At 52.3% G+C, this 230,686-nt stretch carries 212 protein-coding genes, 1 tRNA gene, 6 pseudogenes, 2 riboswitches and 1 other annotated feature (1 of these 222 cut by a window edge); of the genes and pseudogenes, 130 read left to right on the forward strand and 89 right to left on the reverse strand.

Annotation, left to right across the window (positions count from 1 at the left end):
* From ACLD3P_RS07350 to ACLD3P_RS07360, 3 genes are all read left to right on the forward strand, one after another.
* The coding region (locus ACLD3P_RS07350; protein WP_108443237.1) for a cytochrome c-type biogenesis CcmF C-terminal domain-containing protein at positions 1-432 on the forward strand (432 nt) is incomplete at its 5' end.
* The gene (gene dsbE / locus ACLD3P_RS07355) at positions 429-986 is read left to right on the forward strand and encodes a thiol:disulfide interchange protein DsbE (protein WP_411006693.1); all 558 of its coding nucleotides are present in this window, start codon (positions 429-431) and stop codon (positions 984-986) included. The genes ACLD3P_RS07350 and dsbE, both read left to right, overlap by 4 nt.
* Complete coding sequence (locus ACLD3P_RS07360; RefSeq protein ID WP_411006483.1) at positions 983-2,026, forward strand: cytochrome c-type biogenesis protein CcmH; 1,044 nt, start codon at positions 983-985, stop codon at positions 2,024-2,026. Before dsbE ends, ACLD3P_RS07360 begins: the two co-directional genes overlap by 4 nt.
* 43 nt (positions 2,027-2,069) lie before the next feature.
* Here ACLD3P_RS07360 and narP read toward each other — a convergent pair whose 3' ends face one another.
* Positions 2,070-2,717 (reverse strand): nitrate/nitrite response regulator protein NarP, encoded by a 648-nt coding sequence (gene narP, locus ACLD3P_RS07365; protein ID WP_001115500.1) that lies wholly within the window; start codon positions 2,715-2,717, stop codon positions 2,070-2,072.
* An 818-nt stretch (positions 2,718-3,535) separates the two neighbouring features.
* Between narP and pagL the strand changes: the two genes are divergently transcribed.
* Positions 3,536-4,099, forward strand: coding sequence for a lipid A 3-O-deacylase PagL (gene pagL, locus ACLD3P_RS07370; RefSeq protein WP_131046454.1), 564 nt, complete (start codon positions 3,536-3,538; stop codon positions 4,097-4,099).
* Between the two features lie 192 nt (positions 4,100-4,291).
* Here pagL and ACLD3P_RS07375 read toward each other — a convergent pair whose 3' ends face one another.
* The 5 genes and pseudogenes from ACLD3P_RS07375 to ACLD3P_RS07395 form a co-directional block, all read right to left on the reverse strand.
* A complete protein-coding gene (locus ACLD3P_RS07375; RefSeq protein ID WP_131046453.1) occupies positions 4,292-4,495 on the reverse strand; it encodes a DinI-like family protein in 204 nt (67 codons plus the stop codon).
* Positions 4,489-4,581 (reverse strand): annotated as a pseudogene (locus ACLD3P_RS07380) (hypothetical protein); the annotation flags it as partial. The gene ACLD3P_RS07375 and the pseudogene ACLD3P_RS07380, both read right to left, overlap by 7 nt.
* A tRNA-Pro gene (locus tag ACLD3P_RS07385) sits at positions 4,537-4,613 on the reverse strand. The gene ACLD3P_RS07385 and the pseudogene ACLD3P_RS07380, both read right to left, overlap by 45 nt.
* A gap of 73 nt (positions 4,614-4,686) precedes the next feature.
* Entirely contained in the window at positions 4,687-6,447 is a 1,761-nt protein-coding gene (gene yejM / locus ACLD3P_RS07390) for an LPS biosynthesis-modulating metalloenzyme YejM (protein ID WP_131046452.1), read from the reverse strand.
* A 32-nt stretch (positions 6,448-6,479) separates the two neighbouring features.
* Positions 6,480-6,707 carry a YejL family protein gene (locus tag ACLD3P_RS07395; RefSeq protein WP_001135904.1) on the reverse strand — a complete coding sequence of 76 codons (228 nt, stop codon included), beginning with the start codon at positions 6,705-6,707 and terminating at the stop codon, positions 6,480-6,482.
* Positions 6,708-6,886: 179 nt separating this feature from the next.
* Here ACLD3P_RS07395 and yejK point away from each other — a divergent pair, with 179 nt between their 5' ends.
* Entirely contained in the window at positions 6,887-7,894 is a 1,008-nt protein-coding gene (gene yejK, locus ACLD3P_RS07400; protein ID WP_000050806.1) for a nucleoid-associated protein YejK, read from the forward strand.
* A gap of 120 nt (positions 7,895-8,014) precedes the next feature.
* On the opposite strand, the gene rplY is transcribed toward yejK, so the two are convergent.
* Together rplY and ACLD3P_RS07410 are read right to left on the reverse strand one after the other, a co-directional pair.
* Positions 8,015-8,299, reverse strand: a complete 285-nt coding sequence (gene rplY, locus ACLD3P_RS07405; RefSeq protein WP_000494192.1) for a 50S ribosomal protein L25 — start codon at positions 8,297-8,299, stop codon at positions 8,015-8,017.
* Positions 8,300-8,423: 124 nt separating this feature from the next.
* On the reverse strand, positions 8,424-10,184 hold the full coding sequence (locus ACLD3P_RS07410) for a DEAD/DEAH box helicase (RefSeq protein WP_023215256.1): 1,761 nt from the start codon (positions 10,182-10,184) through the stop codon (positions 8,424-8,426).
* Between the two features lie 151 nt (positions 10,185-10,335).
* On the opposite strand from ACLD3P_RS07410, the gene rsuA reads away from it, so the two are divergent.
* The 3 genes from rsuA (at position 10,336) to ACLD3P_RS07425 (ending at position 12,984) form a co-directional block, all read left to right on the forward strand.
* Entirely contained in the window at positions 10,336-11,031 is a 696-nt protein-coding gene (gene rsuA, locus ACLD3P_RS07415; protein WP_001234836.1) for a 16S rRNA pseudouridine(516) synthase RsuA, read from the forward strand.
* Between the two features lie 27 nt (positions 11,032-11,058).
* Complete coding sequence (locus tag ACLD3P_RS07420) at positions 11,059-12,249, forward strand: Bcr/CflA family multidrug efflux MFS transporter (RefSeq protein WP_000213349.1); 1,191 nt, start codon at positions 11,059-11,061, stop codon at positions 12,247-12,249.
* A gap of 390 nt (positions 12,250-12,639) precedes the next feature.
* Positions 12,640-12,984 carry a YejG family protein gene (locus ACLD3P_RS07425; RefSeq protein ID WP_001094639.1) on the forward strand — a complete coding sequence of 115 codons (345 nt, stop codon included), beginning with the start codon at positions 12,640-12,642 and terminating at the stop codon, positions 12,982-12,984.
* A gap of 3 nt (positions 12,985-12,987) precedes the next feature.
* Here ACLD3P_RS07425 and yejF read toward each other — a convergent pair whose 3' ends face one another.
* The 9 genes from yejF to yeiP all read right to left on the reverse strand — a co-directional run bounded on the left by yejF (position 12,988) and on the right by yeiP (position 24,007).
* A complete protein-coding gene (yejF, locus tag ACLD3P_RS07430) occupies positions 12,988-14,577 on the reverse strand; it encodes a microcin C ABC transporter ATP-binding protein YejF (protein WP_131046451.1) in 1,590 nt (529 codons plus the stop codon).
* A 1-nt stretch (position 14,578) separates the two neighbouring features.
* Complete coding sequence (locus tag ACLD3P_RS07435; protein WP_001137748.1) at positions 14,579-15,604, reverse strand: ABC transporter permease; 1,026 nt, start codon at positions 15,602-15,604, stop codon at positions 14,579-14,581.
* A complete protein-coding gene (locus ACLD3P_RS07440) occupies positions 15,604-16,698 on the reverse strand; it encodes a microcin C ABC transporter permease YejB (protein ID WP_000501623.1) in 1,095 nt (364 codons plus the stop codon). The genes ACLD3P_RS07435 and ACLD3P_RS07440 overlap by 1 nt, the downstream gene beginning before the upstream one ends.
* A 9-nt stretch (positions 16,699-16,707) precedes the next feature.
* Positions 16,708-18,513, reverse strand: coding sequence for an extracellular solute-binding protein (locus tag ACLD3P_RS07445; RefSeq protein WP_023201575.1), 1,806 nt, complete (start codon positions 18,511-18,513; stop codon positions 16,708-16,710).
* A gap of 106 nt (positions 18,514-18,619) precedes the next feature.
* A complete protein-coding gene (locus ACLD3P_RS07450; protein WP_000957744.1) occupies positions 18,620-20,176 on the reverse strand; it encodes a cyclic di-GMP phosphodiesterase in 1,557 nt (518 codons plus the stop codon).
* Positions 20,177-20,501: 325 nt separating this feature from the next.
* Complete coding sequence (gene mepS, locus ACLD3P_RS07455) at positions 20,502-21,074, reverse strand: bifunctional murein DD-endopeptidase/murein LD-carboxypeptidase (RefSeq protein ID WP_000241015.1); 573 nt, start codon at positions 21,072-21,074, stop codon at positions 20,502-20,504.
* 413 nt (positions 21,075-21,487) lie between these two features.
* Entirely contained in the window at positions 21,488-22,207 is a 720-nt protein-coding gene (locus ACLD3P_RS07460) for a phosphatase PAP2 family protein (protein WP_131046450.1), read from the reverse strand.
* Positions 22,208-22,236: 29 nt separating this feature from the next.
* The gene (locus ACLD3P_RS07465) at positions 22,237-23,223 is read right to left on the reverse strand and encodes a CobW family GTP-binding protein (protein ID WP_000169350.1); all 987 of its coding nucleotides are present in this window, start codon (positions 23,221-23,223) and stop codon (positions 22,237-22,239) included.
* Between the two features lie 211 nt (positions 23,224-23,434).
* Positions 23,435-24,007: an elongation factor P-like protein YeiP gene (gene yeiP / locus ACLD3P_RS07470; RefSeq protein ID WP_001136822.1), complete on the reverse strand. Its 573-nt coding sequence runs from the start codon at positions 24,005-24,007 to the stop codon at positions 23,435-23,437.
* Between the two features lie 323 nt (positions 24,008-24,330).
* On the opposite strand from yeiP, the gene ACLD3P_RS07475 reads away from it, so the two are divergent.
* The 3 genes from ACLD3P_RS07475 to ACLD3P_RS07485 all read left to right on the forward strand — a co-directional run bounded on the left by ACLD3P_RS07475 (position 24,331) and on the right by ACLD3P_RS07485 (position 25,762).
* Complete coding sequence (locus ACLD3P_RS07475) at positions 24,331-24,585, forward strand: YkgJ family cysteine cluster protein (protein ID WP_001523448.1); 255 nt, start codon at positions 24,331-24,333, stop codon at positions 24,583-24,585.
* A 387-nt stretch (positions 24,586-24,972) separates the two neighbouring features.
* Complete coding sequence (locus ACLD3P_RS07480; protein WP_001519564.1) at positions 24,973-25,095, forward strand: membrane protein; 123 nt, start codon at positions 24,973-24,975, stop codon at positions 25,093-25,095.
* Between the two features lies 1 nt (position 25,096).
* Complete coding sequence (locus ACLD3P_RS07485) at positions 25,097-25,762, forward strand: GNVR domain-containing protein (protein WP_411006694.1); 666 nt, start codon at positions 25,097-25,099, stop codon at positions 25,760-25,762.
* Between the two features lie 64 nt (positions 25,763-25,826).
* Here ACLD3P_RS07485 and setB read toward each other — a convergent pair whose 3' ends face one another.
* A complete protein-coding gene (gene setB / locus ACLD3P_RS07490) occupies positions 25,827-27,008 on the reverse strand; it encodes a sugar efflux transporter SetB (RefSeq protein WP_000551934.1) in 1,182 nt (393 codons plus the stop codon).
* Positions 27,009-27,375: 367 nt separating this feature from the next.
* Between setB and fruB the strand changes: the two genes are divergently transcribed.
* Genes fruB through fruA form a run of 3 tightly spaced genes read left to right on the forward strand, consistent with a single transcriptional unit; the run spans position 27,376 to position 31,149 of the window.
* Positions 27,376-28,506, forward strand: coding sequence for a fused PTS fructose transporter subunit IIA/HPr protein (fruB, locus tag ACLD3P_RS07495; RefSeq protein WP_000487287.1), 1,131 nt, complete (start codon positions 27,376-27,378; stop codon positions 28,504-28,506).
* Positions 28,506-29,444: a 1-phosphofructokinase gene (fruK, locus tag ACLD3P_RS07500; RefSeq protein WP_000091249.1), complete on the forward strand. Its 939-nt coding sequence runs from the start codon at positions 28,506-28,508 to the stop codon at positions 29,442-29,444. Before fruB ends, fruK begins: the two co-directional genes overlap by 1 nt.
* Before the next feature lie 16 nt (positions 29,445-29,460).
* Positions 29,461-31,149 carry a PTS fructose transporter subunit IIBC gene (fruA, locus tag ACLD3P_RS07505; RefSeq protein WP_000854417.1) on the forward strand — a complete coding sequence of 563 codons (1,689 nt, stop codon included), beginning with the start codon at positions 29,461-29,463 and terminating at the stop codon, positions 31,147-31,149.
* A 64-nt stretch (positions 31,150-31,213) separates the two neighbouring features.
* On the opposite strand, the gene nfo is transcribed toward fruA, so the two are convergent.
* Positions 31,214-32,071 (reverse strand): deoxyribonuclease IV, encoded by an 858-nt coding sequence (gene nfo / locus ACLD3P_RS07510; RefSeq protein ID WP_000873906.1) that lies wholly within the window; start codon positions 32,069-32,071, stop codon positions 31,214-31,216.
* Between the two features lie 78 nt (positions 32,072-32,149).
* A complete protein-coding gene (locus ACLD3P_RS07515; protein WP_000137966.1) occupies positions 32,150-33,199 on the reverse strand; it encodes a YeiH family protein in 1,050 nt (349 codons plus the stop codon).
* Positions 33,200-33,319: 120 nt separating this feature from the next.
* Between ACLD3P_RS07515 and yieE the strand changes: the two genes are divergently transcribed.
* The 3 genes from yieE (at position 33,320) to cirA (ending at position 38,180) form a co-directional block, all read left to right on the forward strand.
* Entirely contained in the window at positions 33,320-34,183 is an 864-nt protein-coding gene (gene yieE / locus ACLD3P_RS07520) for a DNA-binding transcriptional regulator YeiE (RefSeq protein WP_000548316.1), read from the forward strand.
* A gap of 189 nt (positions 34,184-34,372) precedes the next feature.
* Positions 34,373-35,842, forward strand: a complete 1,470-nt coding sequence (gene lysP, locus ACLD3P_RS07525) for a lysine-specific permease (RefSeq protein WP_000534999.1) — start codon at positions 34,373-34,375, stop codon at positions 35,840-35,842.
* A 346-nt stretch (positions 35,843-36,188) separates the two neighbouring features.
* A complete protein-coding gene (cirA, locus tag ACLD3P_RS07530) occupies positions 36,189-38,180 on the forward strand; it encodes a catecholate siderophore receptor CirA (protein ID WP_000488249.1) in 1,992 nt (663 codons plus the stop codon).
* A 43-nt stretch (positions 38,181-38,223) separates the two neighbouring features.
* On the opposite strand, the gene ACLD3P_RS07535 is transcribed toward cirA, so the two are convergent.
* Positions 38,224-39,546, reverse strand: a complete 1,323-nt coding sequence (locus tag ACLD3P_RS07535; RefSeq protein ID WP_000023807.1) for an MFS transporter — start codon at positions 39,544-39,546, stop codon at positions 38,224-38,226.
* A gap of 32 nt (positions 39,547-39,578) precedes the next feature.
* A complete protein-coding gene (gene serB / locus ACLD3P_RS07540) occupies positions 39,579-40,466 on the reverse strand; it encodes a phosphoserine phosphatase SerB (RefSeq protein WP_023262920.1) in 888 nt (295 codons plus the stop codon).
* Positions 40,467-40,682: 216 nt separating this feature from the next.
* Between serB and ACLD3P_RS07545 the strand changes: the two genes are divergently transcribed.
* Both ACLD3P_RS07545 and ACLD3P_RS07550 read left to right on the forward strand, forming a co-directional pair.
* The gene (locus tag ACLD3P_RS07545) at positions 40,683-42,050 is read left to right on the forward strand and encodes an L-serine ammonia-lyase (protein WP_076726883.1); all 1,368 of its coding nucleotides are present in this window, start codon (positions 40,683-40,685) and stop codon (positions 42,048-42,050) included.
* 4 nt (positions 42,051-42,054) lie between these two features.
* Positions 42,055-42,444 (forward strand): helix-turn-helix domain-containing protein, encoded by a 390-nt coding sequence (locus ACLD3P_RS07550; protein WP_000876817.1) that lies wholly within the window; start codon positions 42,055-42,057, stop codon positions 42,442-42,444.
* Here ACLD3P_RS07550 and fghA read toward each other — a convergent pair.
* A complete protein-coding gene (gene fghA, locus ACLD3P_RS07555; protein WP_131046448.1) occupies positions 42,433-43,290 on the reverse strand; it encodes an S-formylglutathione hydrolase in 858 nt (285 codons plus the stop codon). The genes ACLD3P_RS07550 and fghA overlap by 12 nt on opposite strands.
* Positions 43,291-43,619: 329 nt before the next feature.
* Between fghA and folE the strand changes: the two genes are divergently transcribed.
* The 6 genes from folE to mglC all read left to right on the forward strand — a co-directional run bounded on the left by folE (position 43,620) and on the right by mglC (position 50,794).
* Positions 43,620-44,288, forward strand: a complete 669-nt coding sequence (gene folE / locus ACLD3P_RS07560; protein ID WP_001139611.1) for a GTP cyclohydrolase I FolE — start codon at positions 43,620-43,622, stop codon at positions 44,286-44,288.
* A 14-nt stretch (positions 44,289-44,302) separates the two neighbouring features.
* Positions 44,303-45,445, forward strand: coding sequence for a DUF418 domain-containing protein YeiB (yeiB, locus tag ACLD3P_RS07565; RefSeq protein WP_131046447.1), 1,143 nt, complete (start codon positions 44,303-44,305; stop codon positions 45,443-45,445).
* Positions 45,446-45,594: 149 nt separating this feature from the next.
* Positions 45,595-46,617 carry an HTH-type transcriptional regulator GalS gene (galS, locus tag ACLD3P_RS07570; RefSeq protein ID WP_000628634.1) on the forward strand — a complete coding sequence of 341 codons (1,023 nt, stop codon included), beginning with the start codon at positions 45,595-45,597 and terminating at the stop codon, positions 46,615-46,617.
* A 498-nt stretch (positions 46,618-47,115) separates the two neighbouring features.
* Complete coding sequence (mglB, locus tag ACLD3P_RS07575) at positions 47,116-48,114, forward strand: galactose/glucose ABC transporter substrate-binding protein MglB (protein WP_001036938.1); 999 nt, start codon at positions 47,116-47,118, stop codon at positions 48,112-48,114.
* 133 nt (positions 48,115-48,247) lie between these two features.
* Positions 48,248-49,768: a galactose/methyl galactoside ABC transporter ATP-binding protein MglA gene (gene mglA, locus ACLD3P_RS07580; protein WP_000535913.1), complete on the forward strand. Its 1,521-nt coding sequence runs from the start codon at positions 48,248-48,250 to the stop codon at positions 49,766-49,768.
* Positions 49,769-49,783: 15 nt separating this feature from the next.
* Positions 49,784-50,794 carry a galactose/methyl galactoside ABC transporter permease MglC gene (gene mglC, locus ACLD3P_RS07585; protein ID WP_001275101.1) on the forward strand — a complete coding sequence of 337 codons (1,011 nt, stop codon included), beginning with the start codon at positions 49,784-49,786 and terminating at the stop codon, positions 50,792-50,794.
* 74 nt (positions 50,795-50,868) lie between these two features.
* Here the strand turns inward: mglC and preA are convergent, their stop codons facing one another.
* The 8 genes from preA to ACLD3P_RS07625 form a co-directional block, all read right to left on the reverse strand.
* On the reverse strand, positions 50,869-52,104 hold the full coding sequence (gene preA, locus ACLD3P_RS07590) for an NAD-dependent dihydropyrimidine dehydrogenase subunit PreA (protein WP_000956095.1): 1,236 nt from the start codon (positions 52,102-52,104) through the stop codon (positions 50,869-50,871).
* Positions 52,098-53,339: an NAD(P)-dependent oxidoreductase gene (locus tag ACLD3P_RS07595; RefSeq protein ID WP_131046446.1), complete on the reverse strand. Its 1,242-nt coding sequence runs from the start codon at positions 53,337-53,339 to the stop codon at positions 52,098-52,100. The genes preA and ACLD3P_RS07595 overlap by 7 nt, the downstream gene beginning before the upstream one ends.
* 204 nt (positions 53,340-53,543) lie before the next feature.
* Complete coding sequence (locus ACLD3P_RS07600; protein ID WP_000605187.1) at positions 53,544-53,789, reverse strand: DUF2542 family protein; 246 nt, start codon at positions 53,787-53,789, stop codon at positions 53,544-53,546.
* Complete coding sequence (gene sanA / locus ACLD3P_RS07605; protein ID WP_000920081.1) at positions 53,786-54,505, reverse strand: outer membrane permeability protein SanA; 720 nt, start codon at positions 54,503-54,505, stop codon at positions 53,786-53,788. Before sanA ends, ACLD3P_RS07600 begins: the two co-directional genes overlap by 4 nt.
* Before the next feature lie 176 nt (positions 54,506-54,681).
* Positions 54,682-55,566 (reverse strand): cytidine deaminase, encoded by an 885-nt coding sequence (cdd, locus tag ACLD3P_RS07610; protein ID WP_000553526.1) that lies wholly within the window; start codon positions 55,564-55,566, stop codon positions 54,682-54,684.
* A gap of 153 nt (positions 55,567-55,719) precedes the next feature.
* On the reverse strand, positions 55,720-56,415 hold the full coding sequence (locus tag ACLD3P_RS07615; protein WP_000989296.1) for a CidB/LrgB family autolysis modulator: 696 nt from the start codon (positions 56,413-56,415) through the stop codon (positions 55,720-55,722).
* Positions 56,412-56,810, reverse strand: coding sequence for a CidA/LrgA family protein (locus ACLD3P_RS07620; RefSeq protein WP_000045719.1), 399 nt, complete (start codon positions 56,808-56,810; stop codon positions 56,412-56,414). Before ACLD3P_RS07620 ends, ACLD3P_RS07615 begins: the two co-directional genes overlap by 4 nt.
* A gap of 131 nt (positions 56,811-56,941) precedes the next feature.
* Positions 56,942-57,850 carry a LysR substrate-binding domain-containing protein gene (locus tag ACLD3P_RS07625; protein WP_000024658.1) on the reverse strand — a complete coding sequence of 303 codons (909 nt, stop codon included), beginning with the start codon at positions 57,848-57,850 and terminating at the stop codon, positions 56,942-56,944.
* A gap of 125 nt (positions 57,851-57,975) precedes the next feature.
* Here ACLD3P_RS07625 and ACLD3P_RS07630 point away from each other — a divergent pair, with 125 nt between their 5' ends.
* The 6 genes from ACLD3P_RS07630 to dusC all read left to right on the forward strand — a co-directional run bounded on the left by ACLD3P_RS07630 (position 57,976) and on the right by dusC (position 64,008).
* On the forward strand, positions 57,976-59,334 hold the full coding sequence (locus tag ACLD3P_RS07630) for an MFS transporter (RefSeq protein WP_000194217.1): 1,359 nt from the start codon (positions 57,976-57,978) through the stop codon (positions 59,332-59,334).
* An 11-nt stretch (positions 59,335-59,345) separates the two neighbouring features.
* Positions 59,346-60,383 carry a gentisate 1,2-dioxygenase gene (gene gtdA / locus ACLD3P_RS07635; protein WP_001289857.1) on the forward strand — a complete coding sequence of 346 codons (1,038 nt, stop codon included), beginning with the start codon at positions 59,346-59,348 and terminating at the stop codon, positions 60,381-60,383.
* A 15-nt stretch (positions 60,384-60,398) separates the two neighbouring features.
* Positions 60,399-61,100, forward strand: a complete 702-nt coding sequence (locus tag ACLD3P_RS07640; protein WP_000170621.1) for a fumarylacetoacetate hydrolase family protein — start codon at positions 60,399-60,401, stop codon at positions 61,098-61,100.
* Between the two features lie 8 nt (positions 61,101-61,108).
* Positions 61,109-61,753, forward strand: a complete 645-nt coding sequence (gene maiA / locus ACLD3P_RS07645; RefSeq protein ID WP_000781183.1) for a maleylacetoacetate isomerase — start codon at positions 61,109-61,111, stop codon at positions 61,751-61,753.
* Between the two features lie 14 nt (positions 61,754-61,767).
* The gene (locus ACLD3P_RS07650) at positions 61,768-62,961 is read left to right on the forward strand and encodes a 3-hydroxybenzoate 6-monooxygenase (RefSeq protein ID WP_000150103.1); all 1,194 of its coding nucleotides are present in this window, start codon (positions 61,768-61,770) and stop codon (positions 62,959-62,961) included.
* Between the two features lie 108 nt (positions 62,962-63,069).
* The gene (gene dusC, locus ACLD3P_RS07655) at positions 63,070-64,008 is read left to right on the forward strand and encodes a tRNA dihydrouridine(16) synthase DusC (protein WP_131046445.1); all 939 of its coding nucleotides are present in this window, start codon (positions 63,070-63,072) and stop codon (positions 64,006-64,008) included.
* 57 nt (positions 64,009-64,065) lie between these two features.
* Here dusC and yohP read toward each other — a convergent pair whose 3' ends face one another.
* The gene (yohP, locus tag ACLD3P_RS07660) at positions 64,066-64,149 is read right to left on the reverse strand and encodes a small membrane protein YohP (RefSeq protein WP_000698460.1); all 84 of its coding nucleotides are present in this window, start codon (positions 64,147-64,149) and stop codon (positions 64,066-64,068) included.
* 317 nt (positions 64,150-64,466) lie between these two features.
* On the opposite strand from yohP, the gene mdtQ reads away from it, so the two are divergent.
* A complete protein-coding gene (gene mdtQ / locus ACLD3P_RS07665; RefSeq protein WP_001081457.1) occupies positions 64,467-65,903 on the forward strand; it encodes a multidrug resistance outer membrane protein MdtQ in 1,437 nt (478 codons plus the stop codon).
* A gap of 65 nt (positions 65,904-65,968) precedes the next feature.
* Positions 65,969-66,730, forward strand: a complete 762-nt coding sequence (locus ACLD3P_RS07670) for an SDR family oxidoreductase (protein ID WP_000169608.1) — start codon at positions 65,969-65,971, stop codon at positions 66,728-66,730.
* A gap of 48 nt (positions 66,731-66,778) precedes the next feature.
* Here the strand turns inward: ACLD3P_RS07670 and ACLD3P_RS07675 are convergent, their stop codons facing one another.
* Positions 66,779-67,348 carry a DedA family protein gene (locus ACLD3P_RS07675; protein ID WP_172957606.1) on the reverse strand — a complete coding sequence of 190 codons (570 nt, stop codon included), beginning with the start codon at positions 67,346-67,348 and terminating at the stop codon, positions 66,779-66,781.
* Positions 67,349-67,506: 158 nt separating this feature from the next.
* Between ACLD3P_RS07675 and ACLD3P_RS07680 the strand changes: the two genes are divergently transcribed.
* Together ACLD3P_RS07680 and pbpG are read left to right on the forward strand one after the other, a co-directional pair.
* Positions 67,507-68,094: a Yip1 family protein gene (locus tag ACLD3P_RS07680; RefSeq protein WP_001017057.1), complete on the forward strand. Its 588-nt coding sequence runs from the start codon at positions 67,507-67,509 to the stop codon at positions 68,092-68,094.
* A 165-nt stretch (positions 68,095-68,259) separates the two neighbouring features.
* Complete coding sequence (gene pbpG / locus ACLD3P_RS07685; protein WP_000911555.1) at positions 68,260-69,207, forward strand: D-alanyl-D-alanine endopeptidase; 948 nt, start codon at positions 68,260-68,262, stop codon at positions 69,205-69,207.
* 58 nt (positions 69,208-69,265) lie between these two features.
* Here the strand turns inward: pbpG and dld are convergent, their stop codons facing one another.
* Positions 69,266-70,996 carry a D-lactate dehydrogenase gene (gene dld, locus ACLD3P_RS07690; protein WP_411006695.1) on the reverse strand — a complete coding sequence of 577 codons (1,731 nt, stop codon included), beginning with the start codon at positions 70,994-70,996 and terminating at the stop codon, positions 69,266-69,268.
* 266 nt (positions 70,997-71,262) lie between these two features.
* Between dld and bglX the strand changes: the two genes are divergently transcribed.
* The 5 genes from bglX to ACLD3P_RS07715 all read left to right on the forward strand — a co-directional run bounded on the left by bglX (position 71,263) and on the right by ACLD3P_RS07715 (position 77,486).
* Positions 71,263-73,560: a beta-glucosidase BglX gene (bglX, locus tag ACLD3P_RS07695; RefSeq protein WP_000871543.1), complete on the forward strand. Its 2,298-nt coding sequence runs from the start codon at positions 71,263-71,265 to the stop codon at positions 73,558-73,560.
* 180 nt (positions 73,561-73,740) lie between these two features.
* Positions 73,741-74,658: an ABC transporter substrate-binding protein gene (locus ACLD3P_RS07700; RefSeq protein ID WP_000155876.1), complete on the forward strand. Its 918-nt coding sequence runs from the start codon at positions 73,741-73,743 to the stop codon at positions 74,656-74,658.
* Positions 74,659-74,661: 3 nt separating this feature from the next.
* On the forward strand, positions 74,662-75,831 hold the full coding sequence (locus ACLD3P_RS07705) for an ABC transporter permease (protein WP_131046442.1): 1,170 nt from the start codon (positions 74,662-74,664) through the stop codon (positions 75,829-75,831).
* Positions 75,824-76,771, forward strand: a complete 948-nt coding sequence (locus tag ACLD3P_RS07710; protein ID WP_076933014.1) for an ABC transporter ATP-binding protein — start codon at positions 75,824-75,826, stop codon at positions 76,769-76,771. The genes ACLD3P_RS07705 and ACLD3P_RS07710 overlap by 8 nt, the downstream gene beginning before the upstream one ends.
* Complete coding sequence (locus ACLD3P_RS07715; protein ID WP_079981819.1) at positions 76,755-77,486, forward strand: ABC transporter permease; 732 nt, start codon at positions 76,755-76,757, stop codon at positions 77,484-77,486. The genes ACLD3P_RS07710 and ACLD3P_RS07715 overlap by 17 nt, the downstream gene beginning before the upstream one ends.
* Here the strand turns inward: ACLD3P_RS07715 and ACLD3P_RS07720 are convergent.
* Both ACLD3P_RS07720 and mlrA read right to left on the reverse strand, forming a co-directional pair.
* The gene (locus tag ACLD3P_RS07720) at positions 77,467-77,574 is read right to left on the reverse strand and encodes a protein YohO (protein ID WP_001261696.1); all 108 of its coding nucleotides are present in this window, start codon (positions 77,572-77,574) and stop codon (positions 77,467-77,469) included. The genes ACLD3P_RS07715 and ACLD3P_RS07720 overlap by 20 nt on opposite strands.
* Before the next feature lie 59 nt (positions 77,575-77,633).
* Positions 77,634-78,365, reverse strand: a complete 732-nt coding sequence (gene mlrA / locus ACLD3P_RS07725; RefSeq protein ID WP_001240416.1) for an HTH-type transcriptional regulator MlrA — start codon at positions 78,363-78,365, stop codon at positions 77,634-77,636.
* A gap of 222 nt (positions 78,366-78,587) precedes the next feature.
* Here mlrA and ACLD3P_RS07730 point away from each other — a divergent pair, with 222 nt between their 5' ends.
* Genes ACLD3P_RS07730 through ACLD3P_RS07740 form a run of 3 tightly spaced genes read left to right on the forward strand, consistent with a single transcriptional unit; the run spans position 78,588 to position 81,503 of the window.
* Positions 78,588-80,273 (forward strand): sensor histidine kinase, encoded by a 1,686-nt coding sequence (locus ACLD3P_RS07730; RefSeq protein WP_000272850.1) that lies wholly within the window; start codon positions 78,588-78,590, stop codon positions 80,271-80,273.
* Positions 80,270-80,989 (forward strand): two-component system response regulator BtsR, encoded by a 720-nt coding sequence (gene btsR, locus ACLD3P_RS07735; protein WP_000598637.1) that lies wholly within the window; start codon positions 80,270-80,272, stop codon positions 80,987-80,989. The genes ACLD3P_RS07730 and btsR overlap by 4 nt, the downstream gene beginning before the upstream one ends.
* A gap of 46 nt (positions 80,990-81,035) precedes the next feature.
* Positions 81,036-81,503 carry a DUF1456 family protein gene (locus ACLD3P_RS07740; RefSeq protein WP_000950412.1) on the forward strand — a complete coding sequence of 156 codons (468 nt, stop codon included), beginning with the start codon at positions 81,036-81,038 and terminating at the stop codon, positions 81,501-81,503.
* A gap of 180 nt (positions 81,504-81,683) precedes the next feature.
* Here ACLD3P_RS07740 and ACLD3P_RS07745 read toward each other — a convergent pair whose 3' ends face one another.
* Together ACLD3P_RS07745 and metG are read right to left on the reverse strand one after the other, a co-directional pair.
* A complete protein-coding gene (locus ACLD3P_RS07745) occupies positions 81,684-82,142 on the reverse strand; it encodes a YehR family lipoprotein (RefSeq protein ID WP_000703136.1) in 459 nt (152 codons plus the stop codon).
* Between the two features lie 241 nt (positions 82,143-82,383).
* Complete coding sequence (gene metG / locus ACLD3P_RS07750; protein WP_076935419.1) at positions 82,384-84,417, reverse strand: methionine--tRNA ligase; 2,034 nt, start codon at positions 84,415-84,417, stop codon at positions 82,384-82,386.
* 164 nt (positions 84,418-84,581) lie between these two features.
* Here metG and apbC point away from each other — a divergent pair, with 164 nt between their 5' ends.
* The 6 genes from apbC to ACLD3P_RS07780 all read left to right on the forward strand — a co-directional run bounded on the left by apbC (position 84,582) and on the right by ACLD3P_RS07780 (position 91,304).
* The gene (gene apbC, locus ACLD3P_RS07755; protein WP_001005424.1) at positions 84,582-85,691 is read left to right on the forward strand and encodes an iron-sulfur cluster carrier protein ApbC; all 1,110 of its coding nucleotides are present in this window, start codon (positions 84,582-84,584) and stop codon (positions 85,689-85,691) included.
* Between the two features lie 266 nt (positions 85,692-85,957).
* Entirely contained in the window at positions 85,958-86,239 is a 282-nt protein-coding gene (locus tag ACLD3P_RS07760) for a DUF2574 family protein (protein ID WP_001543027.1), read from the forward strand.
* Between the two features lie 278 nt (positions 86,240-86,517).
* Positions 86,518-87,060 carry a fimbrial protein YehD gene (yehD, locus tag ACLD3P_RS07765; RefSeq protein WP_000830496.1) on the forward strand — a complete coding sequence of 181 codons (543 nt, stop codon included), beginning with the start codon at positions 86,518-86,520 and terminating at the stop codon, positions 87,058-87,060.
* 51 nt (positions 87,061-87,111) lie between these two features.
* Positions 87,112-87,795 (forward strand): fimbria/pilus periplasmic chaperone, encoded by a 684-nt coding sequence (locus ACLD3P_RS07770; protein WP_000675776.1) that lies wholly within the window; start codon positions 87,112-87,114, stop codon positions 87,793-87,795.
* Between the two features lie 12 nt (positions 87,796-87,807).
* Positions 87,808-90,288 carry a fimbrial biogenesis outer membrane usher protein gene (locus ACLD3P_RS07775; protein ID WP_000945356.1) on the forward strand — a complete coding sequence of 827 codons (2,481 nt, stop codon included), beginning with the start codon at positions 87,808-87,810 and terminating at the stop codon, positions 90,286-90,288.
* A gap of 8 nt (positions 90,289-90,296) precedes the next feature.
* A complete protein-coding gene (locus tag ACLD3P_RS07780) occupies positions 90,297-91,304 on the forward strand; it encodes a fimbrial protein (protein ID WP_001269812.1) in 1,008 nt (335 codons plus the stop codon).
* A 41-nt stretch (positions 91,305-91,345) separates the two neighbouring features.
* Here ACLD3P_RS07780 and rcnB read toward each other — a convergent pair whose 3' ends face one another.
* Positions 91,346-91,660: a Ni(II)/Co(II) efflux transporter accessory subunit RcnB gene (rcnB, locus tag ACLD3P_RS07785; RefSeq protein ID WP_000837534.1), complete on the reverse strand. Its 315-nt coding sequence runs from the start codon at positions 91,658-91,660 to the stop codon at positions 91,346-91,348.
* A 282-nt stretch (positions 91,661-91,942) separates the two neighbouring features.
* Positions 91,943-92,039, forward strand: a riboswitch (TPP riboswitch).
* Positions 92,040-92,070: 31 nt separating this feature from the next.
* Here rcnB and thiM point away from each other — a divergent pair.
* Genes thiM through ACLD3P_RS07800 form a run of 3 tightly spaced genes read left to right on the forward strand, consistent with a single transcriptional unit; the run spans position 92,071 to position 94,437 of the window.
* Entirely contained in the window at positions 92,071-92,868 is a 798-nt protein-coding gene (gene thiM, locus ACLD3P_RS07790) for a hydroxyethylthiazole kinase (RefSeq protein ID WP_001182161.1), read from the forward strand.
* A complete protein-coding gene (thiD, locus tag ACLD3P_RS07795) occupies positions 92,855-93,655 on the forward strand; it encodes a bifunctional hydroxymethylpyrimidine kinase/phosphomethylpyrimidine kinase (RefSeq protein ID WP_001528513.1) in 801 nt (266 codons plus the stop codon). The genes thiM and thiD overlap by 14 nt, the downstream gene beginning before the upstream one ends.
* 35 nt (positions 93,656-93,690) lie before the next feature.
* Positions 93,691-94,437 (forward strand): GntR family transcriptional regulator, encoded by a 747-nt coding sequence (locus ACLD3P_RS07800; protein ID WP_000434059.1) that lies wholly within the window; start codon positions 93,691-93,693, stop codon positions 94,435-94,437.
* On the opposite strand, the gene ACLD3P_RS07805 is transcribed toward ACLD3P_RS07800, so the two are convergent.
* Genes ACLD3P_RS07805 through ACLD3P_RS07815 form a run of 3 tightly spaced genes read right to left on the reverse strand, consistent with a single transcriptional unit; the run spans position 94,411 to position 97,645 of the window.
* Entirely contained in the window at positions 94,411-95,376 is a 966-nt protein-coding gene (locus ACLD3P_RS07805; protein ID WP_001012665.1) for a PfkB family carbohydrate kinase, read from the reverse strand. The two genes, ACLD3P_RS07800 and ACLD3P_RS07805, sit on opposite strands and share 27 nt — an antisense overlap.
* On the reverse strand, positions 95,373-96,377 hold the full coding sequence (locus tag ACLD3P_RS07810) for an ADP-ribosylglycohydrolase family protein (protein ID WP_023226716.1): 1,005 nt from the start codon (positions 96,375-96,377) through the stop codon (positions 95,373-95,375). The genes ACLD3P_RS07805 and ACLD3P_RS07810 overlap by 4 nt, the downstream gene beginning before the upstream one ends.
* A complete protein-coding gene (locus ACLD3P_RS07815) occupies positions 96,374-97,645 on the reverse strand; it encodes a nucleoside permease (protein ID WP_000858698.1) in 1,272 nt (423 codons plus the stop codon). The genes ACLD3P_RS07810 and ACLD3P_RS07815 overlap by 4 nt, the downstream gene beginning before the upstream one ends.
* A 253-nt stretch (positions 97,646-97,898) precedes the next feature.
* Between ACLD3P_RS07815 and fbaB the strand changes: the two genes are divergently transcribed.
* On the forward strand, positions 97,899-98,951 hold the full coding sequence (gene fbaB / locus ACLD3P_RS07820; RefSeq protein ID WP_000129590.1) for a class I fructose-bisphosphate aldolase: 1,053 nt from the start codon (positions 97,899-97,901) through the stop codon (positions 98,949-98,951).
* Between the two features lie 52 nt (positions 98,952-99,003).
* On the opposite strand, the gene yegS is transcribed toward fbaB, so the two are convergent.
* Entirely contained in the window at positions 99,004-99,903 is a 900-nt protein-coding gene (gene yegS / locus ACLD3P_RS07825; protein WP_001273393.1) for a lipid kinase YegS, read from the reverse strand.
* Positions 99,904-100,467: 564 nt separating this feature from the next.
* On the opposite strand from yegS, the gene steD reads away from it, so the two are divergent.
* Positions 100,468-100,803, forward strand: a complete 336-nt coding sequence (gene steD, locus ACLD3P_RS07830) for a type III secretion system effector SteD (protein ID WP_131046440.1) — start codon at positions 100,468-100,470, stop codon at positions 100,801-100,803.
* Between the two features lie 121 nt (positions 100,804-100,924).
* Positions 100,925-101,341 carry a CesT family type III secretion system chaperone gene (locus ACLD3P_RS07835; RefSeq protein ID WP_001677052.1) on the forward strand — a complete coding sequence of 139 codons (417 nt, stop codon included), beginning with the start codon at positions 100,925-100,927 and terminating at the stop codon, positions 101,339-101,341.
* 9 nt (positions 101,342-101,350) lie between these two features.
* Here the strand turns inward: ACLD3P_RS07835 and ACLD3P_RS07840 are convergent.
* The 11 genes and pseudogenes from ACLD3P_RS07840 to mdtA all read right to left on the reverse strand — a co-directional run.
* Positions 101,351-101,530, reverse strand: a pseudogene (locus ACLD3P_RS07840) (non-LEE encoded effector protein NleB); the annotation flags it as partial.
* 451 nt (positions 101,531-101,981) lie between these two features.
* Positions 101,982-103,343 (reverse strand): tRNA 5-hydroxyuridine modification protein YegQ, encoded by a 1,362-nt coding sequence (gene yegQ, locus ACLD3P_RS07845; protein ID WP_001517981.1) that lies wholly within the window; start codon positions 103,341-103,343, stop codon positions 101,982-101,984.
* Between the two features lie 115 nt (positions 103,344-103,458).
* On the reverse strand, positions 103,459-105,570 hold the full coding sequence (locus ACLD3P_RS07850) for a DUF4034 domain-containing protein (RefSeq protein WP_131046439.1): 2,112 nt from the start codon (positions 105,568-105,570) through the stop codon (positions 103,459-103,461).
* Positions 105,571-105,580: 10 nt separating this feature from the next.
* Positions 105,581-106,297, reverse strand: a complete 717-nt coding sequence (locus ACLD3P_RS07855; RefSeq protein ID WP_131046438.1) for a DUF1266 domain-containing protein — start codon at positions 106,295-106,297, stop codon at positions 105,581-105,583.
* Complete coding sequence (locus ACLD3P_RS07860) at positions 106,297-107,499, reverse strand: cytoplasmic protein (protein WP_145962633.1); 1,203 nt, start codon at positions 107,497-107,499, stop codon at positions 106,297-106,299. The genes ACLD3P_RS07855 and ACLD3P_RS07860 overlap by 1 nt, the downstream gene beginning before the upstream one ends.
* A 268-nt stretch (positions 107,500-107,767) precedes the next feature.
* Positions 107,768-108,490: a two-component system response regulator BaeR gene (baeR, locus tag ACLD3P_RS07865; protein ID WP_115285856.1), complete on the reverse strand. Its 723-nt coding sequence runs from the start codon at positions 108,488-108,490 to the stop codon at positions 107,768-107,770.
* Complete coding sequence (gene baeS, locus ACLD3P_RS07870; RefSeq protein WP_000870073.1) at positions 108,487-109,890, reverse strand: two-component system sensor histidine kinase BaeS; 1,404 nt, start codon at positions 109,888-109,890, stop codon at positions 108,487-108,489. Before baeS ends, baeR begins: the two co-directional genes overlap by 4 nt.
* Positions 109,890-111,302 carry an MFS transporter gene (locus ACLD3P_RS07875; RefSeq protein WP_000137821.1) on the reverse strand — a complete coding sequence of 471 codons (1,413 nt, stop codon included), beginning with the start codon at positions 111,300-111,302 and terminating at the stop codon, positions 109,890-109,892. Before ACLD3P_RS07875 ends, baeS begins: the two co-directional genes overlap by 1 nt.
* Positions 111,299-114,379, reverse strand: coding sequence for a multidrug efflux RND transporter permease subunit MdtC (gene mdtC / locus ACLD3P_RS07880; RefSeq protein WP_001210075.1), 3,081 nt, complete (start codon positions 114,377-114,379; stop codon positions 111,299-111,301). Before mdtC ends, ACLD3P_RS07875 begins: the two co-directional genes overlap by 4 nt.
* Complete coding sequence (gene mdtB, locus ACLD3P_RS07885) at positions 114,380-117,502, reverse strand: multidrug efflux RND transporter permease subunit MdtB (protein ID WP_115285857.1); 3,123 nt, start codon at positions 117,500-117,502, stop codon at positions 114,380-114,382.
* The gene (gene mdtA / locus ACLD3P_RS07890; RefSeq protein ID WP_000678813.1) at positions 117,502-118,743 is read right to left on the reverse strand and encodes a multidrug efflux RND transporter subunit MdtA; all 1,242 of its coding nucleotides are present in this window, start codon (positions 118,741-118,743) and stop codon (positions 117,502-117,504) included. Before mdtA ends, mdtB begins: the two co-directional genes overlap by 1 nt.
* 282 nt (positions 118,744-119,025) lie before the next feature.
* Between mdtA and ibsA the strand changes: the two genes are divergently transcribed.
* Positions 119,026-119,085, forward strand: coding sequence for a type I toxin-antitoxin system Ibs family toxin (gene ibsA / locus ACLD3P_RS07895; protein ID WP_001805500.1), 60 nt, complete (start codon positions 119,026-119,028; stop codon positions 119,083-119,085).
* 98 nt (positions 119,086-119,183) lie between these two features.
* On the opposite strand, the gene yegD is transcribed toward ibsA, so the two are convergent.
* Complete coding sequence (gene yegD, locus ACLD3P_RS07900; RefSeq protein ID WP_000469623.1) at positions 119,184-120,536, reverse strand: molecular chaperone; 1,353 nt, start codon at positions 120,534-120,536, stop codon at positions 119,184-119,186.
* 133 nt (positions 120,537-120,669) lie between these two features.
* Here yegD and alkA point away from each other — a divergent pair, with 133 nt between their 5' ends.
* Positions 120,670-121,539, forward strand: coding sequence for a DNA-3-methyladenine glycosylase 2 (alkA, locus tag ACLD3P_RS07905; protein WP_115285858.1), 870 nt, complete (start codon positions 120,670-120,672; stop codon positions 121,537-121,539).
* On the opposite strand, the gene ACLD3P_RS07910 is transcribed toward alkA, so the two are convergent.
* Positions 121,507-124,497 (reverse strand): MASE1 domain-containing protein, encoded by a 2,991-nt coding sequence (locus ACLD3P_RS07910; protein WP_131046436.1) that lies wholly within the window; start codon positions 124,495-124,497, stop codon positions 121,507-121,509. The genes alkA and ACLD3P_RS07910 overlap by 33 nt on opposite strands.
* A 330-nt stretch (positions 124,498-124,827) precedes the next feature.
* Here ACLD3P_RS07910 and udk point away from each other — a divergent pair, with 330 nt between their 5' ends.
* From udk to asmA, 3 genes are all read left to right on the forward strand, one after another.
* Entirely contained in the window at positions 124,828-125,469 is a 642-nt protein-coding gene (gene udk, locus ACLD3P_RS07915) for a uridine kinase (protein ID WP_000132082.1), read from the forward strand.
* Positions 125,470-125,559: 90 nt separating this feature from the next.
* A complete protein-coding gene (gene dcd, locus ACLD3P_RS07920) occupies positions 125,560-126,141 on the forward strand; it encodes a dCTP deaminase (protein ID WP_001234783.1) in 582 nt (193 codons plus the stop codon).
* Between the two features lie 38 nt (positions 126,142-126,179).
* Entirely contained in the window at positions 126,180-128,036 is a 1,857-nt protein-coding gene (gene asmA / locus ACLD3P_RS07925) for an outer membrane assembly protein AsmA (RefSeq protein ID WP_131046435.1), read from the forward strand.
* Between the two features lie 85 nt (positions 128,037-128,121).
* On the opposite strand, the gene ACLD3P_RS07930 is transcribed toward asmA, so the two are convergent.
* Positions 128,122-129,702, reverse strand: a complete 1,581-nt coding sequence (locus ACLD3P_RS07930; RefSeq protein WP_000454712.1) for a TerC family protein — start codon at positions 129,700-129,702, stop codon at positions 128,122-128,124.
* 674 nt (positions 129,703-130,376) lie between these two features.
* Here ACLD3P_RS07930 and ACLD3P_RS07935 point away from each other — a divergent pair.
* From ACLD3P_RS07935 to wzzB, 40 genes and pseudogenes are all read left to right on the forward strand, one after another.
* Positions 130,377-131,516 carry a polysaccharide export protein gene (locus ACLD3P_RS07935; protein ID WP_000978077.1) on the forward strand — a complete coding sequence of 380 codons (1,140 nt, stop codon included), beginning with the start codon at positions 130,377-130,379 and terminating at the stop codon, positions 131,514-131,516.
* A 5-nt stretch (positions 131,517-131,521) separates the two neighbouring features.
* Entirely contained in the window at positions 131,522-131,971 is a 450-nt protein-coding gene (gene wzb / locus ACLD3P_RS07940; protein ID WP_000482224.1) for a low molecular weight protein-tyrosine-phosphatase Wzb, read from the forward strand.
* Positions 131,968-134,127 carry a tyrosine-protein kinase Wzc gene (gene wzc, locus ACLD3P_RS07945; RefSeq protein ID WP_115285861.1) on the forward strand — a complete coding sequence of 720 codons (2,160 nt, stop codon included), beginning with the start codon at positions 131,968-131,970 and terminating at the stop codon, positions 134,125-134,127. Before wzb ends, wzc begins: the two co-directional genes overlap by 4 nt.
* An 86-nt stretch (positions 134,128-134,213) precedes the next feature.
* The gene (wcaA, locus tag ACLD3P_RS07950) at positions 134,214-135,056 is read left to right on the forward strand and encodes a colanic acid biosynthesis glycosyltransferase WcaA (RefSeq protein WP_000205695.1); all 843 of its coding nucleotides are present in this window, start codon (positions 134,214-134,216) and stop codon (positions 135,054-135,056) included.
* Positions 135,057-135,058: 2 nt separating this feature from the next.
* Positions 135,059-135,547, forward strand: coding sequence for a colanic acid biosynthesis acetyltransferase WcaB (gene wcaB, locus ACLD3P_RS07955; protein WP_000888724.1), 489 nt, complete (start codon positions 135,059-135,061; stop codon positions 135,545-135,547).
* On the forward strand, positions 135,544-136,761 hold the full coding sequence (gene wcaC / locus ACLD3P_RS07960; protein ID WP_411006696.1) for a colanic acid biosynthesis glycosyltransferase WcaC: 1,218 nt from the start codon (positions 135,544-135,546) through the stop codon (positions 136,759-136,761). The genes wcaB and wcaC overlap by 4 nt, the downstream gene beginning before the upstream one ends.
* Positions 136,736-137,950, forward strand: coding sequence for a colanic acid polymerase WcaD (wcaD, locus tag ACLD3P_RS07965; protein WP_000091392.1), 1,215 nt, complete (start codon positions 136,736-136,738; stop codon positions 137,948-137,950). The genes wcaC and wcaD overlap by 26 nt, the downstream gene beginning before the upstream one ends.
* 12 nt (positions 137,951-137,962) lie before the next feature.
* Complete coding sequence (wcaE, locus tag ACLD3P_RS07970; protein WP_000480132.1) at positions 137,963-138,709, forward strand: colanic acid biosynthesis glycosyltransferase WcaE; 747 nt, start codon at positions 137,963-137,965, stop codon at positions 138,707-138,709.
* A 15-nt stretch (positions 138,710-138,724) separates the two neighbouring features.
* Positions 138,725-139,279: a colanic acid biosynthesis acetyltransferase WcaF gene (gene wcaF / locus ACLD3P_RS07975; RefSeq protein ID WP_411006697.1), complete on the forward strand. Its 555-nt coding sequence runs from the start codon at positions 138,725-138,727 to the stop codon at positions 139,277-139,279.
* A gap of 23 nt (positions 139,280-139,302) precedes the next feature.
* Entirely contained in the window at positions 139,303-140,424 is a 1,122-nt protein-coding gene (gene gmd, locus ACLD3P_RS07980; protein WP_000048160.1) for a GDP-mannose 4,6-dehydratase, read from the forward strand.
* Between the two features lie 2 nt (positions 140,425-140,426).
* Positions 140,427-141,392 carry a GDP-L-fucose synthase family protein gene (locus tag ACLD3P_RS07985; RefSeq protein ID WP_001041701.1) on the forward strand — a complete coding sequence of 322 codons (966 nt, stop codon included), beginning with the start codon at positions 140,427-140,429 and terminating at the stop codon, positions 141,390-141,392.
* A gap of 2 nt (positions 141,393-141,394) precedes the next feature.
* Positions 141,395-141,868: a GDP-mannose mannosyl hydrolase gene (locus ACLD3P_RS07990; protein WP_131046433.1), complete on the forward strand. Its 474-nt coding sequence runs from the start codon at positions 141,395-141,397 to the stop codon at positions 141,866-141,868.
* Positions 141,865-143,088 (forward strand): colanic acid biosynthesis fucosyltransferase WcaI, encoded by a 1,224-nt coding sequence (gene wcaI, locus ACLD3P_RS07995; protein WP_134944692.1) that lies wholly within the window; start codon positions 141,865-141,867, stop codon positions 143,086-143,088. The genes ACLD3P_RS07990 and wcaI overlap by 4 nt, the downstream gene beginning before the upstream one ends.
* On the forward strand, positions 143,085-144,527 hold the full coding sequence (gene cpsB / locus ACLD3P_RS08000) for a mannose-1-phosphate guanyltransferase (protein ID WP_000605946.1): 1,443 nt from the start codon (positions 143,085-143,087) through the stop codon (positions 144,525-144,527). The genes wcaI and cpsB overlap by 4 nt, the downstream gene beginning before the upstream one ends.
* A 110-nt stretch (positions 144,528-144,637) precedes the next feature.
* A complete protein-coding gene (gene cpsG / locus ACLD3P_RS08005; RefSeq protein WP_131046431.1) occupies positions 144,638-146,008 on the forward strand; it encodes a colanic acid biosynthesis phosphomannomutase CpsG in 1,371 nt (456 codons plus the stop codon).
* A 53-nt stretch (positions 146,009-146,061) separates the two neighbouring features.
* Positions 146,062-147,456, forward strand: a complete 1,395-nt coding sequence (wcaJ, locus tag ACLD3P_RS08010) for an undecaprenyl-phosphate glucose phosphotransferase (protein ID WP_000183166.1) — start codon at positions 146,062-146,064, stop codon at positions 147,454-147,456.
* Between the two features lie 101 nt (positions 147,457-147,557).
* Positions 147,558-149,036 carry a colanic acid undecaprenyl disphosphate flippase WzxC gene (gene wzxC / locus ACLD3P_RS08015; RefSeq protein ID WP_131046430.1) on the forward strand — a complete coding sequence of 493 codons (1,479 nt, stop codon included), beginning with the start codon at positions 147,558-147,560 and terminating at the stop codon, positions 149,034-149,036.
* Positions 149,037-149,057: 21 nt separating this feature from the next.
* The gene (wcaK, locus tag ACLD3P_RS08020) at positions 149,058-150,338 is read left to right on the forward strand and encodes a colanic acid biosynthesis pyruvyl transferase WcaK (protein WP_131046429.1); all 1,281 of its coding nucleotides are present in this window, start codon (positions 149,058-149,060) and stop codon (positions 150,336-150,338) included.
* Positions 150,335-151,555 (forward strand): colanic acid biosynthesis glycosyltransferase WcaL, encoded by a 1,221-nt coding sequence (wcaL, locus tag ACLD3P_RS08025; RefSeq protein ID WP_079981905.1) that lies wholly within the window; start codon positions 150,335-150,337, stop codon positions 151,553-151,555. The genes wcaK and wcaL overlap by 4 nt, the downstream gene beginning before the upstream one ends.
* A gap of 10 nt (positions 151,556-151,565) precedes the next feature.
* Positions 151,566-152,969 carry a colanic acid biosynthesis protein WcaM gene (gene wcaM / locus ACLD3P_RS08030; RefSeq protein ID WP_131046428.1) on the forward strand — a complete coding sequence of 468 codons (1,404 nt, stop codon included), beginning with the start codon at positions 151,566-151,568 and terminating at the stop codon, positions 152,967-152,969.
* A gap of 177 nt (positions 152,970-153,146) precedes the next feature.
* Complete coding sequence (gene galF, locus ACLD3P_RS08035) at positions 153,147-154,040, forward strand: GalU regulator GalF (RefSeq protein ID WP_000981469.1); 894 nt, start codon at positions 153,147-153,149, stop codon at positions 154,038-154,040.
* A 376-nt stretch (positions 154,041-154,416) separates the two neighbouring features.
* The gene (rfbB, locus tag ACLD3P_RS08040) at positions 154,417-155,502 is read left to right on the forward strand and encodes a dTDP-glucose 4,6-dehydratase (protein ID WP_000697850.1); all 1,086 of its coding nucleotides are present in this window, start codon (positions 154,417-154,419) and stop codon (positions 155,500-155,502) included.
* Complete coding sequence (gene rfbD, locus ACLD3P_RS08045) at positions 155,502-156,401, forward strand: dTDP-4-dehydrorhamnose reductase (RefSeq protein WP_001023664.1); 900 nt, start codon at positions 155,502-155,504, stop codon at positions 156,399-156,401. Before rfbB ends, rfbD begins: the two co-directional genes overlap by 1 nt.
* Before the next feature lie 47 nt (positions 156,402-156,448).
* A complete protein-coding gene (gene rfbA, locus ACLD3P_RS08050; protein WP_000857531.1) occupies positions 156,449-157,327 on the forward strand; it encodes a glucose-1-phosphate thymidylyltransferase RfbA in 879 nt (292 codons plus the stop codon).
* Positions 157,328-157,879 (forward strand): dTDP-4-dehydrorhamnose 3,5-epimerase, encoded by a 552-nt coding sequence (gene rfbC / locus ACLD3P_RS08055; protein ID WP_000973709.1) that lies wholly within the window; start codon positions 157,328-157,330, stop codon positions 157,877-157,879.
* A 5-nt stretch (positions 157,880-157,884) separates the two neighbouring features.
* Positions 157,885-158,878: pseudogene (locus ACLD3P_RS08060) on the forward strand (CDP-6-deoxy-delta-3,4-glucoseen reductase).
* The gene (rfbF, locus tag ACLD3P_RS08065) at positions 158,875-159,648 is read left to right on the forward strand and encodes a glucose-1-phosphate cytidylyltransferase (RefSeq protein WP_000648783.1); all 774 of its coding nucleotides are present in this window, start codon (positions 158,875-158,877) and stop codon (positions 159,646-159,648) included. Before ACLD3P_RS08060 ends, rfbF begins: the two are co-directional and overlap by 4 nt.
* A gap of 4 nt (positions 159,649-159,652) precedes the next feature.
* Entirely contained in the window at positions 159,653-160,732 is a 1,080-nt protein-coding gene (gene rfbG, locus ACLD3P_RS08070; RefSeq protein ID WP_000565903.1) for a CDP-glucose 4,6-dehydratase, read from the forward strand.
* Between the two features lie 26 nt (positions 160,733-160,758).
* On the forward strand, positions 160,759-162,072 hold the full coding sequence (rfbH, locus tag ACLD3P_RS08075) for a lipopolysaccharide biosynthesis protein RfbH (protein ID WP_000126349.1): 1,314 nt from the start codon (positions 160,759-160,761) through the stop codon (positions 162,070-162,072).
* Between the two features lie 27 nt (positions 162,073-162,099).
* Complete coding sequence (rfbJ, locus tag ACLD3P_RS08080; protein WP_000143399.1) at positions 162,100-162,999, forward strand: CDP-abequose synthase; 900 nt, start codon at positions 162,100-162,102, stop codon at positions 162,997-162,999.
* A gap of 81 nt (positions 163,000-163,080) precedes the next feature.
* The gene (locus tag ACLD3P_RS08085; protein WP_006497737.1) at positions 163,081-164,373 is read left to right on the forward strand and encodes an MATE family efflux transporter; all 1,293 of its coding nucleotides are present in this window, start codon (positions 163,081-163,083) and stop codon (positions 164,371-164,373) included.
* 4 nt (positions 164,374-164,377) lie between these two features.
* A complete protein-coding gene (gene rfbV, locus ACLD3P_RS08090) occupies positions 164,378-165,379 on the forward strand; it encodes an abequosyltransferase RfbV (RefSeq protein WP_023201599.1) in 1,002 nt (333 codons plus the stop codon).
* A 319-nt stretch (positions 165,380-165,698) separates the two neighbouring features.
* A complete protein-coding gene (locus ACLD3P_RS08095; RefSeq protein WP_080217606.1) occupies positions 165,699-166,760 on the forward strand; it encodes a glycosyltransferase family 4 protein in 1,062 nt (353 codons plus the stop codon).
* The gene (rfbN, locus tag ACLD3P_RS08100; RefSeq protein WP_080217605.1) at positions 166,761-167,705 is read left to right on the forward strand and encodes an O antigen biosynthesis rhamnosyltransferase RfbN; all 945 of its coding nucleotides are present in this window, start codon (positions 166,761-166,763) and stop codon (positions 167,703-167,705) included. It begins immediately after the preceding gene.
* Complete coding sequence (locus ACLD3P_RS08105; RefSeq protein WP_131046427.1) at positions 167,706-169,145, forward strand: mannose-1-phosphate guanylyltransferase/mannose-6-phosphate isomerase; 1,440 nt, start codon at positions 167,706-167,708, stop codon at positions 169,143-169,145.
* Entirely contained in the window at positions 169,132-170,565 is a 1,434-nt protein-coding gene (gene rfbK, locus ACLD3P_RS08110) for an O-antigen biosynthesis phosphomannomutase RfbK (RefSeq protein WP_131046426.1), read from the forward strand. The genes ACLD3P_RS08105 and rfbK overlap by 14 nt, the downstream gene beginning before the upstream one ends.
* A 71-nt stretch (positions 170,566-170,636) precedes the next feature.
* Positions 170,637-172,067, forward strand: a complete 1,431-nt coding sequence (locus ACLD3P_RS08115; protein WP_052931851.1) for an undecaprenyl-phosphate galactose phosphotransferase — start codon at positions 170,637-170,639, stop codon at positions 172,065-172,067.
* 163 nt (positions 172,068-172,230) lie between these two features.
* Positions 172,231-173,637 (forward strand): NADP-dependent phosphogluconate dehydrogenase, encoded by a 1,407-nt coding sequence (gene gndA / locus ACLD3P_RS08120; RefSeq protein ID WP_000043532.1) that lies wholly within the window; start codon positions 172,231-172,233, stop codon positions 173,635-173,637.
* A 236-nt stretch (positions 173,638-173,873) separates the two neighbouring features.
* Positions 173,874-175,040, forward strand: a complete 1,167-nt coding sequence (ugd, locus tag ACLD3P_RS08125; protein ID WP_000704820.1) for a UDP-glucose 6-dehydrogenase — start codon at positions 173,874-173,876, stop codon at positions 175,038-175,040.
* Positions 175,041-175,182: 142 nt separating this feature from the next.
* Positions 175,183-176,166, forward strand: coding sequence for an LPS O-antigen chain length determinant protein WzzB (wzzB, locus tag ACLD3P_RS08130; protein ID WP_000215266.1), 984 nt, complete (start codon positions 175,183-175,185; stop codon positions 176,164-176,166).
* An 81-nt stretch (positions 176,167-176,247) separates the two neighbouring features.
* On the opposite strand, the gene hisIE is transcribed toward wzzB, so the two are convergent.
* The 9 genes and pseudogenes from hisIE to hisL all read right to left on the reverse strand — a co-directional run bounded on the left by hisIE (position 176,248) and on the right by hisL (position 183,580).
* On the reverse strand, positions 176,248-176,859 hold the full coding sequence (hisIE, locus tag ACLD3P_RS08135) for a bifunctional phosphoribosyl-AMP cyclohydrolase/phosphoribosyl-ATP diphosphatase HisIE (RefSeq protein ID WP_000954847.1): 612 nt from the start codon (positions 176,857-176,859) through the stop codon (positions 176,248-176,250).
* On the reverse strand, positions 176,853-177,629 hold the full coding sequence (hisF, locus tag ACLD3P_RS08140) for an imidazole glycerol phosphate synthase subunit HisF (RefSeq protein ID WP_000880125.1): 777 nt from the start codon (positions 177,627-177,629) through the stop codon (positions 176,853-176,855). The genes hisIE and hisF overlap by 7 nt, the downstream gene beginning before the upstream one ends.
* Positions 177,611-178,348, reverse strand: coding sequence for a 1-(5-phosphoribosyl)-5-[(5-phosphoribosylamino)methylideneamino]imidazole-4-carboxamide isomerase (gene hisA, locus ACLD3P_RS08145; protein WP_000586406.1), 738 nt, complete (start codon positions 178,346-178,348; stop codon positions 177,611-177,613). Before hisA ends, hisF begins: the two co-directional genes overlap by 19 nt.
* The gene (gene hisH, locus ACLD3P_RS08150; RefSeq protein WP_001103591.1) at positions 178,348-178,938 is read right to left on the reverse strand and encodes an imidazole glycerol phosphate synthase subunit HisH; all 591 of its coding nucleotides are present in this window, start codon (positions 178,936-178,938) and stop codon (positions 178,348-178,350) included. The genes hisA and hisH overlap by 1 nt, the downstream gene beginning before the upstream one ends.
* Positions 178,938-180,005 carry a bifunctional histidinol-phosphatase/imidazoleglycerol-phosphate dehydratase HisB gene (gene hisB / locus ACLD3P_RS08155; protein WP_131046425.1) on the reverse strand — a complete coding sequence of 356 codons (1,068 nt, stop codon included), beginning with the start codon at positions 180,003-180,005 and terminating at the stop codon, positions 178,938-178,940. The genes hisH and hisB overlap by 1 nt, the downstream gene beginning before the upstream one ends.
* Complete coding sequence (gene hisC, locus ACLD3P_RS08160) at positions 180,002-181,081, reverse strand: histidinol-phosphate transaminase (protein WP_000102717.1); 1,080 nt, start codon at positions 181,079-181,081, stop codon at positions 180,002-180,004. The genes hisB and hisC overlap by 4 nt, the downstream gene beginning before the upstream one ends.
* Positions 181,078-182,382 carry a histidinol dehydrogenase gene (gene hisD / locus ACLD3P_RS08165; RefSeq protein WP_411006698.1) on the reverse strand — a complete coding sequence of 435 codons (1,305 nt, stop codon included), beginning with the start codon at positions 182,380-182,382 and terminating at the stop codon, positions 181,078-181,080. The genes hisC and hisD overlap by 4 nt, the downstream gene beginning before the upstream one ends.
* 102 nt (positions 182,383-182,484) lie before the next feature.
* Positions 182,485-183,384, reverse strand: a pseudogene (hisG, locus tag ACLD3P_RS08170) (ATP phosphoribosyltransferase).
* A gap of 46 nt (positions 183,385-183,430) precedes the next feature.
* Positions 183,431-183,554, reverse strand: a sequence feature (His leader region).
* A complete protein-coding gene (hisL, locus tag ACLD3P_RS08175) occupies positions 183,530-183,580 on the reverse strand; it encodes a his operon leader peptide (RefSeq protein ID WP_001364200.1) in 51 nt (16 codons plus the stop codon). It overlaps the preceding feature by 25 nt.
* Before the next feature lie 162 nt (positions 183,581-183,742).
* On the opposite strand from hisL, the gene ACLD3P_RS08180 reads away from it, so the two are divergent.
* The 4 genes from ACLD3P_RS08180 (at position 183,743) to plaP (ending at position 187,171) form a co-directional block, all read left to right on the forward strand.
* Complete coding sequence (locus tag ACLD3P_RS08180) at positions 183,743-184,567, forward strand: SDR family oxidoreductase (protein WP_000754712.1); 825 nt, start codon at positions 183,743-183,745, stop codon at positions 184,565-184,567.
* A 45-nt stretch (positions 184,568-184,612) separates the two neighbouring features.
* The gene (locus ACLD3P_RS08185) at positions 184,613-185,527 is read left to right on the forward strand and encodes a LysR family transcriptional regulator (protein ID WP_000803316.1); all 915 of its coding nucleotides are present in this window, start codon (positions 184,613-184,615) and stop codon (positions 185,525-185,527) included.
* 233 nt (positions 185,528-185,760) lie between these two features.
* Positions 185,761-185,823 carry a membrane protein YoeI gene (yoeI, locus tag ACLD3P_RS08190; RefSeq protein WP_096335044.1) on the forward strand — a complete coding sequence of 21 codons (63 nt, stop codon included), beginning with the start codon at positions 185,761-185,763 and terminating at the stop codon, positions 185,821-185,823.
* Complete coding sequence (plaP, locus tag ACLD3P_RS08195) at positions 185,813-187,171, forward strand: putrescine/proton symporter PlaP (protein ID WP_001519005.1); 1,359 nt, start codon at positions 185,813-185,815, stop codon at positions 187,169-187,171. Before yoeI ends, plaP begins: the two co-directional genes overlap by 11 nt.
* Before the next feature lie 135 nt (positions 187,172-187,306).
* Here plaP and sbcB read toward each other — a convergent pair whose 3' ends face one another.
* The gene (sbcB, locus tag ACLD3P_RS08200; RefSeq protein ID WP_131046423.1) at positions 187,307-188,737 is read right to left on the reverse strand and encodes an exodeoxyribonuclease I; all 1,431 of its coding nucleotides are present in this window, start codon (positions 188,735-188,737) and stop codon (positions 187,307-187,309) included.
* Between the two features lie 159 nt (positions 188,738-188,896).
* On the opposite strand from sbcB, the pseudogene ACLD3P_RS08205 reads away from it, so the two are divergent.
* Positions 188,897-188,974: pseudogene (locus ACLD3P_RS08205) on the forward strand (hypothetical protein); the annotation flags it as partial.
* Between the two features lie 128 nt (positions 188,975-189,102).
* On the opposite strand, the gene sopA reads toward ACLD3P_RS08205, so the two are convergent.
* Positions 189,103-191,451 (reverse strand): SPI-1 type III secretion system effector HECT-type E3 ubiquitin transferase SopA, encoded by a 2,349-nt coding sequence (sopA, locus tag ACLD3P_RS08210; RefSeq protein WP_131046422.1) that lies wholly within the window; start codon positions 191,449-191,451, stop codon positions 189,103-189,105.
* Between the two features lie 266 nt (positions 191,452-191,717).
* Between sopA and ACLD3P_RS08215 the strand changes: the two are divergent.
* The 8 genes and pseudogenes from ACLD3P_RS08215 to ACLD3P_RS08250 form a co-directional block, all read left to right on the forward strand.
* Positions 191,718-191,810: pseudogene (locus ACLD3P_RS08215) on the forward strand (heavy metal-binding domain-containing protein); the annotation flags it as partial.
* 259 nt (positions 191,811-192,069) lie between these two features.
* The gene (gene phsA, locus ACLD3P_RS08220; RefSeq protein ID WP_411006583.1) at positions 192,070-194,346 is read left to right on the forward strand and encodes a thiosulfate reductase PhsA; all 2,277 of its coding nucleotides are present in this window, start codon (positions 192,070-192,072) and stop codon (positions 194,344-194,346) included.
* Between the two features lie 14 nt (positions 194,347-194,360).
* Complete coding sequence (gene phsB / locus ACLD3P_RS08225) at positions 194,361-194,939, forward strand: thiosulfate reductase electron transport protein PhsB (protein WP_052907430.1); 579 nt, start codon at positions 194,361-194,363, stop codon at positions 194,937-194,939.
* Positions 194,936-195,700, forward strand: a complete 765-nt coding sequence (phsC, locus tag ACLD3P_RS08230) for a thiosulfate reductase cytochrome B subunit (RefSeq protein WP_001092553.1) — start codon at positions 194,936-194,938, stop codon at positions 195,698-195,700. Before phsB ends, phsC begins: the two co-directional genes overlap by 4 nt.
* A 123-nt stretch (positions 195,701-195,823) precedes the next feature.
* Positions 195,824-196,996 carry a serine-type D-Ala-D-Ala carboxypeptidase DacD gene (gene dacD / locus ACLD3P_RS08235; protein WP_000925038.1) on the forward strand — a complete coding sequence of 391 codons (1,173 nt, stop codon included), beginning with the start codon at positions 195,824-195,826 and terminating at the stop codon, positions 196,994-196,996.
* Between the two features lie 150 nt (positions 196,997-197,146).
* Positions 197,147-197,614: a DNA gyrase inhibitor SbmC gene (gene sbmC, locus ACLD3P_RS08240; protein ID WP_000384326.1), complete on the forward strand. Its 468-nt coding sequence runs from the start codon at positions 197,147-197,149 to the stop codon at positions 197,612-197,614.
* A gap of 118 nt (positions 197,615-197,732) precedes the next feature.
* Positions 197,733-198,791, forward strand: coding sequence for an FUSC family protein (locus tag ACLD3P_RS08245; RefSeq protein WP_001200858.1), 1,059 nt, complete (start codon positions 197,733-197,735; stop codon positions 198,789-198,791).
* 244 nt (positions 198,792-199,035) lie between these two features.
* Positions 199,036-199,371 carry a DUF496 family protein gene (locus tag ACLD3P_RS08250; RefSeq protein ID WP_000450405.1) on the forward strand — a complete coding sequence of 112 codons (336 nt, stop codon included), beginning with the start codon at positions 199,036-199,038 and terminating at the stop codon, positions 199,369-199,371.
* 33 nt (positions 199,372-199,404) lie between these two features.
* Here ACLD3P_RS08250 and pduX read toward each other — a convergent pair whose 3' ends face one another.
* The 21 genes from pduX to pduA form a co-directional block, all read right to left on the reverse strand.
* Entirely contained in the window at positions 199,405-200,271 is an 867-nt protein-coding gene (pduX, locus tag ACLD3P_RS08255; protein WP_031617815.1) for an L-threonine kinase PduX, read from the reverse strand.
* A gap of 93 nt (positions 200,272-200,364) precedes the next feature.
* Positions 200,365-201,579 carry a propanediol utilization propionate kinase PduW gene (gene pduW, locus ACLD3P_RS08260; protein ID WP_000120647.1) on the reverse strand — a complete coding sequence of 405 codons (1,215 nt, stop codon included), beginning with the start codon at positions 201,577-201,579 and terminating at the stop codon, positions 200,365-200,367.
* On the reverse strand, positions 201,564-202,016 hold the full coding sequence (gene pduV, locus ACLD3P_RS08265; RefSeq protein ID WP_000826277.1) for a propanediol utilization protein PduV: 453 nt from the start codon (positions 202,014-202,016) through the stop codon (positions 201,564-201,566). The genes pduW and pduV overlap by 16 nt, the downstream gene beginning before the upstream one ends.
* A gap of 4 nt (positions 202,017-202,020) precedes the next feature.
* The gene (gene pduU / locus ACLD3P_RS08270; RefSeq protein ID WP_000441100.1) at positions 202,021-202,371 is read right to left on the reverse strand and encodes a propanediol utilization microcompartment protein PduU; all 351 of its coding nucleotides are present in this window, start codon (positions 202,369-202,371) and stop codon (positions 202,021-202,023) included.
* A complete protein-coding gene (gene pduT, locus ACLD3P_RS08275; RefSeq protein ID WP_024797355.1) occupies positions 202,371-202,925 on the reverse strand; it encodes a propanediol utilization microcompartment protein PduT in 555 nt (184 codons plus the stop codon). Before pduT ends, pduU begins: the two co-directional genes overlap by 1 nt.
* 2 nt (positions 202,926-202,927) lie before the next feature.
* Positions 202,928-204,283: a cobalamin reductase PduS gene (pduS, locus tag ACLD3P_RS08280; protein WP_411006585.1), complete on the reverse strand. Its 1,356-nt coding sequence runs from the start codon at positions 204,281-204,283 to the stop codon at positions 202,928-202,930.
* On the reverse strand, positions 204,280-205,392 hold the full coding sequence (pduQ, locus tag ACLD3P_RS08285; protein WP_131046418.1) for a 1-propanol dehydrogenase PduQ: 1,113 nt from the start codon (positions 205,390-205,392) through the stop codon (positions 204,280-204,282). Before pduQ ends, pduS begins: the two co-directional genes overlap by 4 nt.
* 11 nt (positions 205,393-205,403) lie before the next feature.
* A complete protein-coding gene (gene pduP / locus ACLD3P_RS08290) occupies positions 205,404-206,798 on the reverse strand; it encodes a CoA-acylating propionaldehyde dehydrogenase PduP (protein ID WP_303080824.1) in 1,395 nt (464 codons plus the stop codon).
* Positions 206,795-207,805 carry a two-domain cob(I)yrinic acid a,c-diamide adenosyltransferase PduO gene (gene pduO, locus ACLD3P_RS08295; RefSeq protein ID WP_411006586.1) on the reverse strand — a complete coding sequence of 337 codons (1,011 nt, stop codon included), beginning with the start codon at positions 207,803-207,805 and terminating at the stop codon, positions 206,795-206,797. The genes pduP and pduO overlap by 4 nt, the downstream gene beginning before the upstream one ends.
* A gap of 9 nt (positions 207,806-207,814) precedes the next feature.
* A complete protein-coding gene (pduN, locus tag ACLD3P_RS08300; RefSeq protein ID WP_000549825.1) occupies positions 207,815-208,090 on the reverse strand; it encodes a propanediol utilization microcompartment protein PduN in 276 nt (91 codons plus the stop codon).
* Between the two features lie 3 nt (positions 208,091-208,093).
* On the reverse strand, positions 208,094-208,585 hold the full coding sequence (pduM, locus tag ACLD3P_RS08305) for a propanediol utilization microcompartment protein PduM (protein ID WP_001012965.1): 492 nt from the start codon (positions 208,583-208,585) through the stop codon (positions 208,094-208,096).
* Positions 208,582-209,214 (reverse strand): phosphate propanoyltransferase, encoded by a 633-nt coding sequence (locus ACLD3P_RS08310; RefSeq protein WP_000356733.1) that lies wholly within the window; start codon positions 209,212-209,214, stop codon positions 208,582-208,584. Before ACLD3P_RS08310 ends, pduM begins: the two co-directional genes overlap by 4 nt.
* Entirely contained in the window at positions 209,214-209,696 is a 483-nt protein-coding gene (gene pduK, locus ACLD3P_RS08315; RefSeq protein WP_316970749.1) for a propanediol utilization microcompartment protein PduK, read from the reverse strand. Before pduK ends, ACLD3P_RS08310 begins: the two co-directional genes overlap by 1 nt.
* 3 nt (positions 209,697-209,699) lie before the next feature.
* On the reverse strand, positions 209,700-209,975 hold the full coding sequence (gene pduJ, locus ACLD3P_RS08320) for a propanediol utilization microcompartment protein PduJ (protein WP_001057755.1): 276 nt from the start codon (positions 209,973-209,975) through the stop codon (positions 209,700-209,702).
* A gap of 18 nt (positions 209,976-209,993) precedes the next feature.
* Positions 209,994-210,344, reverse strand: coding sequence for a propanediol dehydratase reactivase beta subunit PduH (pduH, locus tag ACLD3P_RS08325; protein ID WP_000377969.1), 351 nt, complete (start codon positions 210,342-210,344; stop codon positions 209,994-209,996).
* Positions 210,334-212,166 carry a propanediol dehydratase reactivase alpha subunit PduG gene (pduG, locus tag ACLD3P_RS08330; RefSeq protein WP_024798498.1) on the reverse strand — a complete coding sequence of 611 codons (1,833 nt, stop codon included), beginning with the start codon at positions 212,164-212,166 and terminating at the stop codon, positions 210,334-210,336. Before pduG ends, pduH begins: the two co-directional genes overlap by 11 nt.
* A gap of 15 nt (positions 212,167-212,181) precedes the next feature.
* Complete coding sequence (gene pduE / locus ACLD3P_RS08335; RefSeq protein ID WP_001090597.1) at positions 212,182-212,703, reverse strand: propanediol dehydratase small subunit PduE; 522 nt, start codon at positions 212,701-212,703, stop codon at positions 212,182-212,184.
* Between the two features lie 14 nt (positions 212,704-212,717).
* Complete coding sequence (gene pduD, locus ACLD3P_RS08340) at positions 212,718-213,392, reverse strand: propanediol dehydratase medium subunit PduD (RefSeq protein WP_000405048.1); 675 nt, start codon at positions 213,390-213,392, stop codon at positions 212,718-212,720.
* Between the two features lie 10 nt (positions 213,393-213,402).
* The gene (gene pduC, locus ACLD3P_RS08345) at positions 213,403-215,067 is read right to left on the reverse strand and encodes a propanediol dehydratase large subunit PduC (protein ID WP_001256896.1); all 1,665 of its coding nucleotides are present in this window, start codon (positions 215,065-215,067) and stop codon (positions 213,403-213,405) included.
* Between the two features lie 18 nt (positions 215,068-215,085).
* Positions 215,086-215,898 carry a propanediol utilization microcompartment protein PduB gene (gene pduB, locus ACLD3P_RS08350; protein ID WP_000097500.1) on the reverse strand — a complete coding sequence of 271 codons (813 nt, stop codon included), beginning with the start codon at positions 215,896-215,898 and terminating at the stop codon, positions 215,086-215,088.
* On the reverse strand, positions 215,895-216,179 hold the full coding sequence (pduA, locus tag ACLD3P_RS08355; protein ID WP_001183618.1) for a propanediol utilization microcompartment protein PduA: 285 nt from the start codon (positions 216,177-216,179) through the stop codon (positions 215,895-215,897). The genes pduB and pduA overlap by 4 nt, the downstream gene beginning before the upstream one ends.
* Positions 216,180-216,703: 524 nt before the next feature.
* Here pduA and pduF point away from each other — a divergent pair.
* The 17 genes from pduF to ACLD3P_RS08440 all read left to right on the forward strand — a co-directional run.
* Entirely contained in the window at positions 216,704-217,498 is a 795-nt protein-coding gene (gene pduF, locus ACLD3P_RS08360) for a propanediol diffusion facilitator PduF (protein WP_001645027.1), read from the forward strand.
* 216 nt (positions 217,499-217,714) lie between these two features.
* Positions 217,715-218,626: a transcriptional regulator PocR gene (gene pocR / locus ACLD3P_RS08365; RefSeq protein ID WP_023262640.1), complete on the forward strand. Its 912-nt coding sequence runs from the start codon at positions 217,715-217,717 to the stop codon at positions 218,624-218,626.
* A 325-nt stretch (positions 218,627-218,951) separates the two neighbouring features.
* Positions 218,952-219,127: riboswitch (cobalamin riboswitch) on the forward strand.
* A 96-nt stretch (positions 219,128-219,223) separates the two neighbouring features.
* Positions 219,224-220,603 (forward strand): hydrogenobyrinic/cobyrinic acid a,c-diamide synthase, encoded by a 1,380-nt coding sequence (locus tag ACLD3P_RS08370; protein WP_411006587.1) that lies wholly within the window; start codon positions 219,224-219,226, stop codon positions 220,601-220,603.
* Positions 220,600-221,559 (forward strand): adenosylcobinamide-phosphate synthase CbiB, encoded by a 960-nt coding sequence (gene cbiB / locus ACLD3P_RS08375; RefSeq protein WP_131046413.1) that lies wholly within the window; start codon positions 220,600-220,602, stop codon positions 221,557-221,559. The genes ACLD3P_RS08370 and cbiB overlap by 4 nt, the downstream gene beginning before the upstream one ends.
* A 10-nt stretch (positions 221,560-221,569) precedes the next feature.
* The gene (locus ACLD3P_RS08380) at positions 221,570-222,202 is read left to right on the forward strand and encodes a cobalt-precorrin-8 methylmutase (RefSeq protein ID WP_000558988.1); all 633 of its coding nucleotides are present in this window, start codon (positions 221,570-221,572) and stop codon (positions 222,200-222,202) included.
* Complete coding sequence (gene cbiD, locus ACLD3P_RS08385; protein ID WP_001292915.1) at positions 222,202-223,341, forward strand: cobalt-precorrin-5B (C(1))-methyltransferase CbiD; 1,140 nt, start codon at positions 222,202-222,204, stop codon at positions 223,339-223,341. The genes ACLD3P_RS08380 and cbiD overlap by 1 nt, the downstream gene beginning before the upstream one ends.
* On the forward strand, positions 223,335-223,940 hold the full coding sequence (locus tag ACLD3P_RS08390; RefSeq protein WP_411006588.1) for a cobalt-precorrin-7 (C(5))-methyltransferase: 606 nt from the start codon (positions 223,335-223,337) through the stop codon (positions 223,938-223,940). The genes cbiD and ACLD3P_RS08390 overlap by 7 nt, the downstream gene beginning before the upstream one ends.
* Positions 223,930-224,508 (forward strand): decarboxylating cobalt-precorrin-6B (C(15))-methyltransferase, encoded by a 579-nt coding sequence (locus ACLD3P_RS08395; protein WP_000650989.1) that lies wholly within the window; start codon positions 223,930-223,932, stop codon positions 224,506-224,508. The genes ACLD3P_RS08390 and ACLD3P_RS08395 overlap by 11 nt, the downstream gene beginning before the upstream one ends.
* The gene (locus tag ACLD3P_RS08400; RefSeq protein WP_411006589.1) at positions 224,492-225,265 is read left to right on the forward strand and encodes a cobalt-precorrin-4/precorrin-4 C(11)-methyltransferase; all 774 of its coding nucleotides are present in this window, start codon (positions 224,492-224,494) and stop codon (positions 225,263-225,265) included. Before ACLD3P_RS08395 ends, ACLD3P_RS08400 begins: the two co-directional genes overlap by 17 nt.
* A complete protein-coding gene (cbiG, locus tag ACLD3P_RS08405) occupies positions 225,246-226,301 on the forward strand; it encodes a cobalt-precorrin 5A hydrolase (RefSeq protein ID WP_262944071.1) in 1,056 nt (351 codons plus the stop codon). The genes ACLD3P_RS08400 and cbiG overlap by 20 nt, the downstream gene beginning before the upstream one ends.
* Positions 226,301-227,026 (forward strand): precorrin-3B C(17)-methyltransferase, encoded by a 726-nt coding sequence (locus ACLD3P_RS08410; protein WP_023224774.1) that lies wholly within the window; start codon positions 226,301-226,303, stop codon positions 227,024-227,026. Before cbiG ends, ACLD3P_RS08410 begins: the two co-directional genes overlap by 1 nt.
* Positions 227,023-227,814 (forward strand): cobalt-precorrin-6A reductase, encoded by a 792-nt coding sequence (locus ACLD3P_RS08415; RefSeq protein WP_001001983.1) that lies wholly within the window; start codon positions 227,023-227,025, stop codon positions 227,812-227,814. The genes ACLD3P_RS08410 and ACLD3P_RS08415 overlap by 4 nt, the downstream gene beginning before the upstream one ends.
* Before the next feature lie 2 nt (positions 227,815-227,816).
* Complete coding sequence (gene cbiK / locus ACLD3P_RS08420; protein ID WP_000709784.1) at positions 227,817-228,611, forward strand: sirohydrochlorin cobaltochelatase; 795 nt, start codon at positions 227,817-227,819, stop codon at positions 228,609-228,611.
* Complete coding sequence (locus ACLD3P_RS08425; protein ID WP_411006590.1) at positions 228,608-229,321, forward strand: cobalt-factor II C(20)-methyltransferase; 714 nt, start codon at positions 228,608-228,610, stop codon at positions 229,319-229,321. Before cbiK ends, ACLD3P_RS08425 begins: the two co-directional genes overlap by 4 nt.
* A complete protein-coding gene (gene cbiM, locus ACLD3P_RS08430; protein ID WP_411006591.1) occupies positions 229,318-230,055 on the forward strand; it encodes an energy-coupling factor ABC transporter permease in 738 nt (245 codons plus the stop codon). Before ACLD3P_RS08425 ends, cbiM begins: the two co-directional genes overlap by 4 nt.
* Before the next feature lies 1 nt (position 230,056).
* Entirely contained in the window at positions 230,057-230,338 is a 282-nt protein-coding gene (locus tag ACLD3P_RS08435) for an energy-coupling factor ABC transporter substrate-binding protein (protein WP_000753212.1), read from the forward strand.
* Positions 230,325-230,686, forward strand: the 5' portion of a protein-coding gene (locus ACLD3P_RS08440; protein ID WP_000147138.1) for an energy-coupling factor ABC transporter transmembrane protein. Its footprint extends 316 nt past the window's final position; 362 of the gene's 678 nt are visible here — the first part of the coding sequence; the start codon lies at positions 230,325-230,327; its stop codon lies off the right edge, out of view. Before ACLD3P_RS08435 ends, ACLD3P_RS08440 begins: the two co-directional genes overlap by 14 nt.

A 230,686-nucleotide genomic window follows, 5' to 3' on the forward strand; every position in this document is an offset into this window, starting at 1 on the left:
ATCGCCTTCAGCCAGAATTACAGCGTGGAGCGTGACGTGCGGATGCGGGCGGGCGACAGCGTGACCATTCACGACTACCGCTTCACCTTCCGGGAGGTGCGGGACATCACCGGCCCCAACTACCGCGGCGGGGTGGCCCTCATCGGGGTGACGCGCCACGGCGAGCCGGAGGCGGTGCTGCACGCGGAGAAACGGCTCTACAACACCAGCCGGATGGTGATGACCGAGGCGGCGATTGACGGCGGGCTGACCCGCGACCTGTACGCCGCGCTCGGGGAGGAGCTGGACAACGGCGCGTGGGCCGTGCGCCTGTACTACAAACCGTTTGTCCGCTGGATATGGGCCGGGGGACTGCTGATGGCGCTGGGCGGGCTGCTGTGCCTGGCGGACCCGCGCTACCGCCGCCGTAAACCATTGCCGGAGGCCGGATGAAACGCAACGTACTGTTATTACCGCTGCTGATTTTTCTGCTGATTGCCGCGGCGCTGCTGTGGCAGCTGGCGCGCAACGCGCAGGGCGATGACCCGACGAATCTCGAATCGGCGCTGACCGGAAAGCCGGTGCCGGCGTTCCGCCTGGAATCGCTGGAGACGTCGGGTCAGTACTATCAGGCGGAGGTGCTGACGCAGGGGAAACCGGTGCTGCTTAACGTCTGGGCCACCTGGTGCCCGACCTGCCGCGCCGAGCATCAGTACCTGAACCAGCTTTCTGCGCAGGGTATCCGGGTGGTGGGGCTGAACTATAAGGACGACCGGGCGAAGGCGGTGGCCTGGTTAAAAGAACTGGGCAACCCGTATGCGCTGAGTTTATCGGACAGCGACGGGATGCTGGGGCTGGACCTGGGCGTGTACGGCGCGCCGGAAACCTTCCTCATCGACGGCAGGGGGATTATCCGCTACCGCCATGCGGGCGATTTGAATGCCCGGGTATGGGAAAGTGAACTGAAACCGCTGTGGGACAGATACAGCCGGGAGGCGGCGCAATGAGACTGTTACCGGGCATGGTGATGCTGATGCTGGCGCTGGTTATCGCCGGGTCAGCGCGGGCGACCACCGACGTGATGCCGTTTAAAGATGAAGCGCAGGAGCAGCAGTTCCGCCAGCTCACGGAGCAGCTGCGCTGCCCGAAATGCCAGAACAACAGCATTGCGGACTCGAACGCGATGATAGCCACCGACATGCGCCGCAGGGTGTATGACCTGATGCAGGAGGGGAAGAGCCGCCAGGAAATCATCGATTACATGGTGGCGCGCTACGGCAACTTTGTCACCTACGACCCGCCGCTGACCCCGCTGACGGTGCTGCTGTGGGTGCTGCCGCTGGCCGCCATCGTGGCGGGCGGGTGGATAATCGTTGCCCGCACGCGCCGGCGGGTGCGTATCAGACAGGACGTCCTGGCTGACGCCATTCCTGCGGCGGGACCACGCGCAGGGGTGGGGGTGTATCTTCCGGGCGTGGTTATGGCGCTGGTCGTGGCCGCCATCAGTTACTCACAGACCGGCAGCTATCAGCAGGTCAGGGTCTGGCAGCAGGCAACGGCGCAGACGCCCGGGCTGCTGGCGCGGGCGCTGGACCCGCAGGCGCAGCCGCTGAATGAAGAGGAGATGGCGCGGCTGGCGCTGGGGCTGCGTACCCGCCTGCAAAATGATGCCGGCAATGTTGATGGCTGGCTCATGCTGGGGCGCATTGGCATGGTACTGGGTAATGCCGGTACCGCCACCGGGGCGTATGCGAACGCCTACCGTCTGGACCCGAAAAACCGCGATGCGGCGCTGGGCTACGCGGAGGCGCTGACGCGCTCGTCCGACCCGGAGGATAACCGCCGCGGCGGGGAGCTGCTGCGCCGGCTGGTGAGCCGTGACCACACGGATATCCGGGTGTTAAGCCTGTATGCGTTCAGCGCCTTTGAGCAGCAGCGCTTTGATGAGGCGGTGGCGGCCTGGGAGATGATGCTGAAGTTACTGCCGGCGGGTGACGCCCGGCGGGCGGTGATAGAGCGCAGTATCCGGCTGGCGCAGGAGAAATAATGCCCTGACGGCCCGGTGGCGTGGCGCCATCGGGCCTGGCTTGTTACTGCATTCCGCGTGTTTGTAAAAATAGAATGGTCGCCGCGACGCGCGAGCGCACGTTTAGCTTGCGAAGTAGATTACGAATGTGCACCTTAACCGTCTGCTCAGAAATATTCAGTACTGACGCAATCTGTTTGTTAGAAAGCCCCTGCGCCAGCTCATGCAAGACATCTAACTCTCGTTCGGTCAGGATACTAAAGGGATCTTCCTGCGCGCCAAACCGTTCGCGCTCACGCAGATATTCATTGACCCGATCGCTAAAGACTTTACCGCCGTTAGCGCCTTTGCGAATGGCCTCCAGCAGCACTTCCGGATCGCTATCTTTGAGCAGATAACCGTCGGCGCCGGCGTCGATCAGCGCGTAGATGTCGCTGGCGGAATCCGAGACGGTAAGAATAATAATTTGCGCCGTCACACCATCCCGGCGTAGCGCGTTCAGGGTATCTAACCCGCTCAGACCTTTCATATTCAGATCCAGCAGGATCAGATCGGGCTCAATGCGATTCGCCAGATCGATCGCACTCGCCCCGTCACCCGCTTCGGCAACGACATAAAAAGCCGGGTCCAGTTCCAGTAATTGACGAATACCTCGCCGCATAAGTGGATGGTCGTCCACAATAAGCACCTGAAAAGGTGTTACTTCAGGCATGCTATATCTCCTGAGTTTTATTAGAATGATTATTGTTTTCAGCGCGGAAATCGTCCAGATTTGCCACATTGTCAAGCGCGTAAATTTTACCCTAATTAGTGCATGGGTAAGTAGTAAAACCTGTGACAGGCTAGTAATTAGCTGAACGATAGAAAGGATAAAACAACCCGTTGTGAGAGAAAACAGAATACTCCCTGAAGTTGAATACTGGTCTGGACGCTTTTTTCGGACAATGTGACATAACAGAAGTGTGGCATATGTAGCTGCGCCCTTGCCCCCGTAAGTCCAGACTATCTTTCCTGGCAGGAAATTCCTTATTAAAAGTCATAGCGTCTAAAGCTTTTCATTATTAACAAATTATTTTAATTGAATTTATTTATGGTTTTATTAATGCCAATGAAATACATCTGAGCAGAACGAATAAACCGCGACATCTGTTAAATTAAATATTAAGTCAATAGCAGAGGTATTTTTATGCGATAAAGAGATTCTGACGATATTCTTATCATAAATGAAAATGTGGTCAGGAATGAGAGTCATTCACTTATAACTTATCCTGGATGTGCCTGAACAACACTCGCGGCGTTTTGAGCACCCGTTGGGGCAACTCAAGGGGAAAGCGTAGTGAGTATGTTTTGATTTCTGCACACAGTCCATGTCCAGCCTGTTTGCATCAAAAATGCTGGTTGGAGTAATTATGACAATAATATTAATACTGGATGCTATATCAGCCGTTTCTGTGAGCGTAAGCGTGGCGTAGAAAATTTTAAATATGTTAGCCGGTTAAAAATAACTATTGACATTGAAATGGTGGTGGAGTGTATATGAAGAGAATATTTATATATATATTATTACCTTGTGCATTCGCATGTTCTGCTAATGATAATGTTTTTTTTGGCAAGGGCAACAAGCATCAGATCTCTTTTGCTGCGGGAGAAAGTATAAGAAGAGGAGGGGTTGAGCACTTATATACGGCATTTCTGACATACAGTGAACCCAGCGATTTTTTCTTTTTACAGGCAAGAAATAATCTGGAGTTAGGAGGATTTAAGGCTAAGGGTAGCGATGATTGCAGTAAACATTCTGGTAGCGTTCCCTGCAATAAATATAACCAGGGCGTATTGGGTATCTCGAAGGATGTGGCGCTGGTTCATTTTGCTGGTATCTATACCGGTATTGGTCTGGGGGCTTATATAAAATCTAAGTCGCGAGATGATATGCGTGTCAATTCTGCATTTACCTTTGGAGAAAAAGCGTTTCTTGGCTGGAACTTTGGCTCTTTTTCTACAGAAGCTTATATCCGGCATTTCTCGAATGGATCACTCACGGATAAAAATTCAGGGCATAATTTTGTAGGTGCTTCAATTAGTTATAATTTCTGAAGTTGAATAACAATTAGCGAGTTGCTGGCTGAAGGAGTAATTAATCACTGTACGTTGTCTACAAAAACGTGTTGTGACTAGCCGATCATTATCGACCCTATGGCGACAGGGAGGCTAATTGTTAGTAACAAAGAAGTGGTAAGCCGTTTACCTTACCAGAACGTTTTATTATTGCTGCGACAGATTGCTTACTCATTTACCTGCCACTGCAAACATTTCTTCCAGCATAGGGTATAGATGCGCTTTTTCTGTTTTAGTACAAAAATGGTTTACGTTATTTGCCCGCATTGACTTTACGTTGACCACTGCACGGGAAAGGTGTCCGATCAGTTTATGCAAAATCAGTTCATGCAAAATAACGTCTCTGGCATCAGCTAACTTTTTAATTGTAGGCATAAAAAAACCAGCCCTGAGAGGCTGGTTTTTAAGGGGAATTTTGGTCGGCACGAGAGGATTTGAACCTCCGACCCCCGACACCCCATGACGGTGCGCTACCAGGCTGCGCTACGTGCCGACTTGTGGGTGCTAATACTACCTCTTTCCAACGCGAATGCAAGGGGAAACGGTGCTAACTGATTTATAATTAATCAGTTAGCGATAAAACGTTTCTCTTCTGTTAGCACTTGCAGCAGCAGACTGAGCTGCGGCTTCTGATCTTTGATCTTCTCGCCGTGTAAGTCATAGGTCTGATAATGACCGTTATTATTGAGCACCAGGGTCATTTGCGGCGTCGTGATTGCCAGCGTACTGCCGTCTGCCGCCGTTACCCAGTTATGGCGACGTGGAACGGTAAAGATGTCCTGGCCCTGTGAATATTCGTTCGCTGGCGTGCTGACATGTAACAGGCGTTGCATCAACGTGGTCATCACATCGGTATGATCGGTAAGCACATTAATACGCTGCGCAGGCGTCCCCGGCCAGTGGATCACCAGCGGTACTTGCAGATGACCTTGCGACCAGTCGAAGCGATTTTCTTCCGGCGTCAACGGTATTCCGCGTCCTGCGGTAATGATCACGACGGTATTGTCGAATTTACCGGCCTCTCGCAGCGCGTTCAGAACCCGATTGATTTGCGCATCCACGTCGCTGGCGGCGCTGGCGTAACGCTTAACAAAATTCTTCTGATTACTGTCATCAATGTTAGTACCGTTAAACGATACCCATGAGAACCAGCGGTTATCTTCCTGTGCGTAGCGTCCAAGCCAGTCTATCCACTGGCTGGCCGTTTGCGCATCAGACTGCGTCTGCGCTGTCGGCATCGAGAAATCGGACAGTAATGCCTGACGGTAAAGCGGGCTGGCGAAGCCATCCGAAGAAAACAGTCCCAGTTGGTAGCCTTGCTGATTCAACGCGGTAATGAGCGCCGCAGGGGTTCTGGTGGATAACACGCCATCCATATAGCCTGGCGATATGCCATAGAACAGGCCGAAAATACCGTTATCAGTGGTATTCCCTGAACTCATATGACGGGTGAAGTCGATGTTTTGTTCGGCAAATTTAGCCAGCTCCGGCATCTGCTTCTCAAAGCGAGAATAGTTCAGGCCGTCTACGGTAATGAGCAGCACATTCTGACCGGTGCCCATATCGCGATAGTGCAAATTGCTGAGCGGGTACTGTACGGAGACCGCTTCCGGATTGCCTTGCTCTACCAGACGGCGCTGATATTCCTGCGCATCCAACAGACCGTGTTTTTCAAGAAAACGTCGCGCCGTCATCGGATAAGAGAGCGGCAGGTTTGCCCGCTGCATGGTAATCGGCCGGTAAAAATTAGCGTCTGCCCAGATGTAGATAAGATGCGATGCGATAAAGGAGACGAAAAAGAATGCCGCAAGCGGCCTTGCGAAATGGCGGCGGCGCGTGAGACTGCGCAGCTTTTGCCAACTCCATGTCGCAAATAGCATCTCAATCAATAAGATAACCGGCACGCTAATAAACATAAGCTGCCAGTCGCGCGCCATTTCGTTCTGGTCAGGGTTGATGACCAGCTCCCAGACAATGGGATTAAGATGCAGGTGAAAACGGGTAAAGACTTCGCTGTCGATAAGCAACAACGTCATACCCGCGGTTGCCAGAATGGCTGATAAAAACCGCATCAGCCGCTGGGACATCACGATAAACGTGAGCGGAAAAAGAATAAGCAAATAGGTGGCGAACACCAGAAAGCTAAAGTGCCCGACAATGCTCAGGTAGGAGTATATGCGACCCGCAAGCGTTGTCGGCCAGTCGGCGACAAACAGGTAACGGCTGCCGAGCAACGTAGCCAACAGTATATTGAACAGAGCGAACCAGTGCCCCCAGCTAACCATCTGGGAGACTTTTTCACGGTAGCGCTGACGATGAGTTACCATACCTGTCGCTTGTTTCTCCGGAGTCGGGCTTTTTAGTGCGCGTTGTCTTCGCTAATCGAAGACTGCAAGGCGCGGGCAAAAGAGTTCGCAATCGCCTGGCGTTGAGCCGGCGCAACGCTGGTGTTGATAAGGTTGGTGACCATATTTCCCAGCACCATCAGGGAAAGATCGGTCGGCGCCTTATGTTTTTCCAGTACACTGAGCAGTTCGCTCAGCAGTTGTTCAACATGTTCATCACTATAGCGGGAGAGTTGTGGCATAAATCAAAATCTGTTTGTTCATGAAAGGGCAACATATTACCGTAGCAACAGTTTTTTTTCTGCATTTTTATCCCCTAAATCATTCGCGTTACGGATAACGCCTGAAATGACAGGGCGATTGCTTGCGTCTTCCGGCAGGCGGTGGTTGAATACCGCCCGGTCTTAAAGGAGAGTTTATCATGAGTCTGGATATCAACCAGATTGCCCTGCACCAGCTTATCAAGCGCGATGAGCAAAATCTTGAGCTGGTCTTGCGCGATTCATTGCTGGAGCCGACAACCACCGTTGTCGAGATGGTGGCTGAACTGCATCGGGTCTATAGCGCCAAGAATAAGGCGTATGGCCTGTTTAATGAAGAGAGTGAACTGGCGCAAGCGCTGCGGTTGCAACGTCAGGGAGAAGAAGATTTTCTTGCCTTTAGCCGGGCGGCGACCGGACGCCTGCGTGACGAACTGGCGAAATATCCCTTTGCGGACGGCGGCATTGTATTGTTCTGCCATTATCGTTACCTGGCGGTGGAGTATCTGCTGGTTACGGTACTGAACAACCTGAGCAGTATGCGGGTCAATGAAAATCTGGACATTAACCCGACGCATTATCTTGATATCAACCATGCGGATATCGTGGCACGTATCGATCTTACCGAGTGGGAAACTAATCCGCAATCGACCCGCTATCTGACGTTCCTGAAAGGTCGGGTAGGGCGCAAGGTCGCTGACTTCTTTATGGATTTCCTCGGCGCCAGCGAAGGGTTGAACGCCAAAGCGCAGAATCGCGGCCTGTTGCAGGCAGTGGATGATTTCACCGCAGAAGCGCAGTTGGATAAAGCAGAACGTCAGAACGTGCGCCAGCAGGTGTACAGCTACTGCAACGAGCAGTTACAAGCCGGGGAAGAGATTGAGCTGGAATCGCTGTCTAAAGAGCTTTCCGGCGTCAGTGAAGTCAGCTTCAGCGAATTTACCGCCGAAAAAGGCTATGAGCTGGAAGAGAGCTTCCCGGCAGATCGCAGTACGCTACGCCAGTTAACCAAATATGCCGGCAGCGGCGGCGGGTTAACGATTAACTTTGATGCGATGCTGCTGGGCGAGCGGATTTTCTGGGACCCGGCGACCGATACCCTGACTATCAAAGGGACGCCGCCGAATTTGCGCGATCAGTTGCAGCGACGCACGTCGGGCGGGAAATAAAGTCGCTTGCCGGATGGGGGAGGAAACGCCTTATCCGGCAAGTGTGATTCATCTTTACCGCGAACTAAATTCCATAAAAAAACCCCGCCGGGGCGGGGTTTTTCTTCAACTTCCAGGCGATTACGCGCGAACGAAGTCGATGTGAGTCAGCTTCGGTTTGTAAGCGTGACGCTGTACAGCCTGAGCTTTAACTTTGACTTCTTTACCGTCAACAACGAGGGTCAGAACTTCGCTGTAGAATTCAGCTTTAGCTTGCATGTTCATCACCTGGTCGTGGTCCAGTTCGATAGCAATCGGGGCTTCAGAACCGCCGTAGATGATTGCCGGGAACTTGTTAGCGGCGCGCAGGCGGCGGCTCGCACCCTTACCCTGCTCTTTACGTACTTCTGCGTTGATAGTAAACATTTAAATCTCTCTTTAATAATTCCTGCTACAGGCGACCCAGCAACAGGTAAGTGATCTGCTTTGCGTATGCAAAGGCGGGCGGGATTCTATACTCAAATCGCCGTTACATCAATGAAAAGTACAATTAACCACGTAATTCGTGCGCCCGGCGGAAGCGGCCTTCATAGTCGAACACTTTTTCACGCACCTGCCAGTACTGGCCTTTCATCCGCGCGACCACAAAGTCGGGATGCCGCAACAGCGCCTGCTGCGCGACAATATCCGCCGCCGTGATCCAGCGTAAAGGAACGCCGGGCGTGCGGGTATGCGGGCGAATAAATAGCTGTTCGAAAGCGGTACGCTGGGCGGGCGTGTGCAAGCGGAAGCGCTCACTGACATCCGCGCCGTCCTCGTCATAGTAAGTGATTTTCAGCCATTCGCCTTTCTCATCCTGCCCATGCTGCATCGTCATTCCGCTACAGCGCAGGACTAACGCATCCTTGAGCCTGAGCGCCGCTTTTAACATATCGTCCGGGTCGACCAGAATGGCGTCACATTCCCGGCAGCGTCGGGCGGCAATATCGTTTTCGGCATTACACTGCGGGCAGTTTTTGAAGCGAAAGCGAAAATCGCACTGCTCGCGATGGCCGTCGTCATCGTCAAACCAGCCCTGGCAGCGACGGCCAAAGTGTTCAATCAGCGTGCCGTCGGCAGTGGTTTTCCCCCAGAAGGTGTTGGCAAAGCCGCAGGCCGGACAAAATACCTGGACAGGGACGTTATCGCTTTTTCCCTTCGGGCTACCGACCTCCGGGGCATACAGGTCGTGCGGGTTGCCAGCGTAATCAAGAATCAGGCAATCGGTCTTTCCCGACGCAAGGCGCAGACCACGCCCGACAATTTGTTGGTAAAGACTAACTGACTCGGTGGGACGTAGAATCGCGATGAGATCAACGTGTGGGGCGTCAAAGCCGGTGGTCAGCACCGAGACGTTAACCAGATAGCGAAAACGCTGCGCCTTGAAATTATCAATCAGCGCATCGCGCTCGGGCCCTGGCGTATCGCCGGTAATCAGCGCCGCGTCGTCCGCCGGAAGCAGACCGACAATCTCTTTCGCATGTTCGACCGTGGCGGCGAAAATCATCACGCCTTTGCGCGTTTGCGCAAATTCCATAATCTGGCTGATGATGTGCGGCGTAATCCGCTGCTGCTTTTTCAGCTCGCGGTTCAGGTCGGCTTCGCTGAACAGCCCATTGCTTTGGGCCTGCAGGCGGCTGAAATCGTATTGGACCACTGGCATATCAAGCCGCTCAGGCGGCGTCAGATAGCCGTGTTTAATCATATAGCGCAGCGGCAGTTCATAAATACAGTCGCGAAACAGAGCGTTGTCGTTGCCGCGCACCATACCGTGATAATGAAATTGATAAATCCAGCCTTTTCCGAGGCGAAAAGGCGTGGCGGTTAGCCCAAGCAGACGTAAGTGAGGATTAACTTTACTCAGGTGAGTGAGGATTTGCTGATACTGACTGTCTTCATCGTCACCGATGCGGTGGCATTCATCGACAATCAACAGCGAAAACTCCTCCTGGAAGGCGTCAAGATTACGCGCCACCGACTGTACGCTGCCGAACACGACTTTGCCCTGACTCTCTTTACGTTTGAGTCCGGCGGCGAAAATATCCGCTTCCAGCCCCAGCGCGCAATATTTGGCGTGGTTCTGCGCGACCAGCTCTTTCACATGCGCCAGCACCAGTACCCGTCCGCGGGCGACGCGCGCCAGTTCGGCGATCACCAGGCTTTTACCTGCGCCGGTCGGCAGAACAATCACGGCGGGCGTACGGTGGCGGCGAAAGTGGTTGAGCGTGGCGTCTACGGCTTCTTGCTGGTAGGGGCGGAGTGTAAAAATCATGGTCTCACTACGTTAAACGGTTCCGGGAATAGTATGCCATGAATCATTTCCCTTGAGGGATATAGTTAGCCCGCTATACTGAGCGGATAGCAATTCCCTTTTTTCGGGTAGAATGCCCGATTTCCGTATTATTACAGGCTAAATCACACACATGCGACTTGATAAATTTATCGCTCAGCAGCTTGGCGTCAGCCGCGCTATTGCCGGGCGTGAAATTCGTGGTAACCGCGTTACCGTCGATGGCGACATCATTAAAAATGCGGCCTTCAAACTGCTCCCGGAACATGCGGTTGCGTATGACGGCAATCCCTTAGCGCAGCAACACGGGCCACGCTATTTTATGCTTAACAAGCCGCAGGGATACGTTTGTTCAACCGATGATCCCGATCATCCAACGGTACTGTATTTCCTGGATGAGCCGGTGGCGTATAAGCTGCATGCCGCAGGACGTCTGGATATCGATACTACCGGTCTGGTGTTAATGACAGATGACGGTCAGTGGTCGCACCGCATTACGTCGCCGCGCCATCACTGTGAAAAAACCTATCTGGTGACCCTGGAGTCGCCGGTGGCCGACGATACGGCAGCGCAATTTGCGAAAGGCGTGCAGTTGCATAATGAAAAAGATCTCACTAAACCCGCTACGCTGGAGGTGATAACGCCTGTGCAGGTCCGTCTGACCATCAGCGAAGGCCGTTATCATCAGGTGAAGCGGATGTTTGCCGCAGTAGGCAATCGCGTTGTGGAACTGCACCGCGAACGGATTGGCGCCATTACGCTGGATGAGAATCTGGCTCCCGGCGAGTACCGCCCGTTGACTGAAGAAGAAATCGCCAGCGTCGGCTAACTATCTCGTTAAATTCAGGAGTTCGATGTGACCACCCGGCAGCACTCTTCCTTTGCCATTGTCTTTATTCTTGGCCTGTTGGCCATGTTAATGCCGCTGTCGATTGATATGTATCTTCCAGCGCTGCCGGTGATTTCTGCGCAATTCGGCGTGCCTGCCGGTAGCGCGCAGATGACACTCAGCACCTATATTCTGGGTTTTGCGCTGGGTCAGCTTATCTATGGACCGATGGCGGATAGCCTCGGGCGTAAGCCGGTCATCCTGGGCGGGACGCTGGTATTTGCCGCTGCGGCGGTCGCCTGTGCGTTGGCGCAGACTATCGATCAACTGATCGTGATGCGTTTTTTCCACGGTTTGGCGGCCGCGGCGGCAAGCGTCGTCATCAATGCGCTGATGCGGGATATTTATCCAAAGGAAGAGTTTTCGCGCATGATGTCATTTGTCATGCTGGTCACTACGATAGCGCCCTTAATGGCGCCCATTGTCGGCGGCTGGGTGTTGGTATGGTTAAGCTGGCACTATATCTTCTGGATACTGGCCATTGCGGCGATTCTGGCGTCAGTCATGATCTTTGCTTTGATTAAAGAGACGCTGCCCGTTGAGCGGCGTCAGCCTTTTCATATTCGTACCACAATAGGTAACTTTGCCGCGTTGTTTCGCCACAAACGCGTACTGAGCTATATGCTGGCGAGCGGGTTTAGTTTTGCCGGTATGTTCTCTTTTTTAAGCGCGGGGCCGTTTGTCTATATCGAAATTAATCATGTTCCGCCGCAGGATTTCGGCTACTACTTCGCGTTGAACATCGTATTTCTGTTTGTGATGACGATTATCAACAGCCGTTTTGTCAGACGGGTAGGGGCGCTAAACATGTTTCGGGCCGGGCTATGGATTCAGTTTGCGATGGCGGTGTGGATGGTTTTCAGCGCGCTGATGGGCATTGGATTCTGGGCGCTGGTGGTCGGCGTTGCGGCGTTTGTCGGCTGTGTGTCGATGGTTTCGTCCAATGCGATGGCGGTCATTTTGGATGAGTTTCCGCATATGGCCGGAACGGCGTCTTCGTTGGCGGGCACTTTCCGCTTTGGTATTGGCGCTATCGTCGGCGCGTTGCTGTCGCTGGCTACCTTTACCAGTGCGTGGCCGATGATCTGGTCGATTGCGCTTTGCGCCGCCTGTTCCATTCTGTTTTATCTCTACGCCAGCCGTCCCAAAAAACGGTGACGGGCGCGCTGTCCCTCAATGGCGCCGAAGAATGCGCAGGCGGCGTTGGGGGACGCTATCCGCTACACGATGGCAAAGCCAAACGACTTTCATAGTTGATGTATATCAATTACCAATTCATCATTTTCCTCCTTTATGTTTATTTTATGTAAAATCCATTTATGTAAAAAGTCACATCATTGTAGTTAAAAAGGTTGAGTTAGATCGCAGAAACGGGTACATATAGCCCGCCGCTATCTCCGCGTCGGTAAAACTATTTTAACTCCCGCTTGCTGTAGAGCCACTGACGGAGAGAAGGGCGTTAGCAATCTGTTTAAGGACGGGTTGTCAATGATGTGTTAATATAAATGTAAGTAAATTGTGAAGTAATTGTGCTTCCGGGGAAAGAAAGTGAATACATTACAGCTCTCAATTGTTCACCGTCTGCCGCAAAACTATCGCTGGTCGGCGGGTTTTGCGGGGTCAAAGGTTGAACCGATTCCGCAAAACGGGCAGAGCACCGAGAATAGTCTGGTGGCGCTTAAACTGTTGAGTCCGGCAGGCGATAGTGCGTGGTCAGTGATGCATAAGCTCAGCCAGGCGCTAAGCGATATTGAAGTTCCTTGCTCCGTGCTGGAGTGCGAAGGGGAACCGTGCCTGTTCGTTAATCGTCAGGATGAGTTTGCCGCCACCTGTCGGCTGAAAAATTTCGGCGTGGCGATAGCGGAACCTTTTTCTAACAATAATCCTTTTTAGGCGTCAGCTTAACGCGAGTAGCTGACGCGTATAGGCCTGTTGCGGTGCGGTAAACACGCGCTCGCATTGCCCCTGTTCAACCACCTCCCCCTGCCGCAGCACGATAACCTGATGGCACAGCGCGCGTACTACATGCAGATCGTGGCTAATGAAGATATAGGCCAGACGGTGCTTTTGCTGGAGCGATTTCAGGAGGGCAAGAATCTGCGCCTGAACGGTTTTATCCAGCGATGAGGTCGGTTCATCCAGAATAATAAGCGACGGTTTTAAAATCAGCGCCCTGGCGACGGCGATACGTTGACGCTGGCCGCCGGAAAACTCAGCGGGGTAACGATGCCGCGTTTCCGGGTCCAGGCCGACTTCCATCATGACCGCTTTCACCCGCTGTTCGCGCTGCGCGCCTGAAAGCATAGGCTGGTGGACGCGCAGGCCTTCTTCGATAATTTGCAACACGTTTAAACGCGGGTTTAGCGATGAGTTCGGGTCCTGGAATACGACCTGGATACGGTGGCGAACAGGTAAAAGCTGGCGGCGGTTTAACGTATCCAGCGATTGACCGTCAAATACGATGCGGCCTTCGGAGCGGATAAGCCGTAACAGCGCCAGACCGGTGGTGCTTTTTCCCGATCCTGACTCGCCGACCAGACCCAGCGTTTCGCCTGGATGCAGGGTGAAACTGATATTGTTAACCACCACATTATGATCCACGACGCGCTTCAGAATGCCTTTGCGGATCGGGAAGGCGACGCGCAGCCTGTCCACTTCCAGCAACGGCGTCTGCCCGGCGGGGAGCGGAACCGGATCGCCAGTGGGTTCGCTGTTGAGTAGTTTTTGCGTGTACGGATGGGTAGGCGCGGAGAGCAGCGTGTCGGCGCGTTGGTTCTCTACGCACTTGCCGTGTTGCATTACCGCCACTGAATCCGCCAGTTTTTTTACAATGCTGAGGTTATGGGTGATAAACAGCAATCCCATATTGAGCTCGCGCTGGAGTTCCCGCAGTAGAGATAAGATCTGCGCCTGTACGGAGACGTCGAGGGCGGTGGTCGGCTCATCGGCGATCAGTAATTCCGGCCGTGTTAACAGCGCCATGGCTATCATGACGCGCTGGCGTTCGCCGCCGGAAAGCTGATGCGGATAATCGCGCAGACGCTGGCTCGCCTGGCGGATACCGACCCGATCCAGACAACCGATCATCTCCGCCCTTGCCGCCTCCCGACGCATTCCCCGATGGAGCGACAGCACTTCATAGAGCTGTTTTTCCAGCGTATGCAGCGGGTTAAGTGAAACCATCGGTTCCTGAAAAATCATGGCGATTTTATTGCCGCGCACGCCGCGTAGCGTCTGCTCGCTGGCATGAAGCAATGATTCGCCGTGAAAGCGAATATCGCCGGAGAGGTAGACGGCGGGAGGGGTAGGCAAAAGATGCAGAATGGAAAGCGCCGTCACGCTTTTTCCTGACCCGGACTCGCCGACCAGCGCCAGCGTTTCCCCGGCGTTCACCTGTAACGAAATGGCGTTAACGACAGGGCGCACGTGCTGTTGCTGACGGAAACCTACCGATAAATTTTCAATCGCAAGCAATGGAGATGTCATCTTATACCGCCTTAGCAGGATCAAAGGCGTCGCGTACCGCTTCGCCGATAAAAATCAGCAGCGATAGCAGAATGGCGACAGACAGAAAGGCGGCGATCCCCAGCCAGGGAGCCTGTAAGTTGTTTTTCCCCTGTAAAAGAAGTTCGCCGAGAGAAGGGGAGCCAAGCGGCAGACCAAATCCCAGAAAATCCAGCGACGTCAGGGTGGTGATGGAGCTACATAAAATGAACGGTAAAAATGTCAGGGTAGCGACCATCGCATTAGGCAACATATGGCGCAGGATAATGTCACGATCGCTGACGCCAAGCGCCTGCGCGGCGCGGATATAGTCAAAATTGCGGGTCCGTAAAAATTCGGCGCGCACCACGCCCACCAGACTCATCCAGCCAAACAGTACGGTTATGGCCAGCAGCCACCAGAAGTTAGGCTGCACTACGCTGGAAAGTAAAATAATCAGAAACAGGGTCGGCATCCCCGACCAGACTTCGATGAGACGTTGTCCCCATAAATCGACTTTGCCGCCATAATAGCCCTGTAGCGCGCCCGCCAGTACACCCATGACGCTGGAGCAAATCGTTAACATCAGGCCGAATAAAATAGAAATGCGGGTGCCGTACAGGATGCGGGCGAAAACGTCGCCGCCATTCGCATCGGTGCCCAGCCAGTTTTTCGCCGAAGGCGGGGAGGGGAAAGGCTGCGTGGTGGCAAAATTAATGGTATTGGCGCCAAAGCGTACGGGAGCCCACAACACCCAGCCCCGATTCTCAAGCTGCCGTTGTAGCCAGGGGTCCTGATAATCTGCCGTTGTCGCCAGCGGGCCGCCGAAATCGCGCTCGCTGTAATTTTTTACCAGCGGAAAATACCACTGGCCTTCATAGCGCACCAGCAATGGCTTATCGTTAGCAATCAGTTCCGCGCATAAGCTCAGGCTGAACACGATCAGGAAAATCCATAGTGACCAGTAGCCCCGGCGATTATGGCGGAAACGCGCCCAGCGGGCCTGATTGACCGGGCTTAATCGCGGCATTATCGTCCCTCAAAATCAATGCGTGGATCGACCAGCGTATAGCTGATATCGCTCAGGATATTCAGTAATAAGCCAATCAGGGTAAAGATATAAAGCGTGCCGAACATCACCGGATAGTCGCGCGAAACGGTTGCTTCATAACCCAGCAGCCCCAGGCCGTTGAGTGAAAACATGACTTCAATTAGCAGCGAGCCGGTGAAAAACATACTGATAAAAGTGGCGGGAAACCCGGCGATCACCAGCAGCATGGCGTTACGAAAAACATGTTTCCAGAGAATGTTTTTTTCACTCACACCTTTAGCGCGAGCGGTAACGACATACTGTTTACGCACCTCGTCGAGAAACGAATTTTTCGTCAGCATCGTCAGGGCGGCAAAACCGCCGATGACGGTCGCCAACACCGGCAGCGTAATATGCCACAAATAATCGGTGATTTTCTGGTACCACGGTAACGTGTCAAAGTTGGCGGAGACCAGGCCACGTAGCGGAAAGATATCGTAGTAGCTGCCGCCGGCAAAAAAGACGATTAATAAAATAGCGAACAGAAAGGCGGGGATCGCATAACCAATAATGATAAACGCGCTGCTCCACACATCAAAGCGACTGCCGTTATGGACGGCTTTGCGAATCCCCAGCGGGATAGACACCAGATAAATAATCAGCGTGCTCCATAATCCCAGGGTAATGGAGACGGGAAGACTATCTTTGATCAGCGTCAGTACGGATGCGCTGCGAAACAGACTGTCACCGAAGTCAAAAGAGAGATAGTCCCGTAGCATCTTGAAATAACGCTCATGCAGCGGTTTGTCGAAGCCATAGCGATGGGTGATCTCCGCGATCACCTCCGGATCGAGTCCGCGGCCGCCGCGATAATGGCTGTCGCTGATATTGCCGACGCCGGTTTGCGCATGACTGGCGCGAACGCCTTCGCCGCTGGCACCGGGCAACGCGCCGCCCTGACCAAATTCAATCGCGGCAATCGCTTGATCGACAGGGCCGCCGGGAGCGATCTGCACGATAAAAAAGTTAATGGTAATAATGGCCCATAGCGTGGGGATCACCAGTAACAGACGGCGGATAAGATAGGCGCCCATTGATTCTTACTACCTCCTGGCTGCCGGTAGTTTGGCGGCTTTGTTGACATCATACCACCAGGTATCTAACCCGATGGTATATACCGGGCGAATCGCCGGATGGGAGAATTTATCCCACCAGGCGAGCCTGTCTTGCGCCATATACCACATCGGCAGCATGTAATAGTTCCAGGTCAGCACGCGATCCAGCGCCCGTCCCAGCGGCACCAGTTTCGCTTTATCACCCTGCGCTGCGATAATTTGCGCGATCAGTTTATCCACCACCGGGCTTTGTACGCCGGGAGCGTTATAACTGGAGTTAATGTATTCCGACGCCCATGAGATTTGTAGATCGGAGCTGGGCCAGGGCATCGCCCGCCATAGCCTCGGCATCATGTCATAGTCGCGGCTGCGCATCCGGTTGGTGAGCTGAGAATTATCAACCTGACGGATAGTCATCGTAATGCCCAGACGCTGAAGATTATGCTGGAAGGGTAGAACCCACTGGCTATTACTGCTGGCAGGAAGGAGAAGTTCAAACGTCAGAGGCTTACCGGTGACGCTATTGACCCGTTGCTGTCCGTTGATCACCCATCCGGCCTGCGTCAACAAGGCGTCAGCTTTAAGAAGATTTTCGCGATCGTAGCCGTCGCCGTTAGAGACCGGCGGCTGATAGATCTGAGTGAAGACTTCAGGAGGAAGATCTTTTTTCATCGGCGCGAGTAATACCAGCTCATCGGCGTCAGGGTAATTTCTGGCGGCGTACTCGGTATTCTGGAAGTAACTGTTGGTTCGGCTCCAGGCATTATAGAACAGCGCTTTATTCATCCACTCAAAATCGAAGGCCAGGGTGACAGCTTCACGTACCCGCCGGTCTTTAAATACCGGGCGCTGAATATTAAAGGCCAGCCAGCGTGTGTCCTGCGCCGACTCGTTTTTCTGCTCTTCTTTAATGATGTAATGATTATCGAAATTTTTACCGATATAGCGCGTTGCCCAGTTTTTAGCGTCGTTTTCCAGCCGTAGATCAAATGCGCCCGCTTTAAACGCCTCGAAAGCGACATTGTCATCAAGGTAGTAATCGTAGCGGATAGTGTCGAGGTTAAAACGTCCACGATTGACCGGCAGATTAGCCGCCCAGTAGTTTTTGACGCGTGAATAGACAATGTACTGGCCCATTTTCCACTGAGTAATCCGGTATGGCCCGCTGGCTAAGGGCGGCGTTGAAAGCGGATCGCTGAGTTTGTGATTTTTCCAGAATTTTTCGGGCATGATCGGTAGTGAAAACAGACTAAGCATGTCTTCTTTACCAGGCTTCGCCAGCTCAATTCGCACGGTTAAAGGCGCAATCGCCTTCACGGTAGTACCTTTATAGACCAAACGGAACTGCGGTACGCCTTCGGTCATAAACTTATGAAAGGTAAAGGCCACATCGCGGGCGGTAATGGGCGTGCCATCGTGAAAACGAGCGCGGGGATTAATCGAGATTTCCACCCAGGAATAGTCGGCGGCATAGCGGGCATGGTCGGCAATCAGCGGATAATAGCTTCCGGGCTCATCATCCGAGGTGGTAAAAAGCGTATCGTAAAGGGCTTCGGTACGTACGCCGGGATTGCCGCGCAGCGAATAGCGATTGAAATTATCGAACGTACCAATGGCGGAAAGCGTCATCTGACCGCCTTTCGGCGCAGCAGGATTCACATAATCAAAGTGATCAAAGTTAAAAGCATACTTAGGTTCGCCGAGTACGGCGAAAGCGTAGCTTTCTTTGATTTCCTGGGCCTGGGCGCCAGCGCTAACCAGTGCGACAAGCAGAAGCATTACGCGCGCAATCATCTGAAGGCGGTTTCCTTATCGTATTGCCCGCTGCAAACCGGCAGGCGTTTCGCTGAATAATAAGTGACGTTGCGTCTGATGTGAATCCGTTAAAACCGTAAGGGGACTACCATTCAGGCACGGAAGGCGCCGACATCCACAGCACGAAATCTTTTAGGGGTAAAGGACGGCTAATCCAGTACCCCTGCAAGTAATTAACACCGTGATCGCGTAGCCAACGGGCCTGCTCCGGCGTTTCAACGCCCTCGGCCACCGTCAGCATATTCAGGCGTCTGGAGAGCGTCAGCACGGTATCCAGAACCGGAGACGTGACAGTTTCCGTACCGATCGCCTGGATAAAGCCGCGATCGATTTTCAGATAATCTAAAGTAAATCGCTCCAGATAAATCAGGGCGCTATGGCCTGTACCGAAATCATCTATAGCGATTTCAAACCCGGCGGAATGCAGCCATTCGAACAGTTTGGCCGCTTCATACTGCTGGAGCATATCGCGTTCAGTGATTTCCAGCACGATATGAAAATGGTGCGCGGGCAGGGCGTCCCTGAGCCGGTGCATATCCTCTTTAAAACTGTCGCTGTGCAGATGTTCCGGCGCGATGTTAATGCCAAATTTGGCACCGACGGGCATCACCTTCTGTAGCGTGGGTGCGTCGCGGGCGATCAGCTCGAACAGATGCTGCGTTAACGGTACGATAAGTTGCTGCGCTTCGGCATAGTGGATAAAGGCATCCGGCGGAATCTCGCCTGCCGTAGGGTGACGCCAGCGCAGTAAGACTTCAAGCCCGGTGACGCTTAGCGTACGAGTATCGACGACGGGCTGATAAACCACATAAAACTGCTCGTGTTTGATCGCCGTTAAAATCTCTTTGCCCGGTCGAGTCCGGAGGGCATAGATAAAGTAACAGATAAACCCCGCTACGATGCCGCTAATGCAGCCCAGCATCAACGCATACCACAAGTCATTGTAGGTCCAGCTATCGGCATAAAGCTGTATTTTAAGCGGCAGGCCGTTGATAGTTGCCTGTCGTGATGGCGCGCCCGGCAGCTCCGCGACGGTCAGCAGACGCGAAGAAAAAGTCGACAGCGCGGTATTGCCGACAATCAGCGCGATGCCGTTAAAATCGTCCTGGCGCGTGGTATAGAGTAAGTAGGGCGTCAGGTTAATATTCAGCGATGTGAATACGCCGCTGTCATTTAATAATGGGTTCCGATACCAAATCACCATTGTCGGTTTGTTGGGCATCATTGGCGTGCCGGGCAGAATCGCCATAGCAACGTCTTTGCGGATATCTATATCCGGTACCAGTTGCTGAAGCGGCATATTCATGGCGCCAGTGGCGGAAGAGCAGAACACTTTTTTATCTTTAATCAATAAGAAGGCGCGGACATTAAGGCTAAAAGCGGCTCTTGAGGTGAGTTCTGCGCCAACCTGCTGACAGGTGTTGATCGTCAACGGCTGAAGAATATCGGTGGTGGCTTTCAGGTCGGCGAAATAGCTGGCCAGGTAATGTTGTACATCAGAAAGGAGCGTATTGTATTTAACATCCCGTTTATGCCACGACAGGAAAAATTGCAGGCTACCAATAAGTAATGCTGCCGCTATCCCCGTAATGATACAGGTAAGCAGGATTTTCCGACCGGAAGAGGAGTCGCGTGTTAGCATAATTCCTGGTGTGACCTGAAAAGGCGGATGCCGGTTAAACTGGTTGATTTATAAGACTATAGCCTGGATTACCCCGGATAGTCATGCTTTTCTGTGATGCGCAGGAAAGCGTATTGTCGCAGTAGTCGTTGGCGGAAACGACCTGAATGTCTGATGGCGCTATGTTTATCAGGCCTACGTTCGTGTGTTGTAGGCTGGATAAGAGGCCACACGTCGCTATTCGATAAAACGGGTTCAGAAGGGATAATAAGCAAAAGCACTGCCGAAGCAGTGCTTTTTATGTCGTCTCATCAGGTAAGTCAAGGGAGGTGCTGCCTGATGAAGATTAACTGCGGCTCAGAACTCGACGCGCTTCATTGTAGCGTTTTTTCCAGTACGGTTCGTTCATACTGGAGATAATTACGCCGCTACTGGTAGACGCATGGACAAACTGGTTATTGCCGATATAAATACCGACATGGCGACCAGTGGAACCGGCGCGGAACAGAACCAGATCGCCCGTACGCAGGTTATTGCGTGAAACTGCTTTGCCCATTTCCTGCTGTTCATAGGTTGAACGCGGAAGCTCTAAACCAAACTGTTCACGGAAGGTGCGCTGTACAAAGCTGGAACAGTCGACGCCTTTCTTAGTGCTGCCGCCCAGGCGGTAACGCACGCCTTTCCAGTCAGCATACTGATCCATAATCCGCGACTTAACGTCGAGGTTACGCACCATATTTTCAAATTCATCCTGAGAGGCTTGCAGTGAAGAGCTATCGCTATTGCCCACAGCATGCGTCTCAGAATGCATATTCTTTGCGGTATTGGTGGTTGTGCTACAAGCAGAAAGCAGAACCGCAACTGCAATCGCAGGAATCCCGCGCAAAATATATCTCAAAATCGGTTGAGATTTGACCATGTTGTTTGTTTTCCCTTGAAGTCCTTAACGATAAATATCGTTATAAAAATGCCAAACGTGATGAGACTAATTACCTGCACAGCTTGAGACAATTCTTTGTGCACAAATCTGTGGCGGAACGCACAAATTTATTCGCAATGAGAATAATTATCTGGCGAGGCAAAACGAGTTTGAGATTACCCGATTGTTGCTGTCATTGCGAGCGATTTCGCGTGATTTTTTATAAGAATTTATGATACGAAAAGTGAACTATCAGCACGGGTCAAATTAAGCGCAAATCGTTTAAAAATCATGCAACCTGTTCATTTTGCAGAGGAATAATATGACCGAAAAATGATGGGCTGGGGGAATATCATCATAAATTACCTTCAACGATGTAAAACTATCGCTGAAGGTAATGTTAATTGTATGGGTTATTTGTTTGAAATTTGTTTATTTCCGCCCGGGAGATAATTCTCAAAAAGCGCTATCGCCCGGTCGCTGAGCGGGGTCATCAGCCACCAGGGAAGGCCAATCAAAATAACCGTGAGCGAACCGACCACAATATCGGTGAACCAGTGAGCGCCAATCATAACGCGCGGAAACGCGAAAACCACAAATATAATAAGGGCGATAATCCCCGCCGTTTTGCCGAAATAACGCAGCATAAAGGCGGAAAATATCAGCAGCATCATACCGTGATCGCCTGGGAAACTGTCTTTTGACGCGTCTTTTGTCGGGATGTGCAGCAACTCGCTGACGCGATAAATATGCTCAAAAGAGAGCGTTGGGCTGGCGCGCTTGACGGGGATCAGCGCCTGACCGAGTTGGTTAAGCACCACCGCTGTTAGCAGCATGACCAATCCGATTATCACAATGCGCCGCCGGCCCGATGCGTTTTCTTTTAGCCAGAAACTGAGCATCAGTCCGCCCATCGCCAGCAGCGAACAGCCGTCAAACGCCCGATTATTGGTAATAGCGACCCACCAGAGGAACGCGTGGCTTTCCACCAGTTTCTGGTTAAAGAAGTGGAATATGCCGGAATCAATGGTGAACCAGAAGCCGTGATTGACGGGAAGATACCATGACAAAAACAGCGCCAGACCGGCGGCATTAAGCAGAATTATCAAGGAATAGCGGGTTTTCATCGTCATTTCGCCATAGTTTTTAAACGGTGGCAACCTTACGCGTGCGTCGCTAAACGAAGCTTCAACAAGGCCGTCTGTAACGTATTCCAGTCGGTTTCTGTGTTTGAGATAAGTTCAACCCGGCTGTCCGGCGGCGCGACACTCTGTGTTTCGATGTGCAGGTCATCGCCCTGGCGATTGATGCGTACCAGCCCCTCTTGTATGCGCATAACGCCTTTCACCCGGCCCACCGGCGCCAGACGCGCCCATTCAAGGAGGCCAATGGTGTCAAACACGGTATCGGCATCGAAAATCCAGCCGCAGGCCTGATGACCTTGTCCGCTATTGAGGCTGCGTCGCCAGCGCTGCTGGGCGGGCAGATTTAGCGCGGCGAGTCCTTTTTTACTGGCATGAGTGTGAGAATGCGCGGCGCTGGCCGGCAGTTCCGCCAGATTTTGTCGTGGTAAATCAAGAAGCTTACCGTCTATCTGTCCATGTTCGGCATGAATCAGTTGGCGATCGCCGCCGTACTGTCGCCACCACTGTTGCAGGGCGGCATCGCTCTGCGCCGTGGCGCGATCGGTCTTATTGGCGATGATAATATCGGCTGAGGCGAGCTGATCGCGGAAATTTTCATTGGCGACGCTCTGTTGATCCAGTAGCAGGCGAGGGTCAAGGATGCAGAGCGTAGCGCGTAAATCAATCCACGGCTCATAAACCGGCGCAGTTAATAAATCCAGAATCTGTTTTGGGTGCCCCAGTCCGGTTGGTTCAATCAGCAACCGATCAGGTTTGCCCTGGCGTAGCAGCGTGTTGAGCCCTACCTGCATAGGCAATCCGTTGACGCAGCACATGCAGCCGCCGGGGATCTCTTTTAGCAGTGCGCCGCTGTCGGCAAGCAGTGCGCCGTCAATACCCACTTCGCCAAATTCATTGACCAGGACGGCCCACTTTTCAGCCGGATCTTTATGAGCTAATAAATGAAGGATAGAGGTGGTTTTTCCGCTACCGAGAAATCCAGTAATAAGATTGGTTTTGGTCACGTCAGCTCCAGAATATTGATACAACATAACAACTTTAATAATCCTGGCGAATAAACGTGAAAAAGAGAAGCTCTGAGTTGACGAAGTCGTGCTTCTGCCATCTTAAGAGCAGAAAATGTTAAATTTTTAACGTTTCTCTTTCCGGGCGCAGAACAGTCAATAAAGAAAAGGGTCAGACTGCGCCCTGGGGCGCAGCCGAAAAATGCGAAACTTAATCCGCGCGCCCCATATAACGGCGCTCTTCGATATGAATGCGGATTTTCTCACCTGCGCTCAGGTATTCGGGAACCTGAATCACCAGACCGGTGCTTAATGTCGCGGGTTTGTTACGTGCGCTGGCGGACGCCCCTTTAATACCCGGCGCGGTTTCGACGATTTCCAGATCCACGGTCTGCGGAAGCTCTAGCGCCAGCAGTTGGCCATCCCAGGTCAGAACCTGCATATCCGGCATTCCGCCTTCAGGCATAAACAGCAACTCTTCTTCAATCTGATCTTTGGTGAAGGTATACGGCGTATAGTCTTCTTTATCCATGAACACATATTCGTTGCCATCGACATAAGAAAAGTCAACGCCGCGACGGCTCAGGGTGACGGTATCAACGATATCGTCGCCTTTGAAACGTTCTTCCACTTTCAGACCGGTGCGGACATCAGAAAAACGCATTTTATACAGTGTGGCGGCGCCACGGGCGGTAGGCGACTGAATGTCGATATCTTTCACAATCAGCAATTTGCCGTTGTAGTTCAGTACCATACCTTTTTTGATTTCGTTCGCTCTTGGCATCGAGGAGATCCTGTTGTAGAGATTATCTAAAATATCGCGTAAAACTACTCGCGCCGGGCCGTCCAGGCAAGTGGAATTGTCACTTTTGCTGGTGCAAAAAAGGTGATACTGTTCGCCCGCTTTCCGCCCCGCATTCAACGAGAATACGCGATGGCATGTCGCCCGGAGGGGGAAGTGTGCTGTGTTGTCCCTTCTGTTTCCAGCCTTGTCTTCGGAATGTCTGAGGGCAGGCCTGATCATGATGACGTCCACATTTTAAATCTGGATTTTTCTTTGGACAAATTCTGTTATCTTTCATATGGTTATAAATAGAGAGGCTGAGCATGGACTGTCGTAGCGGTTGTGGCGCTTGCTGTATTGCGCCTTCAATTTCGTCGCCGATACCCGGAATGCCGAATGGCAAGCCGATGAATACCAGATGCGTGCAGCTTTCGGAAGATAACTTGTGCCTTATCTTTGGCTCGCCTTTACGCCCAAAAGTGTGCTCTGGTTTGCAACCGACAGGGGACATGTGTTTAACGACCCGGGAAGAGGCCATTATTTATTTGCTGGAACTCGAACAGAAAACCTTACCATGAGCTAAGCCGTTTTTGATAAACGTGCAGGGGCTTACGTTATATCCCGAAATAGTCTGCAAAAGCTGCGCCTCAAATTACCTCCTTTTACCATTAAATAGCGTAATACATGATTCCCTTATTTCGTGGCTTCTGAAGCGGTAGATGTCGCCGCTCAACCCCGTTGGTGCCTGAACGTGTACCGAATAAACCGTCACATAAAACAAAAACGATCAATTTCATTTATATGATAGTTTTTATCTATTAAAAAGAGGAATTTTGATCGATTTTAATTATTTATAACGATCGATATCATGAATTTGATAGTTTATATCTATCATTGATGTATTTACCGATCGATATAACCAGTGTGAATGTATTGTTATTTTCCTTTAAAATACTCGCATTCTTATGTGTGGGTTTTATCTTATGAAGAAATATACGTTCGCAGCCAGGGCGTTTATTTTTACGCTGGTGTTGCTTTTTGTTATTTCAGTATTCGGGTTGACTATTAGCGTTTTAAAAGGGATGTGAAATGCGGGGAGAAAATAGTGAAATTGATTTAGTCGACGTTTCCTTATTCCTTATAAGAAAATGGCTAAGTATCATGATCGCTACCTTTATTTTTGTTGCCATTGGCTATGTTTTTGTGAGCGTGCAGCATGATACAAAGGTTGTGAGTATGATAATCAAACCTAGTCTGGATACGCCTGCTACCTATGCGTTATGTGGCTATGCTAATGATATTCAATGTAAAACAACGGTTATCCTTAACCAGTTTAGCCGTTTCTTGCCTGCGGAATATAAAAATAAAATAAGTTTTGACGCGAAAAAACAGCTTGTCATTTTTAAGACGCAGGGGAGGGAGGAAAGCGTCAATAATATTATTTCTACCCTGAAAAATAGTGTCGATAAAATGGCAGCATGGTATATCGATGATGGTGACATTAAACGCTATAGCGTGCATAGAAATATGTTACAAACGGAAACATATGCAAAGCTATCATTGTTATCGGAGGCGGTTAAAAATAATGCTAACATTGAAGTGATAGATGTTGCTGTAACACCAAAATATAAGATGCGGCTGGTGTTGGTCCTTTGCGGGCTGATGGGCGTAATTTTCTCAATAACCGGTCTTTTATGTAAGAGGGCGCTTACAGAATATCGTATTGAGAAAAAGACAATGAATGACCGCGCATGAACATTGCGCAGAGATAAACTCTGCGCTGAAATGTGTCGAAGAGTAAAAGTATCAGGCTTGCAAGTTAAACATCTTTAATACGCGCCAGGCAGAACATGGTGGCGACAATCATAACTAACGCAAACCAGAAGACCGCATGATAATTCCAGATTTCTGCAGCGATTCCCGCCAGCGAACCGGCAATGATCCAGCCGACGCGAATGGTATTGGTATACAGCGTGGTGGCTGAACCCGCCTGGCCTGGCATGAGATCCTGAAAATAGAGCATGCCAATCCCGCCAAGAATGCCGATGTAAATCGCGTTCAGCAACTGCAAGCCGAGCAACGTCGCCGGTGCGTGCGCCAGCAACATACCCGCATAAAAGCACAGTCCGGCGACAACGGCGATGCACATTAACAGGCGTTTTCCCAACCGTTTGGCGAAGTAACCTGCAATCAGCATTGTGGGAATCTCCAGCCCGGCGGCGGTGCCCATCATCACGCCTGCAAGTTTTTCCGGAAGATGCAGCTCATTGATGATAAACAGCGGCATATTAATGATATACAGGCTGTTAGTTCCCCACATTAACGTACAGATGACAAACAACAACAGCGTATCGCGGCGATTACGACGCGGTGCTTCCAGCGTGCCGGTTGCCAGCGGCGCATCTTTGCGCATTGACGGTAAAAAGAACCACACCATGACGCCGCAGACGATAAAAGCTACCGCCGCGCTCAAATACATCACCGTAAAGCTAAAACCCATCGCCAGCGCATAGGCCAGCGGCGGCCCAATGACCCAGGCCAATGAGACCTGGGCGCGGAGGATTGAGCTGAACATCACCGCTTCACGACCTGTACGATCGGCATGTTCTCGGGCCAGCGCAAACATCTGCGGGTTGGCGGTAGAGCCGAAGCTACTGAGAAAGACGCCGATGAACAGCAAAATAAAGTAGTTGCGGTTCCAGGCAAACAACACGCAGGCCAACATGCCCAGCACACAACAGAAAACGATCAGTTTTTTGCGATCGCCTTTTTTATCTGAGCGACCCGCCAGAAACTGGCTCACGATAATGCCGATAACCGCGCTGCCGGTAAAAAAGAATCCCACCATGCCGGGACGGGCGTGAACCTCATCCGTCAGAAAAATACTGAGCGTCGGCGTCTGTAACGCACCGGCAATACCGGTGAGAAAAGCGACGATCAAAAAGGCGGTAGACGTCAGGTCAAATGATTTAGGCGCAGCGGCGGCGGGACTGTTGTGCATGTTTCTATATCAGTGGTGTGAAGAGAGGCGGAGTTTACGCTGCCCGTCAGAAAATAAACAGGCGTCTGAATCAAAATCGACACGAAAAATCAAAATAGCATTCCAATTTGTTATCAGGGGTGCTGACGGAAGCTGAAAGAAAAAAGCTGAAGTCTTTTATGCGTCAGCTATTAATGGTCTGTTGGAGAAAAAATGTGCTTTACCTCAAAAAATTGCTACAAAACCGGTAACTTTTCTTGCGTGCTGAAGCAGAAAGATCCAGACTTCTTGAAACGTTTCAGCGCGATCTGGTTTTTTTGATAACTCAGATTGGCGCTTTTTTTCTCATAGTGGCTGAATCGTTTCAATTCAGCAGGAGAGGAGACACATGTTCCAGTTATCGGTTCAGGACATTCATCCGGGTGAGCAGGCCGGAAATAAAGAAGAGGCCATTCGGCAAATCGCCGCCGCGTTAGCGCAGGCGGGGAATGTGGCGGGCGGCTATGTTGACGGTATGCTGGCGCGCGAACAGCAAACCTCGACCTTTCTTGGCAATGGTATTGCGATTCCCCATGGCACAACAGACACGCGCGATCAGGTGCTGAAAACCGGCGTCCAGGTTTTTCAATTTCCGCAGGGCGTTACTTGGGGAGAAGGCCAGGTCGCCTACGTGGCGATTGGTATTGCCGCCAGTTCGGATGAACACCTCGGCCTGCTGCGTCAGCTGACGCATGTGCTGAGCGATGACTCCGTGGCTGAACAGTTGAAATCCGCGACAACGGCGGAAGAGCTGCGCGCATTGCTGATGGGCGAGAAGCAAAGTGAACAATTAAAACTTGATAACGAGACGATGACGCTGGATGTCATCGCCAGCTCGCTGGTCACATTGCAGGCGCTAAATGCGGCGCGTCTGAAAGAGGCGGGAGCGGTTGATGCGGCGTTCGTCGCAAAAACGATTAACGATAGTCCGATGAATCTGGGACAAGGCATCTGGCTGAACGACAGCGCGGAAGGCAATTTGCGCAGCGCTGTTGCGGTAAGCCGTGCGACCCAGGCGTTTGACGTAGAGGGTGAAAAAGCAGCCTTATTAGTCACTGTCGCGATGAACGACGAGCAGCCGATTGCCGTGCTAAAACGCCTCGGCGACCTGTTGCTGAACAATAAAGCCGATCGTCTGCTGAGCGCCGACGCCGCGACGCTGCTGGCGTTGCTGACCAGTGATGATGCGCTGACGGATGACGTACTGAGCGCGGAATTTGTAGTGCGTAATGAGCATGGTCTCCATGCCCGTCCGGGCACCATGCTGGTGAATACGATTAAACAATTTAACAGTGAAATTACCGTGACAAACCTTGATGGAACCGGCAAACCGGCAAACGGACGTAGTCTGATGAAAGTGGTGGCATTAGGCGTGAAGAAAGGCCATCGTCTGCGCTTTACCGCGCAGGGTGAAGATGCTGAACAGGCGCTGAAAGCGATTGGCGATGCGATCGCCGCCGGTCTCGGGGAGGGCGCATAATGAGCAGGCGTGTTGCCACCATTACCCTTAATCCGGCTTACGATCTGGTTGGGTTTTGCCCTGAAATCGAACGCGGCGAAGTGAACCTGGTGAAAACCACGGGTCTGCACGCGGCGGGCAAAGGCATTAACGTTGCCAAGGTGCTGAAAGACTTAGGCATCGACGTCACCGTCGGCGGTTTTCTCGGTAAAGATAACCAGGACGGTTTTCAGCAATTGTTCAGCGAACTGGGCATCGCTAACCGCTTTCAGGTGGTTCAGGGCCGGACCCGCATCAACGTGAAGCTGACGGAAAAAGATGGCGAAGTGACCGACTTCAACTTTTCCGGCTTTGACGTGACCCCCGCAGACTGGGAACGCTTTGTTAACGACTCCCTGAGCTGGCTGGGTCAGTTCGATATGGTCTGCGTCAGCGGTAGCTTACCGGCTGGTGTGAGTCCGGAAGCGTTCACCGACTGGATGACGCGTCTGCGCAGCCAGTGTCCATGCATTATCTTTGATAGTAGCCGTGAAGCGTTAGTCGCCGGTCTTAAAGCTGCGCCGTGGCTGGTGAAACCGAATCGCCGCGAACTGGAAATTTGGGCGGGTCGTAAGCTCCCGGAAATGAAAGATGTGATTGATGCGGCGCACGCGTTACGCGAACAGGGGATCGCCCATGTGGTGATTTCGCTGGGGGCGGAAGGCGCGCTGTGGGTTAACGCCTCAGGAGAATGGATCGCTAAACCACCGGCAGTTGACGTGGTAAGTACCGTCGGCGCAGGCGATTCCATGGTTGGCGGATTGATTTACGGCCTGCTGATGCGCGAGTCCAGCGAACATACGCTGCGTCTGGCGACGGCGGTTGCCGCGCTGGCGGTCAGCCAGAGCAATGTGGGTATTACCGATCGTCCTCAGTTGGCCGCAATGATGGCGCGTGTCGACTTACAACCGTTTAACTGACAGCAGGAGAGGCATAATGAAAACGCTGCTGATAATTGACGCTAATCTCGGCCAGGCTCGCGCTTACATGGCGAAAACCCTGCTTGGAGCGGCGGCGCATAAAGCAAATCTGGAAATTATCGACAATCCGAATGATGCTGAGCTGGCGATCGTGCTGGGCGAATCTCTGCCGAACGACAATGCTCTGAACGGCAAAAAGGTTTGGCTGGGGGATATTGGTCGCGCCGTCGCGCATCCGGAACTGTTTCTGAGTGAAGCCAAAAGCCATGCGACCCCTTACAGCGCTCCTGCTGCGGTTGCTCCTGCGGCGAGCGGCGGTCCGAAACGCGTGGTCGCGGTAACGGCCTGCCCGACCGGCGTCGCCCATACTTTTATGGCGGCTGAAGCCATTGAAACCGAAGCGAAAAAACGCGGCTGGTGGGTAAAAGTCGAAACGCGCGGCTCCGTGGGGGCCGGCAATGCCATCACCCCGGAAGAGGTGGCGGAAGCGGATTTAGTGATTGTGGCGGCGGATATCGAAGTGGATCTGGCGAAGTTTGCCGGTCTCCCGATGTACCGCACGTCGACCGGCCTGGCGCTGAAAAAGACGGCGCAGGAGCTGGATAAAGCCGTAGCGGAAGCGACGCCGTATCAACCGGCGGGTAAGGCATCGCAAGCGGCGACCGAAGGGAAGAAAGAGAGCGCTGGCGCATACCGGCATCTGTTGACGGGCGTTTCTTACATGCTGCCTATGGTGGTTGCCGGGGGACTGTGTATTGCGCTTTCCTTCGCTTTTGGTATTGAAGCCTTTAAGGTGCCGGACACGCTGGCGGCGGCGCTGATGCAGATTGGCGGCGGTTCGGCGTTTGCGCTGATGGTGCCGGTACTGGCGGGTTATATCGCTTTCTCCATCGCGGATCGCCCAGGCCTTACGCCAGGTCTGATTGGCGGTATGCTGGCGGTTAGCACCGGTTCCGGTTTTATCGGCGGGATCATTGCCGGCTTCCTTGCCGGGTATATGGCGAAGCTTATCAGTACCAAACTGAAACTTCCGCAAAGTATGGAAGCGCTGAAGCCAATCCTGATCATCCCGTTAATTTCCAGTCTGGTGGTGGGGCTGGCGATGATTTACCTGATCGGTAAACCGGTTGCCGGGATTCTGGAAGGGCTCACCCACTGGCTGCAAACCATGGGGACGGCAAACGCGGTGCTGTTGGGCGCGATTCTCGGCGGGATGATGTGTACCGACATGGGCGGCCCGGTGAACAAAGCGGCGTATGCGTTTGGCGTTGGTCTGCTGAGTACGCAAACTTACGCGCCGATGGCGGCGATCATGGCCGCAGGTATGGTACCGCCGTTAGCGCTGGGTCTGGCGACGATGGTGGCGCGTCGTAAGTTCGACAAAGCGCAGCAGGAAGGCGGTAAAGCGGCGTTGGTGCTGGGGCTTTGCTTTATCACTGAAGGCGCTATTCCGTTTGCGGCACGCGACCCGATGCGTGTACTGCCGTGCTGTATCGTTGGCGGCGCGTTGACCGGGGCCATTTCTATGGCGGTAGGCGCAAAATTGATGGCGCCGCATGGCGGTCTGTTTGTTCTGCTTATCCCAGGCGCAATTACGCCGGTATTGGGATACCTGCTGGCAATTGTGGCCGGTACGCTGGTGGCAGGGCTGGCTTATGCCGTCCTGAAACGTCCGGAGACGGAAGTCGCGGCAAAAGCGGCGTAAGAGAAACACGCTAAAAAAGGCAGAGCGCGCTCTGCCTTTTTTATTGCCTGAAGAACATTGCGCGTCAGGCCACCGCTTCGGCAATTTGCTGGGCTTTTAACCACGCAATCTCTTCCGCCCAGATATCAGGATTGATGGTCTCCAGTATCAGCGGAATACCGTCAAAACGCGCATCCTGCATAATCCAACGAAACGCATCGTGGCCGATATTGCCTTCACCCAGACTGTGATGGCGGTCAACGCGGCTACCGAAGGCGCTTTTGGCGTCGTTAAGGTGCATTCCGCGCAAATACTGAAATCCGACAATTTTCCCGAATTCGGCGAACGTTTTTTCGCACGCCTCTGGCGTACGCAGATCGTATCCGGCGGCAAAGGCATGGCAGGTATCGATACAGACGCCAACGCGCGACTTATCTTCCACGCCGTCGATGATGGCGGCTAACTGTTCAAACTCAAATCCCAGATTACTGCCCTGACCGGCTGTATTTTCGATAACCGCCGTAACGCCCTCGGTCTGCGCGAGGGCGATATTGATGGATTCCGCGATCCGCGCCAGGCAATCCTCCTGTGCAATCTGCATCAGATGGCTACCGGGATGAAAATTAAGCAAGGTTAAGCCGAGTTGTTCACAGCGCTGCATTTCATCGAGAAAGGCATCGCGTGATTTTTCCAGCGCTTCACTGACCGGATGGCCCAGATTAATCAGGTAACTATCGTGGGGAAGGATTTGCGCCGCCGAGAAATGATACTTTTCACAGGCGATTTTAAAGTCATCAATGACCTGGGGAGTAAGGGGGGCGGCACGCCACTGACGCTGGTTTTTTGTGAAAAGCGCAAAGGCCGTTGCGCCAATTTCAGCCGCGCGGGCAGGGGCGTTAGCCAGACCGCCAGCAGCGCTGACGTGCGCTCCGATGTATTTCATAAAAGACTCCTGTTAAACCCGCTAACGGTTCATTACGAACGCTATGATAACGGGTTAACAGGCGTGAAACGTAATAATTTATGCGATAAGGCTATGGATTAGGACGTTAATGGCGCCACCGCCAATAATCAGCCAGGCGAATAATGCCAGCGCCATCAGCAGCGGTTTCGCCCCCGCTTTTTTCAATGCGCTAACGTGAGTGGTCAGACCCAACGCCGCCATTGCCATCGCCAGCAGTACCGTGTCCAGCGTCACCAGCATATCCACCACGGCTTTCGGCAGCAGGTGGAAAGAGTTGAAGATCGCCACTACGATGAAGAAAATAGCAAACCACGGAATGGTAATTTTGCTTTTTTCCGCGCCGGTCGCCGGTGAAAGCTGTTTAACGCGTGCCGCCAGAATGATCAGGAACGGCGCCAGCATCATGACACGCAGCATCTTAGCGATAACTGCCGCATTTTCCGCATCCGGGCTAACGGCATGACCCGCTGCGACCACTTGCGCGACTTCATGCATGGTTGAGCCGATATAGATGCCGTAAGTTTCCGGGCTAAACCAGTGCGCCAGCAGCGGATACATTGCCGGGTAAAGGAAAATAGCGATGGTGCCGAAAATAACGACAGTCGCGACGGCTACAGTAACCTTACTGGCTTCCGCTTTTACCACCGGTTCTGTCGCCAGTACCGCCGCCGCGCCGCAGATACTGCTACCGGCGCCAATCAGCCAGCTGGTGTGCCTGTCCAGACCAAAGACTTTTTGGCCTAAGAAGCAGGCCAGCATGAACGTGCTGGAAAGCGTTAATACGTCAATCACAATGCCGCTAATGCCCACGTCGGCGATTTGTGAAAAGGTAAGGCGGAAGCCGTAAAGGATAATCCCTAAACGCAGCAGATGTTGTTTTGCAAACAGCACGCCGCCGTCGCATTGTTTCCATATTTGTGGATAGACGGTATTCCCGATAACCATACCCAGCAGGATAGCCAGGGTCAGGGCGCTGAACCCCGCGCCTGCAACGGCAGGGATAGCGCCGCCCCATAGGGCGACTCCTGTAATGACGGCGCTCAGAGCGAGCCCCGGTATAAAATGCCACATTGTACGACGATGATTCTGCAAGGTGAGTTCTGTCATAACCTTCTCCTGTATATGGACAATAAGGTTACGGTGATCTGGTTTAAAAATAAAATTGATTATATATTTATAATTAATCTTTATAAGTGGTAAGTGAAACGCTATCGGTGGGATACGACTATGCATATTACGCTACGACAACTTGAAGTGTTTGCTGAAGTACTGAAAAGCGGTTCAACAACCCAGGCGTCGGTCATGCTGTCATTATCGCAGTCCGCCGTTAGCGCCGCGCTCACCGATCTGGAAGGTCAGCTCGGCGTACAGTTGTTTGATCGGGTGGGGAAACGGCTGGTGGTCAACGAACATGGGCGCTTGTTATACCCGCGCGCGCTGGCATTGCTGGAGCAAGCGGTAGAAATTGAGCAGCTATTTCGTGAAGATAACGGCGCGATACGGGTTTATGCCAGTAGCACCATCGGCAATTACATTTTACCCGCCATGATTGCCCGCTATCGCCAGCATTATCCGGCCTTGCCGCTGGAACTCAGCGTGGGAAACAGCCAGGACGTGATTAACGCGGTGCTGGATTTTCGGGTTGATATCGGCCTGATTGAAGGACCATGTCACAGTACAGAGATTATTTCTGAGCCGTGGCTGGAAGATGAGCTGGTGGTCTTTGCCGCGCCGTCCTCGCCGCTGACGCAGGGGCCGGTGACGCTGGAACAGCTTGCGGCATCCCCATGGATTTTACGCGAGCGCGGTTCCGGTACGCGGGAAATTGTCGATTATTTGCTGTTGTCGCATTTGCCGCGCTTTCATATGGCGATGGAGTTGGGGAATTCAGAAGCGATCAAACATGCAGTGCGTCATGGACTGGGGATAAGCTGTTTATCGCGCCGGGTGATTGCTGAACAACTCCAGGCGGGAACCCTGGGCGAAGTCGCGGTGCCGTTACCGCGCCTGGTGCGCACGTTGTGGCGTGTTCATCATCGGCAGAAACATCTTTCTAACGCGTTGCAGCGTTTTTTGAGTTACTGTGAATAAAGGTGAAGAGGAGGGCTGCCCGGGCGGCATCGCCATTTTTAGTATCCGCTTACGTATACGTTATTCTCTGCTTTACTTATAATCCGTGGCCGGTCATGAAGGTCTCTTATAACCGCGCATTTGTGTCGGAAGGATAGTATTTCGTCTGTTACAATCGCGCCTCATTTTTTGGATGGATAGCATTTTCACATGGGTTCCAAAACTAAAACCACAGAAGCGCCCGCGCTACGTCGCGAATTAAAGGCGCGTCACCTGACGATGATTGCCATTGGCGGCTCCATCGGGACAGGTCTTTTCGTTGCATCTGGTGCGACAATTTCTCAGGCGGGGCCAGGCGGCGCGCTGTTTTCTTATATTCTGATTGGTTTGATGGTCTACTTCCTGATGACCAGTCTTGGCGAGCTGGCGGCCTATATGCCGGTATCTGGCTCGTTTGCGACATATGGTCAGAACTATGTGGAAGAAGGCTTTGGTTTCGCGCTGGGCTGGAACTACTGGTACAACTGGGCGGTGACTATCGCTGTTGACCTGGTTGCCGCACAATTGGTGATGGGCTGGTGGTTCCCGGACACGCCGGGCTGGATCTGGAGCGCGCTATTCCTCTGCGTCATTTTCTTGCTGAACTACATTTCCGTGCGCGGTTTTGGCGAGGCGGAGTACTGGTTCTCGTTAATTAAAGTCGCGACCGTTATTATCTTCATCATCGTTGGCGTAGCGATGATTATCGGTATTTTTAAAGGTGTTGAGCCGGTCGGCTGGAGCAACTGGACGACGGGCGATGCGCCTTTTGCTGGCGGTTTTGCGGCAATGATTGGCGTCGCGATGATCGTGGGCTTCTCTTTCCAGGGAACTGAGCTGATTGGTATTGCCGCCGGGGAATCTGAAAACCCGGAGAAGAATATTCCGCGCGCGGTGCGTCAGGTGTTCTGGCGTATTCTGCTGTTTTATGTTTTCGCGATTTTGATTATCAGCCTGATCATTCCTTATACCGATCCAAACCTGCTGCGTAACGACGTCAAAGACATTAGCGTCAGTCCGTTTACCTTAGTGTTCCAGCATGCGGGCTTGTTGTCTGCGGCGGCGATAATGAATGCGGTTATCCTGACGGCGGTACTGTCTGCGGGTAACTCTGGGATGTATGCCTCGACCCGTATGCTCTACACCCTGGCCTGTGACGGTAAGGCCCCGCGTATTTTTGCGAAATTGTCCCGCGGCGGCGTACCGCGCAATGCGCTTTATGCCACCACCGTGATTGCCGGTCTTTGCTTTTTGACCTCAATGTTCGGCAACCAGACGGTCTATCTGTGGCTGTTGAACACCTCCGGTATGACGGGCTTCATCGCCTGGCTGGGGATTGCCATTAGCCATTATCGTTTCCGTCGCGGTTACGTGATACAAGGGTATGATGTGAATGATTTGCCGTACCGTTCCGGGTTCTTCCCGCTGGGGCCGATTTTCGCCTTTGTACTGTGCCTGATTATTACGTTGGGGCAGAACTATGAAGCGTTCCTGAAAGATACCATCGACTGGGGCGGCGTCGCGGCGACCTATATCGGTATTCCGCTGTTCCTGCTTATCTGGTTCGGCTACAAGCTGATAAAAGGTACGCATTTCGTGCGCTATAGCGAAATGCACTTCCCGGAACGCGTTAAAAAGTAACGTAGTATTCTCGTCATAGGCCGGATAAGGCTTTATGCCGCCATCCGGCACGGACTGCCTGAACCTGACCCTTCTAACCCTCTCATTCGAGAGGGTTTTTTGTTTTTTCTTTATGATTGGTTCAAATGATATAATTATTAACAATTAAATTGATAATTATTATCGTTTGCTTTATCGTTGCGCTCGAAATCAGAAAGGATGAAGATTCGGGCGCGACCGTCACTCATGAGCCCGACTCGCCTGCATAAAAAGAGTTCGCCGTGATAACCGTTATCGCAGGCGAAACGTAATGCGTTGTGAGCGATAACCGATTTTTTTTGTCGTATTTACCTCATGGAGAAATGGAATGTTTAGGTTTAACCCTTTCGTTCGGGTAGGGCTTTGTATGTCCGCAGTTACGTTGGCTTGGCCGGTTGCCGCGGCAACGGATGATGGTGAAACCATGGTCGTTACCGCGTCCGCCATCGAACAAAATCTGAAAGATGCGCCAGCAAGTATCAGCGTCATTACCCAGCAAGATTTACAGCGCAGGCCCGTGCAAAACCTGAAAGATGTCCTGAAAGAGGTGCCGGGCGTACAGCTCACTAACGAAGGGGATAACCGCAAAGGCGTGAGTATTCGTGGTCTGGACAGCAGTTATACGCTGATCCTGATCGACGGTAAGCGCGTTAACTCCCGTAACGCGGTCTTCCGCCATAATGATTTTGATCTGAACTGGATACCGGTTGACGCTATCGAACGTATTGAAGTGGTGCGTGGCCCCATGTCCTCGCTGTATGGCTCCGATGCGCTGGGCGGCGTGGTCAACATTATCACCAAAAAAATTGGTCAGAAATGGCACGGCAGCGTCACGGTTGACTCCACTATTCAGGAACATCGCGACCGTGGCGATACTTATAACGGTCAGTTCTTTACCAGCGGTCCGCTGATCGACGGCGTGCTGGGAATGAAAGCCTACGGTAGCCTGGCGAAACGCGAAAAAGACGAGCAGCAGAGTTCCGCCACCACCGCTACGGGTGAAACGCCGCGCATTGAAGGATTTACCAGCCGGGATGGAAACGTCGAGTTTGCCTGGACACCAAACGAAAATCATGACGTTACCGCAGGCTACGGTTTTGATCGCCAGGACCGGGACTCCGACTCGCTGGATAAAAATCGTCTGGAACGGCAAAACTACGCGTTGAGCCATAACGGACGTTGGGATCTCGGCAATAGCGAGCTCAAGTTCTACGGCGAAAAGGTGGAAAACAAAAACCCCGGTAACAGTAGCCCTATTACGTCAGAAAGCAATTCGATTGACGGGAAATACGTTCTGCCGTTAGCGTCTGTCAACCAGTTCCTCACCTTCGGCGGCGAATGGCGTCACGATAAACTGAGCGATGCGGTCAACCTGACCGGCGGTTCCAGTACTAAAACCTCCGCCAGCCAGTATGCTCTGTTCCTTGAAGATGAGTGGCGCATCTTCGAACCGCTGGCGCTGACCACCGGTATTCGTATGGATGACCATGAAACCTATGGCGATCACTGGAGCCCGCGTGCTTATCTGGTTTATAACGCAACGGATACCCTGACGGTGAAAGGTGGGTGGGCCACGGCCTTTAAAGCGCCGTCGCTATTGCAATTAAGTCCGGACTGGGCGACCAACTCCTGCCGTGGCGGATGCCGCATTATCGGTAGCCCGGATCTGAAACCTGAAACCAGTGAAAGCTGGGAGCTCGGCCTTTATTACCGTGGCGAAGAAGGCATACTGGAGGGCGTGGAAGCGAGCGTTACCACGTTCCGTAACGATGTGGACAATCGCATCAGCATTAGCCGTACCGCTGACGTTAACGCCGCGCCCGGCTATTCCAACTTTGTCGGTTTCGAAACCAACAGTCGGGGACAGCGCGTTCCGGTCTTCCGTTATTACAACGTGAATAAAGCGCGTATTCAGGGCGTGGAAACCGAGTTGAAAGTTCCGTTTAACGAGGCGTGGAAACTGTCGTTGAATTACACCTATAACGACGGACGCGACGTCAGTAATGGCGGGAACAAGCCGCTTTCCGATCTGCCGTTCCACACCGCGAACGGTACGCTGGACTGGAAACCGGTGCAGCTCGAAGACTGGTCATTCTACGTATCAGGGAATTATACCGGGCGTAAGCGGGCCGACAGCGCAACGGCGAAAACGCCGGGTGGGTACGTGGTCTGGGATACCGGTGCGGCATGGCAGGCGACGAAAAACGTTAAACTGCGTGCGGGCGTTCTGAACGTGGGCGATAAAGATCTCAAACGCGACGACTACGGTTATACCGAAGACGGACGTCGTTACTTTATGGCGGTGGATTACCGTTTCTGACAGAGACTGGCGACAGCCGCGTTTTGCCGCTGTCGCCAGAATGTTATAACCGATGCAGCCTGGAGAGCAGCGCCAGCGACAGAGTCGTTAGCAGAATGGCGATCACCGCATAGATATAAACGCCCGACCACGCCCAGCTATTTTTCACCATAATTACCGGCACACCGGCCATTGCCGCGCCGACATAGCTGAACAATCCCCGAAAGCCGGTAATCGATCCCGCCGCATCCTTATGGGTCACATCCAGACAGCCGACGGCAAAAAGCATATGCGGTCCGTATAAGGCGAAGCCCATGATGGTGAACAGAATCGCGGTGAGGGTGTAAGAGGTATCCTGAACCAGCGGCACCAGCACGATGCATATGCACAGCGCTAACGCGAAGATTAACCCGGTCATCCAGCGGTTACTTTTGAACATAAAGTCAGACAAGTAGCCTGCCAGCAACCCACCTGCCAGTCCGCCCGCCTCAAACCAGGAAATAATCGAGTTCGCTTTTATCAGGCTCCAGCCGTGAACCTGCGAATAGTAAATCTGCGGCCAGTCGTTAAGAATAGTGCGCGCAATATAAACCGACATATCACCGATAATAATGATCCATACCAGTGGATTGGTCAGGATATATTTCACAAAAATCTGCCAGAAGCTCAGGTTGACCGGGCTGGCCTTGACCTGGGCCAGTTCCGTCGGGTCGTTACGCCACTGCCCCACGTTGGGCAAACCTAACGTACCGGGACGATCTTTAATGGTAAATAGCGCCACTATTCCCATCAGCAGCGAAATGGCGCCGGGAACATAAAACCCCATTTTCCAGCTACCGCTAAAGGCGATAGCAAAACTGGTCAGCAGCGGCGCGAGGCTGCCGCCGATATTGTGCGCCGCTTCAACGATAGCCCACCAGCGTCCCCGTTCGTTTTTCGAAAACCACGAGGCCATAATTTTCGCCATCGGCGGAAAGCTGGTGCCCTGTAATATCGCGTTGAGACTGTACAGCACGTAGAATGCCGCCACGCTGTCGGAAAAGCCGAACAGAATATTTACAATCCCCACGCCAATCAGCACCGGGCCGGTCATGGCTTTCGGGTTAATTTTATCGACCAGCATCCCGCCGACAAACTTCATCGCGCCATAAAGAATGTAAAAAATAGAAGACATAATGGCGAAGTCTTCTGCGGTCAGCGACGTTTCCGTCAGCATGGCCGGCATCGCGGCGGAGAAGTTTTTACGGGTAAGATAAAAGACGGCATAAGAGATAAAGACCGAGGCGATAATCTCAAAACGAAATTTTTTATAGGTCTGGTCTATCTCTTTTTTCTCTTTTACAATCGGCTTATCGGGCTGGCTGAAAATAAATGTTTTTATACTCATTTTAAAATTCCCTTCCGGCGAGGTGAGTCGCGTTATAATTCATCTTCAATAAGAAAAAGAAGCAATTCGAAACCGTGATAATTAATCTGATGGTGGATTTTTTCCCGAACAACCGGCTTCGCTTTCCAGGCAATACCGGTGCCAGCATGTTCTAACATCGGCAGATCGTTGGCGCCATCGCCGCAGGCAATAATATTCTCCGTGGCAATATTTAACCGGGCAGCCAGGTCAACCAGAGTCTGTTTTTTGTTTGCGGCATTCATAATCGGTAAGGTAATGTTATCCGTCAGAACGTTATCGCGTATTTCAACCGTATTCGAAAAGGCATAATCCAGTTGATACCGTTCTTTTAGACGCTGGGTGAATATATCCAGTCCCCCGGAGATAATCGCGGTTTTAAATCCTTTGGCCTTGATGACTGGCAGAATAGTTAACAGGCCTGGCGAAAGGGTCATGCGATCGCATACGGCGTTCAGCACTGCTTTCGGTGTGCCTTTCAACATTCCGATACGTCGGGTAAAACTGGCGTTAAAATCAAGCTTGCCCTCCATCGCCTGTTGGGTAATGGCGGTGATTTGCGTCGACATGCCAAGCGCGCGGGCAATTTCATCCACGCCTTCTTCCGCAATAAATGTCGAGTCCATATCAAACGCGATAATACCGTTAGCAGGCAGTGGCTGCGGCTTAATAAAAAAATCAAACTGCCATTGTAATGAGAGTTCGCGTAAATAGCGATAAAATTCAGGCGTCAGACATTCCGTTGGCAGCGTAAGCTTTAAATAAGCGGTATTGATAAGCGCGGCATAACGTTTATCAAATAATAGCGGAAACGGCATGGTGACGGCATCAAATAACGTTTCCTGTAATTTTTTCTGAAATGTATCGATATCCTGTGTGGTAATAAAATAAATAATGCTCATATGATAACTCCCTTAATTTACGGGTATTATAATGGCTCTTTTGCGGCGTGGAATCTTGTGCTATCACAGATATCACAGCCAGAAAAGGGCTAAAAAAGCGTTGTTTTTGATACCAGGTAAAGTTCAGACACAAAAGGTATCACTTTTGATATGCCAACTGTGCGAGGATGTTATTTATTACTGAACGCGAATGACACTGAAAGGATTGATATAACGATGGAGAGTTGCCTTGATATATTCAAAATAGTAATAGGTCCATCCAGCTCACGTACCGTAGGGCCGATGCGCGCCGCCTGTCACTTTATTTCATTGCTCAGAGAACAAGAGACGTTGCCGCTAATTCGGGAAATAGAAATCGAGCTGTATGGCGCGTTATCGTTAAGCCGCAAGTGCCACAATGTGGATACCGCCCTTTATCTTGGGCTGCTGGGCTACCAGCCGGAGAATGTCGATCTCCGCTCGCATATGGCGGTGATTAAGCGTGCGGAAAATGAAAACAAAATCGAACTCCCGCTCTCCGACGCGGGCGGAATCACGATAAAAGTCAAGATTATCGCCAATCACCAGGCGCATCCAGGTCATCCTTATGCCATGACGTTTCGCGCCAGAGATGATTATTTCACGGTGTATGAAGAGACCTGGTTTTCGACCGGCGCCGGACAGGTTCGCAAACATGGCGAGCTGCTGACGCCATCGCTTCCTTTGCGTACAGTGTCGCCCTTTGAATTTAGTCATGCCGCGCAGTTGCTGGCGCTGTGTCGGCGTAACGGCCTGTCCGTGGCGGCGCTGATGATGAAAAATGAGCTGTGCCGCCACTCGCCACAGACGTTGCAGAATTATCTGGCGCAAATATGGAACGTGATGCAGCAGGCGGTTTATCGCGGCCTGCATACTGAGGGGGTATTACCCGGTCCCTATCAGGTACCACGGCGCGCCTGTGCGTTACATAAGACGTTACAGGCGAACCGTTCCGCCAGCGATTTTTTAACCGCGCTGAACTGGGTCAATGCCTTCGCGATTGCGGTAAGCGAAGAAAATGCCAGCGGCGGACAGATTGTTACCGCGCCAACCAATGGTGCGTGCGGCATCATTCCGGCAGCGCTCTGCTGGTATGATAAATTTGTCACGCCGCTGGAGCCCGGTGCTCTGACCCGTTTCTTCCTGACCGCCGCCGCTATCGCGATATTGTTTAAACAAAACGCCTCTATTCTGGGATCTGAAGTTGGCTGTCAGGGGGAAGTCGGCGTGGCGTGCTCAATGGCGGCGGCGGGCCTGGCTGAACTGATGGGCGCATCCGTGGAGCAAACGCTGAGCGCCGCTGAAATTGCCATGGAACATCATCTGGGATTGACCTGCGATCCGCTGGGCGGGCAGGTACAAATTCCCTGCATAGAGAGAAACGCCATCTCTGCCGTGAAAGCGATAAACGCGGCGACGATGGCGATGAGTCGCGTAAGCGAACCCTGTATTTCGCTCGATGAGATCATTGCTGCGATGTACGAGACCGGTAAAGACATGAGCGCTAAATACCGTGAAACGTATCATGGTTCGCTGGGGAAAATTCAGCCGCGCAAGAGAGGGTAACAGCGTGAAATACAATACGATGAATAACGACGAGATTATCCTGTCGTTGTGCGCCCGCTTAAAGGAGACGCGTCTGTCTCTTTCGATGACCCAGCAGCAGCTTGCCGATCGCGCGCACGTTGGCATTGCCACCATCAAGCGTATCGAGAAGGGGGGAGGGCTCAATCTTGATACGTTAATTTCTCTCCTGCGGGCGCTGGATAAGTTGCATAATCTTGATGCGGTGCTGTTTGAATCCGAGCTGCGTAATTTTCACGAAAGTTATGAAGGCGGAGAGGGCAGCGGCCGCCTTCAGGTACGCCAGCAGGCCGCGGATTTAAATAATAAATCTTCCGCGCCGCAGTCGGAGGAGGTGAACTACAGCGCGGCGCTGGAAAATTCATTATGTTGGTGACGTCTCACGCTCGTCCCGTAAATACCGGGCATGAAAGCGCAGATGGTCCTCGATGAAGGACGCAATAAAATAATAGCTATGATCGTAGCCAGGCTGGATTCGTAGCGTCATCGGCCAGGCGGTTTGCCGCGCGGCTTCCGCCAGTACGGCGGGCTGAAGCTGATCGGCGAGGAATTGATCGCTGTCGCCCTGATCGATGAGCACAGGAATGGCGTCCTGCGGCTGGCTGGCCAGCATTAATTCGCAGCTATCCCACTCAGTCCAGGCTGATTCATCTTCGCCGAGATAAGCGGTAAGCGCTTTGATTCCCCACGGCACGCGGCTGGGGTTGACGATAGGCGCAAAAGCAGAGACGCTGGTGTATTTGCCCGGATTTTTCAGCGCCATGATTAATGCGCCGTGGCCGCCCATCGAGTGCCCGCTGATGGCGCAACGGTCGCTGACGTTAAACTGTGTCTGGATAAGCGCCGGAAGCTCATCGCGCAGGTAATCGTACATGCGATAATGGCTGGCCCAGGGCGGCTGTGTGGCATTGAGATAAAACCCGGCGCCGTGGCCTAAATCGTATCCGCTATTGTCGGCGACCTGTTCACCGCGTGGACTGGTATCCGGCATCACCAATACAATGCCCAGTTCTGCTGCGATACGCTGCGCGCCTGCTTTGGTGGTAAAATTCTCATCATTGCAGGTCAACCCGGACAACCAGTACAGTACCGGAGGCGGTTCATTATCCTGAGTCGGCGGAAGAAAAATGCTGAATGTCATGGCGCAGTTTAGCGTGGCGGCATGATGACGCCAGCGCTGCTGCCAGCCGCCAAAACATCGGTGCTCTTCGAGCATTTCCATGCGGGGGCTCCTTTTATGGTGAACCTGATAAGGTATGCAGATTCTTCATAATACAGATTATTCACCGCGTTGTGAGTAACTTTCACTTCCGTAATACATAAACATGCTTCATCATTTAAATAACATTTAGTTAACAACTATACCCTTTGTCCTGCCATCATTCTCGCACCGGAAAAGATGTCATGAAAGGCAGCGACAATTTCAACAATTATGGGCGTGAATACTGGATTATGTGCGCTACCTCACGCACAATAATCACACTGTCACAATATTGACAAACTTTGCCCCATGCAGGGCAGAGGCGCCACACCTGCAGGAGAACACGATTAATGCCATCACTCAGTAAAGAAGCGGCCCTGGTTCATGATGCGCTGGTTGCCCGGGGGCTGGAAACGCCGCTGCGCCCGCCTATGGATGAACTGGATAATGAAACGCGAAAAAGCCTTATCGCAGGGCATATGACTGAGATTATGCAGTTGCTGAATCTCGATTTGAGCGATGACAGTCTGATGGAAACGCCGCATCGTATCGCTAAGATGTACGTTGACGAGATTTTCGCCGGCCTCGACTATGCCAATTTCCCGAAAATTACCCTCATTGAAAATAAAATGAAGGTGGATGAAATGGTCACCGTCCGCGATATCACGCTGACCAGCACCTGTGAACATCACTTCGTGACCATTGATGGCAAAGCGACCGTCGCGTATATCCCCAAAGATTCCGTGATCGGCCTGTCGAAAATTAACCGCATCGTGCAATTCTTCGCCCAGCGTCCGCAGGTTCAGGAACGTTTGACCCAACAAATTCTGACGGCGCTGCAAACCTTGCTCGGCACCAATAATGTAGCGGTATCGATTGATGCGGTGCATTACTGCGTGAAAGCGCGCGGTATTCGTGACGCAACCAGCGCCACGACGACGACGTCGCTGGGCGGATTGTTTAAGTCCAGCCAGAATACGCGCCAGGAGTTTCTGCGTGCCGTTCGCCATCATCCATGATTAAGGCGGAGACGATGGAGCGTAATGTCACGCTGGATTTTGTACGTGGCGTCGCTATCCTCGGTATCCTGCTTCTTAACATTAGCGCCTTTGGATTGCCGAAGGCGGCTTATCTCAATCCCGCCTGGTACGGCGCGATCGTTCCCGAAGATGCCTGGTCCTGGGCGATTCTCGATATTGTGGCGCAGGCTAAATTTCTTACGCTGTTCGCGTTGTTGTTTGGCGCGGGGCTACAAATGCTGCTTCCGCGTGGTAAACAGTGGATTCAGTCGCGTTTAACGCTATTGGTACTGTTAGGTTTTATCCATGCGTTATTCTTTTGGGACGGCGACATTCTGCTGGCCTACGGTCTGGTCGGATTAATTTGCTGGCGACTGGTACGCGACGCGCCTTCGGTAAAAAGCCTGTTCAATACCGGCATACTCCTTTATCTGGTCGGGATTGGCGTGCTACTGCTGCTGGGCGTGGTATCGAGTAGCGAAACCAGCCGCGCCTGGACGCCGGATGCGTCGGCAATATTGTATGAAAAATACTGGAAGCTGAACGGCGGCATGGAGGCTATCAGCAACCGGGCAGAGATGCTGTCAAATAGTTTACTGGCGCTCGGCGCGCAGTATGGCTGGCAACTGGCAGGTATGATGCTGCTGGGCGCCGCGCTAATGCGTAGCGGCTGGCTGAAAGGTCAGTACAGTCTGCGGCACTATCGCCGTACCGGGGTTCTGCTGGTGGCGTTAGGGCTAATGATCAACCTGCCTGCGGTCATTTTACAATGGCGGCTGGACTGGGCGTACCGCTGGTGCGCCTTCTTATTGCAGGCGCCGCGCGAACTGAGCGCGCCGTTGCAAACGCTGGGCTATGCCGCGCTGATGTTTGGCTTCTGGCCGCAGCTTAGCCGATGCAGACTGACGCTTGCCATTGCCTGCGTAGGGCGAATGGCGCTGACCAATTATCTGCTGCAGACGATCATCTGTACCACGCTGTTTTATCAGTTTGGCTTATTTATGGAATTCAATCGACTGGAACTCTTGTTCTTTGTCGTTCCGGTATGGGCAATAAACCTTCTCTTTTCCGTCATCTGGCTACGTTTCTGGCGACAGGGACCGGTCGAGTGGTTATGGCGTCAACTCACGTTGCGCGCGTCAGGATCGTTCAGATAACGATCTGGATCACATTCATTAACAAAATGGCTGTAACCGTTTCCATCCCTGTGATGTTTCTCACGCAGCCCTGGGCAGGGTGCTGACAAAATAGCCGCCTGCTAACGGGGCATTTGTGAGCATTTTTGAACTCAAACAGGGCAGTGAATATGATCACCATTCGTGATGTAGCGCGCCAGGCTGGCGTGTCTGTAGCGACCGTTTCCCGCGTACTGAATAACAGCGCGTTGGTCAGTCCCGACACCCGTGACGCCGTTATGCAGGCCGTCACTCTGCTGGGATATCGGCCAAATGCGAATGCGCAAGCGCTGGCCACCCAGGTGAGCGATACCATCGGCGTCGTGGTCATGGATGTTTCCGATGCCTTTTTCGGCGCTCTGGTGAAAGCCGTAGATCTGGTCGCGCAGCAGCACCAGAAATATGTTCTCATTGGCAACAGTTATCATGAGGCGGAAAAAGAGCGTCATGCGATTGAAGTCTTGATCCGTCAGCGTTGTAACGCATTGATTGTTCACTCAAAAGCCTTAACCGATCGCGAGCTGAGCGACTTTATGGATCAGATCCCCGGCATGGTGCTGATTAACCGTATCGTGCCGGGTTATGCGCATCGTTGTGTCTGTCTCGACAATGTGAGCGGCGCCAGAATGGCGACCCGAATGTTGCTGAATAATGGACATCAACGCATCGGCTACCTGGCCTCCAGCCACCGTATTGAAGATGATGCGATGCGCAGAGAAGGGTGGTTACACGCGCTGCAAGAGCAGGGGGTTGCTGCGTCGGAGAGCTGGATTGGCACCGGCACGCCGGATATGCAGGGCGGCGAGTCGGCAATGGTTGAGTTGCTGGGACGCAATCTGCAACTGACGGCGGTATTTGCCTATAACGATAACATGGCGGCGGGCGCGCTGACGGCGTTAAAAGATAACGGCATCGCCATTCCCTTGCATCTGTCTGTCATCGGTTTCGATGATATCCCTATTGCTCGTTATACCGATCCTCAGTTGACTACCGTGCGCTATCCTATTGCTTCTATGGCGAAAATCGCGACCGAGCTGGCGTTACAGGGGGCTGCAGGCACGCTGGATATCACGGCGACGCACTGCTTCATGCCGACCCTGGTACGGCGCCATTCGGTGGCATGGCGACAGAATGCGGTACTGATCACTAACTGATTACGCACCGCATGTAACCGTTTTCAATCTGTGAGTAAATTCACAGTTTATTAACATTGTGATAGCTATGATGACAACGTTTGTCGCACTGTAACTAATGTGTAACAGTTAGTTGTCAGTTTTGCTGGGGTATTTCGCTTATAAAAACCGTTATCACAATATCCCGCGACTACCGGACAAAAATAAAGAGTTGAATAAGAGCTTATCCCATTAGGGCTATTTTACTTGCCATTTTGGACCTGGGCAGTGCTCGCCAAAACGCGTTAGCGTTTTGAACGCCGCTTGCGGCGGCCCGAAGGGCGAGCGTAGCGAGTCAAACCTCACGTACTACGTGTACGCTCCGGTTTTTGCGCGCTGTCTGTGTCCAAACTGGCTGCGCCAATAACGCCTGGTGGGATAGGCTCTAAATACGCTTCGGTGTTCAGTAACACGCGTTAACGTGCTGAACAGCCGGGCATTTTTTTACGCTATACCCTACATAATAAAACCGGAGCTACCATGAATAAGAAGGTACTGACCCTTTCTGCCGTGATGGCAAGTCTGTTATTCGGCGCGCACGCGCACGCGGCTGATACTCGTATTGGCGTGACGATTTATAAATATGACGATAACTTTATGTCCGTGGTGCGTAAGGCTATTGAAAAAGATGGCAAATCCGCGCCGGATGTTCAGCTACTGATGAATGACTCGCAAAACGATCAATCCAAACAGAATGATCAAATTGACGTTTTATTGGCGAAAGGGGTTAAAGCTCTGGCGATTAACCTGGTCGACCCGGCAGCCGCCGGTACGGTGATTGAGAAAGCGCGCGGGCAAAATGTGCCGGTGGTGTTCTTTAACAAAGAGCCTTCCCGCAAAGCGCTGGACAGCTATGACAAGGCGTATTATGTCGGGACTGACTCTAAAGAATCCGGTGTGATTCAGGGCGACTTGATTGCCAAACACTGGCAGGCGAATCAGGGTTGGGATCTGAATAAAGACGGTAAAATTCAGTATGTTCTGCTGAAAGGCGAGCCGGGGCACCCGGATGCGGAAGCCCGTACGACGTATGTGGTGAAAGAGTTAAATGCTAAAGGTATTCAGACCGAGCAACTGGCGTTAGACACCGCCATGTGGGATACCGCGCAGGCAAAAGATAAGATGGATGCCTGGCTGTCTGGCCCGAACGCTAACAAGATTGAAGTGGTTATCGCGAATAACGATGCGATGGCGATGGGCGCGGTAGAGGCGCTGAAAGCGCATAATAAATCGTCGATTCCGGTCTTTGGCGTCGATGCGTTACCGGAAGCTCTGGCGCTGGTGAAATCGGGCGCGATGGCCGGTACGGTACTGAATGACGCCAACAATCAGGCGAAAGCGACATTCGATCTGGCGAAAAACCTCGCCGAAGGCAAGGGCGCGGCTGACGGCACCAGCTGGAAGATTGAGAACAAAATCGTGCGCGTGCCTTATGTCGGCGTGGACAAAGACAATCTGAGCGAATTTACCCAAAAATAACTTTTCCGTCTGTGGGCGCAATTTTGTTGCGCCCTGAAACCGTGGAAGGGTGACGCGCCGCAGACCGGATAACGTATTTCTTTTGCCATCCGGCGCGGATAGTCATAATTAAAAAGGCCGACAGGGTATCATTATGGGCAGCACGATCTCTCCGTCGTCGGGTGAATATTTGTTGGAAATGCGTGGCATTAACAAATCATTTCCCGGCGTGAAAGCGCTTGATAATGTCAACTTAAACGTTCGTCCGCACTCTATTCATGCATTAATGGGCGAAAACGGCGCAGGCAAATCAACATTATTAAAATGTCTTTTCGGTATTTATCAAAAAGATTCTGGCAGCATTGTATTTCAGGGGAAAGAAGTGGACTTCCATTCGGCGAAAGAAGCGCTGGAGAATGGGATTTCGATGGTACACCAGGAGTTAAACCTGGTATTACAACGTTCGGTCATGGATAACATGTGGCTGGGACGTTATCCTACCAAAGGTATGTTTGTCGACCAGGATAAAATGTACCAGGATACCAAAGCGATATTTGATGAACTGGATATCGATATTGACCCACGCGCGCGCGTGGGAACGTTATCCGTTTCGCAAATGCAGATGATTGAAATTGCGAAGGCGTTTTCCTATAATGCTAAGATCGTTATTATGGATGAACCGACCTCATCGTTAACTGAGAAAGAGGTTAATCATCTGTTCACCATTATTCGCAAGCTGAAAGAACGCGGCTGCGGTATTGTTTACATCTCGCATAAAATGGAAGAAATTTTTCAATTATGCGATGAAATTACTATTTTGCGCGACGGTCAGTGGATTGCCACCCAGCCGCTGGAAGGGCTGGATATGGATAAGATCATTGCGATGATGGTCGGGCGTTCCCTGAACCAGCGCTTTCCGGATAAAGAAAATAAGCCGGGCGACGTGATTCTGGAGGTCCGTCACCTGACCTCGCTGCGCCAGCCTTCCATTCGCGATGTCTCCTTTGATTTGCACAAGGGCGAAATTCTGGGCATTGCCGGTCTGGTTGGGGCAAAGCGTACCGATATCGTCGAAACGCTGTTTGGTATTCGTGAGAAGTCGTCCGGGACAATCACTTTACATGGCAAGAAAATTAATAATCACACTGCGAACGAAGCGATTAACCACGGTTTTGCGCTGGTGACGGAAGAGCGTCGTTCCACCGGAATTTACGCCTATCTGGATATCGGGTTTAACTCATTAATTTCCAATATCCGTAATTATAAAAATAAAGTGGGGTTACTGGATAATTCCCGGATGAAAAGCGACACCCAATGGGTCATTGACTCCATGCGGGTAAAAACGCCGGGGCATCGCACGCAAATTGGTTCGCTTTCCGGCGGCAATCAGCAAAAGGTGATCATTGGTCGTTGGCTATTAACGCAGCCGGAAATATTAATGCTGGATGAACCGACCCGTGGCATTGATGTCGGCGCAAAATTTGAAATTTATCAGCTTATTGCGGAACTGGCGAAAAAAGGCAAGGGGATCATCATTATCTCTTCTGAAATGCCGGAGCTGTTAGGGATTACCGATCGTATCCTGGTGATGAGTAACGGTCTCGTTTCCGGCATTGTCGATACTAAAACAACAACGCAAAACGAAATTTTGCGTCTTGCTTCTTTGCACCTTTAAGATCAGGGGCTCCTTATGAGTGCGTTAAACAAGAAAAGCTTTTTGACCTGGCTGAAAGAGGGCGGAATTTACGTCGTTCTTTTAGTGTTGCTGGCGATTATTATTTTCCAGGACCCGACTTTTTTAAGTTTGTTGAATTTAAGTAATATTCTGACGCAATCTTCGGTACGTATTATTATCGCGCTGGGCGTGGCGGGACTCATCGTCACCCAGGGGACAGACCTGTCGGCGGGGCGTCAGGTAGGGCTGGCGGCGGTCGTGGCGGCAACATTACTGCAATCAATGGAAAACGCCAATAAAGTGTTTCCGGAAATGGCGACCATGCCGATTGCGCTGGTCATCCTGATTGTCTGCGCGATTGGCGCGGTGATTGGCCTGGTGAACGGCATCATCATTGCTTACCTGAATGTGACGCCGTTTATTACCACGCTTGGCACGATGATTATCGTTTATGGAATCAACTCCCTTTACTATGACTTTGTCGGCGCTTCGCCCATTTCCGGCTTTGACAGCGGCTTTTCCACCTTTGCACAGGGCTTTGTGGCGATGGGCAGTTTCCGGCTCTCATACATCACCTTTTACGCCCTGATTGCGGTAGCGTTTGTCTGGGTGCTGTGGAATAAAACCCGCTTTGGTAAAAACATTTTTGCTATTGGCGGCAACCCGGAAGCGGCAAAAGTTTCTGGCGTAAACGTGGCGCTGAACCTGCTGATGATTTATGCGCTCTCCGGCGTGTTTTATGCCTTCGGCGGCTTACTGGAAGCAGGGCGTATTGGTTCTGCCACCAACAACCTCGGCTTTATGTATGAACTGGATGCGATTGCCGCGTGCGTGGTCGGGGGCGTATCGTTTAGCGGCGGAGTGGGGACGGTCTTCGGCGTGGTGACCGGCGTCATTATCTTTACCGTCATCAACTATGGCCTGACCTATATCGGGGTAAACCCGTACTGGCAGTACATTATCAAAGGCGGCATTATCATTTTCGCCGTGGCGCTGGACTCGCTGAAATACGCGCGTAAGAAGTAGTTATCCAGACGTATTACCTTGCTTATCAGATAACCCGGCGCAGCGAAACTGCGCGCCGGGCTTCATACCGGGAGTTACAGCGTTAACGCGTGTTCTTTTTCGCCTTTTTTAAATTTGACCTCGCCTAAATCAATACAGGCGACCGGGCAGACATGACCGCACAGCAGACAACCGACGCATTTTTCCGTATTGCAATGCGGCGTGCGGCTGTGTTCATCCCACTCCATCGCCTGATGGCCGCCGTCATAGCAGGAGATATAGCAACGTCCGCAGCCGACGCATTTCTCCTGATTAATCCGCGGATAGACGATATAGCTGCGATCCAGGTCTTCCGCCGGAATAATATTGCCATTCGCCAGCCCGATCATCTCCTGTAATGAGGCAAATCCCTGATCGGCCAGATAGTGGCTGAGGCCGCTCGCCATATCTTCTACAATGCGATAACCGTATTGCATAATGCCTGTCGTCACCTGTAGGGTCGCCGCGCCCAGCAGCAGAAATTCGGCAGCGTCTTCCCAGGTTTCAATGCCGCCGATACCGCTAATCGGGAAATCGCGCAGTTCAGGGTGCATTCGCAACTGCTGGATAAAACGCAGCGCAATGGGTTTCACCGCTTTTCCTGAATAACCGGAGATACTGGATTTACCGTTAACCACCGGCATCCCGATTTTGCGGTTCAGGTCGATGTTAGTAATGGATTTCACGGTGTTGATGGTGGCGATACCGTCGGCCCCGCCGCGTTTGGCGGCCAGCGCGACTTCGCACATATCGCCAATATTCGGCGTCATTTTCGCCAGCATTGGCAAAGATGAACCGCGTTTTACGGCGCGGCAGTATTTTTCAACCAGTTCCGGGCTTTGCCCTACATCGCTTCCCATGGCGTGCGAGGTCATCTGCGGGCAAGAGAAGTTACACTCAATCATATCCGCGCCGGCTTCTTCAACCAGACGCGCCAGTTCCTGCCACTGCTGCTCATTTTCCCCCATGATGGAAGCAATCAGCACCTTATCCGGATAATCCTGTTTTAGCCGTCGAATGGCGGCCAGATTCTCTTCCAGCGGATGCTCAGCAATTTGCTCCATGTTTTTGAAACCAATAAAACCGGTATCTTCTTTCGTCAGGTGATCAAAACGTGGAGAGACTTCGTTGGCAATAAAAAAACCAATGGTTTTAAAAACGATCCCGCCCCAGCCGGTATCATAGGCTTTGGCGCACATCTCATAACAATTGCCTACCGGAGAAGAAGAAAGACAAAACGGATTGGGAAACTTAACGCCGCAAAAGGTAACAGACAAATCTTTTGTTAACATGAGCAGGCCTCCTCTAAATAATGATGAATAGCCTGAGCGGCTTCTTTTCCGGTTTTTACCGCATAAACGACGGTCTTATCACCTTTAACAATATCGCCAGCGGCAAAGATCGCCGGGTCGTCGGTTTGATAATTGTGCGTGTCGATAATATTACGCTGCGCTTTTATCTCCGCAAAGGCATCCAGTCGCGCGTGCTGCCCCACGGCCAAAATAATATTTTCCGCTTCCAGCGTCAGTTCTCCTGAATGGCGTACATGGTGGAAGGTCACTTTATTTCCGCTGAAGGCGACAGGCGTAAAACCATCAATAATCGATACGCCTAATGCCTGCGTGCTGGTAAATTCTTTTTCGCTGGCGGGGAATTCGGCTAATTCTTCCCGCGCCACGCAGGTGACGGAAGGGCAGCCGAGAATTTTTAACGTACTGGCGACATCCATCGCTACGTCGCCGCCGCCAATAATTAATGCGCTACGCGGAACGCTAATATCGCCGTCGGCCTGACGGGCGCGCTGTAAAAAATCAACGGCAATCTCTACGTGACTGGCTTGCTCAAATAACGGTAAATCAGAGCCACAGGACATCCCGACGGTCATCAGCACGGCGCGATATTCGGCTTTGAGTTGCGCAAGCGATAGCGACCCGCCCACCTCACAATTACATTTAATATTGACGCCCATTTCTACAATGCGGGCAATTTCCTGATCGAGTACGCTTTGCGGCAGACGAAATGCCGGGATGCCGTGACGCAGCCATCCGCCGGGCTGCGGCTGTTTTTCGTAAATGGTGACGTCATAGCCTAAATGCGTGAGCGTCACGCTTGCCTGCAAACCTGCCGGACCCGCGCCAATAATCGCGACTTTCCCGCGTGTTTTACTCCCTGGCTGATAAATCTGCATGGCAGTCTGCTGTTCAAAATCGGTAATAAAACGTTGCAGGCGTGCAATATCAATAGGTTTATCTATTCCAGAACGTGTACATCCGCGCTGGCATAATTTTTCCGTCGGACAGACTCTGGCGCAGACGGCGCCAAGCGCATTATTTTCCCGGATAGTTTCCGCTGCGCCTTTAAAATTGCGAAAGTAAATAGAACGAATAAATTTCCCCGGATCGGTTTGCGCCGGGCAATCCTGACTACAGGGCGCATCGTGACATAATAAACAACGTGAAGCCTCTTTTATTGCCAGTAATGGCGTAAAACCAGGCGTGAGTTCATCCAGATAATTTTGTTGCGGCATATAATCTTCCTTAATGCTTGAATAAATTAAGGCGAAACGCAAATAACGCGTTTTAATGATCTAAAATCTACCGCCAGCCTAAGCATTGAAAGAAGGGTATTCTGTGAAAGAATTCACAAAAAAATGAAACCAGAATGCAAAACAGCATTTGTTCCTTATATCATAATAATAACTATTCTCAATTTTAAAGGGATAATAAATAGATTAACGATAAAAAAGAAGATAAATAATCATTCCAGTAAATAAAAAACCGCAACCGGTATAAAGAAAAAGATAAGACCAATATTGTACGGGATCGGCATGGCGATAGACATAAACTGGTTTTCGCGCATTTTTGACAACTTTATCTACCGCGCCGGTTCGCCAGCCTTTCCAGGCCTCACGGAAGCAAAAAAGCGGGAGTAGCAGAAAGGCTAATATGACAAATATCGTCTGTACATCCATGATCATTTCCCTTTTTTCTTTTCCAGTTCAAGCAATTGTTCCGGCGTAACTGCCGGATACCCCTGGGCGTCATTCGGCACCTGATGCTGCGTGGGGATAGGTACCAGCGGGCCTAAAAAACGCGGTTCGCGTTTAAAAATATAGAGATCCGCCAGCGCGCTAAAGCGGGCGCCAAATTCGCGCAGGCGCACTGTCAGCATATTTTTGGGCGAAGGTACCGCGTAACACTGCGCCTGAATGCCCATATGCAACGCAATAAACAAGGCGCGCTCGCAGTGGAAGCGCTGAGTGATGATAATAAAGTCGTTGGTATCAAACACTTTGCGGGTACGCACAATGGAGTCAAGCGTACGGAAGCCAGCGTAATCAAGCACAATGTCCGCAGGATCGACGCCCGCCGCGATAAGGTCTTTGCGCATGGTCATCGGTTCGTTATAGCTTTGCAGGGCATTGTCGCCGCTGAGCAGCAGGTAATTGACTTTACCGCTATTGTAAGCGTTTAACGCGCCCTGAATACGGTAACGATAGTACTGATTAATGACACCCTTGCGATAGTATTTGGCCGTCCCTAACACGACGCCAACCTGGCGGTAGGGGAGATCCTGTAGCTCGTCATAGATATAGGGCGCTGTTTTCCAGCTCATCCACCGATCGAGGCCAAGCACCGTCAACAGCAGCAAGCCTACCAGGACCAACAGGCTGTAAAACACGCGCTTTAACATGCAGGAAACTCGATACCAGGATGAAAGTACGATCAGGCTACTGTACCCGAAGACGTAGCGCAAGAAACCGCCGTCTGATTGCGGAGATTTTCAGCATGATTTCCCTTGTATCGGGTCGCGGGAGAGGAGAGTCAGGCCGGATAAGACGTCAGTGCGTCGCTATCCGGCACATTTGCTTAGCCGAGAAGCACGCGGTCAATATTATGGCAACCTAACGCTTTCAGCGTTGCGGCGGTGGCATCCCATTGAATTAATGCCGCATCGCCTTTTTCCGCCAGAATCGCGCGCTGAATATCCGCATAGTCATAGCCATTGAGACTCAGCAGGTTTAGCGCGCCTTGCAGTGGGGGAAGCGTAGGGTTAAAGGCGGCGTTTTCCGCATAGCTGCCGGTGAAAATACGGCCATCTTTACATTCCAGCGCCACGCCGCTCGGTGAGTGGCTATAAGGCATATGGCTCTTATTGGCTGCCGTAATCGCCGCTTGCGTTAGCGTATCGCCCGTTAACGTAAAGCCATGATCCTGCTCGTCCATCAGCAGCGTTTTGATCTCCAGATCTTTTGGCCCGAAAGCGTCAGGCAGATAATCGCGTAACGTATGCGGCGCGCGGCCCGGCAGATGAATGCGCAGATCCAGACCGCTGTTCAGCTCGTTCATAAACTGGCGACAGTGGCCGCAAGGCGTGTAGTTAACGGTGACGGCGGCGAGCCCTTTTTCGCCGCGTAGCCAGGCGTGGCTAATCGCGCTTTGTTCAGCATGCACAGTTTGTTGCATGGTGGCGCCCAGGAACTCCATATTCGCGCCGAAATACCAGTTGCCGCTAACGCCGCGCGCAATCGCGCCGACGTTAAAATGGGACAAATCGGTACGGGCGCAGGCCGCCGCCAGAGGTAACAGTGCGAAAGCCAGCGCGTCTTCGTCCAGTCCCGCCGTATTTTTAAGCGTCGAGACCTGCTCTGCGGTCAGCATGGCGGGAAAATGGTGGTCCGCCAGGATAGGGGCCAGCGCTGATTGCAAATTATCCGCAAGCTGGGCAAAAGCAGTTTGAAAACGTGGATGCATGGCGTTGCCTCATAACAATGTAATGGAACCGTAGTTTACGGGCCTGCTATGTCTTAATATGTGATCTAAATCTCATTGCTTATGCAACTTGTGAAACTTAAATGAAAAATGCGCGACGTATCGCAAATTTTAACCCGGTCTTTTGTCCCGTCGTTAGCGCATTACCGCCAGAATGAGCGGAAACAAAAAGGGCGCTACCAACGAGGTAATAATGCCGCAGATCACCAGCGCCAGGGAGCTAAACGCGCCTTCCTGGTAATCCAGCTCGGCGCAGCGCGCAGTACCGAGCGCATGTGAGGCGGTCCCCATTGCCAGCCCGCGTGCGGCCTTAGTACGGATGTGCATCGCGTTTAACAGCGTGTGGCCAAACACCGCGCCCAGAATACCGACAAAAATTACGCATACCGCGCTGATCGCGGGGATGCCGCCGATGCTGCCGCCCACCGCCATCGCGATAGGCGTAGTCACGGATTTAGGCAGTACCGATGCCGCGATTTCAGGCGTTGCGCCCATCAGCAAGGCAACGGATGTCCCGGTAATCATCGCTACCAGACTGCCGACAAAACAGATGCTAATAATGGATTTCCAACGCGCGCGAATCTGGTGCAATTGTTCATAAAGGGGATAGGCCAGCGCCACTACCGCTGGTTGCAGCAGATCGTTAAGTACTTCGCTGCCTTTGAAGTAGTGCTCGTAGGGAATACCGGTCAGCAACAGAAAAGGAATAATGACTACCATTGCCACCAGCAGCGGATTCAGCAACGGCATTTTAAAATGCGCCGCCAGTCTGCGGGCGGCGAAAAATACCGCCAGCGTCAGCGGTAACGACCACCAGATATATGTCATCATTTTTTCGTTCCCTTCTGCCCAACCACTTTACGCTCACCGTGTATCAGATGTGAACTCCAGCTTACGACCACAAAAACGACCAGCGTACTGATAGCGCAAGAGACCACCACCGGGCCGAATTGCGCGCGCAGTAAATCAAAATATTGCATGACCCCAACGCCAATCGGCACAAACAGCAACGCCATATAACGAATCAGCACATAACAGCCGGGGTTAACCCACTTTGCCGGCAGAATTTGCAGCGCCAGCAACACAAACAGAATTAACATCCCGATAATGCTGCCGGGAATAGTGATAGGAAGCAGTGATGCAAGAAAAATGCCTGCGTACAAACAGGCATAAATCAATACAAAAGCGCGTATATATTGCCAGATAATATTCAGTGACTTACTCATGTTTAAAGCCCTTGATGAGATGGATTCATCATACAATTAAACGTTAAAACGTGCTACCGATCACATCATGAATTCTTAGCATAGTGGGTATAGACAGCAGGAACATCGGGCAATGCCCCTGGTCGGCGGCGTTAAACCTGGGCTAAAAAATACAAAAAGCGACTCAGGGCCAAAGACGGCGTCTCATTCTTACGCCAGAACATCCCTACGCTGCCTTTTTGCTCAATTTTTGGCAAGTTTAAAATCGCCAGTTGCCCCTGGCTGGCATAGCGTTGCGCCAGCCGTAAAGAAAGAATAGAGATCATATCGCTGCTTTGCAGCAAATTGGTGCTGACGTTCATTGACGCCGATTCAATGGTGTTTTCCGGGAGCATGACGCCATTATCGACGAGGGCGTTATCAATACTGATGCGAATAGGGGTGCCGGTTGGCCAGACTATCCACCGCCAGTGCGCCAGATCGCTCCAGGCGATCTGCGCTCGCGCGGCCAGCGGATGGTGCGGACGCGCCACAAAGCAGACCGGCTCGGTATAAAGTACCTGATAATTAAGCGGCAGTTGCAGGGCGCGGCCGCCGACACGCCCTACCACCACATCCACCTGACCGGCAAGCAAATCGTGCAGCAGCGGCGTCATTACCTTCTCTTCAATATTCAGATGCAGCGTCGGCATTTCGTTAAGCAGGCTCAGAATCGCCTGTGATACGCAGTCAGTCGCCACGGGCGAACAGCCGATCTTCAGGCTGCCAACCAGGCCGCCCTGCTTGAAACGGGCGATTTCATACTGTGAACGCTCCAGATCGTTAATTAGGCGCTGGGCGTGCTGGAGCAGTAATTTACCGCCTTCCGAGGGCCGTAGCCCTTTACTGTGGCGCTCAAAAAGCGTGATGCCTATCTCATCTTCGAGTTGAGATAACCACTTCGATAGCGCCGGCTGGGAGATATTCATCATCCGGGCGACGTGCGTCAGGTTGCCCTGTTCGCCCAGCGCAACCAGCGTTTGTAGGTGATGTAATTTCAATTTCTGCGCCCAGTTCGCCATTCGCTATAACCTCCAGGTTATGTCTCTGCCTGAAAAGCCATTGTACATTTTATCGCTCACTCTACAAACTCGTAACATAGCAAACATAAAAACAACATCTATCTCCCTGCACTGAGGCATTAGCTATGACTCAACGACGTGATCTACAAGCCCTTATTGATGCCGCGCCCGTCGGCAAAATGCAGTGGCGCGTTATCATCTGCTGTTTTCTGGTGGTTATGCTCGACGGTTTCGACACCGCCGCGATTGGCTTCATCGCCCCGGATATTCGTACCCACTGGCAGCTAAGCGCCAGCGAACTTGCGCCGCTGTTTGGCGCAGGGCTGCTGGGGCTTACGGCCGGCGCGCTGCTATGCGGGCCGCTGGCGGATCGCTTTGGCCGCAAGCGGGTCATTGAGCTTTGCGTGGCGCTATTCGGCGCATTGAGCCTGCTTTCCGCTTTCTCGCCGGATATAGAAACCCTGGTGTTGCTGCGCTTCTTAACCGGTCTGGGACTGGGCGGAGCGATGCCGAATACCATCACCATGACGTCGGAATACCTTCCCGCTCGTCGACGCGGAGCGCTGGTCACGCTGATGTTCTGCGGTTTTACCCTGGGGTCGGCGATGGGTGGGATTGTGAGCGCGCAACTGGTGCCGCTGATTGGCTGGCACGGAATTCTGGCGCTAGGCGGCATCTTGCCTTTGATGCTGTTTTTCGGCCTGCTGTTCGCGCTGCCGGAATCTCCCCGCTGGCAGGTACGTCGCCAACTACCGCAAGCCGTTGTCGCCCGGACGGTCAGCGCCATTACCGGCGAGCGCTATCACGATACGCACTTCTTTCTGCATGAGACGGCAGCCGTCGCCAAAGGCAGTATTCGCCAGCTTTTTGCCGGGCGACAGCTTGTCATTACCCTGATGTTATGGGTGGTGTTCTTTATGAGCCTGCTCATTATCTATCTGCTTTCCAGCTGGATGCCGACGTTACTTAACCATCGCGGTATTGATCTGCAACAGGCGTCGTGGGTGACTGCCGCATTCCAGGTTGGCGGCACGCTTGGCGCGCTGTTACTCGGCGTGTTGATGGACCGGCTTAACCCGTTCCGGGTTCTGGCGGTGAGCTATGCGCTGGGCGCGGTTTGCATTGTCATGATAGGCCTGAGCGAAAACGGCCTTTGGCTGATGGCGCTGGCGATTTTTGGTACCGGCATCGGTATTAGCGGTTCCCAGGTAGGGCTTAATGCTCTGACGGCGACGCTGTACCCCACCCAAAGCCGGGCGACGGGCGTGAGCTGGTCGAACGCCATTGGACGCTGCGGGGCGATTGTCGGTTCGCTCTCCGGCGGCATGATGATGGCCCTCAATTTCTCTTTCGATACATTGTTTTTTGTCATTGCTATTCCGGCGGCTATCAGCGCGGTAATGCTTACCCTGCTGACGGTGGTTGTCCGCCTTTCGATTTCTGTACCTGACGACCTGCCACGTGCCAGCGTCGTAAACGAATAAGGAGAATCTCCATGTCTGAAATAAATCAGAACGTAAAAGATAGCCGTCAACAGTATTACCAGCATATTTCCGGGCAGAATCTGACGCCGCTGTGGGAATCGTTACATCACCTGGTACCGCAGACGCCAAACGCCAACTGCGCGCCGGCCTACTGGAATTATCAGGAAATTCGTCCGCTACTGATGGAAAGCGGCAATGTCATTGGCGCGAAAGAGGCGATCCGCCGGGTGCTGGTGCTGGAAAATCCGGCATTGCGCGGTCAGTCGTCGATCACGGCGACCTTATACGCTGGTTTACAGCTGATCCTGCCCGGCGAAGTCGCGCCGAGTCATCGCCATAACCAGTCGGCGCTGCGTTTTATCGTCGAAGGTAAAGGCGCATTTACCGCGGTGGACGGCGAGCGCACGCCAATGCATACCGGCGATTTTATCCTGACGCCGCAGTGGCGCTGGCACGATCATGGTAATCCGGGGTCAGAGCCGGTGGTATGGCTGGATGGTCTGGATCTGCCGTTAGTCAACCTCTTGGGCTGTGGGTTTGCGGAAGACTATCCCGAAGATCAGCAGCCGGTGACGCGAAAAGAGGGCGATTATCTGCCGCGCTATGCAGCGAATATGCTGCCGCTGCGCCACCAGCGCGGGAACTCGTCGCCGATTTTCAACTACCGTTACGACCGCAGCCGCGAGGCGCTGCACGATCTGACCCGTATGGGCGATCCGGATGAGTGGGAAGGTTACAAGCTGCGTTACGTTAATCCCGTTACCGGCGGTTATCCGATGCCGTCAATGGGCGCGTTCCTGCAATTGCTGCCAAAAGGCTTTGCCTCGCGTGTGGCGCGGAGCACCGACAGCACTATCTACCACGTCGTTGAAGGGGCTGGGCAGGTCACTATCGGCAACGAAACTTTTCATTTTTCCGCAAAAGACATTTTTGTGGCGCCGACCTGGCATGAGGTGTCGTTTCGCAGCAGCGAAGACACGGTGTTATTCAGCTTTTCGGACAAGCCGGTTCAGGAAGCCCTGGGGCTGTTCCGCGAAGCACGTTATTAATTAGGGAGAGAGAACATGACCAAATATGTATTCCAGCCGCAGGCCCCGGTGACAGTACCCGTGGCGGGCAGTGATGAGCAGTTTCCGGTACGTCGCGTTTACTGCGTGGGTCGCAACTATGCCGCCCATGCCCGTGAAATGGGCTTTGATCCCGATCGCGAACCGCCGTTCTTCTTTTGTAAACCAGCGGACGCTGTCGTCCCGGTAGCGGCGGGGGATACCCTGGAACTGCCGTATCCGGCGCAGACCGATAACTACCATTATGAAATTGAGCTGGTGGTGGCGATTGGTAAAAAGGGGAGCGATATTCCGCTCGAAAAAGCCCATGAATATGTCTGGGGATACGCCACCGGTCTGGACATGACGCGTCGCGATCGTCAGATGGAAATGCGTCAGATGGGACGCCCGTGGGAAATTGGCAAAGCGTTCGATCTCTCCGCGCCCATTGCGCCATTACACAAAGCCGCTGAAACGCATAATGTGGATAACGCCCCTATTTGGCTACAGGTTAACGGCGAAGACCATCAGCGCAGCGATATTCGTCATCTGATTTGGTCGGTGAATGAAACCATCAGCTATTTGTCCGGCTTCTTTGAATTGCAGCCAGGCGATTTGATTTTCACCGGTACGCCAGAGGGGGTGGGCGCAGTGGTGAAAGGGGATGTCATCACCGGGAACGTAGAAGGTCTGACGCCGATTGCTGTGAAAATTGTCTGAGGTGAACGATGAAGCTGTACAGTTTCTTTAATAGTTCGGCGTCTTATCGTGTACGTATTGCGCTGGCGTTAAAGGGGATTGATTACCAGACGGTGGGCGTCAATATTCGTATCGGCCAGCAGAATGCGCTGGCCTACCGACGGATGAATCCGGTAGGCCTGGTGCCGACGCTGGTCACTGATGACGGCGAATCGTTGGGGCAATCGCTGGCCATCGTCGACTGGCTGGACCGACATTTTCCGCAAACGCCGCTGCTGCCGACGAGCGACCCGGCGCGCAGCCAGGCGCTGGAAATTGTCTACGCTATCGCCTGCGATATACACCCAATCAATAACATGCGCGTGTTGCGCTACCTGACCGATGAGCTGAAGGTTAGCGAAGAGGATAAAAAACGCTGGTACGCCCACTGGATACAGCAAGGGTTAAGCGCGGTAGAGCAGCTATTGCGTAAAAGTCAGTCCGGACGATTCTGCGTGGGCGACGCGCCTGGACTTGCGGACTGCTGCCTGATTCCTCAGTGGGCGAATGCGCTCAGGATGGGCTGCGATTTATCAGGCTATCCGCGCTGTAAAGCCGTTTATGACGCCTGCGTACAGCTACCGGCGTTTATTGCCGCCGCGCCGGAAAATCAACAAGATAAAATCCCGGCCTGAAAAGGAGAATGACCATGACTCACGTGACAAGCGCAATTATTGTAGGTGGCGGAATCGGCGGCGCGGCGACCGCGCTGTCGCTGGCGCGCCAGGGAATAAAAGTCATGCTGTTGGAAAAAGCGCACGAAATTGGCGAGATTGGCGCGGGTATTCAGCTTGGGCCGAACGCTTTTTCGGCGCTGGATAGTCTCGGTGTGGGCGATGTTGCCCGCCAGCGTGCGGTGTTTACCGATCACATTACCATGATGGATGCCGTGAATGCCGAAGAAGTGGTATGCATTGAAACCGGACAGGCGTTCCGCGACCATTTTGGCGGGCCGTATGCGGTAATTCACCGGGTAGATATTCATGCAACGGTATGGGAAGCGGTGCTGACGCACCCTGGCGTGGAGTATCGTACCTCGACCCATATTGTCGATATCCGCCAGACGCCGGATGACGTTACGGTGTTTGATGAGCAGGGAAATAGCTGGACGGCGGATATTCTCGTGGGCTGCGACGGCGTTAAATCGGTCGTGCGGCAAAGTTTACTCGGCGACGCGCCGCGCGTAACGGGGCATGTAGTTTATCGGGCGGTGATTGATTGCGACGATATGCCGGACGATTTACGTATTAACGCACCGGTGCTGTGGGCAGGCCCGCATTGTCACCTGGTTCATTATCCGCTGCGCGGAGGCCAACAGTACAATCTGGTGGTGACATTCCACAGCCGCCAGCAAGAAGAGTGGGGCGTGAAAGACGGCAGTAAAGAAGAGGTGCTCTCTTATTTTGCCGGCATTCATCCCCGCCCGCGCCAGATGCTGGATAAGCCGACCTCCTGGCGCCGCTGGTCGACCGCCGATCGCGAGCCGGTCGCGAAATGGGGAACCGAGCGTATCACTCTGGTGGGCGACGCCGCGCATCCGGTGGCGCAATATATGGCCCAGGGCGCCTGTATGGCGCTGGAAGACGCCGTCACGCTAGGCAAAGCGCTGGAACGCTGCGACGGCGACGCGCAGCAGGCATTTGCGCTGTATGAGTCGGTGCGCATTCCCCGCACGGCGCGTATCGTCTGGTCTACCCGCGAGATGGGGCGTCTCTATCACGCCGCCGGGGTAGAGCGTCAGGTACGTAATCTGCTGTGGAAAGGGAAGTCGCAGGAGGCGTTTTATCGCGGTATCGAATGGCTGTACGGCTGGAAAGAAGATAACTGTCTTGAGCCGCGTTGAGCGCCTTACGTGACGTAGCGTGGCGTTTGCGCCGCCACCCGGCAAAAAGTTTTGCTCATCGCAGAGAGGCGTTATGATAGCGCCTCTTTTTTTGCTGTGGATACCGATATGCGTGTTTTACTGGCGCCGATGGAAGGCGTGCTCGACGCGTTAGTGCGCGAGCTGCTGACCGAAGTGAATGATTACGATCTCTGCATCACCGAATTTGTGCGCGTGGTGGATCAGCTGCTGCCGGTAAAAGTGTTTCATCGCATCTGCCCGGAGTTGCTTCACGCCAGCCGCACGCCGTCCGGCACGCCGGTGCGTATTCAGCTTCTGGGCCAGCATCCGCAGTGGCTGGCGGAAAACGCCGCGCGGGCGACGGTGTTGGGATCGTATGGCGTGGACCTGAACTGCGGCTGTCCGTCAAAAGTGGTGAACGGCAGCGGCGGCGGCGCGACATTGCTCAAAGATCCCGAACTCATCTATCAGGGCGCGAAAGCGATGCGGGCCGCGGTACCGTCGCATCTTCCGGTGACGGTAAAAGTGCGTCTCGGCTGGGATAGCGGCGATAGAAAATTTGAAATCGCCGATGCGGTGCAGCAGGCCGGCGCCAGTGAACTGGTGGTGCATGGTCGTACCAAAGCGCAGGGCTACCGCGCCGAGCATATCGACTGGCAGGCGATCGGCGAAATACGCCAGCGTCTGACTATTCCGGTTATCGCTAATGGCGAAATCTGGGACTGGCAGAGCGCGCAGGCATGTATGGCGACCAGCGGCTGCGATGCGGTGATGATTGGCCGTGGGGCGTTAAATATTCCTAACCTGAGCCGGGTGGTGAAGTATAACGAACCGCGTATGCCGTGGCCGGAAGTGGTGACGTTATTACAAAAATATACCCGGCTGGAAAAGCTGGGCGATACCGGTTTATACCATGTCGCGCGTATTAAACAGTGGTTGGGATATTTACGTAAGGAATATATTGAGGCGACGGAACTCTTTCAGTCGATTCGGGCGTTAAACCGTTCATCCGAGATTGCGCGGGCGATTCAGGCTATTAAAATCTAATCTCTACAGCGTCCAGAACGTGTGCCGGGCAGCTACTATCGCTGCCCGGCGCAGGAATCAGAAAATCATCTTAAACACGCCCGTTACCACCAACAGCCCAATCAGAAAAATAATTAAGATTGCCCATAGAAGAATTTTCATTGTTTGTCCCTTTATTGGTAAATACAAACAAAGTATAGGAAAGTATTAAGCCATCTGCTGCTTTGTTGGGCGCGGCGACGTTTAACTCATGAAGGCTGCTGGCGCGTATTGCAGCAAAATCGTTCATTTATGAACGGGTTAGTGGGACTTTACATTGAAGTATTACATCAAAAAATGTATCAGATGAAATTATTTGCTAATAATATAAATTTCAAAATATGTCTTTTGTTGTCTGATGATGTATTGCCACGCGTAACTAAAAAATAGATCGCCGTAAGACGTACTCTCTGCGCACCTTTTTTTATCAGAACACCTCCATGAATCGTAATTCTTTCCTTGCCGCGACAGCGAGCTTACCGCTTTTTATTTTGCTGGCGGGCTGCGCCCCCATGCACGATACCCGCCAGTCGCTGACCCAGCAGACGCCCTCTTCTCATGTTGATTCCAGCCTGCCGGCGGCATTGAAAAACGGTTGGCCGGATAGCCAGTGGTGGAAGGCGTATCACGATGCGCAGCTTGACGCGCTGATCGATAATGCCATACAGCATTCGCCGGATATGCAGGTGGCTGAACAGCGTATTCAACTGGCGGAAGCGCAGGCGAAAGCGGTTGAGGCGCAGGACGGCCCGCAGCTCGACTTTTCTGCCGACATTGAGCGCCAGCGAATGTCCGCAGAAGGGCTGATGGGGCCATTCGCAATTACCGACCCCGCGGCGGGAACGACCGGGCCGTGGTATACCAACGGTACATTCGGCCTGACGGCGGGCTGGGATCTGGATTTATGGGGGAAAAACCGCGCTGAAGTTACCGCGCGGATCGGGGCGGTCAAAGCGCGCGAAGCGGAGCAGGAGCAGACCCGACAATTGCTGGCAAGCGGCGTGGCGCGACTCTACTGGGAGTGGCAGACGCAGGCGGCGCTGAAAAATGTGCTGATGCAAATCGAGCATGAGCAGCAAAACGTGGTGACGGTAAACCGGGAGCTGTATCAACACGGCATTACTTCTTCTGTTGAAGGGGTCGAGACCGATATCGACGCCAGCAAAACCCAGCAGCAGCTGAATGACGTTAACGGTAAAATGAAGGTTATTGAAGCGCGGCTCAGCGCGTTAACCAATACGCAATCGGCGGCGCTCAAGCTGCGTCAGGTGAGTCTCCCCGCCGTTGAAAGCCAGTTACCGTCGCAACTGGGGTATTCGTTGCTGGCGCGCCGGGCGGATCTACAGGCCGCGCACTGGTACATTGAATCCTCGTTGAGCAGCATTGACGCCGCGAAGGCCGCGTTTTATCCCGATATCAATCTGATGGCTTTTTTACAGCAGGATGCGTTACATCTGAGCGATCTGTTCCGCCATTCCGCACAGCAATATGGCATTACCGGCGGGCTGACGCTGCCGATTTTCGACAGCGGCAGGCTGAATGCCAACCTCGATATCGCCAAAGCGCAAAGCAACCTTTCTATCGCCAACTACAACAAAGCGGTGGTAGATGCGGTTAATGATGTGGCGCGCGCCGCCAGTCAGGTAGAGACGCTGGCGCAGAAAAATCAGCATCAGCAGCAGATTGAGCATGACGCGCAGCGTGTGGTCGGTCTGGCGCAAGCGCGCTTTAATGCCGGCATTATTGCGGGTTCCCGCGTGAGCGAGGCCAAAATCCCGGCACTGCGCGAGCAGTGTAACGGCTTGCTGTTGCAGGGCCAGTGGCTGGATGCCTCTATTCAGCTTACCAGCGCGCTGGGCGGCGGTTATCATTCCTGATTTTTCCGGATAATTCAGACAGGGTTCCTATACTTAGGCTGTGTATGATTCATCCGGAGAGGAATATGACCAAAGTCGCAATTGTAACGGCATCAGATTCGGGAATTGGCAAAGCGTGTGCGTTGTTATTAGCACAAAACGGTTTTGATATTGGTATCACCTGGCATTCTGATGAACGCGGCGCGCAGGAGACGGCGAAAAAAGCGGCGCAGTTTGGTGTGCGGGCAGAGACCATTCATCTTGACCTGAGCCAGTTACCCGAGGGCGCGCAGGCCATTGAACATCTTATTCAGCGCCTGGGGCGCGTTGACGTGCTGGTCAATAATGCCGGGGCGATGACCAAATCCGCGTTTATTGATATGCCGTTTACGCAGTGGCGGCAAATTTTTACCGTGGACGTCGATGGCGCGTTTCTCTGCGCGCAGATCGCCGCCCGGCATATGATTAAACAAGGAGAGGGAGGGCGCATTATCAACATCACCTCCGTCCATGAGCATACGCCGCTTCCGCAAGCCAGCGCCTATACCGCGGCGAAACATGCGCTGGGCGGATTGACTAAATCCATGGCGCTGGAACTGATTGAGCATCATATTTTGGTCAACGCCGTCGCGCCAGGCGCTATCGCCACGCCGATGAATGATATGGATGACAGCGACATTGAGCCGGGATCGGAACCCTCGATCCCTATCGCCCGACCGGGTTCTACGCATGAAATAGCCAGCCTCGTCGCCTGGCTGTGTTCGGAAGGCGCAAGCTATACCACCGGTCAGTCGCTGATTGTCGACGGCGGGTTTATGCTGGCGAATCCGCAATTCAACGCAAAATAAACGCCGGGTGCCGGATGGCGGCGTTATGCCATCCGGATACCATCGGGTTTAACGGGCCTCCGCTTTGCCGCGTCTTTTCAGCCACCAGCGCACGCCCACCACCAGGACGATGGCCAGAATCAGCCAGACCCCATGCCTGAGATGCTGATCGAGGTCGTGCAGCCATGGCGCGATCATCTCGCCGCCAAGATATCCCAGCGTGGTAAACAGCAGCGCCCAGATCAGCGCGCCTACAATATTCAGCGGCAGAAAAATTTTAGGCGGCAGGCGGCTGGCGCCAATCAGCAACGGGCCAACCACCCGGAAGCCATACATAAAACGCGTGCCGATCACAAACAGATACGGATGGCGTTGGATCATTTTCTGCGCGCGACGAATCTTCGTATGATAACGCGGGAAACGACGCAGGATCTTCCCGCCATAGCATCGTCCTAACAAGTAAAGTAGCTGATCGCCCATCATCCCTCCCAGCGCGACGGCCGCCGCCACCAGCGGAAACTTGAGCAATCCCTGATGCGCCGCGACGCCCCCCAACAGGGTAACGGTTTCACCTTCGGCCATACTGCCGATAACCAGCGCCGCATAGCCATAATGCGTAATAAGCGTGTTGATATCCATGCGTAAACCACCTCCGGCATTAAGCATACACCCTGGCAAGAGGCGTGCGTGGCAAAGCCGACGTTTTGCCGGAGACTATTTCGCTGTTGTTCATAAAATAACCAGAAACTGAATTATACTTGAACATACTGGCATCTGAGGCAGCAGAAGGGGGCAGTATGAACCATGTATGGGGGCTTTTTTCCCATCCCGATCGGGAAATGCAGGTGATCAAAAGCGAAAACGAAACCGTTTCGCATCACTATACGCACCATGTTTTGCTGATGGCGGCGATTCCCGTCGTCTGCGCCTTTATCGGCACGACGCAAATCGGCTGGAATTTTGGCGACGGCAACGTGTTACAACTCTCGCTGTTTACCGCTTTTGCGCTGGCGGTCTTGTTCTACGGCGTGATGCTGGCGGGCGTCGCGGTGATGGGACGCGTCATCTGGTGGATGGCGCGAAACTATCCGCAACGGCCATCGCTTGCGCGCTGTATGGTTTTTGCCGGCTATGTCGCGACGCCGCTGTTTTTAAGTGGTCTGGTGGCGCTCTATCCCCTGGTATGGCTATGCGCTTTGGTCGGCGCTGTCGCGCTCTTTTACACCGGCTATTTGCTGTATTTGGGTATTCCGACTTTCCTTAACATTAATAGAGAGGAAGGATTAAGCTTCTCCAGTTCGACGCTCGCTATCGGCGTGCTGGTCCTGGAGGTGCTACTGGCGATCACCGTGATCCTGTGGGGATACGGCTACCGCCTGTTCTGATGCGAAAAAGGGCTGGCGCAAAAGCCAGCAATGCAGCATTTGCTGACGATTCTTCTGTAGCGGCAACGCTGGCGTGCCGCTATGATGCCACTGCTAGCTTGAGTATAATCTTAGCTCAGGCGGTGTGCGTTACGACGCGCGTGAATCATTATCAGAAATCTCATCATGCTGAAATTCCGAGCTTCATTCCTGAGCCTTGCTCTGATGTTGGCCGTACCTTTTGCCCCGCAGGCCGTGGCGAAAACGGCAGCGACAACCGCGGCGTCTCAACCTGAGATTGCCTCCGGTAGCGCAATGATTGTTGATCTCAACACCAATAAAGTGATCTATTCGAACCACCCGGATCTGGTGCGTCCGATTGCCTCGATAACCAAATTAATGACGGCGATGGTCGTGCTCGACGCGCGATTGCCGCTGGATGAAATACTGAAGGTCGATATCAGCCAGACGCCGGAAATGAAAGGGGTTTACTCCCGCGTGCGCCTGAACAGCGAAATTAGCCGCAAAAATATGTTGCTGCTGGCGTTGATGTCATCCGAAAACCGTGCGGCGGCAAGCCTGGCGCACTATTATCCCGGCGGTTATAACGCGTTTATTAAAGCGATGAATGCGAAGGCGAAAGCGTTGGGCATGACGCATACCCGCTTCGTTGAGCCGACGGGGCTGTCGATTCATAACGTCTCGACCGCGCGGGATTTAACAAAACTGCTGATTGCCACGAAGCAATACCCGCTGATTGGCCAGCTAAGCACCACGCGCGAAGACATGGCGACATTCTCGCATCCGGCGTATACGCTGCCGTTTCGCAATACCAACCATTTGGTCTACCGTGATAACTGGAATATCCAGTTAACGAAAACCGGTTTTACCAATGCGGCGGGGCATTGCCTGGTGATGCGTACCGTGATCAATAACAAACCGGTCGCGCTGGTGGTCATGGACGCGTTCGGCAAATATACCCACTTTGCGGACGCCAGTCGCCTGCGTACATGGATTGAAACCGGTAAAGTCATGCCCGTTCCGGCTGCCGCGCTGAGCTATAAAAAGCAAAAAGCCGCGCAAATGGCGGCAGCCAGCGCCAGCGCCGGAGCGCAAACCGCACAGAACGATTAAGTCGCCGCAGGCCCGGCAGGCATCGCGCCGCCGGGCATTCACGGTAAACCGCACCGTGTTAATGCGTTTCGTCGGGCGTATTTTCCTGCCAGAATTTCCGCTTACTCGTTTTGCCGATACCGGGGTTCATACTGTTGGTCGGGTCATTTTGCCGATAAAAACGCGTCAGCGTTTCCGGCGCTTTATACAGATGTCCCACGTTGTGCTCCGCCGGGTATTGTGCCCCGCGCGCCTGCAACAGCTCCAGCATTTGCGCTTTCAGCGCATGGACGTCGACGCCTTTCTTCACGATATAGTCCTGATGAAAAACGTGGCACATAAAGTGACCGTAATAGAGTTTATGTACCAGTTGGCTGTCGATTTCCGGCGGCAGATGCTCGAACCAGTCGGTATCGTTGCGGCGCAGAGCGATATCCAGCGCCAGAATATCTTCCACTTCATCAGCGTGTACGGCCTGATAACGAATCGCCGCGCCAGCAGCGGCGAAGCGGTGCAGGAAGGCTTTGCTGCCTTCTTCCGGCGTACAGGTGAAGAAACCGCCCTCAGCGGATTTAAAAAATTCATTCAGCCAGCGTTGCGCTTCTGCGACGCCGTCTCCCGCCATTTTTAACAGCAGATGATGCTCATATTTATCGCGCCAGTTTTTCATTCGCGGCGGCAGATGGCCGGGAAACAGATGGCCGAATTTCTGCATCGCGCGGTCGGTGAAATGCGGACGGAAAAATTTTACTTTTTCCAGCATCGCATCGGTTCGGCCTTTTAGCGTGAAAAAGAATGGCATCTTGTCGGTGCCGAGTTTATCGATCATCAGAAAGGTATCTTTACCGTACTGCTCCGCAATATCGTAGATATCGCGATGCATATATTCTCCCGCCACTGGCAGATTGTCGAAGTTCGCCAGAATATGCCGACGGATTTCAGTCAGTACCGCGGGCTGATTGGTGCCGATATAAAAAACCTGCTGATTTTTTTCCGCTGCAAAGGTATCAAGGCGAACGGCAAAAACCGCCAGTTTTCCGGCGCAGCCGGAAGATTCAAACAAACGGTCCGGGTCGGCGTTATAGCGGGCGGGCGTATCGGCGTTGATATCTCGTACCCGCGTCACATAGTCGTGATCGTGCGCATGACGACCATCGTGACGCACATCCTCATCTTTAATCCGTTCGTCATCCAGCTTGCTCAGGATCTGCTCCGGCGTATGCCCAAGATCGATACCCAGATGATTGACCAGTTGCAGTTTGCCTTGCTCGTCAATACGGGCAAAGAGCGACATCTCGGTATAGGCCGGGCCGCGCTGCACCAGCGAGCCGCCGGAGTTATTACAGATGCCGCCGATGACCGACGCGCCGATACACGACGAACCAATCACCGAGTGCGGTTCACGGCCCAGCGGTTTAAGCGCTTTTTCCAGCGCATAGAGCGTCGTACCGGGCCAGGCCAGAACCTGTTGGCCGTTATCCAGTAAGTGCAGCTTATCCAGCCGCTGGGTGCTGATAATCACAATATCGCGATCGTAGTCGTTGCCGTTCGGCGTGGAGCCTTCCGTCAGACCGGTGTTGGCGGCCTGCATCAGAATAATTTTGTCAGCGTTAACGCAGGCGTTGAGCACACGCCACAGTTCCAGTAACGAACCCGGGAAAACAACGGCCAGCGCGTCGCCCTGACCGGAACGGAAACCCTTGCGATAGCGGACGGTTTTGGCGGGGTCTGTCAGCAGGTGAGAATGGCCTACTAGGCGGGCCAGCTCATTCAGGAACGTTTTATTATCAGTCATTGTTATGGAAGACATTCTCCACTCCTTGTGGTGGGACAAAATATCAGCGTTAAGCATAGCGCTTTGTATGACAATACGCTTTCTCATTCAAATTGTATCTGTGTTGGTAGTATTCATTTGCCGCCTTGATACCATTTGCTGGCGGCTGCGTATTCGACTGTGCGGAAAATTAGGAGAATAACCTTCGCTTTCTTCTCCTCTCGCGTTTAGGCTTATGGCAAACTGCGGTTTTTATTCTGTTTTTACCGCCTCGTCGGGATAAAGATAAAGAGAGACTCAACATGAAATGGTTATGTTCAGTAGGTGTTGCTGTGAGTCTGGCGATGCAGCCAGCATTGGCGGAAAACCTGTTTGGCAATCACCCGCTGACGCCCGAAGCGCGCGACGCGTTCGTCACCGATTTACTCAAGAAAATGACTGTCGATGAAAAAATTGGTCAGTTACGTCTGATCAGCGTCGGCCCTGATAACCCAAAAGAAGCGATTCGCGAGATGATCAAAGACGGGCAGGTAGGGGCGATTTTCAATACCGTCACCCGCCAGGATATCCGTCAAATGCAGGATCAGGTGATGGCATTGAGCCGCCTGAAAATTCCTCTCTTTTTTGCCTATGACGTGGTACACGGCCAGCGAACCGTCTTCCCAATAAGCCTCGGTCTGGCTTCTTCTTTTAATCTGGATGCGGTAAGAACCGTAGGACGCGTATCGGCGTATGAAGCGGCGGACGACGGTCTGAATATGACCTGGGCGCCGATGGTGGATGTCTCCCGCGATCCGCGTTGGGGACGCGCCTCCGAAGGCTTTGGCGAAGATACATATTTAACCTCCATCATGGGCGAAACCATGGTGAAAGCGATGCAGGGCAAAAGTCCGGCGGATCGCTATTCGGTGATGACCAGCGTGAAACATTTTGCCGCCTATGGCGCCGTTGAAGGCGGTAAAGAATACAACACCGTGGATATGAGTTCCCAGCGTCTGTTTAATGACTATATGCCGCCGTACAAAGCAGGGCTGGATGCGGGGAGCGGCGCGGTGATGGTGGCGCTGAACTCGCTGAACGGCACGCCTGCGACGTCAGATTCCTGGTTATTGAAAGATGTCCTGCGCGATGAGTGGGGCTTTAAGGGAATTACCGTTTCCGACCACGGCGCTATTAAAGAACTGATTAAACACGGCACCGCGGCCGACCCGGAAGATGCGGTGCGCGTGGCGCTAAAGGCAGGGGTGGATATGAGCATGGCGGATGAGTATTACAGCAAATATCTGCCGGGTCTGATTAAGTCGGGCAAAGTGACGATGGCGGAACTGGACGACGCGACGCGCCATGTGCTCAACGTAAAATATGACATGGGATTGTTTAACGACCCCTATAGCCATCTGGGGCCGAAAGAGAGCGACCCGGCGGACACCAATGCCGAAAGCCGCCTGCATCGTAAAGAGGCGCGGGAAGTGGCGCGGGAAAGTGTGGTACTGCTGAAAAACCGGCTGGAAACGCTGCCGCTGAAAAAATCGGGCACCATTGCCGTTGTTGGGCCGCTGGCCGACAGTCAACGTGATGTAATGGGAAGCTGGTCTGCTGCTGGGGTTGCGAATCAGTCGGTGACGGTGCTGGCGGGTATTCAAAATGCCGTCGGCGACGGGGCGAAGATCCTCTATGCCAAAGGGGCGAATATCACTAACGATAAAGATATCGTCGATTTCTTAAACCTGTATGAAGAGGCAGTGAAAATCGATCCGCGCTCACCGCAGGCGATGATTGATGAGGCGGTGCAGGCGGCGAAACAGGCCGATGTAGTGGTCGCAGTGGTAGGCGAGTCGCAGGGGATGGCGCATGAAGCCTCCAGCCGTACCAATATCACCATTCCGCAGAGTCAGCGCGACTTAATCACCGCTCTGAAAGCCACCGGTAAGCCGCTGGTACTGGTATTAATGAACGGCAGACCGCTGGCGCTGGTAAAAGAAGATCAACAGGCCGATGCGATTCTGGAGACCTGGTTTGCCGGGACGGAAGGCGGCAACGCCATTGCCGATGTGCTGTTTGGCGATTACAACCCGTCAGGCAAATTGCCGATATCCTTCCCGCGTTCGGTGGGACAAATTCCGGTCTATTACAGCCATCTCAATACGGGACGCCCGTATAATCCTGAAAAGCCAAACAAATACACCTCACGTTATTTTGACGAAGCGAATGGCCCGCTCTATCCGTTTGGTTACGGTCTGAGCTACACCACATTTACGGTGTCTGACGTCACGCTCTCCTCACCGACAATGCAACGCGACGGCAAAGTCACGGCCAGCGTAGAGGTCACGAACACCGGTAAACGCGAAGGGGCAACGGTCATCCAGATGTACTTACAGGATGTCACGGCGTCAATGAGCCGCCCGGTGAAGCAATTAAAAGGCTTTGAAAAAATCACCCTCAAGCCCGGCGAACGTAAAACCGTGAGTTTCCCGATTGATATCGAGGCGTTGAAGTTCTGGAATCAGCAGATGAAATATGACGCGGAACCCGGCAAGTTCAACGTCTTTATCGGCGTGGATTCCGCTCGCGTTAAACAAGGATCGTTCGAGCTACTGTAAGCCTGCCGTCAACAGGGCGCGATAGCTGCGCCCTGTCTGGCAATGACTTTTCCTGTCCCCCCTTTTATTGCCTGCCACGTCACTTACACTGGCGGAAAATCCCAGGTTAAACGCAGACTTTTCAACTATGCTTTTTTCTCAAGTCTCTGAAAAAGGCCGTAAAAGGATGAGGAAAGCATCATGACGATCTCAAAGCTATGGGTAAGTTCGCTGGCGTTGCTGGCGACGGTGAGTTTACCTCTACAGGCGGCATCGCCCGTGACGGTCGGGTCAAAGATTGATACCGAAGGCGCGCTGCTCGGCAACATGATTTTGCAGGTACTGGAAAGCCACGGCGTTAAAACGGTCAATAAAATTCAGCTCGGGACGACGCCAGTCGTTCGTGGCGCGATTACCGCCGGAGAGCTGGATATCTATCCGGAATACACCGGTAACGGGGCGTTCTTTTTTAAAGATGAAAACGATCCGGCATGGAAAAATGCAAAGCAAGGCTTTGAGAAAGTCAAAAAACTGGATGCGGAGCAGAATAAGCTGGTCTGGTTGACGCCTGCGCCGGCCAACAACACCTGGACCATCGCGGTACGCCAGGACATCGCGGAAAAAAATAAACTCTCCTCGCTTGCCGATCTCAGCCGTTATCTGAAAGAGGGCGGCACTTTTAAACTGGCGGCGTCTGCGGAATTTATCGAACGGGCGGATGCGCTGCCGGCATTTGAAAAAGCCTATGATTTTACCTTGAATCAGAACCAGCTCTTGTCGCTGGCGGGCGGCGATACGGCGGTCACGATCAAAGCCGCCGCGCAACAAACATCCGGCGTTAACGCCGCGATGGCGTATGGCACCGACGGCCCGGTCGCCGCGCTGGGTCTGCAAACCCTGAGCGACCCGAAAGGCGTCCAGCCTATCTATGCCCCCGCGCCGGTAGTGCGTGAATCGGTGTTACAAGCCTATCCACAGATAGCCGACTGGCTGCAGCCCGTTTTCGCCAGCCTTGATGAGAAAACGCTGCAACAGTTGAACGCCAGAATCGCCGTAGAAGGGCTGGATGCGAAAAAAGTCGCCGCAGATTACCTCCGACAAAAAGGGTGGGTGAAGTAATCTGTGAGTGATGCTGCCAAAAAAATCACGGCTAATCGTGTGCTGTTGCTGTTGGTTGTTCTGACCCTGCTTGCTGTCGCGCTGCCTTTCATTAATTACGCCCCGAATCGTCTGGTGAGCGGCGAGGGGCGCCAGTTATGGGAGATCTGGCCGGCGACCATCTGGATGCTGACTGGCGCGGGATGCGCGCTGTTTACGTTGTGCTTTGTACCCGGTAAACGCGGTAGCGTACTGACGCTGATGATGGCGCAGACGCTCTTTATTGTCATGCTGTGGGGAGTCGGCAGGGCGGCGACCCAGTTGGCGCAGGAGGGCAGTCCGCTGGCGCGTACCAGTCTGGGAAGTGGATTGTGGCTGGGCCTCGGTCTGATGCTGCTGGCCTGTAGCGATGCGATCCGCCGTATTACCACTGGGCCGCTGTGGCGCTGGTTGCTGCACGCGCAAATTGTCATTGTCCCGCTGGCGCTGCTGTTTTCAGGCACGTTCGACAACCTCTCGCTTCTGAAAGAGTATACCAACCGCCAGGATGTTTTCGATGCCGCGCTGGTGCAACATTTGATGTTACTGGCAGGCACGGTGCTGCCGGCGCTGGCGATCGGACTACCATTGGGCGTCTGGTGTTATTTTTCCGCCTCACGCCAGGGGCCGGTGTTTACCGTGCTGAATGTGATCCAGACTATCCCTTCCGTCGCGCTGTTTGGCCTGCTGATTGCGCCGTTGGCCGGACTGGTGAAACAGTTTCCGTGGCTTGCCGAATTCGGCGTCGCGGGAACCGGCATGACGCCTGCGTTGATAGCGCTGGTGCTCTATGCGTTATTGCCGCTGGTGCGCGGTGTGGTCGCCGGGCTCAATCAGGTGCCGCGCGATGTGCTGGAGAGCGCAAGAGCAATGGGAATGAGTAGCGGCCAGCGCTTCAGGCATGTGCAACTGCCGCTGGCGCTGCCAGTTTTTTTACGTAGCCTGCGGGTAGTAATGGTCCAGACAGTGGGAATGGCCGTCGTCGCCGCGCTGATCGGCGCGGGAGGTTTCGGCGCGCTGGTGTTTCAGGGGCTATTGAGCAGCGCCATTGATTTAGTTCTGTTGGGCGTCATTCCGGTGATTGCGCTGGCGGTAGTGATCGACGCGCTGTTTGATTTATGGATCGCGTTATTGAAGGGAGCAACCGATGATTGAATTTAACCATGTCAGTAAAACCTTCGGCGATCAACAGGCTGTTAGCGACCTCAATTTGCACTTTAGCGAAGGCAGCTTTTCGGTGTTAATTGGCACCTCCGGTTCGGGAAAATCGACCACTCTGAAGATGATTAACCGGCTGGTAGAGCATGATAGCGGAACGATCCGTTTTGCCGGGGAAGAGATCCGCAGCCTGCCGGTGCTTGAACTGCGCCGTCGCATGGGCTATGCCATTCAGTCTATCGGTCTTTTTCCCCACTGGACGGTGGCGCAAAATATCGCCACCGTACCGCAACTACAAAAGTGGTCGCGTGCGCGGATTAACGATCGTATTGACGAACTGATGGCATTATTGGGTCTGGAAAGCGCGCTGCGCGATCGCTATCCGCATCAGCTTTCCGGCGGGCAACAGCAGCGGGTCGGCGTTGCGCGGGCGCTGGCTGCCGATCCGCAGGTATTGCTGATGGACGAGCCTTTCGGCGCGCTTGATCCGGTAACGCGCGGCGCATTGCAGCAGGAGATGACCCGCATTCATCAGCTACTGGGGCGCACCATCGTACTGGTGACGCACGACATCGACGAGGCGCTACGCCTCGCCGACCATCTGGTGCTGATGGACGGGGGCCACGTTATCCAACAGGGATCGCCGCTTTCTATGCTGACCTCGCCGGAAAATGATTTCGTGCAGGCGTTTTTTGGCCGCAGCGAGCTGGGCGTAAGGCTGCTTTCGTTACGTAGCGTAGGCGATTATGTACGCCGGCATGAAAAGATCAGCGGCGACGCGCTGGTGGAAGAGATGACGTTACGTGATGCGCTATCGATGTTTGTCGCCCGCCGGTGCGACGTCCTGCCGGTGGCGAATCAGCAGGGCGAGCCCTGCGGTACGCTCCATTTCCGCGATCTGCTTTCGGAGACGTCCCCCCGTGAAACGACTGTGTGATCCGCTTCTCTGGCTTATTGTTTTGTTCTTGCTTCTGCTGTTTGGATTGCCTTATAGCCAGCCGTTCTTCGCCGCGCTGTTTCCCGATTTACCGCGCCCGGTCTACCAACAGGAGAGTTTTGCCGCCCTCGCGCTCGCCCATTTCTGGTTGGTGGGCATCTCAAGTTTGTTTGCCGTCGTGGTGGGCGTCGGCGCAGGGATTGCGGTCACGCGAGAAAGTGGGAAAGAGTTTCGTCCCCTGGTGGAGACTATCGCCGCCGTCGGGCAGACCTTTCCGCCGGTCGCGGTACTGGCGATCGCGGTACCCGTCATGGGTTTTGGTCAGCAACCGGCCATTATCGCCTTGATCCTGTATGGGGTGTTGCCCATCCTGCAGGCGACCCTGGCCGGGCTGGGCGCGGTGCCTGCCAGCGTGATGAGCGTTGCCAGCGGTATGGGAATGAGCCGTCGCCAACAGTTGTATCAGGTTGAACTGCCGCTGGCCGCGCCGGTGATTCTGGCGGGCATCCGAACCTCGGTGATTATCAATATTGGTACGGCGACCATCGCTTCAACGGTGGGGGCCAGTACGTTAGGCACGCCGATCATTATCGGGCTTAGCGGCTTTAATACGGCCTATGTTATCCAGGGGGCGCTGCTGGTGGCGCTGGCGGCGATCATTATCGATCGCCTGTTTGAAAGGCTGACGCGCGCGCTTACCCGGCACGTAAAATAAAACTGTAACCTGCCAGCATCACGCCGCCGATACCGCCAATAGCCATCAGCAGGAAAAGGGCGATCACCCCGATTTTCGCTACGCGCATTATGTACTCCTTATGTTAATAAAAGGAGTATACATTAAAGCGAATTTGTTAGCTGCTGTTTAAACGCCAAGGGGATGAATGTCGCATCCCTGGGCGCGCCAGGCCAGGAGTTGCTGCTGCTGCGCCAGCGTCTGGTTTTCTCCGCACCATACCAGTAACGTCTTGCCGTCAAACAGTTCCGGGCGGAACTGGCTAAGCGAATGCGCCAACACGTCGATTCGCCATCCCTGTTGGCTGGCGACCCAACCTTCCAGCCACAGGCGGGTGGTATCATGGATATTCCAGCCGATCACCAACGCATCTTTTCCCTGTTTCTTACGCGCAGACGCCAGGCAGAGCGCAATATAGTTGATCAGGATACCGTCAAGAATGCCGAGCAGCGCCTGAAGGGCGGGTTGTTGGCACTGTAATCGTCGCCGCAGCGGGACGAACAGGTTAGTGGTCAATGTTTGGGCTGGATAATCCTGACCGCGTTCTTTGACCCATAACCGTAAACTGTGCAGATTACTGCTTTGCAGATAGTGCAGCAGGATCTCCTGCTGTTCGCGCCAGCCGTTAGGTTGTTCGCTACTGTCGCTACTGAGCAGCACTTTGACTTTGCTGACCTGGACGCCGTTATCTATCCAGCGCTTGATTTCGCGGATTCTGTCGATATCGGCATCGTTAAACAGACGATGACCGCCATCCGTTCGCTGTGGTTTTAAAAGTCCATAACGTCTCTGCCACGCGCGCAACGTGACAGGATTGATATCACAAAGCAAAGCCACTTCACCAATTGTGTAAAGCGCCATCGTTTCACCCTTGCTCGCGAGGTCCCGGTTTAACTTTAGACGCTCTTTTAGGAACCAGGAAGTTTTGCCTGTTTTTTATGCATTAAAACGCGAAGTAGCGGGTTGCGGCGCGGCGTTTAAGTGATCGTATTCACGAATTCATATTTTTATGCAACAGTTCAAAGAAAGTTAATCGTACTCAATGTATGTTACGCGCTTTTAATTGAAGTGTGGTTTGCGGGTATGTACGAGTTTAATCTGGTGTTGCTGCTGCTTCAGCAGATGTGCGTGTTTCTGGTCATTGCGTGGCTAATGAGTAAAACGCGCCTGTTCATCCCGCTTATGCAGGTCACGGTTCGTCTGCCGCACAAGCTTCTGTGTTACGTCACGTTTTCTATCTTCTGCATTATGGGCACTTATTTTGGGCTGCATATCGAAGATTCGATTGCCAATACCCGCGCGATTGGCGCGGTGATGGGTGGCCTACTCGGCGGGCCGGTCGTCGGCGGGCTGGTCGGTCTGACCGGTGGGTTACATCGGTATTCTATGGGCGGCATGACGGCGCTGAGCTGTATGATTTCCACCATCGTCGAAGGGCTGCTGGGCGGGTTGGTACACAGCGTTCTCATACGTCGCGGACGCCCGGACAAAGTGTTTAGCCCGCTGACGGCGGGAGCAATTACGTGTGTTGCCGAACTGGTGCAGATGCTGATTATTTTATTGATAGCCAGGCCGTTTGACGATGCCCTGCATCTGGTCAGTAATATTGCCGCGCCGATGATGGTGACGAATACCGTTGGCGCCGCGCTGTTTATGCGTATTTTGCTCGATAAGCGCGCCATGTTTGAAAAATATACCTCGGCATTTTCTGCTACCGCGCTGAAGGTCGCCGCGTCAACGGAGGGGATTCTGCGCCAGGGATTTAACGAAGTGAACAGTATGAAGGTGGCGCAGGTGTTATATCAGGAGCTGGATATCGGCGCCGTCGCCATCACCGATCGCGAAAAACTGCTGGCTTTTACTGGTATTGGCGACGATCACCATCTACCGGGCAAACCCATTTCATCAGGTTATACGCTGAAAGCAATTGAAACCGGAGAGGTGGTTTATGCCGATGGCAACGAAGTGCCGTATCGCTGTTCGCTACACCCGCAGTGTAAACTCGGCTCGACGCTGGTGATCCCGCTGCGTGGCGAAAATCAGCGAGTCATGGGCACCATTAAATTGTACGAAGCGAAAAACCGACTGTTCAGCTCAATTAACCGCACCCTGGGAGAGGGTATTGCGCAGCTTTTATCCGCGCAGATCCTGGCCGGACAGTATGAACGGCAGAAGGCGTTGCTGACGCAGTCAGAGATCAAGCTGTTGCACGCGCAGGTGAATCCGCATTTTCTGTTTAACGCGCTCAATACCATTAAAGCGGTGATTCGCCGCGACAGCGAACAGGCCAGCCAACTGGTGCAGTACTTGTCGACCTTTTTTCGCAAAAATTTAAAACGCCCGTCGGAAATTGTCACGCTGGCGGATGAAATTGAACACGTGAACGCTTATCTGCAAATTGAAAAAGCGCGTTTTCAGTCGCGTCTGCAGGTACAGCTTGATGTTCCATCGACGCTTTCACGTCAGAAATTGCCTGCGTTTACATTACAGCCGATTGTTGAGAACGCCATTAAACATGGCACGTCGCAACTGCTTGATACCGGCAACGTCGCTATTCGCGCCCGGCGCGAAGGGCAGCATTTGATGTTAGATATTGAAGATAATGCGGGACTGTATCAGCCTTCCGCCGGCAGTAGCGGGCTGGGGATGAGTCTGGTGGATAAACGTCTGCGCGAACACTTTGGCGATGATTATGGTATTAGCGTGGCCTGCGAGCCGGACTGTTTTACCCGAATTACATTACGACTTCCACTGGAGGAGGACGCATGATTAAAGTGCTGATTGTGGATGATGAGCCGTTAGCGCGGGAAAATCTGCGGATTTTGCTCCAGGGGCAGGATGACATTGAGATTGTGGGGGAATGCGCGAACGCGGTAGAAGCGATTGGCGCGGTACATAAGCTGCGACCTGATGTGCTGTTTCTGGATATTCAGATGCCGCGTATCAGTGGGCTGGAGATGGTAGGAATGCTTGACCCGGAACACCGCCCGTATATCGTTTTTTTGACCGCGTTTGACGAATACGCCATCAAAGCCTTTGAAGAACACGCTTTTGATTATCTGCTCAAGCCGATAGAGGAGAAACGGCTGGAAAAAACGTTACATCGTCTGCGTCAGGAGCGCAGTAAACAGGATGTTTCGTTGCTGCCGGAAAACCAGCAGGCGCTTAAATTCATTCCCTGTACCGGACACAGCCGGATCTATTTGTTGCAAATGGATGATGTCGCCTTTGTCAGTAGCCGTATGAGCGGCGTTTATGTGACCAGCAGTGAAGGTAAAGAGGGGTTTACCGAGCTGACGCTGCGCACGCTGGAAAGCCGGACGCCGCTACTGCGTTGTCATCGTCAGTTTCTGGTGAATATGGCCCATTTGCAGGAAATTCGGCTGGAGGATAATGGGCAGGCAGAGCTGATTTTACGCAACGGCCTGACGGTGCCGGTAAGCCGTCGCTATCTGAAAAGTTTAAAAGAGGCGATTGGCCTGTAAAAGACTGTTAGAATATCGTTTTGCCATAGAAACGACCGAAGGCCTCATGCTGAGTAACGATATTCTGCGTAGCGTGCGCTACATTTTAAAAGCTAATAATACCGATCTGGCGCGCATCCTGGCGCTGGGTAACGTTGATGCTACGCCGGAGCAGATTGCAATCTGGTTGCGCAAAGAAGAGGAAGAGGGGTTTCAGCGTTGCCCGGATATCGTGTTGTCCTCATTTCTCAATGGCCTCATTTATGAAAAACGCGGCAAAGATGAGGCGGCGCCTGCATTGACGGCGGAACGTCGTATCAACAACAATATTGTGCTGAAAAAGCTGCGTATTGCCTTTTCGCTAAAAACAGATGATATCCTGGCGATACTTACCGATCAGTTGTTTCGTGTCTCGATGCCAGAGATCACCGCGATGATGCGCGCGCCGGATCATAAGAACTTCCGCGAATGCGGCGATCAGTTTATGCGTTATTTTCTGCGCGGTCTGGCGGCCCGTGAACACGCGGCGAAGTAATTAATTCTGCGGTATTGTTCCCGGCAGCGTCCTGCCTGACCGGGAAAACCCATTATTATAGGTTTTGGCGAGGGGACTTACAGCGAGGCTGTCTTTTTTCGGTATTCATAAAGAAAAGACGCTGCCGAAGCAGCGCCCTGAGCGACTTTATCAGTCGAGGCAATACATTATGCCTGCCAGTTATTTCGCTTCTTTAAAACCAGCGGCTTCCAGCAGCGTCTGGGTTTGTTTCATGCTGATACCTTTGCTGGTATCGCCGGACACCATTGTCCCAGAGATTCCCTGTAACGCTTTAAAGTCCACTTTTTCCATATCCACAGAGACGTTTTCCTGGGCATAGGTATCTTCATAGGTTAATTTTTCTTCCACTCCGGCGATATTTTTATATTTCGCGCTCAGCGGATCGAGAATTTTGGCGGCATCTTCTTTCGTTTTAGCGCCTACCGTGGCATAGCTGATTTTACTTTCAGACGTCTGCTTAATGATTTTGTCACCTTTATAGGTGTAGGTAATTGAAATTTCTGTCCCCGCCAGGTTTGCGTTAAAGGTCTTTGATTCTTCTTTATCGCCACAGCCAGCAAGAGAGAACACCAGTACGGAAGCCAAAGCCGCGGACAATAACTTGCCAGAAATTTTCATCTAAAACTCCATTTTATATAATGATTGGGTTATTTAAAATAATTTCAATGAATTAATTTAACCCAGTAATAGCAATGTATCAGGGAGAGATAGAATATGACTTTTAGCCGTTATTTAGCAGTCCGGATATGGAGTCTTGGCGCTATTGCTTATTAAGGAAAAAGTTAAAACGCGCGGATGGGGCGATATGCCACTCAGGATTAAGCGGTTAAAAAAGCCGGAGCATGCTCCGGCTTGTTGCTTATTTCACCTGCTGGCCAGGCTTCGCGCCGTCATCAGGGCTTAACAGGAAGATATCTTTCCCGCCAGGGCCGGCGGCCATCACCATTCCCTCGGAGACGCCAAAGCGCATTTTGCGCGGCGCGAGGTTGGCGACCATTACCGTCTGGCGGCCAATCAGCGCCTGCGGGTCCGGGTAGGCGGAACGAATGCCGGAGAAGACGTTACGCTTCTCGCCGCCCAGATCCAGCGTCAGACGCAGCAATTTGTCAGATCCTTCCACAAACTCGGCGTTTTCAATCAGCGCCACGCGCAGATCGACTTTCGCAAAATCGTCAAAGGTGATGGTTTCCTGAATCGGGAAGTCGGCTAACGGGCCGGTAACCGGCGCGGTTGCGGCTTTCACCTCTTCTTTAGACGCTTCAACCAGCGCTTCAACTTGCTTCATGTCGATGCGATTGTAGAGCGCCTTAAAGGTGTTGACCTTGTGACCGAGCAGCGGCTGTTCAATAGCATCCCAGTTCAGTTCGCTGTTCAGGAAGGCTTCAACGCGTTCAGAAAGCGTCGGCAGTACCGGTTTCAGATACGTCATCAGCACGCGGAACAGGTTGATGCCCATCGAGCAAATGGCCTGCAGGTCCGCGTCGCGGCCTTCCTGTTTAGCCACCACCCACGGCGCTTGCTCGTCAACATAACGGTTAGCGACGTCGGCCAGCGCCATAATCTCACGGATAGCTTTGCCGAATTCACGGCTTTCCCATGCTTCGCCAATCACCGCAGCGGCGTCAGTAAAGGTTTTATACAATTGCGGATCGGCCAGTTCAGCCGCCAGCACGCCGTCGAAACGCTTATTGATAAAACCGGCGTTACGCGAGGCCAGGTTGACTACTTTATTGACGATATCGGCATTGACGCGCTGGACAAAGTCTTCCAGGTTCAGGTCGATGTCATCAATGCGTGAAGAAAGCTTCGCGGTGTAGTAGTAGCGCAGGCTGTCGGCGTCAAAGTGTTTCAGCCAGGTGCTGGCCTTAATAAAGGTGCCGCGAGACTTAGACATCTTCGCGCCGTTCACCGTCACGTAACCGTGAACGAACAGGTTGGTCGGCTTACGGAAGTGGCTGCCTTCCAGCATGGCCGGCCAGAACAGACTGTGGAAATAGACGATGTCTTTGCCGATAAAGTGGTACAGCTCGGCGTCGGAGTCTTTTTTCCAGTACTCATCAAAACTGGTCGTGTCACCGCGCTTATCGCACAGATTTTTGAAGGAGCCCATATAGCCAATCGGCGCGTCCAGCCAGACGTAGAAATATTTGCCCGGCGCGTTCGGGATTTCGAAACCAAAATACGGCGCGTCGCGGGAAATGTCCCACTGCTGCAGGCCGGATTCAAACCACTCCTGCATTTTATTCGCCACCTGCTCCTGCAGCGCGCCGCTGCGGGTCCACGCCTGCAGCATTTCGCTGAATGACGGCAGATCAAAGAAAAAGTGCTCGGAGTCACGCATTACCGGCGTCGCGCCGGACACCACGGATTTCGGCTCGATAAGTTCGGTCGGGCTGTAAGTTGCGCCGCAGACTTCACAGTTATCGCCGTACTGGTCCGCGGATTTACATTTCGGGCAGGTGCCTTTCACAAATCGGTCCGGCAGGAACATGCCTTTTTCCGGATCGTAGAGTTGAGAGATGGTGCGGTTCTTAATAAAACCGTTCTCTTTCAGGCGCGTATAAATCAGCTCGGACAGCTCGCGATTCTCGTCGCTGTGCGTTGAGTGGTAGTTGTCGTAGCTAATATTAAAACCGGCGAAATCGGTCTGGTGCTCCTGGCTCATTTCACCGATCATTTGCTCCGGCGTAATACCAAGCTGCTGCGCTTTCAGCATGATCGGCGTGCCATGAGCGTCATCGGCACAGATGAAGTTAACCTCATGGCCGCGCATTCGCTGGTAACGGACCCAGACATCAGCCTGGATGTGCTCCAGCATATGGCCGAGGTGGATAGAGCCGTTGGCGTACGGCAGCGCGCACGTTACCAGAATTTTCTTCGCGACTTGAGTCATAGTGGGTATTACTTCTTCTGTTGTAAAAAAGGGCTTTGATAGTACCAAAATGGTAATTACTGCGCCAATCGATAAGGGCATTTATCCGTAAATGAATAATTGTTACCGCTGGAGTAAACTACAAAGTTACAATCGTACTTTTCAGAACTACAAAAGGAGTCGGGATGAACGAACAATCCCAGGCCAAATCACCAGATACCCTGCGAGCGATGGTCGCCGGGACGCTGGCGAATTTTCAGCACCCAACCCTGAAGCATAACCTCACCACGCTTAAGGCGTTGCACCACGTCGCCTGGATGGATGATACGCTGCACGTTGAGCTGGTCATGCCGTTCGTCTGGAACAGCGCGTTTGAGGTATTAAAAGAGCAATGCAGCGCCGATCTGTTACGTATTACAGGCGCAAAAGCGATCGACTGGAAACTGTCGTACAACATTGCGACGCTGAAACGCGTCAAAAATCAGCCTGGCATTAATGGCGTGAAAAACATCATTGCCGTGAGCTCCGGTAAAGGCGGGGTGGGTAAATCGTCCACGGCGGTAAACCTGGCGCTGGCGTTAGCGGCTGAAGGCGCAAAGGTCGGGGTTCTCGATGCCGATATTTACGGTCCGTCGATCCCAACCATGCTTGGCGCAGAAGATCAGCGCCCGACATCGCCAGACGGTACGCATATGGCGCCGATTATGTCTCACGGCCTGGCGACCAACTCGATCGGCTATCTGGTGACTGACGATAACGCGATGGTATGGCGCGGCCCAATGGCCAGTAAGGCGCTGATGCAGATGTTACAGGAGACTCTGTGGCCGGATCTGGATTATCTGGTACTGGATATGCCGCCGGGAACCGGGGATATTCAGCTAACGCTGGCGCAGAACATTCCTGTTACCGGCGCGGTGGTGGTAACTACGCCGCAGGATATCGCGCTAATCGACGCCAAAAAAGGTATCGTGATGTTCGAGAAGGTGGAAGTGCCGGTGCTCGGCATTGTGGAAAATATGAGTATGCATATTTGTAGCAACTGTGGCCATCACGAACCGATCTTCGGCACGGGCGGCGCGCAGAAGCTGGCGGAAAAATATCATACTCAGCTTCTGGGTCAGATGCCGCTGCATATTAGTCTGCGCGAAGATCTCGATCGCGGTACGCCGACGGTGGTTAGCCGTCCGGAGAGCGAATTTACCGCGATCTATCGCGAACTGGCCGATCGCGTTGCGGCACAGCTTTACTGGCAGGGTGAAGTGATTCCGGGTGAAATCGCCTTCCGCGCGGTGTAATTTCTGGCGTTAAATCTTATTCATCGCATCAATGATATATTGATGCGGTGAATATATGGAATGGAAAAGCTGCGTAATATTGTTTATCCTGCCTGTATAATCCATGTCTTTTTCTGAATAATTTGCCTCAATGCATCATTTGAATTGATCAAACCTATCTCATTAATCTACCATTCCAATTGGTTTTAGCAGGGACGTTAATACATAATTCAACGGAAAAATGGCTTGTACGCTGTTTTCCACTTAAAACAGGAATAATGAGCGCAATGAAGAAAAGTTTATTCTTGGGATTTATAACTCTGGCTTATGGAATGAGTTTACAGGCTTTGGCTTCTGATACGGCAACCTTAACCATTACCGGGAGGGTTGTTGAACCAACATGCAGTACTGATGTTGTGAATAATACGGTGCAGCAGCGATGTGGTCAGACTCTTCATCATACAGATATTAACAATGTTACCCCCACTCCTGCACAAGGCATTGTTACTGAAATTGTCGCTGTTCCTGGGGATTCCACACGACAGATAGTGTTAAATCGCTACGACTAAGAAAATATATTGTTTATTAAGCCTCTATCATTTCAATGAATGATAGAGGCTTTTTTATTTGCGGTACAAATAATTATTGTCAATTAATTACGCTAATTTATTAAATTTTAAAATAGTACTCACCTTCACTTATTTGCTACAACTATATTGATATTTGTAACTTGTTTTAAATCAATAAAACAACACGTTTACATTGCAGTAACGTTTTTGGTGTGCGAATTTAAATCCAAGAGTTAACCCTCTTAACAAATAGAAATTATTTTATTAAGGAAGATACTATGAAACGTTCAATTATTTCTGCTGCTGTACTGTCTGCTGTATTTATGAGTGCTGGGGCGTTTGCTGTTGATACGGATTCTGGCATATTGAATATTAATGGTAAGGTAACCGGAACTTCATGTCAGTTTGTTGATGGCGCGACAGAGGCTACAATTACATTGTCTAGCATTCCGGATTCTTTATTCAATGAGGTTGATGTCGGGAATGATGTTACGTATGGAGAGGGGCGTGCCAGTTCACCATTGCAAATTAAATGTGCAAACGCTTCAAATGTTAAGGTTTTCATTTCTGCTAATGACGTTGACAATAACGATATTATTATACCTACTATTGGCTTGGATACTGGAGTAGGTTTTAAACTGTTCCATAACAATAAATCGATTGCTAAATCTGGAAGCGAAGGTATTCCTTTAAGTGACTTTCCAGCAGCAGACGATGGTGTATATAAACTCGATCTTGCAGCTCGTTACGCTAAAAGGACAATGGCTGTAACCCCTGGTGATGTAAATGCCACTGTGACTCTGAAAGTTGTTCAGGAATAAATTATAACCGGCAGTATTGTACTGCCGGTAGTTAATCTGAAGGGATAATGAATGAAAGGATTTTACGCATTAATTATATCATCAATCATTATGCCCGCCCATGCGGGAATTGTGATCTACGGTACTCGCGTTATCTACCCAGCAGATAAAAAGGAAGTATTAGTCCAGTTGATGAACCAAGGGAACCGATCTTCACTGGTTCAGTCATGGATTGATGACGGCGACAGTTCTTTACCGCCGGAAAAAATTCATGTGCCATTTATGATTACACCTCCGGTTGCAAAGGTGGCTGGAAACTCAGGCCAGCAGTTGAAAATTAAAAAAATGGCACATATGCTGCCTAACAACAAAGAAAGTTTATTTTTCCTCAATGTACTGGATATTCCACCGAACAATCCAGATAATGTAGGAAAGAATGTGCTCAAGTTCGCGATGCAGAATCGAATTAAACTATTTTATCGGCCGAAAGGGATTTCGCCAGTTAATATGCATACGTTTCAAAAACTGTCTATGAAACGTAACGGCAGTATTTATTCCATTAAGAATGATGCCGCTAACTGGATCACAGTGACGGAAGTAAAAGCTAATAATGTTAAAATAAATAACGAAAGTATTATGCTTGCACCGCTCTCCAGTGCAGATGTGGCATTAAAAAGTGCTAATGCCAATCAGTATAAAATGACCATTATTGACGATCACGGTAATTATATTAGCGATAACGTCAGCTTAAAATAACAGGAGCTGGTTATGTTAAGGATGACTCCGATTGCTTCGGCAGTATTACTGTTGCTACTCGGCATTGATGCCCATGCCGCAGAAGAAACGTTTGATACAAATTTTATGATGGGTGGAATGAAAGGTGAGAGGGTTTCTGATTTTCGCCTCGATGATAACCAACCCCTGCCAGGCCAATATGATATTGACATCTACGTCAATAAGCAGTGGCGTGGTAAGTATGATATTACTGTTAAGGATAATCCGGATGACACCTGTTTATCCCGCGATGCATTAACGCGTCTGGGGATAAATATACAAGCGTTGGACAAGCAGAATGAATGCCCAACCTTGAAGCAGGCGGTACAAGGGGGCAGTTATGCCTGGAATATTGGCACGTTTCGTCTGGATCTTAGCGTTCCACAGGCGTTTGTCGATGAACTTGAGCAAGGGTATGTTCCTCCGGAAAACTGGGATCGTGGCATTAATGCCTTCTATACCTCGTACTATGCCAGCCAGTATTACAGCGACTATAAGGATTCTGGCAACAGTAAAAGTACCTACGCGCGTTTCACCAGCGGGTTAAACCTGCTGGGCTGGCAGCTGCATTCCGATGCCAGCTATAACAAAACCGATGACAGCAGCGGGGAGTGGAAAAGCAACACCCTGTATTTGGAGCGTGGCATCCCACAAATTCTGGGCACTCTGCGTGCCGGGGATATGTATACCTCATCAGATATTTTTGATGCGGTGCGTTTTCGTGGCGTACGGCTGTATCGCGATATGCAGATGCTGCCGAACTCAAAACAGAATTTTACGCCGCTGGTGCAGGGGATTGCGCAAAGTAACGCGCTGGTCACCATCGAACAGAACGGTTTTGTGGTTTACCAGAAAGAGGTTCCGCCAGGCCCGTTCTCTATTGCGGATTTACAGTTGGCAGGCGGCGGTGCGGATCTTGATGTTAGCATCAAAGAGGCTGACGGATCGGTAACAACCTATCTGGTGCCCTATGCTGCGGTGCCCAATATGTTGCAGCCGGGTGTTTCAAAATATGATTTTGCGGCAGGGCGTAGCCATATCGAAGGCGCCAGCAACCAGACCGATTTTGCGCAGATGAGCTACCAATACGGGCTGAATAATCTCTTAACGCTGTACGGCGGCACCATGCTGGCGGATAACTACAATGCATTTACGTTGGGTACTGGCTGGAATACGCGTATCGGCGCGATTTCCGTCGATATGACACAATCGCATAGCAAGCAAGACAATGGTGATGTGTTTGACGGGCAAAGTTACCAGATTGCCTATAACAAGTATTTGACGCAAACCGCCACCCGTTTTGGGCTTGCTGCCTATCGTTACTCGTCACGAGATTACCGAACGTTTAACGATCACGTTTGGGCCAATAACAAAGACAGCTATGATCGTGATGAAAATGATGTGTACGACATTGCGGATTATTATCAGAACGATTTTGGTCGTAAGAACAGTTTTTCGGCGAACGTCAGCCAATCTTTGCCGCAGGGCTGGGGCTCTGTATCTTTGAGCACGCTGTGGCGTGATTATTGGGGGCGTAGCGGTAACAGTAAAGATTATCAGCTGAGCTATTCCAATAGCTGGCAACGGATTAGCTATACCTTTTCCGCCAGCCAGACTTACGATGAAGATCATCACGAAGATAAGCGTTTTAACGTCTTTATCTCTATTCCGTTCGATTGGGGAGATGATATTAGCGCTCCGCGCAGGCATTTGTATGTGTCTAACTCAACGACCTTTGATGATGACGGTTTTGCGTCAAATAATACCGGGCTTTCCGGCACCGCAGGCAGTCGCGATCAGTTTAACTATGGGGTGAATCTCAGCCATCAACGGCAGGACAGCGAGACAACGGCTGGCGGTAATCTGACGTGGAATGCGCCAGTTGCGACGCTTAACGGCAGCTATAGTCAGTCGTCTAAATATACACAAACTGGCGGCAGTATTTCCGGGGGGCTGGTGGCTTGGTCTGGGGGCGTGAATTTAGCCAACCGACTGTCGGAAACGTTTGCCGTGATGCATGCGCCGGGCCTGGAAGGAGCGTATGTTAATGGGCAGAAATACCGCACCACCAACCGTAATGGCGTGGTGGTCTACGATGGTTTAACGCCGTATCGTGAAAACCACTTGATGCTGGATGTCTCCAACACTAATAGTGAAACCGATCTGCAAGGGAATCGGCGTAATACAGCCCCATATCGGGGGGCAGTCGTTCTGGCGACGTTTGATACCGACCAACGTAAACCTTGGTATATCCGGGCGCAGCGTCCCGATGGTTCACCGCTGACCTTTGGTTACGAAGTAGAGGATATTCATGGACATAATATTGGCGTGGTAGGCCAGGGAAGCCAGCTCTTTATTCGCACCAATGAAGTACCGCCGGAAATAAATGTGGCGATTGATAAACAACAGGGACTTTCATGCTCAATCACTTTCGGCAAAACGATTGATGAAAGTAAAGTTTATATTTGTCGGTGAGGAATGTCATGAGATATTTATTGATGTTGTTTATGATTTTTATATCTTCAAATTTGCAAGCGTATTGTTATATTATAAATCCGGAATCTGCTAGTAATACAAAAATAGAGGATGTAATTGAAATTAAATTAGATAGCAGGAATGTTTTTGAAAAAGAAGTATCAATGGTATTTCCAGATTCTTTCTCTGGATTCCATTGTATGGGAGGGACTGCTGTAGAAAACCGCTTTAAGACAACGTATTCAAGTGGTAATGGGGAGACTGTAAGATATAAAATAAATGATGGTAGCGGACATAGGTTGTATGTTGATGTGACATTGTTTGTTGACGGTAGCCAAACAGGAAAACAAAAAGCCAATGAGACTTCTCAAGCCAGTAAACTAAACAATAACTTAAAATACAAGGTGTTGGCTAAGGTGGTAAAAGTGGAGGCAGATGATAATAGTATTGAAGCCAAATCTGCAGGTGAAGTTTTTTTGTTAGGAAATTATATCAAAGTTAAACCATTGGATTGTCATGGTGCAGTTATTTGTGCTCATGATAACACCAACCATGAATATAGTTTTAAAGTGCCGATAAAAATATTTTTTACTAAGACAACATGTTCTTTGTCTAATAATGAGATTACATTGCCTCCTATTTCATTAAGTGATCTGTTGGCTGGTAATGCTCAGGTCGAATACTTTCCTGATGCACTGAAATTTACATGTGATGGAGGGCTGGGAATGACGACAAGTATTGTAAATTATCATTTTTCTGCCGTTTCAGCAACCAATGGAGATTATTTGGCAAATGAATTAACAAGCGCCGATAGTGCAAAAAATGTTGGGTTTAAAATTTTCCTTAATGATAGCCTTATTCATGTAAACTCTGATGAGAAAAGGCAACTGTTAGGGTATAATAAAGAAATGACTGAAGCTTCAGAACTGAAGCTGGGTGTACAATACTATAAATATGGTAACGTCCAACCGGGCAATGTAAAAAGTAGTGTTTATATTATTACAAGTTATCAGTAATCAATGCTAAGCACACTCTCCTTAACGGAGAGTGTGCTTTTTTATCGATGATAAAAAATCTCGCCATCATAGGCTTTGATGATTTTTCCATCGGTATCGTTAATCAGTACATACGCGCCGCCCATATAGGTCCAGTGAGTACCGGCATCTGGCGCGGGCAGATTACGTAATTTCCACTGTTTAATATTGTACTCATCGGTGCGGTACATCTGCGGAACGGTATCGCCGGGCTTGAAGTGGGTGAAGTCGGCGATAAAGCTTTTTAACTCATATTGATCAATGCCCGTTGTCGCGGGGGCGGCCCATGCAAAACTGGTTGCAAGCAACAGCGCGCAAGGCAGCAACTTACTTTTCATACTTTTACCCTCCACATATGCGGGTCAGTTAACATCGTGTGTATCATTTCTGCTGGTGGCGTATCTGACAAGCGCTATTTTGTTATCTCACGCCCCTTTTCGTAAAAAGTGTAAACGAAAGCGTCGTGCAGCAACATATCCGCCAGCAAGTTTGCCAGAACCGAATAGGTTTTGAGAACTATCTGATAACGCTTAAATTATCGTCCGCGGCTGGCTGTAAATTTACATTGTCTGGCGCAGACAGTATGCTTAATAGCGAAACCCCCGCTTAACACGGCGGGGCTTGACGACTCGGGGTGCCCTTCTTTGTGAAGGCTGAGAAATACCCGTACCACCTGATCTGGATAATGCCAGCGTAGGGAAGTCTGACACTGCTCGTGTCCCTTCTTCACGCGGGCAGGAGCTGAACCATGCAGCCTGACCTGCACTGCCGCACGCTTGCGGCGCATACGTTAAAACACTTTCGCGCGCTCTCCCCGCTTACGCACTGTATGACGAATGACGTCGTACAAACGTTTACCGCCAATACGCTGCTGGCGCTGGGCGCTTCACCCGCCATGGTGATTGATCCCGTCGAGGCCAGACCGTTTGCCGCCATCGCCAACGCCTTGCTGGTTAATGTCGGAACCTTAACCGCCTCACGCGCTGACGCGATGCGTGCGGCGGTAGAAAGCGCCTATGATGCCAAAACGCCGTGGACCCTTGATCCTGTCGCGGTGGGCGCGCTGGAATTTCGTCGGCGATTTTGCCTGGATCTCTTGCCCCTGCGCCCGGCGGCAATACGCGGCAACGCCTCGGAAATCCTGGCGTTATCCGGCATGGCGCTGGGCGGACGCGGCGTAGATACCACCGAGGCGGCGTTGGCCGCACTGCCTGCGGCGCAGGCGCTGGCGCGTCAGATAGACTGCATCGTTGTGGTTACCGGAGAGGTAGATTACGTCACTAACGGTCAGCGCACGCTGAGCATTCCCGGCGGCGATCCGTTAATGACTCGCATTGTAGGCACTGGCTGCGCGTTGTCGGCGGTCGTCGCCGCCAGTTGCGCGTTACCGGGCGCCGCGCTGGACAATGTTGCATCGGCCTGCTGCTGGATGAAACTGGCTGGACAGGCCGCGGCAGAGCGTAGCGAAGGACCGGGCAGCTTCATCCCGGCTTTTCTTGATGCGCTCTATCATCTGGATGTGGAGGCGGCCAATGCAACGAATTAACGCGCTGACGATTGCCGGCACCGATCCCAGCGGCGGGGCCGGTATCCAGGCGGATCTCAAGACTTTTTCCGCGCTGGGCGCGTATGGCTGTTCGGTCATCACCGCGCTGGTGGCGCAAAATACCTGTGGCGTACAGTCGGTGTACCGGATAGAGCCGGACTTTGTCGCCGCTCAACTTGATTCCGTGCTCAGCGATGTGCGCATTGATACCACAAAAATCGGGATGCTGGCGGAAACCGATATTGTCGAGGCCGTGGCGGAGCGACTACAGCGTCATCATGTACGTAATGTGGTGCTGGATACGGTGATGCTGGCGAAAAGCGGCGATCCGCTGCTCTCGCCCTCTGCGATAGAAACATTACGCGTCCGGCTGTTGCCGCAGGTATCGCTGATTACGCCTAATTTGCCGGAAGCCGCAGCGTTGCTGGATGCGCCCCATGCACGTACGGAACAGGAGATGCTGGCGCAGGGGCGGGCGTTACTGGCGATGGGGTGTGAAGCGGTATTGATGAAAGGCGGGCATTTAGAGGATGCGCAAAGCCCGGACTGGCTCTTTACCCGCGAGGGCGAGCAGCGTTTTAGCGCGCCGCGTGTGAACACCAAAAATACGCATGGGACGGGCTGTACGCTGTCGGCGGCGCTGGCGGCGTTACGGCCCCGGCATCGCAGTTGGGGAGAGACGGTAAACGAGGCGAAGGCATGGCTTTCGGCGGCGCTGGCGCAGGCGGACACGCTGGAAGTGGGGAAGGGCATTGGTCCGGTACATCATTTCCACGCGTGGTGGTAGTATACTGCCTACAGACCCGTCGTCAGGAAAGATAAATGGAACAAGCGCATACCCGGCTCATCGCGCAACTGAATGAACGAATTTCAGCGGCGGATAATACGCCGCTATACATGAAATTCGCCCAGACGGTAAAGGATGCCGTGCGCAGCGGTATTCTTGAGCACGGTAATATTTTGCCTGGCGAACGCGATCTCAGCCAGCTTACCGGCGTCTCGCGCATCACGGTACGAAAAGCGATGCAGGCGCTGGAAGAAGAGGGTGTCGTCACGCGCGCCCGTGGCTACGGTACGCAAATCAATAATATCTTTGAATATTCTCTGAAAGAGGCGCGGGGATTTTCTCAGCAGGTTGTCTTGCGCGGCAAAAAACCGGATACGCTATGGGTTAACAAACGCGTGGTAAGTTGTCCGGATGAGATCGCGCAGCACCTGGCGATCCCCGCAGGCAGCGACGTCTTTTTACTCAAACGCATTCGTTATGTTGATGAGGACGCGGTATCGATTGAAGAGTCCTGGGTGCCCGCGCATCTGATTCATGATGTCGACGCGATTGGCATTTCGCTGTATGACTATTTTCGTCGCCAGCACATTTACCCTCAGCGTACCCGATCTCGCGTCAGCGCCCGGATGCCGGATGATGAGTTTCAGTCGCATATTCAAATGGATGGTAAAGTGCCGGTGCTGGTGATTAAGCAGGTGGCGCTCGATCAGCAGCAGCGGCCTATTGAATACAGCATCAGTTATTGTCGTAGCGACCTATACGTTTTTGTGTGCGAGGAGTAGCGCCTCGCGCGTGGGCGCGCAGTCGCCGCCGCGATGCCCGACCACCCAGCTTGCCACCGCATTTCCCAGCAATACGGCATCCGCGAGCGACCAGCCTGACGCCAGTCCTGCCAGCACGCCGCCAGCATGGCTGTCGCCCGCGCCGATGGTATCCACCACGGTTGCCGGAAACGCTGGCACAACGCCGGAAGATTGCGCGCTAAAATACCACGCTCCGTCTTTATCGTGGCGCACCACCAGCGGCGCGGAAAAGCGGTTTACCCATGCTTCGCCGAAAGTGCGCGTATCGGTCGCAAGTCCGGCGCGTTCCGCGGCGATGATGGCTTCCTGGCGATTGAGGGAGACGATGGGTCGGCAGGCCATAATGCGCGCCATTACATCGTCTGTAATATCACCGATTCGTGGGCCAAAATCGATAAAAGGCGTGACATCGTCGACGGTTTCCAGCCACTGGATCAGTGGTTCGCCACAGGATGAGGCCAGTTGATAACCGGACAGGTAGACAAGACTGCCCCGCGGTGTCCTGAGCTGCGACAGCCAGTCCGCATTCCACTGGTTTTCCACGCCGCTAAAAGACATAAACGTGCGTTCGCCATCCGGTTCGACTAACGCCAGACACCAGCCGTTATCTCCTTCAACCGCGTCAATCACGCTGGATAATCCCTCTTTTGCCAGACGGCGGCGAATCCTCTCCGCCCACACGCCCTGGCCCAGCGGCAGCGCATTGCTGGCGTCAATCCCCAGTCGTTTCAACGCCACGGCAATATTCAGCGCACAGCCGCCGACATTGACGCTCTGTTGTTGCAGTTCAATATCGCCTCCGCGACGCGGCAACGTCCAGGCGTCAGCAATGATATCGATCACTGCCGCGCCGATAACGGTGAGCGGACGCCGGGTATGCAGGGTCGGTAATAATGTCAGCAACCGTGCGCCGTTCATAGTGCCTCCCGCCGTTGACGATAACTCGCCAGCGCAACGGCATAGCGCGCAAAATCCAGCTGATTAACCTCGTCCAGCGTTTGCTTTAACTGGGGGTTAATGGCGCTTACCCCGTGCAACGCGCCGCAAATGGCGGTGGCCATCGCGCCGATAGTGTCGGTATCGCCGCCGAGGTTAGCGCACAGCACGGCACAGCGGTTAGGGTCGGTATTCGCCAGTTCCACCATGGCGATAGCGCAGGGAACCGATTCAATGGTGCTGGTTCCCGCGCCGATGATCTGATAGAGCTGTTCGCTGGCAGATTCGACGCCGTCGGCGCGGCGGACAATGTTTAGCGCCAGTTCCAGACGTGCCGATAGCGAGGCGCTAAACGTGGTAATACGCGCTGTCTGCGCCTGATGGGCGACGGCGGGGAGCGAGTCGGCAATACTTTGCCACGTGTCGCCGTTAACCGCTCGCGAGACGGCCCAGGCGACAACCACGGCGCCAGCCACCGCCAGATCGGATTTATGCGTCGGGCTGGAGGCTAACGCCACTTCTGCTATAAAGGCTGTCAGGTTAGTTGGCGGCAACAGGCAGCCCAACGGCGAAACGCGCATGGCCGCGCCGTTAGTCACGCCGTTGTTTTCCAGCGCCGCGATGGGTTTGCCGTCGCGAATCGCATTCAGCGCAATTTTTGACGTCGGGCCGAGTACATTTTTATTGAACGCATCAAAGCGTTCCGCCCAGGCGAGGATGTTACGTCCAATAATCTCGGGATCAATGTTGCCTTCGCATTCGAGTAGCGCGTCGGCCAGGCAGAGCGCCATTGCGGTATCATCCGTAAACTCCGCGCGGTTAAAATAGCAGGCGGCATTATTTTCTTTTGGGCCGGGCAGAAAGCGGTCAATCCAGCCGAAATGCGCTTTGACGCGCGTTCTCGGCCACAGCTCAGAGGGCATTCCCATCGCATCCCCTAACGCTTGCCCGTAAAGAGCACCGAGAATACGTTCTGCTTTCATTTTACTTCCCCTTGTGTCAACGCAATATCGCGATCGTCAATAGCAGTGATTTCTTTGTCCGATTCGCGAAAGAAAATCATAAACAGTAGCGCGATGACGGCAATCATCACTGCGCCAAACGTCCACATGCCCGCCCAGTTGAATGTCAGACCGTTAACCGGTTGCGGATAAGCAAACATTTTTTCCATCATCACGCCGCCGAGGCGATAGCCCAGCAGGCTGCCGAATCCCTGACAGCAGAGGGTGATAAGCCCTTGCGCAGCGGTACGCATATGAACCGGCGCTTTTTTATCGACATAAATGTAGGCGGTGACGTAGTAGAAATCGTAACTTACGCCGTGCAGCAAAATACCGAGGAACAGCAGGGCGTAAGTGAAGTACGTTTCCGCGCCGCCATAGACAAAAAAGCCGTAGCGGATCGCGGCGGTAATAAGACCAAGTAATAATACCTTTTTAATGCCAAAGCGCTTAGTGAAAAAGGGCAGAGCCAGCATAAAGAAGATTTCAGAGAACTGGCCGAGCGTCATCCAGCCGGTGGCGTTCTTCATTCCCACTTCTGTCAGGTAGCCGTTAGCGAAGATGTAGTAGAAGGCCAGCGGCATCGCAAACAGGAAAGAACAGAAGAAGAAAACGAGAAAGTTTTTATCGCGCAGCAGGACCAGCGCATCCAGCCCCAGCATCACTTTAATATCCATCTTGCCGGTGCTTTTTGGCGGCGTGTCTGGCAGACAGAACGCAAATACGCCCAGCAACGCTGAACTTGCGGCGGTTATGAGCAGTGGAATGTTGGTGGGGGAAATATCGTTATAGCCTAACATTTGCGGCAGGAATCCACAGGCGAGGCCGGAGGCAATCCACCCAATGGTTCCCATAACGCGAATGCGTGGAAAATCGCGTTCAACATCCGGTACGTTAGCGAAGGCAATGCTGTTTGTCAGCGCGATGGTCGGCATATAGGTCAATGAATAGGCCAGAAGCAGCGGAAAGAATCCGACAAAGGTGGTTTGCTGCGCCGCGAAATACATCAGCACGGCGCCTGCAAACATCAGTACCGCCAGGACTTTTTGCGCTGAGAAAAAACGGTCGGTAACGGAGCCGACCAGAATCGGTGACAGGATCGCCGCAATGGCGGTACAGGCATAAGACCAGCCTATTTCACCGGCGGAAAACCCGCTTTTATTTAGCCATAGCCACAGGGGGACGAACCAGGCGCCCCAGATAAACCACTCCACGAACATCATGAACGACAGTTTAAAGGTCGTTTTCATTTTTGAATCCTTCATGACAGGTAAGGTACGCCATGACAATACCATTTAATAATACCTTTTAAATACCAATGAGCATTAATTTTGACCGATCTAACACTTTTTCGGACGTGAATCGAGTCAGCAGATAGCGCCGAAAAAATGCGCTAAAGTTGGCAAAAATGGTCGGTCAGTACCAGGCTTATTGCGACCCGCAATCTGCGGGACAGGACTATTCACCTTCCGATACCCTATCGGAACTTACGGGAGCATAGCTATGACTGATATTGCGCAGTTGCTTGGCAAAGACGCCGACAGCCTTTTACAGCATCGTTGTATGACCATTCCGTCCGATCAGCTTTATCTACCCGGCAAGGATTACGTTGACCGGGTGATGATTGACAATAATCGTCCACCAGCCGTTCTGCGTAATATGCAGACGCTCTATAATACTGGTCGCCTGGCGGGAACAGGATACCTTTCGATACTGCCCGTCGATCAGGGGGTGGAGCACTCCGCCGGCGCTTCTTTTGCGGCCAACCCGCGCTACTTTGACCCAAAAAACATTGTTGAATTGGCGATTGAGGCCGGCTGTAACTGCGTGGCCTCTACCTACGGCGTACTGGCCTCGGTTTCACGGCGTTATGCGCACCGTATTCCGTTTTTGGTCAAACTGAATCACAACGAAACATTGAGCTATCCGACAGAGTACGATCAGACCCTGTACGCCAGCGTTGAGCAGGCGTTCAATATGGGCGCCGTGGCGGTAGGCGCGACGATCTATTTCGGTTCGGAACAGTCTCGTCGCCAGATTGAAGAGATCTCCGCCGCTTTTGAGCGTGCGCATGAGCTGGGTATGGTGACCGTATTGTGGGCTTACCTGCGTAATTCTTCCTTTAAAAAAGACGGCGTCGATTACCATGTATCCGCTGACCTGACGGGGCAAGCCAACCATCTGGCCGCTACGATTGGCGCGGATATTGTGAAACAGAAAATGGCCGAGAATAATGGCGGTTATAAAGCGGTCAACTTCGGCTATACCGACGATCGCGTGTACAGCAAACTGACCAGCGATAACCCGATTGATTTGGTACGTTACCAGTTGGCGAACTGCTATATGGGACGCGCCGGGCTTATCAACTCCGGCGGCGCGGACGGCGGCGACACTGATCTCGGCGACGCGGTTCGTACCGCGGTGATCAACAAACGAGCCGGTGGAATGGGGCTAATTCTGGGACGTAAAGCCTTTAAGAAATCGATGGCTGATGGCGTGAAGTTGATTAACGCCGTACAGGATGTCTATCTGGATAGCAAAGTCACCATCGCCTGAGTTTAACGAAGAAAAGCCGGATGTGAACGCATCCGGCCAGCGACAGGTGTTATTAACGTAGCAACGGGCAGTCTGGCGGTAGCCGACAGCGTAATGCGCCAGGCAGCACCTCAATATGAAATTCTTGCCCGCTGAGTGGTTCGCCATCCAGATTAAACGTGATTTCATGCGGCGCATGAATATCAAACCACGCCGAGGCGCCGTCAATAATATTCGGATTGTCATCTGACTGCGTGAGCGTGGAAAACAGCGCCGGCAGCAGCTCTTCGCCGGTAAAAATCCGTAGCTGTAACAGTCCGTCGTTAATCAGCGCGGTGGGACATAATTGCTGCCCGCCGCCGGCCTGACGACCGTTGCCGATGCCGATCACCAGCGCATCTCCCTGCCAGTGAAAGTTTTCGCCACGTATTTCGCAGCGGTCAGGGGTCAGCGTATCCATTCTCATCAGACCGTGAATAAGATAGGAGACGCCGCCCAACGCGGCTTTAAGTTTTTCCGGCGTTTCGGTGGTAATGCGGGTGCCAAAACCGCCCGTCGCCATATTGATAAAACAGGTTTTATCATTGACCCTGGCCATATCAATTTCCATCGCGTTTCCGGCAATCGCCAGTTTCAGCGCTTTGTCCAGCGCTTCAGGAATACCGGCGCTGGTGGCAAAATCGTTGGCAGTGCCGAGCGGCAAAAGGCCCAGTGCAGGGGCTACGCCGTCGCGGATCTGGATGAGCGCGGTAGACACTTCATTAATGGTACCGTCTCCGCCGCCAGCAATCACCGTTTCAACGCCCAGTCTACGGGCTTCATCAACGTAACGTTGCGCGTCGCCTTTTTCCCAGGTTACCCGAACGTGAATCTGTATGCCTTCGTCGCGAAGTAGAGTAATGGCCTCACGTAGCGGCTGGTTATCAGCGCTTTTGCCATTGAGGATCAGTAAGCTGGCGGGAAAGTTAGCCATCCGTTATGCCTTAATAGGTTGAACAACAATCTCCAGAAAGTGTATAGCAGAAATGAAAAAGCGAGGTCAGAACAGGATGAAAATTGAAATGTTGCGCACTTATTGCTTTACCGTTTTTCTTTCTGCTGTACGCAGCGGTAAGCGAAGCATGGTTTAAGGCAAATGGCGACAAGAGAGATGCCGGTATGCGCATTGAGTAGCGCTTGTGAGAGTGCAGGGAAATCACAAGGGGGAGTCAGACGCTTTCCGATATAGCGCCTTTGATAACGAAACGGAGAATTAACAAGACGAACATACGTCAGTTATCAGTATTAATTTCAAATACCACAATATCAGATAATAACCTGATATTTATTACCAAACATACTTTTTAATAGCATAAAATCGAAATGTTCTTTAGACTGCTTTGGCAGGAACAAGGCGCACTATTAGCAGTACACTATTCTTGTTATCAAATAAATCCTATTTAGATGATGACTTAGCACGGTGTCTTATAGTCGTACCGTTGCCTGAGGTATCGCTTTTCTCATAAACATAAACAGGCATGTGCATGAAGAGGTTTATATGAATGTCACTTCAGGCGTGAATGCGCAAACGCCATTGCTCCCCCCTTCTGAACGGTGTAATGAAGAAAGTCCGGCAGCTGAAATCGTTGAGTTTAACGCTTACGGCAATAAACCCAGATGTTTAATATGCGTGGGAACCACGGCATTGTTTACAGGTATTTTCAGTGGGGTATGCTCAGGGGCTGTCGCCAGTGTCAGTAGTGGTGCTGCATATACTACCGCCCTGACGGTTTTAGGCGCATCGTTTGGCATGGGGGGAATTGGTATGATGGGAATATGCGCCGGACTATACCTTAGCGCAAATGGCATCAGAACCCGGCCAGCCTGGCCATAAATGAGCAAACACAGCAAGTCATAGGGAAAAGACGAATTCTGACGATGACACGGGGTGTTGCGCGTCAAGACAAGAGGCTTATGACTTATATAGAAACTCTTTAAATAGAGTATGGGGTGTTATGTATTCAAGAGCCGATCGCTTATTAAGACAGTTTTCACTAAAATTAAATGCCGATTCAATTGTCTTTGACGAAAACAGATTATGCTCATTTATTATAGATAACCGTTACCGTATCTTACTAACAAGCACTAACAGCGAGTATATAATGATATACGGTTTTTGCGGAAGACCTCCGGATAATAATAATCTTGCTTTTGAATTTCTCAATGCTAATTTATGGTTTGCAGAGAATAATGGACCACATTTGTGTTATGATAATAACTCACAATCATTATTACTGGCTCTCAACTTCTCACTCAATGAAAGTTCTGTAGAGAAACTTGAATGTGAAATTGAGGTGGTTATTAGATCAATGGAGAATCTGTATCACATTTTACAGGATAAAGGAATAACTTTGGATACCGATTATACGTGACGGTGGGAAGGGCGTTTGGTGATCTGGTGGTAATAGAGGATAATCAACCCCAGCAAAACTTACATGGCCTGACGAAGGTGGACTGAGCGTAGGTGCGATGGTTTGAGTATTACTTTGACATGAAATCAAACCTCTAATCCGGGAAAACATTATTTTAATCCTTGTAAAAGCGGCATTAAAACGTGCCATATTTTTACACGCTTAAATTATCAGTTTTTAACCTTAATTTAATAACCTGGAAATTTTTTGTGTAAGTGCTCACAAAGCAGTTATTGATTTAATTCCCTGATTTTAAACGTAAACGTCAGAATGCTAAGTCCTGAGTCTGACCGGATGCGGGGAGGATTGTGACTTGCTGGCTGGTCATGAATAGGGGAGGTCTCTAAACCTAAGCGCCCATTTGCGCTTTGGTTAGTGTGGTCAATTTTTGGATATGGCGGGAAGTACTACTTTTTTATGGATTATACGCAAAAAATAAGCCTGCGTAAGGGAGATTACGCAGGCCAAGGAGGTGGTTCCTGGTACAGCTAGCATTTATGGGTTATGTTTTTCAGCGCGTTGAATAATACCCGCATTGAGCGAAGCGGTATGTGATCAATTTCTAAGAATCTTCCCGCCATGAAAAAATAACCGCAATTAACTACTTAGCATGGGGGTTACGCGTTGATTCGCCTGAGAAATTACGCATCAATAGTGCGTAATCCAGCGTAACGTCCTGCGGGACGGGCATCCAGACGGTATAGCCATCGCCAGGTGCCACCGGCATAGCGTCGCCTTTGGCGTTCTCCATCTGTTCCAGGGTGAAATTGATATTTCCCTGCGGTGTCATCAGCTCCAGACTATCGCCAACGGAGAATTTATTTTTCACCGCCACGGCCGCCAGTTGGCCTTTACGCTCGCCGGTGAACTCGCCGACAAATTGCTGGCGTTCGGAAACGGAGTACCCGTACTCGTAATTCTGGTAATCGTCGTGCGTATGGCGACGCAGGAAACCTTCGGTATAGCCGCGATGAGCCAGACCTTCCAACGTTTCCAGCAGCGTAGGGTCGAAGGGTTTACCCGCGGCGGCGTCGTCGATGGCCTTACGGTAGACCTGCGCGGTACGGGCGCAGTAATAAAAGGATTTGGTGCGGCCTTCGATTTTCAGCGAGTGGACGCCCATTTTCGTCAGGCGCTCCACGTGGGCGATAGCGCGCAAATCTTTTGAGTTCATGATATAGGTGCCATGCTCGTCTTCGAACGCGGTCATGTATTCGCCCGGTCTTTGGGCCTCTTCTATCATAAACACTTTATCCGTCGGCGCGCCGATACCGAGCGTCGGCTCAACGTTCTGTACCGGAATCGGTTCGTGCTTATGCACGATGTTGCCGACAACGTCTTCTTTTCCTTCCTGCACGTTATATTCCCAACGGCAGGCATTGGTGCAGGTGCCCTGGTTCGGATCGCGTTTATTGATGTAGCCGGAAAGCAGGCAGCGGCCGGAATAGGCCATGCATAGCGCGCCGTGGACGAAAATTTCTATTTCCATATCCGGCACCTGCTGGCGAATTTCCTCAATCTCTTCCAGCGACAGCTCGCGGGAGAGAATCACACGGGTCAGCCCCATCTGCTGCCAGAATTTTACCGTCGCCCAGTTTACGGCATTAGCCTGTACCGACAGGTGAATTGGCATTGCCGGGAAGTGCTCGCGTACCAGCATAATCAACCCTGGATCGGACATGATCAGCGCATCCGGGCCCATCTCGACGACGGGTTTCAGGTCACGGATAAAGGTTTTGAGCTTGGCGTTATGCGGGGCGATGTTCACCACCACGTAGAATTTTTTTCCGAGCGCGTGGGCTTCGTTGATGCCAAGCTGCAAATTTTCGTGATTGAATTCGTTATTACGCACGCGTAAAGAGTAGCGCGGTTGGCCCGCATAGACGGCATCGGCACCGTAAGCGAAAGCGTAACGCATATTTTTCAGCGTTCCCGCCGGCGAAAGAAGTTCTGGTTTAAACATCATTTTCTCGTTCTGATGACAGGTCAGATCCGCCTCACCTGATGAGGCGGCTTGAGGAGAGTCCTCACTTTAAGGGCGGGCATTGTAGCGCCGTGGGAGAGGGGAGTAAACCACCTTACACCATTGAGTTGACCTGTCCCGGCAGCTCTGAATTCGGGATGCGGACGGTATACCAGGCGAAACGAAAGCGTTTCCAGAAAGAATCGAAATGCAGGTGGTCCAGGCAGTCCATAACGATTTCATTATCCGGGTAAAGCGTGAAGGCAAAATGCGCCCAGCGTGCGCTTAGCTTCATATTAAACAGCGTTCGATCGTGTTTATTACCGTGCAGGCGCGATAGGGTCACCATAGCATGTAGCGTGCCTTTGTTGGCCTCTTGTTGCACCAGTTCCAGATGCTTATGCGCCAGCGTAATATCCTTCACTTCAAAAATATTCAGCAGGAACAAGCCCCAGGCCTCTTTATGCCCGAACTGATGCGTCAGCCAGAGATTATCGAGTAGTTCTTTTTCATAAGCGGAACGTTTTTCGGTATCAGGTTCTTGTTTACTCAGACGCTGGTTGCAGACGCCGATGCTGAAATGAATATTTTGCAGGTCATTTTCATAGTCGGTATAGCCTCCGTTATCTATTAATTTGTACGGGGTGCTCTCGCGCAGCGCTAACTGCCGGTGCAAAATCTCCGCCGCGCGCTGAAAATACCCTAACGCGATGGCAGGATCGTAAGGTAGTAGGCCGTTGTTCTCTTTATTATTGTGTTCAAGGCCCAGCAGGTTTAGCGCGGCGGGTATATTTCTTTGTGCGCCCAGCTCTGCCAGCGGCACGAAATGTTCCGGGAGCCCGAACCAGTTGAAATTTTTAATCGCCGCCCGCCAGCTATGGTTATATTGAATGTCGGCGACGCTATCGAGCCAGGCGAGGCCTTGCGCCTCATCCTTTTCGAAACCCAATAACCCGGCGTACTGAAAGTAGCCACGGCGGATTTTCGGCACTGCGAATTCCGTTTGCTGCGCATTCTGACAGAGAAAGTTATACATCCACCAGGTGTCAGAAAAATCGCGCGGGGCGAACTTTATCGTGTCATCAGAGAAATAGTTGTTGAGCTTAACTTTTTCCACGAGCGAACGCTGAAGGGTTCGCCAGAGCGCGTCATTATCGTCCAGATCGCTATAGCAGACCCGCAGCCACTCCAGCGCGTTGTGGCGAGATTCCTGAATATGCGCTCGCAGGCTAATCTCTTCGGCTTTGGCGATAATACGTTCCTGTTCTGCCGGGGAGTCAACCTCTTTGATGCGCAGATCGCGGTGATCGTCCCACCAGATCAATAGCTCCAGATGTTCACGTTCTGCGGCAGAAAGGTGATCGCATACGCTTGATTCCAGAAATTCGCGGATCTCCTCGTGAGACCCTCTCCAGCGTGGCATACGAAACGGGATATATTCATCCAGCACGTAAAATGCCGTCGGGAAAATAGCCAGGCAGACGGCGAGCCAGTATTTTTGCCCGGCATCGTCATTGCACTCCGGCAGCACGGACGGGCGTGGCAGATTTGGGCAAACCGCGTCGGCAAACGACAGCCCGGAATGGGCCATCAGCGCGTCCACCTCCTGCGGTGAATGGCGATGATATTCAGCCAGATCTTCCATTAATGGCTGCCCGGCAACATCCGCGCCCACGAGGAACTCAACCAGCCAGTCGGGCTGGCCGAAGACTTTTGAGTTGGTGCTGGTCAGGGCCGCCGCCATCCACTGGCGCGGTTCACAGTCGATAGCATTGAGCGCGGCGATGACCATCCGTTCGTTGCAGGCGGCGGCGCAGATCCACATCGCTCGGGTGGTTTCTCTCGCCCAGCCATAGCTGCGGTAAAGCCACGCACGGTGATTCCAGTATTGCGCCTCGGCAAGCCAGGCGTGAGTGGAGCGGGGACGAGCGCGCTGCCAGTTTTTGATCAGCGCTAATCCTTGCGGCCCAGCCTCAACCAGCGTGTCCATATCGTAAAAAGGGTTGTCCATTTGATTCCAGGCGAAGAAATAGCGCTTTTCCGCTTCGCGGCTGGTAAAGCTCTCCGTCAGCGCCTGGTTGTAGCGTTCGTCCAGTTCGTCATAGCGTTCTTCGCGCAGCAGGCCGGGAATATCGGAAATATGCCACTCTCGTTGCCCGTCATTGAGGGGATTTTTGTGGTTGCACATCTCAAACATAGCGTTGAGCAGACGATCATCCTGTTCCATAAAGCGTCCTTTAAATCGGCTCGAAAATTTTGAATTCATTCCACGGCAGTTGTCGCCAGCGGCTGACCGGGTCTTGCAAATAATGGGTGGCTTCCTGTAAATCCCGTCCGGCAAGCGCTGTTGGCGTGTCACGTAGCGTGAGCCATACCCGGCGGGCGCGAACGTAGGCGGTGGCGTAATCCTCCCAGGAATCAAAACAGTCCTGAGCACGCTGGGCGTTAAGTAATAACACCAGCCAGGCCTGATGTACGTCGCACCAGTCGAGCCCGGCGATACAGCGGGTCAGAAAGGCGGTGCGCATACAGTCGAAGGCCAGCGCGTCGCGGACCTGGCCCTGGGCCGCCAGATGATGATAAAACGTGCGCGGCGAGCTGCCGATGCCCGTAGGCCAGCGGCGTAAGATATCCTCAACCTTGTGGCGTAACGCCGCGCCGTCGAGGTTTTCGCTCAAGCCCAGCTCTTTTTTTACCTGCTGCGCCAGATAGCGGCGTTTGTCATCGTCAAGTTTGAAGACCAGTTCAACGCCTTTGATCGGTAGCCCGTTGCGCCGGGCGAGGATATCAGCTAGCGCCAGCGCCCATTGCCGCCGTCGGGTATCGCGACGCAGATCCTTCAGACGATCTTTTTCTTTCTCCTCGGCGATACGGGCCGCAATCAGCGGTTTGTTTTTTTTGTAGTTGCGCCAGCTAAAAAATAGGGCGGCAATAATAAGAACAATCCAGAACATTATTGCACCTCCTTGATGGCAGGGAGGTAACGCGTGGTTTGTAGCGTCAGGCTTTCAATTTCGAAAGGTTCGCTACTGGTGTTTTTCCCGGCAAGCGTAGGGTGCCATTCATGTCGTGGAAACAGCATTTCCGCAGCCGTCGCCACGTTAGGATCAACAACCTGAAGGTAGCGCAGTGCCTCCGGGGCGCTGTGCAGCAGCAGCCACTGTAAAGCTACCGGGGGAGTGGGGAAGTGTTCCATTAAATGAAAATTGTCATGCAGCACATTGAGCAGAAAATTGAGGTCATGAATATGAGTAATAAATTTCCAACCTGAATATTCCGGCGTCGATTCATAAACTATTCCCATCCCTTCGCAATCAGCGTGGCGTTCAGGAAGTGGTTGCAGATGGCGTAACAGAGATAAAACATCGTTAGCATATTTCTTAATAGGATGGCGATTTTGCTTACCTTTAATCTGATCAATGCTCAGGCCGTTATTACCAACCACCAGGCTTATTGTGACGTGGGGAATATTATTGCCGTCGCGCAGGCTGAACAGGCGAAGTTTCTGTTGTTCAATTTGCCGGGCGTAGTAATCGCCGTAGCCGCCGGAAAGCGCGCCTTTATTATCAAAATCTCCGACGCAGTGTTGCATATGCCAGGATTCATACGCCATCTCACTGCGCAGGCCGGGGTCTGTTGCATCAAGCTCAACCAGTATACCGTTATTCACCGCCATCACCGGTTTTAGCGCCTCGCTGTTGGAGGGATACCAACCTTGTTCACGCAGGCGCTGCATTTTTTGATGCTCCGCTTCGCGCATTGCCAGCACGGTAAAGCAGTTGATACGCTGTAGTTTAGTTTCCAGCCGCGTTCCTTCCTGACGCGAAAGAAATTCCACTAAATCTCTTTCCATTGCCACAAGTTGCGGGTGCTGAACGTTAAGGTAGTAAAAGCGCTCATCGCCACCCAGCTTTGGCACCAGCCAGGCGGGGATTTCTGCATCAGCGCTAAAATAAACGGCATAATCGGCGACGGAGCGCACAGGATAAACGTGAGGAAAGTCACCAATGATCCAACGATAAAAATGGTTGCTTAACCAGCGCTGGATATTTTCGCTGTCGCCGCGTTGTTGGCTCCGGGAAAAAATAGACGATTTTACATTTGGCGCATTTATTATATTGCGTGGTTTATAGCGGTGAGATGACGTTTCTGTCATAAAAATCCATGTATAATTAAGCTGGTATTATGTTTATGTATTTTTAGATTCACTTAATGAATTAATGCGCAATAAGTTTAAAAAACTACTCACAGTATATCGGTAAACTAAAAAGAGCGGCCAAATAATTTATTGTCCCCGATCGCGTTCGTCGTGGTTTTCGGGATACCGCTTGGCCAAAGGAAAGAGGGCAGTGTGTTAATTCCGCCAGAATAGCGTTGGCGGAAAATATCGTCTTACGACCTTGTTATTGTTATGCCAATAATCATTATACCAGGCGACACGCATCCGCTTCCCAGCGATATCCCACCCCGTAGACCGCGCGGATAAATGACTGTTCGGCATCCAGCGATTCCAGCTTGCGGCGCAGGTTTTTAATGTGGCTGTCGATAGTACGATCGGTCACCACACGATAGTCGTCGTAGAGGTGGTTTAACAACTGCTCGCGGGAAAAAACTTTACCCGGTTCAAGCGATAAGGTTTTTAGCAGACGGAATTCAGCGGGGGTTAAATCCAGCGCTTTACCACACCAGGAGGCCTGAAAACGGCTTTCATCAATCATTAACGGGCTTTCGGTATCCTGCTGCTGGAGTTCGCGCTGCGGTTTACAGCGGCGCAAAATGGTTTTCACGCGGGCCACGACTTCGCGCGGGCTGTAAGGCTTACAGATATAATCATCGGCGCCGATTTCCAGCCCAAGCAGCCGGTCGATCTCTTCGATTTTGGCCGTGACCATCACAATGGGGATGTCGGAAAAACGGCGAATCTCCCGGCATAGCGTCAGACCATCGGTACCCGGCAGCATCAGATCCAGCAGGATCAGATCCGGCGGCGTTTGACGCACATACGGCAGTACCTTGTCGCCATGATTGATGAGCGTGGGGGCGTAACTCGCCGCGCGTAAGTAGTCAATAAGCAGCTGTCCCAGCTTGGGTTCATCTTCAACAATCAAAATGCGCGGCGTGTTTTCATCAATGGGTAATTCAGTCATACTTCTCTCTGTAAATCGCGATCCAGCGGTAACTCTACTGTAATGCTAACCCCGCCAAAAGGCGAATGAGCGGCGTGAAGATGACCGTTATGCGCGTGTACAATATTGACGCATATCGCCAGCCCCAGTCCAGAACCGCCGCTGGCGCGGTTACGGGACACTTCCGTGCGGTAAAAACGGTCAAAAAGCTTTTGTAACTGTTCATCGCTGACGCCCGGTGCAGAATCGGCAAAGGTCAGGAATAATGATTTGTCGCGTTGTTCGGCGGAAATATGCAGGCCGCCGCCGCTGTCGGTGTAGCGCAGACTGTTTTCCAGCAGATTATTAAACAGTTGCATCAGGCGATCCGGGTCGCCGAAGACGGTCATGCTATCCGGCAGCGCGTAATGTAGCGTTAGCCCCCGGCTGGTAAAGCGCTCTCTGAACGCGCCGCCAGCGACTTCCAACAGGGGAACAAGATCGACGGTCGTTTTTTGGTAAGCCAGCGCGCCCTCGTCAGACAACGACAGCTGATGCAGGTCGTCAACCAGTTTGGTAAGCGTACCGACTTCCGCCTGTAGCGAGGTAACCGATTCTGGCGTGAACTGGCGAACGCCATCCTGAATGGCTTCCAGTTCGCCGCGCAATACCGCCAGCGGCGTGCGCAGTTCGTGGGAAATATCCGCCATAAAGTCGCGGCGCATCTGCTGGTTTTTTTCCAGCGTGCTGGCAAGCTGGTTAAAATCCTGCGCCAGTTTTCCCAGCTCATCGGCGCTGGTTGGGGTCACGCGCGTGGTAAAATCCCCCGCCGCCAGCCTGTGCGTACCCTCGACCAACCGTTTGACCGGGGCGAGCAGGCCACGCGCCAGCAAAAATGTTGCCAGCGCGGCCAGCAACGTTGATAACGCCACGATCATCCAGCTGGCGCGCCGCTGCTGCATATCAAAATTAATATCCGTATTGCGCGTCAGCCGCTCGACAGGAGAGGCGATAATCGCGCCGACTTCGGCGCCATTGACCAGAATGGGGCGGCGAGTACCGTCATGCGGCACCGGACCGCGTGGGCCGACCAGCACCCGGCCATTTTGATCGACGACCCAGAATTGGGTGCGCCAACCGTGCGGCGGCATACCGGGGCCGGGTTTATCCCGGTCGTTGTCATGCTCAAATGAACGCAGAATCTGGAAAACGAAGCGATCGTTGTTGCGTAAAAAACGCCAGTTGCCGTGTTGCTGGTACTGGTCGCCCAGCGCATCGCCCAGCATTTGTAGCCGCTGCTCGTTGCCGTGTTTGATATAGTCAATAAATCCGCGTTCAAAACTGACGCGCACGGCCCAATGCATACTGATCAGCAGCACGATGCAGGTGGCGAAGATCGCCAGAAACAGCTTGCCGGTGATTCCGGGCCGCCAGACTTTCATTACAGGCTCCTTTTACGCCGTGAAATGACCATGTTTTGCTGTGTATCGTTCGGCACGCGGGCAAAAATTATCGCCGGTAGCGCGATAATAACCGCCATACATAACCAGGTGTACATAAAGACGTGATGTGTGGCGCTACTGTCTATCCCGATATGCTGTTGGCCAAACATACCCAGCAGCATTCCGGCAATAGTGACGCCGATACTCATCGAGAGCTGCATAATCATCGATAATAAGCTATTGCCGCTGCTGGCCAGCGTATCGGGAAGGTCTTTTAGCGTTAAGGTGTTCATGGAAGAAAAGCGCGCCGAGTTCACCATTCCCTGCAAAAGCAGTACCAGCGGCAGGAGATAATACCAGCCGAGCAGCGCGACCGACATAAACAACAGGCTAACCAATGCCAGTCCGAGCGTGGTCGCCACCAGAACCCGACGATAGCCAAAACGGTTAACTATCTGCACCACAATCCGCTTCATTCCCATGCTGCCCAGCACCATGGGGATCATCATCAAACCGGCATGAAACGGTGAAAAACCAAGACCAATTTGCAAAAAGACCGGCGTCATAAACGGCAGCATACCGCTGCCGATACGCCCGGCAAAACTGCCCAGCAACCCCAGTGAAAACGTGGGCGTGCGGAACAATCGCAGGCTGAATAACGCGCCTGAGTTTTTTTTGGCATGGAGGAGATAGAGCAGAATGGCTGCCGCGCCGCCCGCAGCAAGTCCGGCTAATGTCCAGGGCGAAATCCCCATGCTTTTACTACCGTCCAGCGCCAGCGTGAGTACCGCCATGCCGATAGCTAACAGCAGGAACCCCGGCAGATCAAAGCGCCGGGTCTCTATGGTGTAGTTTGGCATCAGCATAAAGGTCGCCATAGCGCCGACAATTCCCACCGGGATATTGATCAGAAATATCCAGTGCCATGAAGCATATTCCACCAGCACCCCGCCCAGCGCGGGGCCGAGTAACGGCCCGATCTGTCCCGGTAGGGTGACGAAGGTCATTGCCGCCATATATTGCGCGCGCGGCACGATTTTCATGACCGTCAGGCGTCCGACCGGCACCATCATCGCGCCGCCTACGCCTTGTAAAACCCGCGCTAATACCAGTTGATTAAGCGTGCCGGAGAGGGCGCAAAACAGCGAACCCAGAGTGAACAGCACAATGGCGGCAAAGAAAATATTACGCACGCCGATTTTGTCTGCCAGCCAGCCGCTGGCGGGGAGCATCACGGCGACGGTAAGAACATATGACACCACTACCATGTGCATATGCAGCGGGCTTTCCCCCAGGCTTTTCGCCATGGAGGGCAGCGCAGTGTTGACGATGGTGGTATCCAGCGACTGCATAAAAAAGCCGAATGCCACAATCCAGAGTTGCCAGCGGGTGTTGTCAGGAAGTTCTGTCATATCTCTACTACCGGTTTGCTATTTTTACGCGAAAAACGCAGCCGCAGACGGTCGAAAAAGAGGTACACCACTGGCGTGGTATAGAGCGTCAGAAGCTGGCTCATGACCAAACCGCCGACAATGGTTATCCCCAACGGCTGTCGTAATTCCGAACCGTCTCCGCCAGATAACACCAATGGCAGTGCGCCGAACAGCGCCGCCAGCGTGGTCATCATTATTGGACGGAAGCGTAACAAGCAGGCCTGGAAAATGGCTTGTTCCGGCGTCAGGCCGCCGCTTCGTTGCGCTTCAAGCGCAAAATCGACCATCATAATGGCGTTTTTCTTCACAATGCCAATTAATAGCATGATCCCTATCAGGGCGATTAGGCTGAAAGGGGCATTGAAGAGCTCCAGCGCCAGAAGCGCCCCAACGCCCGCCGATGGCAGAGTAGAGAGAATGGTCAGCGGATGGACGTAGCTTTCGTACAGTATCCCCAGCACAATGTAGACGGTAGCGATCGCCGCCACTATCAAAATAAGCTGCGAATTCATGGTCTGCTGGAAGACTTGCGCCGTTCCGGAAAAACTGCCGCGTACCGTCGGGGGGACGCCAAGCTGCGTCATGGTGCGATTAATGGCCTCCGTCGCCTGCGATAACGATGTGCCGGTCGGCAGGTTAAAGGCAATCGTGGACGCCGCGGAAAGTCCCTGATGGTTCACCGACAGCGGCGCATTGGCGGGCCGCCATTGGGCGAAATAAGAGAGGGGGATCGCTTTTCCGTCGCGGTTGATAACAAACATTTTCTCCAGCGCGCTGATATCCTGGCTATAGCGCGGATCGACTTCCATCACCACTTTATACTGGTTCATCGGCTGATAAATGGTGGAAATTTGCCGCTGGCCGAAAGCATTATTTAACAGACTGTTTGCGGCCTGAACATCAATACCCAGCCGTGACATGGTGTCGCGGTCGTAGATAAGGTTCATCTCCGCGCCGTTATCCTGCTGGTCGGAGTTTACGTCCGCCAGTTGCGGCAGGGCCGAGAGCGCTTTGCGTATTTTCGGCTCCCACTCGCGCAGCGCCGCCAGAGAGTCAGACAGCAACGTATATTGGTAACTGGCGTTAGCCTGCCGCCCGCCGACGCGAATATCCTGTACCGCCATCAGAAACAGCCTGGCGCCGGGTTCTTTTGCCAGTTTGACCCGCAGTCGATCAATGATTTGCTGCGCCGTCTCTTTGCGTTCGCCGCGCGGCTTCAGCGTAATAAACATCATGCCGCTATTCACCCGCGAGCCGCCGGTAAAACCAGTGACATTATTCACCGCCGGATCGTCGCGAATAATTTTCATAAAATCCTGCAGCTTGCCGCGCATGGCCTGGAAAGAGATGCTCTGGTCAGCCTGAATACCGCCCATCAACACGCCGGTGTCCTGCTCCGGAAAGAATGTTTTAGGAATGGCGATATAAAGCCAGATGTTCAGCGCAACGGTGCCAAGAAAAACCACACCGACAAGACGCGTATGGTTAAGCACCCATTTTAATGACGTGCCGTAACCCTGTTGCAAGGCGACCAGCAAACGGCCAACGCCCCGTTTACGCGGTTGGGTGCGCGGTTTGCTTGATTTAAGCATCCAGCCGCACATCATCGGCGTCAGTGTGAGCGAGACCACCAGCGAAATGCCAATCGCCACCGAGAGGGTAACGGCGAATTCCCGTAATAATCGCCCTGGCAGGCCGCCCATTAACAGCAGCGGCAGAAATACCGCCACCAGCGACAGACTCATGGAGATGACCGTAAACCCGACTTCCCGCGTACCCTGTAATGCCGCCTGCAAAGGTTTCATTCCCGCCTCCAGATGGCGGGCGATATTTTCCAGCACCACAATGGCATCATCAACGACAAATCCGGTTGCGATAGTCAGCGCCATCAGCGACAGATTGTTGAGGCTGAAGCCGCACAGATACATGGCGGCGAAGGTGCCGATGAGCGAAACGGGAACGGCGACGGCGGGGATTAGCGTGGCGCGCCCGGAACGCAGGAATAAAAACACCACCAGGATCACCAGCGCGACAGAGATAGCCAGCGTCTCTTCTACCTCTTGCAGCGACGCGCGAATCGTCGGCGAACGATCCTGGGCGATTTGTAAATCGATAGCGGCGGGGATCATTGCCCGCAGTTCCGGCAGTTTTGCCCGGATGCCGTCGACCGTCTGAATAATGTTGGCCTCCGGCAGCTTGCGGATCATCAACAAAATAGCGGGTTTAGCGTTCGTCATCCCGGCGTTACGGACATCCTGCACCGAGTCGGTGACGCTGGCGACGTCGCCCAGGCGTACCGCCGCGCCGTTGTTATAGTGAATAATCAGCGGCTGGTATTCGGCGGCGGTTTTCAGTTCGTCGTTGGTCTGGATTTGCCAGCGGTGCACGCTATCTTCAATTGCGCCTTGCGGTCGGCGTACGTTGGCGCTGTCGATCGCTTCGCGGACCTCATCCAGCGAGACGCCCTGGTTAAAGAGCGCCTGCGGGTTTAAGCCTACACGTACTGCGGGCAGGGAGCTGCCGCCGACGTCAACGTCGCCGACGCCGTCAATTTGCGCGATGGTTTGCGCCAGTTGGGTAGAGGCGAAATCATACAGTTTGCCCTGTGACCAGCTCTCCGAGGTGAGCGTTAAAATCATAATCGGCGCGTCGGACGGGTTGGCCTTGCGATAAGTCGGGCGGCTGGGCATTCCGCCTGGCAACAAGCTTTGCGCGGCGTTAATGGCGGCCTGCACGTCGCGCGCCGCACCGTTAATATCACGATCGAAATTAAATTCGAGAATAATGCGCGTACTGCCGAGCGAGCTGCTGGAAGTCATTTCATTGACGCCTGCAATGCGTCCCAAAGAGCGTTCCAACGGCGTCGCCACTGACGAAGCCATGGTTTCCGGCGAGGCGCCCGGCAGCGAGGCGCTAACCATAATCACCGGGAAATCGACCTGCGGCAGCGGGGCGACCGGCAGCAGACGAAAGCCCAGAATGCCGCACAGCGTAATGGCGGCGGCAATCAAAATGGTGGCGACCGGGCGGTAGATGAAAAGGGCGAAAAAGCGCATCTACGCCTCCTCTTTATGGCGCGGAAAGCGACTTTTCACGTACAGCGACAGGCGGTCAAACAGGAGATAAATCACCGGTGTGGTAAACAGAGTTAATACCTGGCTGACCAGTAAGCCGCCTACCATCGCGATCCCCAACGGGCGACGTAATTCCGCGCCAACGCCGGTACTCAACATTAATGGCAATGCCCCGAGCAACGCCGCCAGCGTGGTCATCAGAATCGGTCGAAAACGCAGCAGACAGGCCTGGAAGATAGCGTCGCGCGGACTCATCCCCTGTTCGCGTTCAGCGGCGAGGGCGAAGTCAATCATCATGATGGCGTTTTTCTTCACGATGCCGATCAGCAAAATAATGCCGATAATGGCGATAATATCGAGCTCGCTACCGGCGATGATCAGCGCCAGCAGCGCGCCGACGCCCGCCGTAGGCAGCGTTGAGAGAATCGTGATCGGATGGATAAAACTCTCATACAGCACGCCGAGCACGATATACATCGCCACCACGGCGGCGACAATAAGCCAGACGGTGCTGCCCAGCGCCGCCTGGAAGGCGAGCGTACTGCCCTGAAACTGCGTTGTAATATCCGCTGGCAGGGCGAGCGTTTTTTCCGTATCGAGAATCGCCTGCACCGCATCGCCGAGCGAATAGCCCTCCGGCACGTTAAACGAAAATGTCGTGACCGGGAACTGATCTAAATGATTGATGGAGAGCGGAGCGAAGCGCTGCTCAATGCGGGCAATCGCGCTGAGCGGTACGGTGCCGCCGTCGCGGCTCGTCAGGCGAATCGTCTCCAGCGCCGCCAGGCCCGGCGTGCTGGCGGTATTATGTTCCAGCACGACGCGGTACTGGTTCGCCTGGGTATAAATCGTTGAAATCAGGCGTTGTCCGAACGCGTTGTAGAGCGCGTTATCCACATCCGCCATGCTGATACCCAGACGGCTGGCGCTGTCGCGGTCGACATTCACCCTGGCCGCTAATCCCCGATCTTGCCAGTCGCTGCTTACCTCAGAGAGCTGTGGTAATGACTGTAGCGCGTTCTGCAGTTTTGGCACCCAGTGGCTGAGCGCATCGAGCGTCGTGGCCTGCAGGGTAAACTGATACTGCGTGCGGCTGACCTGCGTGTCGATGGTTAAATCCTGCGTCGGCTGGAGATACAGCGCCACGCCGGGAATCGTCGCCACGGCGGTTTGCAGCCGGGAGATCACTTGCTGCACGCGGTCATCGCGCGCATCCAGCGGCTTGAGGTTAATTTGCAGGCGCGCGCTATTCAGCGTGGGGTTAGCGCCGTCTACGCCAACAAAAGTCGTCAGGCTTTGTACCGCCGGGTCCTGTAATATCCGCTCCGCCACCTGACGCTGACGTTGCGCCATACTGGCATACGATGACGATTGCGGTGCCTGCAGCGTCCCCTGGATAATGCCGTTATCCTGTACCGGAAAGAATCCTTTCGGGATGACTATCCACAGCATAACGCTGAGCAGGAGCGTGGCGAATGCCACGCTCAATGTAAGCCACGGATGGTTGAGCACTTTCGCTAATCCACGTCCGTAGCTGGCGATCACGCGGTCAAACATCCGCTCGCAGGCGCGGGAAAAGCGGTTTTGTTTACGCAGAGACTGCTGGCTGAGCATACGCGCGCACATCATGGGCGTGAGCGTCAAAGAGACGACGGCGGAGATTAAAATCGCTACCGCCAACGTCACCGCAAATTCGCGGAACAGTCGACCAACAATATCGCCCATAAAGAGCAACGGGATCAGCACTGCAATCAGTGAAAAGGTGAGGGAAATAATGGTAAAGCCGATTTCGCCCGCGCCTTTGAGCGCCGCCGCCAGCGGTTTTTCTCCTTTTTCGATGTAGCGCGAGATGTTCTCGATCACCACAATCGCATCGTCCACCACGAAACCCGTGGCGATAGTGAGCGCCATCAGCGTCAGGTTATTAATGGAAAAATCCAAAAATACCATCACCGCAAAGGTGCCGATAAGCGACAGCGGTACGGCGACGCCGGGAATAATTGTGGCGGGAATATTACGTAAAAACAGATAGATAATCATGACGACCAGCGCGATCGCCAGCATCAGTTCAAACTGGGTATCGCGCACGGAAGCGCGAATATTGGTGGTGCGATCGGACAGGACCGTGACCTTCACCGATTTCGGCAGGCTCTCGGTAAGCTGGGGCAGCATCTGGCGAATGCTGTCCGCTGTCGCAATGATATTGGCGCCGGGCTGGCGTTGAACGTTCATCACGATAGCCGGCGCTTGATTCGCCCATGCGCCGAGCCAGCTATTTTCCGCCCCCTGTTCGACGGTGGCGACATCGCCCAACCGTACCGGCGCGCCGTTTTGATACGCGATGATAAGCCTGCGGTATTCGTCGGCAGACTGCATCTGATCGTTAGCAGAAAGCGTCACCGCCCGTTCGGGGCCATCCAGACTGCCTTTCGCCGAGTTGACGTTGGCGCCGGTAATTGCGGTACGAACCGTTTCGCTGGTCAGACCGAGCGCGGCGACAGCCTGAGCATTCAGTTTTACGCGTACCGCAGGGCGCTGCCCGCCGGCAAGCGTCACCAGCCCGACGCCGGAGACCTGCGAGATCTTCTGCGCCACGCGGGTTTCTACCATGTCCTCTACCTGGGTCATCGGCATCGCGTTTGAGGTGACGGCAAGCGTCATAATCGGCGGGTCCGCCGGATTGACTTTGCTGTAAATCGGCGGATTCGGCAGGTCGGAAGGCAATAAATTGGTGGCTGCGTTAATCGCCGCCTGTACTTCCTGCTCGGCAACGTCCAGCGGCAGCGTCAACTGAAACTGTAGCGTTACCACCGATGCGCCGCCGGAGCTTTGCGACGACATCTGCTTCAGTCCTGACATCTGGCCGAACTGGCGCTCAAGCGGCGCGGTGACGGCGGAGGTCATGACATCCGGGCTGGCGCCAGGGTAGAGCGTAACAACCTGAATAGTGGGGTAGTCGACCTCCGGCAAAGCGGCGACGGGCAGGAAGCGATAGCCGATAATCCCGGCGAGTAAAATCGCCGCCATCAGCAGAGTGGTGGCCACGGGGCGCAGAATAAACAGACGCGAAGGGCCGCCCGTGCTGCCCGGAGGTAATACCTGCATCAGGCGCGCGCTCCTTTTTGACCTTCATGGCGGGAAGGGGATTTTTCATCCGCCACGGTGGTTTGCGGCTCAACGACCTCGACTTTTGCGCCTTCCGTCAGTCGATCAATACCATCGGTAACGACGCGATCGCCTGCCGACAAGCCAGCGCTGATCACCACGTTTCGGTTATCCTGAATACCGATTTTTACCCGCTTCTTGCTGACGTTATTTTCGTCGTTCAGCACCCACACAAAGTGGCCCTCATTGCCCATTTGCACCGCCGCGGCAGGCACCACAACGGCATTTTGTTCGGTATCGACCAGCATCCGGGCGTTCACAAATTGATTGGGGAACAGCGTATCGTCCTGATTGGTAAAGCGTGCTTTAATTTTGATCGTTCCCGTCGTGGGATCAATCTGGTTGTCCAGACTGAGCAACACACCTTCGCTCAATTTGTGCGAGTTAGTCCGATCCCAGGCTTCTACGACCAGCGCTTTCCCCGCTTTCTGTGCCTGAACCACGGTCGCGATATCGCTTTCCGGCAGAGTAAAAATGAGATCAATCGGGTGCGTTTGCGTAATGACGACAATACCGGCGGTATCGCTGCTGGAAATCTGGTTGCCGACATCCACCTGTTTCAGACCCACGCGTCCCGAGACCGGGGCCGTGATACGACTCCAGTCGAGCTGTAACTGCGCGCTGGCGACATTGGCTTCATCCGCTTTAATGGTTCCCTGGGTTTCGTTGACCAGCGCCTGTTGCGCATCCAGTTCCTGACGGGAAACCAGATTGGTTTTTGCCAGTTGCTGATAGCGCGCCAGATCACGACGTGCATTCGCCAGCGTAGCGTTATCTTTTGCCAACTGTCCCTGAGCCTGCGCCAGGGCGACCTTAAACTGGCTGGGATCGATTTGCGCCAGCAGATCGCCTGCGTTGACCTGCTGACCTTCCTGAAAGTGCAGGGCGATGAGTTGCCCATCCACGCGGCTACGTACCGTAACGGTATTCGCTGCGGTCACGGTACCCAGCCCGCTCAGATAGCGCGGTACGGCCTGCGTGGTCGCGGTCGCGGCCTGTACCGGCGCCAGAGGGCCGTCGCGCATACCGCGGCGACCTGCGGCGGCGGTATGCGGTGCTTGCGCGGCGACGCCCGGCGCGGCGGTCGGGCTTTCGCTACGGCTATGCCAGAACCAGAATGCGGCGGCGGCCACTACAACCCCAATCGCTATTGCCCAGCGGAAAGTATTACTGCCTTTCATCGGTATAAGTTTCTCATCCTGAAACGTTTTGCGGAATGTTGCTCCCTCTATTGTAGTCAGCAGGGAAGGGAGAAAAATGGAGGAATTATGGAACACGGTCGGGATTATTCTGAATGGCGACCCGCTTTGCGAGGCGCTACGCAACTCTCATCGGTGAAAATCGTTAGCGCGCCGGAGTGCGGTAAAGTGGCGGCACGGCAATGAAGGTAAGCCACCGATTTCAGCAGGACGCTGAAACGGGAAAGCCCCTCCCGAGGAAGGGGCCAAAATAAGGAAAGGGTTATGATGAAGGTAGTCATCATACTGGTGATACTCTTAGTGATTAGCTTCCAGGCTTACTAAGACACCAGGGGGAGGAGGAATCCTCCCTTACCCTCACTCCTGACGTTAAGCCACATCAAGAATAATGTCAATCCATCAGCACTGAGCTTGCGAGGCGCTTAGCGGAAAACAACCTCCGCCCAGCGCGCCAGTCCTGCGGTGACGGAGCCGAAATCATCGCCGCCAGCGACGGGTATGCCCGGTAGCTGTTCGGAAAGCGCTTTTTTAATCAATGGCGAACGGGCGCTGCCGCCGGTCAGATAGATGACATCCGGTTTTTCCTGCGCGCTGTCCAGCGCTAGTTGCACCTGTTCCAGAATACGCGCCAGCGGTTGATCCAGCGCCGCTTCCAGTCCTTGCTGGCTGATAGCGACCGCCAGGTCGTCGCTGATAAATGGCAGCCTCGCCGTAATATCCGCCTGGCCGGAAAGGGCGATTTTGCTCTCTTCCGCGCAACGTACCAGGCGGTAACTAAGCCGCTGGCGCCAGACCTTGAGCAGCAACGCGACCTTGTCTGCTTCACGCGCGTTGCGAACCAAATCGTTCAACAGACGACCATTCGCGCTACTGTAAAAATCGCTTTGCGCCGGGACGTCGTTAATCGCCACGGCGTTCCACCACGGCAGCACCGGCAGGGCGATGCCTTTTTCGGTTTCGCCGCCCATGCCCAGCAAAGGCATCAGATTTTTAAAGGCCAGCGCGATATCCAGATCGTTTCCGCCCACGCGGCAACCGCTGTGCCCCAACAGGCTGTTTTCACGATCGGCGCGCTGACGCCACTGCGGCCCCATCAGCAGCATGGAACAGTCGGTGGTGCCGCCGCCAATATCCACGACCAGCACACGCTTCTCTTCCCGCAGCGTAGCCTCGTAGTCCAGGCCCGCCGCAACCGGTTCGTACTGGAATACCACCTCCTGAAAACCGGCGCGTTTTGCCGCCCGCTCCAGAATACCCTGCGCCTGGCGGTTCGCGTCATCGCCGCCCAGTCCCTGAAAGTTGATCGGGCGACCGATTACCGCCTGGGTAATGGCCTCCGGCAATTGGCTGTGCGCCGTATGACGAATATGTACCATCATGGCGCAGACCAAATCTTCAAACAGCGCGACCTGCTGCGGTTTCAGGCCGCTGGCGCCTAAAAAGGATTTTGGCGATTTGACAAACCAGACCTCTTGGGGATCGTCAATATAGTGCGCCAGCGACGCCAGACCAAACTGTACGCTTTGCGCGCCAACCTCAATATCTTCCTCGCGGTTGTAGCGTATCGCGCGGCGCAGCAGCGCCTGGGTTTCTTCGTCCGTTGCCGGCACATCATGATGGCGATACAGCCACTCGCTCACCGCTTCGCGCGTCGGCGCGCACAGCATAGACGGCAGTAATGCGCTGTTATTCTCCATTGTCAGCAACTGTGGATGCCCGTCGCGCATAATGGCGACCGAGCAGTTTGCCGTACCGTAATCAAATCCTATAAACACCTTAAAATCCCCATGCCAGTGAAGAAGGGGCGTGACTTTAGCGAAATGTCGTCGCGGCGACAACTGGAATATGAAAGCAAGGCGTTACGTGCGATTAGCGTTTATGCTGAAAGGTCAAATAAAGGAGAAAAGTATGTTTACCCTGAGCTGGCAGCCGCCTTACGACTGGTCGTGGATGTTGGGCTTTCTTGCCGCGCGTGCGGTGGACGGCGTGGAAACGGTAGGCGAGGGCTTTTATGCGCGCAGCCTGGTGGTGGGCGAGCATCGCGGACTGATCAGCGTGAGGCCCCATCTGTCCACCCACACTGTGCAGGTTAGCGTGAGCGCCGGATTACTTCCCGTCGCGCCGGCGTGTCTGGCGAAGGTTTCGCGTCTGTTTGATCTTGACTGCCAGCCCGCGCAGGTTGCCGCCGTGCTGGGGCCACTGGGCGAGGACAGACCGGGGCTGCGTTTACCGGGATCGGTTGATACGTTTGAACAAGGCGTGCGGGCGATACTGGGGCAACTGGTGAGTGTCGCGATGGCGGCCAGGTTGACGGCGAAAGTGGCGCGCCGCTATGGCGAGGCGTTGCCGGATGCGCCCGATTATGTCTGTTTTCCCGGTCCGGAAACGCTGGCGTTGGCCGATCCGCTGGCGCTTAAAGCTCTGGGGATGCCTCTGCGGCGCGCCGAAGCGCTGATTCATCTGGCGCAGGCGACGCTGGCGGGAAAACTGGCGCTCGCCGCGCCGCCGGATATTGAGCAGAGCGTTAAAAATTTACAAACGTTTCCGGGAATTGGCCGCTGGACGGCGAACTATTTCGCCCTGCGCGGTTGGCAGGCAAAAGATATCTTTTTGCCCGATGATTACTTAATTAAGCAGCGCTTTGCCGGGATGACGGTCGCGCAGATCCGTCGCTACGCGGAGCGCTGGAAACCGTGGCGTTCCTACGCGCTACTGCATATCTGGTATACCCACGGCTGGCAACCGTCAATGGATAGCGAAATAGCTGGTATTCAGTAACAAATCCAGCGGTTGCGCTTCGGCGATAGTGTCGCCATAAATTAGATCCACGCCAATACGGGAGAGCGTATCCAGCACCTGTGGGTTTTGTACCGGCCCGGCGAGCGTTTTGATGTCCAGATGCTGGGCGTGTCCCTGGATGATCGAGGTCAGCATTTCATCCATTAAACTCTCATGAACGTTGGCGATAAGGTCGCTATCCAGCAGTAAATAATCAGCGATATGCGGGGTCAGTAAATTAAACAGCTGTAAATCGCGCCCGACATGGCTGAGAATCACCTGGCAGCCGCGTTGCCGTAGTTTTCGCAGAGTCGCAGCGGCGGTCTGCGCCTGCTTAACGATAACGTCAGCCGGGATAATCAGGTGTAATAACCGTGGCGGCAGTGGGCTATGCTCCAGTTGTTCCAGCAGCTCATCAATAAGGGTCGCGCTGTATAATCCCGCGGCGGACAGCGGCAGCGCAACGCTTAATCCCTTGCTGGCGACGGCGGTCGCCGCATGGCGGAAAAACTCATGGAATACCCGTCGGTCAAGCGCGTGATGCAGCGCGGAGTCGGCTAACCCTGCCCGGAACGCGCGCTCTTCCATCACTTCCCCTTCGCTGGTCCACAGCCTGAGTGAGACCAGCCAAAAGCTGGTGGCCTCCGGTGTACGCGGCGGCGCGACGTTTCTGGCAAGCATCAGCAGGTGGTTATTTTTAATCATATGCCACTGTTCTTCCAGCGGCATCATTCCCTTTGAGGAGGTTAATGCGTGCTGCGGTTCGTACACGGTCAGACGGCCTCGACCGCTATTTTTCGCGGCGTAGCAGGCAATATCGGCCTGAGACACGACCTCTGTGAGCTGGCAGTTATGTTTATTTATCATTGTGATCCCGGCGCTGGCGCCGATCCGATGCAGGCGTCCTTCCCACATAAAGTGATATTCATTAACGGCGTTGATAAGCCGCGTCACGATAAAGCGCGCGCTGTCACTATTACAATCCGGCAGCAACAGGCCAAACTCATCGCCACCCAGACGGGCCAGAAGATCGCCGGAGCGAAGCATACTGAGCATCAGTGACGCGAGCTCGCGCAATAAGGCATCGCCGGCGGCATGTCCCGCGCTGTCGTTAACCGCTTTAAAACGGTCCAGATCGATAAACACCAGCGCATGATGTTGAGGCGATTCCTGTATTGTTTGCAGGCGCTGTTGAAGCTGCTTTTCAAAACTGGCGCGGTTGGCAAGATGGGTGAGGGCGTCATGCGTTGCGCTGTAGCTGAGCTGGCGTAACATTTTTCGTGATTCGGTAACGTCCTGGATAACCAGAACCGAACCAATCTTATCGCCGTCAAGCGTACTGAGCGGCGTGATACTGTAATGAATATCGTAGCTGCCGCCGTTATGACAATGGAGCACTATCTCCTGTTCCATGTCCGATCGCGACCTGTCGGCGCGATAAATATCCTCCAGCAGCGGCCCCTTATCACCTGACGTAATGCGCAGAACCGTTAATAATGGCGCGCCTAAAGCATCCTCTTGCCGCCAGCCGCTCATCTTCTCGGCGATCGGGTTCATAAAGGTGATATTCATCGCGACATCAATACACACCACCGCTTCCCCGATAGAGTCAAGCGTGATGTGCAACCGTTCTTTTTCCTGAAACAGCGCGTCGTTCGCCTGTGTAATACGCTCCATCAACCGCTGGTTTTCCTGCTCGCTTTGCTTGAGATCGTTAATATCTTCAATCTGAGCAATAAAATAGAGAGGTTTATTGTCTTTATGCCGAACCAGCGAGACGGCCAGCAGCGCCCAGACGACATCGCCGTTGCGGGTGTAGTAGCGTTTTTCCATGGAATAGCTATTGATGTCGCCGCGCACCAGCATGTTTAGCTGTTCAAGGTCATTATTCAGGTCTTCCGGCCAGGTCAATTGCTGAAATGTCATCGTGCGTAATTCATCCTGGCTATAGCCAAGAAAATGGCTCAGAGATTTATTGACCTGTAGCCACTGACCCTCCGTACCGACCAGCGCCATACCAATGGCGGAATACTCCATCGCGTTGCGAAAGCGGGATTCGCTCTCGGTGATATGTTTGCGTTCCGTGCGAAACGCGTACATCACCATCGTCATCATATTGGCAGGCAGCAGGATCATTAAAAAAGGCAGCCACGGCATATTGACCATCACGTCGGTTTTCGGCGTGGCGAGCAGCGTGGGGTCATTGGCCAGCATGAGCGAGACCACGATAACGGTAGCTAAAAAAATTAAAAACGCCTCCATTCGCGGCAGGCGTACCGCACTCCACATCAACAGGACGATAACGCACGTAAACGGCCACGGAATATAGCGCATAGCGAGCCAGCTTAGCGCCAGCGTAATGACCAGCGTCAATAGCGTTTCCAGCAACAGATGCGGGTCGCGATGACGCAACAGATAGTGTGGTTTAAACAGTAAACCTAACGGCACCAGCGTCAGCGCGCCGATGGCTTCCGATAATACCCAAATCAGAAACGCTTTCGAGGCGACCGCTTCCGGCGCTATCAGCCAAAATAACAGGCCTCCGAGTAGCGGGGGAATCACGGCGCTGCCGATAGCCAGACGAAACCAGTCATTCAAATTTTGTAAGGGATTGTAGCTGGGGAGCAGTTTTCGCAGCAGTATCGCGCCAGTGGCCGCCTCGATAATATTTATTGCCGTCCAGCTAAAGTTAAGCGAGGCGGCAGGAAATAAAGTCAGTGAGGCGCCGATGCTGCCGAGCGAGCAGGCGACCGCGATCCCTGGCCACAGACGGCCCGCATGGCGGTAAAACGCGACCATCATAATGGAGGTAGGGAACCACAGCGGCGCCAGTTGGGTGCCGACACGCGATAATACGAGCGAAAAGAGCGTAAAGACAAACGCGACCAGGCCTAAACTGACCAGACGCAATAGCGGGTGGGGGACGGTAACGAAAACATGTTGGGATGGTTTACTCATTACCACTCTATCCGAATCGCCGGTAACGTCGCGGAATACCGGACGCGTCAGTTTACTCTGTGATTATGCTAGTATAAACGCGTAATGATTTATACGCTGGCTGAATATAAATTGTGGCTTCCGGCGTATTCCTCCTCCAGACGGGTCGATAAATCCGCTGTCCGCGTTAAAACTGAACGCTTTTACGTCGCGACGTCGAATGCGCCGCCAACAAATTCACCGTGGCATAGCGCCGGACTGGTATCGCGCTGCTGAAATCCCTATAATTGCCGCGTTTGGCGTTTCGGCGCCCCCCTTCCTTACATCCAGGTTAATCAGGTCGCTAAATTTATGACTGATCAGTCTCATCAGTGCGTCATTATCGGTATCGCTGGCGCATCGGCTTCCGGCAAGAGTCTTATTGCCAGTACCCTTTACCGCGAATTGCGTGAACAAGTGGGTGACGAACATATTGGCGTTATTCCCGAAGACAGTTATTACAAAGATCAAAGCCATCTGTCGATGGAAGAACGCGTAAAAACCAACTATGACCATCCGAATGCGATGGATCACAGCCTGCTATTTCAGCATCTTCAGGCGCTCAAGCGCGGTTCGGCGATTGAATTACCGGTATACAGTTATGTTGAGCATACCCGTATGCAGGAAACGGTTCGCGTAGAACCGAAGAAAGTGATTATTCTTGAAGGTATTCTGTTACTGACCGACGCGCGTTTGCGTGAAGAGATGAACTTCTCTATTTTTGTCGATACGCCGCTGGATATCTGTTTGATGCGCCGTATCAAACGCGATGTGAACGAGCGTGGTCGCTCAATGGATTCGGTGATGGCGCAATATCAGAAAACGGTGCGTCCGATGTTCCTGCAATTTATTGAGCCTTCCAAACAATATGCGGATATTATCGTGCCGCGCGGCGGTAAAAACCGCATCGCTATTGATATTCTGAAAGCGAAAATCAGCCAGTTCTTTGAATAAATCTGGCGAATTGTGTACCGTTCAGTGATAACCTGGTTAGCCCTTGATGTGCTTGATTTAAGGGCTTGATGCGCGAAAGGAGAAAGTGCCATGCGTTTATGCGACCGAGATATTGAAGCCTGGCTGGATGAAGGCCGTTTGTCTATCACTCCGCGACCTCCCGTAGAGCGCATTAACGGCGCGACGGTCGATGTACGTCTTGGCAATAAATTTCGAACCTTCCGTGGCCATACGGCGGCGTTTATCGATCTGAGCGGGCCGAAAGATGAGGTCAGCGCGGCGCTGGATCGCGTGATGAGCGATGAAATCGTTTTGCCGGACGGCGAGGCATTTTATCTGCATCCGGGCGAATTGGCGCTGGCCGTCACCTTTGAATCCGTTACCCTGCCGCCGGATTTAGTGGGCTGGCTGGATGGTCGTTCCTCGCTGGCGCGTCTGGGACTGATGGTGCATGTGACGGCGCACCGTATCGATCCCGGCTGGTCGGGCTGCATTGTGCTTGAGTTTTACAACTCCGGGAAGCTGCCGCTGGCGTTGCGTCCGGGTATGCTCATCGGCGCGCTGAGCTTTGAGCCGCTGTCCGGCCCGGCGGCGCGGCCTTATAACCGCCGTCAGGATGCCAAATATCGCGATCAGCAGGGCGCTGTTGCCAGCCGGATTGATAAAGACTGAGCCATTCGGCGCAATACTGCCGGTCCATTGAGGGTAGCATGAGACGATTTCTGACGACGCTGATGATTCTCCTGGTCGTGCTGGTGGCCGGATTCTCTGCGTTGGTATTGTTGGTCAATCCGAATGATTTCCGCGCCTATATGGTGCAGCAGGTTGCCGCGCGTAGTGAATATCAGTTGCAACTGGACGGGCCGCTGCGCTGGCACGTATGGCCGCAACTCAGCATCCTTTCCGGGCGAATGACGCTAACGGCGCGAGGCGCCAGCGAACCGCTGGTGCGGGCTGACAATATGCGCTTGGATGTCGCTTTATGGCCGCTGTTGAGTCATCAGCTTCATGTTAAGCAGGTGATGCTGAAAGGCGGGGTGATTCAACTGACGCCGCAAACGGAAGCGGTACGCAGTGATGATGCGCCGGTCGCGCCGAAAGATAATACCTTGCCGGACGTAGCGGAAGATCGCGGCTGGTCGTTTGATATTCGTAGCCTGCGCGTTGCCGACAGCGTGCTGGTTTTCCAGCATGAAAATGATGATCAGGTCACGGTGCGCGATATTCGTCTGAATATGGAACAAGATGCCGAGCATCGCGGCACGTTTGATTTTTCGGGACGCGTGAACCGCGATCAGCGGGATCTTGCTTTATCATTCAGCGGAACGGTGGATGCTTCCGATTATCCGCATAATTTAACCGCGGGTATTGAGCAACTGCGCTGGCAATTGCAGGGCGCGGATCTACCGGCGCAGGGGATTGAGGGGCAGGGACAATTGCAGGCGCAGTGGCAGGAGGCGCAAAAACGTCTTTCATTTAACCACTTAAATTTAACGGCGAATGACAGTTCTCTGACCGGGCATGTTCAGGTAACGCTGGCGGACCAGCCGGAATGGCAAATTGACCTCCGGTCCAGCAAGCTTAATCTGGACAACCTGTTGCCGCATCATAGCTCCGTGGCACAGACGGGCGGCGCGGTGTCGCAGGGGCAAAATACGCTCCCCCTGACCAGGCCAGTTATCGCGTCGCGTGTTGGTGCGCCGCCTTATCAGGGGCTGCAAAGCTTTACGGCGGAGATTGCTTTACAGGCGGATTCAGTTCGCTGGCGGGGAATGGACTTTACCCAGGTTTCGACGAAGATGTCTAATCAGGCCGGATTGCTGGATATCACCGAGTTGCAGGGGAAACTGGCCGACGGAGAGATGTCGCTGCCTGGCACGCTGGACGCCCGCACCGCCAGTCCGCGCATCGAATTCCACCCTCGCCTCAACCATGTTGAGATTGGGACTATCCTGAAAGCCTTCAATTATCCGATTAGCCTGACTGGTAAGATGTCGCTGGTTGGCGATTTCTCCGGGGCGGATATTGACGCGGAGGCATTTCGCCACAGCTGGAAAGGAAAAGCGCATGTTGACATGAGCAATACGCGCCTCGAAGGAATGAATTTCCAGCAACTGGTGCAGCAGGCCGTAGAGCGAAGCGGCGGCGACGCGCAGCAGTCGCAGGAAAATATGGACAACGCGACCCGACTGGATCGCTTCACGACCGATCTGACGCTAAATAAGGGCACGCTGACGCTCGACGACATGGTCGGGCAATCTTCTATGCTGGCGTTAACCGGCAGCGGAACGCTGGACCTGGTTAAGCAGAGCTGTGATACGCAATTTAATCTGCGTGTGCTGGGCGGATGGAACGGCAATAGCAACCTGATCACCTTCCTGAAAGAGACGCCGGTGCCGCTGCGCGTCTATGGCAAGTGGCAGGAGCTGAACTATACCCTGCAAGTGGATCAGTTATTGCGCAAGCATTTACAGGATGAGGCGAAGCGTCGGCTCAACGACTGGGCGGATCGCAATAAAGATACCCGTAACGGTAAAGATGTGAAGAAACTGCTGGATAAGCTGTAGTTTTTGGCCAAAGAGGAGTGCCGGATGGCGAGGCTAACGCGCCTCCGGCCTGCCTGGTAAGCAGGCCGGGGCAGGCGAACAGACGTTACATCTCCGGGTCTGGCTCGCCGTTATGCAGCGGAATTAACTGCACTTTCTGCACTCGATGGCTTTCTACCTGCAATGTTTTCAGCAAATAATCGCCCACCTGAACCTCTTCACCGGTTTGCGGTATGCGCTGCAAATATTCCATCAATAATCCGGCAATCGTATGGTATTCCCGTTTTTCATCCAGCGGTAGCGGCACGTACTGCACCAAATCCTCCAGCGGCATATGGCCGTTTGCTGTCCAGGAACCGTCCGGGTTCTTCTGAATATCGTGGCGGGCGTCAATTTCCTCGACTTCATTCGGCAGATTACCGGCGATAGTCTCCATGACATCGCTTAATGTCACAATGCCTTCAACCGAGCCAAACTCATCTACGACAAAGGCAAAATGGGTTCTGGCGTTACGGAACTGCTCCAGCGCAGGCAGCAGCGGCAATGTTTCCGGGAAAACCAGCGGTTGGCGAATCAGCGCCCGCAGGTTGAGCGGTTCGCCGCGCAGCGATTGTTGCAACAGATCGATGACGTGGACGACGCCGAGTAAATCTTCCTGTTCATTTTCACCCGTCACGACCAGACGCGTATGCTGGTTCTTTTCCAGCAGAGCGCGGATTTCCGCTTCCGGCGCGTTGAGATCGATATGCTCGATATCGTGACGCGACGTCATGATGCTACTTACGGTGCGCTGGTTGAGATTCAGCACCCGCTCGATCATCCTGCGCTCCTGCGGATTAAAAATCTGGCTGTCGTCATGGTCTGCCAGCATCGCAGCGGTTTCCGCATCCAGTTCGGCATCCTCTTTTTTACCGCTAATCAGCCGCATCACGGCCTCCGTTGTGCGCTGGCGCAGCGTATGGTTAGCGGAAAGAAAACGGCGGCGGTTAAAAATAGCCAGTTGGTTGAGCGCCTCGATCATCACCGAGAAGCCGATAGCCGCGTACAGATACCCTTTCGGAATGTGGAAACCAAACCCTTCCGCCACCAGGCTAAAGCCGATCATTAGCAGGAAGCTAAGACACAAAATGACAATGGTGGGATGGTTGTTCACAAATCGGGTCAGTGACTTGCTGGCAAGCAGCATCAGGCTAATGGCGATTATCACTGCCGCCATCATGACCGCCAGGTGATCGACCATCCCCACGGCGGTAATCACGGAGTCGAGAGAAAAGATAGCGTCCAGTACCACGATTTGTGCGACCACCGCCCAGAATTTCGCCCCCTTACGCTGGGTAGGGTTGGCGCTATCTTTCCCTTCCAGCCGTTCGTTGAGTTCCATGGTGGCTTTAAAGAGCAGGAAGAAGCCGCCGAACAGCATAATCAGATCGCGGGCGCTGAAGCTTAACGCCTGTACGCTAAAGAGCGGCTTAGTCAAGGTGACCAGCCACGAGATTGACGCCAGCAGCAGCAGGCGCATGATCATCGCCAGTATCAGGCCGGTAATGCGTGCGCGGTCGCGCTGCCCCGGCGGTAGTTTTTCAGCGAGGATGGCAATAAAGACCAGGTTATCAATGCCGAGAACAAGTTCGATAACGATTAACGTTACCAGTCCGGCCCAGATTGACGGATCGGCAATCCATTCCATAGTAAGAGCAATACCTTCTGTAATATGACAATTGTCACAATTCGATCATGGATAATACGGCGGAAAAATGCAATGCCGCAGAGCAATTTATCTTTGTTACGCGGCTATAAAATAACTTTAAAATAGCCGTAATGTTTCTGTCGGAAACTAAATAATGTCAAGAATATATTTAGGAAATATCGCAGGTGGAGTGGAGTAAATAAATATTGTCAACATCAATAAAATCCTAAAATCATCTGTTAATTCATTTAATATTAATCTTAAAAATATAGAATGGCGGGTTTGTTACCTTGCCTGTCATTAGGTTAGCTGCAACAATTCTTGCAGGATTAAGATAGCGCTCTTAAATATCCTGTCACGACATCGAGAAAACTATTAATACGTAACCTTTATTTCGCTGAAGATTTTTATCTGAACCAGGATGAAATCGGAGGGGAATGCGAAAATTTAGAATAATCAGTGTATTGGTAGCCAAGAAGCCAGGGGCGGTAGCGTGCCTGAAAGCCTGAATATAAGCCTTTATTATTCTGTCAATAGCCTGCGGATGAATTGATTTTTTTTCAGAATGATGCCAGTTAATTTTCTCTGCCATTAACTGCAAGGTAAATGTGCACGGACGAAGCCGCTATTTAAATTGCACAGGATAATGACTCTGCCAAAGTGATAAATAATCAATGATGAAATCTAAAATGAAATTGATGCCATTATTGGCGTCGCTCAGCTTGATAAGTGGTTGCACAGTACTTCCGGGCAGCAATATGTCTACGATGGGGAAAGATGTGATCAAACAGCAAGACGCTGACTTTGATCTCGACCGGATGGTCAATGTGTATCCGCTGACGCCACGGTTGGTTGAGCAATTACGCCCGCGGCCCAATGTCGCGCAACCGAATATGTCGCTGGACCAGGAGATCGCCAGCTATCAGTATCGCGTCGGGCCTGGCGATGTGCTGAATGTCACCGTCTGGGATCACCCGGAATTGACCACGCCAGCAGGCCAGTACCGCAGCTCAAGCGATACCGGCAACTGGGTTCAGCCGGACGGCACCATGTTTTATCCCTACATTGGAAAGGTTAGCGTCGTCGGTAAAACTTTGTCAGAGATTCGCAGCGATATTACCGGGCGTTTAGCGAAGTACATCGCGGACCCGCAGGTGGATGTCAATATCGCCGCTTTCCGCTCGCAAAAAGCGTACATCTCCGGCCAGGTGAATAAATCCGGTCAGCAGGCCATTACTAACGTACCGCTAACCGTCCTGGATGCGATTAACGCTGCGGGCGGCCTGACCGATATGGCGGACTGGCGCAACGTCGTGTTGACGCACAACGGCAAAGAACAGCGCATTTCGCTACAGGCGCTGATGCAAAATGGCGATCTTAGCCAGAACCGCTTGCTCTACCCTGGCGACATTCTGTATGTGCCGCGCAATGACGATCTGAAAGTCTTTGTCATGGGCGAAGTGAAAAAACAGAGCACCCTCAAAATGGATTTCAGCGGCATGACGCTCACCGAAGCATTAGGCAATGCGGAAGGCATCGATCTGACCACTTCCAACGCCAGCGGCATTTTTGTGATTCGTCCGTTGAAAGGCGAGGGGGGACGCGGCGGCAAGATCGCCAATATCTACCAGCTTGATATGTCTGACGCCACGTCATTGGTGATGGCGACGGAATTCCGACTTCAGCCTTACGATGTGGTGTACGTCACGACTGCGCCGGTTGCTCGCTGGAACCGTCTGATCAATCAGTTGCTGCCAACCATTAGCGGTGTCCGTTATATGACGGATACGGCCAGCGACATTCATTCCTGGTAATCGTTATGTTTAACAAAATCTTAGTGGTCTGTGTGGGGAATGTTTGCCGTTCCCCGACGGCGGAACGTTTGCTAAAGCGCTTTCATCCCTCGCTGACGGTTGCGTCTGCCGGATTAGGCGCGCTGGTCGGCAAAGGCGCCGATCCTGCGGCGGCGAGCGTGGCGAGCGCCCACGATCTGTCTTTGGAAAATCACTGCGCAAGGCAAATTTCCGCGCGTCTGTGCCGGGAATATGACCTGATTCTGACGATGGAGAAACGTCACATCGCCGCCCTGTGCGACATTGCGCCGGAAATGCGCGGCAAGGTAATGCTGTTTGGTCACTGGGACAGCGAGCGTGAAATACCGGACCCGTATCGCAAAAGCCGCGATGCGTTTGAGGCGGTGTACACATTACTGGAAAGGTCTGCCCGCCAGTGGGCGCAGGCACTGAATGCAGAGCAGGGAAAACCATGACAGAAAAAGTAAAACAATCTGCGGCGGTTACGGGTAGCGATGAAATCGATATCGGGCGCCTGGTCGGAACGGTGATTGAAGCGCGTTGGTGGGTGTTGGGGACGACGGCCATATTTGCGCTGTGCGCGGTAATTTATACGTTCTTCGCCACGCCCATCTATAGCGCCGATGCGCTGGTACAGATTGAACAAAACACCGGTAATTCGCTGGTACAGGATATCAACAGCGCATTAGCGAATAAGCCGCCGGCTTCCGATGCGGAAATTCAGCTCATTCGATCGCGTCTGGTGCTGGGGAAGACCGTTGACGATCTGGATCTGGATATTGCCGTCACCAAAAACACCTTTCCGCTCTTCGGCGCCGGGTGGGAACGGCTGATGGGACGTCAGAATGAAATGGTGAAAGTCACGACATTCACCCGACCAGAGACGATGAGCGGACAGATCTTCACCCTCAAAGTGCTGGGCGACAAACGTTATCAGTTGGTTAGCGACGGCGGATTTAGCGCGCAGGGCGTTGTGGGCCAGCCACTCAATAAAGACGGCGTGACGATGCAGGTAGAGACGATTGACGCCCGTCCTGATACGGAATTTACGGTGAGTAAATTCTCAACGCTTGGCATGATTAATAACCTGCAAAATAACCTCACCGTAACGGAAACCGGCAAAGATACCGGCGTTCTGAGCCTGACATTCACGGGAGAGGATCGCGACCAAATCCGCGAAATTCTCAACAGTATTACCCGTAACTATCTGCAACAGGATATTGCGCGGAAATCTGAAGAGGCAGGGAAGAGCCTGGCGTTTCTGGCAAAACAACTGCCGGAAGTCCGCAGCCGTCTGGATGTGGCGGAAAACAAGCTAAACGCTTTCCGCCAGGATAAAGACTCGGTGGATTTACCGCTGGAGGCGAAGGCGGTGCTCGATTCGATGGTTAATATCGACGCCCAGTTGAATGAGTTGACGTTTAAAGAGGCGGAAATTTCCAAGCTCTTTACCAAAGCGCATCCGGCTTACCGCACCCTGCTGGAAAAACGTAAAGCGCTGGAAGATGAAAAAGCCAAACTGAACGGGCGGGTGACGGCGATGCCGAAAACCCAGCAGGAGATTGTGCGTTTGACCCGCGATGTGGAGTCCGGCCAGCAGGTCTATATGCAACTGCTTAATAAACAGCAGGAGCTGAAAATCACCGAAGCCAGCACCGTTGGCGACGTGCGCATCGTTGACCCGGCGATTACCCAGCCGGGCGTGCTGAAGCCGAAAAAGGCGTTGATTATTCTCGGCAGCATTATTCTGGGATTAATGTTATCGATTGTCGGCGTGCTGCTGCGCTCGCTGTTTAATCGCGGTATTGAAAGCCCGCAGGCGCTGGAGGAGCACGGGATCAGCGTCTATGCCAGTATTCCGCTGTCGGAATGGCAAAAAGCGCGCGATAGCGTCAAAACCATTAAAGGGATTAAGCGTTACAAGCAGAGCCAACTGCTGGCGGTGGGCAATCCGACCGATCTGGCGATTGAGGCGATTCGCAGCCTGCGCACCAGCCTGCATTTCGCCATGATGCAGGCGCAAAATAATGTACTCATGCTCACAGGCGTCAGCCCCTCTATCGGCAAAACCTTTGTTTGCGCCAACCTGGCGGCCGTCATCAGCCAGACGCATAAACGGGTATTACTGATCGACTGCGATATGCGCAAGGGCTACACCCATGAACTGCTCGGCACCAATAACGTGGACGGCTTATCTGACATTCTGGCGGGCAAAGGCGAGATAGCCTCCTGCGCGAAACCCACGGCGATCGCTAATTTTGATCTTATTCCGCGCGGTCAGGTACCGCCTAATCCATCGGAACTGCTGATGAGCGAGCGCTTCGGCGAGCTGATCGCCTGGGCAAGCAGCCGCTACGACCTGGTATTAATCGACACGCCGCCGATTCTGGCCGTGACGGACGCCGCGATTGTGGGTCGTCACGTCGGGACGACGCTGATGGTGGCGCGTTATGCCGTCAACACCTTAAAAGAGGTGGAAACCAGTCTGAGCCGTTTTGACCAGAATGGCATTCAGGTCAAAGGCGTCATTCTCAACTCCATTTTCCGCCGGGCGACGGGTTACCAGGATTATGGCTATTACGAGTATGAATACCAGTCAGATTCCAAATAAAAAATAAGGCGTGCCGGATGGCGCGGCCTGTGACTGTAGGCCGGACAAGCGTAGCGCCATGCGGCAAAACTATCTGGGGAATAAGCATGACAACAGACAATCCGCTGATCTCAATTTATATGCCAACCTGGAACAGGCAGCAGTTGGCTATCCGGGCGATTAAATCAGTACTACGTCAGGACTACCGTCACTGGGAGATGATCATCGTGGATGATTGCTCCTCGTCTTATCAGCAGCTACAACAATTTGTTGAGGAGCTGAACGACCCGCGCGTCCGTTATACCCATAACGCCAGGAATACCGGCGCCTGCGCGGTTCGCAACCAGGCCATTATGCAGGCGCAAGGACACTACATTACCGGTATTGATGATGACGATGAATGGACGCCAAACCGTCTGAGCGTGTTTCTGGCCCATAAACACCAGTTGACTACGCACGCCTTTTTGTATGCCAACGACTATGTGTGCGAGGGCGAGGTCTACTCTCAGCCTGCCAGCCTGCCGCTGTATCCGAAATCCCCTTATTCGCGCCGCTTGTTCTACAAGCGCAATATTATTGGCAATCAGGTTTTTACCTGGGCCTGGCGTTTTAAAGCGTGTTTGTTCGATACCGAACTCAAGGCGGCGCAGGATTACGACATTTTTCTGCGTATGGTGGTGGAATATGGCGAACCGTGGAAAGTCGAAGAGGCGACGCAAATTTTACATATCAACCACGGCGAGATGCAGATTACCTCTTCGCCGAAAAAGTTCTCCGGCTATTTCCATTTTTATCGTAAGCACAAAGATAAATTCGATCGCGCCAGCAAAAAATACCAGCTTTTTACCCTGTACCAAATTCGCAATAAGCGAATGACCTGGCGCACGTTGCTGACGTTGCTCTCCGTGCGTAACAGCAAACGCCTGGCGGCCGGGCTGCGGGGGCGATAACGATGCTGGAAGACTTACGCGCGAATAGCTGGAGCTTACGCCCCTGTTGCATGGTGCTGGCCTACCGTATCGCTCATTTTTGTTCCGTCTGGCGCAAAAAGAATGTGCTGAATAATCTGTGGGCCGCGCCGGTGCTGGTGCTGTATCGCGTGATCACGGAATGCCTGTTCGGGTATGAAATCCAGGCCGCCGCGACCATTGGTCGGCGGTTCACTATCCATCATGGTTACGCGGTAGTGATCAACAAACATGTCGTCGCCGGCGACGATTTTACCATTCGCCACGGCGTCACCATTGGCAATCGCGGCGCGGACAGCCTGGCTTGTCCGGTGATTGGTCACGGCGTTGAGCTGGGGGCGAATGTCATCCTGCTTGGCGATATTACTATTGGTAATCACGTCACGATTGGCGCGGGTAGCGTGGTGCTTGACAGTATTCCGGACCATGCGCTGGTGGTGGGAGAAAAAGCACGGGTGAAGGTCAGCACATGAATATTCTGCAATTTAATGTACGGCTGGCGGAAGGCGGCGCGGCGGGAGTGGCGTTGGATCTCCATCTGCGGGCGCTGCAAAAAGGGCTGACGTCACGTTTTGTCTATGGTTATGGCAAAGGCGGAAAAAAAAGCGTCAGCCACCACCGTTATCCGCAGGTGATAAAACAGACGCCGCGCGGCACGGCAATCGCTAATATCGCGCTGTTTCGTTTCCTGAATCGCGATCTGTTTGGCAATCTCGACAATCTTTACCGCACGGTTATCCAGACATCCGGCCCGCTGGTGCTGCATTTTCATGTTCTCCACAGTTACTGGCTAAACCTGGCGGACATCGTGACGTTTTGCGAAAAAGTCAAAGCGCAAAAACCAGACGTCACGCTGGTCTGGACGCTGCACGATCACTGGAGCGTCACCGGGCGTTGCGCCTTCACCGACGGTTGCGAGGGCTGGAAAAGCGGCTGCCAAAAATGTCCGACCCTAAGCAATTATCCGCCGGTCAGGGTGGATCGGGCGCACCAGCTTATTGGCGGCAAACGTCAGCGCTTTCGGGACATGCTGCGGCTGGGCTGCCGGTTTATTTCGCCGAGCCAGCACGTGGCCGAGGCCTTTAACAGCGTTTATGGCGCGGGGCGCTGCCAGATTATTAACAACGGTATCGATCTGGCGACCGAGGCGATTCTCGCGCAGCTATCACCTGTGCCGCTGAATCCGGGAAAACCGCGAATTGCCATTGTGGCGCATGACTTGCGTTATGACGGCAAAACTGACCAGCGTCTGGTACACGACATGATGGCGCTGGGCGAAAAAATTGAACTGCATACCTTCGGTAAATTTTCGCCTTTTACTGGCCAAAACGTTGTTAATCACGGTTTTGAAACCGATAAGCGCAAATTAATGAGCGCGCTCAATGAGATGGATGCGCTGGTCTTTAGCTCGCGGGTCGATAACTATCCGCTGATCTTGTGTGAAGCGCTCTCGATCGGCGTACCGGTGCTCGCTACCCACAGCGAGGCGGCGCAGGAGGTGCTGGCGAAATCCGGCGGCCAGACTTTTGCCGCTACAGATGTACTGCGCCTGGCGCAGCGGCGTAAGCCAGAGATTGCTCAGGCGGTATTCGGCTCAACGCTGGACGCCTTTTGTATGCGTAGCCGCGTCGCGTACAGCGGTCAACAGATGCTGGAGGAGTATGTCTCGTTCTATCAGAATCTGTAGCTACCTGCTGCTGCCGCTGATCTACCTACTGGTCAATGTCAAGATTGCCCAACTGGGGGAAAGCTTTCCCATTACCATCGTCACTTTTTTACCGCTGTTGCTGCTGTTATTTGTGGAACGCATTAGCGTAAAAAAATTGATGATCGCCTTAGGCATCGGCGCGGGGCTTACGGCATTTAACTTCCTGTTCGGCCAGTCGCTGAATGCCGGTAAATATGTCACGTCCACGATGCTGTTTGTCTATATTGTGGTCATTATCGGGATGGTCTGGAGTATCCGATTCAAAACCATTTCCGCGCATAACCACCGAAAGATTTTGCGTTTTTTTTATCTGGTGGTGGGTATAGTGGTCGCGCTCGCCGCGGTTGAGATGGCGCAAATTATCCTTACCGGCGGCAGCAGTATTATGGAAGGAATTTCGAAATATCTCATTTACAGTAATAGCTACGTACTGAACTTCATAAAATTTGGCGGTAAGCGTACCACTGCGCTTTATTTTGAACCGGCATTTTTCGCTTTGGCACTAATCTCAATTTGGCTGAGCATCAAACAGTTTGGTATCAAAACACCGAAAAGCGATGCTATGATTCTGGCAGGGATAATATTATCAGGATCATTTTCAGGGGTAATGACCTTTATCCTGTTTTATCTTCTGGAGTGGGCGTTCCAATATTTGAATAAGGATGCGATAAAGAAAAAACTTCCACTGGCGCTGGTCTCATTAACCCTGTTTTTGGTTGGGGTAATTATTGCATTTCCTTATATCGCGACACGACTTGGCGATTTAGGGACGGAAGGCTCATCTTCTTATTATCGTATTGTGGGCCCCTTAGTCATGGTCGGATATTCCTTGACCCATATTGATGGTGTAGTCAGATTTGGCTCACTTTATGAATATGTCGCATCATTCGGAATCTTTAACGGTGCGGATGTCGGGAAAACCATAGACAATGGATTGTATCTGCTGATTATTTATTTTTCCTGGTTCGCAGTGCTAATGACGCTGTGGTATATGGGGAAAGTTTTAAAAATGGCGCTAAATGCGTTTGGCGATAATCGCAATTTTCGGGTACAGCTCTATCTTTTTACGCCGGTGTCGCTGTTTTTTACCGGTTCAATATTTAGCCCGGAATATGCTTTTTTAATCGTCTGTCCGTTCATTTTGCGCAAGGCGTTAAAAATTTCATAACGGGGTGGTGGCATGTTTTTAAGCGTCGTTACCGTCGCCTTTCGCAATTACGAAGGGGTGGTAAAAACCTGGCGCTCGCTGCGCAATCTGGCGCGCGATCCGGGTCTGTCATTTGAATGGATCGTAGTGGATGGCGGTTCGGAGGACGGCACGCGCGAATTTCTGCAAAAACGTCACGGTGAGTTTAACCTGCGTTTTATCAGTGAAAAGGATCGCGGTATTTATGATGCCATGAACAAAGGCATTGCGCTGGCGCAGGGGCGCTATACCCTGTTTCTTAATTCCGGTGATGCGTTCCATGATGATGCCGCGCTGTTTGTCCGCCAACTGGCGCGACAAAAGGGCGAGGCGATGTATATTGGCGACGCGCTGCTGGATTTCGGCGGCGGGCATAAAATACGCCGGAAGGCTAAACCCGGGTATTATATCTACCATAGTTTGCCAGCCAGCCATCAGGCGATATTTTTCCCGACGGCAGCGTTAAAAAAGTATCCTTATGATCTGCAATATCATGTCTCTTCAGATTATGCGCTGGCGGCCCGTCTCTATAAAGCAGGCTATCCTTTTCGGCGAATTAACGGACTGGTATCTGAATTTTCGATGGGCGGCGTGTCAACCTCGAATAATCTGGAATTATGTCAGGATGCAAAAAATGTACAGCGAAAAATATTACGTGTGCCAGGATTTTGGGCGCAATTATCCTATTTATTACGTCTGAAAACGACGGGTAAAACAAAAGCGCGGTATAACAAAGTCTAATCACCGGGAGTTATTATGCAGGATCTTAGCGGCTTTTCGGTGCCGAAAGGGTTCCGCGGCGCTAATGCGCTAAAAGTACAATTATGGTGGGCGGTACAGGCGACATTATTCGCCGGGTCGCCGCAAATATTGTATCGCTGGCGAGCCTTTTTGCTGCGTCTGTTTGGCGCCAAAATTGGAAAGAATGTGGTTATCCGACCGTCAGTAAAAATTACCTATCCGTGGAAATTAACCGTCGGCGATTATGCCTGGGTAGGCGACGACGCTGTGTTATATACGTTGGGTGAAATTAATATTGGCGCACATGCGGTCATTTCACAAAAAGGGTATTTGTGTACCGGTAGCCATGATTATACCAGCGCCCATTTCGATATTAATGCCGCGCCGATTGTTATTGGCGAAAAATGTTGGCTGGCGACCGATGTTTTTGTCGCGCCCGGCGTGACGATAGGTTATGGCACCGTCGTCGGCGCGCGCAGCAGCGTATTTAAATCATTACCGGCAAATGCGATTTGTCGGGGCAATCCCGCAGTGGTAACGCGCCAGCGCGTTCAGAAAGTTACTCCCTAACGGGACTATTTGAGGAAATGAAAATGTCAAAAGTCGCTCTCATTACTGGCGTAACCGGACAGGATGGGTCTTACCTGGCAGAATTTCTGCTGGAAAAAGGGTATGAGGTGCATGGTATCAAGCGCCGCGCGTCATCGTTTAATACCGAGCGCGTGGACCATATTTATCAGGATCCGCACAGCTGCAACCCGAAATTTCATCTGCATTATGGCGACCTGACCGACGCCTCCAACCTGACCCGCATTTTACAGGAAGTGCAGCCGGATGAGGTCTACAACCTGGGCGCGATGAGCCACGTGGCGGTGTCGTTTGAGTCGCCGGAATATACCGCCGATGTGGATGCGATGGGCACGCTGCGCCTGCTGGAGGCGATCCGCTTCCTCGGTCTTGAAAAGAAAACGCGGTTCTACCAGGCCTCCACCTCTGAACTGTACGGTCTGGTGCAGGAAATTCCGCAGAAAGAGACCACGCCGTTCTACCCGCGTTCCCCCTATGCGGTAGCGAAACTGTACGCCTACTGGATCACCGTCAACTACCGTGAATCCTACGGTATTTACGCCTGTAACGGCATTCTGTTTAACCACGAGTCCCCGCGTCGCGGCGAAACCTTCGTCACCCGTAAGATCACCCGCGCCATCGCCAATATCGCGCAGGGACTGGAGTCCTGCCTGTATCTCGGCAACATGGACTCGTTGCGCGACTGGGGCCATGCGAAAGATTACGTGCGGATGCAGTGGATGATGTTACAGCAGGAGCAGCCGGAAGATTTCGTGATTGCCACCGGCGTGCAGTATTCCGTACGCCAGTTTGTGGAGCTGGCGGCGGCGCAACTGGGGATAAAACTGCGCTTTGAAGGCGAAGGCATTAATGAGAAAGGGATCGTGGTATCCGTTACCGGACACGATGCGCCGGGCGTGAAACCGGGGGATGTGATTGTGGCCGTTGATCCGCGTTATTTCCGTCCGGCGGAAGTGGAAACCCTGCTGGGCGACCCGTCCAAAGCGCATGAGAAACTGGGCTGGAAACCGGAAATCACCCTGTCGGAGATGGTCTCCGAGATGGTGGCGAACGATCTGGAAGCCGCGAAAAAACACTCACTGCTGAAATCTCACGGTTACGAGGTGGCCATCGCGCTGGAGTCCTGAGAATGAATAAGCAACGAATTTTTGTGGCGGGCCATCGCGGGATGGTGGGCTCCGCCATTGTACGGCAGCTTGCGCAGCGCGGCGACGTGGAATTGGTACTGCGCACCCGCGATGAGCTGGATCTGCTCGACGGGCGTGCGGTACAGGCGTTCTTTGCCGGGGCGGGTATCGACCAGGTTTATCTGGCGGCGGCGAAAGTGGGCGGCATTGTCGCCAACAACACGTATCCGGCGGATTTTATTTATGAAAACATGATGATAGAGAGCAACATTATTCACGCCGCGCACCTGCACAACGTGAACAAACTGCTGTTTCTCGGTTCGTCCTGTATCTATCCGAAACTGGCAAGGCAGCCGATGGCGGAAAGCGAGCTGCTGCAGGGGACGCTGGAGCCGACCAACGAGCCGTATGCCATCGCCAAGATCGCCGGGATTAAACTGTGCGAGTCCTACAACCGGCAGTACGGTCGCGACTACCGTTCGGTGATGCCGACCAACCTGTACGGCCCGCATGACAATTTCCACCCGGACAATTCACATGTGATCCCGGCGCTGCTGCGTCGCTTTCATGAGGCTGCGCAGAGCCACGCGCCGGAGGTGGTGGTGTGGGGCAGCGGCACGCCGATGCGTGAATTTCTGCACGTTGACGATATGGCGGCGGCCAGTATTCACGTGATGGAGCTGGCGCGCGAAGTGTGGCAGGAGAACACTGCCCCGATGCTGTCGCACATTAACGTCGGCACTGGCGTGGACTGCACCATCCGCGAGCTGGCGCAGACCATCGCAAAGGTGGTGGGTTACCAGGGCCGGGTGGTGTTCGACGCCGCGAAGCCGGACGGCACGCCGCGTAAATTGCTCGACGTCACGCGCCTGCATCAGCTTGGCTGGTATCACGAAATTTCACTGGAGGCAGGGCTTGCCGGTACTTACCAGTGGTTCCTTGAGAATCAGCAACGGTTCCGGGGGTGACAATGTTTTTACGTCAGGAAGATTTCGCCGCCGTGGTGCGGACCACGCCCCTCATCTCCCTCGATTTCATTGTGGAAAACGGCCAGGGGGAAATTTTACTGGGCCAGCGTCTCAACCGTCCGGCGCAGGGCTACTGGTTTGTGCCGGGGGGGCGGGTGTGCAAAGACGAAACGCTGGAGGCCGCCTTTGCACGCCTGACGCAGGCGGAACTGGGCGTGCGTCTGCCGCTGGCGGCAGGGACGTTTTATGGCGTCTGGCAGCACTTCTATGACGACAACTTTTCCGGTGAGGATTTTTCAACTCACTACATCGTGCTCGGCTTTCGTCTGCGCGTGGCGGAGAGCGATTTACATCTGCCTAATACCCAGCATGGCAGTTACCGCTGGCTGACGCCGGAACAGCTTCTGGCAGGCGATAATGTTCATGAGAACAGTCGGGCCTACTTCTTTCCTGACGCGCCGGCGGTGGGCCTATGAAGATCCTGGTCTATGGCATTAACTATTCGCCGGAACTGACCGGTATCGGCAAATATACCGGCGAAATGGTGGCGTGGATGGCGCGGGAAGGCCATGAGGTGCGGGTAATCACCGCGCCGCCGTACTACCCGCAGTGGAAGGTCGGCGAGCGCTATTCCGCCTGGCGCTATCGCCGGGAAGAGGGCGAGGCTACCGTCTGGCGTTGCCCGCTGTATGTGCCGAAACAGCCCTCCACCTTAAAACGGTTGCTTCATCTGGGGAGCTTTGCATTGAGCAGTTTTTTCCCACTGATGGCGCAGCGTCGCTGGAAGCCGGATCGGATTATCGGCGTTGTACCGACGCTCTTTTGTACGCCGGGAATGCGCCTGCTGGCGACACTCTCCGGCGCGCGTACCGTACTGCATATTCAGGATTACGAAGTGGATGCCATGCTCGGCTTAGGAATGGCGGGAAAAGGTAAGCGCGGCAGCGTAGCGCGGTTAGCAACGGCCTTTGAACGTAGCGCGCTGCGTAACGTTGATAATGTTTCGACCATCTCTCGCTCCATGATGAATAAAGCGCGGAAAAAGGGCGTCGCGGCGGAAAAAATCCTCTTTTTTCCGAACTGGTCGGAAGTGGCGCGCTTTCAGGACGTTAATGACGCTGACGTGACGGCTTTGCGTCAGCAGCTTGGCTTGCCAGAGGGTAAAAAAATCGTGCTTTATTCCGGCAATATCGGCGAAAAGCAAGGGCTGGAAAAGGTGATTGACGCCGCGGAACGATTACGCGATCGACCGTTGATTTTTGCGATTGTCGGCCAGGGGGGCGGCAAGGCGCGGCTGGAGAACATGGCCCGCGAACGCGGCCTGCCAAATATTAAATTCCTCCCGCTGCAGCCTTACGACGCCTTACCCGCGCTGCTGAAAATGGGCGACTGCCATCTGGTGGTGCAAAAGCGCGGCGCGGCGGATGCGGTACTGCCCTCCAAGCTGACTAACATTCTGGCGGTTGGCGGTAATGCGGTGATTACCGCTGAGCCGCACACCGAATTAGGACAACTTTGCGCGCGTTATCCGGGCATCGCCGTTTGCGTGGAACCGGAGTCGACCGACGCGCTGGTTAACGGGATTAGCCAGGCGCTCGCCATGCCGAAAAACAACACGACGGCACGTGAATACGCCGAACGCACGCTCAATAAAGAGAACGTGCTACGCCAATTTATTGCAGATATTCGGGGATGATAATGCGTCAGACAAAACTTTACCCGGTTGTGATGGCCGGTGGCTCCGGTAGCCGATTGTGGCCGCTTTCTCGCGTGCTTTATCCAAAACAGTTTCTGTGCCTGAAAGGCGATCTCACCATGCTGCAAACCACCATTTGCCGTCTGAACGGCGTGGAGTGCGAAAGCCCGGTGGTTATCTGCAACGAACAGCACCGTTTTATCGTTGCCGAACAGCTCCGCCAGCTCAATAAGCTGACGGAGAACATTATTCTTGAGCCCGCCGGGCGCAATACCGCGCCGGCGATTGCGTTGGCGGCGCTGGCGGCGACTCGCCAGCATACGGACTGCGATCCGCTGATGCTGGTACTGGCGGCGGATCATGCGATCGCCAATGAAGAGGCCTTCCGCGACGCGGTGCGCGGCGCCATGCCCTATGCCGACGCGGGCAAACTGGTGACCTTCGGTATCGTGCCGGATCTGCCGGAAACCGGCTATGGCTATATCCGGCGCGGTGATGTCGTGCCGGGCGCGACGGATGCGGTGGCTTTTGAGGTGGCGCAGTTCGTTGAGAAGCCGGGGCTGGAAACCGCTCAGGCCTACGTCGCCAGCGGCGATTACTACTGGAACAGCGGCATGTTTCTGTTCCGCGCCGGACGCTATCTGGAAGAGCTGAAAAAGTTCCGCCCCGATATTCTGGCCGCCTGTGAACAGGCGATGCGCGGCGTCGATCCGGATCTTGACTTCATTCGTGTGGATGAAGAGGCCTTCCTCGCCTGTCCGGAAGAGTCCATTGACTACGCGGTGATGGAGCGGACGGCGGACGCGGTGGTGATGCCAATGGACGCGGGCTGGAGCGATGTCGGCTCGTGGTCCTCGCTGTGGGAAATCAGCGCCCACACCCCGGAGGGAAATGTCCACCACGGCGACGTCATCAGCCATAAAACGGAAAACAGCTACGTTTACGCCGAATCCGGCCTGGTGACCACCGTCGGTGTGAAGGATCTGGTGGTGGTGCAGACCAAAGACGCCGTTCTGATTGCCGATCGCCACGCGGTGCAGGACGTGAAAAAGGTGGTGGAGAAGATCAAGGCCGACGGACGCCATGAGCACCACATGCACCGCGAGGTTTACCGTCCGTGGGGCAAATACGACTCCATCGACGCGGGCGAGCGCTATCAGGTGAAGCGCATTACCGTCAAGCCGGGGGAAGGACTGTCGGTGCAGATGCACCATCACCGCGCCGAGCACTGGGTGGTGGTGGCGGGGACCGCCAGAGTCACCATCAACGGCGAGGTTAAGCTGCTCGGTGAAAATGAGTCCATCTATATTCCGCTGGGGGCGACCCACTGCCTGGAAAATCCGGGAAAAATACCGCTCGATTTAATTGAAGTGCGTTCCGGCTCGTATCTCGAAGAGGACGACGTGGTGCGGTTCGAGGATCGTTACGGGCGGGTCTGACGCCTGCAATGGTGCCCGGTAAGCGCAACGCGCCATCCGGCAATGAACAACAATAACGATGTTGGCCATTTACGGTCAGGGCTAACTGTTGCCTGAAGAAGGGTAAGCACATGACAAAATTAACCTGTTTCAAGGCCTACGACATTCGCGGCAGGCTGGGCGAAGAGCTCAATGAAGATATCGCGTGGCGGATTGGCCGCGCCTATGGCGAATATTTAAAACCGAAAACCATCGTGCTGGGCGGCGACGTGCGCCTGACCAGCGAGGCGCTGAAGATGGCGCTGGCAAAAGGGTTACAGGACGCGGGCGTTGACGTGCTGGATATCGGTATGTCCGGCACCGAAGAGATTTACTTCGCCACCTTCCACCTCGGCGTGGACGGCGGTATTGAAGTGACCGCCAGCCATAATCCGATGGACTACAACGGTATGAAGCTGGTGCGCGAGGGCGCCCGCCCGATAAGCGGCGACACCGGTCTGCGCGACGTTCAGCGTCTGGCGGAAGCGGGCGACTTCCCGCCGGTGAACGAGGCCGCGCGCGGCAGCTACAGACAAATCAGCCTGCGCGACGCCTACATCGACCACCTGCTGGGCTATATCAGCGTCAGCAATCTCACCCCGCTGAAGCTGGTGGTGAATTCCGGCAACGGCGCGGCGGGGCCGGTCATTGACGCCATCGAAGCGCGTCTGAAGGCGCTGGGCGCGCCGGTGGAGTTCATCAAAATCCACAACACCCCGGACGGCACCTTCCCGAACGGCATTCCCAACCCGTTGCTGCCGGAGTGTCGCGACGACACCCGCAAGGCCGTTATTGAACACGGGGCGGACATGGGCATCGCCTTTGACGGCGACTTCGACCGCTGCTTCCTGTTCGATGAGAAAGGGCAGTTTATCGAGGGGTACTACATCGTCGGGCTGCTGGCGGAAGCGTTTCTGGAAAAACATCCGGGGGCGAAGATTATCCACGACCCGCGCCTGACCTGGAACACGGAGGCAGTGGTGACGGCGGCGGGCGGGACGCCGGTGATGTCAAAAACCGGGCACGCCTTTATCAAGGAGCGGATGCGTACGGAGGATGCCATTTATGGCGGGGAAATGAGCGCGCATCACTATTTCCGTGATTTTGCCTACTGCGACAGCGGGATGATCCCGTGGCTGCTGGTGGCGGAGCTGGTGTGCCTGAAGGGGCAGTCGCTGGGTGAACTGGTCCGTGACCGGATGGCGGCGTTCCCGGCGAGCGGGGAAATCAACAGCAGGCTGGCGGAGCCGGCGGCGGCCATCGCGCGGGTGGAAGCGCACTTCGCGGAAGAGGCGCAGGCGGTGGATCGCACGGACGGTCTCAGCATGTCATTCCCGGACTGGCGTTTCAACCTGCGCTCGTCGAACACCGAACCGGTGGTGCGCCTGAATGTGGAATCACGCGGCGATATTCCGCTGATGGAAGCGCGAACACGCACTCTGCTGGCGCTGCTGAATCAGTAACGTCAGATCTCCCCTTACCGCCTGCGGGTAAGGGGCCAATCACAGGAACAACGATGACAAATCTAAAAAAGCGCGAACGAGCCAAAACCAATGCATCGTTAATCTCTATGGTGCAACGCTTTTCAGATATCACCATCATGTTTGGCGGGCTGTGGTTCATCTGTGAAGTCAGTGGACTGCCATTCCTGTACATGCACCTGTTGGTGGCGCTGATTACGCTGGTTGTTTTTCAAATGCTGGGCGGGATGACCGATTTTTATCGCTCCTGGCGCGGCGTCAAAATGTCGACAGAGTTAACGCTGTTACTGCAAAACTGGACGCTGAGCCTGATCTTCAGCGCCGGTCTGGTGGCGTTTAATGATGACTTTGACAACCGCCTCGCCACCTGGCTGGCCTGGTATGCGCTGTCCAGCCTGGGCTTAGTGTTATGCCGTTCATTTATTCGTTTCGGCGCGGGCTGGCTACGCAATCGTGGTTATAACACTCGCCGGGTCGCCGTCGCCGGGGATTTGCCTGCGGGCCAGACGTTGCTGGATAGCTTCCGTAATGAGCCGTGGCTGGGTTTTGAGGTGGTGGGCGTCTATCACGATCCTAAACCGGGCGGCGTCTCTGCTGATTGGGCCGGGAACTTCGAGCAGTTAATTGACGATGCGAAAGCCTCGCGAATTCACAATGTTTATATCGCCATGTCGATGAGCGACGGCGCCATGGTGAAAAAACTGGTGCGCGAGCTGGCCGACACCACCTGCTCGGTGATCCTTATTCCCGATGTGTTCACCTTTAATATTCTCCACTCGCGCGTGGAGGAGATGAGCGGCGTTCCGGTCGTTCCGCTGTATGACACGCCGCTGTCAGGGATTAACCGTCTGCTTAAACGGGCAGAAGATATCGTGCTGGCGTCGCTGATTCTGCTGCTCATCTCACCGGTACTGTGCTGCATTGCGCTGGCGGTCAAATTGAGCTCGCCCGGGCCGGTGATTTTCCGTCAGACGCGCTACGGGATGGACGGCAAGCCGATCAAAGTCTGGAAGTTCCGCTCAATGAAGGTGATGGAGAACGATAAGGTCGTTACCCAGGCGACGCAAAACGATCCGCGCGTCACTCGGGTAGGTAACTTTTTGCGTCGTACCTCGCTGGATGAATTGCCGCAGTTTATCAACGTATTAACTGGCGGGATGTCCATCGTCGGTCCTCGTCCTCACGCGGTGGCGCACAACGAACAGTATCGTCAGTTGATTGAAGGTTACATGCTACGCCACAAGATGAAGCCGGGCATCACCGGCTGGGCGCAAATTAATGGCTGGCGCGGTGAGACCGATACGCTGGAGAAAATGGAAAAACGCGTGGAATTCGACCTGGAATACATCCGCGAATGGAGTATTTGGTTCGATATCAAAATCGTTTTTCTGACGATTTTTAAAGGGTTTGTTAATAAAGCGGCGTATTAAGAACCTGACCCACAAGGCTATTTTACTTGCCATATTGCACCAGGGCAGTGCTCAATCTGGCTGCGCCAATGACGCCTTGTGAACAGGTTCTGGAGAAAAGAATGAGTTTACGACAAAAAACGATCAGTGGCGCTAAATGGTCGGCTATCGCCACGATAGTGATTATCGGTCTGGGGTTAATTCAGATGACGGTGCTGGCGCGGATCATCGACAACCACCAGTTTGGCCTGTTGACCGTCTCGCTGGTGATTATCGCGCTGGCCGACACGATCTCGGACTTTGGCATCGCGAACTCGATTATCCAGCGTAAAACGATTGGGCATCTGGAGCTGACCACGCTCTACTGGCTAAACGTTGGGCTTGGGATTGTGGTATTTGCGGTGGTCTTTTGGCTGAGCGATGCGATTGCCCATGTTTTGCATAACCCGGATCTCGCGCCGTTAATCAAAACGTTGTCGCTGGCGTTTATTGTGATCCCTCACGGGCAGCAGTTCCGCGCGCTGATGCAAAAAGAGCTGGAGTTCAATAAGATCGGCATGATCGAAACGACCTCCGTGCTGGCGGGGTTCACCTTTACGGTGATTAGCGCCCATTACTGGCCGCTGGCGTTAACCGCGATTCTCGGCTATCTGGTGAACAGTGCGGTGCGAACGCTGCTCTTTGGTTTCTTTGGCCGCAAGATTTACCGTCCGGGGCTGCATTTTTCGCTGGCATCGGTGTCCACGAACCTGCGTTTTGGCGCGTGGCTGACGGCAGACAGTATCGTCAATTACATCAACACGAATTTATCGACGCTGGTACTGGCGAGAATTCTCGGCGCAAGCGTCGCCGGGGGATATAACCTCGCGTACAACGTGGCGGTTGTGCCGCCGGCGAAGCTTAACCCCATCATTACTCGCGTGCTATTTCCGGCATTCGCCAAAATCCAGGACGATACCGAGAAGCTGCGCGTCAACTTCTATAAGTTGCTTTCCGTGGTGGGAATTATCAATTTTCCCGCGCTGTTGGGCCTGATGGTAGTGGCGAACAATTTTGTGCCGTTAGTGTTTGGCGAGAAGTGGAACAGCATTATCCCGATCCTGCAATTGCTGTGCGTGGTGGGGCTGTTGCGCTCGGTCGGCAACCCGATTGGTTCGCTGCTGATGGCGAAAGCGCGCGTGGATATCAGCTTTAAGTTCAACGTCTTTAAAACGTTTCTGTTTATCCCGGCAATTCTCATTGGCGGCCATCTGGCGGGGGCGATTGGCGTGACGCTGGGGTTCCTGGTGGTGCAAATCATCAACACCATTCTGAGCTATTTCGTGATGATTAAGCCGGTACTCGGCTCCAGCTATCGTCAGTATATTCTCAGCCTGTGGCTACCGTTTTATCTCTCATTGCCAACATTTATTACCAGCTACGGCGCAGGAAAGCTGGTCGACGGTTATTTACCGTTGTCGGGGGTATTCGCGCTACAGGTTATGGTCGGTATTTTGAGTTTTATTTTAATGATTATTTTTTCACGCAATGCGCTGGTGATGGAAATTAAAAATCAGCTTGTTGGCAGTGCAAAAATGAAAAAGTTATTACGTGTCGGATGACGGGGATATAAGAGGCTATTTATGAAATTATTAATTTTAGGCAACCACACATGCGGCAACCGTGGTGATAGCGCCATTATGCGCGGTTTGCTTGATGCCATCCGTCAACAGGCGCCAGAGGCGGAAATGGATGTAATGAGTCGTTTCCCGGTGAGTTCCGCCTGGTTGCAGGGGCGCCCGATTATTGCCGACCCGCTGTATCAGTTAAGCCAGAAACAGCAGGCGGCGGCAGGGCTTAACGGTCGGGTGAAAAAAGTATTACGCCGTCGTTTTCAGCATAAAATTTTATTGTCTAAAGTCGCCCAGGAAGGATCGCTGCGTAATTTTGCTATCGCGCCGGAATTTGCCGAATTCGCGCAATTTATTGCGCAGTATGACGCCGTCATTCAGGTGGGCGGTTCAAACTATGTCGACTTATACGGTTTGACTCACTTTGAATATCCGCTGTGCGCGTTTATGGCGAACAAACCAATTTATATGGTGGGACATAGCGTCGGCCCTTTCCAGAACCCTGACTTTAACCAGCTCGCCAATTATATTTTTGGACGCACCAGTGCGTTGATCCTGCGTGAAACCGTCAGCCGCGATCTGATGACCGCCGCGCAGATCGATACCCGGAAAGTGGAGCAGGGGGTGGATACCGCCTGGTTAGTCGAACGCCGTCACGACGAGTTTGTTGCCAGTTATGCTGTCCAGCACTGGCTGGACGTCACCGCGCGCCGCAAAACCGTCGCGATTACGTTGCGCGATCTGGAGCCGTTTGATAAACGCCTGGGCACCACTCAGCAGGCCTATGAGCAGGCATTTGCCCAGGTCGTGAATCGCCTGATTGCGGACGGTTATCAGGTACTGGCGCTGTCGACCTGCACCAGTATCGATCGCTATAACCGCGATGACCGGATGGTTGCGTTACGGATGGCGAAGTATGTAAACGACTCAGAGCATTTCCATATCGCGATGGACGAACTCAATGACGTGGAAATCGGAAAGATCCTCGCATCCTGCGTACTGACCATCGGGACGCGCCTGCATTCCGCCATTATCTCCATGAATTTTGGCACACCCGCTATCGCCATTAATTATGAACATAAATCCGCCGGGATTATGCAGCAGCTAGGCCTGGCGGAATTGGCTATTGATATCCGTCACTTGCTGAACGGTTCATTACAAAGCGTGGTGGCCGATACGCTCAATCAATTGCCTGCGCTAAAGGCAAAAGTGGCTAACGCCGTCACCGAGGAGCGGGCGAAAGGGTTCACGATGATCAAATCCGTTCTCGACAGAATTCGGGAGGAACAATGAAAGTCAGCTTTTTTCTGCTGAAATTTCCACTTTCATCGGAAACCTTTGTGCTGAATCAGATTACTGCGTTTATTGATATGGGCCATGAGGTGGAGATTGTCGCGTTACAAAAAGGCGATACCCAACATACTCACGCCGCCTGGGAGAAGTATGGCCTGGCGGCGAAAACCCGCTGGTTACAGGATGAGCCCCAGGGACGGCTGGCGAAACTGCGCTACCGGGCATGTAAAACGCTGCCGGGGCTGCATCGGGCGGCGACCTGGAAAGCGCTCAATTTTACCCGCTATGGCGATGAATCACGCAATTTGATCCTTTCCGCGATTTGCGCGCAGGTGAGCCAGCCTTTTGTGGCGGATGTGTTCATCGCGCACTTTGGTCCGGCGGGCGTGACGGCGGCCAAACTACGCGAACTGGGCGTGCTTCGCGGCAAAATCGCGACTATTTTCCACGGGATTGATATCTCCAGCCGCGAGGTGCTCAGGCATTACACGCCGGAGTATCAGCAGTTGTTTCGTCGTGGCGATCTGATGCTGCCCATCAGCGATCTGTGGGCCGGTCGCCTGAAAAGTATGGGCTGCCCGCCGGAAAAGATTGCCGTTTCGCGCATGGGCGTCGACATGACGCGTTTTACTCATCGTCCGGTGAAAGCGCCAGGGATGCCGCTGGAGATGATTTCCGTCGCGCGCCTGACCGAGAAAAAAGGCCTGCATGTGGCGATTGAAGCCTGTCGGCAACTGAAAGCGCAGGGCGTGGCGTTTCGCTACCGCATTCTGGGGATTGGCCCGTGGGAACGTCGGCTGCGCACGCTCATCGAGCAGTATCAGCTAGAGGATGTCATTGAGATGCCGGGGTTTAAACCGAGCCATGAAGTGAAGGCGATGCTGGATGACGCCGATGTTTTTTTGCTGCCGTCGATTACCGGTACGGATGGCGATATGGAAGGTATTCCGGTGGCGCTGATGGAGGCAATGGCGGTAGGGATTCCCGTGGTATCTACCGTGCATAGCGGTATTCCGGAACTGGTGGAGGCCGGCAAATCCGGCTGGCTGGTGCCGGAAAACGATGCGCAGGCGCTGGCGGCCCGACTCGCTGAGTTCAGCCGGATTGACCACGACACGCTGGAGTCGGTGATCACGCGCGCCCGTGAAAAAGTGGCGCAAGATTTTAATCAGCAGGCGATTAATCGCCAGTTAGCCAGCCTGCTACAAACGATATAAACGAGGTGGTATGCCCACGACTAAATTCTCCCGACGTACCCTCCTGACGGCAGGTTCCGCGCTTGCTGTTCTCCCTTTTCTACGCGCCTTGCCGGTACAGGCGCGTGAACCTCGCCAGACCGTCGATATTAAGGATTATCCGGCGGATGACGGTATCGCCTCGTTCAAACAGGCCTTCGGCGACGGGCAGACCGTGGTCGTACCGCCAGGATGGGTGTGTGAAAATATCAATGCGGCGATAACGATTCCGGCGGGAAAAACGCTGCGGATACAGGGCGCGGTGCGTGGGAATGGCCGGGGACGGTTTATTTTGCAGGACGGGTGTCAGGTGGTGGGGGAGCAGGGCGGCAGTCTGCACAATGTGACGCTGGATGTTCGCGGGTCGGACTGTGTGATTAAAGGCGTGACGATGAGCGGCTTTGGCCCCGTCGCGCAAATTTTCATTGGTGGTAAGGAACCGCAGGTGATGCGTAATCTCATTATCGATGACATCACCGTTACCCACGCCAACTACGCCATTCTCCGCCAGGGATTTCATAACCAAATGGATGGCGCGCGGATTACGCATAGCCGCTTTAGCGATTTGCAGGGGGACGCCATTGAGTGGAATGTCGCGATTCACGACCGCGATATCCTGATTTCCGATCATGTCATCGAACGCATTGATTGTACCAATGGCAAAATCAACTGGGGGATCGGCATCGGGCTGGCGGGTAGCACCTATGACAACAGTTATCCTGAAGACCAGGCAGTAAAAAACTTTGTGGTGGCCAATATTACCGGATCTGATTGCCGACAGTTGGTGCACGTAGAAAATGGCAAACATTTCGTCATTCGCAATGTCAAAGCCAAAAACATCACGCCCGATTTCAGTAAAAATGCGGGTATTGATAACGCAACGATCGCAATTTATGGCTGTGATAATTTCGTCATTGATAATATTGATATGACGAATAGTGCCGGGATGCTCATCGGCTATGGCGTCGTTAAAGGCAAATACCTGTCAATTCCGCAAAACTTTAAATTAAACGCTATTCGGTTGGATAATCGCCAGGTTGCTTATAAATTACGCGGCATTCAAATTTCCTCCGGTAACGCCCCCTCTTTTGTCGCCATCACCAACGTACGGATGACGCGTGCTACGCTGGAACTGCATAATCAACCACAGCATCTTTTTCTGCGTAATATCGACGTGATGCAAACTTCAGTCATTGGCCCGGCGTTAAAAATGCGCTTCGATTTGCGTAAAGATGTCCGTGGTCAATTTATGGCCCGCCAGGACACGCTGCTTTCCCTCGCTAATGTTCATGCCATCAATGAAAACGGGCAGAGTTCCGTGGATATCGACAGGATTAATCACCAAACCGTGAATGTCGAAGCGGTGAATTTTCCGCTGCCGAAGCGGGGAGGGTAAGTACCGCTATTTTTACGAAAATTCCTGGGAAAAAGTTGTTCATACTTAATGTTATGGTGCCGACTAAGACGTAATGTAGAGCGTGCCATCATTATCCCTGGCAGCAGAGTAATTCATGCTGGCGAAAACAAGCTAAAGAGCTATAATTCAGCAACCATTTTACAGGTGGAAGAAACAATGATGAATTTGAAAGCAGTTATACCGGTAGCGGGTTTGGGTATGCATATGTTGCCTGCCACCAAGGCAATCCCAAAAGAGATGCTACCGATCGTCGACAAGCCAATGATTCAGTACATTGTCGATGAGATTGTGGCTGCAGGGATCAAAGAAATCGTACTGGTGACTCACGCGTCTAAAAACGCCGTTGAGAACCACTTCGACACCTCTTATGAACTTGAATCACTTCTTGAACAGCGCGTTAAGCGTCAGCTTTTGGCGGAAGTGCAATCTATCTGCCCACCGGGCGTAACGATTATGAACGTTCGCCAGGCGCAGCCGTTAGGGCTGGGGCACTCTATTCTGTGCGCGCGTCCGGTCGTGGGCGATAACCCTTTCATTGTGGTACTCCCGGATATTATTATTGATGATGCTACCGCCGATCCGCTGCGCTATAACCTTGCGGCGATGGTGGCGCGTTTCAATGAAACGGGTCGCAGTCAGGTGCTGGCGAAGCGCATGAAAGGTGATTTATCGGAGTATTCCGTTATCCAGACGAAAGAACCTCTGGATAATGAAGGCAAAGTCAGCCGGATTGTGGAGTTTATCGAAAAACCGGATCAGCCGCAGACGCTGGATTCCGATTTGATGGCGGTAGGCCGTTATGTGCTTTCAGCCGACATCTGGGCGGAACTGGAAAGAACCGAACCGGGCGCCTGGGGCCGCATCCAGCTCACCGATGCCATTGCTGAACTGGCGAAAAAACAGTCGGTTGACGCGATGCTAATGACGGGTGACAGCTATGACTGCGGTAAAAAAATGGGCTACATGCAGGCATTTGTGAAGTACGGGCTGCGCAACCTGAAAGAAGGAGCGAAGTTCCGTAAGAGCATAGAGCAGCTTCTGCATGAATAAGTATTAACAACCGTGATAAATGGTTGGTGATAAACATAATAACGGCAGTGAACATTCGAAGCGGCAAGTTGGCTGAAACGAGTGTTGACTGCCGTTTTAGTTTTGTATAAAGGACTTAAGTAACAAGGAGTTATCTGGAGCATTTTAATGCTGATTTTATAAGATTAATCCTTGTTTCCGGATGCAATTAATAAGACAATTAGCGTTTAAGTTTTAGTGAGCTTTGCCCTGCTGGGCGAGGTTTGTAACAAGTCGATATGTACGCAGTGCACTGGTAGCTGATGAGCCAGGGGCGGTAGCGTGTGTAACGACTTGAGCAATTAATTTTTATTGGCAAATTAAATACCACATTAAATACGCCTTATGGAATAGAAAAGTGAAAATACTTATTACTGGCGGGGCAGGTTTTATTGGATCAGCTGTTGTCCGCCATATTATTAAGAATACACAGGACACTGTAGTTAATATTGATAAATTAACCTACGCCGGTAATCTTGAATCCCTTTCTGATATTTCTGAAAGTAATCGCTACAATTTTGAACACGCGGATATTTGTGATTCCGCTGAAATAACGCGTATTTTTGAGCAGTACCAGCCGGACGCGGTGATGCATTTGGCTGCGGAAAGTCATGTGGACCGTTCGATTACCGGGCCGGCAGCATTTATTGAAACCAATATCGTCGGTACCTATGTACTTCTTGAAGTTGCGCGTAAATACTGGTCTGCGCTTGGCGAAGATAAAAAAAATAGTTTTCGTTTTCATCATATTTCCACTGATGAAGTTTACGGCGATTTACCGCATCCTGATGAAGTTGAAAACAGCGTTACGCTGCCGTTATTTACTGAAACGACGGCATATGCGCCAAGTAGCCCCTATTCTGCGTCAAAAGCATCCAGCGATCATTTAGTCCGTGCCTGGCGGCGTACCTATGGTCTACCAACGATCGTTACCAATTGTTCTAATAACTATGGCCCTTATCACTTCCCTGAAAAACTGATTCCGTTGGTCATTTTGAACGCACTGGAAGGAAAGCCTTTGCCAATTTATGGCAAAGGGGATCAGATTCGCGACTGGCTATATGTAGAAGATCACGCTCGCGCGCTTCATATGGTAGTGACTGAAGGCAAGGCAGGGGAGACTTATAACATTGGTGGCCACAATGAGAAGAAAAATCTCGATGTGGTATTTACTATCTGTGATCTGCTGGATGAGATTGTACCCAAAGCGACTTCTTATCGTGAACAAATCACTTATGTCGCGGATCGTCCGGGCCATGATCGTCGTTATGCCATTGATGCAGGTAAAATTAGCCGTGAATTAGGCTGGAAACCGCTGGAGACCTTTGAAAGCGGTATTCGTAAAACAGTGGAATGGTACCTTGCAAATACTCAATGGGTAAACAATGTTAAAAGTGGGGCGTATCAGAGTTGGATAGAACAGAACTATGAAGGACGCCAGTAATGAATATCTTACTTTTTGGTAAGACAGGGCAAGTAGGCTGGGAGTTGCAACGTTCTCTGGCGCCAGTGGGGAATCTGATTGCCCTGGATGTCCATTCAAAAGAGTTTTGCGGTGATTTTAGTAATCCGAAAGGCGTTGCTGAAACCGTTCGTAAGCTTCGTCCCGATGTGATTGTTAACGCAGCAGCCCATACTGCAGTAGATAAAGCAGAGTCTGAACCAGAACTGGCGCAGTTACTTAACGCCACCAGTGTGGAAGCCATTGCTAAAGCGGCCAACGAAACTGGCGCATGGGTAGTGCATTATTCAACCGATTATGTATTTCCTGGTACCGGCGATATCCCATGGCAGGAAACGGACGCTACGTCGCCGCTGAATGTCTATGGCAAGACCAAACTGGCGGGAGAAAAGGCCCTGCAGGATAACTGCCCTAAGCACCTTATCTTCCGCACCAGTTGGGTTTATGCAGGTAAGGGCAATAATTTCGCAAAGACAATGCTTCGTCTGGCGAAAGAGCGTCAGACACTTTCAGTCATTAACGATCAGTACGGTGCGCCAACCGGTGCGGAATTACTGGCTGACTGCACGGCCCATGCGATCCGTGTGGCGTTAAATAAACCAGAAGTCGCAGGTCTTTACCATCTGGTTGCCGGGGGAACCACAACCTGGCATGACTACGCGGCCTTAGTCTTTGACGAGGCGCGCAAGGCAGGGATAACGCTTGCGCTGACTGAGCTTAATGCTGTGCCGACCAGTGCCTACCCGACGCCGGCGAGCAGACCAGGCAATTCGCGTCTCAATACTGAAAAGTTTCAGCGTAATTTTGGCCTTATTCTGCCGCAATGGGAATTAGGAGTTAAGCGTATGCTGACTGAAATGTTTACGACGACAACCATCTGATAAATTTAAATGCCCATCAGGGCATTTTCTATGAATGAGAAATGGAAATGAAAACGCGTAAGGGCATTATTTTAGCGGGGGGCTCCGGCACTCGTCTTTATCCGGTGACTATGGCGGTTAGTAAGCAATTGCTACCAATTTATGATAAACCGATGATTTACTATCCCCTTTCCACGCTTATGCTGGCAGGCATTCGGGATATCCTAATCATCAGTACGCCACAGGACACGCCGCGTTTTCAACAACTGCTGGGAGACGGCAGTCAGTGGGGGCTGAATCTTCAATATAAAGTACAGCCAAGCCCGGATGGCTTAGCACAGGCGTTTATTATTGGTGAAGAGTTCATTGGTCATGATGATTGTGCATTAGTGCTGGGTGACAATATCTTCTATGGTCATGATTTACCAAAGTTAATGGAAGCTGCCGTTAATAAAGAAAGTGGTGCTACCGTCTTTGCTTATCATGTAAACGATCCAGAGCGCTACGGTGTGGTTGAGTTTGACCAAAGTGGCACAGCCGTTAGTCTGGAGGAAAAACCGTTACAACCGAAGAGTAATTACGCGGTAACGGGGCTGTATTTTTATGATAATAGCGTGGTGGAGATGGCGAAAAATCTTAAGCCTTCCGCTCGCGGTGAGTTAGAAATCACGGATATTAACCGTATCTATATGGATCAGGGAAGATTGTCTGTCGCTATGATGGGGCGCGGTTATGCCTGGTTGGATACAGGGACGCATCAGAGTTTGATAGAGGCCAGTAATTTTATTGCAACCATCGAAGAACGCCAGGGACTAAAAGTGTCCTGCCCGGAAGAGATCGCATTTCGTAAAAATTTTATAAATGCACAACAGGTTATAGAACTGGCCGGGCCATTATCAAAAAATGATTATGGCAAATATTTGCTGAAGATGGTGAAAGGTTTATAAGTGATGATTGTGATTAAAACAGCAATACCAGATGTCTTGATCTTAGAGCCTAAAGTTTTTGGCGATGAGAGGGGATTCTTTTTTGAAAGTTATAACCAGCAGACCTTTGAAGAGTTGATTGGACGTAAAGTTACATTTGTTCAAGATAATCATTCAAAATCCAAAAAGAACGTACTCAGAGGGCTACATTTTCAGAGAGGAGAAAATGCACAGGGGAAGTTAGTTCGTTGTGCTGTCGGTGAGGTTTTTGATGTTGCGGTCGATATCCGAAAAGAATCGCCTACTTTTGGTCAATGGGTTGGCGTAAATCTATCTGCTGAGAATAAGCGACAGCTTTGGATTCCAGAAGGTTTTGCTCATGGTTTTGTTACTCTTAGTGAGTATGCAGAGTTTCTGTACAAAGCAACTAATTATTACTCACCTTCATCGGAAGGTAGCATTCTATGGAATGATGAGACAATAGGTATTGAATGGCCTTTTTCTCAGCTGCCTGAGCTTTCAGCAAAAGATGCTGCAGCGCCTTTACTGCATCAAGCCTTGTTAACAGAGTAAGCATCGTGTCTCATATTATTAAGATTTTTCCATCAAATATTGAATTTTCCGGTAGAGAGGATGAATCAATCCTCGATGCTGCGCTATCGGCTGGCATCCATCTTGAACATAGCTGCAAAGCGGGTGATTGTGGTATCTGTGAGTCCGATTTGTTGGCGGGAGAAGTTGTTGACTCCAAAGGTAATATTTTTGGACAGGGTGATAAAATACTAACCTGCTGCTGTAAACCTAAAACCGCCCTTGAGCTAAATGCGCATTTTTTTCCTGAACTAGCTGGGCAGACAAAAAAAATTGTCCCATGCAAGGTAGATAGTGCTGTACTGGTTTCAGGCGATGTTATGACTTTGAAGTTACGCACACCACCAACAGCAAAAATTGGCTTCCTTCCAGGGCAGTATATCAATTTACATTATAAAGGTGTAACTCGCAGTTATTCTATCGCTAATAGTGATGAGTCGAATGGTATTGAGTTGCATGTAAGGAATGTTCCCAATGGTCAGATGAGTTCGCTCATTTTTGGGGAGTTACAAGAAAATACTCTTATGCGCATTGAAGGGCCTTGCGGAACATTTTTTATTCGTGAAAGTGACAGACCTATAATCTTCCTTGCAGGCGGTACTGGATTCGCTCCAGTTAAATCAATGGTTGAGCATCTCATTCAGGGAAAATGTCGTCGTGAGATCTACATTTACTGGGGAATGCAATATAGTAAAGATTTTTACTCTGCATTACCGCAGCAGTGGAGTGAACAGCACGACAACGTTCATTATATCCCTGTTGTTTCTGGTGATGACGCCGAATGGGGGGGAAGAAAGGGATTTGTCCATCATGCCGTGATGGATGATTTTGATTCTCTAGAGTTCTTCGATATATATGCATGTGGTTCACCTGTGATGATCGATGCCAGTAAAAAGGACTTTATGATGAAAAATCTCTCTGTAGAACATTTCTATTCTGATGCATTTACCGCATCTAAATAATATTGAGGATAATTTATGAAAGCGGTCATCCTGGCTGGTGGACTTGGTACCAGACTAAGTGAAGAAACAATTGTAAAACCAAAACCGATGGTAGAAATTGGTGGCAAGCCTATTCTTTGGCACATTATGAAAATGTATTCTGTGCATGGTATCAAGGATTTTATTATCTGCTGTGGTTATAAAGGATATGTGATTAAAGAATATTTTGCGAACTACTTCCTTCACATGTCAGATGTAACATTCCATATGGCTGAAAACCGTATGGAAGTTCACCATAAACGTGTTGAACCATGGAATGTCACATTGGTTGATACGGGTGATTCTTCAATGACTGGTGGTCGTCTGAAACGTGTTGCTGAATACGTAAAAGATGACGAGGCTTTCCTGTTTACTTATGGTGATGGCGTTGCCGACCTTGATATCAAAGCGACTATCGATTTCCATAAGGCTCACGGTAAGAAAGCGACTTTAACAGCTACTTTTCCACCAGGACGCTTTGGCGCATTAGATATCCAAGCTGGTCAGGTCCGGTCATTCCAGGAAAAACCGAAAGGCGATGGGGCAATGATCAATGGTGGTTTCTTTGTGTTGAATCCATCGGTTATCGATCTCATCGATAACGATGCAACAACCTGGGAACAAGAGCCATTAATGACATTGGCACAACAGGGGGAGTTAATGGCTTTTGAACACCCTGGTTTCTGGCAGCCGATGGATACTCTACGTGATAAAGTTTACCTCGAAGGGCTGTGGGAAAAAGGTAAAGCTCCGTGGAAAACCTGGGAGTAACTAGATGATTGATAAAAATTTTTGGCAAGGTAAACGTGTATTCGTTACCGGCCATACTGGCTTTAAAGGAAGCTGGCTTTCGCTATGGCTGACTGAAATGGGTGCAATTGTAAAAGGCTATGCACTTGATGCGCCAACTGTTCCAAGTTTATTTGAGATAGTGCGTCTTAATGATCTTATGGAATCTCATATTGGCGACATTCGTGATTTTGAAAAGCTGCGCAATTCTATTGCAGAATTTAAGCCAGAAATTGTTTTCCATATGGCAGCCCAGCCTTTAGTGCGCCTATCTTATGAACAGCCAATCGAAACATACTCAACAAATGTTATGGGTACTGTCCATTTGCTTGAAGCAGTTAAGCAAGTAGGTAACATAAAGGCAGTCGTAAATATCACCAGTGATAAGTGCTACGACAATCGTGAGTGGGTGTGGGGCTATCGTGAGAACGAACCCATGGGAGGGTACGATCCATACTCTAATAGTAAAGGTTGTGCAGAATTAGTCGCGTCTGCATTCCGGAACTCATTCTTCAATCCTGCAAATTATGAGCAACATGGCGTTGGTTTGGCGTCTGTGAGGGCTGGTAATGTCATAGGCGGAGGCGATTGGGCTAAAGACCGTTTAATTCCCGATATTCTGCGCTCATTTGAAAATAACCAGCAGGTTATTATTCGAAACCCATATTCTATCCGTCCCTGGCAGCATGTACTGGAGCCTCTTTCTGGTTACATTGTGGTGGCGCAACGTTTATATACAGAAGGTGCTAAGTTTTCTGAAGGATGGAATTTCGGCCCGCGTGATGAAGATGCGAAGACGGTCGAATTTATTGTTGACAAGATGGTCACGCTTTGGGGTGATGATGCAAGCTGGTTACTGGATGGTGAGAATCATCCTCATGAGGCACATTACCTGAAACTGGATTGCTCTAAAGCAAATATGCAATTAGGATGGCATCCGCGTTGGGGATTGACTGAAACACTTGGTCGCATCGTAAAATGGCATAAAGCATGGATTCGCGGCGAAGATATGTTGATTTGTTCAAAGCGTGAAATCAGCGACTATATGTCTGCAACTACTCGTTAAGAAAATAAGTTTAAGGAATCAAAGTAATGACAGCAAATAACCTGCGTGAGCAAATCTCTCAGCTTGTCGCTCAGTATGCGAATGAGGCATTGAGCCCGAAACCTTTTGTTGCAGGTACAAGCGTTGTGCCTCCTTCCGGGAAGGTTATTGGTGCCAAAGAGTTACAATTGATGGTTGAGGCGTCTCTTGATGGATGGCTAACTACTGGTCGTTTCAATGATGCCTTTGAGAAAAAACTTGGGGAATTTATTGGGGTTCCTCATGTTTTAACGACTACATCTGGCTCTTCGGCAAACTTGCTGGCACTGACTGCGCTGACTTCCCCAAAATTAGGCGAGCGTGCTCTCAAACCTGGTGATGAGGTTATTACTGTCGCTGCTGGCTTCCCGACTACAGTTAACCCGGCGATCCAGAATGGTTTAATACCGGTATTCGTGGATGTTGATATCCCGACATATAATATCGATGCCTCTCTCATTGAAGCTGCAGTTACTGAGAAATCAAAAGCGATAATGATCGCTCATACACTCGGTAATGCATTTAACCTGAGTGAAGTTCGTCGGATTGCCGATAAATATAACTTATGGTTGATTGAAGACTGCTGTGATGCCCTTGGGACGACTTATGAAGGCCAGATGGTAGGTACCTTTGGTGATATCGGAACCGTTAGTTTTTATCCGGCTCACCATATCACAATGGGTGAAGGCGGTGCTGTATTCACCAAGTCAGGTGAACTGAAGAAAATTATTGAGTCGTTCCGTGACTGGGGCCGGGATTGTTATTGTGCGCCAGGATGCGATAACACCTGCGGTAAACGTTTTGGTCAGCAATTGGGATCACTTCCTCAAGGCTATGATCACAAATATACTTATTCCCACCTCGGATATAATCTCAAAATCACGGACATGCAGGCAGCATGTGGTCTGGCTCAGTTGGAGCGCGTAGAAGAGTTTGTAGAGCAGCGTAAAGCTAACTTTTCCTATCTGAAACAGGGCTTGCAATCTTGCACTGAATTCCTCGAATTACCAGAAGCAACAGAGAAATCAGACCCATCCTGGTTTGGCTTCCCTATCACCCTGAAAGAAACTAGCGGTGTTAACCGTGTCGAACTGGTGAAATTCCTTGATGAAGCAAAAATCGGTACACGTTTACTGTTTGCTGGAAATCTGATTCGCCAACCGTATTTTGCTAATGTGAAATATCGTGTAGTGGGTGAGTTGACAAATACCGACCGTATAATGAATCAAACGTTCTGGATTGGTATTTATCCAGGCTTGACTACAGAGCATTTAGATTATGTAGTTAGCAAGTTTGAAGAGTTCTTTGGTTTGAATTTCTAATTCAATTTATTCTATCTGGTGATTGCGATGACCTTTTTGAAAGAATATGTAATTGTCAGTGGGGCTTCCGGCTTTATTGGTAAGCATTTACTCGAAGCTCTAAAAAAATCGGGGATTTCAGTTGTCGCAATCACTCGAGATGTAATAAAAAATAATAGTAATGCATTAGCTAATGTTAGATGGTGCAGTTGGGATAATATCGAATTATTAGTCGAGGAGTTATCAATTGATTCTGCATTAATTGGTATCATTCATTTGGCAACAGAATATGGGCATAAAACATCATCTCTCATAAATATTGAAGATGCAAATGTTATAAAACCATTAAAGCTTCTTGATTTGGCAATAAAATATCGGGCGGATATCTTTTTAAATACAGATAGTTTTTTTGCCAAGAAAGATTTTAATTATCAACATATGCGGCCTTATATAATTACTAAAAGACACTTTGATGAAATTGGGCATTATTATGCTAATATGCATGACATTTCATTTGTAAACATGCGATTAGAGCATGTATATGGGCCTGGGGATGGTGAAAATAAATTTATTCCATACATTATCGACTGCTTAAATAAAAAACAGAGTTGCGTGAAATGCACAACAGGCGAACAGATAAGAGACTTTATTTTTGTAGATGATGTGGTAAATGCTTATTTAACTATATTAGAAAATAGAAAAGAAGTACCTTCATATACTGAGTATCAAGTTGGAACTGGTGCTGGGGTAAGTTTGAAAGATTTTCTGGTTTATTTGCAAAATACTATGATGCCAGGTTCATCGAGTATATTTGAATTTGGTGCGATAGAGCAAAGAGATAATGAAATAATGTTCTCTGTAGCAAATAATAAAAATTTAAAAGCAATGGGCTGGAAACCAAATTTCGATTATAAAAAAGGAATTGAAGAACTACTGAAACGGTTATGAGATTTTCATGATCTTTTAATAAATAAATCGTTAACAAATTAGTCGCGTTATGTTGTAAAAACTAAGTCGTTTAATTGCATAGTGAAAGTTCAATTGTTAAAAATTCCGAGTCATTTAATTGTTGCAGGTTCATCATGGTTATCCAAAATAATAATTGCCGGGGTGCAGTTAGCAAGTATTTCATATCTTATTTCTATACTAGGTGAAGAGAAATATGCAATCTTTAGTTTGTTAACTGGTTTATTAGTATGGTGTAGCGCTGTTGATTTTGGCATAGGTACAGGACTGCAAAATTATATATCAGAATGCAGAGCCAAAAACAAAAGTTATGATGCATATATTAAATCAGCATTACATCTAAGCTTTATAGCTATTATTTTTTTTATTGCTTTATTTTATATTTTTTCTGGGGTAATTTCCGCTAAATATCTTTCTTCTTTTCATGAGATATTACAGGACAAAACCAGAATGCTCTTTTTTACCTCATGTCTGGTTTTCAGTTCTATTGGAATCGGAGCTATTGCTTATAAAATACTTTTTGCCGAATTGGTCGGGTGGAAAGCTAATCTATTAAACGCATTATCTTATATGATAGGTATGCTCGGCTTGTTATATATATACTATAGGGGGATCTCAGTTGACATAAAATTATCACTAATAGTCCTGTATCTTCCAGTGGGTATGATTTCATTGTGCTATATTGTATATAGATACATAAAGCTTTATCATGTTAAAACAACAAAATCTCATTATATAGCGATTTTACGTAGATCTTCAGGGTTTTTTCTTTTTACTTTATTATCGATAGTGGTGCTTCAAACAGATTATATGGTCATTTCTCAAAGGCTAACTCCTGCTGATATTGTCCAATATACAGTAACGATGAAAATTTTTGGTTTAGTCTTTTTTATTTATACTGCTATTTTGCAAGCATTATGGCCTATATGTGCTGAATTGAGAGTCAAACAGCAATGGAAAAAACTTAACAAAATGATAGGTGTCAATATTTTGCTTGGCTCACTATATGTTGTTGGATGTACAATATTTATTTATTTATTTAAAGAACAGATATTTTCAGTAATAGCCAAAGATATTAATTATCAAGTTTCTATTTTATCTTTTATGTTAATTGGCATATATTTCTGTATTCGCGTTTGGTGTGACACTTATGCAATGTTATTGCAAAGTATGAATTATTTAAAAATACTTTGGATATTAGTACCACTACAAGCAATAATTGGTGGAATAGCACAATGGTATTTTTCTAGTACGCTTGGAATCAGTGGAGTGCTGCTTGGCTTGATTATATCTTTTGCTTTAACTGTTTTTTGGGGGCTTCCACTAACTTACTTAATTAAGGCAAATAAGGGATAATCATATGCTTATATCATTTTGTATTCCAACTTATAATAGAAAAGAATATCTTGAAGAGTTGTTGAATAGTATAAACAATCAGGAAAAATTTAATTTAGATATTGAGATATGTATATCAGATAATGCCTCTAATGATGGTACAGAGGAAATGATTGATGTTTGGAGGAATAATTATAATTTCCCAATAATATATCGGCGTAATAGCGTTAACCTTGGACCGGATAGGAATTTTCTTGCTTCAGTATCCCTTGCGAATGGGGATTATTGTTGGATATTTGGCAGTGATGATGCTCTTGCAAAAGACTCGTTAGCGATATTACAAACTTATCTCGATTCTCAAGCAGATATATATTTATGTGACAGAAAAGAGACCGGCTGTGATTTAGTTGAGATTAGAAATCCTCATCGTTCCTGGCTCAGAACAGATGATGAGCTTTATGTGTTTAATAATAATTTAGATAGGGAAATCTATCTCAGTAGATGCTTATCTATTGGTGGTGTATTTAGCTATCTAAGTTCTTTAATAGTAAAAAAAGAACGATGGGATGCCATTGATTTTGATGCGTCCTATATTGGCACTTCCTATCCTCATGTATTTATCATGATGAGCGTATTTAATACGCCTGGGTGCCTTTTGCATTATATATCAAAACCACTCGTAATATGTCGAGGAGATAATGATAGTTTCGAGAAGAAAGGAAAGGCCAGACGAATATTAATTGATTTTATTGCATATTTAAAATTAGCTAATGATTTTTACAGTAAAAATATATCTTTAAAACTAGCATTTGAAAATGTTTTGCTAAAAGAGAGACCATGGTTATATACAACTTTGGCTATGGCATGTTATGGCAATAGTGATGAAAAAAGAGATTTATCTGAATTTTATGCAAAGCTAGGTTGTAATAAAAATATGATTAACACTGTACTTCGATTTGGGAAACTAGCATATGCAGTGAAAAATATTACCGTGCTTAAGAATCTTACTAAACGGATAATTAAGTAGTAGTAAGTTATTATATTGAGATTAAATGTAGATTTAACCTTTCTGGATTCAGCTAGATTTACGTTACTGACTTTTCTTTTTAATGAAAAATTATATTTGATATATATAAATAAATTTGGATAGCTTAACTACTTAGATGTTTTTTCTGGGAATGTTAGTATAATAATATATTTTCCTTATGATTATTTTTGTGGTGTTTTACTGCCGGTATTACATTAACTCTATTATTAACAATTACACCTAGTGTAAGCTTCGTAATATTATTTATCCTTATAATTATTGCTTTAAAGATGCGTATGGAAAAACGGAGAGCTATTCAATGATCGTAAACCTATCACGTTTAGGTAAAAGTGGTACGGGAATGTGGCAATACTCGATTAAATTTTTAACGGCACTGCGAGAAATAGCTGATGTTGACGCAATAATCTGTAGCAAGGTACACGCTGATTATTTTGAAAAGCTCGGTTATGCAGTAGTTACTGTTCCGAATATTGTTAGCAACACATCAAAAACATCGCGACTTAGACCATTAGTATGGTATGTATATAGTTACTGGCTTGCGCTGAGGGTTTTAATTAAGTTTGGTAATAAAAAATTGGTGTGTACTACGCATCACACTATCCCCTTACTGAGAAACCAAACGATAACCGTACATGATATAAGACCTTTTTATTATCCAGATAGTTTTATTCAGAAAGTGTATTTTCGTTTTTTATTAAAAATGTCCGTTAAGCGATGTAAGCATATTTTAACGGTATCTTATACCGTTAAAGATAGCATTGCTAAAACTTATAATGTAGATAGTGAGAAAATATCAGTAATTTATAACAGCGTTAATAAATCTGATTTTATACAAAAAAAAGAAAAAGAGAATTACTTTTTAGCTGTTGGAGCGAGTTGGCCACATAAAAATATTCATTCATTCATAAAAAATAAAAAAATTTGGTCTGACTCTTATAATTTAATTATTGTATGTGGTCGTACTGACTATGCAATGTCTCTCCAACAAATAGTCGTTGATCTGGAACTAAAAGATAAAGTGACTTTTTTACATGAAGTCTCATTTAATGAATTAAAGATTTTATATTCTAAAGCCTACGCGCTTGTTTATCCATCTATTGATGAGGGTTTTGGCATACCTCCTATTGAAGCGATGGCATCAAATACTCCAGTTATAGTGTCCGATATACCGGTATTTCATGAAGTGTTAACCAATGGTGCATTATATGTGAATCCGGATGATGAAAAAAGTTGGCAGAGTGCAATTAAAAATATAGAGCAGTTGCCTGATGCAATTTCCCGATTTAACAACTATGTCGCACGGTATGACTTTGATAATATGAAGCAGATGGTTGGCAATTGGTTGGCGGAATCAAAATAAATGAAAATAACATTAATTATTCCCACATATAATGCAGGGTCGCTTTGGCCTAATGTTCTGGATGCGATTAAGCAGCAAACTATATATCCGGATAAATTGATTGTTATCGACTCGGGTTCTAAAGATGAAACGGTTCCGTTAGCCTCAGACCTGAAAAATATATCAATATTTAATATTGACTCTAAAGATTTTAATCATGGAGGAACCAGAAATTTAGCAGTTGCAAAAACTCTGGACGCTGATGTTATAATTTTTCTAACGCAAGATGCAATTCTCGCGGATTCGGATGCAATTAAAAATTTGGTTTATTATTTTTCAGATCCATTGATAGCAGCGGTTTGTGGTAGACAACTTCCTCATAAAGATGCTAATCCCCTTGCAGTGCATGCCAGAAATTTTAATTATAGTTCAAAATCTATTGTTAAAAGTAAGGCAGATATAGAAAAATTGGGTATTAAAACTGTATTTATGTCCAATTCTTTTGCTGCCTATCGCCGTTCCGTTTTTGAAGAGTTAAGTGGGTTTCCTGAACATACAATTCTTGCCGAGGATATGTTTATGGCGGCTAAGATGATTCTGGCGGGTTATAAGGTCGCCTACTGCGCTGAAGCGGTGGTAAGACACTCCCATAATTATACCCCGCGAGAAGAGTTTCAACGATATTTTGATACTGGTGTATTTCATGCTTGTTCTCCGTGGATTCAGCGTGACTTTGGCGGAGCCGGTGGTGAGGGTTTCCGCTTCGTAAAATCAGAGATTCAATTCCTGCTTAAAAATGCACCGCTCTGGATTCCAAGAGCTTTATTAACAACTTTTGCTAAATTCCTGGGTTACAAATTAGGCAAGCATTGGCAATCTTTACCGTTGTCTACATGTCGCTATTTTAGCATGTACAAGAGTTATTGGAATAATATCCAGTATTCTTCGTCAAAAGAGATAAAATAAATGTCTGTTCTTCCCGTAATTATGGCTGGCGGCACAGGTAGCCGTTTATGGCCGCTTTCACGCGAATATCATCCGAAGCAGTTTCTAAGCGTTGAAGGTAAACTATCAATGCTGCAAAATACTATAAAGCGATTAGCTTCACTTTCTACAGAAGAACCCGTTGTCATTTGCAATGACAGACACCGTTTCTTAGTCGCTGAACAACTCCGTGAAATTGACAAGTTAGCAAATAATATTATTCTCGAACCGGTAGGCCGTAATACTGCACCAGCGATCGCTCTTGCCGCGTTTTGTGCGCTCCAGAATGCTGATAATGCTGATCCTCTTTTGTTGGTTCTTGCTGCAGATCATGTGATCCAGGATGATATAGCTTTTACGAAAGCTGTCAGACGTGCTGAAGAATATGCCGTAAATGGTAAGCTTGTAACTTTTGGTATTGTTCCAACGCATGCTGAAACGGGTTATGGATATATTCGTCGTGGTGAGTTGATAGGAAATAACGCTTATGCAGTGGCTGAATTTGTGGAGAAACCGGATATCGATACCGCCGGTGACTATTTCAAATCAGGGAAATATTACTGGAATAGCGGTATGTTTTTATTTCGTGCAAGCTCTTATTTAAACGAATTAAAGTACTTATCACCTGAAATTTATAAAGCTTGTGAAAAGGCGGTAGGTCATATAAATCCCGATCTTGATTTTATTCGTATTGATAAAGAAGAGTTTATGTCATGCCCGAGTGATTCTATCGATTATGCAGTTATGGAGCACACACAGCATGCCGTGGTTATACCAATGAGCGCTGGCTGGTCGGATGTGGGATCCTGGTCCTCTCTATGGGATATATCGAATAAAGATCATCAGAGAAATGTTTTAAAAGGAGATATCTTCGCACATGCTTGTAATGATAATTACATTTATTCCGAAGATATGTTTATAAGTGCGATTGGTGTAAGCAATCTTGTCATTGTTCAAACAACAGACGCCTTACTGGTGGCCAATAAAGATACAGTACAAGATGTTAAAAAAATTGTCGATTATTTAAAACGAAATGATAGGAACGAATATAAACAACATCAAGAAGTTTTCCGCCCCTGGGGAAAATATAATGTGATTGATAGCGGCAAAAATTACCTCGTTAGATGTATCACTGTTAAGCCGGGTGAGAAATTTGTGGCGCAGATGCATCACCACCGGACTGAGCATTGGATAGTATTATCCGGGACTGCTCGTGTTACAAAGGGAGAGCAGATTTATATGGTTTCTGAAAATGAATCAACATTTATTCCTCCGGATACTATTCACGCGCTGGAAAATCCTGGAATGATCCCCCTGAAGTTAATTGAGATTCAATCAGGTACCTATCTTGGTGAGGATGATATTATTCGTTTAGAACAACGTTCTGGATTTTCGAAGGAGTGGACTAATGAACGTAGTTAATAATAGCCGTGATGTTATTTATTCATCAGGTATTGTGTTTGGAACGAGTGGGGCTCGCGGTCTTGTAAAAGATTTTACACCTCAGGTATGTGCTGCTTTTACGGTTTCATTTATTGCGGTTATGCAGGAACATTTTTCCTTTGATACAGTAGCATTGGCAATAGATAATCGTCCAAGTAGTTATGGGATGGCTCAGGCGTGTGCTGCTGCATTGGCGGATAAAGGCGTTAACTGTATTTTTTATGGAGTGGTACCAACCCCAGCTTTGGCCTTTCAGTCTATGTCTGACAATATGCCTGCGATAATGGTTACGGGAAGTCATATTCCATTCGAGCGGAACGGCCTCAAGTTTTATCGTCCTGATGGTGAAATCACGAAACATGATGAGGCTGCGATCCTTAGTGTTGAAGATACGTGTAGCCATTTAGAGCTTAAAGAACTCATAGTTTCAGAAATGGCTGCTGTTAATTATATATCTCGTTATACATCTTTATTTTCTACTCCATTCCTGAAAAATAAGCGTATTGGTATTTACGAACATTCAAGCGCTGGGCGTGATCTTTATAAGCCTTTATTTATTGCATTGGGGGCTGAAGTCATTAGCTTGGGTAGAAGCGATAACTTTGTACCTATAGATACAGAGGCTGTAAGCAAAGAGGATCGGGAAAAAGCACGCTCATGGGCTAAAGAGTTCGATTTAGATGCCATATTCTCAACAGATGGGGATGGTGATCGTCCTCTTATTGCTGATGAGGTAGGTGAGTGGTTGAGAGGCGATATATTAGGTCTGTTATGTTCACTTGCATTGGATGCAGAAGCCGTCGCTATTCCTGTTAGTTGTAACAGCATAATTTCTTCTGGCCGCTTTTTTAAACATGTTAAGCTTACAAAAATTGGCTCGCCTTATGTTATCGAAGCTTTTAATGAATTATCGCGGAGTTATAGTCGTATTGTCGGTTTTGAAGCCAATGGCGGTTTTTTATTAGGAAGCGATATCTGTATTAACGAGCAGAATCTTCATGCCTTACCAACTCGTGATGCTGTATTACCAGCAATAATGCTGCTTTACAAAAGTAGGAATACCAGCATTAGCGCTTTAGTCAATGAACTCCCAACTCGTTACACCCATTCTGACAGATTACAGGGGATTACAACTGATAAAAGTCAATCCTTAATTAGTATGGGCAGAGAAAATCTGAGCAACCTCTTAAGTTATATTGGTTTGGAGAATGAAGGTGCAATTTCTACAGATATGACAGATGGTATGCGAATTACTTTACGTGATGGATGTATTGTGCATTTGCGCGCTTCTGGTAATGCACCTGAGTTACGCTGCTATGCAGAAGCTAATTTATTAAATAGAGCTCAGAATCTTGTAAATACAACGCTTGCTAATATTAAAAAACGATGCTTGCTGTAAAAGAATTGAATGTTATTTACTTAATATGCCTATTTTATTTACATTATGCACGGTCAGAGGGTGAGGATTAAATGGATAATATTGATAATAAGTATAATCCACAGCTATGTAAAATTTTTTTGGCTATATCGGATTTGATTTTTTTTAATTTAGCCTTATGGTTTTCATTAGGATGTGTCTATTTTATTTTTGATCAAGTACAGCGATTTATTCCTCAAGACCAATTAGATACAAGAGTTATTACTCATTTTATTTTGTCAGTAGTATGTGTCGGTTGGTTTTGGATTCGTTTGCGACATTATACATACCGCAAGCCATTTTGGTATGAGTTAAAAGAAATTTTTCGTACGATCGTTATTTTTGCTATATTTGATTTGGCTTTGATAGCGTTTACAAAATGGCAGTTTTCACGCTATGTCTGGGTGTTTTGTTGGACTTTTGCCATAATCCTGGTGCCTTTTTTTCGCGCACTTACAAAGCATTTATTGAACAAGCTAGGTATCTGGAAGAAAAAAACTATCATCCTGGGGAGCGGACAGAATGCTCGTGGTGCATATTCTGCGCTGCAAAGTGAGGAGATGATGGGGTTTGATGTTATCGCTTTTTTTGATACGGATGCGTCAGATGCTGAAATAAATATGTTGCCGGTGATAAAGGACACTGAGACTATTTGGGATTTAAATCGTACAGGTGATGTCCATTATATCCTTGCTTATGAATACACCGAGTTGGAGAAAACACATTTTTGGCTACGTGAACTTTCAAAACATCATTGTCGTTCTGTTACTGTAGTCCCCTCTTTTAGAGGATTGCCATTATATAATACTGATATGTCTTTTATCTTTAGCCATGAAGTTATGTTATTAAGGATACAAAATAACTTGGCTAAAAGGTCGTCCCGTTTTCTCAAACGGACATTTGATATTGTTTGTTCAATAATGATTCTTATAATTGCATCACCACTTATGATTTATCTGTGGTATAAAGTTACTCGAGATGGTGGTCCGGCTATTTATGGTCACCAGCGAGTAGGTCGGCATGGAAAACTTTTTCCATGCTACAAATTTCGTTCTATGGTTATGAATTCTCAAGAGGTACTAAAAGAACTTTTGGCTAACGATCCTATTGCCAGGGCTGAATGGGAAAAAGATTTTAAACTGAAAAATGATCCTCGAATCACAGCTGTAGGTCGATTTATACGTAAAACTAGCCTTGATGAGTTGCCACAACTTTTTAATGTACTAAAAGGTGATATGAGCCTGGTTGGACCACGACCTATCGTTTCGGATGAACTGGAGCGTTATTGTGATGATGTTGATTATTATTTGATGGCAAAGCCGGGCATGACAGGTCTATGGCAAGTGAGTGGGCGTAATGATGTTGATTATGACACCCGTGTTTATTTTGATTCCTGGTATGTTAAAAACTGGACGCTTTGGAATGATATTGCCATTCTGTTTAAAACAGCGAAAGTTGTTTTGCGGCGAGATGGTGCGTATTAAGCTTAACGAGAAGTACTGAATAATAATTGTATAAAATAGCCTGCGTAAAATCTGAACGCATCAATCGCTACCTTAATATCATATCTTTGAGTTAACATACTATTCACCTTTAACCTGCCATGACCGTTTGTGGCAGGGTTTCCACACCTGACAGGAGTATGTAATGTCCAAGCAACAGATCGGCGTCGTCGGTATGGCAGTGATGGGGCGCAACCTCGCGCTCAACATCGAAAGCCGTGGTTATACCGTCTCCGTTTTCAACCGCTCCCGTGAAAAGACCGAAGAAGTGATTGCCGAGAATCCCGGCAAAAAGCTGGTGCCTTATTACACGGTGAAAGAGTTTGTTGAATCCCTCGAAACGCCTCGTCGTATCCTGTTAATGGTGAAAGCGGGCGCAGGTACTGATGCAGCTATCGATTCGCTGAAACCGTATCTGGAAAAAGGCGATATCATTATTGATGGCGGTAACACCTTCTTCCAGGACACAATCCGTCGCAATCGTGAGCTGTCTGCGGAAGGTTTTAACTTTATCGGTACCGGTGTTTCCGGTGGTGAAGAGGGCGCGCTGAAAGGGCCATCTATCATGCCTGGCGGTCAGAAAGATGCCTATGAACTGGTGGCGCCGATCCTGACGAAGATTGCTGCTGTGGCGGAAGATGGCGAACCGTGCGTGACCTATATCGGCGCCGATGGTGCGGGTCACTACGTCAAGATGGTCCACAATGGTATTGAATATGGCGATATGCAGCTTATCGCTGAAGCTTACTCCTTGCTGAAAGGCGGCCTGAACCTCAGCAATGAAGAGTTGGCGAACACTTTTACTGAGTGGAATAACGGCGAGCTGAGCAGCTATCTGATCGACATCACTAAAGACATCTTCACTAAAAAAGATGAAGACGGAAACTACCTGGTGGATGTCATTCTTGATGAAGCCGCCAACAAAGGGACCGGTAAATGGACCAGCCAGAGCGCGCTGGATCTGGGTGAACCGCTGTCGCTGATTACCGAATCCGTCTTTGCGCGTTACATCTCTTCGTTGAAAGCGCAACGTGTTGCCGCATCTAAAGTGCTCTCCGGGCCGAAAGCGCAGCCGGCAGGCGACAAAGCGGAATTTATCGAGAAAGTGCGTCGCGCGCTGTATCTTGGCAAGATCGTCTCTTATGCGCAGGGCTTCTCGCAGCTACGCGCCGCGTCTGATGAATATCACTGGGATCTTAACTACGGCGAGATTGCTAAGATTTTCCGTGCGGGCTGTATCATTCGCGCTCAGTTCCTGCAGAAAATCACCGATGCTTACGCAGAAAACGCCGGTATTGCCAATTTGCTGTTAGCGCCTTACTTCAAGAAAATTGCTGATGAGTACCAGCAGGCGCTGCGTGATGTTGTGGCTTACGCGGTGCAGAACGGCATTCCGGTGCCGACATTCTCTGCGGCAGTGGCCTACTATGACAGCTATCGCGCCGCAGTACTGCCAGCTAACTTAATTCAGGCGCAGCGTGACTACTTTGGTGCGCACACCTATAAACGTACTGATAAAGAAGGCATTTTCCATACCGAATGGTTGGAGTAATTTCTGCAAAAATGTTTAAGCCCGGTTTAATACCGGGCTTTTTTTTATCTCTATTCTTATTGATTTATCGCTTTTACTTAATATTAACTTAATAATCTGTGTTTATCGTAATGAAGATAATCTGAATTGTTTTCGTCTGCGTTGCACTTTATATACTCAGGCGTTAAAACTTTAATATCTTATCAGGATGCGAAATACATCATGATTCATAATTAAGTTAATTCTGAGAGCGAATAATGAAAATCACGATATCCGGGACGGGTTATGTTGGCTTGTCTAATGGTTTGCTTATTGCACAACATCATGATGTGGTGGCATTAGACATTGTTCCTTCCCGTGTTGAACTGTTAAATGATCGGATATCTCCGATTGTTGATAAAGAAATTCAGCAATTTTTAAAGGAAGATAACATCAGATTCAGGGCAACGCTGGATAAGTTTGATGCGTACCAGAATGCAGATTACGTCATCATTGCTACGCCTACAGATTACGATCCAAAAACCAACTATTTTGATACGTCCAGTGTGGAATCGGTCATTCAGGATGTGATCAGCTTCAACCCCGCAGCCGTGATGATTATTAAGTCTACGGTGCCGGTTGGCTTCACGGCAGCAATGCGCCAGAAGTTTGCGACAGAAAATATCATTTTCTCTCCGGAGTTTTTACGTGAAGGTAAGGCCCTTTACGATAACCTTTATCCCTCCCGTATCGTGATTGGGGAACAGTCTGAGCGCGCCAGAGAATTTGCCGCATTACTCCAGGAAGGCGCTATTAAACAGGAGATTCCGACGCTGTTTACGGACTCCACTGAAGCGGAAGCCATTAAACTTTTCGCCAATACTTATCTCGCTATGCGAGTCGCTTATTTTAATGAATTAGACAGCTATGCTGAAACGTTAGGGTTAAATACCCGACAAATTATTGAAGGGGTATGCCTCGACCCGCGTATTGGCAATCATTATAATAATCCCTCTTTTGGTTATGGCGGATATTGTTTGCCAAAAGATACCAAACAGTTGCTGGCTAATTATCAGTCGGTGCCTAATAATATTATCTCCGCTATCGTTGAAGCAAACCGTACGCGTAAAGATTTTATTGCCGACGCTATCCTCGCCAGAAAGCCTAAAGTGGTGGGCATTTATCGCCTGATTATGAAGAGTGGCTCCGATAACTTCCGCGCCTCATCGATTCAGGGGATTATGAAACGTATTAAAGCGAAAGGCGTAGAGGTCATTATCTATGAGCCGGTAATGGAAGAAGATACTTTCTTCAACTCTCGCCTTGAGCGTGATTTGCACTGCTTTAAACAGCAGGCGGATGTCATTATTTCCAACAGGATGGCGGCAGATCTTTTGGATGTCGCTGAAAAAGTGTATACCCGCGATCTTTTCGGTAGTGATTAATAAGGCAATCGGGGCTGATGAGTCCCGATGATTTATTGACCAAATGGAAATAATGTCTGATTTTTATCATTAATCCTATGGCATATATTTGCTTTATGACTACACTGTCTCCAGCTTCATCCTTTTTTTAGTTAGGGTATCTATGACAGTGGATAGTAATACGTCTTCCGGGCGTGGGAACGATCCGGAACAGATTGATTTGATTGAGTTATTGCTACAGTTATGGCGTGGGAAGATGACCATTATTGTAGCCGTTGTTATCGCCATTTTGCTGGCCGTAGGCTACCTGATGATAGCCAAAGAAAAATGGACATCCACGGCGATTATTACCCAACCTGATGCCGCGCAGGTTGCCACCTATACCAACGCGCTCAACGTCTTGTATGGCGGGAATGCTCCCAAAATCTCTGAAGTGCAGGCGAATTTTATAAGCCGCTTTAGCTCTGCGTTTTCCGCATTATCGGAAGCGCTGGATAATCAGAAAGAGCGGGAAAAGCTCACCATTGAACAGTCGGTAAAGGGGCAGGCGCTGCCACTCTCGGTTTCTTATGTGAGTACTACCGCTGAAGGGGCGCAGCGTCGGCTGGCGGAATATATCCAACAGGTGGATGAAGAGGTCGCTAAGGAACTGGAAGTTGACCTGAAAGATAACATCACGCTGCAAACCAAAACGTTGCAGGAGTCTCTTGAGACGCAGGAAGTTGTGGCGCAGGAACAAAAAGATCTGCGTATTAAGCAAATCGAAGAAGCGTTGCGCTATGCGGATGAGGCCAAAATCACGCAGCCGCAGATTCAGCAAACCCAGGATGTTACCCAGGACACGATGTTCCTGCTGGGCAGCGATGCGCTGAAATCGATGATACAGAACGAAGCGACGCGTCCACTGGTCTTTTCTCCGGCCTATTACCAGACGAAGCAGACACTGCTGGACATTAAAAATCTGAAAGTGACTGCCGATACGGTGCACGTCTATCGTTATGTGATGAAGCCGACGCTGCCGGTCCGTCGCGATAGCCCGAAAACAGCCATTACCCTCGTGCTGGCTGTGTTGCTGGGTGGGATGATCGGCGCCGGGATTGTGCTAGGGCGCAATGCGCTACGTAGCTATAAGCCAAAAGCCTTGTAAGCTTCTTTGCCGGATGGTGGGTTGGCTTCGAAAGGTAAAATTTCTCACTAAAAAACCGGGCATTGCCCGGTTTTTTTACGCTTATTGATGACGCTTACGAAGATTGTCGATCACGGTGGTGAGGTTGAGATCCTGATCCTGCAACAGCACCAGCAGGTGGTACATCAAATCAGACGCTTCATTGGTCAGCTCAACACGATCGTTAACGGTGGCCGCCAACGCGGTTTCCACACCTTCTTCGCCAACTTTTTGCGCAATACGTTTGGTACCGCTGGCGTACAGTTTCGCCGTGTAGGAGCTGGCCGGATCGGCGGTTTTGCGCTCTGCCAGTAGCTGCTCCAGTTGATACAGGAATAACCATTGATGGCTGGCGTCGCCAAAGCAGCTACTGGTACCTTTGTGGCAGGTCGGCCCGACAGGGTTTGCCAGCACCAGCAGTGTATCGTTGTCGCAATCTGGCGCAATGCTGACGACATTCAGCACATGGCCTGAGGTTTCGCCTTTGGTCCATAAACGCTGTTTCGTGCGTGAGAAGAACGTAACATGGCCGGATTCAATGGTTTTGTCCAGCGCTTGTGGGTTCATATAGCCCAGCATCAATACTTCGCCGGATACCGCATGTTGCACGATGGCTGGCATCAGGCCATCGGTTTTTTCCCAGTCCAGCTCGCGGCGTTGTTGCTCTGTTAACATATCCTGATCTCCACGCCCTGGCCTGCCAGGTACGCTTTTAATTCGCCAATATTGATGATTTGCTTGTGAAAAACGGAGGCGGCAAGCGCGCCGTCGACATCGGCATCACGGAATGCCTCAAGAAAGTGTTCCATCGTGCCCGCGCCGCCGGAGGCGATTAGCGGCACGCGGCAAACGTCACGGACTTTTTTCAACTGCGTCAGATCGTAACCGTTACGCACGCCGTCCTGGTTCATCATATTCAGGACGATTTCCCCCGCGCCGCGCTGTTGTACCTCTTGCACCCAGTCCAGCGTCTCCCACTGCGTCACGCGGGTACGGTTTTCATCGCCGGTATACTGGTTAACATGGTATTTCCCCGTGGCGTCGTCAAACCAGGTATCAATCCCGACGACAATGCACTGTACGCCAAAACGGTCAGCCAGACGGGTAATCAGCGTTGGGTCAGCCAGCGCCGGGGAGTTGATAGAGATCTTATCCGCCCCGAAAGAAAGAATTTTGGCGGCGTCGTCAATTGACCGGATACCGCCCGCTACGCAAAACGGAATGTCGATCACCTCGGCAACGCGCGCCACCCAGCTTTTATCGACTACGCGACCATCGCTGGAGGCGGTAATGTCATAGAACACCAGTTCGTCCGCGCCTTCGTCGGCATAGCGTTTGGCCAGCGGAACGATATCGCCAATGATCTCATGGTTGCGAAACTGTACGCCTTTCACCACCTGACCATCACGAACGTCCAGACACGGAATTATACGTTTTGCCAGCATTGGATGGCCTCCTTAACGGTAAATTTCCCTTCTAACAGCGCGCGCCCGACAATCACGCCGCGCACGCCGGTGCCGCGCAGGGCGGCAATATCATCGATATCGCCAATACCGCCGGAGGATTGAAAGGCGATCTGCGGATATCTGGCGCATACTTCTTCGTACAGCGAAACGTTAGAGCCCGCCAGCGTGCCGTCGCGAGAAATATCGGTACACAGTACATGTTTCAGGCCGACGGGGAGATAGGTCTCCACCAGTTGTTCCAGCGAGACGCCGGAATTTTCCTGCCAGCCGCTAACCGCCACCTGCTTGTTGCCGTGTTCGTCTATGCGAACGTCCAGCGCCAGCACCAGCGCCTGCGCGCCAAAACGTTCAAACCAGCCTTTCACCACGTCAGGGGATTTCACCGCCGTTGAACCGATGACCACACGGGCAACGCCAGCTTTCAGTAATGCCGCAACGTCTTCTTCGGTACGCACGCCGCCGCCGACCTGAACAGGCACGTTCACGCCCGCGACCAGGGTTTTAATCAGCGGTATCTGTCGCTTAGCCGGATCTTTAGCGCCGGTCAGATCTACCAGATGCAGCACCCCGGCGCCCTGGGCGGCGTAATCCTGCAAACGGGGCAGGGGATCGTTACCGTAATCCCGCTGGCGGGCGTAGTCGCCCTGATGGAGACGCACCACGGTGCCGTCAATTAAATCTAATGCCGGAATAATCATTACATCTCCAGGAAGTTTTTCAGCAACTGAGCGCCCGCCGCGCCAGAACGTTCCGGGTGGAACTGTACGCCGAAGAAATTATCTTTCTGTACCGCCGCGGTGAATGGCTCGCCGTAATTGCACTGGGCGATAGTCCACGGGTTGACCGGCATCGCGTAGCTGTGCACAAAGTAAAAATAGGCGCCATCTTCAATGCCCTGAAACAGTCGGTTGCCCGCCTGCGGATACACGCGATTCCAGCCCATGTGCGGCAGCGGCAGACCAAAGTCGGTCATTTTCGGCACGTCTTGCTCGATAATGTTCAGCAGATCCACGCCGCGCGTCTCTTCGCTGCGACGACCCAGCAGTTGCATCCCTAAGCAGATACCCAGTACCGGCTGAGTACACGCTTTAATTAAGTCGATCAGTTCACGTTCGCGCAGTTGATCCATAGCGGCCTGCGCCGTGCCGACGCCGGGCAGAAAGAGTTTGTCAGCGCGTAATACGATTTCCGCTTCGCGGCTGACCACCGGGGTGTAACCGTGGCGCGCCACGGCGGATTTTACCGAGCTTAAATTGGCGCAGCCGGTGTCAAGGATGACGACGTTCATCACAGCACTCCTTTCGAGGACGGTAATGTATCGCCCTCCACGCGAATAGCCTGGCGTAGCGTTCGACCAAAGGCTTTAAACAAACTTTCGACACGGTGGTGATCGTTCTTACCCTTAGTCTTGAGATGCAGAGTGACGCCCATCGTGTAAGAGAGTGAGCGGAAAAAGTGTTCAATCATCTCTGTGCTCAAATCGCCCACACGCTGGTAGGTAAATTCAGCTTTATATTCCAGATGCGGACGACCGGAAATATCCAGCGCGCAGCGCGCCAGACATTCATCCATCGGCAGTACAAAGCCAAAACGGCAGATACCGCGTTTGTCGCCGAGTGCCAGTTTTAACGCCTCACCGAGCGCCAGCCCGGTATCTTCTACCGTGTGGTGATCGTCGATATAGAGATCGCCCTTAACGGTAATCTCCATGCGAAAGCCGCCGTGGGTGGCGATTTGATCGAGCATATGGTCAAAGAAGCCGACGCCGGTATTAATCTTGCTGTTGCCTTCGCGATCCAGCCAGACGCTGACATCAATCTGTGTCTCTTTGGTGTTGCGGACCACATGCGCATAGCGATCGCGTTTCGTTAGCTGTTCGCCAATCATCGTCCAGTTCAGCGTTTCACGGTGATAGCGTAAACCAGTAATGCCCATATTATCAGCGAGCTGGATATCGGTTGCACGATCGCCAATCACATAACTGTTGGCGCTATCCATCGCTTGTTCCGCAAGATAACGCTCCACCAGCTTCACTTTGGGCTTACGGCAGTTGCAGTCGTCTGCGGGCAGGTGAGGGCAGATCAGCACCTCATCAAAGCGTACGCCCTGTGAGGTGAAAATCTGCATCATCAGGTTGTGCGGTCCGTCGAAGTCCGCCTGCGGGAAGCTTTGCGTGCCAAGTCCATCCTGGTTAGTGATCATCACCAGCTTAAAACCGGCTTTTTGCAGTTTCAGCAATACGGGAATCACCTCTGGCTCAAAGGCCAGTTTATCAAAGCGGTCTACCTGAAAATCGCTCGGCGGTTCGGAAATCAAGGTTCCGTCCCGGTCAATGAAAAGATACTTCTGACTCATACTGGCTCCGCACGTAAGGCGTCAATGACGCGCTGGTTTTCCTGGCGGGTGCCGACCGTAATCCGCAGGCAGCCGCTTAAAGAAGGTTGTTTATTCTGATCGCGTAAGATAATGCCCTGATCCCATAAGGATTTAAACACGCTGCTGGAGGCAGTAAACCGCGCCAGAATATAGTTGGTTTCAGAGTCAAAGACGTGTTCTACGCAGGCGGTCTGTTGCAGGGCATTCACCAGATACTGACGTTCCTGCACTGTCTGCGCCACGCGATCGCGCATTGCGTTTATTCCCTGCGGACTCAGCGCCTGGGCGGCGATATCCGCCACTGGCGTAGAAAGCGGATAAGGGGCGATCACTTTTAACAGCAGGTTGATCACCTCTTCATTAGCCAGCGTAAAGCCGCAGCGCAGACCCGCCAGCGCAAAAGCTTTCGACAATGTGCGCAGGATAACCAGATGAGGATATTCAACCAGCCAGCCTGTCAGCGTGGCCTGTGGGCAAAACTCAATATAAGCTTCGTCGGCGACGACTATCGCTTTACCGCGTGTCAACTCCAGCAGCGTGCGCAGATCCTGCGGGTTGATAAGTTGCCCGGTGGGGTTATTGGGGCTACAAACGAATACCACTTTTGTTCCGTCAAGGTTGTCGGAAATCCCCTGTAGATCCAGCTGCCAGTTTTCAAGCGCGGGAACCGTCCGGCGCTCTACGCCAAGGGTTTCGGCGCTGACGCTGTACATACCGTAAGTGGGCGGACAGTAGAGAATGGCGTCTTTCCCCGGTTCGCAGAAGGCGCGGATCACCAGTTCGATCCCTTCATCCGCGCCGCGGCTGACCAGCACCTGCTCCGGCTTTACGCCAGCATATTGCGCGTAGTTTTCAATCACGGCCTTTGGCTGGCATTCCGGGTAGCGGTTAAGCGTTTGTTGGGTGAGCTGAAACTCCACCGCTGTCGGGAATTCATTCGCGTTTAGCCAGACATCGCCGTTACCGCCCAGACGGCGGGCGGACTGATACGGTACCAGGTTGCGGACATTTTCACGGGCTAAGTCAGCGACGCTGAGAGTGTTTTCAGTGCTCATGCTTGCTCCTTGAGGGCGTTTACGCGCAGGGTCACGGCATTTTTATGGGCGGTCAGACGTTCTGCCGCCGCCAATGTTTCAATGGTTGATGCCAGAGCGGAAAAGCCCTCTTTCGACAGTTCCTGAACGGTCATCCGTTTCTGGAAATCCGCTAACCCAAGGCTGGAACAGGTAGCAGTATAGCCATAGGTCGGTAAAACATGGTTGGTTCCGGAAGCGTAATCACCGGCGGATTCCGGCGACCAGTCGCCGAGAAATACCGAGCCTGCGCTGGTAATCGCATCCACCAAATCGCGCGCATTGCGCGTCTGGATAATTAAGTGTTCCGGCCCATACTGATTAGAGATGGCGACGCACTGCGCTAAATCTTTGGTCACAATTAGACGACTGGCGCTCAGGGCCTGCCGGGCGGTGTCCGCGCGCGGCAGCTCCGCCAGTTGACGTTCTACCGCCTCCGCCACCTTGCGGGCAATGTCAGCATCAGGCGTCAGCAGAATCACCTGGGAATCCGGACCGTGCTCAGCCTGGGAGAGCAGGTCAGAAGCGACGAAATCCGGTGTTGCGCCGCTGTCGGCGATCACCAGTACTTCAGACGGCCCGGCAGGCATATCGATAGCCGCGCCGTCGAGGCGCTGGCTGACCTGACGCTTGGCTTCGGTTACAAAGGCGTTGCCGGGGCCAAAAATTTTATCCACTTTCGGTACGGACTCGCTGCCGAAGGCCAGAGCGGCAATCGCCTGCGCGCCGCCGACGTTAAAGATTTCCTGCACGCCACACAGTTGCGCCGCATAGAGGATTTCATCAGCGATGGGCGGCGGCGAGCACAGAACCACGTTCTGGCATCCCGCAATGCGCGCCGGCGTCGCCAGCATCAGCACCGTTGAGAAGAGCGGAGCCGAGCCGCCGGGAATATACAGACCGACAGACGTGACAGGACGCGTAACCTGCTGGCAACGCACGCCTGGCTGGGTTTCCACATCTACAGGCGGTAGCGTCTGCGCGGAATGGAACGTTTCAATATTTTTGACGGCAGCGGTCATCGCCTGTTTTAATTCGTCGCTCAGACGCGCGCCGGCGGCGGCGATCTCTTCAGGGGTGACGCGTAGCGCTGTCACTTCTGTTTTATCAAATTTAGCGCTGTATTCACGCAGGGCATCGTCACCGCGCGTTTTTACATTATCCAGAATATCGCTGACCGTCCGGGTAATACTGTCAGAGGCGGAAATCGCCGGACGCGTCAGCAGCGCACGCTGCTGTTCAGGGCTACAGCTGTTCCAGTCAATCAGGGTATTGAAGCTCATGGTCTTTACTCCATCACAGGGTTCCGCCTTATCCGGCCTACAGAACCCAAAATATCAACGCATTACGTAGGCCTGATAAGCGCAGCGCCATCAGGCGTCAGATCACTCCATCATCTTCTCGATCGGCAGTACCAGAATCGAGCTGGCGCCAAGCGCTTTCAGTTTCTCCATGGTTTCCCAGAACAACGTTTCGCTGCTGACCATGTGCATCGCCACGCGCTGTTGCTCGCCTGCCAGCGGCAGAATTGTCGGCCTTTCGGCGCCTGGCAGCAGGGCGATAACCTCTTCCAGGCGTTCACTTGGCGCGTGCATCATGATGTATTTCGATTCGCGCGCCTGAATCACGCCCTGAATACGGGTCAGCAATTTATCGATCAGCTCTTGCTTGCTCTGTGCCATCTCACCGTCGCGCTGAATCAGACAGGCTTTAGAGCGGTAGATAACTTCGACTTCACGCAGGCCGTTAGCTTCAAGCGTCGCGCCGGTAGAGACCAAATCGCAGATAGCGTCGGCCAGCCCCGCGCGCGGCGCGACTTCGACAGAACCATTTAACAGACACGATTTAAAAGAGACGCCTTTCTGATCGAGGTAGCGTTTGAGGAGGTGCGGATAAGAGGTGGCGATACGTTTACCGTCCAGCGCCGCCGGGCCGTCCCAGGCTTCGTCAACCGGCGTTGCCAGCGATAAACGGCAGCCGCCGAAGTCAAGACGGCGCAGGGTAAAATAGCGCGGATCTTCGCCCTGCGCGCGGCGGTTGAGTAGCTCTTCTTCCAGCACGTTCTCGCCGATAATGCCGAGATCGACCACGCCATCCATCACCAGACCCGGAATGTCATCATCACGCACGCGCAGGATATCAATCGGCATGTTTTCCGCCATCGCAATCAGGCGCTGAGTGTGTCAATTAATTTTTATGCCGCAGCGGGCCAGCAATTCTCGTGAATCATCGCTTAAACGGCCTGATTTCTGAATAGCTATGCGTAAGCGGGTGTTGTCTAACATTCTGCGTTCCTCTTTATCCTGTCTGAACCGGTCTGTATCGCGCGCCAAAAAAAAGCCCCCGGAAGATGATCTTCCGGGGGCTTTCTCATGCGTTCATGCACCACTGGAAGATCTGAATGTCTTCCAGCACACATCGCCTGAAAGACTAGTCAGGATGATGGTGATGATGGTGGTGTTTAAATTGAACGCGTGTCATAAAAATTCCGATGAATGCTTATTCATTTGATACCTTTTAACCTAAACCACTTTTACGCCTTAAAGCAAGCGCTTTTTTCATTTCGCATTTATAGTATGAATTGTCAGTCACGGCGGGCTGGCGTAGCCTTATGTATAAGGCGTTAAAGTCAGGAGAAAATGGATGAAAAAGGTCGCAATTGTCGGTTTAGGTTGGTTAGGCATGCCGCTGGCAATGTCGCTGGCAGCGAGAGGCTGGCAGGTTACCGGCAGCAAAACCACCCTTGACGGGGTGGAAGCGGCCCGTATGAGTGGAATTGAAAGCTATCCGCTGCGTCTGGAGCCGGAGCTGGTCTGTGAGGCGGACGATCTTGACGCTCTGCTGGATGTCGATGCGCTGGTGATAACACTGCCCGCGCGCCGTAGCGGTCCGGGAGAGGATTTTTATCTGCAGGCGATGCAGGAGCTGGTCGACAGCGCGCTGGCTTATCGTATCCCGCGTATTATTTTTACCAGTTCGACGTCTGTTTACGGCGATGCGCAAGGCGTGGTGAAAGAGAATACGCCGCGTAATCCGGTCACGGCCAGCGGGCGTACCCTGAAGGAACTGGAAGATTGGCTGCATAATCTGCCGGGCACGTCAGTGGATATTCTGCGGCTGGCGGGGTTGGTCGGGCCTGGGCGCCATCCCGGACGTTTCTTTGCTGGAAAAACCGCGCCGGATGGTCAACACGGGGTCAATCTGGTGCATCTTGAAGACGTGGTTGGCGCAATTACCCTCTTGCTACAGGCGCCAAAAGGAGGGCACATCTATAATATATGTGCGCCGGCGCATCCAGCCCGCAACGTGTTTTATCCGCAAATGACGCGTTTGCTGGGAATGGCGCCGCCGCATTTTCGTGACGCACCGGACAACGGCAAAGGGAAGATTATCGACGGTAGCCGGATTTGTAATGAGCTGGGATTTGAATATCAATATCCCGATCCGCTGGTGATGCCGATGGAGTGAGTCGCTGTCCAGCAGGTGGTCGCCATATAGCGCAAGGGGACGAGTATGAAACCACTGCTGGACGTTCTGATTATTCTTGATGCGTTAGAAAAAGAAGGCAGCTTCGCGGCGGCGTCGGCAAAATTATTTAAAACGCCGTCCGCCCTCAGTTATACCGTTCATAAGCTGGAAAACGATCTTAATATCCAACTGCTCGACCGTAGCGGGCACCGCGCGCGATTTACGCGAACCGGTAAGATGCTACTGGAAAAAGGCCGTGAAGTGCTGCACACCGTTCGCGAGCTGGAAAAGCAGGCGATTAAACTGCATGAAGGCTGGGAGAACGAACTGGTCATCGGTGTGGATGATACCTTTCCCTTTTCTCTTCTGGCCCCGCTTATCGACGCTTTTTATCAACGCCACAGCGTGACGCGCCTTAAATTTGTTAATGGCGTTCTCGGCGGTTCATGGGAGACGCTGACGCAGGGAAGGGCGGATATCATCGTTGGCGCCATGCGCGCGCCGCCGCCTGACACCGGCTTTGGCTTTGCAAGACTGGGCGATCTTGAACTGGTGTTTGCTGTCGCTCCGCATCATCCGCTGGTTCATGAAGAGGAACCGCTTAGCCGCCAGACGATCAAACGTTTTCGCGCGATTGTGGTTGGCGATAGCGTCCATTCCTCGCGATCAATAGGGTCTGAACTGCTCGACGCTCAGGAAGCGATTACCGTGTTTGATTTTAAAACCAAGCTGGAGCTGCAAATTAGCGGCCTGGGATGCGGCTATTTACCGCGTTATCTGGCGCAGCGATTTTTGGAAAGCGGCGCCCTTATAGAGAAGAAAGTTGTAGCGCAAATCGTCTATGAACCGGTGTGGGTTGGCTGGAATGAACAGACCGCCGGGCTGGCCAGCGGCTGGTGGCGGGATGAAATTTTAGCAAATAATGCTATTGCTGGGGTGTATGCAAAATCGCCGGTTTAAAAATCAATCGCTTATGAAAAATAATTTTTTGAACGCGCTCGCATTCTCTTGTCATTTCACTTCAATTTAGGGCAGAATACGCCGCTTGCAAAAAATGACACTAACCGACGTTTTAATACGCGTCGGTTATTTTTTTGCTTCAAACACATCATTCAATACCAAGAGGCCGGGCTTCGTACCGGATAGATACTTACTTAAAAATCGACAGTTGTTGTCGCTGAGGAATCCAGAAAATGGGGCAATTTTTTGCTTACGCGACGGCATTCGCCGTAAAGGAGAATGACCATGTCGCATAACGTTACTCCAAACACCTCTCGCGTGGAATTACGTAAAACGCTTACGTTAGTTCCGGTTGTAATGATGGGTCTTGCCTATATGCAGCCGATGACGCTGTTCGATACATTTGGTATCGTTTCAGGCCTCACTGACGGTCACGTACCGACGGCGTATGCATTCGCGTTAATCGCGATTCTGTTTACGGCGTTGAGCTACGGGAAACTGGTGCGTCGCTACCCTTCCGCGGGTTCGGCGTACACCTATGCCCAGAAATCCATCAGCCCGACCGTTGGCTTTATGGTGGGTTGGTCTTCTCTGCTCGATTATCTGTTCGCGCCGATGATCAACATTCTGTTGGCGAAAATTTATTTTGAAGCGCTGGTGCCCTCCATTCCGTCATGGGTGTTTGTCGTGGCGCTGGTGGCCTTTATGACGGCCTTTAACCTGCGCAGCCTCAAATCGGTCGCTAACTTCAACACCGTGATTGTAGTGCTACAGGTGGTGCTGATTGCGGTCATTCTGGGCATGGTGGTTTATGGCGTATTTGAAGGCGAAGGCGCCGGTACGCTGGCGAGCACCCGTCCGTTCTGGTCCGGCGATGCGCACGTTATCCCGATGATTACGGGAGCGACGATCCTGTGCTTCTCCTTTACCGGCTTTGACGGCATCAGTAACCTGTCGGAAGAGACCAAAGATGCTGAACGCGTGATCCCGCGTGCGATTTTCCTGACCGCGCTGATTGGCGGCCTGATCTTCATCTTTGCAACCTATTTCCTGCAATTGTACTTCCCGGATATCTCTCGCTTTAAAGATCCGGATGCGTCTCAGCCGGAAATCATGCTGTACGTGGCGGGTAAAACCTTCCAGGTGGGCGCGCTGATCTTCTCTACTATCACCGTGCTCGCTTCCGGTATGGCGGCGCATGCAGGCGTAGCGCGCCTGATGTACGTAATGGGGCGCGACGGCGTATTCCCGAAAAGCTTCTTCGGTTACGTTCATCCGAAATGGCGTACGCCAGCGATGAACATCATCCTGGTCGGGGCGATCGCGCTGCTGGCGATTAATTTTGACCTGGTGATGGCGACGGCGCTGATTAACTTTGGTGCGCTGGTCGCGTTTACCTTTGTTAACCTGTCGGTGATTTCGCAGTTCTGGATCCGTGAGAAGCGTAATAAAACGTTGAAAGATCACTTCCAGTATCTGTTCCTGCCGATGTGCGGCGCGCTCACGGTTGGTGCGTTGTGGGTTAACCTGGAAGAGAGCTCAATGGTACTGGGCCTGATCTGGGCGGGTATCGGGCTGATTTATCTGGCGTGCGTAACTAAAAGCTTCCGCAACCCGGTTCCACAGTACGAAGACGTCGCGTAATCGCGCGTATTATCGGCAATAGTAAAACCGGAGGCAGTGCCTCCGGTTTTTTGTCTGTCATCCAGCACGTTTGCCGGATGGCGGCGTCACTCTTTATCCGCTCTGGATTAACAATGCTCGTCAGGCATTGGTCAATTACACAATCTCGGTTGCGTACTGCCACAGTGATTTCAGCAACCCCAGCTTCGTTTTATCTTCCGCATACTGCTGAGAAAGCATCTGCAATTCATTGGCATACTGTTGTAAAAACTCCGGCGTCAGCACCTGACGTCGATGCTCCAGCCAGCGCTGCTGCTCTGCGTCATCCAGCGTACCGGGAAAATTGCGTGCGCGGTAATTAAACAGCAGCTTCTCAATGCGCTTATCGACAAAGGTAATATCCAGCGCGGGCAGGTTACGCGGCTCGGTTTCGAGTACGATTTTCATGGCTGCGCGATCGGCATCGCTGAAAAAACCATCATAAAGCTGGGCATCAACGTTATCCGAGGTGGCAAAAGGTTCGGCTTCGGCAAAAATCGCCACCACTTTGTCGCGGACCTGCGGGTTTTCACGCAACACTTTCAGGTTATCCAGGCAGTGCTGGCGGTTAATTCCCAGCCGGTCGGCATCCTCCGGGCGCAAGGTATTCGCCTGCGCCAGTACCGGACATTTATTGATATGCACCAGCTTTACCGGCACTGCGACGTGATCGCCAAGATCGGCTTTGGCCGTATAAAGCCGCTCGCGAAGGGTGTCGCTGTCCAGCTCAAGAAGAGGAGAAATATCGCCTGCTAAATCGACCATGATCACCGCGTTACGGTTTTCAGGATGCCACGCCAGCGGCGCGACCCAGCTTGTATTACCGCGCCACGCGCCAAACATGCCGGAGACATGCACCAGCGGCTTCATTTGCGGAACGTCAATCAGCGCCGCCAGTTTATGTTTACTGCGGTGACTATAAAGATAATCAAACAGCCGCGGCTGGCGTGTTTTCACCAGTTGCGCCATCGCAATAGTGGCGTAGACATCCGCCATCGCATCATGCGCGTTGCTGTGTTCGATCCCGTTCGCCTGGGTTAAATGTTCCAGACGAAAGCTGGGCAGGCCGTCGTCGTTTTCCGGCCAGTTAATTCCCTCCGGGCGCAGCGCATAACAGGCGCGCATGACATCCAATAGATCCCAACGTGAATTATCATGCTGCCAGCTCCAGGCGTAGGGATCGTAAAAGTTGCGATAAAAAATATTGCGAGTGACTTCATCATCAAAGCGCACATTGTTGTAGCCTACAACGCAGGTTTTAGGAACGGTAAACAGCGCATGAATGCGTCTGGCGAAAGCGGCTTCGTTTTCTCCTTTCTCACGCGCTTCCTGCGGCGTGATGCCGGTAATCAGCACCGCGCCGGGCTGCGGTAGATAATCATCGGCGGGTTTGCAGTAAAACACCTCCGGCTCGCCAATAACGTTGAAGTCGTTATCCGTACGGAGCGCGGCGAATTGCGCAGGTCTGTCGAGGGCCGGATGCGTACCGAAGGTTTCGTAATCGTGGAAGAGGAATGTGCTCTGTATGCTGTCGTTTTTAACTGTCACTTGATGTACACGCCTGATGTTATCTGTATATGAAATATTTTATTCTTTTATTTTGTCGTTGATGGATTGTATTTGTACACCAATTGATATTGTTGCTAATGTTCGTACATGCGATGGTGAGTACATAAACATTAAAATCATTGAGTACAAAATACTAAAATGATCATCAGCGACACTAAGCTACGCTCCCTCTATGGTAAACCATATTTCGGTCCATCTGAAATTACTGATTCTGATTTAGTACTGTATGGAATTTAGGCCAGGGTCAATCTGGCCGGGATCTCAAAAATGCATGGACTAAAACGGGTCTATTTACAGAGGGACACAACGCTGTGTCCCTTAATTCCATGCGGGTTGAGGCTGGACTACGCCCAGGCCAGTGGTAGGATGGATGACAGAACACTCGGGAAATATTTTCTGGCATGACGTTGCATACTATCCGCCACAACGCTGGTACAGGTAAAGGCGCCATGGAGGCCGTGAAAACGGTCGGACCACTCGGTAAATTGTTCGCTGGATGGGAATATCGCCGGAGACAGCTCCCAGGCTTTCTGCATCAGCGCCTCCGCATAGCCTCTCAGGGCCGGCGGAGAGTCATGCTCAGTGCCGAAAATGGCGCTGGAGGAATAGCGTGCGAATGCGGTACTGAGACAGAACAGGGTTTCCGCCTGCTTCTGTGGGGTGGCGTCCGTCAGGTGATAAGCACTGAGGATGTGCTGGTAGTGTGCCGGGCTGAGTTTGCCTTCAGGAAGCAAGGGGTCAAAAATGGTGGCCAGACGCGACACTGAGGCATCATCAATCAACTTCACGGTGGAGTGTTTCTGGTTCGTGGCGGCAATAAACTGCTGGTTCAGCTCCCCGTGATCTTCAGTGCTGAAGATGATATCAATCAGCTCCCCAAAGCGTCGCTGCGTGGCCTGCTGATTAAATGCGGCGAGAAACACCGGAAAGTCATGACGGAATAACTCTACCGGAGAGATTTGCGCGGTGGAAACGTTCTCTCCGGCTCGCAGCAGGTAAAAGTTGTCCCATGCAGTGTCAGGAGTAGGGTTTAGCATTGTTAACAGCGTGTCAGTGGAGAGCATCATCGCCGTGTCTGAATCCTGGGAGGAAAGCAGCAGGAAATTATCTGCAGCGCGGGTTGTCCAGTCCGGGCTGCCGTCATAATTGCCGAAGAGCCCATTATGGATGTGGGGAGACACCGCCGGGTGAGCAAGATACTGTTCATAAAGCGCTGCAGCTTTCTGGCGGGTGCCATCAGTGCAGTCCACGCCTGTCATACAGTGTAAAATCACCTGATTAAAGAGTCCGCTGTGAGTAGTCATGGCGGCGCTGTTCCTGTCAAACGAATCCAGCAACACAGGCAGTATGCGCTGCTGATAATATGTGTCAGGAGCCGGCAGGGGAACGTCATTATAGGTCTGGCACTGGTGGGCAAAAAAACGTTCCTGAACAGGCCCGAGCCACTCGCTGATAAGCGCACTTTGCGTATAGGGGGGGTGGGCCAGTACGCTTACCAGCGAACTTTCAACTGGCCGGATACATGCCTCTGTTAAGCGGCCACCCCGCAATGACTTCACCAGGTCTTCCATTGCCCGGACTTTTTCCTGACTGTATTTATCGGGCAGGCTGTCAATGGTCATCAGAATACTTTTACCATTATTGTGCTCATGATTTAAAAATCCATCCACAGCGTTCTCACTCCAAAGGAGTGGCATTTGCAGCCAGATATCACCTAGACGAATAAAATTTCCGCCCCCTGACACTGACGGAGGTGATGAATTATCCGGTTCATTTAAAATAACGCCAGAGAGGTTGGCTTTGTGACGTATAAACGTATTTTTTAATGTTGTATTAATAAAAGAGGGCTGTTGTCGTGTAGTAATTGAATACTGTAAAGTCAGTTCATTCATGTCTGAATTACTAAATTTTGTATTACTGCAGACTACATCACTCAGTGTCGAATAAGTGAATCGGCATTCGTCAAAATGTAAATGAGATATATCAGAATAAGTAAATTTTGAATTTGAAAAGTTGAACCCCTTAATAATATCGCCGTCTCGCTCCATGAAGCTGGTGGGCAATATTTTGCTGAATGTAATATTACGGAAATCTGCGTTTGAAAAATCGCGATCTGCGGCCGTAAGGGTTTCTCCGGCTTTCTGTCGTAAAAGTGCATCCGTGAGTTTCTTAGCCCATTCGGCAGGTGATGACGGGGAAGACGTAGCCTGAAGTGAGAGGGAGGGTGATACTGGTGGTGTTCTACCTTCAGAAACAGTGGGCCTGTTATTGGCTGATACAGAGACTCCACCGGGGAGTGGGGCCGCACCTGTCACTCTGTAATTATAATCACATGTTTGATTTGCAATATGCTTACGCATGAATGCTGCATTCATTTTTGAGACATCTTCTGCTGAAATATTTTTCTTACCTGCATTATTTGTATCTTTAATATTTTTAACAGTAATCAATGTTTTGTTTAAGGTGTTTTTATCTTTCGGCTGAAAGAAGTCTTTTATTTTTTGTGGTAACGCGAACTCAATCGATGAGCTCTTTCCTGTTTTAAGTTTTTCATTTAAAGAAGCATGCGTGTTTTTAACACTGGTTATTTTTGAGGCGAACCCGTTTTTCGTATGTTCACGAATAGAGGTAATTAATTTTTTAACCTGGTTAGGAATAGTAGAAAAATTAATTGCGCCTGATGATATCTTCATTAGAATTCCTTATCAACATCATTATGGAAAAACGGTCTGGATTTTTAACGCCTTAAAAGTAAGCTTCATATGTCGGTATGGCGATGGAGATCACAATTCACCATGTTATCTGGCAGGTTTCTTTCAGAAAGTGTCCATCCTGTCATCATGTCACCGTATTGTGGGACGCTGACGTATCTGCGGAAAAATCAAGGCATAAGGGAGCGGGTCGGGTAACGAAGCCCGTGTGCACGCAAAAGTAAACCCGCTTCGATGCTCAACCAGCGTTTTTCACCGGCATTCGGGATATCGTCGGCGGACATTCCGGCGCGTATGAGAAAGAACTGCGTAAAGCGCGTGAAATCGCTTTTCAGGAAATAATCGTTTTCTTTTAAATATTATTACGTGTTATTGGAATTGTATCATTTTTATAATTAACAGCGGGTTGTTTGGTAATTCTGCTGATTATTCAATGACAGTCCATGTGCGTGTTCAGGAAATGTAAAATATTTATAAAATAAAAGGTTTTATCGTGTTGGCGTGTTCATTTTAACAACTATTTCAAATTGTGATTGAAGCCGACATTTCATAATACAAATTAAATATAATCTTCAGCTATATCTAATAACAGGAGGTTATATGAGCATTAGTCGTCGTTCTTTTTTGCAGGGGGTGGGCATCGGCTGCTCTGCCTGCGCGCTGGGCGCTTTTCCGCCCGGGGCGCTGGCGCGCAACCCAATTGCCGGCATTAACGGTAAAACCACGCTAACGCCAAGCTTGTGCGAAATGTGTTCCTTTCGTTGCCCTATTCAGGCGCAGGTAGTCAATAACAAGACCGTTTTTATCCAGGGCAATCCTTCTGCGCCGCAGCAGGGGACGCGCATATGCGCCAGGGGCGGGAGCGGCGTCAGCCTGGTCAATGACCCGCAACGGATTGTAAAACCTATGAAACGCACCGGGCCACGCGGTGACGGTGAATGGCAGGTGATTAGCTGGCAGCAGGCTTACCAGGAAATCGCGGCGAAAATGAATGCCATCAAAGCGCAGCATGGCCCCGAGAGCGTGGCTTTCTCTTCCAAATCGGGCTCGCTCTCCAGCCATCTTTTCCATCTGGCTACGGCCTTTGGTTCGCCTAATACCTTTACTCACGCCTCAACATGCCCTGCCGGGAAAGCCATTGCGGCAAAAGTGATGATGGGCGGCGATCTGGCGATGGATATCGCTAACACGCGCTATCTGGTTTCGTTTGGCCACAATTTGTATGAAGGGATTGAAGTTGCCGATACCCATGAGTTAATGACCGCGCAGGAGAAGGGGGCCAAAATGGTGAGCTTCGATCCGCGTCTGTCGATATTTTCCAGCAAGGCGGATGAGTGGCACGCTATTCGTCCCGGGGGGGATTTAGCGGTTCTGCTGGCGATGTGCCACGTCATGATTGATGAACAACTCTACGATGCGTCTTTTGTTGAGCGTTATACCAGCGGATTTGAACAGTTAGCACAGGCGGTAAAAGAGACGACGCCGGAATGGGCCGCCGCGCAGGCCGATGTCCCAGCCGACGTTATTGTCCGGGTGACACGCGAACTGGCCGCCTGCGCGCCTCACGCTATTGTCAGTCCTGGTCATCGCGCGACGTTCTCGCAGGAAGAGATCGATATGCGGCGTATGATTTTTACGCTTAATGTGCTGCTCGGTAATATTGAGCGCGAAGGCGGGCTATATCAGAAAAAAAACGCGTCGGTTTACAACAAACTGGCCGGAGAAAAGGTCGCGCCAACGCTGGCGAAACTCAACATTAAAAATATGCCGAAACCGACGGCGCAACGAATCGATTTGGTCGCACCGCAGTTTAAATATATCGCTGCTGGCGGCGGCGTGGTGCAAAGCATTATTGACGCGGCGTTAACTCAGAAGCCTTACCCGATAAAGGCGTGGATTATGTCGCGGCATAATCCTTTCCAGACCGTCACCTGTCGTTCGGACCTGGTAAAAACCGTTGAGCAACTGGATCTGGTGGTTAGCTGCGATGTCTATTTGAGCGAGAGCGCGGCGTATGCCGACTATCTGCTGCCGGAATGCACTTATCTCGAACGGGACGAAGAGGTATCGGATATGTCGGGACTGCACCCGGCTTACGCTCTGCGCCAACAGGTCGTAGAGCCGATTGGCGAGGCGCGTCCGAGTTGGCAAATCTGGAAAGAACTTGGCGAGCAGTTGGGATTAGGGCAGTACTATCCGTGGCAGGATATGCAGACGCGCCAACTCTATCAATTGAACGGCGACCATGCTTTAGCGAAGGAACTGCGACAGAAAGGGTATCTCGAATGGGGCGTTCCGCTGCTATTACGCGAACCAGAATCCGTTCGTCAGTTTACGGCACGTTACCCCGGCGCTATCGCGACGGACAGCGACAACACCTATGGCGAACAGCTTCGCTTCAAATCGCCCTCCGGCAAAATCGAACTTTATTCCGCAACCCTGGATGAATTGCTCCCAGGCTACGGCGTTCCGCGCGTTCGTGACTTTGCGCTTAAAAAAGAGAATGAGCTTTACTTCATTCAGGGCAAAGTGGCCGTGCATACCAATGGCGCGACGCAGTACGTACCTTTACTCAGCGAGCTAATGTGGGATAACGCGGTCTGGGTCCATCCGCAAACGGCGCAAGAAAAAGGCATTAAGACCGGCGATGAGATCTGGCTGGAAAATGCTACGGGTAAAGAGAAAGGTAAGGCGCTGGTGACGCCCGGAATCCGCCCGGACACGCTTTTTGTCTATATGGGATTTGGCGCTAAAGCTGGGGCCAAAACGGCGGCGACGACACACGGTATCCACTGCGGAAATTTACTGCCGCACGTGACGAGTCCGGTATCCGGTACGGTAGTGCATACCGCAGGCGTGACGCTGAGCCGGGCATGAGGGAGGAGGGAACCATGAATCATTTAACGAATCAGTACGTCATGCTGCATGATGAAAAGCGTTGTATCGGCTGCCAGGCGTGTACCGTTGCCTGCAAAGTGCTTAATGACGTACCGGAGGGATTTAGCCGCGTACAGGTACAAATTCGCGCCCCTGAACAGGCATCCAACGCACAAACCCATTTTCAATTTGTCCGCGTCTCCTGTCAGCACTGTGAAAATGCGCCATGTGTCAGCGTTTGTCCTACCGGAGCGTCATATCGTGATGAAAACGGGATCGTGCAGGTGGATAAATCGCGCTGTATTGGCTGCGATTATTGTGTTGCCGCATGTCCTTTCCATGTGCGCTATTTGAATCCGCAAACCGGCGTCGCCGACAAGTGTAACTTCTGTGCCGACACGCGGTTGGCGGCTGGCCAGTCTCCGGCGTGCGTATCCGTTTGCCCAACGGACGCGCTGAAATTCGGCAGACTGGATGAGAGCGAGATCCAGCGCTGGGTCGGTCAGAAAGAGGTCTATCGCCAGCAGGAGGCGCGTAGCGGCGCGGTCAGTCTGTACCGTCGTAAAGAAGTCCATCAGGAGGGTAAAGCATGAATACTATCTGGGGAGCGGAACTACACTATGCGCCAGATTATTGGCCGCTGTGGTTAATTTACGCAGGCGTCGTGGTGCTGCTCATGCTTGTTGGGCTGGTTATCCATGCGTTATTGCGCCGGATGCTGGCGCCAAAAACGGCGGGCGGCGAAGAGCATCGTGACTATCTCTACTCGCTGGCGATTCGCCGTTGGCATTGGGGAAATGCGTTACTGTTTGTTTTATTACTGTTAAGCGGTTTATTTGGTCATTTTTCTCTCGGCCCTGTAGCGCTAATGGTACAAGTACATACCTGGTGTGGTTTTGCCTTACTGGCTTTCTGGGTCGGGTTTGTGCTGATCAACCTCACCACAGGTAACGGGCGTCACTATCGGGTAAATTTTTCCGGACTGGTGACGCGCTGCATACGCCAGACGCGTTTTTACCTTTTTGGCATCATGAAAGGGGAAGCGCATCCGTTCGCGGCAACAGAGCAGAATAAGTTCAATCCACTGCAACAACTGGCATATCTGGCGATTATGTACGCGCTGGTACCGCTGTTAATCATCACCGGTTTGCTGTGTCTCTATCCGCAGGTTGCGGGTCTGGGCCCTGTGATGCTGGTGCTGCATATGGCGCTTGCTATCATCGGCTTACTGTTTATTTGCGCGCATCTCTATCTGTGTACTCTTGGCGACACGCCGGGACAAATTTTCCGTAGCATGGTTGACGGCTATCATCGTCATCGTACCGCGCCGCGCGGGGATAAGTCCGCCGTCTGAGCGTATCCATAAAATAAAGTCAGCAAGAAAATGTGCCTTGTGTCACATTTTCTTGCAATTTATCCATGTTTGTTTAACTGAACTTCCGTAAAAAGAACGGCAAATAGAGACCATCCTGAGGACATGCTGTTGAAACGCCGTTTGTTTATTGCCGCTTCTTTATTCGCGATGCACCTTTCTCCTGCGCTTGCGGCCGATGCCGTAAGTTTTGCTCCCCAACCGCCAGCCATTGATGCAGGTGCCTGGGTGTTGATGGATTACACTACGGGACAGGTTCTTACCGCCGGTAATGAACACCAGCAACGCAATCCCGCCAGCCTTACCAAGCTAATGACGGGCTACGTCGTCGATCGCGCCATCGATAGTCATCGTATCAGCCCTGACGATATCGTCACCGTTGGGCGCGACGCCTGGGCGAAGGATAATCCGGTGTTTGTCGGCTCCTCGTTGATGTTTTTAAAAGAAGGGGATCGCGTGTCGGTGCGTGATTTAAGCCGTGGCTTAATTGTGGATTCCGGTAACGATGCTTGTGTGGCGCTGGCGGATTATATCGCGGGCGGGCAGCCGCAGTTTGTGGCGATGATGAACAGCTATGTGAAAAAACTCAATTTGCAGGATACCCATTTTGAAACCGTCCACGGTCTGGATGCGCCGGGACAACATAGCTCCGCGTATGATCTGGCCGTACTCTCCCGGGCGATTATTCACGGCGAACCTGAATTTTATCACATGTACAGCGAGAAAAGCCTGACCTGGAACGGCATCACGCAGCAGAACCGCAACGGCTTGTTATGGGATAAGACCATGCATATTGATGGGCTTAAAACCGGACACACATCGGGGGCGGGATTTAATCTTATCGCATCGGCGGTGGACGGGCAGCGTCGACTTATCGCTGTTGTGATGGGAGCGAAAAGTTCGAAAGGCCGTGAAGAACAGGCTCGAAAACTGTTGCAGTGGGGCCTGCAAAACTTTGCGACGGTGCAGATTTTGCACAGCGGTAAAAAAGTGGGCAGCGAGCGAATCTGGTATGGAGACAAAGAAAAGATTGCGCTGGGTACGGAACAGGATTTCTGGATGGCGCTGCCTAAAGCGGAAATTCCGCATATCAAAGCAAAATATGTGCTGGATAGAAAAGAGCTGGAGGCGCCAATCGCCGCTCATCAACAGGTAGGTGAAATAGAGCTCTACGATCGGGATAAACTGATCGCTCAGTGGCCGCTGGTCACTCTGGAATCGGTGGGTAAAGGCGGTATGTTCTCTCGTCTGAGCGACTATTTTCAGCATAAAGCGTAAGCCGTTGTCACACACCGTTCACCGCCATCTGAGGTGTCAAAAGGGCGGGATTGCGAGGTTGCTCACAAAATGATCACGCAGTCCTTGTGACCGTAAAAGGCTGTAATTATACTGTACATTCATACAGTATAGTAAAGTGACGGAGGCAGCATGGATTACGAAATCAGGCAGGAACAAAAACGCAAGATAGCCGGTTTCCACATGGTCGGTCCATGGGAACACACCGTGAAGCAGGGTTTTGAACAACTGATGACATGGGTGGATCGACAGCGGATCGTGCCAGTTGAATGGATAGCCGTCTATTACGACAATCCAGATGTCGTACCTGCGGAAAAACTCCGCTGCGATACCGTGGTGTCCGTGGCAGAGAATTTCATCCTGCCGGACAATAGCGAAGGCGTAATCGTGACCGCCATTGAAGGCGGCGAATATGCCACTGCTGTCGCGCGAGTGGAAGACCGTGACTTTGCGAAGCCGTGGGAACGGTTTTTTGACGTCCTGGAGCAGGATAGCGCTTATCAGATAGCCTCTGCGCCCTGTTTTGAAACCTATCTGAATAACGGTATGGAAGATGGATACTGGGATATTGAAATGTATATTCCGGTACAGCGGAAGTGATCGACTGGTTTCCTGGCTGAAAAGAGCGGACGGATAATGTGTTCCGTCCGCCAGTGCGCTATTTTTGCTATAAAGCAGGTACAATGCATTTTTTGCTATTCCCGTAAGGAGCGCAAGCGTGCGTGCCGATAAGTCATTAAGCCCTTTTGAAATACGGTTGTACCGTCATTATCGCATCGTGCATGGCATACGTATCGCCCTGGCGTTCATTCTTACCTTTCTGCTGGTTCGTCTGTTTTCTATTCCCGAGGGCACATGGCCGCTAATCACGTTAGTGGTGATTATGGGGCCCATCTCATTCTGGGGAAATGTAGTGCCTCGTGCTTTTGAGCGCATAGGCGGTACGATTTTGGGCGCGGCGTTAGGGCTGGTGGCGCTACGCCTGGAGCTCTTTTCCTTACCGCTGATGCTGGTGTGGTGTGCGATAGCGATGTTTTTGTGCGGCTGGCTGGCATTAGGGAAAAAACCGTATCAGGCGCTACTGATAGGCATAACGCTCGCCGTTGTTGTCGGCGCTCCTGCTGGTGATATGAATACGGCATTATGGCGTGGCGGGGATGTGATTTTGGGGTCGCTACTGGCAATGTTGTTTACCGGCATCTGGCCCCAGCGCGCCTTTTTGCACTGGCGCATCCAACTGGCGCATTGCGTCACGGCGTATAATCGGGTGTATCAGGCAGCGCTGTCGCCGAATTTGCTGGAGCGCCCCCGGTTGGATAAACATTTGCAACGATTGCTGAACGATGTCGTCAAAATGCGCGGGCTGATAACGCCCGCCAGTAAAGAAACCCGGATACAAAAATCTATTTTCGAGGCCATTCAGACCATCAACCGCAATCTGGTTTGTATGCTTGAATTACAAATCAATGCCCACTGGGCGACGCGCGCCAGCCATTTTGTGATGCTTAACGCGCACACATTGCGTGAAACCCAGCAGATGACGCAGCAAACCTTGTTAACGATCGCCCACGCGTTGTTTGAAGGCAACCCGCAGCCGGTACTGGCAAACACCGGTAAACTGAATGATATTGCTGCCGAGTTGCGGCAGCTAATGAACGAGCAGCAGGGCGACGCGGTGGCTGAAACCCCCATCCACGGCTATGTTTGGCTAAGTATGGAAACGGCCCGACAGTTGGAACTGCTTTCGCATTTGATCTGCCGGGCTTTGCGCAAATAAAAAGCAGATGGGGCGAATGAATTTGTTGCTGCTTCGATTCAGCAAAGATTAAGAGTATGATACTAATATAAGGATAAAATGAGTGCTACTGGCAACGATTTTATCCCCGAACCTTCAGGTTTCCCCAGACGGCGACGTAACGGTGTTTCCTCTGGCGGCTTGAAGTATGACGGGGATAAACGTAATGTTTATCCACTAGCAGTTGCTTAACGAATCCGAATCTCACATTATCAGGGGTGTAAAAATGGAAACAACCAAGCCTTCTTTCCAGGACGTGCTGGAGTTTGTTCGTCTGTTCCGTCGCAAAAATAAACTGCAACGTGAAATTCAGGACATTGAGAAGAAGATCCGTGACAACCAGAAGCGTGTGCTGCTGCTGGACAACCTGAGCGACTACATCAAGCCAGGTATGAGCGTTGAGGCGATTCAGGGTATCATCGCCAGCATGAAAAGCGACTATGAAGATCGCGTTGATGACTACATCATTAAAAATGCCGAAATCTCCAAAGAGCGTCGCGACATTTCCAAAAAGCTGAAAGCGATGGGCGAAATGAAACACGCCGATGTAAAAGCCGAATAATGCGCTACGGCAGTGGGAGCGTATATCAGGCTCTCACTGCAGTTTGACCCCGCCTGTGACCATCTTGAGTAAATGTTGTTTTGGCCAGTGTCGGGTAAGTTTTTTCTCTGCCAGCTTACCTTTCAGGCGCGCAATATCATGACGTTTCCGGTCCAGCATCAGACCCACCACGCTACCGCTATGCGCCACGTTCAATCCGTATAAATCACACTCTTCGACCAGCGACAGCAGGGCGGTAAAGCCCGGCTTAGGTAACAGCGTCTGGCTGGCGATAGCGCTAAGCGTAGCCGCCTCACCCAGTCGGAGCGGATTTTGCGTTATACAGGCTTCCTGCACCAGATTCCAGGCCTGCTGCAAGGTTGCTGAACTTGCTATTAATTTCTGCTGGCGAGGGAGACGGTGGTAATCTTGCGTGCGCAGTGTGACCGGGCTTTCCAGTACCAGCAAATCGATTGGCGGCGGTGGCTCGCAGGCGATTTGCGTGGCCGCATTATTATGATCAAACAGCGTTAACTGATGAAAAACGGTGCTATCAGTGGGTTCGATTGAGACGCAAAGCTGTGCAAGGGTGGTTTCATCCAGCGAATGGCCAAGATGATGCGCCGTTGCCACCGCCGTAGCGGCGATATCTGCGGTGCTGCTGGCCATGCCTTTGGCAACAGGAATTGACGAACGCACATCGACGCGAATCTCGTTACTCCAGTGCGCAGGATACTGCCAGTGCGCCAGAACGCGCTCCACCATCGCCCGCGACAATGGACGCTCGTTTACCAGCGGCGGCGCAGCCGTGACTACTACGGTGCTGTACCAGTCAACGGGGCAGGAGACCAGTTTCTCACTGCCCAGAATCCATCCCTGGATAAGTTCCCCGCATGAGGCGGGGCATTGCGCAACAGCCACGTTATCACCTTTCAGGTACGAATAGTGTGCGCGCATAGTGTCATGGTAAAAGCGTTATTACCATGACTTGCCGCAATGCGTCGTATGACCCTCTCAGGCTGGTACACAAAGCCCTTCCGTGGCCGGTAGCGCAATGCGCATAACGTCTTGTGCGATCATTAACTCTTCGTTGGTGTTGATGACGGCGACTTTCACCAGGGCGTTCTCCGTCTGGATAAATGTCGCATTACGTTGATTTTTCTCTTCATCAACGGCTAAGCCCAAAAATTGCAAATTATGGCACACCGCCGATCTGGCGCGCGCTGAGTTCTCGCCAATGCCCCCAGTGAATACCAGCGCATCCAGTCCTCCCATTTGCATAATATAGCTGCCAATGGTGGCGCGAATGCGTTCGGCAAACAGAGTGAGAGCGAGTTTAGCCTGCCGGTTACCGGTATTGGCTGCCTGTTCGACATCGCGGTAATCAGACGACACGCCAGAAACGCCCAGCAAGCCTGACTCATTATTTAATAACTGATTCAACTGTTGCGGCGTTTTGCTTTCGCGCTGGGCTATCCACGGCAGAATAGAGGGATCAATATCTCCGCTACGGGTGCCCATCATCACGCCTGACTGCGGCGTAAAGCCCATCGACGTATTGACCGAACGCCCGTTCTTGATGGCGCAGATGCTGCTACCGTTTCCAAGATGACAACAAATCACCCGTAATGCGCTGAGTGGTACGCCCAGCTTTTCCGCCAGAACGCCGCTGACATACTTATGGCTGGTGCCATGAAAGCCATAACGGCGAATCCCCAGTTCAGCATAATAATGCCAGGGAAGCGGGTAAATATAGGCGGGTTCATCCAGCGTCTGGTGAAATGCCGTATCAAACACGGCTACGGAAGGGGCATCAGGCAACAGTTGACGAAAAACGTGAATACCCAACGCGTTTACCGGGTTGTGAAGCGGGGCCAGTTCAGCAAGACGTTCGATTTGCGCTAACGTTTCATCCGTGACCAGCGTCGAGTCTTTAAAAAACTCACCGCCGTGCGCCACACGATGGCCCACCCCGTCAATGTCCCGCAGACTGTTAATGATTTGATAACCCAGCAGCTTTTCCAGAAGCAGCGTTACCGCATCGCGATGATCGGCAACGGGGACGGTTTCCTGCCATTTTTGGCTGTGCGTCTTAATTGTCACCTGCGCATCCGCCATACCGATACGTTCAATCAGCCCCTGACAGAGCATGTCGCCCTGCGGCATCTCCAGCAGCTGGAATTTTAACGATGAGCTGCCGGCGTTAATGGCCATTATTTTGTAAGACATAAAGGTTCCTTCGAATTCAGAAAATCCAGCACGGCGTCGAGACCCGAGTTATTCAGCGCGCTGGTAATAAAAATCTGCTGTGCGCCAGCCTGCGTAAGCCATTCCGCAACCAGCGAAATACGCTGCGGCTCGGCCAGATCGGCCTTAGTGACCAGGCCAATCGTCGGTCGGTTCATCGGGGCGGTAAACCCCGGAGAAAAGGGCGACCACTGGGCGTCGGCATTTAACACCAGGGCGATAACGTCGGCCTCGCAGGCGCTGGTCAGCAGGGCGCTATACAGGCAGCGGTTCTCCAGGTACTCGCCCGGCGTGTCGATGGCCATCGGCGACCATTCAATGGCCTGGGTTTTCTTATAATGGAGCGCTTCGCCGCGCAGGCTTTGGGTCAGCGAGGTTTTCCCGCACTGGCTGGGGCCGATAAACATCAAACGCTTCATTGGCTTACGTCCGGGTAATCGAACAGGTGGTGAATTGCATCATCTCGCCCAGCGTGCGCGTCACCTGCTTGAGGGCATATTCCACAGCAGAAACGTCGCCGGTCAGCACCACGGCACCGGTAAAGCGATCGAGAAAACCAATTTCCACCGCGCCGGATTTGGTGGCGATATCGCAGGCGATAATCGATGCTTCGCTCGGCGTGATGGTAAGGATGCCAATGGCGGAGACCGCATCCGGCAGGCCCAGTTTCTTAAAGAGATCTTTCCCTGGATTAGCAATCAGGTGCGCGAGAGTGACCTGTTTCCCCGGCACGTATTCCTGAATCATGCGATCCGTTGTCGGTTGTCTTTCCATTATCCCTCCACCATCTGTCGCCACATGGCTTCATGCGGGCGCGGGATCACCGAACGGTAAACCAGCAACCCTTTCTCGCCCGCGCTTTCGCTGGCAACCGTCACGGCGTTATTGACGTCTGAAACGTCGCCCGCCACCACCATGTAGCATTTACCGCCGATGCCGAAGGCCATATGCACCCGCACCAGGGTGACGTTTGAGCCTTTCACCGCCCGGTCTGCGGCGCTGATGCAGGCCGCCACGCTCCAGGTTTCGACGATACCGACCGCCTGGAGTTTCTCGACGCTATTCAGGCCGCTGATGGCCGGAAGTACGCTGGGATGAATATTTGCCAGCACCAGGCTGTCGACGAGCATCTCGCCGGCCTGCGACGTACCGGTTTCAATGGCCTGCTGGACAGCGCCGATATCTCCGCCGAGCATCAGTAAAAACTTCCCCGGACAGATGGTCTTGCTGACCAGCAGATCGACGTTGGCGCTTTTCAGCATGGCATCACCAAGCTCCATGCCTTTGGCGATGCTGGTGAGTTCTAAAATTCCTATAGCCTGAGACATGGTTAACCTCTTACAACCGTGATGGCCTGTTCGCTGATGGCCGATACAACGCCGTCGATGCTGGCGTGAACGGGGGCGCCGAGCGCGCCAGGCGGGATATCGGCAACGCATTGCCCGCGCGTCACGCGCTCGCCGACGGCAACAGTCGGTACTGCGCTGGCACCAATATGCTGGCGCAGCTGCAAAGTGACTTTTTCTACTGACGGCTCTTCTTCAACCAGCGGAGCTTCCTGGTACCAGGGGCTTAGTCCCAGTTTGGCGATCAGCCGCTTCACCGGCACCAGGCGATATTTCGCCATTTCGTCGGTCGGATTCAGCGGCCCTACGTAGCGCTGGTTTTGCGCCCGCAGCTCGCGTTTTAACATGCGATTGATGCGCATCGGCGAGATCCCCACCGGGCAGGCCACGCTTTCACAAATGTTGCATTCCGAGCAGGTAAGGGCGCTCAGCAGCAACTGCGGCGTGGCGGCCTGGTGAAAGTTCAACGCCCGCACCAGCAGGTGCGGAGAGAGTTCGTGGCCGATCAGGTGTCGCGGACAGAGATCGGTACACAGTCGGCACTGTTCGCAGACGGTGCGCGCGACGGAAAGCACCGTGCGCTCGTCCTGCATTCTCCGCTGGATAAGCAGATGGCTTTTGGGGAGCACCAGCAGGCCGCCGGTAGTTTTCGTCACCGGGTTATCAAGAGAGGTAATCAGGCCACCCATCATCGGGCCGCCGTTAATAAAACCAGGGTCGTCGACCGTTGCGCCGCCCGCCAGCGCCAGCACTTCATGCAGTGACATGCCGATAGGAACGGTAACGGTCAACGGTCTGGCGACCGCGCCGTTTACGGTCAACGTGCGACGAGTGACCGGAAACTGCTGCTCGACCGCCCGGGCAATATTCAGCACCGTTTGCACGTTATTGACGACCACGCCGACGCTGGCCGGTAGCGCAGCCGGGGCGACCCGGCGGCCGGTTGCCATCCAGATAGTCAGCACCTCATCGCCCGCCGGATATACATCCGGCAGGATATGCAGGCGGATACCGTCTGGCAGCAGTGGGGTGAGGGCGTCGATGGCCCGGCGGTATTTTTCTTTCAGGGCTATCACCCCTTCGCGCGCGCCGGTTGCCGTCATCGCGTACTGCACGCCGCGAACAAGACGCGCGGCCTGCTGCCACATCAGTTGCTGGTCAACTTTGAGCATCGGTTCACACTCGGCGGCGTTCACCAGAAAAATCTCTACCTGCGCCTGTAGTTTGACGTGAGCGGGAAAACCTGCGCCGCCCGCGCCGACAACGCCCGCTGCGCGGACGCGCTCGCGAATTTCATCAGCGCTATGAGACATTTCAACGACGTTGACGGCGGTACTCATAGCAGTTCCTCCAGCAGTTCCTGAATGGCTTCGGCATTGGCCGGGCGCGGGTTAGTGCGCAGCGTAACGTCAGCCAGCGCAGCCTGCACCATCGCCGGAATGCGTGCGGAAAAGTCGGATCTTCCTTCTTTAAGCGCAACGGCCAGTGAGGGAAGGGCACAGCGTTGCTTAAGCAGTTCGATTTGCTGAATCAGCGCATTGATCGCCGCAACGTCATTGGCTTCTGCCGGGCAAAAACCGCAGACTTTGGCCAGCCGCGCGTAGCGTTTGGCGGCGCGCGGGTCACCCGCGTTAAAGCGGATCACCGTCGTGAGCAGCAGCGCATTGGCCAGCCCGTGCGGCAGATGAAACTGTCCGCCGAGCTGGTGGGCTATCGCGTGGTTAAGACCCAGTCCCGCCTGGCTGAATGCCATCCCCGCCAGCGTTGAAGCATTGTGCATTTTCCCGCGCGTCGCCACGCAGTCGCCTTTTTCCACTGCCGTGGGCAGATACTGGAACACCAGTTTGGCGGCTTTTTCCGCCAGCGCGTCGGTAAAGTCGCTGGCGTGCGGTGACACCCAAGCCTCCAGGGCGTGGGTCAGCACGTCCATACCGGTGTTGGCGGTAATCTGCGGCGGTACGCTGACCACCAACTCCGGGTCGAGGATCGCCATATCCGGATACAGCGTATTGTTGAACAGCGGATACTTGATGCCTTTATCCGGGTCGCTAATTACGCAGGCGCTGGTCACTTCCGAGCCGGTGCCGCTGGTGGTCGGGATCGCCACGCAGGTTTCGATGTTGATCCCGCTCTGCTGGCTAAACCAGACAATCGCTTTCGCCGCGTCCATTGCTGAGCCGCCGCCAAAACCGATCACCACCTGCGGCTGCAGGGTCTGCATTAGCGCAATGCCCTGAACCACTGTGTGGATGGTGGGGTCCGGCGTTATCTCGCTAAAGACGCTGATGCGGTTATCTGCGGGCAGCGCGTTACGCAGGGTATCCAGCAGCGGAGAGCGCGCCAGAAAACCATCGCAGATTATCCAGATGTGCTTATTGGTAAAGCGCTTGAGCACCGCCAGGCTGCCCTGACCGCTGTACAACCGCGTTTGTAGTGAGAAGGTATTCATCGCGACCTCGGTTAGCGAATAGAAAAGCCGTTGGTCAGCACGCAGCGCCGGGAGCGGGCAAAAGTACGCGCTGACGTGGTCCCTTCACCGGTTGGCGTGGCGATAGTGAAGGTGGTAAAGCCTTCGCCGCCGACGCCGATCCCGGCATAAGAGGGGCCGTTTTTGACGAATATCGAGGTTTGCAGCGTGCGGGCCGCGAGGTTCAGGCGCGACACGTTCTGCGAGTGCATAATGGCGGTATGATGTAGCCCCTCTTCAACCTTCAGGGCCAGCGCCAGCGCGCTATCGAAATCGCTGACTTTTACCACCGGCAGCATCGGCATCAGCTGTTCACTGGTGACCCACGTATCGTCGGCGTTGACAACGGCAATCAGCAGACGCGGCGCTTTTGCAGGGACAGCGATCCCGGCGGCTTCCAGCATGGCCGATGGGCTCTTGCCGACCAGTTTTTTATTCGCCTGGCCTTCAGGCAGGCAGGCGGCGCGGAGTTTGTCGGTATCGGCAGGGCTTAGCAACAGCGCGCCGAAGGTTTGCATTTGCTGCACCAGACGCTCGGCGACGCTCTCCACTACGATCAGGCTCTTCTCGGCAATGCAGGGCAGGTTATAATCGAATGACGCGCCGTTGATGATATCTTCTGCCGCTTTCACCAGGTCCGCTGTTTCATCGACGATGCAGGGCGGGTTACCCGCGCCAGCGCCAATCACCTTCTTACCGCTCTTCATGCCCATTGCCACAATGCCCGGGCCGCCGGTAATGGCCAGTACTGCGATTCGCGGGTGGGCCATCATCTGCTGGGTCGCTTCGAAGGTGGGTTCAGCTACAGTCACCACCAGATTGCGGATGCCGCAGCAGCGGAAGGCAATCTCTTCAATCAGGCTAATCAGCTTCAGAGAGACCTTTTTCGCGCCCGGATGCGGGCTAAAGTAGACGCTGTTGCCCGCAGCTAACATGCTGATGCTGTTATTGATGATGGTTTCCGTCGGGTTGGTGCTTGGGGCGACTGAACCGATGACGCCAAACGGCGAGTATTCAAAGAGTACCATGCCGCCGTCACCGGTCAGCGCGGTGGTGGTGAGGTCTTCTACGCCCGGCGTGTTGTCCAGCGCAGCCTTGTTTTTTAGGAATTTATCTTCTTTGTTGCCCATCCCCGTTTCATTGGCGCTCTCTTCCGCCAGGGTCGCCAGCAGCGGCGTCAGCTCCTGACGCATCGCGCTGATAATGGCGCTGCGGGTTTTTAGCGGGCACTGCTGATAACGTAAGAACGCCTGGTGCGCGGCATCGATGGCCTCGCTCACGGACTGGAAAATCCCTTTGCCCTGAGGCTGGGCCGTAGTTTGCGCCGGCGTTGTTAATTGCTCGCTAAGAATGGTGCGAATCAGGGTTTCGAGTTCAGAAGTATTCATTGATGAGTTCCCACGTTAATAGCCGCGATGGCGGTCTGTGCTATATCCATGTCCTGCTCAACGCTGCCGCCGCTGATGCCAAGACCCCCAATTAATATGCCGTCGCGCCACAGGGCGTAACCGCCGCCAAAGGTGACCACTTTTCCCTGTAAATGACTTTCCAGGCCATAAAGCGCCGCGCCTGGCTGAACAACATCGCTCAGCTCATGGGTCGCCGTTTTCATTGCCACTGCGGTCCATGCCTTTTTCGGTGCCAGTTCGCTGCTGACCAGCAGGGCGTCCGGCATCCGCCAGGTCACAGTTTCCGTACCGTGCGCGTCAACGATGCTGACGACTACCGGAACCTGCAGTTGCTGCGCGCGTTCAACGGCGGCGCGGGTGAGCTGGTGCAGATCGTGGAATGAGAGGGCCACGGGCGTTGTCTCCTTGCTGCGGGTCGGCTGGCTGGCAGCCAGATAGCGCTTGCTAACTTCACGGATGATGTTGGCCTGGTGCGCATCGCTATCTTCCGCGCGGGCCAGGGCGTACAGGCAGTCCGATAAGCGGTTGATGTAGCGCATCAGCACCTGGCGTACGTTGACTTCAGTTGCCAGTTCAACCAGACGGCGTTCGGCGCGGCGCGCCAGCGTGCGGGCAAAATGTAAGCGGCTCGCGGCTTCGCAGCGTCCGGGTAAAATAAAGCTGTGCAGCGGTTCGACGCGGGCCATTGCCCGATCGATAGCGGCTTCCAGAGCCGAAATCTCTTCGCTGCTGATGTAGCGCTGTTTGGACGACGGCTGCTCGCTGTCGCTGGCCAGCTCTGCGCTAAACCAAAAAAGTTGCTGCTGGATGGCCTCGAGTAAGGTGCGGTGATTTTCATCCGCAGCGGCGCAGGCGCACAGGCTCAGCGCGGCGTTCAGCTCATCCAGCGTGCCGTAGGCTTCAACCCGCGGGTGGGTTTTGCTCACCCGCTGGCCGGTAAACAGTGATGTGGTGCCAGCGTCACCTGTTCGGGTATAAATCGCCATAACCGCCCCTTAACGCGAAAGCGTATCTACAATGCCGACAACGGCGAGGTCGATGGCCTCATTTGGCCCGGAAAAAACGTGCCTGGCGCTGGAGCCGCCGCTGAGCAAAACCAGTTCGCCGACGCCCGCGCCGACGGAGTCCACGGCCACTTCATCGCCAGAGGTGGGCGAGGCGGGGAGTTCGCCATCGGCGCTGACCCGACGCACCAGCAGCAGCTTTTTCCCAATCAAAGAAGGTGATTTTTGCGTGGAGACAACCGCGCCCGTGACTCGTGCCAGATGCATGATTTACTCCTGCTTAATTAATTGAATATTCCGCGCATTGGCCGCGTCACGCGCCATGGCGGTCACGATGCATTTGCGGTGGACAACCAGACGCCCCCGGCTTAGCAGCGCGACATCGCGATAGCTCAGCACCGAACCCGCATGCAGAACCAGCGGCAGTCCGTGCTCGTCGGTGAATACCAGCGGCAGACGAGCCAGTTTTTTTACCGGGATAACCGGCAGCAACTGGCTGTGCAGGCTGAGCTGTACGCGGATGCCAAACGCCAGCGCGTCGTGAATTTTCCGGGCGGCGGCATCGTCGGTTTCTGCATCCGCAAGCTGACCCAGCAGCGGCAGGTCGACGAGCAGGATGCGTAGCGACGCGTGCTGACAGAACAGCGCTGGACAGTCGGCATCGCGAAGTTGCGTAACGCTCAGCGTCGCCGTGCTCTGGGCACGGCGCTGCAGCCGGGAGACAATCTCCTCGACAATGCGCTGCAGGGTTTCGCCGTTCATCGCGGGCCTACCAGCCGGGCAAAGGCCTGCGGGTTATCGGCACCAGCGGCGTTGGCTTCATCGGTATCAATGTGCATTTCGAGGCGCATGTCCGGTGAAACGCGAATCGCCACGTTGTTGAAAATCAGCCCGCGATCGTCGCCTTCAATCGCCACTGAAACCATATCGCCGTGGGAAACCCGCAGGATCAGCGCATCAAGCGGCGACATATGGATATGCCGCTGCGCGACGATAACCCCGGAAGGTAGCTCCAGTTCGGCAAAGGGGCTGACCAGGCGGATGCCCGGCGTCCCCTTCAGGTTGCCGGACATTCTCAGCGGCGCGGCAATCCCCAGCGTTCTCGCATCGGTACGCGAAATTTCCACCTGGCTTACCGAGCGCAGCGGGCCGAGCAGGCGCACATTTTTGAGCTGCCCTTTCGGTCCTACCAGGGTGACGGTTTGCTCCGCGGCGTATTGTCCCGGCTGCAGCAGCGCTTTTTTCTCGCTGATGGGATGGCCGGGAAACAGCCGCTCATAATCCTGTGCGGACAGGTGGATATGACGGTTTGAGACGCCCAGCGGGATAGGCCGCTGGCGCATCTCATCAAGAACTTTACTGACCGTTGATTGCAGAAGCTCTTTATCCATTACGCTTCACCTCGCTTACCGGGATGAATGCAAAGCGTGCGAGGTTCGCCCTTCTGGCGAGGACATTTTGGATCCAGACACAGGTTGCAACTGACCAGTTCTGATTCCTGCGGGGCCTCTTCTGCTGGCGCTTCAGAAACGACATCAGCTATCTCTGACGCTTCAGGCTCAGGTTCAATGACGGAGGGTGGGGGTGTCTCTGCGAGCAGGATCCCTTCTCCGGGCCTGGCGATAACCTTGTGGGCCACCAGGCCATTCCGCTGTTCGGCGAAATGCGTACCGGTGGTGATAGCCGCCTGAACGGAGGCCACATCACCGGTAATTTTAATCACCATCCAGCCTGAACCATTGGTCTTTTCGAGGGCGAGCAGCGTGATAGAAGCGGATTTCGCCATGATATCGGCGCAGCTGATAGCCAGTGCCAGACCACAAACTTCAAGTAATCCCAGTGATTGCTTCACGCGGTGCTCCTTATTTGCCATCGATTAGGCTGATTTCGGTAAAATGGCCTCAACATCGCTGTGCGGACGCGGGATAACGTGGCAGGATTTCACTTCACCCACTACGCTTGCCGCCGCGCTGCCTGCATCTACGGCTGCTTTAACCGCGCCGACGTCGCCGCGAACCATGACGGTAACCAGGCCAGAACCAATTTTTTCGTAGCCCACCAGCTGTACGTTGGCGGATTTAACCATTGCATCGGCGGCTTCAATGGCGCCGACCAGCCCTTTTGTTTCAACCAGTCCCAGTGCGTTATTCATACTGCCGTTCTCCTGTGATTAAGCATGGAGATCCCGAAAAGGGATCCCTTTGACCAGCCGTGCCGCGTTATTACCGGTGTTGCGTTGGGCCTGACTGTCCTGATGATGCATCAGCGTAAAAAGCGGCGCCGATGCGGGTAAATTCTTGTAATGCACGACCAGCGAGTGTCGATCGCAGGCAATGCCAACCAGCAGCGGCGAGCTGCGCGCCGCCTGCCAGGCGCTGTCAACGACATCTCCAGCCGGGTGATGCTGAAGCAGGAAAGGGATGCCTTCCTCTTCGATACCCAGCAGCACTTCGTGCCAGAGGCTGGCGCAGTCGTTGATAACGGTAATGACGATAGCCGGGGCGCTGTGATTACTGTCCATGCGCAAACTCCTTGTGCCAGGAGAGAATCAGGCCTGTGGCCACCGCGTTTCTTGGGCCTTCGCTGCCGCGAATATTTCCTCGCCCGGCGACCAGGCGGTAGTGCGCCAGCGCATCGGTGACCAGCTGCGGAACTTCGAAATCCAGCGACGAGCCGCCGACCAGCACCACGAACGGAATATCGCGAATGTTGCCGGTTGGACTGACCTGGCGCAGCGCGCGCAGGGCGTTGGTGACAAAGACGCGCTCTTTGGCGCTGCGGCGAATGGCGCGCACTTTTTCCAGCGCTAAGTCGCCGGGAAGCGGCACCAGTTCGTCCGGTTTCACCACGCAGACGCGGGCGAACACGGCGGGAGGCAGCGGCGTCGGGAAGAACTGGACGCTGCCGTCCTCGTGGCGTAAGTGGAACAGGCTTTCGACCTTAGCCAGCGGGTATTTTTTGATCTCTTCCGCCAGATAGCGGTCTTCCAGCCCCAGTTCGCGGGCAATAATCATCGTGACCATGTCGCCTGCCCCGGCGAGATGGGTGGCGATGATTTCACCTTTAGGGTTGATGATGGAGGCATCAGTGGAGCCCGCGCCGAGGTCGAGGATCGCCAGCGGTCGGGTGGTACCCGGCGTGGTCAGCGCGCCCAGAATGGCGGCTTCAGCCTCAGCGCCGCCGATCTGCACGTCGATATTAAGCTTCTGCTCAATTTCACGGGCAATCATCGCCATCTGCAGGCGGTCTGATTTCACCATCGAGGCGATGCCGACGGCCTGCTCCAGCGAGAACTCCCCGGCCAGACCGCCGGTGACGCTCACCGGAACCGAGGTGTCAACGGCCAGTAGATCCTGAATGAAAATCTCACTGCTCGGCTTGTTGGTCAGTTCGGCCATGGTCTGGCGCACGTGCTCCAGCATGCCGCCGATATTGGTCCCGGCCTCGCCGGTGACGTTGTCGAGCTTACCGCTGCCGTCCACTGCTTTCATGATGGCTTCGGCACCGGCGGCGACATCCACGCGCACGGTTCGGCCCTGCGCCTGCAGTTCCAGGTTACCGGCGGGTATTGCGCGCGCTTTGACGTCGCCGGATGGCGTTTTAACCACCACGGCGGAACGGTTGCCGATCAGCGCGCGCGCCATCGGGACGATGTTTTTCGTCTCATCGGCGTTGAGATTAAATACGGTGGCGATGCCGTAAGGGTTAGAGAGGGTTTCGATAACCTTTCCCGGCACGGCGACTTCAATCGCCGCCAGCATCCCCAGCGGAATGCGGTCGATGTACAGAACTTCATCGACAATCGGTAGCGATTTTTCCAGCCGGTTGCTGACCAGTACGCCATCGTCGCGCTGCAAAATGACGCCGGTAATCTGGTATCCGGCGCGCATTGAGGCGTTGATAACATTGGCGATATCGGCAAAATCAAAGGCTGACGATACCACCAGAATATAGGACGAGTCCGCCGGGCGGGTTAACAGCTCCTCCGGCGTAATCGTGATACCCACACCAAGGCCTACTCCGCCCGGCGTTTTTGGGTTATGGCCAATCATTGTCGATTCGGTGATGATGGTTTCGGTAATGGTTTCCATCGCCACATCGCCAATCACCGGCGTGGCTTCGTTAATGCGGATGAGCGAAATATCGCTGACATTGATCCCCGCGCGCTTTGCGACGAGGGCGAGCGCTTCCTGAATGCCGAACACGTTACGCAACGTGCCTTTGATCCCGGTGGTTTCCGCCAGCGCGCTGTGGGTGATTGTCAGCGCGCCAGCCTCATTCAGAGTCGCCAGGGCGACTTCCGTTGATGAGTTGCCGATATCAATGCCAGCTATATATCGCATCACATACCCCTGTAATTAATCGTCGCCTTTGAGTTTTTTACGCTCAACGTACAGCCCTGCCGCTTCACGAACGAAAGCTGCGCAAATCTTTGCCTGATAACGATTTTCGAGATCATCGGCGATAGCGAGCAGCTCTTCTTTCGTTGAACGATACGGACGAAGGGCGTTGTAGATTTCAAGAATGCGATCGTCCGGTACCGCGGTCAGTTCGGCGGCGCGTTCGAAGTTCATCGCCAGCCGGTCGCGGCCCGCGTCCTTGGCGATAGACGCCTGTAAGCGCAGGGTTTCCGGGGTAATACGCATATCCTGAGCGGTGACTTTATTGCTCAGCACGTTTTCTAGCGTAAAGTCGTCCAGCGTTTTATTGGTGGCGGTTTTCACCCATTCCGGGTGCTTGTTCGCCAGCGGGTAGTCGCTGACCTTTGCGCTGCGGGACGTGCCGCCTGCCGCAGGAGCCGCTGCTGGCGCATCGCCCTGCAGGCTGTTCATGCGGCTCAATACGTCCCGGACCATCGATTCAATTGCGTCGGTATTCATGGAGTTATCCTTTATCAAAGCGCCACGCGCAGTTCCTGCGGGTTTTTGCCCGTCACGACGTACTTGGTCTCTTTAATGTGCAAAATGGCCGACTTTGCCTGGTACTTCGGGCGTGCCATCTGGTCATTGAGCGTAGGGACCGGCTGCGGTGATTCGCGTTTCGCATAACGGGCGGCGTTTTTACCAATCTGACGGTAGGTTTCCAGCGTCAGCAGCGGTGCCTGCGGGAACAGCTCCAGGTTGGAGAGCGGCGGTAGCCCCTGCTGGTGGATAACCGTAGTACCTTTCGACTGGATGCCGATGGAGATGCCGGATCCGCTCAGGCGGTTACCTTCAACGGCGACGAACGCCACGTCGGAAGATTTAAAGCAGCGAATCACGCGCGCCTTGATGCCTTCTTCTTCAATACCGGCAATGACTTCGCGCAGAATGCTCTTATGCGGTAAGCCCACGATATTGACGGTTTGCGCCAGGCCAAATGCCGGGCCGACGGCGATAATGACTTCGTCCTGCTGAGTACCCTGGCGCGCTTCGCCCACTTCGGTCAGAAAGCCGTCGCCCGCAGGCGCAGCGGTCTGTGGTGCTGTGGATGCCGCAGGCGCATTAAACGAGACGGGTTTATCGCTGCCCTTCATATCGCGGAGCACGTCTTCAATTATCTGGCGCAGCAATTTTTCATTAATTTCCATTTCTCACCCCTTAATCAATCTCGTTGGGATCAAGAGCGCCAGGGATGTTTTTAATCTCTTCCCAGCGTTCTCCCTGCAGGCGATAACCTGTTGCCGGACCGGCATAGTCATTGACGTCATTAACCGCAGAGAGCACTTGTCCGTCGCCGACGATAATGGCGGAGGTGTGCAAATAGTCGCCGGTTAGCTTGGCTTTCTGGATGTTGAGCATGTCCTGGGCCACGTCGGTAAACCCGCCCTGCGCCAGCGCTTTCACAACTTCCAGACCGTTGCGGTTTTTATTGATGATTTCCTGGGCGAACTTGATGTCTTCGACGATGTTGCGCTCCGGCATATCTTTCGAACCGTGGGCATAGGTCGCGGCTTCAACTTCTTCATCGGTAATCGGCGGCAGTCCCATTCCGGCAAACACGGCCTGTAGCGCGCGGGCGGCTTTGTTACGGATGGCGATAACGTCCTCTTCACGAACCGGGCGCAGACCGCCGTCCACTTTCAGGTCGCGCTGGATAACGTTGTAGTCGTCAAAGTCTTCCGCATCTTCGTTGGAACCGGCGAACATGTTGTCGTAGTTCGGCACCGCGGAATAACCAGAGGAGATAAAGTCGGTACCCGGCAGGAACTGCATCAGCAGGCGCGCGGTACGACGCATATCGGAGTGGGTGAAGGTCTGGTCGTTACTGGAGGCGCATTCCAGATCCAGCGAAGAGCAGATCAGGTTTTCCGCCAGCACGGCACGAATGCCTGACGGCACGGCAGACGGTACGCCGATGCAGCTTACGGAGCCGTTTTGCAGCCCCTGAACGCCAGCCGCTTTGGTGATATAGATGCAGCGCGCTTCCAGATACAGCATGGATTTGCCTTCGGCGTAGCCCATCTGCACTTCTGAGCCGGAGCCGGAGGTGAAGCGCATTTTCAGGCCGCGAGAGGCGTAGGAAGAGGCTAAGAAGCCTTTCGACCATGGCGTATCGTCACCGTCGGTGAAGACCGGCTCGGTGCCGTAAACGGAAATGGTTTCGGCGTAGCAGGTGTGGCCCAGCATGCCGAGCTTCAGCTCGGTGGCTTCTTCCAGTGAGCACTGCGTCAGTACGCCCGGACGACCAACCTGAGAGCCGACCAACAGCGCGATGGCGTTGAACGGCGCGTAGCGTGCTACCGCAACCGTGGTTTCTTGTTCGTCAAACCCGCGCCATGCGCCTTCGGCGGCATCGGCGGCAATTTGCACAGGGTTATCCTTGACGTTGGTGACGTGCGCCTGCTGAGATGGAGTGCGGCGGGCGCGCATTTTCTGCATCGCCATCATCATCTCAACCACGTTCATATGCGAAACCACTTCAACAATTTTCGCCGGGGTCATGGCGGTGGTCAGCGGAACGATTTCGCTGCGCTTGACGTTAGGATCGCACAGCATATTGGCAAGCTTGACCGAATCCATCGCCATCACTTCTTCGGCGCGGTTCAGGTTGATGCCGTAGCGGGCGATAAAGTGGTCGATCAGGTCGAATTCGCTAACCGGTTTTCCGTCCAGCTCGGTCACCGCGCCGTTAACGATTTTAATCGACGGTTTCGGGTCGTTCGGGCTTTCCATTGCGATAAAGCCTTCTTCGATCCACTCCTTAACAAAGCCGTCCTGATTCACAGGGCGTTTCGCCAGTGCTTCAAATCTTTTCGATCTCATGAATCAGCCTCGTGGGTATCAGATGTAGGACGGGCGATCGTTTTTCGGTTCAGAACCGAGGGTCGCAAGGACGGTTTTGCCGATTTCGCGTGCAGAGGTCACCGCCTGACGGACCGCGCCGGAGTCGCCGGAAATCACCAGAATGGCTTCGTTACTAAAGCTGGTGCCGTGCGCCGGAGAGCTGTACGCCACGACTTCAACGTTGGCTGACTTCAGGGCGGTATCGGCCATCAGTACGCCGACGGAAGCCGGAGCGCCGACGATGACGCCGCAGGCACGGCCAATCGGCGCGCCGAACGCTTTTTCCAGCGCGTAGCTGGCGCGAGCGGTGTACTGCAGCTCGATATGCCCGGCTTCGTTGCCGTAAACATCACCGAAGGTGCGGTCCAGCTCTTTCAGCGCGACTTCGATACCGCGCTTGACGTCGGACACGTCGTTACCGCCTAAAATAATCAGCGAACCGTGGCCCGCTCCGCCTTTGGTATCGCGCGGCAGCTCAATGCTGACCACTTCGGTGTTGGTGGCTTTCACCGCTTCGTCCGCCGCCATAATGTGCGGGCCTGCGCCGGTGCGGGCGCCGAGAATGCCGATGGAACGATAGCGCTTCTCAAGCTTCATCGCGTCCAGCAGGGCGGTATCGACGTTGGCGATAACCAGGCCCAGGGTATCGCCAATGGCGGTCCCGACAAATTCCGTTAAACTGCAGCTTTTTTCTGCCATAGCCGTCTCTCGTATAGGTTGGGGTTGACCAGGGATGGCCTGTTGTTCCGGCGTTGCCACACGGGCAATCACCTGCGCCATGATCTGTTCCACCAGCTCATTGCTGCTCATTGGCTAATTCCCTTCGGTAAGATTTTTTCTACATCGGTGTGAGGGCGTGGGATGACGTGTACGGCTTTCACTTCACCCACGTTGCGTGCGGCTGCGGCACCTGCATCGGTGGCCGCTTTGACCGCGCCAACATCGCCGCGCACGATGACGGTTACCAGCCCGGAGCCAATCTTTTCATAGCCCACTAACATCACATTGGCTGACTTAACCATTGCATCAGCGGCCTCTATGGCTGCGGTTAAGCCTTTGGTTTCTACCATTCCTAGTGCTTCTTGTTGCATAAAGACCTCGCATGGAGTGTTCCGATAGTTGGGACTATAAGAAGATGCGAGGAAAAAGAATGGCTGACTTGCTGTTGAGCATCAGAAAATAATGAGAAAGCAATATGACTAAATTGCCTTTTATTTTTATAACTCATTGATAATCAATATTTAATTTATTATTGTCTATATGATTATTTTGTTTTTATTATTTCATTTTTACATTTTTGTTAGTGACGAGAGTATTTTTATTTGATATGGCGAAAGACGCAAAATGTGATGTTTATTCGAAATTGATAAGTTGGCTTGTGCAATATTTTATTATTTCCACAGGCGTATTTTATAGCTCAAATTTCCCGTGTGATGGGCTGATAAAAATATCGGAAAAGCAAAATTTTGCTATCGCAACACGATTTTTCCGGAAGGCAGGCCCGCAGGTTGCCAACAATTTACAGGCGGCACTTTTTATAGTGAGGTTAGCTGTACACTACCGCCAGCCGAAACTTGCGCTGGCCAGGACACGAACTTTGCTCAGAAGGTGTCACATGAATGATTCTCTAAAGGCGCAATGTGGTGCGGAATTTTTAGGCACCGGACTCTTTTTGTTTTTTGGTATCGGTTGTTTGAGCGCGCTCAAAGTCGCAGGCGCCAGCCTCGGATTATGGGAGATTTGCATTATTTGGGGGCTTGGGATTTCACTGGCCGTTTACCTTACGGCCGGCATCTCCGGCGGACATCTTAACCCTGCGGTGACGATTGCGCTGTGGCTGTTTGCCTGCTTCCCCAAACAGAAAGTATTGCCTTATATTATTGCCCAGTTTGCCGGCGCTTTTGGCGGCGCTCTGCTGGCGTATGTGCTTTATAGTAGCCTTTTTACTGAATTTGAGACTGCGCATCATATGGTGCGCGGTAGCGTCGAAAGTTTGCAATTAGCCAGCATTTTCAGTACCTATCCGGCCGCAGCGCTAAATATATGGCAGGCTGCGTTGGTGGAAGTGGTCATTACCTCGATTCTGATGGGCATGATCATGGCATTGACGGATGATGGCAATGGCATTCCTAAAGGGCCGCTTGCACCTTTGCTTATTGGGATACTGGTTGCCGTTATCGGCGCGTCTACTGGACCTCTTACCGGTTTTGCAATGAATCCGGCGCGTGATTTCGGTCCCAAACTGTTCACATGGTTAGCGGGGTGGGGGAACATGGCGATGAGCGGTGGGCGAGAGATCCCTTATTTTATCGTGCCGATTGTCGCGCCTGTTATCGGCGCCTGTGCCGGAGCAGCCATATATCGCTATTTTATTGGTAAGAATTTACCTTGTAACCGCTGTGAACTGTAAGAAAATGCGAACCAGATTCACAGCAATGATGTATCGTAAAAACAGGTGAGATAATTTCGTGATCTGCTTTCACGAACTGATCAAAACGTCTCCCAGCAATGGGAGACTTTTGATATTGTCATTGTACTTTTTATCAGGGCCAGGATAATGCTAATAAAAAGTGAATGTAAATAATGTGTTTTGTTTATAACAATAAATTAACTGAGGGGTTTTATCATGATTTCTGCGAGCGCTCTGAACTCAGAACTCATTAATAAAATCGCACAGGATTTTGCACAAGCCACCGGTCTGGCGGTTGTGGTTGTCAATATTCATGGTGATGAAATATCTGAGCTATTCAATTTCACGCCGTTTTGTCAGTTGATGCGGCAGCATCCCCAGCATAGTACACGTTGTCGTATGAGCGATCGCTGCGGGGGACTGGAGGCATCGAAGTCCGATCAACCCTGTATTTATCGTTGTCATGCCGGTCTAACGGATTTTTCTATTCCGCTGGTAATCGCAGGGCATTTAGTTGGCTTTGTTTTATGCGGGCAGGTTCGTTTAAGTAATGACGTGGAGCTGGTAAACATTCTTAATGTCGACGATCGCTGGCAGGCTGACCCTGAGCTCTTGAATGAATTTCGGAATGTGCCAGAGATGGACTATTCACGCGTTATCGCTTCCGCCGATCTCCTTAAACTGATTGTTGAGAATTGCCTGAAAAAACAGCTCAATTTCGTGGTTATCAAAGACAATCCGCAGCAATCGGAGGCAAATAAAGCCGCTCGTGGTCCCACTCCGCATGACAGTAAAATGAAAAAAGCGCTTCGCTATATTGATGCGCATTTGTCCGACGATCTTCGTCTTGAGGATGTCGCCTCACATGTCTATCTCAGCCCCTATTACTTCAGTAAGCTATTCAAGAAATATCAGGGAATCGGATTTAATGCGTGGGTGAACCGCCAGAGAATGGTTAGCGCCAGAGAATTGCTTTGCTATAGTGACTGGAGTATTGCCAGTATTGCGCGTAATTTAGGCTTTTCGCAAACCAGCTATTTTTGTAAAGTCTTCCGCCAGACCTATCAGGTTACGCCGCAGGCTTATCGCCAGCAGATAAATGAGAATTCTCATCCTCCATCGTTATGAATAGCAATATTTTGCTATTGCCGATTTTTGATAGTGTTTTGTATCTTAATCATTTCAGAAAGAAAATTTATCTGGTGTAACAATAAATTGTCATAGCGCAACAAAATAATAAAATTTAGGGCATAAACTGCACCAGTTTTTATTTTTGTGATGAAGTACAGTGTCAGGAAAGATAAGTTTTATTACGCTTTGTCGATACGTTTTATCGTCAATATACCGGTAAGGATGAGTAGATTAACGTCAGATGAGCAACCGCTCAGGTTATTGCTCACAGAAATGTAAAACGTAGCACATTATTAATTGCCGTTATGGGTGTGCCGTACAGCCATAACGTAAACCAACAGGTTTGCCACATTTGTGGTAGGGAAGGGGGTGAAAATCCCCCGCAGCCCCCGCTGCTGTGATGCTGACGACCCCGTAAAGACCACTGATCGCAAGATTGGGAAGGACGGGCGAGGAGGACGCTAAGCCAGAAGACCTGCCTGTCGGTGATAACCAACAACTTCGGTGGGAAGTGGGTTGCGAAGACGCGTACAGTCGAAAGACTGAACATGCGCGTACCTGTATACCCCTACCACCCTGAACAGGATCAGGGTAATGGCGGCAAGGCATCACGCATTTATTCTTGCAGGCACAGGAAGCGGTTGCGGCAAAACCACGGTGACGCTTGGTTTGTTGAGGCTGCTGCAAAAACGCGCGCTGCGCGTACAGCCGTTTAAAGTTGGGCCAGATTACCTTGATACCGGCTGGCATACCGCTATCTGTGGCGTGGCGTCCCGTAATCTTGACAGTTTCATGCTTCCTCCTCCTGTTCTCAACGCCTTATTTTGCGAACAAATGCGGCAGGCGGATATCGCTGTCATTGAAGGCGTCATGGGGCTGTATGACGGCTATGGCGTCGACCCCAATTACTGCAGCACAGCCGCGATGGCCAAACAGCTTGGTTGCCCGGTCATCCTACTGGTGGACGGCAAGGCTGTTTCAACGTCGCTTGCGGCTACCGTTATGGGATTTCAGCACTTCGACCCGACCCTCAACCTCGCGGGCGTGATTGTGAATCGCGTCACTAGCGACGCCCACTATCAGCTCCTCAAAAATGCCATTGAACATTATTGCTCACTGCCGGTACTGGGGTATGTCCCTCCTTGCGACGGCGTCGCATTACCTGAACGCCACCTGGGGTTGATTACCGCCAGAGAATCCCTCGTCAATCAGCAATCATGGCATGATTTTGCCGCCATGCTGGAACAAACAGTGGATGTGGATGCGCTACTCTCGCTGAGCGTGTTATCAGCGCTTCCGGCGGGAATGTGGCCTGAGCGCCCCGATAACACAGCGGGGGCAGGGCTGACGCTTGCTCTGGCGGATGATGAGGCCTTTAACTTTTATTACCCCGATAACATCGATTTGCTGGAGCGTGCCGGCGTTAACATTGTGCGTTTTAGCCCACTGCATGACAGCGCATTGCCTGATTGCCAGATGATCTGGCTGGGCGGTGGATATCCTGAATTATACGTCGCAGAGCTGGCGGCAAATACGGCGATGTTAAAACATTTGCGGGCGGCGCATCAGCGCGGCGTGGCGATTTACGCGGAGTGTGGCGGTCTGATGTATTTGGGGAGCACTCTGGAGGATAGCGGCGGGGAAATTCATCAGATGGCGAATATTATCCCCGGTCACAGCAAAATGGGTAAGCGACTTACCCGCTTTGGTTACTGTGAGGCGCAGGCTATGCAGCCAACGCTATTGGCGGTGCTTGGCGAGATAGTGCGCGGCCATGAATTTCACTACTCAGATTTTATTCCCGAAACACCCGCCGTTATGGCCTGTCGTAAGGTTCGCGATGGCCGCGTGTTACAGGAATGGACTGGCGGCTGGCAGACAGGCAACACGTTTGCCAGCTATCTGCACGTCCATTTCGCCCAGCGTCCGGAAATGTTGCAGCACTGGCTGGCGGCGGCGAGGCGCGTATTATGACGATTCTTGCCTGGTGTATCGCCTGGGTGCTGGATTTTATCATCGGCGACCCTCAACACTGGCCCCATCCGGTACGCTGGATAGGTCGTTTAATCACGTTTGTGCAGCGTATTGTGCGTCGCTATTGTCCCGGCGATAAAGCGCTGCGGATTGGCGGCGGCGTAATGTGGGTTGTGGTTGTCGGGGCGACCTGGGGCGTGGCATGGGGCGTACTGGCGCTGGCGCAGCGGATTCACCCCTGGTTTGGCTGGATCGTTGAAGTCTGGATGATCTTTACCACGCTGGCCGGACGCTCTCTGGCCCGCGCCGCGCAGGAGGTTGAACGACCGTTGTGGGAGAACGACCTTGCGGAAAGCCGAATAAAACTCTCCTGGATCGTCGGGCGCGATACGTCGCAACTTCAGCCAGCGCAGATCAATCGCGCCGTGGTGGAAACGGTTGCAGAAAACACCGTTGACGGCATTATCGCGCCGCTCTTTTTCCTCTTTCTCGGCGGCGCGCCGCTGGCGATGGCCTACAAAGCCGTCAATACCCTGGATTCAATGGTGGGCTACAAACATGAAAAATACCGGGCGATTGGTATGGTCAGCGCCCGTATGGACGACGTAGCGAACTATCTTCCTGCCCGACTGAGCTGGCTGTTGCTGGGCATTGCGGCAGGACTGTGTCGCCTGAGTGGTTGGCGGGCGCTGCGTATTGGCTGGCGTGACCGTTATAACCACAGTAGCCCAAATTGCGCCTGGTCGGAAGCGTGTGTGGCCGGCGCCTTAGGAATCCAGCTCGGCGGCCCAAATAACTACTTTGGCGAGCGTGTGGACAAGCCCTGGATCGGCGACGCGCAGCGCGATATTTCTGTGGACGATATTTCCCGAACGATTCGATTGATGTGGGTCGCTTCAACCCTGGCGCTGGCGCTGTTTATTGCGGCGCGGTGCGGGTTATCTGGCGTGGCCTGAGGACGACAGTATGCATTATATCCAGCAGCCCCAAACCATTGAGGCCAACAGTTTCACCATTATTAGCGACATTATTCGCGAAACGCGTCCTGATTACCGTTTCGCCAGCCCGCTCCATGAGGCCATTATCAAGCGGGTTATTCATACCACCGCCGATTTCGACTGGCTGGACATTTTGTGGTTCTCTGCCGATGCGCTGGAGCAGCTTTGTGATGCGTTACGCCATCCGTGCATTATTTATACCGATACCACGATGGCGCTGTCCGGCATTAATAAAAGATTACTGGCGACGTTTGGCGGCGAGTGTCGCTGTTATATCAGCGATCCGCGCGTGGTGCGCGCCGCACAAACGCAGGGGATTACCCGTTCAATGGCCGCCGTCGATATCGCTATCGCCGAGGAGGAGAAAAACAAGCTCTTTGTTTTCGGTAATGCGCCGACGGCCCTGTTCCGTTTGCTTGAACATAACGTGACGGTGAGCGGCGTGGTGGGCGTACCGGTAGGCTTTGTCGGCGCGGCGGAGTCCAAAGAGGCACTCACCCATAGCCATTTCCCCGCGGTTGCCGCGTTAGGGCGTAAAGGCGGCAGTAACGTGGCTGCCGCTATCGTCAATGCGCTGCTCTATCACCTCCGGGAGGCCTGATGAGCGAGCTTTCTTTTGACGCGCCGGTCTGGCACCACGGTAAAGCGTTACGTAAAGGATATACCACCGGTTCCTGCGCGACGGCGGCGGCAAAAGTCGCCGCGCTGATGGTATTGCGTCAACATCTGATTCATCAGGTCTCCATCGTCACGCCGTCGGGCGTCACGCTATGCCTGAACGTGGAGTCGCCGCACATTGAAGGCCAGCAGGCGATAGCCGCAATTCGTAAAGATGGCGGCGATGATGTGGATGCCACGCACGGAATGCTGATTTTTGCCCGCGTTACGCTCAACGACAGCGGTGAGATTACGCTCACTGGCGGCGAAGGTATTGGTACGGTAACGCGTAAAGGGGTTGGGCTGCCGCTCGGGAGCGCCGCCATCAATCGTACGCCGCGCCATACCATTGAGTCAGCGGTGCGCGAAGCGATAGGCCCGGCGCGTGGGGCCGATGTGGAGATTTTTGCCCCGGAAGGCGAAGCGCGGGCGCAAAAAACGTATAACTCGCGGCTTGGCATTCTTGGCGGCATTTCCATTATTGGCACTACCGGCATTGTGACGCCGATGTCGGAAGAAAGCTGGAAACGCTCGCTATCGCTGGAACTGGAGATCAAACGGGCGTCAGGATTAACGCGGGTGATACTCGTGCCGGGCAACCACGGCGAACGGTTTGTTCGCGAACAAATGGGCGTCGACACACAGGCAGTCGTCACCATGAGCAATTTTGTCGGCTACATGATTGAAGAGGCGGTACGGCTGGGATTTTGCCAGATAGTGCTGGTGGGGCATCCTGGAAAATTGATCAAAATCGCCGCCGGGATCTTTCATACCCATAGCCATATTGCTGATGCGCGCATGGAAACGCTGGTCGCGCATTTAGCTTTACTGGGCGCGCCGCTGGAGTTACTCACCCTGGTCAGCGATTGCGATACTACCGAAGCGGCAATGGAGCACATTGAAGCATATGGCTTCGGGCATATCTATAACCATCTTGCCAGGCGTATTTGTTTGCGAGTCATGCAGATGCTGCGTTTTACCAAAACGCCGCCTGTCTGCGACGCCATCCTGTTTTCTTTTGATAACCATATTCTCGGCAGTAATCGTCCCGTCGACGAGATTGCTAAGGAGCTGCAATGCTAACGGTCGTGGGAATGGGGCCCGCCGGACAGCATTTGATGACGCCTGCGGCGCTGGAAGCGATAGACCACGCCGATGCGCTGGCAGGCGGTAAACGGCATTTGGCGCAGTTTCCGGCGTTTGGCGGCGAACGATTTACGCTGGGCGCGGATATTGGCGCGTTGTTGTCATGGATTGCCGCCCGTCGGGATAAAGGGATCGTGGTGCTGGCCTCCGGCGATCCGCTGTTTTATGGCATCGGTACACGCCTGGTGGCGCATTTTGGTATCGAACAGGTTCGCATTATCCCTGGCATCAGCGCCGTACAGTATCTGTGCGCACAGGCTGGAATTGATATGAATGACATGTGGTTGACCAGTAGCCACGGTCGTTGCGTCAGCTTCGAGCAGGTAGCGAACCATCGCAAAGTGGCGATGGTAACTGATGCCCGCTGCGGGCCGCGAGAAATCGCGCGGGAACTGGTCGCGCGCGGTAAAGGGCATCGCTTAATGGTGATTGGTGAAAATCTGGCGATGGAAAATGAGCGGATCCACTGGCTACCCGTCAGTGCGGTCAACGCCGACTATGAAATGAATGCAGTGGTGATCCTTGATGAAAGATGAGCTTTTTCTGCGCGGCGAGAACGTACCGATGACCAAAGAGGCGGTACGGGCGCTGGCACTGTCGAAACTTGAGCTCCACCGCGCCAGTCACCTGATTGACGTCGGGGCGGGAACGGGAAGCGTCTCAATTGAAGCGGCGCTGCAATTTCCTTCGTTGCAGGTGACGGCTATCGAGCGTAATCCTGCCGCGCTACGGCTGCTTGATGAGAATCGTCAGCGCTTTGCCTGCGGCAATATCGATATTCTCCCCGGCGAAGCGCCAATGACCATAACCGGGAAAGCCGATGCGGTGTTTATGGGCGGCAGCGGCGGGCATCTGACGGCGCTGATTGACTGGGCGATGGGGCATCTGCATCCCGGTGGCCGTCTGGTGATGACCTTTATCTTGCAGGAAAACCTCCATAGTGCGCTGGCGCATCTTGCGCTCATCGGCGCATGTCGAATGGACTGTGTACAGCTTCAGCTTTCATCGTTAACGCCGCTGGGGGCGGGACACTATTTCAAACCGAACAATCCTGTTTTTGTTATCGCCTGTCAGAAGGAAGAAAACCATGTCAGAGACATTTGATCCACGCTGTGTATGGTTCGTCGGCGCCGGGCCGGGCGATCGCGAGCTGATCACGCTTAAAGGCTACCGCCTGCTGCAACAGGCGCAGGTAGTTATCTATGCCGGTTCGCTGATCAATACCGAACTGCTGGATTACTGCCCCGCGCAGGCAGAACGCTACGATAGCGCCGAACTGCATCTTGAGCAGATTATCGAGCTGATGGCCGCGGGCGTGAAAGCGGGAAAAACGGTGGTGCGGTTGCAAACGGGCGATGTCTCGCTGTACGGCTCCGTGCGTGAGCAAGGCGAAGAGTTAACCCGCCGTGGTATCGACTGGCAGGTAGTGCCTGGCGTCAGCGCGTTTCTCGGCGCTGCGGCGGAGCTGGGGGTGGAGTATACCGTACCGGAGGTATCGCAGAGTCTCATTATTACCCGTCTGGAAGGGCGCACGCCAGTACCGGCGCGCGAACAACTGGAGGCGTTCGCCAGTCACCAGACGTCAATGGCGATTTATCTCTCCGTTCAGCGTATTCATCGGGTGGCGGAACGTCTCATTGTCGGCGGTTATCCGGCAACTACGCCTGTCGCGGTCATCTATAAGGCTACCTGGCCGGAAAGCCAGACCGTTCGCGGCACGTTAGCGGATATTAGCGACAAAGTACGTGATGCTGGCATCCGTAAGACGGCGCTAATCCTGGTCGGGAATTTTCTGGGTAAGGAGTATCACTACTCAAGACTTTATGCAGCGGACTTTAGCCATGAATACCGTAAAGCCTGAATCCATTGCGTTGTTTTGCCTGACGCCCGGCGGCGTGGCGCTGGCAAAGAGACTCGCCGCGATGCTGCCGTTAACCTGCTTTACCAGTGAAAAACTGCGGGAAGAGGGATTTATTCCCTTCGATGGCGGATTCGCTAATACCGCCCGGCAGGCTTTTACCACTTATACCGCGCTTATTTTTATCGGCGCGACCGGCATTGCCGTTCGTGTCCTGGCGCCGTTAGTGAACGATAAGTTCAGCGATCCGGCGGTGGTCGTCATTGATGAACGTGGTCAGCATGTCATTAGCCTGCTTTCCGGTCATGCGGGCGGGGCCAATGCCTTGACGCGCTACCTGGCAGGAATGTTAGGCGCCGATCCGGTGATTACCACGGCAACGGATGTCAATGAGATGTCCGCGTTGGACACTTTAGCTTTCCAGCTTAACGCCCGCATGACCGATCTTCGCACGGCGGTAAAAACCGTTAACCAGATGTTGGTCAGTCATCAACGTGTAGGGTTATGGTGGGATGTCGAACTAACGGAAGAGATCGACCAGTGCGATATTCGCGGTTTTATCCCTGTTGATGATTTGCAGCGGTTGCCTGAACTGGATGCGCTTATCTGCGTCTCTTTGCGTAATGACCTCCCTGAGCTTCCCGTACTGCACTGGAAACTGGTGCCCCAGCGTGTGGTGGCGGGAATTGGCTGTCGCCGCGATACGCCATTTCCCCTGTTAGCGACATTACTGGCGCGTCAGCTTGAAGCGCAGAAACTCGATCCGCTGGCGTTAAAAGCGATTGGCAGCGTCACGCTCAAAAAAGGGGAACCGGGGCTTATTCAGCTCGCCTCCTGCTGCCGCGTGCCTTTTAAAACCTTTACCGCCGAAGCGTTGCGCGAATTCGAACACCATTTTCCCGGTTCTGGCTTCGTCAGAAAAACGGTGGGCGTTGGCAGCGTATCCGGCCCGGCTGCGTGGTTATTAAGCCAGGGACAATTGTTAGGCGAGACCCTGCGAGAACAGGGCGTCACTATTACTTTAGGAGTTGCACACTGATGTTGAGCGTAATTGGTATTGGCCCCGGTTCGCAGGCAATGATGACGATGGAGGCGATTGAGGCGCTTCAGGCGGCGGAAATCGTCGTGGGCTACAAAACCTATACCCATCTGGTTAAAGCATTCACCGGCGACAAACAGGTGATCAAGACCGGCATGTGTAAGGAAATTGAACGCTGCCAGGCGGCTATTGAACTGGCGCAGGCCGGGCATAACGTAGCGCTCATCAGCAGTGGCGACGCCGGTATTTACGGCATGGCGGGACTGGTGCTGGAACTGGTCGGCAAGCAGAAACTGGACGTCGAGGTGCGGCTCATTCCTGGCATGACCGCCAGCATCGCCGCCGCCTCTTTACTGGGCGCGCCGCTGATGCATGACTTCTGCCATATCAGCCTCAGCGACCTGCTGACCCCGTGGCCGGTGATTGAAAAACGCATCGTTGCCGCCGGAGAGGCAGACTTTGTTATCTGTTTTTACAACCCGCGCAGCCGCGGGCGCGAAGGGCATCTGGCGCGCGCGTTTGACCTGCTTGCCGCCAGTAAAAGCGCGCAAACGCCGGTTGGCGTGGTGAAATCCGCCGGACGTAAGAAAGAGGAAAAATGGCTGACTACGCTCGGCGATATGGATTTTGAACCGGTAGATATGACCAGTCTGGTCATCGTTGGTAATAAAACGACCTATGTTCAGGATGGGCTGATGGTAACGCCGCGAGGTTACACGCTGTGAATGAGGGGGAGGTGCTGGTGGTGGGCGGCACCAGCGATGCGCGCGCGTTATGCCGACAACTGGATGCGGCGAACGTCGCGTACACCTTATCTGTGGCGACGCCAGCCGGAAAAGCGCTGGCGGGCGACATTAAAGGGCAGGTGCGCTGTGGTCGTCTGGAGTACGGGCAGATGGTCGCCTGGCTAAAAGAAAACCGTACTCGCTGGGTAATAGATGCATCGCATCCTTATGCAGAAATGGTCAGCCATAACCTCCTTCGCGCCTGTGAAACGGCAGGCGTGTTGTTAAGTCGTTATCAGCGTCCGGAGCAGCTTAGCAATCTGACGCATCCGCTTCTCTATACGGCGCGCAGTATTGCCGATGCCTGCGAGATAGCGAGGCGTTTTGGTCCGCGCGTGTTACTGACGACCGGCAGTAAAGATCTGGCCGTCTGGCGTGCCGGGCTGGCGGAAAAAACGTTGCTGGCGCGTGTACTGCCCGTGGCGGAGGTGATTCAACGCTGCAGCGAACTGGGGTTCGGCGTTGGAGAAATTTTCGCTCTGTGTGGGCCGTTCAGCGCTGATTTTAACGCCGCGTTTTACCACCAGTGCCGGGCCGACGTGGTCATTACCAAAGCGTCCGGCGCGGAGGGGGGATATCAGGAAAAAGTTCAGCCCTGTCTGGATGCGGGCATTCCCTGCATCGTTATTGCGCGCCCGACGCCGCTTGTGACGGGTGATGAGTTACTGGAAAGCCAGGCCGCCTTTGCGCAGCGTTTATCGCGCTGGCTGGCCGCAGCTAAGGAGTAAAAATGAAAAAAGCGCTTCTGGTGGTCAGTTTTGGCACCAGCTATCACGACACCTGTGAAAAAAACATTGTGGCGTGCGAACGTGATCTGGCGGCGTCCTGTCCCGATCGCGACCTGTTTCGCGCCTTCACTTCCGGAATGATCATTCGCAAGCTTCGCCAGCGTGACGGTATCGACATCGATACGCCATTACAGGCTTTGCAAAAGCTTGCCGCACAGGGATATCAGGACGTGGCGATTCAGTCGTTGCACATTATTAACGGCGACGAATATGAAAAAATTGTCCGTGAAGTACAACTCTTGCGTCCGTTATTTACTCGTCTGACGCTGGGCGTGCCGCTGCTGAGCAGCCATAACGATTATGTGCAGCTAATGCAGGCGTTGCGACAACAGATGCCATCGCTCAGACAAACGGAGAAAGTCGTTTTTATGGGCCACGGCGCCAGCCATCACGCATTCGCAGCTTATGCCTGTCTCGATCATATGATGACCGCGCAGCGCTTCCCGGCGCGCGTCGGCGCCGTAGAAAGCTACCCGGAGGTCGACATCCTGATCGACAGCCTGCGTGACGAAGGCGTCACCGGCGTACATTTGATGCCATTAATGCTGGTGGCGGGCGATCACGCCATTAATGATATGGCTTCAGACGACGGCGACTCATGGAAAATGCGCTTTAACGCGGCGGGCATTCCGGCGACGCCGTGGCTGAGCGGGCTGGGAGAAAACCCGGCTATCCGGGCGATGTTTGTCGCGCATTTGCACCAGGCGCTGAACATGGCGGTAGAGGAGGCGGCATGAACGGTAAATTATACGCATTAAGCACCGGGCCAGGCGCGCCCGACCTGATAACCGTCCGCGCAGCGCGGATTCTTGGCTCGCTGGACATTCTGTATGCGCCCGCCGGTCGTAAGGGGGGCGATAGTCTGGCGCTGTCGATTGTGCGCGACTATCTCGGCGAGCAGACGGAAGTACGTTGTTGCCATTTCCCTATGAGCGCTGACGGCGCCGAGAAAGAAGCGGTCTGGAACGAGGTTGCCGCCGCGCTTACCGCAGAGGTGGAAGCGGGTAAACAGGTCGGTTTTATTACCCTGGGCGATGCGATGCTATTCAGTACCTGGATTTTTTTACTCCAGCGAATCGGCTGCCCGGAGTGGCTGGAGATTGTCCCCGGCGTCACGTCCTTCGCCGCGATAGCCGCCCGCGCGAAAATGCCGCTCGCCATAGAACGGCAATCGCTGGCGGTTATTTCTTGTACCGCGCCGGAAGCGGAAATAGCCCAGGTGCTACAACAGCATGATAGCCTGGTGTTGATGAAAGTGTATGGCCGGTTCGCCCGTATTAAAGCGTTGCTGGCGCAGGCTGGCCTGCTGGAATGCGCCTTAATGATGTCCGAGGCCACACTGCCCGGCGAGCAGTGCTGGCGCCATCTCCACGAGGTCAACGATGATCGACCGTTGCCCTATTTTTCGACCATTCTGGTCAATAAACAGTGGGAGTATGCAGAATGAAACTTGAACAGCAGCTTAGACAGTTGTCTTTCAGTGGACTGGCTGCAGCGATATTGCTGATGGTTGTCCCGCAACAGGCGTTTGCGATGCATATCATGGAGGGCTTTTTACCGCCAGTGTGGGCGCTGGCCTGGTGGTTACTGTTTTTACCCTGCTTGTGGTATGGGCTGGTGCGCTTACGGCGTATTGTGCAGGAGGATAATCATCAGAAGGTACTGCTGGCGCTGTGCGGCGCGTTTATTTTTGTCCTGTCCGCGCTCAAAATTCCGTCGGTAACGGGGAGTTGTTCACATCCGACCGGCGTTGGTCTGGCGGTTATCTTGTTCGGGCCCGGGGTGGTGGCGATTCTCGGTGCGGTTGTGCTGTTGTTTCAGGCGCTATTGCTGGCGCACGGCGGCCTGACGACGCTTGGCGCAAACGGAATGTCGATGGCGGTGGTTGGCCCGGTTGTCGGTTATCTGGTGTGGAAAATGGCCTGCCGTGCCGGACTGCGCCGCGATGTCGCCGTTTTTCTGTGCGCGATGCTGGCGGATTTGGCGACCTATTTTGTGACTTCAGTCCAGCTTGGCGTTGCGTTTCCCGATCCCCATGCCGGAGCGACAGGGTCTGTTGTGAAGTTTATGGGGATTTTCTGCCTCACACAGATTCCTGTCGCCATTGCCGAAGGTTTATTAACCGTCATGATTTATGACCAGTTGACTAAACGGCAAGTGATTACCGTACAAGGACATTAAAATGAAAAAAACGTTGATGTTGTTAGCGATGGTGGTGGCGCTGGTGATTCTGCCGTTTTTTATTAACCACGGCGGTGAATATGGCGGTTCAGACGGAGAAGCGGAAAGCCAGATTCAGGCTATTGCGCCGCAGTATAAACCCTGGTTTCAGCCGTTATATGAACCTGCCAGCGGTGAAATTGAAAGCCTGCTGTTTACCCTTCAGGGCTCTCTTGGCGCGGCGGTGATTTTTTATATCCTGGGGTATTGCAAAGGTAAACAACGCCGTGATGACCGGGCTTGATCGACTCAGCTATCAAAGCCGCTGGGCACACGTTGCGCCGCAGCGCAAGTTTTTGCTGTGGCTGGCGATGATGATACTGGCGTTTGTTCTGCCGCCTGTAGGGCAGGGCATTGAGCTGCTGATCATTGCCGGATTGAGCTGTTGGCTATTGCGCATATCCCTCTGGCGCTGGTGTCGATGGATGGCGATACCTTTTGGATTTTTGTTGGTCGGCGTGATAACGATTATCTTCAGCATCAGCCGCGAGCCGCAAATGCTGCTGGCTGGCATCTCTGTCGGGCCGTACTGGATCGGGATTACCCGTGCGGGCGTGGTTACGGCGAATGAAACGTTCTGGCGTAGCCTGAC

The sequence above is a fragment of the Salmonella sp. 741265073_HBA genome (assembly GCF_046569105.1).
GTDB classification, from domain to species: domain Bacteria; phylum Pseudomonadota; class Gammaproteobacteria; order Enterobacterales; family Enterobacteriaceae; genus Salmonella; species Salmonella enterica.

Bases quoted from the DNA above. Each gene is read 5' to 3' on its own strand.
- dsbE (WP_411006693.1), top strand. From the start codon at position 429: ATGAAACGCAACGTACTGTTATTACCGCTGCTGATTTTTCTGCTGATT.
- ACLD3P_RS07360 (WP_411006483.1), top strand. From the start codon at position 983: ATGAGACTGTTACCGGGCATGGTGATGCTGATGCTGGCGCTGGTTATC.
- narP (WP_001115500.1), bottom strand. From the start codon at position 2,717: ATGCCTGAAGTAACACCTTTTCAGGTGCTTATTGTGGACGACCATCCA.
- ACLD3P_RS07375 (WP_131046453.1), bottom strand. From the start codon at position 4,495: ATGCCTACAATTAAAAAGTTAGCTGATGCCAGAGACGTTATTTTGCAT.
- yejM (WP_131046452.1), bottom strand. From the start codon at position 6,447: ATGGTAACTCATCGTCAGCGCTACCGTGAAAAAGTCTCCCAGATGGTT.
- ACLD3P_RS07395 (WP_001135904.1), bottom strand. From the start codon at position 6,707: ATGCCACAACTCTCCCGCTATAGTGATGAACATGTTGAACAACTGCTG.
- yejK (WP_000050806.1), top strand. From the start codon at position 6,887: ATGAGTCTGGATATCAACCAGATTGCCCTGCACCAGCTTATCAAGCGC.
- rplY (WP_000494192.1), bottom strand. From the start codon at position 8,299: ATGTTTACTATCAACGCAGAAGTACGTAAAGAGCAGGGTAAGGGTGCG.
- ACLD3P_RS07410 (WP_023215256.1), bottom strand. From the start codon at position 10,184: ATGATTTTTACACTCCGCCCCTACCAGCAAGAAGCCGTAGACGCCACG.
- rsuA (WP_001234836.1), top strand. From the start codon at position 10,336: ATGCGACTTGATAAATTTATCGCTCAGCAGCTTGGCGTCAGCCGCGCT.
- yejF (WP_131046451.1), bottom strand. From the start codon at position 14,577: ATGACATCTCCATTGCTTGCGATTGAAAATTTATCGGTAGGTTTCCGT.
- ACLD3P_RS07435 (WP_001137748.1), bottom strand. From the start codon at position 15,604: ATGCCGCGATTAAGCCCGGTCAATCAGGCCCGCTGGGCGCGTTTCCGC.
- ACLD3P_RS07440 (WP_000501623.1), bottom strand. From the start codon at position 16,698: ATGGGCGCCTATCTTATCCGCCGTCTGTTACTGGTGATCCCCACGCTA.
- ACLD3P_RS07445 (WP_023201575.1), bottom strand. From the start codon at position 18,513: ATGATTGCGCGCGTAATGCTTCTGCTTGTCGCACTGGTTAGCGCTGGC.
- ACLD3P_RS07450 (WP_000957744.1), bottom strand. From the start codon at position 20,176: ATGCTAACACGCGACTCCTCTTCCGGTCGGAAAATCCTGCTTACCTGT.
- mepS (WP_000241015.1), bottom strand. From the start codon at position 21,074: ATGGTCAAATCTCAACCGATTTTGAGATATATTTTGCGCGGGATTCCT.
- ACLD3P_RS07460 (WP_131046450.1), bottom strand. From the start codon at position 22,207: ATGACGATGAAAACCCGCTATTCCTTGATAATTCTGCTTAATGCCGCC.
- yeiP (WP_001136822.1), bottom strand. From the start codon at position 24,007: ATGCCAAGAGCGAACGAAATCAAAAAAGGTATGGTACTGAACTACAAC.
- ACLD3P_RS07475 (WP_001523448.1), top strand. From the start codon at position 24,331: ATGGACTGTCGTAGCGGTTGTGGCGCTTGCTGTATTGCGCCTTCAATT.
- ACLD3P_RS07480 (WP_001519564.1), top strand. From the start codon at position 24,973: ATGTGTGGGTTTTATCTTATGAAGAAATATACGTTCGCAGCCAGGGCG.
- ACLD3P_RS07485 (WP_411006694.1), top strand. From the start codon at position 25,097: ATGCGGGGAGAAAATAGTGAAATTGATTTAGTCGACGTTTCCTTATTC.
- setB (WP_000551934.1), bottom strand. From the start codon at position 27,008: ATGCACAACAGTCCCGCCGCCGCTGCGCCTAAATCATTTGACCTGACG.
- fruB (WP_000487287.1), top strand. From the start codon at position 27,376: ATGTTCCAGTTATCGGTTCAGGACATTCATCCGGGTGAGCAGGCCGGA.
- fruK (WP_000091249.1), top strand. From the start codon at position 28,506: ATGAGCAGGCGTGTTGCCACCATTACCCTTAATCCGGCTTACGATCTG.
- fruA (WP_000854417.1), top strand. From the start codon at position 29,461: ATGAAAACGCTGCTGATAATTGACGCTAATCTCGGCCAGGCTCGCGCT.
- nfo (WP_000873906.1), bottom strand. From the start codon at position 32,071: ATGAAATACATCGGAGCGCACGTCAGCGCTGCTGGCGGTCTGGCTAAC.
- ACLD3P_RS07515 (WP_000137966.1), bottom strand. From the start codon at position 33,199: ATGACAGAACTCACCTTGCAGAATCATCGTCGTACAATGTGGCATTTT.
- yieE (WP_000548316.1), top strand. From the start codon at position 33,320: ATGCATATTACGCTACGACAACTTGAAGTGTTTGCTGAAGTACTGAAA.
- lysP (WP_000534999.1), top strand. From the start codon at position 34,373: ATGGGTTCCAAAACTAAAACCACAGAAGCGCCCGCGCTACGTCGCGAA.
- cirA (WP_000488249.1), top strand. From the start codon at position 36,189: ATGTTTAGGTTTAACCCTTTCGTTCGGGTAGGGCTTTGTATGTCCGCA.
- ACLD3P_RS07535 (WP_000023807.1), bottom strand. From the start codon at position 39,546: ATGAGTATAAAAACATTTATTTTCAGCCAGCCCGATAAGCCGATTGTA.
- serB (WP_023262920.1), bottom strand. From the start codon at position 40,466: ATGAGCATTATTTATTTTATTACCACACAGGATATCGATACATTTCAG.
- ACLD3P_RS07545 (WP_076726883.1), top strand. From the start codon at position 40,683: ATGGAGAGTTGCCTTGATATATTCAAAATAGTAATAGGTCCATCCAGC.
- fghA (WP_131046448.1), bottom strand. From the start codon at position 43,290: ATGGAAATGCTCGAAGAGCACCGATGTTTTGGCGGCTGGCAGCAGCGC.
- folE (WP_001139611.1), top strand. From the start codon at position 43,620: ATGCCATCACTCAGTAAAGAAGCGGCCCTGGTTCATGATGCGCTGGTT.
- yeiB (WP_131046447.1), top strand. From the start codon at position 44,303: ATGGAGCGTAATGTCACGCTGGATTTTGTACGTGGCGTCGCTATCCTC.
- galS (WP_000628634.1), top strand. From the start codon at position 45,595: ATGATCACCATTCGTGATGTAGCGCGCCAGGCTGGCGTGTCTGTAGCG.
- mglB (WP_001036938.1), top strand. From the start codon at position 47,116: ATGAATAAGAAGGTACTGACCCTTTCTGCCGTGATGGCAAGTCTGTTA.
- mglA (WP_000535913.1), top strand. From the start codon at position 48,248: ATGGGCAGCACGATCTCTCCGTCGTCGGGTGAATATTTGTTGGAAATG.
- mglC (WP_001275101.1), top strand. From the start codon at position 49,784: ATGAGTGCGTTAAACAAGAAAAGCTTTTTGACCTGGCTGAAAGAGGGC.
- preA (WP_000956095.1), bottom strand. From the start codon at position 52,104: ATGTTAACAAAAGATTTGTCTGTTACCTTTTGCGGCGTTAAGTTTCCC.
- ACLD3P_RS07595 (WP_131046446.1), bottom strand. From the start codon at position 53,339: ATGCCGCAACAAAATTATCTGGATGAACTCACGCCTGGTTTTACGCCA.
- ACLD3P_RS07600 (WP_000605187.1), bottom strand. From the start codon at position 53,789: ATGATCATGGATGTACAGACGATATTTGTCATATTAGCCTTTCTGCTA.
- sanA (WP_000920081.1), bottom strand. From the start codon at position 54,505: ATGTTAAAGCGCGTGTTTTACAGCCTGTTGGTCCTGGTAGGCTTGCTG.
- cdd (WP_000553526.1), bottom strand. From the start codon at position 55,566: ATGCATCCACGTTTTCAAACTGCTTTTGCCCAGCTTGCGGATAATTTG.
- ACLD3P_RS07615 (WP_000989296.1), bottom strand. From the start codon at position 56,415: ATGATGACATATATCTGGTGGTCGTTACCGCTGACGCTGGCGGTATTT.
- ACLD3P_RS07620 (WP_000045719.1), bottom strand. From the start codon at position 56,810: ATGAGTAAGTCACTGAATATTATCTGGCAATATATACGCGCTTTTGTA.
- ACLD3P_RS07625 (WP_000024658.1), bottom strand. From the start codon at position 57,850: ATGGCGAACTGGGCGCAGAAATTGAAATTACATCACCTACAAACGCTG.
- ACLD3P_RS07630 (WP_000194217.1), top strand. From the start codon at position 57,976: ATGACTCAACGACGTGATCTACAAGCCCTTATTGATGCCGCGCCCGTC.
- gtdA (WP_001289857.1), top strand. From the start codon at position 59,346: ATGTCTGAAATAAATCAGAACGTAAAAGATAGCCGTCAACAGTATTAC.
- ACLD3P_RS07640 (WP_000170621.1), top strand. From the start codon at position 60,399: ATGACCAAATATGTATTCCAGCCGCAGGCCCCGGTGACAGTACCCGTG.
- maiA (WP_000781183.1), top strand. From the start codon at position 61,109: ATGAAGCTGTACAGTTTCTTTAATAGTTCGGCGTCTTATCGTGTACGT.
- ACLD3P_RS07650 (WP_000150103.1), top strand. From the start codon at position 61,768: ATGACTCACGTGACAAGCGCAATTATTGTAGGTGGCGGAATCGGCGGC.
- dusC (WP_131046445.1), top strand. From the start codon at position 63,070: ATGCGTGTTTTACTGGCGCCGATGGAAGGCGTGCTCGACGCGTTAGTG.
- yohP (WP_000698460.1), bottom strand. From the start codon at position 64,149: ATGAAAATTCTTCTATGGGCAATCTTAATTATTTTTCTGATTGGGCTG.
- mdtQ (WP_001081457.1), top strand. From the start codon at position 64,467: ATGAATCGTAATTCTTTCCTTGCCGCGACAGCGAGCTTACCGCTTTTT.
- ACLD3P_RS07670 (WP_000169608.1), top strand. From the start codon at position 65,969: ATGACCAAAGTCGCAATTGTAACGGCATCAGATTCGGGAATTGGCAAA.
- ACLD3P_RS07675 (WP_172957606.1), bottom strand. From the start codon at position 67,348: ATGGATATCAACACGCTTATTACGCATTATGGCTATGCGGCGCTGGTT.
- ACLD3P_RS07680 (WP_001017057.1), top strand. From the start codon at position 67,507: ATGAACCATGTATGGGGGCTTTTTTCCCATCCCGATCGGGAAATGCAG.
- pbpG (WP_000911555.1), top strand. From the start codon at position 68,260: ATGCTGAAATTCCGAGCTTCATTCCTGAGCCTTGCTCTGATGTTGGCC.
- dld (WP_411006695.1), bottom strand. From the start codon at position 70,996: ATGTCTTCCATAACAATGACTGATAATAAAACGTTCCTGAATGAGCTG.
- bglX (WP_000871543.1), top strand. From the start codon at position 71,263: ATGAAATGGTTATGTTCAGTAGGTGTTGCTGTGAGTCTGGCGATGCAG.
- ACLD3P_RS07700 (WP_000155876.1), top strand. From the start codon at position 73,741: ATGACGATCTCAAAGCTATGGGTAAGTTCGCTGGCGTTGCTGGCGACG.
- ACLD3P_RS07710 (WP_076933014.1), top strand. From the start codon at position 75,824: ATGATTGAATTTAACCATGTCAGTAAAACCTTCGGCGATCAACAGGCT.
- ACLD3P_RS07720 (WP_001261696.1), bottom strand. From the start codon at position 77,574: ATGCGCGTAGCGAAAATCGGGGTGATCGCCCTTTTCCTGCTGATGGCT.
- mlrA (WP_001240416.1), bottom strand. From the start codon at position 78,365: ATGGCGCTTTACACAATTGGTGAAGTGGCTTTGCTTTGTGATATCAAT.
- ACLD3P_RS07730 (WP_000272850.1), top strand. From the start codon at position 78,588: ATGTACGAGTTTAATCTGGTGTTGCTGCTGCTTCAGCAGATGTGCGTG.
- btsR (WP_000598637.1), top strand. From the start codon at position 80,270: ATGATTAAAGTGCTGATTGTGGATGATGAGCCGTTAGCGCGGGAAAAT.
- ACLD3P_RS07740 (WP_000950412.1), top strand. From the start codon at position 81,036: ATGCTGAGTAACGATATTCTGCGTAGCGTGCGCTACATTTTAAAAGCT.
- ACLD3P_RS07745 (WP_000703136.1), bottom strand. From the start codon at position 82,142: ATGAAAATTTCTGGCAAGTTATTGTCCGCGGCTTTGGCTTCCGTACTG.
- metG (WP_076935419.1), bottom strand. From the start codon at position 84,417: ATGACTCAAGTCGCGAAGAAAATTCTGGTAACGTGCGCGCTGCCGTAC.
- apbC (WP_001005424.1), top strand. From the start codon at position 84,582: ATGAACGAACAATCCCAGGCCAAATCACCAGATACCCTGCGAGCGATG.
- ACLD3P_RS07760 (WP_001543027.1), top strand. From the start codon at position 85,958: ATGAAGAAAAGTTTATTCTTGGGATTTATAACTCTGGCTTATGGAATG.
- yehD (WP_000830496.1), top strand. From the start codon at position 86,518: ATGAAACGTTCAATTATTTCTGCTGCTGTACTGTCTGCTGTATTTATG.
- ACLD3P_RS07770 (WP_000675776.1), top strand. From the start codon at position 87,112: ATGAAAGGATTTTACGCATTAATTATATCATCAATCATTATGCCCGCC.
- ACLD3P_RS07775 (WP_000945356.1), top strand. From the start codon at position 87,808: ATGTTAAGGATGACTCCGATTGCTTCGGCAGTATTACTGTTGCTACTC.
- ACLD3P_RS07780 (WP_001269812.1), top strand. From the start codon at position 90,297: ATGAGATATTTATTGATGTTGTTTATGATTTTTATATCTTCAAATTTG.
- rcnB (WP_000837534.1), bottom strand. From the start codon at position 91,660: ATGAAAAGTAAGTTGCTGCCTTGCGCGCTGTTGCTTGCAACCAGTTTT.
- thiM (WP_001182161.1), top strand. From the start codon at position 92,071: ATGCAGCCTGACCTGCACTGCCGCACGCTTGCGGCGCATACGTTAAAA.
- thiD (WP_001528513.1), top strand. From the start codon at position 92,855: ATGCAACGAATTAACGCGCTGACGATTGCCGGCACCGATCCCAGCGGC.
- ACLD3P_RS07800 (WP_000434059.1), top strand. From the start codon at position 93,691: ATGGAACAAGCGCATACCCGGCTCATCGCGCAACTGAATGAACGAATT.
- ACLD3P_RS07805 (WP_001012665.1), bottom strand. From the start codon at position 95,376: ATGAACGGCGCACGGTTGCTGACATTATTACCGACCCTGCATACCCGG.
- ACLD3P_RS07810 (WP_023226716.1), bottom strand. From the start codon at position 96,377: ATGAAAGCAGAACGTATTCTCGGTGCTCTTTACGGGCAAGCGTTAGGG.
- ACLD3P_RS07815 (WP_000858698.1), bottom strand. From the start codon at position 97,645: ATGAAAACGACCTTTAAACTGTCGTTCATGATGTTCGTGGAGTGGTTT.
- fbaB (WP_000129590.1), top strand. From the start codon at position 97,899: ATGACTGATATTGCGCAGTTGCTTGGCAAAGACGCCGACAGCCTTTTA.
- yegS (WP_001273393.1), bottom strand. From the start codon at position 99,903: ATGGCTAACTTTCCCGCCAGCTTACTGATCCTCAATGGCAAAAGCGCT.
- steD (WP_131046440.1), top strand. From the start codon at position 100,468: ATGAATGTCACTTCAGGCGTGAATGCGCAAACGCCATTGCTCCCCCCT.
- ACLD3P_RS07835 (WP_001677052.1), top strand. From the start codon at position 100,925: ATGTATTCAAGAGCCGATCGCTTATTAAGACAGTTTTCACTAAAATTA.
- yegQ (WP_001517981.1), bottom strand. From the start codon at position 103,343: ATGTTTAAACCAGAACTTCTTTCGCCGGCGGGAACGCTGAAAAATATG.
- ACLD3P_RS07850 (WP_131046439.1), bottom strand. From the start codon at position 105,570: ATGGAACAGGATGATCGTCTGCTCAACGCTATGTTTGAGATGTGCAAC.
- ACLD3P_RS07855 (WP_131046438.1), bottom strand. From the start codon at position 106,297: ATGTTCTGGATTGTTCTTATTATTGCCGCCCTATTTTTTAGCTGGCGC.
- ACLD3P_RS07860 (WP_145962633.1), bottom strand. From the start codon at position 107,499: ATGACAGAAACGTCATCTCACCGCTATAAACCACGCAATATAATAAAT.
- baeR (WP_115285856.1), bottom strand. From the start codon at position 108,490: ATGACTGAATTACCCATTGATGAAAACACGCCGCGCATTTTGATTGTT.
- baeS (WP_000870073.1), bottom strand. From the start codon at position 109,890: ATGAAAGTCTGGCGGCCCGGAATCACCGGCAAGCTGTTTCTGGCGATC.
- ACLD3P_RS07875 (WP_000137821.1), bottom strand. From the start codon at position 111,302: ATGACAGAACTTCCTGACAACACCCGCTGGCAACTCTGGATTGTGGCA.
- mdtC (WP_001210075.1), bottom strand. From the start codon at position 114,379: ATGCGCTTTTTCGCCCTTTTCATCTACCGCCCGGTCGCCACCATTTTG.
- mdtB (WP_115285857.1), bottom strand. From the start codon at position 117,502: ATGCAGGTATTACCTCCGGGCAGCACGGGCGGCCCTTCGCGTCTGTTT.
- mdtA (WP_000678813.1), bottom strand. From the start codon at position 118,743: ATGAAAGGCAGTAATACTTTCCGCTGGGCAATAGCGATTGGGGTTGTA.
- alkA (WP_115285858.1), top strand. From the start codon at position 120,670: ATGTTTACCCTGAGCTGGCAGCCGCCTTACGACTGGTCGTGGATGTTG.
- ACLD3P_RS07910 (WP_131046436.1), bottom strand. From the start codon at position 124,497: ATGAGTAAACCATCCCAACATGTTTTCGTTACCGTCCCCCACCCGCTA.
- udk (WP_000132082.1), top strand. From the start codon at position 124,828: ATGACTGATCAGTCTCATCAGTGCGTCATTATCGGTATCGCTGGCGCA.
- dcd (WP_001234783.1), top strand. From the start codon at position 125,560: ATGCGTTTATGCGACCGAGATATTGAAGCCTGGCTGGATGAAGGCCGT.
- asmA (WP_131046435.1), top strand. From the start codon at position 126,180: ATGAGACGATTTCTGACGACGCTGATGATTCTCCTGGTCGTGCTGGTG.
- ACLD3P_RS07930 (WP_000454712.1), bottom strand. From the start codon at position 129,702: ATGGAATGGATTGCCGATCCGTCAATCTGGGCCGGACTGGTAACGTTA.
- ACLD3P_RS07935 (WP_000978077.1), top strand. From the start codon at position 130,377: ATGATGAAATCTAAAATGAAATTGATGCCATTATTGGCGTCGCTCAGC.
- wzb (WP_000482224.1), top strand. From the start codon at position 131,522: ATGTTTAACAAAATCTTAGTGGTCTGTGTGGGGAATGTTTGCCGTTCC.
- wzc (WP_115285861.1), top strand. From the start codon at position 131,968: ATGACAGAAAAAGTAAAACAATCTGCGGCGGTTACGGGTAGCGATGAA.
- wcaA (WP_000205695.1), top strand. From the start codon at position 134,214: ATGACAACAGACAATCCGCTGATCTCAATTTATATGCCAACCTGGAAC.
- wcaB (WP_000888724.1), top strand. From the start codon at position 135,059: ATGCTGGAAGACTTACGCGCGAATAGCTGGAGCTTACGCCCCTGTTGC.
- wcaC (WP_411006696.1), top strand. From the start codon at position 135,544: ATGAATATTCTGCAATTTAATGTACGGCTGGCGGAAGGCGGCGCGGCG.
- wcaD (WP_000091392.1), top strand. From the start codon at position 136,736: ATGTCTCGTTCTATCAGAATCTGTAGCTACCTGCTGCTGCCGCTGATC.
- wcaE (WP_000480132.1), top strand. From the start codon at position 137,963: ATGTTTTTAAGCGTCGTTACCGTCGCCTTTCGCAATTACGAAGGGGTG.
- wcaF (WP_411006697.1), top strand. From the start codon at position 138,725: ATGCAGGATCTTAGCGGCTTTTCGGTGCCGAAAGGGTTCCGCGGCGCT.
- gmd (WP_000048160.1), top strand. From the start codon at position 139,303: ATGTCAAAAGTCGCTCTCATTACTGGCGTAACCGGACAGGATGGGTCT.
- ACLD3P_RS07985 (WP_001041701.1), top strand. From the start codon at position 140,427: ATGAATAAGCAACGAATTTTTGTGGCGGGCCATCGCGGGATGGTGGGC.
- ACLD3P_RS07990 (WP_131046433.1), top strand. From the start codon at position 141,395: ATGTTTTTACGTCAGGAAGATTTCGCCGCCGTGGTGCGGACCACGCCC.
- wcaI (WP_134944692.1), top strand. From the start codon at position 141,865: ATGAAGATCCTGGTCTATGGCATTAACTATTCGCCGGAACTGACCGGT.
- cpsB (WP_000605946.1), top strand. From the start codon at position 143,085: ATGATAATGCGTCAGACAAAACTTTACCCGGTTGTGATGGCCGGTGGC.
- cpsG (WP_131046431.1), top strand. From the start codon at position 144,638: ATGACAAAATTAACCTGTTTCAAGGCCTACGACATTCGCGGCAGGCTG.
- wcaJ (WP_000183166.1), top strand. From the start codon at position 146,062: ATGACAAATCTAAAAAAGCGCGAACGAGCCAAAACCAATGCATCGTTA.
- wzxC (WP_131046430.1), top strand. From the start codon at position 147,558: ATGAGTTTACGACAAAAAACGATCAGTGGCGCTAAATGGTCGGCTATC.
- wcaK (WP_131046429.1), top strand. From the start codon at position 149,058: ATGAAATTATTAATTTTAGGCAACCACACATGCGGCAACCGTGGTGAT.
- wcaL (WP_079981905.1), top strand. From the start codon at position 150,335: ATGAAAGTCAGCTTTTTTCTGCTGAAATTTCCACTTTCATCGGAAACC.
- wcaM (WP_131046428.1), top strand. From the start codon at position 151,566: ATGCCCACGACTAAATTCTCCCGACGTACCCTCCTGACGGCAGGTTCC.
- galF (WP_000981469.1), top strand. From the start codon at position 153,147: ATGATGAATTTGAAAGCAGTTATACCGGTAGCGGGTTTGGGTATGCAT.
- rfbD (WP_001023664.1), top strand. From the start codon at position 155,502: ATGAATATCTTACTTTTTGGTAAGACAGGGCAAGTAGGCTGGGAGTTG.
- rfbA (WP_000857531.1), top strand. From the start codon at position 156,449: ATGAAAACGCGTAAGGGCATTATTTTAGCGGGGGGCTCCGGCACTCGT.
- rfbF (WP_000648783.1), top strand. From the start codon at position 158,875: ATGAAAGCGGTCATCCTGGCTGGTGGACTTGGTACCAGACTAAGTGAA.
- rfbG (WP_000565903.1), top strand. From the start codon at position 159,653: ATGATTGATAAAAATTTTTGGCAAGGTAAACGTGTATTCGTTACCGGC.
- rfbH (WP_000126349.1), top strand. From the start codon at position 160,759: ATGACAGCAAATAACCTGCGTGAGCAAATCTCTCAGCTTGTCGCTCAG.
- rfbJ (WP_000143399.1), top strand. From the start codon at position 162,100: ATGACCTTTTTGAAAGAATATGTAATTGTCAGTGGGGCTTCCGGCTTT.
- rfbV (WP_023201599.1), top strand. From the start codon at position 164,378: ATGCTTATATCATTTTGTATTCCAACTTATAATAGAAAAGAATATCTT.
- ACLD3P_RS08095 (WP_080217606.1), top strand. From the start codon at position 165,699: ATGATCGTAAACCTATCACGTTTAGGTAAAAGTGGTACGGGAATGTGG.
- rfbN (WP_080217605.1), top strand. From the start codon at position 166,761: ATGAAAATAACATTAATTATTCCCACATATAATGCAGGGTCGCTTTGG.
- ACLD3P_RS08105 (WP_131046427.1), top strand. From the start codon at position 167,706: ATGTCTGTTCTTCCCGTAATTATGGCTGGCGGCACAGGTAGCCGTTTA.
- rfbK (WP_131046426.1), top strand. From the start codon at position 169,132: ATGAACGTAGTTAATAATAGCCGTGATGTTATTTATTCATCAGGTATT.
- ACLD3P_RS08115 (WP_052931851.1), top strand. From the start codon at position 170,637: ATGGATAATATTGATAATAAGTATAATCCACAGCTATGTAAAATTTTT.
- gndA (WP_000043532.1), top strand. From the start codon at position 172,231: ATGTCCAAGCAACAGATCGGCGTCGTCGGTATGGCAGTGATGGGGCGC.
- ugd (WP_000704820.1), top strand. From the start codon at position 173,874: ATGAAAATCACGATATCCGGGACGGGTTATGTTGGCTTGTCTAATGGT.
- wzzB (WP_000215266.1), top strand. From the start codon at position 175,183: ATGACAGTGGATAGTAATACGTCTTCCGGGCGTGGGAACGATCCGGAA.
- hisIE (WP_000954847.1), bottom strand. From the start codon at position 176,859: ATGTTAACAGAGCAACAACGCCGCGAGCTGGACTGGGAAAAAACCGAT.
- hisF (WP_000880125.1), bottom strand. From the start codon at position 177,629: ATGCTGGCAAAACGTATAATTCCGTGTCTGGACGTTCGTGATGGTCAG.
- hisA (WP_000586406.1), bottom strand. From the start codon at position 178,348: ATGATTATTCCGGCATTAGATTTAATTGACGGCACCGTGGTGCGTCTC.
- hisH (WP_001103591.1), bottom strand. From the start codon at position 178,938: ATGAACGTCGTCATCCTTGACACCGGCTGCGCCAATTTAAGCTCGGTA.
- hisB (WP_131046425.1), bottom strand. From the start codon at position 180,005: ATGAGTCAGAAGTATCTTTTCATTGACCGGGACGGAACCTTGATTTCC.
- hisC (WP_000102717.1), bottom strand. From the start codon at position 181,081: ATGAGCACTGAAAACACTCTCAGCGTCGCTGACTTAGCCCGTGAAAAT.
- hisD (WP_411006698.1), bottom strand. From the start codon at position 182,382: ATGAGCTTCAATACCCTGATTGACTGGAACAGCTGTAGCCCTGAACAG.
- ACLD3P_RS08180 (WP_000754712.1), top strand. From the start codon at position 183,743: ATGAAAAAGGTCGCAATTGTCGGTTTAGGTTGGTTAGGCATGCCGCTG.
- ACLD3P_RS08185 (WP_000803316.1), top strand. From the start codon at position 184,613: ATGAAACCACTGCTGGACGTTCTGATTATTCTTGATGCGTTAGAAAAA.
- plaP (WP_001519005.1), top strand. From the start codon at position 185,813: ATGTCGCATAACGTTACTCCAAACACCTCTCGCGTGGAATTACGTAAA.
- sopA (WP_131046422.1), bottom strand. From the start codon at position 191,451: ATGAAGATATCATCAGGCGCAATTAATTTTTCTACTATTCCTAACCAG.
- phsA (WP_411006583.1), top strand. From the start codon at position 192,070: ATGAGCATTAGTCGTCGTTCTTTTTTGCAGGGGGTGGGCATCGGCTGC.
- phsB (WP_052907430.1), top strand. From the start codon at position 194,361: ATGAATCATTTAACGAATCAGTACGTCATGCTGCATGATGAAAAGCGT.
- phsC (WP_001092553.1), top strand. From the start codon at position 194,936: ATGAATACTATCTGGGGAGCGGAACTACACTATGCGCCAGATTATTGG.
- dacD (WP_000925038.1), top strand. From the start codon at position 195,824: ATGCTGTTGAAACGCCGTTTGTTTATTGCCGCTTCTTTATTCGCGATG.
- sbmC (WP_000384326.1), top strand. From the start codon at position 197,147: ATGGATTACGAAATCAGGCAGGAACAAAAACGCAAGATAGCCGGTTTC.
- ACLD3P_RS08250 (WP_000450405.1), top strand. From the start codon at position 199,036: ATGGAAACAACCAAGCCTTCTTTCCAGGACGTGCTGGAGTTTGTTCGT.
- pduW (WP_000120647.1), bottom strand. From the start codon at position 201,579: ATGTCTTACAAAATAATGGCCATTAACGCCGGCAGCTCATCGTTAAAA.
- pduV (WP_000826277.1), bottom strand. From the start codon at position 202,016: ATGAAGCGTTTGATGTTTATCGGCCCCAGCCAGTGCGGGAAAACCTCG.
- pduU (WP_000441100.1), bottom strand. From the start codon at position 202,371: ATGGAAAGACAACCGACAACGGATCGCATGATTCAGGAATACGTGCCG.
- pduT (WP_024797355.1), bottom strand. From the start codon at position 202,925: ATGTCTCAGGCTATAGGAATTTTAGAACTCACCAGCATCGCCAAAGGC.
- pduS (WP_411006585.1), bottom strand. From the start codon at position 204,283: ATGAGTACCGCCGTCAACGTCGTTGAAATGTCTCATAGCGCTGATGAA.
- pduQ (WP_131046418.1), bottom strand. From the start codon at position 205,392: ATGAATACCTTCTCACTACAAACGCGGTTGTACAGCGGTCAGGGCAGC.
- pduP (WP_303080824.1), bottom strand. From the start codon at position 206,798: ATGAATACTTCTGAACTCGAAACCCTGATTCGCACCATTCTTAGCGAG.
- pduO (WP_411006586.1), bottom strand. From the start codon at position 207,805: ATGGCGATTTATACCCGAACAGGTGACGCTGGCACCACATCACTGTTT.
- pduN (WP_000549825.1), bottom strand. From the start codon at position 208,090: ATGCATCTGGCACGAGTCACGGGCGCGGTTGTCTCCACGCAAAAATCA.
- pduM (WP_001012965.1), bottom strand. From the start codon at position 208,585: ATGAACGGCGAAACCCTGCAGCGCATTGTCGAGGAGATTGTCTCCCGG.
- ACLD3P_RS08310 (WP_000356733.1), bottom strand. From the start codon at position 209,214: ATGGATAAAGAGCTTCTGCAATCAACGGTCAGTAAAGTTCTTGATGAG.
- pduK (WP_316970749.1), bottom strand. From the start codon at position 209,696: ATGGCAAATAAGGAGCACCGCGTGAAGCAATCACTGGGATTACTTGAA.
- pduJ (WP_001057755.1), bottom strand. From the start codon at position 209,975: ATGAATAACGCACTGGGACTGGTTGAAACAAAAGGGCTGGTCGGCGCC.
- pduH (WP_000377969.1), bottom strand. From the start codon at position 210,344: ATGGACAGTAATCACAGCGCCCCGGCTATCGTCATTACCGTTATCAAC.
- pduG (WP_024798498.1), bottom strand. From the start codon at position 212,166: ATGCGATATATAGCTGGCATTGATATCGGCAACTCATCAACGGAAGTC.
- pduE (WP_001090597.1), bottom strand. From the start codon at position 212,703: ATGAATACCGACGCAATTGAATCGATGGTCCGGGACGTATTGAGCCGC.
- pduD (WP_000405048.1), bottom strand. From the start codon at position 213,392: ATGGAAATTAATGAAAAATTGCTGCGCCAGATAATTGAAGACGTGCTC.
- pduC (WP_001256896.1), bottom strand. From the start codon at position 215,067: ATGAGATCGAAAAGATTTGAAGCACTGGCGAAACGCCCTGTGAATCAG.
- pduB (WP_000097500.1), bottom strand. From the start codon at position 215,898: ATGAGCAGCAATGAGCTGGTGGAACAGATCATGGCGCAGGTGATTGCC.
- pduA (WP_001183618.1), bottom strand. From the start codon at position 216,179: ATGCAACAAGAAGCACTAGGAATGGTAGAAACCAAAGGCTTAACCGCA.
- pduF (WP_001645027.1), top strand. From the start codon at position 216,704: ATGAATGATTCTCTAAAGGCGCAATGTGGTGCGGAATTTTTAGGCACC.
- pocR (WP_023262640.1), top strand. From the start codon at position 217,715: ATGATTTCTGCGAGCGCTCTGAACTCAGAACTCATTAATAAAATCGCA.
- ACLD3P_RS08370 (WP_411006587.1), top strand. From the start codon at position 219,224: ATGGCGGCAAGGCATCACGCATTTATTCTTGCAGGCACAGGAAGCGGT.
- cbiB (WP_131046413.1), top strand. From the start codon at position 220,600: ATGACGATTCTTGCCTGGTGTATCGCCTGGGTGCTGGATTTTATCATC.
- ACLD3P_RS08380 (WP_000558988.1), top strand. From the start codon at position 221,570: ATGCATTATATCCAGCAGCCCCAAACCATTGAGGCCAACAGTTTCACC.
- cbiD (WP_001292915.1), top strand. From the start codon at position 222,202: ATGAGCGAGCTTTCTTTTGACGCGCCGGTCTGGCACCACGGTAAAGCG.
- ACLD3P_RS08390 (WP_411006588.1), top strand. From the start codon at position 223,335: ATGCTAACGGTCGTGGGAATGGGGCCCGCCGGACAGCATTTGATGACG.
- ACLD3P_RS08395 (WP_000650989.1), top strand. From the start codon at position 223,930: ATGAAAGATGAGCTTTTTCTGCGCGGCGAGAACGTACCGATGACCAAA.
- ACLD3P_RS08400 (WP_411006589.1), top strand. From the start codon at position 224,492: ATGTCAGAGACATTTGATCCACGCTGTGTATGGTTCGTCGGCGCCGGG.
- cbiG (WP_262944071.1), top strand. From the start codon at position 225,246: ATGAATACCGTAAAGCCTGAATCCATTGCGTTGTTTTGCCTGACGCCC.
- ACLD3P_RS08410 (WP_023224774.1), top strand. From the start codon at position 226,301: ATGTTGAGCGTAATTGGTATTGGCCCCGGTTCGCAGGCAATGATGACG.
- cbiK (WP_000709784.1), top strand. From the start codon at position 227,817: ATGAAAAAAGCGCTTCTGGTGGTCAGTTTTGGCACCAGCTATCACGAC.
- ACLD3P_RS08425 (WP_411006590.1), top strand. From the start codon at position 228,608: ATGAACGGTAAATTATACGCATTAAGCACCGGGCCAGGCGCGCCCGAC.
- cbiM (WP_411006591.1), top strand. From the start codon at position 229,318: ATGAAACTTGAACAGCAGCTTAGACAGTTGTCTTTCAGTGGACTGGCT.
- ACLD3P_RS08435 (WP_000753212.1), top strand. From the start codon at position 230,057: ATGAAAAAAACGTTGATGTTGTTAGCGATGGTGGTGGCGCTGGTGATT.